This is a genomic window from Methylomonas sp. HW2-6 (genome assembly GCF_052474525.1).
Window position 1 is genome coordinate 57,156 of sequence record NZ_CP184124.1, and the last position, 230,686, is coordinate 287,841.

General features: G+C 56.7%; 221 protein-coding genes and 1 other RNA gene (2 of these 222 only partly in view). 85 read left to right on the forward strand and 137 right to left on the reverse strand.

What is annotated here, in order from left to right; genetic code table 11:
* The 7 genes in view from flgF to flgL are tightly spaced (at most 51 nt apart) and all read left to right on the forward strand, a layout consistent with a single transcriptional unit that may run on beyond the window.
* A protein-coding gene (gene flgF, locus ACH518_RS01240; protein ID WP_140912470.1) for a flagellar basal-body rod protein FlgF crosses the window boundary here: on the forward strand, positions 1 to 133 show its end. 611 nt of this gene lie to the left of the window's left edge; 133 of the gene's 744 nt are visible here — the last part of the coding sequence; the start codon falls outside the window, past its left edge; its stop codon occupies positions 131 to 133.
* Between the two features lie 51 nt (positions 134 to 184).
* The gene (flgG, locus tag ACH518_RS01245) at positions 185 to 973 is read left to right on the forward strand and encodes a flagellar basal-body rod protein FlgG (protein ID WP_140912471.1); all 789 of its coding nucleotides are present in this window, start codon (positions 185 to 187) and stop codon (positions 971 to 973) included.
* Positions 974 to 988: 15 nt separating this feature from the next.
* Complete coding sequence (flgH, locus tag ACH518_RS01250) at positions 989 to 1,702, forward strand: flagellar basal body L-ring protein FlgH (protein WP_140912472.1); 714 nt, start codon at positions 989 to 991, stop codon at positions 1,700 to 1,702.
* Between the two features lie 17 nt (positions 1,703 to 1,719).
* Positions 1,720 to 2,805 carry a flagellar basal body P-ring protein FlgI gene (locus ACH518_RS01255; protein ID WP_140912473.1) on the forward strand — a complete coding sequence of 362 codons (1,086 nt, stop codon included), beginning with the start codon at positions 1,720 to 1,722 and terminating at the stop codon, positions 2,803 to 2,805.
* A 43-nt stretch (positions 2,806 to 2,848) separates the two neighbouring features.
* Complete coding sequence (flgJ, locus tag ACH518_RS01260) at positions 2,849 to 3,901, forward strand: flagellar assembly peptidoglycan hydrolase FlgJ (protein WP_445371568.1); 1,053 nt, start codon at positions 2,849 to 2,851, stop codon at positions 3,899 to 3,901.
* A gap of 9 nt (positions 3,902 to 3,910) precedes the next feature.
* Positions 3,911 to 5,590 (forward strand): flagellar hook-associated protein FlgK, encoded by a 1,680-nt coding sequence (gene flgK, locus ACH518_RS01265; RefSeq protein ID WP_278210625.1) that lies wholly within the window; start codon positions 3,911 to 3,913, stop codon positions 5,588 to 5,590.
* A gap of 9 nt (positions 5,591 to 5,599) precedes the next feature.
* Positions 5,600 to 6,508 (forward strand): flagellar hook-associated protein FlgL, encoded by a 909-nt coding sequence (flgL, locus tag ACH518_RS01270; RefSeq protein WP_445371569.1) that lies wholly within the window; start codon positions 5,600 to 5,602, stop codon positions 6,506 to 6,508.
* Positions 6,509 to 6,535: 27 nt separating this feature from the next.
* Here flgL and ACH518_RS01275 read toward each other — a convergent pair whose 3' ends face one another.
* The 8 genes from ACH518_RS01275 to ACH518_RS01310 all read right to left on the reverse strand — a co-directional run bounded on the left by ACH518_RS01275 (position 6,536) and on the right by ACH518_RS01310 (position 15,714).
* The gene (locus tag ACH518_RS01275; protein ID WP_445371570.1) at positions 6,536 to 7,612 is read right to left on the reverse strand and encodes a hypothetical protein; all 1,077 of its coding nucleotides are present in this window, start codon (positions 7,610 to 7,612) and stop codon (positions 6,536 to 6,538) included.
* Positions 7,587 to 8,999: an MBOAT family O-acyltransferase gene (locus ACH518_RS01280; RefSeq protein ID WP_445371571.1), complete on the reverse strand. Its 1,413-nt coding sequence runs from the start codon at positions 8,997 to 8,999 to the stop codon at positions 7,587 to 7,589. Before ACH518_RS01280 ends, ACH518_RS01275 begins: the two co-directional genes overlap by 26 nt.
* A gap of 130 nt (positions 9,000 to 9,129) precedes the next feature.
* A complete protein-coding gene (gene mltB, locus ACH518_RS01285) occupies positions 9,130 to 10,101 on the reverse strand; it encodes a lytic murein transglycosylase B (protein ID WP_445371572.1) in 972 nt (323 codons plus the stop codon).
* A 50-nt stretch (positions 10,102 to 10,151) separates the two neighbouring features.
* On the reverse strand, positions 10,152 to 11,282 hold the full coding sequence (gene rodA / locus ACH518_RS01290) for a rod shape-determining protein RodA (protein WP_140912479.1): 1,131 nt from the start codon (positions 11,280 to 11,282) through the stop codon (positions 10,152 to 10,154).
* Positions 11,279 to 13,129: a penicillin-binding protein 2 gene (gene mrdA, locus ACH518_RS01295; protein ID WP_445371573.1), complete on the reverse strand. Its 1,851-nt coding sequence runs from the start codon at positions 13,127 to 13,129 to the stop codon at positions 11,279 to 11,281. Before mrdA ends, rodA begins: the two co-directional genes overlap by 4 nt.
* 6 nt (positions 13,130 to 13,135) lie before the next feature.
* Positions 13,136 to 13,624 (reverse strand): rod shape-determining protein MreD, encoded by a 489-nt coding sequence (gene mreD / locus ACH518_RS01300; protein WP_140912481.1) that lies wholly within the window; start codon positions 13,622 to 13,624, stop codon positions 13,136 to 13,138.
* Positions 13,611 to 14,510 carry a rod shape-determining protein MreC gene (mreC, locus tag ACH518_RS01305; protein ID WP_445372956.1) on the reverse strand — a complete coding sequence of 300 codons (900 nt, stop codon included), beginning with the start codon at positions 14,508 to 14,510 and terminating at the stop codon, positions 13,611 to 13,613. Before mreC ends, mreD begins: the two co-directional genes overlap by 14 nt.
* 160 nt (positions 14,511 to 14,670) lie before the next feature.
* Entirely contained in the window at positions 14,671 to 15,714 is a 1,044-nt protein-coding gene (locus tag ACH518_RS01310) for a rod shape-determining protein (RefSeq protein WP_054760567.1), read from the reverse strand.
* Between the two features lie 114 nt (positions 15,715 to 15,828).
* On the opposite strand from ACH518_RS01310, the gene gatC reads away from it, so the two are divergent.
* The 4 genes from gatC to gatB are packed head-to-tail and all read left to right on the forward strand — an operon-like array spanning position 15,829 to position 19,649.
* Positions 15,829 to 16,116 (forward strand): Asp-tRNA(Asn)/Glu-tRNA(Gln) amidotransferase subunit GatC, encoded by a 288-nt coding sequence (gene gatC, locus ACH518_RS01315; protein ID WP_140912483.1) that lies wholly within the window; start codon positions 15,829 to 15,831, stop codon positions 16,114 to 16,116.
* Between the two features lie 9 nt (positions 16,117 to 16,125).
* Positions 16,126 to 17,577, forward strand: a complete 1,452-nt coding sequence (gene gatA, locus ACH518_RS01320; RefSeq protein WP_445371574.1) for an Asp-tRNA(Asn)/Glu-tRNA(Gln) amidotransferase subunit GatA — start codon at positions 16,126 to 16,128, stop codon at positions 17,575 to 17,577.
* A gap of 13 nt (positions 17,578 to 17,590) precedes the next feature.
* Entirely contained in the window at positions 17,591 to 18,193 is a 603-nt protein-coding gene (locus ACH518_RS01325) for a Uma2 family endonuclease (protein ID WP_140912485.1), read from the forward strand.
* 19 nt (positions 18,194 to 18,212) lie between these two features.
* Positions 18,213 to 19,649 (forward strand): Asp-tRNA(Asn)/Glu-tRNA(Gln) amidotransferase subunit GatB, encoded by a 1,437-nt coding sequence (gene gatB / locus ACH518_RS01330; RefSeq protein ID WP_445371575.1) that lies wholly within the window; start codon positions 18,213 to 18,215, stop codon positions 19,647 to 19,649.
* Between the two features lie 94 nt (positions 19,650 to 19,743).
* Here gatB and ACH518_RS01335 read toward each other — a convergent pair whose 3' ends face one another.
* From ACH518_RS01335 to ACH518_RS01355, 5 genes are all read right to left on the reverse strand, one after another.
* Positions 19,744 to 21,057, reverse strand: a complete 1,314-nt coding sequence (locus ACH518_RS01335) for a selenium-binding protein SBP56-related protein (protein WP_445371576.1) — start codon at positions 21,055 to 21,057, stop codon at positions 19,744 to 19,746.
* Between the two features lie 170 nt (positions 21,058 to 21,227).
* Positions 21,228 to 21,500 carry a DUF4242 domain-containing protein gene (locus tag ACH518_RS01340; RefSeq protein ID WP_445371577.1) on the reverse strand — a complete coding sequence of 91 codons (273 nt, stop codon included), beginning with the start codon at positions 21,498 to 21,500 and terminating at the stop codon, positions 21,228 to 21,230.
* Between the two features lie 123 nt (positions 21,501 to 21,623).
* Entirely contained in the window at positions 21,624 to 22,250 is a 627-nt protein-coding gene (locus tag ACH518_RS01345) for a hypothetical protein (protein WP_278210604.1), read from the reverse strand.
* 112 nt (positions 22,251 to 22,362) lie between these two features.
* Positions 22,363 to 22,587, reverse strand: coding sequence for an addiction module protein (locus ACH518_RS01350; protein WP_445371578.1), 225 nt, complete (start codon positions 22,585 to 22,587; stop codon positions 22,363 to 22,365).
* A 47-nt stretch (positions 22,588 to 22,634) separates the two neighbouring features.
* A complete protein-coding gene (locus ACH518_RS01355) occupies positions 22,635 to 23,231 on the reverse strand; it encodes a TetR family transcriptional regulator C-terminal domain-containing protein (protein WP_445371579.1) in 597 nt (198 codons plus the stop codon).
* 171 nt (positions 23,232 to 23,402) lie between these two features.
* Here ACH518_RS01355 and dcd point away from each other — a divergent pair, with 171 nt between their 5' ends.
* The 4 genes from dcd (at position 23,403) to ACH518_RS01375 (ending at position 30,757) form a co-directional block, all read left to right on the forward strand.
* Positions 23,403 to 23,969: a dCTP deaminase gene (gene dcd, locus ACH518_RS01360; protein WP_140912492.1), complete on the forward strand. Its 567-nt coding sequence runs from the start codon at positions 23,403 to 23,405 to the stop codon at positions 23,967 to 23,969.
* A 39-nt stretch (positions 23,970 to 24,008) separates the two neighbouring features.
* Complete coding sequence (locus tag ACH518_RS01365; RefSeq protein WP_445371580.1) at positions 24,009 to 27,227, forward strand: glycoside hydrolase family 15 protein; 3,219 nt, start codon at positions 24,009 to 24,011, stop codon at positions 27,225 to 27,227.
* A 7-nt stretch (positions 27,228 to 27,234) separates the two neighbouring features.
* The gene (gene glk / locus ACH518_RS01370; protein WP_445371581.1) at positions 27,235 to 28,218 is read left to right on the forward strand and encodes a glucokinase; all 984 of its coding nucleotides are present in this window, start codon (positions 27,235 to 27,237) and stop codon (positions 28,216 to 28,218) included.
* Positions 28,219 to 28,333: 115 nt separating this feature from the next.
* Positions 28,334 to 30,757, forward strand: coding sequence for a sensor domain-containing protein (locus tag ACH518_RS01375; protein ID WP_445371582.1), 2,424 nt, complete (start codon positions 28,334 to 28,336; stop codon positions 30,755 to 30,757).
* 91 nt (positions 30,758 to 30,848) lie between these two features.
* Here the strand turns inward: ACH518_RS01375 and ACH518_RS01380 are convergent, their stop codons facing one another.
* Both ACH518_RS01380 and ACH518_RS01385 read right to left on the reverse strand, forming a co-directional pair.
* On the reverse strand, positions 30,849 to 31,229 hold the full coding sequence (locus tag ACH518_RS01380) for a hypothetical protein (protein ID WP_140912496.1): 381 nt from the start codon (positions 31,227 to 31,229) through the stop codon (positions 30,849 to 30,851).
* Positions 31,230 to 31,404: 175 nt separating this feature from the next.
* Positions 31,405 to 32,400: a hypothetical protein gene (locus tag ACH518_RS01385; protein ID WP_445371583.1), complete on the reverse strand. Its 996-nt coding sequence runs from the start codon at positions 32,398 to 32,400 to the stop codon at positions 31,405 to 31,407.
* 281 nt (positions 32,401 to 32,681) lie between these two features.
* On the opposite strand from ACH518_RS01385, the gene ACH518_RS01390 reads away from it, so the two are divergent.
* The 5 genes from ACH518_RS01390 to ACH518_RS01410 all read left to right on the forward strand — a co-directional run bounded on the left by ACH518_RS01390 (position 32,682) and on the right by ACH518_RS01410 (position 35,933).
* Positions 32,682 to 33,236 (forward strand): flavodoxin, encoded by a 555-nt coding sequence (locus ACH518_RS01390; RefSeq protein ID WP_445371584.1) that lies wholly within the window; start codon positions 32,682 to 32,684, stop codon positions 33,234 to 33,236.
* A 2-nt stretch (positions 33,237 to 33,238) separates the two neighbouring features.
* Positions 33,239 to 34,018, forward strand: coding sequence for a 4Fe4S-binding leucine-rich repeat protein (locus tag ACH518_RS01395; RefSeq protein ID WP_445371585.1), 780 nt, complete (start codon positions 33,239 to 33,241; stop codon positions 34,016 to 34,018).
* Positions 34,008 to 34,679, forward strand: a complete 672-nt coding sequence (locus ACH518_RS01400; RefSeq protein ID WP_445371586.1) for a hypothetical protein — start codon at positions 34,008 to 34,010, stop codon at positions 34,677 to 34,679. The genes ACH518_RS01395 and ACH518_RS01400 overlap by 11 nt, the downstream gene beginning before the upstream one ends.
* Before the next feature lie 17 nt (positions 34,680 to 34,696).
* Complete coding sequence (locus ACH518_RS01405) at positions 34,697 to 35,152, forward strand: ankyrin repeat domain-containing protein (protein ID WP_445371587.1); 456 nt, start codon at positions 34,697 to 34,699, stop codon at positions 35,150 to 35,152.
* A 241-nt stretch (positions 35,153 to 35,393) separates the two neighbouring features.
* Positions 35,394 to 35,933 (forward strand): response regulator, encoded by a 540-nt coding sequence (locus ACH518_RS01410; protein WP_278210587.1) that lies wholly within the window; start codon positions 35,394 to 35,396, stop codon positions 35,931 to 35,933.
* 18 nt (positions 35,934 to 35,951) lie between these two features.
* Here the strand turns inward: ACH518_RS01410 and ACH518_RS01415 are convergent, their stop codons facing one another.
* Together ACH518_RS01415 and ACH518_RS01420 are read right to left on the reverse strand one after the other, a co-directional pair.
* Positions 35,952 to 37,256, reverse strand: a complete 1,305-nt coding sequence (locus ACH518_RS01415; RefSeq protein WP_445371588.1) for an HD domain-containing phosphohydrolase — start codon at positions 37,254 to 37,256, stop codon at positions 35,952 to 35,954.
* Positions 37,253 to 39,052 (reverse strand): bacteriohemerythrin, encoded by a 1,800-nt coding sequence (locus tag ACH518_RS01420; RefSeq protein WP_445371589.1) that lies wholly within the window; start codon positions 39,050 to 39,052, stop codon positions 37,253 to 37,255. The genes ACH518_RS01415 and ACH518_RS01420 overlap by 4 nt, the downstream gene beginning before the upstream one ends.
* Positions 39,053 to 39,153: 101 nt before the next feature.
* Between ACH518_RS01420 and ACH518_RS01425 the strand changes: the two genes are divergently transcribed.
* Positions 39,154 to 39,564 (forward strand): hypothetical protein, encoded by a 411-nt coding sequence (locus ACH518_RS01425; RefSeq protein ID WP_445371590.1) that lies wholly within the window; start codon positions 39,154 to 39,156, stop codon positions 39,562 to 39,564.
* On the opposite strand, the gene ACH518_RS01430 is transcribed toward ACH518_RS01425, so the two are convergent.
* Together ACH518_RS01430 and ACH518_RS01435 are read right to left on the reverse strand one after the other, a co-directional pair.
* A complete protein-coding gene (locus tag ACH518_RS01430; protein WP_445371591.1) occupies positions 39,549 to 40,319 on the reverse strand; it encodes an ATP-binding protein in 771 nt (256 codons plus the stop codon). The two genes, ACH518_RS01425 and ACH518_RS01430, sit on opposite strands and share 16 nt — an antisense overlap.
* A gap of 593 nt (positions 40,320 to 40,912) precedes the next feature.
* Entirely contained in the window at positions 40,913 to 42,556 is a 1,644-nt protein-coding gene (locus ACH518_RS01435; RefSeq protein ID WP_445371592.1) for a methyl-accepting chemotaxis protein, read from the reverse strand.
* 274 nt (positions 42,557 to 42,830) lie between these two features.
* Here ACH518_RS01435 and ACH518_RS01440 point away from each other — a divergent pair, with 274 nt between their 5' ends.
* Positions 42,831 to 43,745, forward strand: a complete 915-nt coding sequence (locus tag ACH518_RS01440) for a LysR substrate-binding domain-containing protein (protein WP_445371593.1) — start codon at positions 42,831 to 42,833, stop codon at positions 43,743 to 43,745.
* Between the two features lie 23 nt (positions 43,746 to 43,768).
* On the opposite strand, the gene fae is transcribed toward ACH518_RS01440, so the two are convergent.
* From fae to ACH518_RS01485, 9 genes are all read right to left on the reverse strand, one after another.
* Entirely contained in the window at positions 43,769 to 44,320 is a 552-nt protein-coding gene (gene fae / locus ACH518_RS01445) for a formaldehyde-activating enzyme (RefSeq protein ID WP_140912510.1), read from the reverse strand.
* Positions 44,321 to 44,422: 102 nt separating this feature from the next.
* Positions 44,423 to 44,557, reverse strand: a complete 135-nt coding sequence (gene cydX / locus ACH518_RS01450) for a cytochrome bd-I oxidase subunit CydX (RefSeq protein WP_140912511.1) — start codon at positions 44,555 to 44,557, stop codon at positions 44,423 to 44,425.
* A gap of 12 nt (positions 44,558 to 44,569) precedes the next feature.
* Positions 44,570 to 45,709, reverse strand: a complete 1,140-nt coding sequence (gene cydB, locus ACH518_RS01455) for a cytochrome d ubiquinol oxidase subunit II (protein ID WP_445371594.1) — start codon at positions 45,707 to 45,709, stop codon at positions 44,570 to 44,572.
* A gap of 15 nt (positions 45,710 to 45,724) precedes the next feature.
* The gene (locus tag ACH518_RS01460; protein ID WP_445371595.1) at positions 45,725 to 46,237 is read right to left on the reverse strand and encodes an aspartate carbamoyltransferase; all 513 of its coding nucleotides are present in this window, start codon (positions 46,235 to 46,237) and stop codon (positions 45,725 to 45,727) included.
* Positions 46,238 to 46,247: 10 nt separating this feature from the next.
* Positions 46,248 to 47,807 (reverse strand): cytochrome ubiquinol oxidase subunit I, encoded by a 1,560-nt coding sequence (locus tag ACH518_RS01465; RefSeq protein WP_445371596.1) that lies wholly within the window; start codon positions 47,805 to 47,807, stop codon positions 46,248 to 46,250.
* Positions 47,797 to 48,030 carry a cytochrome oxidase putative small subunit CydP gene (cydP, locus tag ACH518_RS01470; RefSeq protein WP_445371597.1) on the reverse strand — a complete coding sequence of 78 codons (234 nt, stop codon included), beginning with the start codon at positions 48,028 to 48,030 and terminating at the stop codon, positions 47,797 to 47,799. The genes ACH518_RS01465 and cydP overlap by 11 nt, the downstream gene beginning before the upstream one ends.
* An 83-nt stretch (positions 48,031 to 48,113) precedes the next feature.
* Positions 48,114 to 49,979, reverse strand: coding sequence for a multicopper oxidase family protein (locus ACH518_RS01475; RefSeq protein WP_445371598.1), 1,866 nt, complete (start codon positions 49,977 to 49,979; stop codon positions 48,114 to 48,116).
* Between the two features lie 76 nt (positions 49,980 to 50,055).
* Positions 50,056 to 50,997: a sulfite exporter TauE/SafE family protein gene (locus tag ACH518_RS01480; protein ID WP_445371599.1), complete on the reverse strand. Its 942-nt coding sequence runs from the start codon at positions 50,995 to 50,997 to the stop codon at positions 50,056 to 50,058.
* 10 nt (positions 50,998 to 51,007) lie between these two features.
* Positions 51,008 to 51,697: an MBL fold metallo-hydrolase gene (locus ACH518_RS01485; protein ID WP_445371600.1), complete on the reverse strand. Its 690-nt coding sequence runs from the start codon at positions 51,695 to 51,697 to the stop codon at positions 51,008 to 51,010.
* 291 nt (positions 51,698 to 51,988) lie between these two features.
* Between ACH518_RS01485 and ACH518_RS01490 the strand changes: the two genes are divergently transcribed.
* Positions 51,989 to 53,341 carry a sigma-54 interaction domain-containing protein gene (locus tag ACH518_RS01490; protein WP_445371601.1) on the forward strand — a complete coding sequence of 451 codons (1,353 nt, stop codon included), beginning with the start codon at positions 51,989 to 51,991 and terminating at the stop codon, positions 53,339 to 53,341.
* Positions 53,342 to 53,675: 334 nt separating this feature from the next.
* Positions 53,676 to 54,533 carry a transglycosylase SLT domain-containing protein gene (locus ACH518_RS01495; protein ID WP_445371602.1) on the forward strand — a complete coding sequence of 286 codons (858 nt, stop codon included), beginning with the start codon at positions 53,676 to 53,678 and terminating at the stop codon, positions 54,531 to 54,533.
* A 36-nt stretch (positions 54,534 to 54,569) separates the two neighbouring features.
* On the opposite strand, the gene ppa is transcribed toward ACH518_RS01495, so the two are convergent.
* On the reverse strand, positions 54,570 to 55,115 hold the full coding sequence (gene ppa, locus ACH518_RS01500; RefSeq protein WP_140912521.1) for an inorganic diphosphatase: 546 nt from the start codon (positions 55,113 to 55,115) through the stop codon (positions 54,570 to 54,572).
* Between the two features lie 71 nt (positions 55,116 to 55,186).
* Here ppa and ACH518_RS01505 point away from each other — a divergent pair, with 71 nt between their 5' ends.
* From ACH518_RS01505 to ACH518_RS01525, 5 genes are all read left to right on the forward strand, one after another.
* Positions 55,187 to 56,002 (forward strand): DUF2797 domain-containing protein, encoded by an 816-nt coding sequence (locus ACH518_RS01505; protein ID WP_445371603.1) that lies wholly within the window; start codon positions 55,187 to 55,189, stop codon positions 56,000 to 56,002.
* Between the two features lie 119 nt (positions 56,003 to 56,121).
* Positions 56,122 to 56,565 carry a hypothetical protein gene (locus tag ACH518_RS01510; RefSeq protein WP_445371604.1) on the forward strand — a complete coding sequence of 148 codons (444 nt, stop codon included), beginning with the start codon at positions 56,122 to 56,124 and terminating at the stop codon, positions 56,563 to 56,565.
* Between the two features lie 31 nt (positions 56,566 to 56,596).
* Complete coding sequence (locus ACH518_RS01515; protein ID WP_445371605.1) at positions 56,597 to 60,481, forward strand: tetratricopeptide repeat protein; 3,885 nt, start codon at positions 56,597 to 56,599, stop codon at positions 60,479 to 60,481.
* 169 nt (positions 60,482 to 60,650) lie between these two features.
* Positions 60,651 to 61,226: a hypothetical protein gene (locus tag ACH518_RS01520; RefSeq protein WP_445371606.1), complete on the forward strand. Its 576-nt coding sequence runs from the start codon at positions 60,651 to 60,653 to the stop codon at positions 61,224 to 61,226.
* 221 nt (positions 61,227 to 61,447) lie between these two features.
* Positions 61,448 to 61,642: a hypothetical protein gene (locus ACH518_RS01525; RefSeq protein WP_445371607.1), complete on the forward strand. Its 195-nt coding sequence runs from the start codon at positions 61,448 to 61,450 to the stop codon at positions 61,640 to 61,642.
* A gap of 27 nt (positions 61,643 to 61,669) precedes the next feature.
* Here ACH518_RS01525 and ACH518_RS01530 read toward each other — a convergent pair whose 3' ends face one another.
* The 3 genes from ACH518_RS01530 to dnaB form a co-directional block, all read right to left on the reverse strand.
* Positions 61,670 to 63,379 (reverse strand): DUF885 domain-containing protein, encoded by a 1,710-nt coding sequence (locus ACH518_RS01530; RefSeq protein WP_445371608.1) that lies wholly within the window; start codon positions 63,377 to 63,379, stop codon positions 61,670 to 61,672.
* 173 nt (positions 63,380 to 63,552) lie between these two features.
* On the reverse strand, positions 63,553 to 64,665 hold the full coding sequence (gene alr / locus ACH518_RS01535) for an alanine racemase (protein ID WP_445371609.1): 1,113 nt from the start codon (positions 64,663 to 64,665) through the stop codon (positions 63,553 to 63,555).
* Positions 64,662 to 66,056, reverse strand: coding sequence for a replicative DNA helicase (dnaB, locus tag ACH518_RS01540; protein WP_140911487.1), 1,395 nt, complete (start codon positions 66,054 to 66,056; stop codon positions 64,662 to 64,664). Before dnaB ends, alr begins: the two co-directional genes overlap by 4 nt.
* Before the next feature lie 259 nt (positions 66,057 to 66,315).
* Here dnaB and ACH518_RS01545 point away from each other — a divergent pair, with 259 nt between their 5' ends.
* Positions 66,316 to 66,999 carry a VPLPA-CTERM sorting domain-containing protein gene (locus ACH518_RS01545; protein ID WP_445371610.1) on the forward strand — a complete coding sequence of 228 codons (684 nt, stop codon included), beginning with the start codon at positions 66,316 to 66,318 and terminating at the stop codon, positions 66,997 to 66,999.
* A gap of 108 nt (positions 67,000 to 67,107) precedes the next feature.
* On the opposite strand, the gene ACH518_RS01550 is transcribed toward ACH518_RS01545, so the two are convergent.
* On the reverse strand, positions 67,108 to 68,346 hold the full coding sequence (locus ACH518_RS01550) for an HD-GYP domain-containing protein (protein ID WP_445371611.1): 1,239 nt from the start codon (positions 68,344 to 68,346) through the stop codon (positions 67,108 to 67,110).
* 137 nt (positions 68,347 to 68,483) lie between these two features.
* On the opposite strand from ACH518_RS01550, the gene ACH518_RS01555 reads away from it, so the two are divergent.
* Positions 68,484 to 71,591, forward strand: coding sequence for an efflux RND transporter permease subunit (locus tag ACH518_RS01555; protein WP_445371612.1), 3,108 nt, complete (start codon positions 68,484 to 68,486; stop codon positions 71,589 to 71,591).
* Here the strand turns inward: ACH518_RS01555 and ACH518_RS01560 are convergent.
* The 3 genes from ACH518_RS01560 to ACH518_RS01570 form a co-directional block, all read right to left on the reverse strand.
* Complete coding sequence (locus tag ACH518_RS01560; protein ID WP_445371613.1) at positions 71,584 to 74,193, reverse strand: carbamoyltransferase HypF; 2,610 nt, start codon at positions 74,191 to 74,193, stop codon at positions 71,584 to 71,586. The two genes, ACH518_RS01555 and ACH518_RS01560, sit on opposite strands and share 8 nt — an antisense overlap.
* Positions 74,193 to 75,230, reverse strand: a complete 1,038-nt coding sequence (gene hypE, locus ACH518_RS01565) for a hydrogenase expression/formation protein HypE (protein WP_445371614.1) — start codon at positions 75,228 to 75,230, stop codon at positions 74,193 to 74,195. The genes ACH518_RS01560 and hypE overlap by 1 nt, the downstream gene beginning before the upstream one ends.
* A gap of 181 nt (positions 75,231 to 75,411) precedes the next feature.
* Entirely contained in the window at positions 75,412 to 76,434 is a 1,023-nt protein-coding gene (locus ACH518_RS01570) for a DUF3800 domain-containing protein (RefSeq protein WP_445371615.1), read from the reverse strand.
* A gap of 110 nt (positions 76,435 to 76,544) precedes the next feature.
* On the opposite strand from ACH518_RS01570, the gene ACH518_RS01575 reads away from it, so the two are divergent.
* Complete coding sequence (locus ACH518_RS01575; protein ID WP_445371616.1) at positions 76,545 to 76,835, forward strand: hypothetical protein; 291 nt, start codon at positions 76,545 to 76,547, stop codon at positions 76,833 to 76,835.
* Positions 76,836 to 77,053: 218 nt separating this feature from the next.
* On the opposite strand, the gene ACH518_RS01580 is transcribed toward ACH518_RS01575, so the two are convergent.
* The 6 genes from ACH518_RS01580 to ACH518_RS01605 are packed head-to-tail and all read right to left on the reverse strand — an operon-like array spanning position 77,054 to position 85,024.
* Entirely contained in the window at positions 77,054 to 77,914 is an 861-nt protein-coding gene (locus ACH518_RS01580) for a DUF6671 family protein (RefSeq protein ID WP_445371617.1), read from the reverse strand.
* An 18-nt stretch (positions 77,915 to 77,932) separates the two neighbouring features.
* Complete coding sequence (locus tag ACH518_RS01585) at positions 77,933 to 78,571, reverse strand: MarC family protein (RefSeq protein ID WP_445371618.1); 639 nt, start codon at positions 78,569 to 78,571, stop codon at positions 77,933 to 77,935.
* A 25-nt stretch (positions 78,572 to 78,596) separates the two neighbouring features.
* A complete protein-coding gene (locus ACH518_RS01590) occupies positions 78,597 to 79,925 on the reverse strand; it encodes a sulfate adenylyltransferase subunit 1 (RefSeq protein ID WP_140911496.1) in 1,329 nt (442 codons plus the stop codon).
* Positions 79,925 to 80,854: a sulfate adenylyltransferase subunit CysD gene (cysD, locus tag ACH518_RS01595; protein ID WP_278210552.1), complete on the reverse strand. Its 930-nt coding sequence runs from the start codon at positions 80,852 to 80,854 to the stop codon at positions 79,925 to 79,927. Before cysD ends, ACH518_RS01590 begins: the two co-directional genes overlap by 1 nt.
* A 1-nt stretch (position 80,855) precedes the next feature.
* Positions 80,856 to 83,438 (reverse strand): YbcC family protein, encoded by a 2,583-nt coding sequence (locus tag ACH518_RS01600; RefSeq protein WP_445371619.1) that lies wholly within the window; start codon positions 83,436 to 83,438, stop codon positions 80,856 to 80,858.
* Positions 83,435 to 85,024 (reverse strand): proton-conducting transporter transmembrane domain-containing protein, encoded by a 1,590-nt coding sequence (locus ACH518_RS01605; protein WP_445371620.1) that lies wholly within the window; start codon positions 85,022 to 85,024, stop codon positions 83,435 to 83,437. The genes ACH518_RS01600 and ACH518_RS01605 overlap by 4 nt, the downstream gene beginning before the upstream one ends.
* Positions 85,025 to 85,101: 77 nt before the next feature.
* Between ACH518_RS01605 and ACH518_RS01610 the strand changes: the two genes are divergently transcribed.
* On the forward strand, positions 85,102 to 86,091 hold the full coding sequence (locus tag ACH518_RS01610) for a LysR family transcriptional regulator (protein ID WP_260839226.1): 990 nt from the start codon (positions 85,102 to 85,104) through the stop codon (positions 86,089 to 86,091).
* A gap of 66 nt (positions 86,092 to 86,157) precedes the next feature.
* Here the strand turns inward: ACH518_RS01610 and hypD are convergent, their stop codons facing one another.
* Genes hypD through ACH518_RS01660 form a run of 10 tightly spaced genes read right to left on the reverse strand, consistent with a single transcriptional unit; the run spans position 86,158 to position 91,989 of the window.
* Positions 86,158 to 87,267, reverse strand: a complete 1,110-nt coding sequence (gene hypD / locus ACH518_RS01615; RefSeq protein ID WP_445371621.1) for a hydrogenase formation protein HypD — start codon at positions 87,265 to 87,267, stop codon at positions 86,158 to 86,160.
* Positions 87,264 to 87,491: a HypC/HybG/HupF family hydrogenase formation chaperone gene (locus tag ACH518_RS01620; RefSeq protein ID WP_367154331.1), complete on the reverse strand. Its 228-nt coding sequence runs from the start codon at positions 87,489 to 87,491 to the stop codon at positions 87,264 to 87,266. Before ACH518_RS01620 ends, hypD begins: the two co-directional genes overlap by 4 nt.
* A gap of 24 nt (positions 87,492 to 87,515) precedes the next feature.
* Positions 87,516 to 87,827, reverse strand: a complete 312-nt coding sequence (locus ACH518_RS01625; RefSeq protein ID WP_445371622.1) for a type II toxin-antitoxin system RelE/ParE family toxin — start codon at positions 87,825 to 87,827, stop codon at positions 87,516 to 87,518.
* Positions 87,824 to 88,027 carry an addiction module protein gene (locus ACH518_RS01630; RefSeq protein ID WP_445371623.1) on the reverse strand — a complete coding sequence of 68 codons (204 nt, stop codon included), beginning with the start codon at positions 88,025 to 88,027 and terminating at the stop codon, positions 87,824 to 87,826. Before ACH518_RS01630 ends, ACH518_RS01625 begins: the two co-directional genes overlap by 4 nt.
* 28 nt (positions 88,028 to 88,055) lie before the next feature.
* A complete protein-coding gene (hypB, locus tag ACH518_RS01635) occupies positions 88,056 to 88,931 on the reverse strand; it encodes a hydrogenase nickel incorporation protein HypB (protein WP_445371624.1) in 876 nt (291 codons plus the stop codon).
* Positions 88,931 to 89,272 carry a hydrogenase maturation nickel metallochaperone HypA gene (gene hypA, locus ACH518_RS01640; protein ID WP_140911505.1) on the reverse strand — a complete coding sequence of 114 codons (342 nt, stop codon included), beginning with the start codon at positions 89,270 to 89,272 and terminating at the stop codon, positions 88,931 to 88,933. Before hypA ends, hypB begins: the two co-directional genes overlap by 1 nt.
* A 40-nt stretch (positions 89,273 to 89,312) precedes the next feature.
* Entirely contained in the window at positions 89,313 to 90,464 is a 1,152-nt protein-coding gene (locus tag ACH518_RS01645) for a nickel-dependent hydrogenase large subunit (protein WP_140911506.1), read from the reverse strand.
* Positions 90,465 to 90,926 (reverse strand): [NiFe]-hydrogenase assembly chaperone HybE, encoded by a 462-nt coding sequence (gene hybE / locus ACH518_RS01650; RefSeq protein ID WP_445371625.1) that lies wholly within the window; start codon positions 90,924 to 90,926, stop codon positions 90,465 to 90,467.
* A gap of 2 nt (positions 90,927 to 90,928) precedes the next feature.
* Complete coding sequence (locus tag ACH518_RS01655; RefSeq protein ID WP_445371626.1) at positions 90,929 to 91,150, reverse strand: rubredoxin; 222 nt, start codon at positions 91,148 to 91,150, stop codon at positions 90,929 to 90,931.
* Positions 91,147 to 91,989 carry a hydrogenase expression/formation protein gene (locus ACH518_RS01660; RefSeq protein WP_445371627.1) on the reverse strand — a complete coding sequence of 281 codons (843 nt, stop codon included), beginning with the start codon at positions 91,987 to 91,989 and terminating at the stop codon, positions 91,147 to 91,149. The genes ACH518_RS01655 and ACH518_RS01660 overlap by 4 nt, the downstream gene beginning before the upstream one ends.
* Before the next feature lie 133 nt (positions 91,990 to 92,122).
* Here ACH518_RS01660 and ACH518_RS01665 point away from each other — a divergent pair, with 133 nt between their 5' ends.
* Complete coding sequence (locus ACH518_RS01665; RefSeq protein WP_445371628.1) at positions 92,123 to 92,455, forward strand: hypothetical protein; 333 nt, start codon at positions 92,123 to 92,125, stop codon at positions 92,453 to 92,455.
* On the opposite strand, the gene ACH518_RS01670 is transcribed toward ACH518_RS01665, so the two are convergent.
* The 10 genes from ACH518_RS01670 to ACH518_RS01715 form a co-directional block, all read right to left on the reverse strand.
* Positions 92,452 to 93,162: a DUF4019 domain-containing protein gene (locus ACH518_RS01670; RefSeq protein WP_445371629.1), complete on the reverse strand. Its 711-nt coding sequence runs from the start codon at positions 93,160 to 93,162 to the stop codon at positions 92,452 to 92,454. The genes ACH518_RS01665 and ACH518_RS01670 overlap by 4 nt on opposite strands.
* Positions 93,163 to 93,188: 26 nt before the next feature.
* Complete coding sequence (locus tag ACH518_RS01675; protein WP_445371630.1) at positions 93,189 to 93,605, reverse strand: hypothetical protein; 417 nt, start codon at positions 93,603 to 93,605, stop codon at positions 93,189 to 93,191.
* 581 nt (positions 93,606 to 94,186) lie between these two features.
* On the reverse strand, positions 94,187 to 94,447 hold the full coding sequence (locus tag ACH518_RS01680) for a hypothetical protein (protein ID WP_445371631.1): 261 nt from the start codon (positions 94,445 to 94,447) through the stop codon (positions 94,187 to 94,189).
* Positions 94,448 to 94,650: 203 nt separating this feature from the next.
* The gene (locus ACH518_RS01685; protein WP_445371632.1) at positions 94,651 to 95,073 is read right to left on the reverse strand and encodes a hydrogenase; all 423 of its coding nucleotides are present in this window, start codon (positions 95,071 to 95,073) and stop codon (positions 94,651 to 94,653) included.
* Positions 95,070 to 95,366 (reverse strand): HypC/HybG/HupF family hydrogenase formation chaperone, encoded by a 297-nt coding sequence (hypC, locus tag ACH518_RS01690; RefSeq protein WP_445371633.1) that lies wholly within the window; start codon positions 95,364 to 95,366, stop codon positions 95,070 to 95,072. Before hypC ends, ACH518_RS01685 begins: the two co-directional genes overlap by 4 nt.
* On the reverse strand, positions 95,366 to 96,052 hold the full coding sequence (locus ACH518_RS01695) for a HyaD/HybD family hydrogenase maturation endopeptidase (RefSeq protein WP_445371634.1): 687 nt from the start codon (positions 96,050 to 96,052) through the stop codon (positions 95,366 to 95,368). The genes hypC and ACH518_RS01695 overlap by 1 nt, the downstream gene beginning before the upstream one ends.
* Positions 96,049 to 96,741: a Ni/Fe-hydrogenase, b-type cytochrome subunit gene (cybH, locus tag ACH518_RS01700; RefSeq protein WP_445371635.1), complete on the reverse strand. Its 693-nt coding sequence runs from the start codon at positions 96,739 to 96,741 to the stop codon at positions 96,049 to 96,051. The genes ACH518_RS01695 and cybH overlap by 4 nt, the downstream gene beginning before the upstream one ends.
* Positions 96,738 to 96,941, reverse strand: coding sequence for a hypothetical protein (locus ACH518_RS01705; protein ID WP_140911516.1), 204 nt, complete (start codon positions 96,939 to 96,941; stop codon positions 96,738 to 96,740). The genes cybH and ACH518_RS01705 overlap by 4 nt, the downstream gene beginning before the upstream one ends.
* A 52-nt stretch (positions 96,942 to 96,993) precedes the next feature.
* Positions 96,994 to 98,790 carry a nickel-dependent hydrogenase large subunit gene (locus tag ACH518_RS01710; protein WP_445371636.1) on the reverse strand — a complete coding sequence of 599 codons (1,797 nt, stop codon included), beginning with the start codon at positions 98,788 to 98,790 and terminating at the stop codon, positions 96,994 to 96,996.
* Positions 98,791 to 98,792: 2 nt separating this feature from the next.
* Complete coding sequence (locus ACH518_RS01715; protein WP_445371637.1) at positions 98,793 to 99,878, reverse strand: hydrogenase small subunit; 1,086 nt, start codon at positions 99,876 to 99,878, stop codon at positions 98,793 to 98,795.
* Between the two features lie 307 nt (positions 99,879 to 100,185).
* Here ACH518_RS01715 and ACH518_RS01720 point away from each other — a divergent pair, with 307 nt between their 5' ends.
* Positions 100,186 to 100,590: a hypothetical protein gene (locus tag ACH518_RS01720; protein WP_445371638.1), complete on the forward strand. Its 405-nt coding sequence runs from the start codon at positions 100,186 to 100,188 to the stop codon at positions 100,588 to 100,590.
* A gap of 81 nt (positions 100,591 to 100,671) precedes the next feature.
* On the opposite strand, the gene ACH518_RS01725 is transcribed toward ACH518_RS01720, so the two are convergent.
* The 12 genes from ACH518_RS01725 to gcvH form a co-directional block, all read right to left on the reverse strand.
* Positions 100,672 to 101,001 carry a hypothetical protein gene (locus ACH518_RS01725; protein ID WP_140911519.1) on the reverse strand — a complete coding sequence of 110 codons (330 nt, stop codon included), beginning with the start codon at positions 100,999 to 101,001 and terminating at the stop codon, positions 100,672 to 100,674.
* A 122-nt stretch (positions 101,002 to 101,123) separates the two neighbouring features.
* Positions 101,124 to 101,873, reverse strand: a complete 750-nt coding sequence (locus ACH518_RS01730; RefSeq protein WP_445371639.1) for a general secretion pathway protein GspB — start codon at positions 101,871 to 101,873, stop codon at positions 101,124 to 101,126.
* A 10-nt stretch (positions 101,874 to 101,883) separates the two neighbouring features.
* Complete coding sequence (locus tag ACH518_RS01735; RefSeq protein ID WP_445371640.1) at positions 101,884 to 103,476, reverse strand: AAA family ATPase; 1,593 nt, start codon at positions 103,474 to 103,476, stop codon at positions 101,884 to 101,886.
* 104 nt (positions 103,477 to 103,580) lie between these two features.
* On the reverse strand, positions 103,581 to 104,063 hold the full coding sequence (locus ACH518_RS01740) for a DUF3368 domain-containing protein (protein WP_140914386.1): 483 nt from the start codon (positions 104,061 to 104,063) through the stop codon (positions 103,581 to 103,583).
* Positions 104,051 to 104,386 (reverse strand): UPF0175 family protein, encoded by a 336-nt coding sequence (locus ACH518_RS01745; protein WP_186289697.1) that lies wholly within the window; start codon positions 104,384 to 104,386, stop codon positions 104,051 to 104,053. Before ACH518_RS01745 ends, ACH518_RS01740 begins: the two co-directional genes overlap by 13 nt.
* Positions 104,387 to 104,509: 123 nt before the next feature.
* A complete protein-coding gene (locus ACH518_RS01750) occupies positions 104,510 to 106,876 on the reverse strand; it encodes a phosphoketolase family protein (protein WP_445371641.1) in 2,367 nt (788 codons plus the stop codon).
* A 46-nt stretch (positions 106,877 to 106,922) separates the two neighbouring features.
* On the reverse strand, positions 106,923 to 107,441 hold the full coding sequence (locus ACH518_RS01755) for a 3'-5' exonuclease (RefSeq protein ID WP_445371642.1): 519 nt from the start codon (positions 107,439 to 107,441) through the stop codon (positions 106,923 to 106,925).
* Between the two features lie 108 nt (positions 107,442 to 107,549).
* A complete protein-coding gene (locus ACH518_RS01760; RefSeq protein WP_445371643.1) occupies positions 107,550 to 107,975 on the reverse strand; it encodes a hypothetical protein in 426 nt (141 codons plus the stop codon).
* A 160-nt stretch (positions 107,976 to 108,135) separates the two neighbouring features.
* On the reverse strand, positions 108,136 to 108,951 hold the full coding sequence (gene mazG, locus ACH518_RS01765) for a nucleoside triphosphate pyrophosphohydrolase (protein WP_445371644.1): 816 nt from the start codon (positions 108,949 to 108,951) through the stop codon (positions 108,136 to 108,138).
* Complete coding sequence (locus ACH518_RS01770) at positions 108,948 to 109,880, reverse strand: carbohydrate kinase family protein (protein WP_140914380.1); 933 nt, start codon at positions 109,878 to 109,880, stop codon at positions 108,948 to 108,950. Before ACH518_RS01770 ends, mazG begins: the two co-directional genes overlap by 4 nt.
* A gap of 100 nt (positions 109,881 to 109,980) precedes the next feature.
* Positions 109,981 to 110,340, reverse strand: coding sequence for a diacylglycerol kinase (locus ACH518_RS01775; RefSeq protein WP_445371645.1), 360 nt, complete (start codon positions 110,338 to 110,340; stop codon positions 109,981 to 109,983).
* A 9-nt stretch (positions 110,341 to 110,349) separates the two neighbouring features.
* A complete protein-coding gene (gene gcvH, locus ACH518_RS01780) occupies positions 110,350 to 110,733 on the reverse strand; it encodes a glycine cleavage system protein GcvH (RefSeq protein ID WP_445371646.1) in 384 nt (127 codons plus the stop codon).
* A gap of 174 nt (positions 110,734 to 110,907) precedes the next feature.
* Here gcvH and ACH518_RS01785 point away from each other — a divergent pair, with 174 nt between their 5' ends.
* On the forward strand, positions 110,908 to 111,930 hold the full coding sequence (locus tag ACH518_RS01785; protein ID WP_445371647.1) for an efflux RND transporter periplasmic adaptor subunit: 1,023 nt from the start codon (positions 110,908 to 110,910) through the stop codon (positions 111,928 to 111,930).
* Between the two features lie 15 nt (positions 111,931 to 111,945).
* Here ACH518_RS01785 and ACH518_RS01790 read toward each other — a convergent pair whose 3' ends face one another.
* Together ACH518_RS01790 and ACH518_RS01795 are read right to left on the reverse strand one after the other, a co-directional pair.
* The gene (locus ACH518_RS01790; protein ID WP_445371648.1) at positions 111,946 to 112,986 is read right to left on the reverse strand and encodes an MJ1255/VC2487 family glycosyltransferase; all 1,041 of its coding nucleotides are present in this window, start codon (positions 112,984 to 112,986) and stop codon (positions 111,946 to 111,948) included.
* Positions 112,983 to 113,507 (reverse strand): phosphatase PAP2 family protein, encoded by a 525-nt coding sequence (locus tag ACH518_RS01795; protein ID WP_140911384.1) that lies wholly within the window; start codon positions 113,505 to 113,507, stop codon positions 112,983 to 112,985. The genes ACH518_RS01790 and ACH518_RS01795 overlap by 4 nt, the downstream gene beginning before the upstream one ends.
* A 289-nt stretch (positions 113,508 to 113,796) precedes the next feature.
* Here ACH518_RS01795 and ACH518_RS01800 point away from each other — a divergent pair, with 289 nt between their 5' ends.
* From ACH518_RS01800 to ACH518_RS01820, 5 genes are all read left to right on the forward strand, one after another.
* The gene (locus tag ACH518_RS01800; protein WP_140911385.1) at positions 113,797 to 115,254 is read left to right on the forward strand and encodes a TrkH family potassium uptake protein; all 1,458 of its coding nucleotides are present in this window, start codon (positions 113,797 to 113,799) and stop codon (positions 115,252 to 115,254) included.
* Positions 115,255 to 115,355: 101 nt separating this feature from the next.
* A complete protein-coding gene (secF, locus tag ACH518_RS01805; RefSeq protein ID WP_140911386.1) occupies positions 115,356 to 116,285 on the forward strand; it encodes a protein translocase subunit SecF in 930 nt (309 codons plus the stop codon).
* 54 nt (positions 116,286 to 116,339) lie between these two features.
* The gene (locus tag ACH518_RS01810) at positions 116,340 to 119,939 is read left to right on the forward strand and encodes an FAD-dependent oxidoreductase (protein WP_445371649.1); all 3,600 of its coding nucleotides are present in this window, start codon (positions 116,340 to 116,342) and stop codon (positions 119,937 to 119,939) included.
* 143 nt (positions 119,940 to 120,082) lie between these two features.
* Positions 120,083 to 121,495 (forward strand): sodium:proton antiporter NhaD, encoded by a 1,413-nt coding sequence (gene nhaD, locus ACH518_RS01815; RefSeq protein WP_445372957.1) that lies wholly within the window; start codon positions 120,083 to 120,085, stop codon positions 121,493 to 121,495.
* Between the two features lie 428 nt (positions 121,496 to 121,923).
* Complete coding sequence (locus ACH518_RS01820; protein ID WP_054760518.1) at positions 121,924 to 122,133, forward strand: cold-shock protein; 210 nt, start codon at positions 121,924 to 121,926, stop codon at positions 122,131 to 122,133.
* A 37-nt stretch (positions 122,134 to 122,170) separates the two neighbouring features.
* Here the strand turns inward: ACH518_RS01820 and rimO are convergent, their stop codons facing one another.
* Genes rimO through ACH518_RS01840 form a run of 4 tightly spaced genes read right to left on the reverse strand, consistent with a single transcriptional unit; the run spans position 122,171 to position 124,436 of the window.
* Complete coding sequence (gene rimO, locus ACH518_RS01825) at positions 122,171 to 123,481, reverse strand: 30S ribosomal protein S12 methylthiotransferase RimO (RefSeq protein ID WP_445371650.1); 1,311 nt, start codon at positions 123,479 to 123,481, stop codon at positions 122,171 to 122,173.
* Between the two features lie 18 nt (positions 123,482 to 123,499).
* Positions 123,500 to 123,832, reverse strand: a complete 333-nt coding sequence (locus ACH518_RS01830; RefSeq protein WP_278212890.1) for a TusE/DsrC/DsvC family sulfur relay protein — start codon at positions 123,830 to 123,832, stop codon at positions 123,500 to 123,502.
* Positions 123,823 to 124,116 (reverse strand): sulfurtransferase complex subunit TusB, encoded by a 294-nt coding sequence (tusB, locus tag ACH518_RS01835; protein WP_445371651.1) that lies wholly within the window; start codon positions 124,114 to 124,116, stop codon positions 123,823 to 123,825. The genes ACH518_RS01830 and tusB overlap by 10 nt, the downstream gene beginning before the upstream one ends.
* The gene (locus ACH518_RS01840) at positions 124,116 to 124,436 is read right to left on the reverse strand and encodes a DMT family transporter (RefSeq protein ID WP_140911392.1); all 321 of its coding nucleotides are present in this window, start codon (positions 124,434 to 124,436) and stop codon (positions 124,116 to 124,118) included. The genes tusB and ACH518_RS01840 overlap by 1 nt, the downstream gene beginning before the upstream one ends.
* 79 nt (positions 124,437 to 124,515) lie before the next feature.
* On the opposite strand from ACH518_RS01840, the gene ACH518_RS01845 reads away from it, so the two are divergent.
* The 5 genes from ACH518_RS01845 (at position 124,516) to ACH518_RS01865 (ending at position 130,222) form a co-directional block, all read left to right on the forward strand.
* Positions 124,516 to 125,277 carry a flagellar brake protein gene (locus ACH518_RS01845; protein ID WP_278210514.1) on the forward strand — a complete coding sequence of 254 codons (762 nt, stop codon included), beginning with the start codon at positions 124,516 to 124,518 and terminating at the stop codon, positions 125,275 to 125,277.
* A 109-nt stretch (positions 125,278 to 125,386) separates the two neighbouring features.
* On the forward strand, positions 125,387 to 128,833 hold the full coding sequence (mfd, locus tag ACH518_RS01850) for a transcription-repair coupling factor (RefSeq protein WP_445371652.1): 3,447 nt from the start codon (positions 125,387 to 125,389) through the stop codon (positions 128,831 to 128,833).
* Between the two features lie 15 nt (positions 128,834 to 128,848).
* A complete protein-coding gene (locus ACH518_RS01855) occupies positions 128,849 to 129,037 on the forward strand; it encodes a hypothetical protein (protein ID WP_445371653.1) in 189 nt (62 codons plus the stop codon).
* Positions 129,031 to 129,330, forward strand: coding sequence for a type II toxin-antitoxin system RelE/ParE family toxin (locus ACH518_RS01860; protein ID WP_445371654.1), 300 nt, complete (start codon positions 129,031 to 129,033; stop codon positions 129,328 to 129,330). The genes ACH518_RS01855 and ACH518_RS01860 overlap by 7 nt, the downstream gene beginning before the upstream one ends.
* A gap of 31 nt (positions 129,331 to 129,361) precedes the next feature.
* A complete protein-coding gene (locus tag ACH518_RS01865; protein WP_445371655.1) occupies positions 129,362 to 130,222 on the forward strand; it encodes a GIY-YIG nuclease family protein in 861 nt (286 codons plus the stop codon).
* A 95-nt stretch (positions 130,223 to 130,317) separates the two neighbouring features.
* Here the strand turns inward: ACH518_RS01865 and ACH518_RS01870 are convergent, their stop codons facing one another.
* Both ACH518_RS01870 and ACH518_RS01875 read right to left on the reverse strand, forming a co-directional pair.
* Positions 130,318 to 130,695 carry a lipocalin family protein gene (locus ACH518_RS01870; RefSeq protein ID WP_445371656.1) on the reverse strand — a complete coding sequence of 126 codons (378 nt, stop codon included), beginning with the start codon at positions 130,693 to 130,695 and terminating at the stop codon, positions 130,318 to 130,320.
* Between the two features lie 169 nt (positions 130,696 to 130,864).
* On the reverse strand, positions 130,865 to 131,134 hold the full coding sequence (locus tag ACH518_RS01875) for a hypothetical protein (RefSeq protein WP_278210509.1): 270 nt from the start codon (positions 131,132 to 131,134) through the stop codon (positions 130,865 to 130,867).
* A gap of 256 nt (positions 131,135 to 131,390) precedes the next feature.
* On the opposite strand from ACH518_RS01875, the gene ACH518_RS01880 reads away from it, so the two are divergent.
* Positions 131,391 to 131,807 (forward strand): DUF805 domain-containing protein, encoded by a 417-nt coding sequence (locus ACH518_RS01880; RefSeq protein WP_140911398.1) that lies wholly within the window; start codon positions 131,391 to 131,393, stop codon positions 131,805 to 131,807.
* A gap of 65 nt (positions 131,808 to 131,872) precedes the next feature.
* On the opposite strand, the gene ACH518_RS01885 is transcribed toward ACH518_RS01880, so the two are convergent.
* The 4 genes from ACH518_RS01885 to orn all read right to left on the reverse strand — a co-directional run bounded on the left by ACH518_RS01885 (position 131,873) and on the right by orn (position 134,986).
* A complete protein-coding gene (locus ACH518_RS01885) occupies positions 131,873 to 132,262 on the reverse strand; it encodes a group I truncated hemoglobin (protein WP_445371657.1) in 390 nt (129 codons plus the stop codon).
* Positions 132,263 to 132,420: 158 nt separating this feature from the next.
* Entirely contained in the window at positions 132,421 to 133,692 is a 1,272-nt protein-coding gene (gene serS, locus ACH518_RS01890) for a serine--tRNA ligase (protein WP_445371658.1), read from the reverse strand.
* A gap of 41 nt (positions 133,693 to 133,733) precedes the next feature.
* Complete coding sequence (gene crcB / locus ACH518_RS01895; RefSeq protein ID WP_445371659.1) at positions 133,734 to 134,441, reverse strand: fluoride efflux transporter CrcB; 708 nt, start codon at positions 134,439 to 134,441, stop codon at positions 133,734 to 133,736.
* Positions 134,441 to 134,986, reverse strand: a complete 546-nt coding sequence (gene orn, locus ACH518_RS01900) for an oligoribonuclease (protein ID WP_445371660.1) — start codon at positions 134,984 to 134,986, stop codon at positions 134,441 to 134,443. Before orn ends, crcB begins: the two co-directional genes overlap by 1 nt.
* Before the next feature lie 90 nt (positions 134,987 to 135,076).
* Here orn and ACH518_RS01905 point away from each other — a divergent pair, with 90 nt between their 5' ends.
* Together ACH518_RS01905 and rsgA are read left to right on the forward strand one after the other, a co-directional pair.
* Positions 135,077 to 136,327 carry a M48 family metallopeptidase gene (locus ACH518_RS01905; protein ID WP_445371661.1) on the forward strand — a complete coding sequence of 417 codons (1,251 nt, stop codon included), beginning with the start codon at positions 135,077 to 135,079 and terminating at the stop codon, positions 136,325 to 136,327.
* Entirely contained in the window at positions 136,327 to 137,217 is an 891-nt protein-coding gene (gene rsgA / locus ACH518_RS01910; RefSeq protein WP_445371662.1) for a ribosome small subunit-dependent GTPase A, read from the forward strand. The genes ACH518_RS01905 and rsgA overlap by 1 nt, the downstream gene beginning before the upstream one ends.
* Before the next feature lie 26 nt (positions 137,218 to 137,243).
* On the opposite strand, the gene ACH518_RS01915 is transcribed toward rsgA, so the two are convergent.
* From ACH518_RS01915 to rluC, 8 genes are all read right to left on the reverse strand, one after another.
* Complete coding sequence (locus ACH518_RS01915; RefSeq protein ID WP_140911405.1) at positions 137,244 to 137,582, reverse strand: histidine triad nucleotide-binding protein; 339 nt, start codon at positions 137,580 to 137,582, stop codon at positions 137,244 to 137,246.
* 9 nt (positions 137,583 to 137,591) lie between these two features.
* Complete coding sequence (gene recR, locus ACH518_RS01920) at positions 137,592 to 138,188, reverse strand: recombination mediator RecR (RefSeq protein ID WP_140911406.1); 597 nt, start codon at positions 138,186 to 138,188, stop codon at positions 137,592 to 137,594.
* A 3-nt stretch (positions 138,189 to 138,191) separates the two neighbouring features.
* A complete protein-coding gene (locus ACH518_RS01925; protein ID WP_140911407.1) occupies positions 138,192 to 138,515 on the reverse strand; it encodes a YbaB/EbfC family nucleoid-associated protein in 324 nt (107 codons plus the stop codon).
* 16 nt (positions 138,516 to 138,531) lie between these two features.
* The gene (gene dnaX / locus ACH518_RS01930) at positions 138,532 to 140,166 is read right to left on the reverse strand and encodes a DNA polymerase III subunit gamma/tau (protein WP_445371663.1); all 1,635 of its coding nucleotides are present in this window, start codon (positions 140,164 to 140,166) and stop codon (positions 138,532 to 138,534) included.
* A 33-nt stretch (positions 140,167 to 140,199) separates the two neighbouring features.
* An RNA gene (gene ffs / locus ACH518_RS01935) (signal recognition particle sRNA small type) lies at positions 140,200 to 140,296 on the reverse strand.
* Between the two features lie 92 nt (positions 140,297 to 140,388).
* Positions 140,389 to 141,363, reverse strand: a complete 975-nt coding sequence (gene sppA / locus ACH518_RS01940; protein ID WP_445371664.1) for a signal peptide peptidase SppA — start codon at positions 141,361 to 141,363, stop codon at positions 140,389 to 140,391.
* A 9-nt stretch (positions 141,364 to 141,372) separates the two neighbouring features.
* A complete protein-coding gene (locus tag ACH518_RS01945; protein WP_445371665.1) occupies positions 141,373 to 142,020 on the reverse strand; it encodes an HAD-IA family hydrolase in 648 nt (215 codons plus the stop codon).
* Positions 142,004 to 142,963, reverse strand: coding sequence for a 23S rRNA pseudouridine(955/2504/2580) synthase RluC (gene rluC, locus ACH518_RS01950; RefSeq protein WP_445371666.1), 960 nt, complete (start codon positions 142,961 to 142,963; stop codon positions 142,004 to 142,006). Before rluC ends, ACH518_RS01945 begins: the two co-directional genes overlap by 17 nt.
* 419 nt (positions 142,964 to 143,382) lie before the next feature.
* Between rluC and ACH518_RS01955 the strand changes: the two genes are divergently transcribed.
* Positions 143,383 to 145,572: an Rne/Rng family ribonuclease gene (locus ACH518_RS01955; RefSeq protein WP_445371667.1), complete on the forward strand. Its 2,190-nt coding sequence runs from the start codon at positions 143,383 to 143,385 to the stop codon at positions 145,570 to 145,572.
* Between the two features lie 48 nt (positions 145,573 to 145,620).
* On the opposite strand, the gene ACH518_RS01960 is transcribed toward ACH518_RS01955, so the two are convergent.
* The gene (locus tag ACH518_RS01960) at positions 145,621 to 146,505 is read right to left on the reverse strand and encodes a carbon-nitrogen hydrolase (protein ID WP_445371668.1); all 885 of its coding nucleotides are present in this window, start codon (positions 146,503 to 146,505) and stop codon (positions 145,621 to 145,623) included.
* A gap of 69 nt (positions 146,506 to 146,574) precedes the next feature.
* Positions 146,575 to 147,606, reverse strand: a complete 1,032-nt coding sequence (locus ACH518_RS01965) for an agmatine deiminase family protein (protein WP_445371669.1) — start codon at positions 147,604 to 147,606, stop codon at positions 146,575 to 146,577.
* A gap of 311 nt (positions 147,607 to 147,917) precedes the next feature.
* Here ACH518_RS01965 and ACH518_RS01970 point away from each other — a divergent pair, with 311 nt between their 5' ends.
* From ACH518_RS01970 to ACH518_RS02005, 8 genes are all read left to right on the forward strand, one after another.
* A complete protein-coding gene (locus ACH518_RS01970) occupies positions 147,918 to 149,957 on the forward strand; it encodes a TonB-dependent receptor plug domain-containing protein (protein ID WP_445371670.1) in 2,040 nt (679 codons plus the stop codon).
* Between the two features lie 26 nt (positions 149,958 to 149,983).
* Complete coding sequence (locus tag ACH518_RS01975; RefSeq protein ID WP_445371671.1) at positions 149,984 to 151,078, forward strand: lipocalin family protein; 1,095 nt, start codon at positions 149,984 to 149,986, stop codon at positions 151,076 to 151,078.
* Positions 151,079 to 151,283: 205 nt separating this feature from the next.
* Positions 151,284 to 151,973 (forward strand): YfiR family protein, encoded by a 690-nt coding sequence (locus ACH518_RS01980; RefSeq protein WP_445371672.1) that lies wholly within the window; start codon positions 151,284 to 151,286, stop codon positions 151,971 to 151,973.
* A 4-nt stretch (positions 151,974 to 151,977) separates the two neighbouring features.
* The gene (locus ACH518_RS01985) at positions 151,978 to 154,995 is read left to right on the forward strand and encodes a response regulator (RefSeq protein WP_445371673.1); all 3,018 of its coding nucleotides are present in this window, start codon (positions 151,978 to 151,980) and stop codon (positions 154,993 to 154,995) included.
* Entirely contained in the window at positions 154,988 to 155,893 is a 906-nt protein-coding gene (locus ACH518_RS01990) for a diguanylate cyclase domain-containing protein (RefSeq protein WP_140911418.1), read from the forward strand. The genes ACH518_RS01985 and ACH518_RS01990 overlap by 8 nt, the downstream gene beginning before the upstream one ends.
* A gap of 168 nt (positions 155,894 to 156,061) precedes the next feature.
* Positions 156,062 to 156,319, forward strand: coding sequence for a hypothetical protein (locus ACH518_RS01995; protein WP_445371674.1), 258 nt, complete (start codon positions 156,062 to 156,064; stop codon positions 156,317 to 156,319).
* Positions 156,320 to 156,735: 416 nt separating this feature from the next.
* Positions 156,736 to 158,064, forward strand: coding sequence for a selenium-binding protein SBP56-related protein (locus tag ACH518_RS02000; protein WP_445371675.1), 1,329 nt, complete (start codon positions 156,736 to 156,738; stop codon positions 158,062 to 158,064).
* Positions 158,065 to 158,256: 192 nt separating this feature from the next.
* Entirely contained in the window at positions 158,257 to 160,131 is a 1,875-nt protein-coding gene (locus ACH518_RS02005) for a cytochrome c peroxidase (protein WP_445371676.1), read from the forward strand.
* 578 nt (positions 160,132 to 160,709) lie between these two features.
* On the opposite strand, the gene ACH518_RS02010 is transcribed toward ACH518_RS02005, so the two are convergent.
* The 6 genes from ACH518_RS02010 to ACH518_RS02035 are packed head-to-tail and all read right to left on the reverse strand — an operon-like array spanning position 160,710 to position 167,628.
* A complete protein-coding gene (locus tag ACH518_RS02010) occupies positions 160,710 to 161,885 on the reverse strand; it encodes an N-6 DNA methylase (protein WP_445371677.1) in 1,176 nt (391 codons plus the stop codon).
* Positions 161,878 to 162,828 (reverse strand): hypothetical protein, encoded by a 951-nt coding sequence (locus ACH518_RS02015; protein WP_445371678.1) that lies wholly within the window; start codon positions 162,826 to 162,828, stop codon positions 161,878 to 161,880. The genes ACH518_RS02010 and ACH518_RS02015 overlap by 8 nt, the downstream gene beginning before the upstream one ends.
* Positions 162,806 to 165,670, reverse strand: a complete 2,865-nt coding sequence (locus ACH518_RS02020; protein ID WP_445371679.1) for a tyrosine-protein kinase family protein — start codon at positions 165,668 to 165,670, stop codon at positions 162,806 to 162,808. Before ACH518_RS02020 ends, ACH518_RS02015 begins: the two co-directional genes overlap by 23 nt.
* Before the next feature lies 1 nt (position 165,671).
* Positions 165,672 to 166,472 (reverse strand): hypothetical protein, encoded by an 801-nt coding sequence (locus ACH518_RS02025; protein WP_445371680.1) that lies wholly within the window; start codon positions 166,470 to 166,472, stop codon positions 165,672 to 165,674.
* A 53-nt stretch (positions 166,473 to 166,525) separates the two neighbouring features.
* Positions 166,526 to 167,353, reverse strand: a complete 828-nt coding sequence (locus ACH518_RS02030; protein WP_445371681.1) for a hypothetical protein — start codon at positions 167,351 to 167,353, stop codon at positions 166,526 to 166,528.
* Between the two features lie 38 nt (positions 167,354 to 167,391).
* Positions 167,392 to 167,628, reverse strand: coding sequence for a hypothetical protein (locus ACH518_RS02035; RefSeq protein ID WP_445371682.1), 237 nt, complete (start codon positions 167,626 to 167,628; stop codon positions 167,392 to 167,394).
* Positions 167,629 to 167,864: 236 nt separating this feature from the next.
* Between ACH518_RS02035 and ACH518_RS02040 the strand changes: the two genes are divergently transcribed.
* Entirely contained in the window at positions 167,865 to 168,347 is a 483-nt protein-coding gene (locus ACH518_RS02040; protein WP_445371683.1) for a YchJ family protein, read from the forward strand.
* Positions 168,348 to 168,375: 28 nt separating this feature from the next.
* Here the strand turns inward: ACH518_RS02040 and ACH518_RS02045 are convergent, their stop codons facing one another.
* The 3 genes from ACH518_RS02045 to hemF form a co-directional block, all read right to left on the reverse strand.
* Positions 168,376 to 170,385: an autotransporter domain-containing protein gene (locus tag ACH518_RS02045; protein WP_445371684.1), complete on the reverse strand. Its 2,010-nt coding sequence runs from the start codon at positions 170,383 to 170,385 to the stop codon at positions 168,376 to 168,378.
* A gap of 161 nt (positions 170,386 to 170,546) precedes the next feature.
* A complete protein-coding gene (locus ACH518_RS02050) occupies positions 170,547 to 171,083 on the reverse strand; it encodes a copper resistance protein NlpE (protein ID WP_445371685.1) in 537 nt (178 codons plus the stop codon).
* A gap of 112 nt (positions 171,084 to 171,195) precedes the next feature.
* Positions 171,196 to 172,113: an oxygen-dependent coproporphyrinogen oxidase gene (hemF, locus tag ACH518_RS02055; RefSeq protein ID WP_445371686.1), complete on the reverse strand. Its 918-nt coding sequence runs from the start codon at positions 172,111 to 172,113 to the stop codon at positions 171,196 to 171,198.
* Between the two features lie 324 nt (positions 172,114 to 172,437).
* Here hemF and ACH518_RS02060 point away from each other — a divergent pair, with 324 nt between their 5' ends.
* A complete protein-coding gene (locus ACH518_RS02060; protein ID WP_140911429.1) occupies positions 172,438 to 173,526 on the forward strand; it encodes a phosphatidylinositol-specific phospholipase C in 1,089 nt (362 codons plus the stop codon).
* A gap of 156 nt (positions 173,527 to 173,682) precedes the next feature.
* Here ACH518_RS02060 and ACH518_RS02065 read toward each other — a convergent pair whose 3' ends face one another.
* Positions 173,683 to 174,750 (reverse strand): lytic transglycosylase domain-containing protein, encoded by a 1,068-nt coding sequence (locus ACH518_RS02065; RefSeq protein ID WP_445371687.1) that lies wholly within the window; start codon positions 174,748 to 174,750, stop codon positions 173,683 to 173,685.
* A gap of 141 nt (positions 174,751 to 174,891) precedes the next feature.
* Here ACH518_RS02065 and ACH518_RS02070 point away from each other — a divergent pair, with 141 nt between their 5' ends.
* The 12 genes from ACH518_RS02070 (at position 174,892) to ACH518_RS02125 (ending at position 185,694) form a co-directional block, all read left to right on the forward strand.
* Positions 174,892 to 175,878, forward strand: coding sequence for a hydrolase (locus ACH518_RS02070; protein ID WP_445371688.1), 987 nt, complete (start codon positions 174,892 to 174,894; stop codon positions 175,876 to 175,878).
* Positions 175,879 to 175,963: 85 nt separating this feature from the next.
* On the forward strand, positions 175,964 to 176,407 hold the full coding sequence (locus ACH518_RS02075; RefSeq protein WP_445371689.1) for an arsenate-mycothiol transferase ArsC: 444 nt from the start codon (positions 175,964 to 175,966) through the stop codon (positions 176,405 to 176,407).
* A 108-nt stretch (positions 176,408 to 176,515) separates the two neighbouring features.
* Entirely contained in the window at positions 176,516 to 177,520 is a 1,005-nt protein-coding gene (gene moaA, locus ACH518_RS02080) for a GTP 3',8-cyclase MoaA (protein WP_445371690.1), read from the forward strand.
* A gap of 15 nt (positions 177,521 to 177,535) precedes the next feature.
* Positions 177,536 to 177,895 (forward strand): YajD family HNH nuclease, encoded by a 360-nt coding sequence (locus ACH518_RS02085; RefSeq protein ID WP_445371691.1) that lies wholly within the window; start codon positions 177,536 to 177,538, stop codon positions 177,893 to 177,895.
* Positions 177,895 to 178,464: a DNA-3-methyladenine glycosylase I gene (locus ACH518_RS02090; RefSeq protein ID WP_278210473.1), complete on the forward strand. Its 570-nt coding sequence runs from the start codon at positions 177,895 to 177,897 to the stop codon at positions 178,462 to 178,464. Before ACH518_RS02085 ends, ACH518_RS02090 begins: the two co-directional genes overlap by 1 nt.
* Positions 178,465 to 178,468: 4 nt before the next feature.
* Positions 178,469 to 178,939 carry a pyridoxamine 5'-phosphate oxidase family protein gene (locus ACH518_RS02095; RefSeq protein ID WP_445371692.1) on the forward strand — a complete coding sequence of 157 codons (471 nt, stop codon included), beginning with the start codon at positions 178,469 to 178,471 and terminating at the stop codon, positions 178,937 to 178,939.
* A 50-nt stretch (positions 178,940 to 178,989) separates the two neighbouring features.
* The gene (locus tag ACH518_RS02100; protein ID WP_445371693.1) at positions 178,990 to 182,259 is read left to right on the forward strand and encodes an EAL domain-containing protein; all 3,270 of its coding nucleotides are present in this window, start codon (positions 178,990 to 178,992) and stop codon (positions 182,257 to 182,259) included.
* 93 nt (positions 182,260 to 182,352) lie between these two features.
* Positions 182,353 to 183,315 carry an ABC transporter substrate-binding protein gene (locus ACH518_RS02105; protein WP_445371694.1) on the forward strand — a complete coding sequence of 321 codons (963 nt, stop codon included), beginning with the start codon at positions 182,353 to 182,355 and terminating at the stop codon, positions 183,313 to 183,315.
* Positions 183,315 to 184,076, forward strand: a complete 762-nt coding sequence (locus ACH518_RS02110) for an ABC transporter permease (protein ID WP_445371695.1) — start codon at positions 183,315 to 183,317, stop codon at positions 184,074 to 184,076. Before ACH518_RS02105 ends, ACH518_RS02110 begins: the two co-directional genes overlap by 1 nt.
* Positions 184,073 to 184,813 (forward strand): ABC transporter ATP-binding protein, encoded by a 741-nt coding sequence (locus ACH518_RS02115; RefSeq protein ID WP_445371696.1) that lies wholly within the window; start codon positions 184,073 to 184,075, stop codon positions 184,811 to 184,813. The genes ACH518_RS02110 and ACH518_RS02115 overlap by 4 nt, the downstream gene beginning before the upstream one ends.
* 1 nt (position 184,814) lies before the next feature.
* A complete protein-coding gene (locus ACH518_RS02120; protein WP_445371697.1) occupies positions 184,815 to 185,375 on the forward strand; it encodes an IMPACT family protein in 561 nt (186 codons plus the stop codon).
* A gap of 157 nt (positions 185,376 to 185,532) precedes the next feature.
* A complete protein-coding gene (locus tag ACH518_RS02125; RefSeq protein ID WP_186289501.1) occupies positions 185,533 to 185,694 on the forward strand; it encodes a hypothetical protein in 162 nt (53 codons plus the stop codon).
* An 88-nt stretch (positions 185,695 to 185,782) separates the two neighbouring features.
* Here the strand turns inward: ACH518_RS02125 and djlA are convergent, their stop codons facing one another.
* Entirely contained in the window at positions 185,783 to 186,586 is an 804-nt protein-coding gene (gene djlA, locus ACH518_RS02130; protein ID WP_445371698.1) for a co-chaperone DjlA, read from the reverse strand.
* A gap of 69 nt (positions 186,587 to 186,655) precedes the next feature.
* Here djlA and ACH518_RS02135 point away from each other — a divergent pair, with 69 nt between their 5' ends.
* Complete coding sequence (locus tag ACH518_RS02135) at positions 186,656 to 187,549, forward strand: phosphoribosylaminoimidazolesuccinocarboxamide synthase (RefSeq protein ID WP_445371699.1); 894 nt, start codon at positions 186,656 to 186,658, stop codon at positions 187,547 to 187,549.
* A gap of 52 nt (positions 187,550 to 187,601) precedes the next feature.
* On the opposite strand, the gene ACH518_RS02140 is transcribed toward ACH518_RS02135, so the two are convergent.
* From ACH518_RS02140 to ACH518_RS02190, 11 genes are all read right to left on the reverse strand, one after another.
* Positions 187,602 to 187,928 (reverse strand): P-II family nitrogen regulator, encoded by a 327-nt coding sequence (locus tag ACH518_RS02140; RefSeq protein WP_445371700.1) that lies wholly within the window; start codon positions 187,926 to 187,928, stop codon positions 187,602 to 187,604.
* Between the two features lie 9 nt (positions 187,929 to 187,937).
* Positions 187,938 to 191,006: an efflux RND transporter permease subunit gene (locus tag ACH518_RS02145; RefSeq protein WP_445371701.1), complete on the reverse strand. Its 3,069-nt coding sequence runs from the start codon at positions 191,004 to 191,006 to the stop codon at positions 187,938 to 187,940.
* A 15-nt stretch (positions 191,007 to 191,021) separates the two neighbouring features.
* Complete coding sequence (locus ACH518_RS02150) at positions 191,022 to 192,200, reverse strand: efflux RND transporter periplasmic adaptor subunit (protein ID WP_445371702.1); 1,179 nt, start codon at positions 192,198 to 192,200, stop codon at positions 191,022 to 191,024.
* 16 nt (positions 192,201 to 192,216) lie between these two features.
* A complete protein-coding gene (locus ACH518_RS02155) occupies positions 192,217 to 193,548 on the reverse strand; it encodes a TolC family protein (RefSeq protein WP_445371703.1) in 1,332 nt (443 codons plus the stop codon).
* A 320-nt stretch (positions 193,549 to 193,868) separates the two neighbouring features.
* Positions 193,869 to 194,030 carry a hypothetical protein gene (locus ACH518_RS02160; protein WP_186289502.1) on the reverse strand — a complete coding sequence of 54 codons (162 nt, stop codon included), beginning with the start codon at positions 194,028 to 194,030 and terminating at the stop codon, positions 193,869 to 193,871.
* A gap of 233 nt (positions 194,031 to 194,263) precedes the next feature.
* Positions 194,264 to 194,581: a hypothetical protein gene (locus ACH518_RS02165; RefSeq protein WP_445371704.1), complete on the reverse strand. Its 318-nt coding sequence runs from the start codon at positions 194,579 to 194,581 to the stop codon at positions 194,264 to 194,266.
* A gap of 110 nt (positions 194,582 to 194,691) precedes the next feature.
* Entirely contained in the window at positions 194,692 to 194,832 is a 141-nt protein-coding gene (locus ACH518_RS02170) for a hypothetical protein (RefSeq protein WP_186289503.1), read from the reverse strand.
* 280 nt (positions 194,833 to 195,112) lie between these two features.
* A complete protein-coding gene (gene tadA, locus ACH518_RS02175) occupies positions 195,113 to 195,589 on the reverse strand; it encodes a tRNA adenosine(34) deaminase TadA (RefSeq protein ID WP_445371705.1) in 477 nt (158 codons plus the stop codon).
* A gap of 1 nt (position 195,590) precedes the next feature.
* Entirely contained in the window at positions 195,591 to 196,559 is a 969-nt protein-coding gene (locus ACH518_RS02180) for an L-threonylcarbamoyladenylate synthase (protein ID WP_445371706.1), read from the reverse strand.
* Between the two features lie 141 nt (positions 196,560 to 196,700).
* Entirely contained in the window at positions 196,701 to 198,524 is a 1,824-nt protein-coding gene (oadA, locus tag ACH518_RS02185; protein WP_445371707.1) for a sodium-extruding oxaloacetate decarboxylase subunit alpha, read from the reverse strand.
* 15 nt (positions 198,525 to 198,539) lie between these two features.
* Positions 198,540 to 199,958, reverse strand: coding sequence for an acetyl-CoA carboxylase biotin carboxylase subunit (locus ACH518_RS02190; RefSeq protein ID WP_445371708.1), 1,419 nt, complete (start codon positions 199,956 to 199,958; stop codon positions 198,540 to 198,542).
* 366 nt (positions 199,959 to 200,324) lie between these two features.
* On the opposite strand from ACH518_RS02190, the gene ACH518_RS02195 reads away from it, so the two are divergent.
* From ACH518_RS02195 to ACH518_RS02205, 3 genes are all read left to right on the forward strand, one after another.
* Positions 200,325 to 200,732 carry a hypothetical protein gene (locus ACH518_RS02195; RefSeq protein WP_445371709.1) on the forward strand — a complete coding sequence of 136 codons (408 nt, stop codon included), beginning with the start codon at positions 200,325 to 200,327 and terminating at the stop codon, positions 200,730 to 200,732.
* 238 nt (positions 200,733 to 200,970) lie between these two features.
* On the forward strand, positions 200,971 to 202,065 hold the full coding sequence (locus ACH518_RS02200) for a hypothetical protein (protein WP_445371710.1): 1,095 nt from the start codon (positions 200,971 to 200,973) through the stop codon (positions 202,063 to 202,065).
* Between the two features lie 68 nt (positions 202,066 to 202,133).
* Positions 202,134 to 203,153, forward strand: coding sequence for a glycosyltransferase (locus tag ACH518_RS02205; protein ID WP_445371711.1), 1,020 nt, complete (start codon positions 202,134 to 202,136; stop codon positions 203,151 to 203,153).
* 16 nt (positions 203,154 to 203,169) lie between these two features.
* Here ACH518_RS02205 and ACH518_RS02210 read toward each other — a convergent pair whose 3' ends face one another.
* Positions 203,170 to 203,772: an arylesterase gene (locus ACH518_RS02210; protein ID WP_445371712.1), complete on the reverse strand. Its 603-nt coding sequence runs from the start codon at positions 203,770 to 203,772 to the stop codon at positions 203,170 to 203,172.
* Here ACH518_RS02210 and ACH518_RS02215 point away from each other — a divergent pair.
* The gene (locus tag ACH518_RS02215; RefSeq protein ID WP_278210452.1) at positions 203,771 to 204,463 is read left to right on the forward strand and encodes an ABC transporter ATP-binding protein; all 693 of its coding nucleotides are present in this window, start codon (positions 203,771 to 203,773) and stop codon (positions 204,461 to 204,463) included. The two genes, ACH518_RS02210 and ACH518_RS02215, sit on opposite strands and share 2 nt — an antisense overlap.
* Positions 204,460 to 206,940, forward strand: a complete 2,481-nt coding sequence (locus tag ACH518_RS02220; protein WP_445371713.1) for an ABC transporter permease — start codon at positions 204,460 to 204,462, stop codon at positions 206,938 to 206,940. The genes ACH518_RS02215 and ACH518_RS02220 overlap by 4 nt, the downstream gene beginning before the upstream one ends.
* A 29-nt stretch (positions 206,941 to 206,969) precedes the next feature.
* Here ACH518_RS02220 and ACH518_RS02225 read toward each other — a convergent pair whose 3' ends face one another.
* From ACH518_RS02225 to ACH518_RS02300, 16 genes are all read right to left on the reverse strand, one after another.
* Positions 206,970 to 207,308 (reverse strand): hypothetical protein, encoded by a 339-nt coding sequence (locus tag ACH518_RS02225; RefSeq protein ID WP_445371714.1) that lies wholly within the window; start codon positions 207,306 to 207,308, stop codon positions 206,970 to 206,972.
* Between the two features lie 103 nt (positions 207,309 to 207,411).
* The gene (locus ACH518_RS02230) at positions 207,412 to 208,650 is read right to left on the reverse strand and encodes a sialidase family protein (RefSeq protein WP_445371715.1); all 1,239 of its coding nucleotides are present in this window, start codon (positions 208,648 to 208,650) and stop codon (positions 207,412 to 207,414) included.
* Between the two features lie 217 nt (positions 208,651 to 208,867).
* The gene (locus ACH518_RS02235; protein ID WP_445371716.1) at positions 208,868 to 211,645 is read right to left on the reverse strand and encodes a glycosyltransferase; all 2,778 of its coding nucleotides are present in this window, start codon (positions 211,643 to 211,645) and stop codon (positions 208,868 to 208,870) included.
* Positions 211,646 to 211,949: 304 nt separating this feature from the next.
* Entirely contained in the window at positions 211,950 to 212,147 is a 198-nt protein-coding gene (locus ACH518_RS02240; RefSeq protein WP_140911460.1) for a winged helix-turn-helix domain-containing protein, read from the reverse strand.
* Between the two features lie 89 nt (positions 212,148 to 212,236).
* Positions 212,237 to 212,491, reverse strand: coding sequence for a cell division topological specificity factor MinE (gene minE, locus ACH518_RS02245; RefSeq protein WP_140911461.1), 255 nt, complete (start codon positions 212,489 to 212,491; stop codon positions 212,237 to 212,239).
* Entirely contained in the window at positions 212,491 to 213,303 is an 813-nt protein-coding gene (gene minD / locus ACH518_RS02250) for a septum site-determining protein MinD (RefSeq protein WP_140911462.1), read from the reverse strand. Before minD ends, minE begins: the two co-directional genes overlap by 1 nt.
* Positions 213,304 to 213,324: 21 nt before the next feature.
* Positions 213,325 to 214,032, reverse strand: a complete 708-nt coding sequence (gene minC / locus ACH518_RS02255; protein WP_445371717.1) for a septum site-determining protein MinC — start codon at positions 214,030 to 214,032, stop codon at positions 213,325 to 213,327.
* Between the two features lie 104 nt (positions 214,033 to 214,136).
* Positions 214,137 to 215,483 carry a magnesium transporter gene (gene mgtE / locus ACH518_RS02260; RefSeq protein WP_445371718.1) on the reverse strand — a complete coding sequence of 449 codons (1,347 nt, stop codon included), beginning with the start codon at positions 215,481 to 215,483 and terminating at the stop codon, positions 214,137 to 214,139.
* Positions 215,484 to 215,531: 48 nt separating this feature from the next.
* Entirely contained in the window at positions 215,532 to 216,389 is an 858-nt protein-coding gene (gene rapZ, locus ACH518_RS02265) for an RNase adapter RapZ (RefSeq protein ID WP_445371719.1), read from the reverse strand.
* A gap of 55 nt (positions 216,390 to 216,444) precedes the next feature.
* Positions 216,445 to 216,735, reverse strand: a complete 291-nt coding sequence (hpf, locus tag ACH518_RS02270) for a ribosome hibernation-promoting factor, HPF/YfiA family (protein WP_054761376.1) — start codon at positions 216,733 to 216,735, stop codon at positions 216,445 to 216,447.
* A 39-nt stretch (positions 216,736 to 216,774) separates the two neighbouring features.
* Positions 216,775 to 218,211: an RNA polymerase factor sigma-54 gene (locus ACH518_RS02275; RefSeq protein WP_445371720.1), complete on the reverse strand. Its 1,437-nt coding sequence runs from the start codon at positions 218,209 to 218,211 to the stop codon at positions 216,775 to 216,777.
* Between the two features lie 13 nt (positions 218,212 to 218,224).
* Complete coding sequence (gene lptB, locus ACH518_RS02280; RefSeq protein ID WP_140911467.1) at positions 218,225 to 218,950, reverse strand: LPS export ABC transporter ATP-binding protein; 726 nt, start codon at positions 218,948 to 218,950, stop codon at positions 218,225 to 218,227.
* Positions 218,950 to 219,450, reverse strand: coding sequence for a lipopolysaccharide transport periplasmic protein LptA (gene lptA, locus ACH518_RS02285; protein WP_140911468.1), 501 nt, complete (start codon positions 219,448 to 219,450; stop codon positions 218,950 to 218,952). The genes lptB and lptA overlap by 1 nt, the downstream gene beginning before the upstream one ends.
* Positions 219,437 to 220,003 carry an LPS export ABC transporter periplasmic protein LptC gene (gene lptC, locus ACH518_RS02290; RefSeq protein ID WP_140911469.1) on the reverse strand — a complete coding sequence of 189 codons (567 nt, stop codon included), beginning with the start codon at positions 220,001 to 220,003 and terminating at the stop codon, positions 219,437 to 219,439. The genes lptA and lptC overlap by 14 nt, the downstream gene beginning before the upstream one ends.
* Positions 220,000 to 220,533, reverse strand: coding sequence for a 3-deoxy-manno-octulosonate-8-phosphatase KdsC (kdsC, locus tag ACH518_RS02295; RefSeq protein ID WP_445371721.1), 534 nt, complete (start codon positions 220,531 to 220,533; stop codon positions 220,000 to 220,002). Before kdsC ends, lptC begins: the two co-directional genes overlap by 4 nt.
* A 13-nt stretch (positions 220,534 to 220,546) precedes the next feature.
* A complete protein-coding gene (locus ACH518_RS02300) occupies positions 220,547 to 221,560 on the reverse strand; it encodes a KpsF/GutQ family sugar-phosphate isomerase (RefSeq protein WP_140911471.1) in 1,014 nt (337 codons plus the stop codon).
* 106 nt (positions 221,561 to 221,666) lie between these two features.
* On the opposite strand from ACH518_RS02300, the gene ACH518_RS02305 reads away from it, so the two are divergent.
* Genes ACH518_RS02305 through hisD form a run of 7 tightly spaced genes read left to right on the forward strand, consistent with a single transcriptional unit; the run spans position 221,667 to position 227,312 of the window.
* Positions 221,667 to 222,485 carry an ABC transporter ATP-binding protein gene (locus ACH518_RS02305; protein ID WP_140911472.1) on the forward strand — a complete coding sequence of 273 codons (819 nt, stop codon included), beginning with the start codon at positions 221,667 to 221,669 and terminating at the stop codon, positions 222,483 to 222,485.
* 18 nt (positions 222,486 to 222,503) lie between these two features.
* Positions 222,504 to 223,286 (forward strand): lipid asymmetry maintenance ABC transporter permease subunit MlaE, encoded by a 783-nt coding sequence (mlaE, locus tag ACH518_RS02310; RefSeq protein WP_140911473.1) that lies wholly within the window; start codon positions 222,504 to 222,506, stop codon positions 223,284 to 223,286.
* Position 223,287: 1 nt separating this feature from the next.
* Positions 223,288 to 223,752 (forward strand): outer membrane lipid asymmetry maintenance protein MlaD, encoded by a 465-nt coding sequence (gene mlaD / locus ACH518_RS02315; RefSeq protein ID WP_140911474.1) that lies wholly within the window; start codon positions 223,288 to 223,290, stop codon positions 223,750 to 223,752.
* Positions 223,753 to 224,064, forward strand: a complete 312-nt coding sequence (locus tag ACH518_RS02320) for an STAS domain-containing protein (protein ID WP_140911475.1) — start codon at positions 223,753 to 223,755, stop codon at positions 224,062 to 224,064.
* A gap of 33 nt (positions 224,065 to 224,097) precedes the next feature.
* Entirely contained in the window at positions 224,098 to 225,363 is a 1,266-nt protein-coding gene (murA, locus tag ACH518_RS02325) for a UDP-N-acetylglucosamine 1-carboxyvinyltransferase (protein WP_140911476.1), read from the forward strand.
* 15 nt (positions 225,364 to 225,378) lie between these two features.
* A complete protein-coding gene (hisG, locus tag ACH518_RS02330) occupies positions 225,379 to 226,005 on the forward strand; it encodes an ATP phosphoribosyltransferase (RefSeq protein ID WP_140911477.1) in 627 nt (208 codons plus the stop codon).
* A gap of 5 nt (positions 226,006 to 226,010) precedes the next feature.
* Entirely contained in the window at positions 226,011 to 227,312 is a 1,302-nt protein-coding gene (gene hisD / locus ACH518_RS02335; RefSeq protein WP_445371722.1) for a histidinol dehydrogenase, read from the forward strand.
* 120 nt (positions 227,313 to 227,432) lie between these two features.
* Here hisD and aceF read toward each other — a convergent pair whose 3' ends face one another.
* The gene (gene aceF / locus ACH518_RS02340; RefSeq protein WP_445371723.1) at positions 227,433 to 228,725 is read right to left on the reverse strand and encodes a dihydrolipoyllysine-residue acetyltransferase; all 1,293 of its coding nucleotides are present in this window, start codon (positions 228,723 to 228,725) and stop codon (positions 227,433 to 227,435) included.
* Between the two features lie 24 nt (positions 228,726 to 228,749).
* Positions 228,750 to 230,686, reverse strand: partial view of a pyruvate dehydrogenase (acetyl-transferring), homodimeric type gene (gene aceE / locus ACH518_RS02345; protein ID WP_140911480.1) — the 3' portion only. Its footprint extends 736 nt past the window's final position; only the last 1,937 of its 2,673 coding nucleotides appear in the window; the start codon falls outside the window, past its right edge; its stop codon occupies positions 228,750 to 228,752.

The following is a 230,686-nucleotide window of genomic DNA, read 5'->3' on the forward strand; positions in this document are numbered from 1 at the left end:
CAGCAACGTCAACGCCATGGCGGCGATGGTGGAGATGATCGAGCTGTCCAGAAGCTTCGACATGCAATCTAAGGTCATGAAAGATATAGACGAAAACGCCGCTGCCGCCGCCAAGTTAATGCAAGTGGCATAAAACCTGCTTTACTCCTGATAAGACAAAAAATCGTCAGATCAGGAGGCTGTCATGACAGAACGAGCACTATGGGTCGCAAAGTCCGGATTGGACGCCCAACAAACCCGCATGGCGGTTATTTCCAATAACCTGGCCAACGTCAACACCACCGGCTTCAAGAAAGCCAGACCGATATTCGCCGACCTGATGTACCAAAACGTACGTCAGGCCGGCGCCCAATCCACCCAGAACACCCAATTACCGACCGGCCTACAACTCGGCACCGGGGTGCGCACCGTCGCTACCGAGAAAATCCATACCCAAGGCAATATCTTGCAGACCGGCAACTCGCTGGACATTGCCATCAGCGGCCGCGGCTTCATTCAGATTCTGCAGCCCAACGGCGACATCAATTACACCCGCGACGGTTCGTTCAAGATGGACTCCACCGGCCAATTGGTGACCTCCAACGGCATGCTGCTGGAACCGGCCATCACCATCCCGCAGGACGCCCTCAGCATCACCATCGGCCAGGACGGCACGGTTTCGGTGACCCAACCTGGCGCCGCCGCGGCCAACCAGATCGGCCAGATCCAGATTGCCGATTTCGTCAATACCGCCGGCCTGGAACCGATCGGCGACAACCTGTTTCGCGAAACCGTCGCCAGCGGCGCACCGATCATCGGCAATCCCGGCGAGAACGAACTGGGCCAGATGATTCAGGGCTCGCTGGAGACTTCCAACGTCAACGTGGTCGAAGAACTGGTGAATATGATCGAAACCCAGCGCGCTTACGAAATGAACTCGAAAGCCATCTCCACGACCGACCAGATGCTGTCCTTCGTCACGCAACAACTCTAATTCAGGACCAAGGCCATGAAAAACCGTAACCACATCCAGCGGCAAGCCGGCGGCAAATTTTTGCTGCTGGCGGCAATACTGTCGCTCCTGGCCGGCTGCGACACGCTGCCGAAACGCGACCCGGACTTCGCCCCGGTCCAACCCGCCGATCTGCGGCCGCCGCAACAAAACAACGGCGCCATCTACCAGGCCGGTTACGACATGCGTTTGTTCGAAGACCATGCCGCGCGCCGGGTCGGCGATATCCTGACGGTAACCTTCGACGAAAATACCAACGCCACCAAGCAGGCCAATTCCAAAGCCAGCAAGAACAGCGATATCAAAGCCAGCGGCAGCGCGCCGACCATCTTCGGCCTGGCCAGTTCCGCCCTGCTCGGGCACGATTTGGCAACGTCGCTGGATTACAGCATGGACCGGGCGTCGGAAGGCAAAGGCGACGCACGGCAAAGCAACCGTTTGACTGGCGACATCAGTGTCACTGTTGTCGACTTACTGCCCAACGGCAACCTGCGGGTCCGCGGCGAAAAACGCGTGACCCTGAACGACGGCAGCGAATACGTCCGCCTGTCCGGCATCGTCCGGCCGATCGATATCAACGTTGCCAACACCATTCCTTCCAGCAAAGTGGCCGACGCCACCATCATGTACACCGGCGACGGTGCGCTGGCCGACAGCAGCAAACCCGGCTGGATCACCCGAATTTTGTCCAGCCCGATCTTCCCGTTCTGATCGGCCAGGAGAACATCATGAAACATTTAATTTTTCTGCTTCTGCTGCTCGGTGCCGGTCAGGCCCAGGCCGAACGCATCAAAGACATCGCCTCCATTGCCGGCGTCCGTACCAACCAGTTGGTGGGCTACGGCCTGGTGACCGGCCTGGACAAAACCGGCGACAAAACCAAGTTTACCGGCCAGAGCTTGCGCAGCATGATGGGCAAACTGGGCATGACCTTACCGCCGGATATCGACCCAAAATCGAAAAACGTGGCCTTGGTCAGCATCCACGCCGATTTGCCGGCCTTTGCCAAACCCGGCCAAAAAATCGACGTTACCGTATCGTCGATGGGCGACGCCAAAAGCCTGCGCGGCGGCTCGTTATTGATGAGCCCGTTACGCGGCGCCGACGGCAACGTCTATGCCATGGCGCAAGGCAATCTGGTCGTCGGCGGCCTCAGCGCCGGCGGCCAGGACGGTTCCAAAGTTACGGTCAACAATCCGCTGGTCGGCCGGATTCCAAGCGGGGCGACGGTGGAACGCATCGTCCCGACTTCGTTCGATCAAAGCCCGGATATGGTGTTCAACCTGAACACCTCCGACTTTACCACCGCCCAGCGCATGGCCGATTCGATCAACAAAACCCTGGGGGCCGATACCGCGCAAGCCATAGACGCTACCTCGATCAGCGTCCGCGCCCCGGTCAATCCGGCGCAACGGGTCGGCTTCGCCTCGGTCATCGAAAACATCGAACTGGCACCGGACGATGCGCCGGCCAAAGTGATCGTCAATTCGCGCACCGGCACCGTCATTATCAACAGCAAGGTGCGGGTACAACCGGCAGCGGTATCGCACGGCAGCCTGACGGTGACGATCAGCGAGAATCCGCAAGTCAGCCAACCCAATCCGTTGTCGGGCGGCAGCACCGTGGTGACTCCGCAATCCAACGTCGAGGTCAAGGAAGATAAGAACCACATGTTCGTGTTCAATCCGGGCGTGTCTTTGGACGAAATCGTACAGGCCGTCAACGGTGTCGGCGCCGGCCCCAGCGACTTGGTGGCGATCCTGGAAGCGCTGAAATCGGCCGGCGCGCTACGCGCCGAATTGATCGTGATTTAACGCTCACCGGCACGTTGATTTAATCCGGTTTGGGGGATTCGTTATGTTGAATGCAGATAGCGCCGCGGTATACACCGACTTTAATAGTCTGGCGAAATTGAAACAGAGCGCCCGCGAGCAATCGCCGGCCGCCGTCAAGGAAGTCGCCAAGCAATTCGAATCGCTATTTCTGAGCATGATGATGAAGAGCATGCGCGACGCCAAACTGGCCGACGGCATTCTGGACAGCCAGCAAAGCGAGTTTTACCGCGATATGTACGACCAGCAAATGGCCATGCATCTGGCCGGCAAACCGGGTGTAGGCTTCGCGGATTTGATCGCCAAACAACTGTCGCCGAAAGCCGCGGAGGAAGACGAAAAAGATCCGAAGCTGGCCACGAACGAAGTGTTGAACCGGGCCGCAGGCACCGGCAGCGCTACGCAACCCGACCGCCCGCAAACGCTTTCCGGCGGCGGCGCAAGCGACGGTGAGCCTCTGGAAAGCTCCGGTCTGGATAGCTTGGAGCGCAGTCTGGCGATGCTCGAACGCAGCCAGAATGCGATGGCCGACCGCTGGCAACACCTGGAACAGGATTTGCGTGCCGCACAAACCGCCGGCAGCGACGCACTGTCCTCCAAAGACGAGTTTATCGGCCAATTGCGGCCGCACGCCCAGGAAGCCGCCAAAGCGCTAGGCGTCGACCCTAATCTGTTGCTGGCGCAAGCGGCACTGGAAACCGGCTGGGGCCAAGCCGTGATTAAAAACGGCCGCGGCGAGAACAGTTTCAACCTGTTCAACATCAAAGCCGACAAGTCCTGGCAAGGCAAGCAGGCCAAAGCCTTGACGCTGGAGTTCGACGGCGCCAGCGCCAGAAAAGAAATGGCCGGCTTCCGCGCCTACGGTTCTTACAAACAAAGTTTCGACGATTACGTGAACTTCATCAAAAGCAATCCGCGTTACAGCGAAGCGCTGAAAAAAGCCGGCAATGCCGGCCAATACATCCGCGAACTGCAACAGGCCGGCTATGCCACCGATCCACGCTATGCGGAAAAAGTGATGAGCATTTACCACAACCAAAGCGCCGCCGGAGTGGCGGCTTTACCCGACGCGGGCTAGGAGGCGATTATGTCGATGGGCATCTTGGGTACGGCTCTTTCGGGTCTGACTGCGTTTCAACGCTCGCTGGAAACCACCAGCAACAACATCGCCAACGCCAATACCGACGGCTACAGCCGGCAGCGGGTGGAACTGGCCACCCGGCCGGAGCAATTCAACGGCGCCGGCTACATGGGTAACGGCGTCGACGTGGCCAACATCACCCGCAGCTACGACCAATTCATCACCAACCAAGTCCGGTCCAGCACGGCAACCTACCACGACCTCAACAGCTTTTACGGCCTGTCGGCGCAAGTCGACAATATCACCGCCGATAATAAAACCGGCTTGGCGCCGGCGCTGAAAAGCTTTTTCGACGCGGTAGACGGCGTCGCCAACGATCCGACCTCGATTGCCGCCCGGCAGGTGATGCTGACCCAAACCCAGTCGTTGACGCAACAGTTCAACACCATGAGCGAGCGTTTCGGGAATCTGCGCACGCAAGTCAACCAAAACCTGGCCAGTGCGATAGACGAAGTCAACGGTTACGCCAAAACCATTGCCGAGCTCAACGTCAAAATCGTTGCCGACATCGGCCGCTCCACCGGCAAACAACTGCCGAACGAGCTATTGGATCAGCGCGACCAATTGCTGACCAAAATGGCCGAAAAGGTCGACGTCAGTTACGTGCCCCAAGCCGACGGCTCGATCAACGTGTTTATCGGTAAGGGCCAATCGCTGGTATTGGGCAGTTATGCGGCAACCCTATCCTTGCAAGGCGACAGCATGGACGCCGACCACAAACAGCTGATCCTGAACGGCCAAGACATTTCCAAACAAATTTCCGGCGGCAGTATCTACGGCAATCTGCGGTTCCGCGACCAGGTGCTGGACCCGGCTCAGCAACAACTGGGCCTGTTGGCGACCGGCCTGGCAACCGAGTTTAACAACCTCCATCGGGCCGGGTACGATCTAAGCGGTCCACCGGCAGCCACCGGGGTGGATTTATTCGACCTCGGCTCACCCAGCGTGCAAGTACAAGGGCCTCCGGGCAACAATGCCGGCGCCGTCGCCAGCTTCGTTGCGCCGACTTCCGCCGCAAACCTGGGTGCTTCCTACAAACTGGAAGTCACCAGCACCGCTCCCGATACGTTTACCCTGACCAATCTGAGCGACAACACGGTCTACACACCGCTCAGCGCATCGGACCTGAGCGACCCGGCGCCGGCGGTAGCGGCGGCCAACGGCTTTAACATCAGCTTCAGCGGCACATTGACCATCGGCGACTCCTTTACGATCAGCCCCAACTTCAATGCCGCCGCCAATTTGAAATTGAACAGCGCGATCACGAATCCGAAACAAATCGCCGCTGCCAGCGCTGCCGATTTACCGGGCGATAACAGCAACGCCTTGAAATTGGCCAATCTGGAAACCAAGACCAGCATGCTGAGCGGTAAAGCCAGCTTCGGCCAAGTCTACGGACAACTGGTGGCCGACGTCGGCTCGCAAACCCATGCCGCCTCGGTCGGCCGCGAAGCTCAGGATACCTTGTTGAAACAAGCCACCGGCGCCCAACAAAATATCTCCGGAGTCAATCTGGACGAGGAAGCCGCCAACTTGATCAAATTTCAGAACTCGTACCAAGCGGCCGCTAAAGCGGTATCGGTCGCCAATGCCATGTTCGACACCCTGATTGGGGCCTTTCGTTAGGAGATTAGCATGCGTATTTCAACTTCCTGGAATCATCAGCTCGGCTTGAGTGCGATGCTGGATCAACAATCGAAGCTCAACGAAACCCAGTTGAAACTGTCGTCCGGCAAAAAGTATTTGAATCCGGCCGAAAACGCGGTGGCGGCGACCAGCATGCTCAGCCTGGAGCAAAACATAAAGGAAAACCAGCAATACCAAACCAACATCGGAGTGGCGCGGCAACGGCTGGACCTGCAAGAGTCGAATCTGGCAAACGCGACCGACGTCTTGCACCGGATCCGCGAGTTGACGGTACAGGCGCTGAACGACACCAATACTCAAACCAACCGCAAGCAAATCGCGATGGAAATCGACGAGTTGAACAAGCATTTGCTCAGCATCGCCAACACCAAAAACGCCAACGGCGAGTATTTGTTTTCCGGCTACGCCAGCGATAAGCCGGCCTTTACCGACACCCCGGATTACGCTTATCTGGGCGACGGCAACCAACGCCAAATCGGCATCGGCCCCAACCGGGTCGTCACCGACGGCGATCCCGGCGAAGCGGTGTTCGGCACAATCCAGTTGGCACCACTGAGCGCCGGGTCGATCGACAACGTATTGCAAGCGGTCGCTCAGTTATCCAGCGATTTGAAGGCCAACACGCCGAATAAAAATTCGCTGGATGACATCGACCGGGCGCTGGTTCGTTTCGACAATATCCGCGCCTCGACCGGTGCCCGGCTGAATGCATTGGACGGTCAGGAAAACCTGAACGCCGACTACATCCTGGACAACAAAGCGACTGCATCCGACATCGGCGATTTGGACTACGCCGAAGCCCTGAGCAAATTCAATCAGCAACAGATCTCTCTACAAGCCGCGCAGCATGCGTTCACCAAGGTGCAAAACCTGTCGCTGTTCAACTACATATCCTGAGCCCTCGCCGGCCGGCGCGGCCGGGACTCAACTGAAGAATCCCAGCGCCTTCAGCTTGACGACCAGACTCCGGGTGAATTCGGCCTTGTCACGCTGGTCCAGATGCGCGCCATCCGGCAACGCGAAATCAAATTCCGGATAATCCCAGCAATTAAAGGCAAGCGCCGGACTATGCGCCGCAAACACGTCCCAGCCCGCCTCTCGCGGAAAACGGTATTCCTCTATGGTTCTGACCAGAGCCGTCGACGGGAAATTGATAAAAGCCAGATTGCTGCCCTTGTTCTTGATTTGCCGGGCAAGGTCGTTGGTATAAGCGAATTGGTCCGCGGACAATTGCACCGCAGCCGACTGCCTTAGTTTGTCGCCGACGGCCTGCTCGAACTTCTGCTGCGTATCGATGCCGGCCATATTGATCGGCTGCCCCAAACTGCGTAGCACCCGGTTGATGTAAAAACCGGGTTGTTCCACGAGCTCATAGTCAGCGTCGCGTTCGCGGTTGGCATCCGTTTTTAAATAAAGCGGCCTGACTTTACCCGGTGTGGTCAGCCGTTTGAACAATTCCAACGGCGGAATGCCGCCGCCGTATAACGCCAACTGCTGTTGAACCTGGCTTTTCAACAAGGTTTCCAATTTGGCCGACACCAGATCCTTGTATTTTCGGTGATAGAACTCCACCCATTCTTCGGCGCGGTCGCGCGGCCGATTTGCAGTCAGTTTCCAAACGTCGCCGGACACCAACAGTTTACCGGTGATTGCGGGGTCCCGAGCCAGATCGGCCAATACCGGTAAAAACTCCGAGCCGTCTATCGCCAGTTGCACCGGCATCAGACCGGTCTCGGCCGCCAGCACGTCCAGATCCATGCCCAATTGCATCCGCGAGTCGCCCACCAAAACCAAAGCCCGCTTACCCAATAGCGCCGCCTTACCGCGTTGCGCCGCCCACAACTCTTTACTGTCCTGCACGGTCGGCTGAAAGCCGATTTGCCGCAGCCGGAGTTCGACCACGGCCAATAACAATACGGCCGCCAGCAAGCCGAAGCCAAATGCGCGCTTGACGGCGGGCTTGGGTAACCGATCGCTAGAATTGGAAATAAATGAAGGCACGACTGTCACCGTTGGAAAATATGACGACGGAAGTTGTTAAAACGGCGATCAGCGCGCCGCGGACCATGGGCGAAAACCGTTCGAAGATTTGCTCCAGCCGAATTTCGCGGGCGAGAATATGCCAGAGCAGCATGGCCGCCACGATGCCGGCCACCGCGATGCGGCTGGACTGAGCCAGGACGGCAGCGCCATCGCTCCGGACCAATGCGGCCGCCATCGCTGCCAGGTTTTCGAAGCCCTGAGCCCGAAACGGAATCCAGGTTAACGACACCAACAAAAATGTCGCCAACATCAGCGCCAGTTTCGCGGCAGAACTTTCAAGGCGAAACCCTGCAGCGTGTTTCAAGCCGTGTTCCACCGCCAAAAACGTGCCGTGAATCACACCCCACAAAGCAAAGGTCCAGGCAGCGCCGTGCCACAAACCGCCCAGAACCATGACCAGCAGTAAGTTAAAACCGGTCCGCAACGGGCGGACGCGGTTACCGCCCAGACTGAAATAAAGGTAATCCCGCAACCAGCTCGATAGCGAAATATGCCAGCGCCGCCAGAAATCGGAGAAGCCCAAAGCGCCGTAAGGGCAATGGAAATTATCGGGCAGGCTGAAGCCCAAGGTCATCGCCGCCCCGATCGCGCACAGTGAGTAGCCGGCAAAATCGAAAAAGATCTGCCCGGAAAAGGCCAGCACCGCCAACCACGCATCCCCCGCACCGAAGGCTGCGGGATCGGCATAGACTTGGTCCACCACCGGCGCCAAGCCGACGTCGGCCAGTATGGCTTTGGCGAACACGCCGAACAAAAACAAGGTCAAGCCCCAGACGAACTGGTCGACACCGGTTTGCCGCGGCGTCTTGCATTGCGGTAAAAACTGCGGCGCCCTGACGATGGGGCCGGCCACCAGTTGCGGAAAAAATGTCACGAACAAGGAAAAGTCGAGCAAGCTGGTTTCCGCAGCGATTTTGCGTTGATAGACGTCCAAGGTGTAGGACAGGCTTTGAAAGGTATAAAACGAAATGCCGATCGGCAGCACGATGCCTAAAGGTTGCGGCTGGTAGCCTATGCCGAACCAAGCCAAGATTTCGGCAGCGGTTTGATTCAGGAAATCGGCATATTTGAAAAAACCCAGAAACCCCAGATTGACCAGCAGGCTTACCGCCAATAATGCCTTACGCCGCGACTGATGCTGCGCCGCGCCGATCAGCTTGCCCAGACAAAAATCGACATTGGTCGAAATCCACAGCAACACGACAAACGGCGGGTTCCAGGCCGCGTAAAACAAGTAACTGGCGATCAACAGCATCAATTTGCGGCCGCGCCAATCCCGGATCGAGTAATACAAGGCCAGAACGACCAGCCAAAAAATCAGAAATAAAAACGAGTCGAATTGCATAAAGACGTTGCTGACCGAGGCCGGAACGGACGGCCGCCGAAAAAGTTTCGGCTAAGCGTAGTCCATAGCGGCAAATTCGGCAGCACGCGGGCCGAATAATCCGCCCCGCGCCGGTTATCTGCCCAGCAGATTAGGTCTTGCGCGCGGCGATGGCCTGGCTCAGTTGGTATACCGCCATCGCGTAAAGCGGGCTGTGGTTGTAGCGGGTGATGACGTAGAAGTTATGCAATCCAAGCCACAAATCCTCGCCGGCCTGTTGCTGATAACTCAACAGTTTGACCTTTTCGGTACCGGCCAATTGCGGCGGCAACTCAACCTGCAACTGGCGCAGTTCGGCCACGCCGATATCGGGTTTGACGCCTTTGCTCAGGGCCTGCAGATAGGCTTCGCCCTTGGCCGAAACCGGATAGGCTACCGGCGCGCCCGGCTGCCACTGGTTGCGCACGAAATAATGGGCAACGCTGGCGATGGCGTCGGCCGGATTGGTCCAGATATCGCGCTTGCCGTCGCCGTCGAAATCCTTGGCAAAGCTGCGGAAACTGCTGGGCATGAATTGCGGGAATCCCATCGCTCCGGCATAGGAACCCATCGGTTGCAACGGCTCCATGTGCTCTTCCCGCGCCAGCACCAGGAATTGCTCCAGTTCCTTCAGAAAGAACTCGCTACGCGGCGGATAGGCGAAACCGAGCGTGGCTAACGCGTCGATCACCCGGTATTTGCCGGTATGGGCACCGTACTTGGTTTCGACGCCGATGATGGCGACGATGATTTCGGCCGGCACGCCGTACTGGCGCTCCACCGCCTGCAAGGTCGCGGCATTGTCTTTCCAGAATTGCACACCGCCGGCGATGCGGGCTTCGGTCATGAAAATTTCCCGGTATTGAAACCAGGGCTTGCCTTCGGCCGGTTTGGACATCGCATCCAGAATCGGCTGCTGGATATTCACGGCTTTGAACAGCGTGCGCAATTCCGTTTCGTTGAACCGGTGCTGCTTGGCCATGTGTTTGACGAAGGCGTTGAATGAATCGGTCGGCGCGATTTCGGCGGTAACAGGACTGACGCCGATTAACGACAACAGCAGAACCGCAAATTTGGTTTTCATAGTCATGTCAAAGTTCTATAAAAATGGCCCGGCCGACGACCGGGCGTGCGTTATACCGGCAACAACTTCCGGTGGGTGTGGATGGACATCAAAATACCGAAACCGGCCATCAATGTCACCATCGACGTGCCGCCGTAACTGACCAGCGGCAGCGGCACGCCGACCACCGGCAATATGCCGATCACCATGCCGATATTGACGAACACATAGACAAAAAAGGTAAACGAAAGGCTGCCGGCCAGCAATCGGCAATAGGTATCCTGAGCCTGCACCGCGATATAAAAGCAGCGACTGATCACCAGCAAGTACAACAGCAGCAGGCCGACGCAGCCGAACAATCCGAACTCTTCGGCGAAAACCGCGAAGATGAAATCGGTGGAACTCTCCGGCAGAAAATCCAATTCGGCCTGGGTACTGCCCAGCCAACCCTTGCCGTTGATGCCGCCCGAACCGATCGCGATTTTCGATTGAATGATATGGTAACCGGTGCCCATCGGATCGGCCTCCGGATTGAACAGCGTCAACACCCGGTTGCGCTGGTATTCGCGCATGAAGTGCCACAGAATCGGTGTCGACGCCGCCAGCCCGACCACCGCGCTCAACATGAACCACCAGGACAAGCCGGCAAAAAACAGCACCGCCGCCCCCGAGCTGGCCACCAACAACGCCGTCCCCAAATCCGGCTGTTTGGCGATCAACAGCACCGGCACCAGCAACAGGCCGGCCGCGATCATCACGTGTTTGGGTTTGGGCGGCAACGAGTGCTCGGCCAAATACCAAGCCACCATCATCGGCGCGCTGATTTTAGTGAACTCGGACGGCTGAAACCTAAAAAACCCCAAATCCAGCCAACGTTGAGCCCCCATACTGATCTGGCCGATGACCGCCACACCAACCAGCAACAGCACGCATACCGAGAACAACACGACGGAAAAACTCTGAAACCGGCGCGGATTGATATGCGCCAACACCGTCATCAAGCCGATCGCCAAGCCGGCGCGGCTGGCATGCCGCACCAGCATCGAAACTTGCTGGCCGCCGGCGCTGTACAAAATCACGCAACTCAACGCCAAGATCATCAGCAAACCGATGAATAGCGGTATATCGATATGCAATTTACGCAGTAGGCTGCCAAGCAACGACGGCGCCTGGAATTGCTCGTTGCGCATTTCGTGTCTCATGGCGCGGCATCCTTGGGCTGATTAAGGTAAGCGTCGATAATTTCGGCCGCAATCGGCGCGGCAACCGAACCGCCGTGGCCGCCATGCTCGGCGATCACCGCAACGGCGATCTGCGGATCGTGCACCGGCGCCAAGGCGATAAACAAGGCATGGTCGCGCATTTTGAAATCGATCGCGTCCTCGTTGTACTTTTCCTCCTGCTTGACCGTGAACACCTGCGCGGTTCCGGTTTTGCCGGCAATCTGGTAATTGATGTTTTTTGCGATCAATTTCGCCGTGCCGCGCGGGCTGTGCACCACATTGGTCATGGCGCGGAGGATGTTGTCCACATTGGCCGGCTTCAATGGAATGTCGGGGACGATACGCAGTTCGGGCGGTGCAGCATAGTCGGGCGTGATAATTTCATGGGCCAGATGCGGGTTGACTACTTTGCCGTAATTGGCCAGCGTCGCGGTAGCGCGCGCCAACTGCAACGGCGTCACCTGGGTATAGCCCTGGCCAATCCCGGTAATCACCGTCTCGCCGGGAAACCAGGCTTGGTTGCGATACCGCCGTTTCCATTCCTTGGACGGCATCAGGCCGTCGACCTCTCCCACCAGATCGATACCGCTCTTTTCGCCGAAACCGAATTTGTTCATGAAACTGGACATTCTGTCGATGCCCAGGGCCATCGCCAGGTCGTAAAAATACACATCGCAGGATTCGGTGATGGCTTCGCTCATGTCGACCATGCCGTGTCCCCATTTCTTCCAATCCCGGTATTTATGATCGACGTTGGGCAATTTGTAATAGCCGGGGCAAAACAAACGGTGGCCGTAATCGATCACGCCATACTCCAGGCCGGCCAGCGCATAGAACGGTTTCATCGTCGATCCGGGCGGGTACAAGCCGCGCAAGGCCCGGTTGTATAGTGGCTGATCCTCGGAATCCTTCAAGGCTTTGTAATCCTTGGCCGAGATGCCGGACACGAACGGATTCGGGTCGAAACCCGGCCGGCTGGCGAACACCAGCACCCCACCGGTCTTGATTTCGATTGCCACCGCGGCGCCGTTATATTCCTGTAGCGCGTTGTAAGCGATTCTTTGCAAATCGATATCCAGCGTCAAATAAATGTTGGAACCGGCCACCGGCTCCACCGTCGACACAGTCCGTAAGGCTCTGGACTGGGCGTTGGTTTCGATCTCTTCGTAGCCGGCGGTACCGAGCAAATGGCTTTCGTAATACTTTTCGATGCCGATTTTGCCGATCTGGTCGGTGCCGCGGTATTGCTCCAGCGGCAGTTTTTTCAGCTCATCCTCGCTGATCCGGCCCACGTAACCAACCACGTGCGCCGCCAAGTCGGCGTAGGGGTAATGCCGCACCAGCCGGGCATAAACATCGACGCCGGGAAAATACGGCCGCACCACGGCAAACTTGGCGACATCCTCGTCGGTCAGATTTTGCAGCAACGGCGTCGTGGTAAAGGATTTATTGCGCTTGCGCAGCTTATGGAAGGCGTCGATTTTTTCGTCGGAAATATTCAACAACTGCTGCAACCGCTTCAGCGTATCGTCCAGGTCGCCGATCTGTTCCGGGATCAATTCCAGGCTGTAAGTCGGCACGTTTTCCGCCAACATCCGGCCTTTACGGTCGTAAATCACGCCCCGGGTCGGCGGCAGCGGCGAGATTTTGATGCGGTTGTCTTTGGAGAGCGTGGCGTAGTGCTCGTGACCGACCACCTGCAGATAAACCAGGCGCACCACCAGTCCGACTATCAGGAACAAGATCAAGACAAAAGCCGTAACGATACGGCTCAGAAACAGGCGGCTTTCCGCCAACGGGTCCTTGATCGCGAATTTTCTATCCATACCCGATCAGACGATGCGCGCCATGACCCGGATATAGCGCAACACCACAAACACCAGCGGCCAGGCCAAAGTTCCGCTCAGCACCGGATACCAGAACTCCAGCGGCAAACGGTTGCCGGCCCGCATGCTTTCCAATCCGAAAGTAACGCATTGCGATGCCAGCAGACAACACAACACCCACAGGCACTGTTGCACGATGGGGAATTGGCGCAGCCGGCGATGTTCGTTGATGCTGAAGTAACAGACCAGCGCATAGATCAATCCATACTGCCCCAATAACCGGCCGGTCAACACGTCGGTCAGCAGCCCCACGCTCCAAGCGGTAAACACGCCAAACCGTTCCGGCAAAGCAATCGACCAGTAAATCAACACCAAAACCACCCAATCCGGATTAAAGATGTCCATTGCCGGAAATAAGGACATCACCCTGAGCACCATCGCCGCAGCAACGGTAACCAGGAAATAGGTAGCCGCCAACAGGTCAAGGCGCGCCATTGGCACTCTCCCGTCCGTCCTGAACATCGGCCGGCGGCTTGCCCGGTTCGCCCAGCACCACCGGCGTCGAATGGCTCCAGACGATCAAGAATTCGCGGCTCTTGTCTAGATCGGCTTTCGGTGTGGCGTAGATATTGGCGAAAGACTTGTCCGGTCTGGCCTCGAACTTATCGACTACGGCGACCGGGTAACCCGCCGGAAACACACCGCCCAAGCCGGAGGTGACCAGCAAGTCGCCCGGCACGACATCGGCGTTATTTGCCAGGAACGGCAAGTGCAGACGGTTGGGTTGGCCGGTACCGAAGGCAATGGTACGCAAACCATTGCGGTTGACTTGCACCGGAATGGCATGGTCCGGGTCGGTAATCAGCATCACCTCGGAACTGGACGGCAAGGCTCGGACCACCTGGCCGACGATGCCGTTGGCATCGAGCACCGGCTGCTCGGCGTGCACGCCAAATCGGGCGCCTTTATTGACCACCACGGTGTGCTCGTACGGCGCCAGTTTCACCGAGACCAGCTCGGCTATCAATACCTGCTCGCCGAGTTGAAACGAGTTCTCCAGCAACATGCGCAGGCGGGTGTTTTCCTTTTCCAAGGCGGCCAGTTTCAACAATTTGGCGTCGTTGACGAATTGCTGCTCTTTCAAGCGGCGATTCTCTTTTTGCAACTCAACGAAGGAAATCACCGTGTCGGAGACGGAATGGGACAAGTCCACCGGCAATGAAGCCAGAGCCTGCAAGGGGTAGGTCAGCACCGACAGCAAGGAACGCAAGCGGCTCAGCCGCTCGCTACGGTAATCGATCACCAGCATCGAAACGGAAACCAGCAACGCTACCAGCAACCGGGTATTTAGCGAAGGACCTTTGGCGAATAAAAGTTTGATGGCAAACCTCTAATGTCTAAACGCAACGTTCAAAATCGCCGCCAACGCGTGCGGAAGACGTCAAGCCCGGCTTGAAACAATACCGGGCCAGATACAAGTATGAATTAAGAAGGACGGGCTTTGGCCTCCGCACCAGCCCCGGCAGAAATGCTGTCGGATATTATTCCAAGGAAAACGCCGAAGCGCCTTTGGCGTCGAGCATTTCCAGCACCATACCGCCGCCGCGGGCGACGCAGGTCAAAGGGTCGTCGGCGATATAAACCGGCAAGCCGGTTTCCTCGGAGATCAAACGGTCGATATCTTTCAACAAAGCCCCACCGCCGGTCAACACAATACCGCGGCTGGCAACGTCGGCGCCGAGTTCCGGCGGAGTCTGCTCCAATGCCACCTTGACCGCGCTGACGATGCCGGACAACGGCTCCTGCAGGGCTTCCAGAATTTCGTTGCTGTTCAACGAAAAGCTGCGCGGCACGCCCTCGGCCAGATTACGACCGGTGACCTGCATCTCCCGCACTTCGCTGCCGGGGTAGGCGGCGCCGATTTCGTGTTTGATTTTTTCGGCGGTGGCTTCGCCGATCAAGGTGCCGTAATTGCGCCGCACGTAGCTGATGATCGATTCGTCGAAACGGTCGCCGCCGATCCGCACCGACGCGGAATAAACGATACCGTTCAACGAAATCACCGCCACCTCGGACGTACCGCCGCCGATATCCAATACCATCGAACCGTGCGCGGCATCGACCGGCAGACCGGCGCCGACCGCGGCCGACATCGGCTCTTCGATCAGGTAGACTTCGCGGGCGCCGGCCATCGCCGCCGACTCGCGAATCGCCCGCCGCTCGACCTGGGTCGAGCCGCAGGGCACGCAGATCAGAATGCGCGGGCTCGGCCGCAGCAATTTGTTTTCGTGCACTTTTTTGATAAAAAACCGCAGCATGCGCTCGGTGACGGCGAAGTCGGCGATTACGCCGTCTTTTAGCGGTCGGATCGCGGTGATGTTGCCGGGTGTGCGGCCCAGCATGTTTTTGGCGTCGGCGCCGATCGCGGCGATGGTTTTCTGGCCGCGAATTTTGTCTTCCTTGATTGCAACAACAGACGGTTCATTGAGTACGATGCCCTGGCCCGGAACATAAATCAGCGTATTTGCCGTTCCCAAATCGATTGACAAATCGTTGGAAAACAGGCCACGAATTCTTTTAAACATTTTGAGCAGTACCCTAAGCGCACACGGAAAATCCCGCTACTTTATCAATCAAGCGGGTATTTGAGCAAGATATAAAGTATCATAGTTTTACTAAGAAAACCTGGAGTTAGAAGAATGTCCTTAACGGCGAATGACGTTAAAAAAATCGCTCACCTGGCAAGGTTGGGCATTGCCGAACAAGACGTCGAACACTATGCAAAAGACCTGTCCGGCATCTTGGATTTGATGACCAAAATGGGCCAACTCGATACCGCCGGCATCGCGCCGATGGCGCATCCCTTGGACCAAACCCAGCGCCTGCGCGCCGACCACGTCACCGAAACCAACCAGCGCGAGCATTTTCAAGCCATCGCCCCGCAAACCGAAGCCGGTTTGTATCTGGTTCCCAAAGTCATCGAGTAAGGACACCCCATGCACAACAAGACTTTAAGCGAGCTGGCGGCCGGCCTGCGCGCCAAACAATTTTCCAGCGTCGAACTAACCCACGCCTTTTTGGCAAGGATCAAACAACACCCAGCGCTAAACGCCTTCATCACCATCAGCGAGGAACACGCGTTAGCCCAGGCCGCGGCCGCCGATCAACGCTTGGCCACCGGCGATGCAAGCGATTTGACCGGGATTCCGATCGCCCACAAAGACATTTTCTGCACTCTGGGCATTAAAACCAGTTGCGGCTCGAAAATGCTGGACAACTTTGTCGCGCCTTACGATGCCAGCGTCGTCGATAAATTCAACCAGGCCGGGGCAGTGACGCTGGGCAAATTGAACATGGACGAATTCGCGATGGGCTCGTCCAACGAAACCAGTTTCTACGGCCCGGCGCGTAACCCCTGGAACACCGACTGCGTCGCCGGCGGCTCATCCGGCGGTTCGGCAGTCGCCGTCGCCGCACGCTTGGCACCGGCCGTGACCGGCACCGATACCGGCGGCTCGATTCGCCAGCCGGCGGCGTTTTGCGGCATCACCGGTTTGAAACCGACTTACGGCCGGGTATCGCGTTACGGCATGATTGCCTACGCCTCCAGTCTGGACCAGGGCGGGCCGATGGCGCGTAACGCCGAAGACGCCGCGCTGTTGCTGCAAACCATGGCCGGCTTCGATAGCAAAGACTCCACCAGCGTCGATCAGCCAGTCCCCAATTACAGTGCCGGCCTGAACGACAGTCTGCAGGGCTTGAAAATCGGCCTGCCCAAACAGTTTTTCAGCAGCCAGCTCGATAGCCAAATGGCGGCAACCATTCAGGCCGCGATTGCCGAATACCAAAAGCTCGGCGCCACGGTACAGGAAGTCGATATGCCGAACCTGGAATTGGCGATTCCGGCTTATTACGTGATCGCCTCGGCCGAATGCTCGTCCAACCTGTCGCGTTACGACGGCGTCCGTTTCGGTTACCGCTGCCAAAATCCGGCCGACCTGACCGACCTCTACACTCGCTCGCGTGGCGAAGCCTTCGGTGCCGAAGTCAAACGCCGCATTCTGATGGGCACTTATGCGTTGTCGGCCGGCTATTACGACGCCTATTACCTGAAGGCTCAGCAAGTACGTCGCCTGATCAGCGACGACTTCAAGCGTGCGTTAAGCGAGGTGGATGTGCTGATGGGACCGGTCACGCCCGGCACCGCCTTCAAGATCGGCGCAAAAACCAGCGACCCGATCCAAATGTATCTGGAAGACATTTACACGATCGCCATCAACCTGGCGGGTTTACCGGCGATGTCGATTCCGGCCGGCTTCATCGGCGGACTGCCGGTCGGTTTGCAGGTGATCGGCAATTATTTCAGCGAAGCCAAATTGCTGAACATCGGCCACCGCTACCAGCAAGCCACCGATTGGCATTTGCAAAGTCCCAAAGGCTTCGAATAACCCGGGAGGCACCATGGCGCCTATCACGCAACTTTCGCAACTGGATTTGAACGGCACTTACAGCTATGCCGATTATCTGACTTGGCGGCTGGAGGAAAGCGTCGAGTTGATCAAGGGCAAGGTTATGGCGATGTCGCCGGCGCCGAGCAGGAAGCATCAGAGCGTGTCGCTAAATCTATCGGTCAGCTTAGGCAGCTACTTCAAACACAAGCAGCCCAATGTCTACGTGGCGCCGTTCGACGTCAAACTCTACGACCGCCGCGAATCCTTGCTTAAAGACCGCGAAGCCTTCAGCGTGGTCCAACCCGATCTGTGCGTGATTTGCGACCGGGAAAAACTGACCGAACAGGGCTGCGACGGCGCCCCGGACTGGATTATCGAAATTTTATCTCCGGGCAACAGCCAACGGGAGTTGCGCCTGAAATACCAGCTGTATCAAGAAAGCGGCGTCACTGAATACTGGATCGTACATCCCTACGAACAAACACTGTACCAGTTCGTCCTCGACGAGCAGGAAAAATACCAGCTGCATGCCATGCACCCCGGCGACGAAATCGCCACGCCGTATTTATTCCCCGACCTGCAAATCGACCTGAACGACGTTTTTGCCGAATAAGTTTTAAAAGGAAAGCACCATGAGCTCACAATGGGAAGCCGTCATCGGCCTGGAAATCCACACCCAACTCTCTACAAAATCCAAAATCTTTTCCGGTGCCGCCACCGCGTATGGCGCCGAACCCAATACCCAGGCCTGCGCGGTCGATTTGGGTTTGCCCGGCGTGTTGCCGGTGCTGAATCAGGACGCGGTGCGCAAGGCCGTCACCTTCGGCCTGGCCATCGACGCTGAGATTGCCCCGCACTCAATCTTCGCCCGTAAAAACTACTTTTATCCTGATTTACCGAAAGGCTACCAAATCAGCCAGTTCGAACTACCCATCGTCGGCAACGGCCATCTGGATATCGAAGTCGACGGCGAGACCAAACGCATCGGCATCACCCGCGCCCATTTGGAAGAAGACGCCGGCAAGTCGCTGCACGAAGACTTTCACGGCCTGACCGGCATCGATTTGAACCGCGCCGGCACACCATTACTGGAAATCGTCTCCGAACCGGACATGCGCTCGGCCAAGGAAGCCGTGGCTTACATGCGCAAACTGCACGAACTGGTGCGCTACCTGGAAATCTGCGACGGCAACATGCAGGAAGGCTCGTTCCGCTGCGACGCCAACGTCTCGGTCCGCCCCAAAGGCCAGAAGGAATTCGGCACCCGCGCTGAAATCAAGAACATCAACTCCTTCCGTTTCGTCGAAAAAGCCATCAATCACGAAATCGAACGACAGATTGACCTGATCGAAGGCGGCGGCAAAGTGGTGCAGGAAACTCGCCTGTACGACGCCAACAAAGACGAAACCCGCTCGATGCGCAGCAAGGAAGAAGCCAACGACTACCGTTACTTTCCCGATCCCGACTTGTTGCCGGTCGTGATCGAAGAAGCCTTGAAAGACGAAATCCGCGCCACGTTGCCGGAACTGCCGGATGCCAAGAAAAGCCGCTTCATCGCCCAATACGGCATGGACGGCGAAAGCGCCGCCACCTTGACCTCTTCGCGCGAACTGGCCGACTTTTACGAAAAAGTCGTGGCTGAATCCGGCGAAGCCAAATTGGCGACCAACTGGCTGACCGGCGATGTGCTCGGCGCCCTGAACAAGGCCGGCCTGGAAATCGGCGATTGCCCGGTCAGCGCTGAGCGTTTGGCCGGCCTGCTGAAACGGGTCGCCGACAACACCATTTCTGGCAAAACCGCGAAGCAGGTGTTCGACAAACTGTGGAACGGCAGCGAAACCGCCGACGAAATCATCGAAAAAGAAGGCCTGAAGCAAATCACCGACACCGGCGCCATCGAAGCCATCGTCGACAGCGTCATCGCCGCCAATCCGGGCCCGGTAGAGCAATATTTGTCCGGCAAAGAAAAAGCGCTGATGGCTCTGGTCGGCCAAATCATGAAGCAAACCCAAGGCAAGGCCAATCCGGCCGAAGTCAACAAAATGTTGATTGCCAAGCTTAAAGGCTAAGCGTAGCGGCTCCCGTTAAGCACGGGAGCCGTAGCAAAGCCTCCGCCCTCACTGACCGCTCGCCGAATCCGGCAGCGGTCAGCGGGCCAACCGCTTATTTCGGCGCTTTACCGTACAAGGCGTAGGCGCCGAACCGCATCTGGTGCGCCCTGCCCAGTTTCTCTTTATTGAAGTCGATCGAGAACTGCTCGGTCAACTTGTCGCCGTCCCAACTATAAGCCTTGAAGTACTGCTCGTTGTCGGCGCCTTTCTTGTCCCAATTCGCCAGCAGCGACGAGGTGTAATACAGGCGCTTGCCATCCCAGCTCGACGACACCATGTTGACCTGGGCGCCGATTTTTTGCTCGAACACTTGTTTGGGGTGGAACGGGTCGCTGATGTCGAAGCGGCGGGTTTTGCCGTCCATGAAGGTGTTGACCCACAAGGTCTTGTCGTCGCTGGAGATCGAAATATCCACCGGCAACGGCACCTTGGCCGGTTCGCCGATGTCGGCCACATCCTTGGCTTGCCATTCGCCTTTGTCGTCCTGGTAAATCAGCCAGATTTTCGAAGTCAGCGCGGTGCTGGTGAAGCAGTAATTATGCGCTTCGTCCCAGGCGCAACGGATTTCCAGCGGCGCCCCCGGCACGTCGAACACTTTTTTCGGCTGTCGGCTGTGCAAATCCCATTGCACCACGGTATTGCCGAAGCGTTTCATCGCTTCGGGGTCGGCCAGCATCTTGCCGAAATCCATCATGTAGTTCGACCAGCCGGTAAACGACGAGGTCAGCATCAAGTTCTTGCGTGGTAAAGCCCTTACATCGTAGTTGTAGCCGTCGGCGTATTTGCCGGATTTGATCGCACCTTGCAGATTGTCGTCGGTCGGCAGCCAGTAGGTGGCGATGTAGTCGCCGGCATTGCTGTATTCCACAATCGCGGTGCGGCCGCCGTGATCTTTATTATTGGACAGGCCGGTGATGACCATTCGCCCCGGCAAGGCATACAAACTGTGCGGGCCGACCACGCCGCCGCTCTTGGCCACGAAGTCGGTGATGGTTTTAGTCAATTTGGGTTTGGCTGGGTCAGTGGCGACGTCAAAGATGAAAATCTTGTTGGTATCCAAACCGCCGGCCCACAGAAATTTACGGTCGTCGGTAAAGTCGGAATGGTGAGCTTCGTTGCGGCCGCCGACCGACAAGCTAGCGACGACTTTGCCGTATTGCTTGGATTTGGGATTGACGTCGACGGTGACCAGTTTGTCCTGCTCGTCGCCGACGCCTTCCGCACCCAAAGTCCAGATGTAAACGAAATCTTCCTGGCCGGTGATTTTCGCCATGTACGGCGAGGCGCAGGTTTCGTCGGCGCTGGTCGACAGGCTGGCGGTGCCGAGCATTAGCGCGGCGGTAAAGGTGCTGAGTTTAAAGTTCATGGTGTTCTCTCCCCCGAGAAGGTGTTGTGGTGATATAGGCCTGAATAAGCGTCAACGCTTCCGGCAGAATTTACCTGGGCTGCACCGAAAGGTTTGCCGGAAACGCCTGACGGCTTATTCCGGCCTACCGTTTGAGGCCGCAACATAGGCGATACGCAAGCTGATATCGCTCAATCGGCCGAGGTCGGATCGATCACGGTCTTGATTTCCTCGATCCGATTGGCCGGAAAACCGCCCTGCTCGGCGTGCTCTCGGATCGCATGCTCGCTGTCGGCGATGTAAATACAATACACCTTGTCGCCGGTGACATAGCTGTGCTGCCATTGGATACGCGGCCCCATCTCGCGCAACACGCCGCAGGATTTTTGCGAAATGCCTTGCAGCTCGGCTTGCGTCAACTGGCCGGCGCCGGGAATGTCGCGTTCGATGATGTATTTGGGCATGATGACCTCCTAATAAATGACCGGTCGTCTAATTTGCCGGCATTAAAAAATGCTGCCAGGTGGGCAGCGGTTGTTTCGATTCGTAGGCTGGGTTGAATGAAATGAAACCCAGCCTACTCACTGCTACATATCATTAAAAAGTTTCTCGGAGATAGTTTTAGCGGAGACACGCCACATTTCATCGATCAACTTCGGATTATCTTCGATCTCTTTTAGAGAAAAACTATTCGACGGATTTCCCAGAGACAACACTTGCTCTCGATCAAGCCATAAAACCTGTCCCGACGAATCGACCAAATTGCATTCAATCGCCAGTATTGGCACCAGCTCTGAACTAAACCCATGAGGCACACTAAAACCATACTGATAAATTCCAATATTTAAGGTTGCGTCATCATGGCTTGCAGTTTCGATAACTTCAAATTTGCCAACTTGCCGTGCAGCTTTAGAGACTTCTTCATAAACGATTTTGTCGATATAAATACCGTTATTTTCAGCAAACCCGAGTAGTAAGTCTGCTTCTGATTTATTTGGATTGTTGGCGGCCAATACACCTATAACACCCAAAAAGCCAGCAGAAACCGCCATCTTTGGGCCAAGATAAAACATGTAAGGCGTCTTATTGATGGATTGGTTTACCTTTACTGACCGAATCTTCAGTCTATTTTCAGTTGTAATAGACTGGGTGGAGGCGCAACCAGCAATAACAAAAGTCAGTAGAATCGAAACAATGTAGCGAGACTGATTCATAAAAAATTCCTTTTAAAAAACTAAAAACAAATTGGATCCACCGACATGGCTGTTTTCGGTAAAACAATGTCACTCTCTTCCGCACCACGCTATTTGAGATGCAGGAAATATTTCATAAAAAGTGCTGTCTTAACTCCGCCATGACTTGTTCGCCATCCAGCAGCAGCGCAGAATTGGCGTCTATTTCCTTGCAACGCTTTTCAATTTCTTGCCGCCACTCCTCGGAAACCGGAAAGTCATCTTCATAGTCTAGGCTTTCGATCAGTATTTCCGCAATATACGCTCTTGCTGCCGGAGCCAGTTTTAAAGCATGTTCGGTTATCGTCTTCGCATCCATAAATCACCTCCAATTTAACGCTAGCATGCGATAAGGCAGGAACTCAATCAAGCCCGAAAATAATCATCCAACAAATCCCGACAAACCGCCTGTAAGGGCTCCACCGACTGCTCGACTTTCATCCGCAGCAGCGCCCCCTGCCAGCCGTTCAGCATCAAATCCGCCATGCTCTTTGCCGAACGGTCCAGCCTAACCGATCCTTGCTTTTGGCCGCGCTCCAACGCTGCTTGCTGTAAGGCGCTGTATCTGCCAACGGCATCCAGCAAGGCATCGCGGCATAATGGACTGGTATCGCCGATCTCACCCATCAAATTACCCAGCAAACAACCGCCCTTGAAACCGGTTTGCGCCACTTCGGCTATCAATCCCAGGTAGTACGCCTTCAATGCTGCCAAACCGTCCGTTTCCGGGTTTTGCAAATGGCCGGATAAGCGCAAGATAAACGGCTCGATGTAATGATGTATCGCCTCGGCGGCGAATTGTTCCTTGCTGCCGAAATAGCTGTAAAACGAGCCTTTCGGAATCTGTACCGTGTCCAGGATCTCTTTCAGACCGGTGGCGTGATAGCCTTTTTCCAATAGCAGACTGACGCCCTGATCGAGCAGCCTGTCTTTTTTGACTTGTTTGGGTGCTGTTTTCGCCATGGACCGCATTATGCGACCGGTCGTCTAATTTGTAAATCAGTTTTTCCTAATTCTTTAATACCTCTTGCCAACGGCATCGGCAAACGCCACCGGACCAGCCAATTGGCGATTTTTCGGCTTCGTTTTATGTTATGTTGCAGCTTTGTTTCTGCTTACCGATAAACCAGCCACATGAGCATTAAATCAGACCAATGGATTCGCCGCATGTCCGAGCAACACGGCATGATCGAGCCGTTTCAGGCCGGCCAGATTCGCGAATCCGCCCAGGGCCGCATTATTTCCTACGGCACCTCCAGCTACGGCTACGACGTCCGCTGCTCCAACGAATTCAAAATCTTCACCAACATCAACTCGACGATCGTCGACCCGAAGGATTTCGACGAAGCCAGCTTCGTTGATGTTAAATCCGATGTCTGCATCATTCCGCCCAATTCGTTCGCGCTGGCCCGCACCGTCGAATATTTCCGGATTCCGCGCGACGTGCTGGTGGTGTGTTTGGGCAAATCGACCTACGCCCGCTGCGGCATCATCGTCAACGTTACGCCGCTGGAACCGGAATGGGAAGGCCACGTGACACTGGAATTCTCCAACACTACCCCGCTGCCGGCCAAAATCTACGCCAACGAAGGCGTGGCGCAAATGCTGTTTTTCGGCGGCGACGAAATCTGCGAAACCTCGTACAAAGACCGGGGCGGCAAATACCAGGGCCAGACCGGAGTCACCCTACCCAAAGCCTGATCGGCGTCCCGCCGTTTTAACTTCACCTGGGATAACGACATGACGTCTACCAGCACATCTGAAACGCTCGACCGCTACTACCGCCAAGTTCACGACATCATTCTGCAGCGCCAGGACTGGATCAGCGGCCTGCTGCCGGCCAGCACCGCGGTCAATACCCACGGCAATTACACCGATGCCTGGGTCCGCGACAATGTCTACAGCATCCTGGCGGCATGGGGTTTGGCTTTGGCCTACCGTAAAGTGGAAGGCCAACAGGAGCGCACCTATCTGCTGGAACAGAGCGTGGTCAAGCTGATGCGCGGTTTGCTGATTGCGATGATGCGCCAGGCGGCCAAGGTCGAAAAATTCAAGCATAGCCAAGACCCGCTGGACGCGCTGCACGCCAAGTACAACACCCAAACCGGCGAAGTCGTGGTCGGCGACAGCGAATGGGGCCACCTGCAATTGGACGCCACCTCGCTGTTCTTGTTGATGCTGGCGCAAATGACCGCGTCCGGGCTGCGCATCGTATTTACCACCGACGAAGTCAACTTCGTCCAGAATCTGGTGCACTACATCAGCCGCGCCTACCGCACGCCGGATTACGGCATTTGGGAACGCGGCAACAAAATGAACCACGGCATCGCCGAACTCAACGCCAGCTCGATCGGCATGGCCAAAGCGGCGTTGGAGGCCATTTCCGGCTTCAATCTATTCGGCAAGGACGGCGGCCAGACCGCGGTGATTCACGTCATCAGCGACGATATCGCCCGCAGCCGGATCACGCTGGAATCCCTGCTGCCGCGGGAATCGATCTCCAAGGAAGTCGATTCGGCCGTTTTGAGCGTGACCGGTTTCCCCGCCTTTGCCGTCGACAACCCGGAGCTGCGCGCCCGCACCGAGCGCTTGATCGTCGAGAAACTGCAAGGCCGTTACGGCTGCAAACGCTTTCTGCTCGACGGCCACCAAACGGTGATCGAGGACCATCAGCGCCTGCATTACGAACCCAGCGAATTGAAGCAATTCATGGACATCGAATGCGAATGGCCGCTGTTTTTCTGCTACCTGCTACTGAACAAACTGTTTGCCGAAGACAGCGAAGGCGTCGGCGACTACCGGCGTAAACTGGACGATTTGCTGGTGGAACACAACGGCCAGTGGCTGTTGCCGGAGTTGTACATCGTACCGGAACCCGCCATCGCCGCCGAAAAACGCCACCCGCACAGCCAAACCCGGATCGCCAACGAGAACGTGCCGCTGGTCTGGGCGCAAAGCCTGTACATCCTCGGCGGCCTGTTGCAGGACGGCTTGATCGGCCTGGACGATATCGACCCGCTGGGCCGTTACAAGACCAACCGGCTGCACGCCGCCGCTACCGTACAGATCGCCTTGTTGGCCGAAGACGACGAGGTGCGCGACGAATTGCGCGCACTGGGCATTCCGGCGCAAACCCTGACCGAAATCGCACCGATTCAGGTCCGCGACGCCAGCGAATTGGCCGCGGCTTACCACCAGGTCGGCCGTAACGACCGGATCGGCCTGACCGGCCGCCCGTTGCGGCAATTGCGCACGCTATCCACCTCCAAATTGTATCTGCTGGCCGGCGAGCCTTTGTTGTTCCTGCCGCAATTCATGAACCAGAAAGGGTTCTATCTGGCGATGGACAACCAACTGCTGATCCAGCGCCTGCGCATGGAGCTGACTTACCTGAGTAACCATTGCGACAGCGCCGCGCCGCCGTTGTTGGCGATCAACATTCGCCACAACATGCTGCAAAACGCGGACCGCGAGGTGCTGCTGAACTTCATCGCGCAATTGCGCCAAGGCACCCTGGAAGGGGTACGCGCCTCGCTCGGTTTGCTGACCGACTTAGTCGCGTCGGCCGCCCGCGAGCGCATCGGTTACCTGCACGATTTCAAATTCTCCGAGGCCAGTTGGGAAGAAGGCGAGCGGCCGTTCGCCCAGCTCCTGCCCAGCGGCGATGCAACCACACTGCAGGCTGTCGATAATCTGCTGGTGACCGAATGGGAAATCGGCGGCGACGAGCAATTGGTCGATCTTTTGCAGACCAACCCCAACCTGTATGCCCAGTTGGAAGCGTTAAGCCTGTTATGCCAACGCCACGGCCTCGACTTCGACACCGGCCTACGCAATGGCGAAGGTACACCGTGCCGGGTGCGCGACTTACTGGAGGAAGTCTACGCCCGCGCCGGCGATTGCCATGCCTGGTATTTGGTACGCCGCTGCGCCGGCTTACTGGAAAAATACGACATCAACCTGGAACAGGCCGCCACCGAGATTCTGGTGCGCCAACACGGCCTGACCGTCGGCCGCGCCTACAGCGGTAAAGCCACCTTGCGGCGGCCGACCGATTCCTGGCAAATCCTGGAAACGATCCGCACCTTCAATCCCGGCGACAGCAGCCAGCAAATCATCATCCAGGAATTGATTCTCTACCTGGGCATGCTGATCAAGCTGAAGCCGGAACTGTTCGCCGACATGCACACCATCCGCGTCGGCCACATCCTGCAATTGATCATCGCCCGCTACAAGCGTTTGCACAGCTCTTCGCTGGATCAGGCCTTCAACGACATACTATCGCTACCGCCGCATCAGGTCGCAACGCTGGTCCGGGAAACGCTGGAAGACTATAACAACAGCGAGAATCAGCTCGGCCAAGTCGAGACCTTGAACTACGAAGGCCCGCAACGCGATCTGGCCGCGGCCCGCTTTCCGGAAGCCATGGACCCGAAAGACCGCGCCGGGGCCGAAGATTGGTATGCCTGGCGCGAACAGCAAGGCAGCGTCGGCCGCGAAAACGAAGCCTTTTTCAGCGGCTTGTGGACGTTGCTGCACCATTGCAAGGGCTTGATGGTCGGCGAGAAATACAACAGCAAGCGCCGTATCGACAGTGAAATGATGCTGGCGCAGATGACCGCCGGGGAACAAACCTTCCGCCTGCATATCAACCATATCCTGAACAAGATTCAGGCGCCGGTGTATCGGCAGTTGAGTGTGGAAGCGTTGCGCGCGCTGGCCTCCATCGTCAAGGAGAATCCGGAGCTGTATATCGACGACACGCTGGTCACCGATATTCTGATCGGCCACGCGGTGCGAATCAGTTGGTTGCAACGGCATCCGCACTACCGCGACCACTACGAAGAATGTGTCTCGCTGGCCTGGCAGGCTTTCTACCAATTGCCGCCGCACGCGGTCGCCAACGCGATACTCGACGCCTTGATCCACCTGCTCAACAACGCCAACCCCACTGTGTGAGGACATTATGATTCTAGCCGGCGACATCGGCGGAACCAAAACGGTTCTGGCCTTAATCGAAACCCTGGGCGACGGCTCGTTGAACTGCCTGCGCGAACAAACCTTCGCCAGCGGCGAATTCGCCAGCTTCGACGAAATTCTGGATCTGTTTCTGAACGGTTCCGGCAAGGTGTCAGCCGCCTGTTTCGGCATCGCCGGCCCTGTACTGAACCAGCGTTGCCAGACCACCAACCTGCCCTGGCTGCTGGACGGCGCCGAGTTGAAGCAACGCCTGGGAACCGAGCGGGTCAAATTGCTCAACGATCTGGAAGCGATGGCGATCGGCATGCTGCATTTGCAGGCGCAAGACTTTATCGAACTGAATCCCAACGCCGAAGCCCAAACCGGGAATATCGCCGTGATCGCCGCCGGCACCGGCCTCGGCGAAGCCATTCTGCATTGGGACGGTAACAAGTACCACCCCATTGCCACCGAAGGCGGCCATTGCGATTTCGCACCGCAAAACCCGCAACAAGATCGCTTGCTGGCCTATTTGCGGCAAAAGTATCCGGCCCATGTCAGTTGGGAACGGGTCCTGTCCGGTCTCGGCTTCAGCAATATTTACGACTTTCTGGTCGATAGCCGCTACGCCCCACCCTGCCCGGTGGTTCCGGCCGCGGCCGATGCCGCCGGCGTCGACCGCAACGCCCTGATTTCGCGGCTGGGCGTGGACGGCGAAGACCCGGTCTGCCGGGAAACCGTGCGCCTATTCGCCGAACTTTACGGCACCGAGGCCGGCAATCTGGCACTGAAAGCCTTCGCCTCGGGCGGCGTGTTCATCGGCGGCGGCATCGGTCCGAAAATCCGCCCGATCCTGGAGTCAGGCGAGTTTCTGCAGGCCTTCGTCGCCAAAGGCCGGTTTCAAGCCATGTTATCCAAAGTACCGGTCAAACTGGCGTTGAACCCACGCACACCGCTATTGGGAGCCATGCACTACTACGCCGCGGGCTAAAGCCATTGGCGGATGTGGCCACTGGTTCCTGCCAAACCCGCCGGTTCGGCCAAGCTTAATCAATTCGTTCATGTTTCAGGTTCACCGGAATTTCGCGCCGCATCCATCCGCCGATATGGCTCCATCAGAGCAGGCCACAAGCCGGCTAATCCAATCGATTGCGGTTCTGCAAGCCGCGCTCGACTCCACAGCCGATGCCATCCTGGTTGTCGATGCCGCCGGGCAGGTCGCGGCATTTAATCCACAATTCAAGCGGATTTGGCGGATAACCGACGACAGCTTGAACGTCGGCGACGCTGCGGAATCGCTGCGTTACATTTTCGGCCAATTGAAACAAGCCGACGAATTTCTGCGCCGGGTCGACGACATTTACCGCAATTCGAAACAACAGCATTACCAAGAACTGGAACTGAAAGACGGTCGCGTCGTCGAGAGCTATTACCAGCCGCAAATTGCCGACGGCGAAATTCACGGTCGGATATGGAGTTTCCGCGACGTCACCGAGCAAAAAAACTCGCGCCGACGTCTGGCCCAGCTCAGTTTCGGCATGGACCAGATGCAGGACAGCGCCTACTTGATCGCGGAAGACGCCCACTTTCTGTACGTCAACAACCAGTCCTGCAAAACCCTGGGTTACAGCCACCGCGAATTGTTGCAAATGCGCGTGTTCGACATCGACCCTTTGTTTCCGAAAGCGGTTTGGGGCAAACACTGGCAGGAACTGAAAAGCCGGCGCTCGGTAACGCTGGAGACCTTGCACCAGACCAAACAAGGCGAGATTTTACCGGTGGAAGTGGTCGCCAATTATTTCGAATACGGCAACGTCGGCTACAACCTGGCAATCGTCCGCGACATCCGCGAGCGCAAGCGGGTCGAAGAAGCCTTGCAACAAGCCGCGTTAATTTACCAACACAGCAGCGAGGCCATGCTGCTGGCCGACGCCGAAGACCGCATTCTGACCATCAATCCGGCGTTTTCCGCCATTACCGGCTACGAGTCGGACGAGGTGGTCGGCAAACACATCGGCCTGCTGAACCGCGGCGTTCACAGCGATGCGATGTGGCAAGCAATCCGCAGCGACGGCCATTGGCGCGGCGAAGTCTGGGACAAACGCAAAAACGGCGAGACTTTCGCCAAAGCCTTGACCGTAAATACCATATTCGACGCCAACCGCCAGGTCCACCGGCGTATGGCCTTGTTCTCCGATATTACCGAAAAGAAACAGGCCGAAGGCTTGATCTGGCAGCAGGCCAACTTCGACCCGCTGACGCAACTGCCCAATCGGCGTATGTTTCACGAGCGCCTGGGCCACGCCATCAAAAAGGCCACGCGTGAACACAGCCGGCTGGCAGTCTTGTTTATCGACCTGGATTTGTTCAAGGAAGTAAACGATACCTTGGGACACGACATGGGCGACCGTTTGCTGCAAATCGCCGCCCAGCGCATTGTCGCCAGCGTGCGCGAAACCGACACGGTCGCCCGGCTGGGCGGCGACGAATTTACCGTCATCCTCGGCGAGGTCGGCGAACCCAGTAACGTGGAGCGCATCGCGCTGGGCCTGCTGGACCGGATGACCGAATGTTTCGAGCTGGGTAACGAAGTCGCCTACATCTCGACCAGCATAGGCATTGCGTTTTTCCCGGACGACGCCGGCGATCTCAACTCGCTGCTGAAGCATGCCGACCAAGCGATGTACGCGGCCAAACGCCAGGGTCGCAACCAGTACTGTTTTTTCATCCCGGCAATGCAGCAAGCCGCGCAATCCCGGCTGCGTCTGAGCAACGATTTGCGCCATGCCGTGGCCGAGGGCCAATTCTATTTGTGCTACCAACCTATCGTGGAACTCGCCAGCGGCCGGGTCAGCAAAGCGGAAGCCTTGATTCGCTGGCATCATCCGCAACGCGGCGTCATCAGCCCGTCGGAGTTCATCCCGATTGCCGAGGAAACCGGACTCATCAGCCAAATCGGCAATTGGACGTTTCAACAGGCTGCCAAACAAATTCTCGCCTGGCGGGCTTCGATCGACTCGCGCTTTCAAATCAGCATCAATAAGTCGCCGGTGCAGTTCCGCAACGAGCGCGACAGCCACCGCGACTGGCGGGAACAGTTGCAAGCCCTGAATCTGGCAGGCAACAGCATCGTCGTCGAAATTACCGAGGGCTTGTTGCTGGAAGCCAGCGGCAGCGTCGCCGAACAACTATTAGCCTTTCGCGACGCCGGCATCCAGGTCTCGCTGGACGACTTCGGCACCGGTTATTCGTCCTTGTCGTATTTGAAAAAATTCGATATCGATTACATCAAGATCGACCAAAGCTTCGTTCGCAATCTGGCGGCCGGCTCCGACGATCTGGCGCTGTGCGAGGCCATCATCGTCATGGCCCATAAATTGGGGATCAAGGTAGTCGCGGAAGGTATCGAGACCAGCAATCAACGCGAATTGCTGACAGCCGCCGGTTGCGATTACGGCCAAGGCTATTTGTTTGCCAGACCGCTGCCGGCAGAAGATTTCGAACGTCTGTTAGCCGAGACGCTGGATTGAGAACGACAAATCAGGAGAGGCGTGCGGCAAAACAGCCGCTGCCGGGGATTACCGCCGAACAGACAAGCCCGGCGGCAAAGCGGCTGGCAGCTTAGTGGGCGGCCAGATAGATTTTCAACATTTCTTTATACAGTTCCAGGGTAGCTTTCAACGATGCGGAACCGTTAGCGTCGCCTTTTTCGATTTCGTCGCGGGCGACTTTCAATTTGTCACCGGCTTTTTGGCGCAAACGCTCGGTTTGCTCGTAACGGAATTCTTTTTGCAACTGGCGCACTTCGCCCAGCGCTTTCAACACTTCGGCTTTGTCGGCGCCCTTGTCCAACAAACCGACCGCTTCCTCGACTTTGGCTACGGTGCCTTCGGCAGCGGCACGCACTTTAGCGTCGCCGGCGCTATTCGCATTGGCGGATGTGGAAACCAACGCAGCGGCAATCACCAAAAATGAAGCCAAGGTTTTTTTAACGATATTCATAAGATTCCTAATCAATTGGTATTTAAGGTGTTTCTAATTACCACACTAAAATTACAATATTATGACTGTATATTTTAATCCGGCTGCTTGTTCAAGCCCTCTCATACTATCATGAATTTTGCAAATATCGGCAAAATCGAAAAACCTTAATACCACAAATATAAAGCGGAATATATTACCCGTCCAACAAACCGCTAATATGTCTGATAAATCCGGTTTCGTTAACGAACGTGATCTCATACATCTTAGTCAAGCCTTGCGCCTGCTCGTCGCTAACGCCCAACACCAGCAACAGGAAGTTTTCCTTGGCAATCTCCAGCCGACGCCGCATCCTGACATATTTGTCGATGAAGGGCCGAAACTCGCCGGATTTGCACTCTATGAACAGCGGAATCCGGCTATTAATTAGAAAAAATATGTCCACTTCATATTTATCTTCATTGGCAAATTGAATATTGAAACTGCGCAGACAGGAAAATAGGCCTTTGCTTTCGTAACAATATTTAAGCAATTTCATAAACGCGTACCATTCCAACCATTCGCCGTTAAAAAAACCGGCGATTGCCGGGACGGTCTGCAAGGTTAAATATGCCCGCTTTTCATTCTTGTTATAAAAATATTTGGCCAAAAACGAAAATTCGTACAGGTTTCGGCAAAACCCGGTAATGGTTTTAATATCGTTCTGGCTGTGGTTGCTTAAATTCAACACTACCGAGGTATAACTATTACGTTGAGCCTTGCGTATCTTGTCCAGCACCTGCTGTAAAACCGGAAAATTGTCGCCCAGCTCCACCGCAATCTCATCGAAAAACCCTTGGGTATCAAGTGCATCGTGATCGACTTCGACCTGGATATGCTTGCGTTCGAACCATTGGATCACCGGCTTGTACTGCATGCTGTTGGTCATTACCGCAGTGTTATGCAAATCCAGCTCTTCGTCTTTAGGCAAATATTTCGGAGCTTCCGCCGCAGGCGGTATATTCTGCGCCGCCTCCAATTCCCGGTATTTCGCCAATAAGGCGCCGTACTTATCGATTAATTTCTTGATGAATTCGACGCTCTCGTAAATAACCGCCGCCTGTTCGCACACCGGGCATTTCACTGTCTTACCCACGTGTTCCTGAGAAACTTCTCTGAGATAGCCGCAATGGTTGCAGCGCAGAATTGCCATAACTAAACCTTCCTGACGATTTCCATTTATTGCCGGGGCCAAACCGGCATCCAACTAACGCCGCAACTATAGCAACAATGTCGCGAATCGGCCCATTTTCAGAGCAATTGTCGCCTTAACCGCACCGTTTCGACCAGCCCTGCCGAACCACAAAACCCATCCCATTGATATAAAAAGAAAAACATCGCAACCAAACCTATCAAGCCACCTGGACCGATATTTGCTGCAGTTTCACAAACGGCGGCAAAGCCGGGTTCGGCACATTCCATTACAGGTGATCTATGAGCAAAATCGGCATTTTTTTCGGCACCGACACCGGCAGCACCCGGCTGGTCGCTAAAAAGATATACAGCCTGTTAGGCGAAGAACTGGCGGACAAACCGAAAAACATCAACCGCGCCAGCCCCGAGGACTTGCTGAAATACGACGCGCTGATCCTCGGCACGCCCAGTTACGGCATCGGCGATTTGCCCGGCCTCGCTGCCGGCTGCCAGGAACGCAGCTGGCATGAATTCGTCGGCAATCTGGACGGTCACGGCTTTACCGGCAAACGCGTGGCCCTGTTCGGCCTGGGTCATCAGGAACGCTACGCCTCCCGCTTCGCCAGCTCCTTGATTCAACTGTACCGGGTGTTTTACGGCTACGGCGCCGATATCGTCGGCCGCTGGAACACCGAAGGTTACCGTTTCGAGCATTCCGACTCCATCATCGACGGCGAGTTCGTCGGGCTGGTACTGGACCAGCGCACCCAAGCCCATTTGACCGACGACCGGCTGCGGCTCTGGCTGGCGCAAATTACACCGCAATTATTGCCGGTCATGGCCGAAGCGGCGTAACGATGGCGATGTACAGTACCGAAGCGCAAGACCCGGATTTAACGCCGCTGGCCGACTGCAGCCGTTGCGAATACCGGGACACTTTACTGGCTGACGGCGGCTGCAAACCCGGCGACACCTGCATCCGCGCCCACAGCGGCCGCCAAATCGACCGCTTTCTGAAACGGCACCCCGGTCTGGCCGGCCAGTATATTACCGACGACTTCTGGGAACGCCGCGCCATTGCCGCCCGTTATCTGCCGACCAATATGTTGCGGCCATTATTGAACGATCCTGACGAGGCGGTCCGCCGAGTACTGGCCTACCGGGTACCTTTGGACTGGCTACTGGAGTTGCGCCAGGATAGTGACCGCGAAGTGCGGGTCACGGTCGCCGACCGGCTGCCGGAAACTCAATTGGAATTGATGGCCGACGATCCGGACTATCTGGTGCGGGTGTACGTAGCCAAGCGCTTGCCCAAAGGCCGCCTGTTCCGCTTGGTGGCCGACCCGGACACCGAAGTGCGACGCATCGTCGCCGAACGCATCCCCAGCGTCAGCCTGGGTCTGATGGCCGAAGACAAGGAAACCAACATCCGCCGTATCGTCGCCCAACGTATGGAAATCGAGGACTTGGCCTTGCTCAGCCGCGACCCGGATTGGACCGTCCGTTACGAAGTGGCGTTGCGCGCCGAAGACGACCTGCTCACGCGATTAACAGAAGATCCGGACCCGGAAGTTAGTGAAATCGCCAAAGAACGCATTGCCAGTCAACCCGAACGGCAGACATCCAATGAGCGCTGAATTTCTGGTTGGTTTGACTTACGCCGACCGGCTACGCTTGGCCAGCGAAGCCAGACACGCCGCACTGGGTCGGCTGTTCGAGTCGGACTTGGCGTCGTTGACCTCGTTGATGGGCCCGATGAGCGACGGCCCGGAATGGCCGGCTGGCGCCGCTTGGCTGGCAGCGCGGCATGGCGCCAATGCCTGCGTGATTTCCGACGGTCTGTCCGACCCCTGGGTGGAACGCTACCGACCGGAAACCGGCCTGGGCTTGGAAGTCTTCGTCGAAAGCCCCGACTCCGGCATACGCAACGACAAACCGCTCAACGCCTTGGCGGACAGTTGGCTTTTCCCGCTGACGGCCGAAGTCAGCCATACCCTGGCCGGTCATCCGGTACTTTGCGAAAAACTGGTGTCCGGCGAACCGCTGTCGCTGGAATTCAATATCGACCACATCAAAGACGGCCGCGGCCGGATCGGCGCGCTGTTGAGTCAGGTTCCCACCGGCACCGCCATCTTGCCCGGCGGCCAAATCAGCTTGATTGCAATCACCTTGCTGACCGGCGCCGAACTGTCCTATTTACGCGGAAAAGGCGCCGCCGCGCGCCGGGAACTAATGGACGGCCTGATCACCGCAGGCAGCGGCCACCTATCGCTGCTACATCGGCCGTCGTTAATCTGAACCGCGAGGTAGTAAAAGTGACTCCATTCGAACAATGGCTGGAACAACGCGGCTTCGCCCCATTTTCCGAGGTAACGGTCAACGGCCGCGGCGAACATGCCCTGATCATCGCGGCGCGTGAAGGCCGCGGCGACATGCTGCTGCATCTGATCCGCGACCTCGGCGCAGATCTCGGCGTATGCGACGCCTACGGCAACAATGCCCTGTGGGCCGCATGTTTTGCAGAATCCGCCGAGTGCGTCGAGCTACTGCTACAAGCCGGCATCGACATCGACTACCAGAATCCCAGCGGTTCGACCGCGCTGATTTACGCCGCATCCGCCGGCAAACAGCGCATAGTCGCCCAACTGTTGGCTGCCGGCGCCAATTGGCGCTTGACCACCGAGGACGATTTCAGCGCGCTGGATCTAGCCGCCAATCGCCAGTGTTTGCAAATACTGCGCGATATCAGCCGCGGCAGTTGCACCAACTGAGCCTGAAACTTCGCATTGACTCAACGCAAAGCACCTGCTCTGCCTGCCCCGCAAGCCTGAGCAGACTGAACCGGGAACGTCGAGAGAGATTTCGTCGCAAGGTCAAGCGGCGGGAACGATCTAAGCCCAGCCGCTCAGAAAAGTTTACAGCTCCACCGCAGTTTACGGTCCAGAAACTTGCGCGGCGCGCGTTCCGTGCCAGACTATCGCCATTGAGACAGCTTTCCGATGGCAGCCCGCTATGAATACGAGTCCCGCTAAGATTTTGATCGTCGACGACGAAGCCAACGTCCTTAAAGCCTTGGTGCGCTTACTCAAGGCTTACGACACGGTCACGGCCGAAACTGCCGATGAAGCGTTGCAGATTGCGCGGCAGCAGCATTTCGATCTGGTGATTTCCGATTACCGGATGCCCGGCGTCAACGGCATCGATTTCCTGATTTTGTTCAAACGTCTGCAGCCGGACGCCGTTAGGGTGGTCCTGACCGGTTTTGCCGATCTGGAAGGTGCGCAACATGCCATCAACGAAGCGGAAGTATTCCGTTTCATCAACAAGCCTTGGAGCAATGTGGAAATCGTCCATGTGGTTGAGAGCGGCTTGGCGCACAAACGCATGCAACTGGAGAACCGCGCGCTGGCGGACCAGGTGCGGGCTCAGCAAAAACTGTTGGACGAGAAGGATGCGCTGATTCGCGCGCTGGAAGCCGAGGAACCGGGAATTACCAAAGTCAACTGGGCCGCGGACGGTTCGATTATCCTGGACGACACCGATCTGGAGTGATCACGGCCGGATTCAGCGCTAGCCGCCCTGCCCCAGCCTAACCCGCAACACCAGATTCTTACCGTGCTTGCGCAGACCGAGGATGTCTTCGACATGTTTCTCGGTCAGGATTTGGTCTTTCAGATACAGCACGTCGTTGCATAACACTTCGGCCGCTTCCATGCCGGCTTGCAATTGGGTCCAGGAAATTTCGATGACCGGCCGCTCGTCGTGAGTACTGGTTTCGTCCAATAGCGCCAGAAAAGCGTCGACCACCTGCGGATCGTAATGGCTGCCTTTTTTCGATTGCAAGCGCTGCTTGACTTGGTCGGTGCTCATTGTGCTGCCGGTGATAGTGCCGTCAAGCATCGAGATGTATTCGCGAATCACCGTCAGAATCCGGCTGCCTAGCGGTATCGCCGCGCCGGACAGACCGGCCGGATACCCTGAACCGTCGTAATATTCGTACTGGTGACTGACCAGTTCCGCCGCCTGCTGCAACGGCTCGATGCCGGCCAACAAATGAGAGCCTTCCAGAGCATGGTTCAAATAGCGTTTGCGCTGCTGGCTGTTCATCGCAAAATGCGACAGCGTCAGCAGACTATCCGGCAAGCTCATTTTGCCGATTTGCAGCAGTAGCCCGGCAAACACCACGTTTCTGACCTCTGCCGGCGGCATGCCCAGGCGCTGGGCAACGTCTTTGGCGTGTTCGGCGATGTATTTGGCATGGCCGCTCTTGATACCGGGGCGCATTTCGATGATCTTGGCAAACGCTTTAACCGACTCGTGGTATTGCCGTTTCAACGATTCGTTGGCCTGTTCGATCACCTGCAGCGATTTCTTCAGCTGTTCGGTCCGCTTCTCGACTTTTTCCTCCAGGCTGGCATTGAGATCCTTCAGCTCCCGGTTCTGGCGTTCGACGATCGCGAACAGGCGCAGGCGCTCCTCGCGCAAGCGCTTTTGCTCCAATGCGTTGTTCACCAGGATTTTCAGTTCGTTGTCTTCCCACGGCTTGCTGCAATAGCTATAAATCTTGCCGTTGTTGACCGCAGCGATGGTCGATTCGATATCGGCATAGCCGGTCAGCAAAATCCGCAGCGTGTCCGGATAGCTTGCGGCGGCCCGGCTCAAAAATTCGGCGCCGTCCATTTGCGGCATGCGCATATCGGAAATGATCAAATCGATCGGCTGCGACTGCAGAATATCCAGGCCGGCAGCACCGCTTTCGGCCAAGTGCACGCTGTATTCCGCCGAGCGGAACAACCGCTTCAAGGCTTTCAGCACATTCGGCTCGTCGTCGACGAACAATAGTTGCGCGGCTGTAGCTGGGCTTGTCTCGTTCATGGCAATTTAGGCGCTAAGGTGGCGGGTTGCAGCGGCAGGAAAATCCGGAAAACCGTGCCTTGGCCCTGAACCGAATCGACCTGGATTTCGCCCTGGTGGTCTTTGATAATTTTATAGGACAGCGATAAGCCGAGACCGGTACCTTTCCCGACCGGCTTGGTGGTAAAAAACGGATCGAAGATTTTGGCTTTGACTTCGTCGCTCATGCCGCTGCCGGTATCGGCGATTTCGACGAACACCATATCGGCATCGCGATAACCGGTGCGAATGGTGATTTTGCCGAAATCCGCAATGGCCTGAGCGGCGTTGACCAGCAGATTCATAAACACTTGGTTAAGCTGAGCGCCGACACAGAGAAACGGTTTGACCCCGCCGTAATCTTTAACCACGGCCGCTTTGTATTTCAGTTCGTTGTTGACGATATTCAAGGTGGCGTCCAAACCGGCCTCCAGGTCGAATATGGCCTGATTCTGCCGGTCGATCCGGGAGAAATCGCGTAAATCCTGGACGATGTTTTTAGCGCGGGTCGCGCCCTCCAACGATTCTTTAACCAAATCGCCGGCATCGGTTTTGATGAAATCCAGATCGACCCGGCTTTTAAAGGCGCGAAATTCGGCCGCGACCGGATGGTTCTCGGGCAGATTGCCGGCCAAGCGCTCGGCCAGAGTGGCCGCAGACGCCAACTCGTCAATGTAATTTTTCAACGTATTCAGGTTGGAATAAATATAGCCGAGCGGATTGTTGATTTCGTGCGCGACGCCGGCCGCCAATTGGCCTATCGATGCCATTTTTTCGGCTTGAACCAAATGCGACTGCGCTTCCTGCAATTGCAGGTTGAGCTGGATCAGCCGGTTCTTATCCTGCTCCAGGGTTTGGTTGGCGACGGTCAGTTCCAGGGTCCGCTCGGCGACTTGCTCCTCCAGTTGGTGGTTGAGTTTGGCCAGCGCGGCTTCGGCTTTTTTGCGCAGGGTAATATCCATACCGCAACCCATCAAACCGGCGAACTCGCCGTTACGGCGCACGCGGGGAGCGGTAGTCTCCAGAATCCAGCTCACTTTGCCGCCATCAGCCAGCAAACGGTATTCGATCTTGAGCTTGGTTTTTTCGCCGGCCGCCTTGCTGTACGCCGCCATGACCTGCTCCCGATCTTCGGGGTGGATCACGTTCATCCATTGTTGTTTCTCCAGCCTGCCGCTGTGCAAACCGAAGGTTTTGAACCAGAACCGGTTGCAAAATATCGGCATGTGTTTGGCGTTGGTAATCCAAATCAGAGCCGGCAAATTATCGGCCAGATCCTTGAAGCGCTCCTCGCTCTCCCGCAGCGCCGAATAAAGATTACTGTGTAGCACGCCGAGATGTTCGTGGCGGTCGATTTCGATCCGGGCGGCATCGACGCCTTTGCTCAAACTGATACCCATCAGTTTGTCGGTCTTCAAAATATGATGGCAGAGCCAATCGACCAAAAAATCCAACAAATCCCCGGAAATCGCCGACCGGTCGCGCTCCGCGTCCAGCTGTACACTCCGGATTTTGTCGACGAACTCGCGATGCTCCTCGCTGTGTTTGGCAAACAGCTCCGGGTTGAAATTGGCGGCTGCCATCAGTTCTTCTTCATGGCGGAAATGATAGGCCGTGTAATCCGCCAGATCGCCGACCGTGGCGACTAAAACATCGCTATCGCCGCCCACCGCCACCAGTTCGTCCAGTTTGTTGATCAACTCCACCAGCTTCTGATGTTGGCGGTCGACGCTGTCCAGGCCGACGAGTAACTGATCGTTCCAAGTCAAAATGCTCATGTGCGCGAGTCCGCATTCGGATAACAGACTCGGATATTACTCGCGCCTATGCTATGGCACAATGCCGCTGCGTAGGAATGTTTAGGACAATCGCAAAAACCATGAAAATCGAAGCGTTTGAAGGGCTGCAAGCCCTGCTGCAATCGGCTTTTCCGAAACGCTGTCCGAACTGCGGCCGCGTTTTTAGCGGGCCTGAACAATTTTTCCGCGAAACCGGCGACATGCCCGGCGGCCGCTCATCGTTAAAGTCGTTCGTCGACGATCAAGGCATGGCGGTAGTAGAAGTTTTTCGCAATTGCCGCTGCGGTTCCACCCTAATGGACGAATTCAGTTGCCGGCGCGATATGTCCGCCCCAGGCCACCGCAGCCGCGAGCAATTCCAGTGTTTATTGCAGACTTTAGTCGCCCGCGGGATTGCGGCAGAAACCGCCCGCAACGAAATCCTCAAATTCATGCTGGGTGCTCCCAACCGCTTGCACGAGTGGCTCGGAGACGATCAAAACCCGGCCTGACCGTCGCTGACGCTGTTAAAAAATTGCTTGGCAGTACGGCCGTTTTTAGCAGCGCGCGTATGGGCAAAATCCAAAGCCGCCTTGTGCAACACCTCGCGATCGCCGCGGTAATCCGGGAAATAGCTGTCGACAATGTCCAAATATGTCTGGGTCTGCTGTGGATAAAACCCCAAACGCAGACCAAAGCGGTCCGACAACGAAATTTTTTCTTCGACGGCATCGGAATAATGCACCTCGCCGTCCACCAGTAAAGTATCGAGATTGTCCCGCATCTGTTCCGGCAGCAAATGGCGCCGGTTCGAAGTCGCGTAAAACAGCACGTTTTCCGGCGGCAGCTCGATCGAGCCTTCCAGCACGCTTTTCAACGGCTTGTAAAGACCGTCCCCGGCCTCGAACGACAGGTCGTCGCAATAGATAATGAAGCGTTGCCGATGCTCGCGAATGTCGTCGACGATTTCCGGCAAATACAAAAGATCCTGTTTGTCGACTTCGATCAAACGCAAACCTTCGTGCATGTATTCGTTGAATAAAGCCTTGACCAGCGACGACTTGCCGGTACCACGCGCGCCCCACAACAAAACGTTATTCGCCGGCAGACCGGCCAGGAAACGCAAAGTGTTATCGACCAGTTGCCGTTTTTGCGACTCGATGCCAAGCAGTTGCTGCAGCCGGATCGGATCGATATGCCGAACCGGCCGCAAATATTCCTGGCGCTGGCGCCAAATGGCTGCATACGTGTTGTTCCAATCGATCATGTTCGAATTCAGGTTTGAAGGGATAGTCGGATTGTATAATTTTTAGCCAATTTAACGCCAGTTTAGTTGGGACGGGCACTTAGCTTGGTTTTTAACGGTTTGCCAACAGACTTATCCACAACTTCTGTGACTAGACTCGAATCACCAGTGCATTTCTGTCAGGCTCGACCATAGGACTAAAAATTTTACTGATTTTGTTGGCTTTAGACGGGGAATTTGAGGTGTGACCAATAACGAACCACCCAACGGAAACCAATTAAAAACAAAAACATAGCAACATAACCAATATGTTGCCAACAATTTTTTCCACAGTTTCTGTGTATAATTCGGCGATCTCGTGCAGTTTACCACCGCACCCGCCCCCAACTCCGGCTTTTTAGCACCTGCGGGGGATAGGATACATGCTACGCAAGCGACAAATGTCTTTGAAAAACAAGCCTGCTTTCCAGCCATCACAAGATATCAACAACAATATGCACAAAAATTCCGATAAACCAGATGGCTGTGCAAATCTTTGCTAACGTAGAACCGATCCAGTTTCGTTGTCACCCGCAAACTGGCATCAAGCGTCAACCAAGCTGCACTGTCTTGACTCATACGATTTTAAACCCCGAAACGACGCGCTCGAGATTTTGCGCTAGACGCGCCAATTCTTGCGCCGAGCGGGACGCGCCTGCCGCAGTACTGCAGTTGTCGGCAGCGCTATCAGCGATCATTTTTATACGTTTCGCCATTTCGCGAGTAGCGTTGGCTTGGTCTGCCAAAATGCCGGTGATTTCACCAATTGCAGTACTGACATGATGGCTGCTATCGCGAATATCGGTAATCGACGTTGCGGCCTTACCCGCCAACGCCACACCGTCGTTCACTTTTCTGACACCCGATTCGACCTCCTCCGCGGCATGTTTGGTATTGACCTGTATTTTGCCTACCATATCGATAATTTCATGGGTCGAACTGGCCGTTCGTTTGGCTAGCGCGCGCACTTCGTCCGCTACCACCGCAAATCCGCGGCCTTGTTCGCCAGCCCGAGCCGCTTCTATTGCCGCATTCAACGCCAGCAGGTTGGTCTGATCGGCGATACTGCCGATGATGCTGACGATCCCGGAAATCTGGCCGGAAAAGTCCTCCAACTCCTGAATCGTCACGGCGGTGGATTTCACCGCAGCCGCTACATCAGTAATTTTACTGGCCGTCTCTTGGATTATAGTACCGCTGGTGAGCGAAAGATTACCGGAGTGTTCCGCCACTTCGTACACGGTTTTCGCTTGCCGGCCGATCTGATCAATCGCCTGTGACAGCTTTTCTACCGAATTCGCCATCATTTCCGATGTTTCAGCCTCTACTACGCTAGCCCGTTCGCTCTGAGACGATGCCGAGGCCAAAGATTCGGCAGCCCGATTCAACATTGTCACGTTGTCGGCTATACCGCTGATAATATCCAGCAGACGCCGCCGCATAGTATCCAAAGCCAGCAGTAGCTGGGCGATTTCATCCTCACCCAGCGGCGCAACTTTCGCAGTCAAATCTCCGTTCTGAATCTGCTTGGCAATCAGCAAACATTGACTCAGCGGTTGCGTAATCGATTGCGTCGTCAACCGACCGAGCAAGAGCGCGCTAATCAAAGCGGCACCGATCAAAGCCGACAGTATCAATTTGCTTTCTTCCGTGGTGTCGTGCAATTTTTTTAGCGAATCCTTGACGTCGATCTGGATTGCAGTTTCCAACTGGTCGACTTCATCGATAAACGCCTCGAAATCCGCGTCGAACTGCGCATCCAGCTTATGAAATTGGTCTTCGCCGATATTTTGACCCAGTGTGGCATAACGTCTGGCCAACATGGTGCGCACGGCCTGAAGTTTCTGTCGTGACGCATCGACTCGCGCCAGAGTAGCCGGATTTTCTACCGCTATAAACTTGCCTTCTTCGCTTTCGCCGCCGTGGGCTATTGCTTCCAGGAACCAGCTAGATTTGTCCATCAACAGATTCACGCTGTCTATAGACTCAGCGTTATCGCCACCCATAATTTCCTCGAACTTCAAATGGGCTTCAGTCGCGAGCAGTTTCGATTCCATGACTGCATCAACCAGCGGCGCCGCAGCCTCTCCGACATAGACTCCAGTATGTCCGACCACATCGATAAAATAAATACCGCTTATGCCGGTTAGTAATGTAATAAAACTGGCGCTAAAAAACGCTGCGCTCAGGCGTTTGCCGATTTCGACACGGTTAAGCATACAACTCTCCTGACCGACTTTTTGAAAAAGCAGTATTACCGAAATTTCAGATTTTCCAACCGCCGTATCCAATATGTTGCTAGCGGTCTAACAGAGTAGACCAGACCTTTGCGCAAAACGCCGAAAAACCGTCCGATCACCAGTACTGAACAATAATTTCCAGTCATTTAGAATAGGCGCCGTAGGAGAATTGGCGGCGCGGACATACGGGTAACACGTACAACGTACCACGTGCAGCTGGGACGATGCGCAATAATCGAAACATGGAGAAAACGTGAATTTACGGGATTTGCACTATTTGATTGCCGTGGCCGATTTGCGTAGTTTCGTGCAGGCGGCCGACCGCTGCTGCATCAGCCAGCCGACGTTGAGTACCCAGATCAAGAAACTGGAGGACGAGCTGGGGATACAGTTGTTCGAGCGCACCAATAAAAAAGTGCTGCCGACCGAGTTGGGCGAGCGCATCATCGCCTCGGCCAGACGAATTCTGAAAGAACAGGCGATTATCAAGGAACTGGCCGCCACGGCGCAGGATCCGCTGGCCGGCAATCTGCGCTTAGGCGCGTTCCCCACCGTGGCTTCCTACCTGTTTCCGCAATTGGTGCCGCTGATCAGACAGGCCTTGCCGCGGATTCGGCTGATCCTGGTGGAGGAGAAAACCGAGCAGTTGATACAGCAACTCAAAAGCGGGCAGATGGACTGCGCGCTGTTGGCGCTACCGGTTTACGAAGATTTTCTGGAGAGCAAGGCTGTGTTCGACGACGATTTTTTGCTGGCGGTAGCCGATAACCATCCGTTGGCCTTCAACAGCGTGGTCGAACAATCCGATTTGCAAGGCGAGCATTTGCTGTTGTTGGACGAGGGGCATTGCCTGCGCGGCCATGCCTTGCAAGTTTGCCAAACCGTCGGCGCCGACGAAGAGCAGGACGTCCGCGCCACCAGCCTGGAAACGCTGCGGCAAATGGTACATGCCGGCACCGGCGTGACCTTCATCCCGCAGATTGCGGTGCGCCACGAGCCGGGCATCCGTTACATCCGGTTTGCGGCACCGGCGCCCAGCCGCACCATCGGCCTGGTGTGGCGCAAAACCAGTGCCCGCGGCGAGTTGATTCGACAACTGAGCGGGCTGGTCGAGAAGGCTGCGATAGTCGACCGCGCCGACCAGATCGACGCGACCGCTGCGACCTGACTTCGGCCGGTGGTGCTAACCGCTTACCACTGCGACTCGCCGGTCTCCGGATCGTACATTTCGTGGAAGATTTTGTGGCGGTTGGCGATCAGCTCGTCGATGCTGGGCGAGTTGCTCATCGCTCTGGAGATCGCCAATTTCATCGCTTCGTAGTTGGTGCGGTACAGGTCCTTGCGGTCCAGATTCGGGTTGTCGGCGCAAGACGGATCGATCCAGATCATCGCGATGATGCACAATTCATTGGCTTGCAGCCGCGGAATCACGCCGTCGGCGACGCTGTCGATCACCGCGTCGGCGACGGCCGATTGTACCGGGCCGCCGAGCAGATTGACGTAGGCCGAGGATTTGATCGTGACTTTCGGCACCATGATCGTGGCCGGGCGCACTTGCTGGTTGGTGGCGCGAATCGCGAACATCCGGGTGTGGCCGGCGGTTTGGCCCATCAGATTGGCGAAGGCGTGGCCGGCCGGACCTTTAACGTCGCCGATCAGGATTTCCGGCATCGCGTCGGTGCCTTGACCCTCGCTGGAAAATACGGTGGCTTCGCCGGTTCTAAACCAATATGAATCTGACATGGGGGCTCCTCGGAATCAGTTAACAGAGCCGGCATTCTATGTCTCCGCCTCCCCCGCGGCAATAGGCAGGCGGAGGCGCGGGCCGCGCGCCTCCGGCCGACGTTACTTGCGCAGGCTATCGCACGACTGGTCGATGCCGTGGTTATCGATATCGCATACCGATTCCAGCCACATGGCGTTGATGATGCCGAATGCGGCGGCGAAGCCGACGCCTAAAATCCAAGCGAAATACCACATGGTTCATTCTCCTTAGTACAGGGTGTGCGAATCTTGCAAAACGGTCTGTTCGGTGACGCTGCCCCAGATCACCCGGTACACGAAACGGGTGTAGAGCAGCACGATCGGCAGGAACACCACGGTGATCCAGAATGCCAGCAGCAGCGTGGTATGACTGGAACTGGCATCCCACAAGGTCAGGCTGGAGCGCGGATCGGTTTTGGAGATCAGCAAAAACGGGAACAGACCGAAGCCGACCGTCAAACCGATGCCGGCAATACCCAGCGCGCTGGACCAGAACGCCGCCATCCGCGCTGTGCCGGCGCCGAGTTTCCACGCCGAAAAGATGCCGCCGAAACCGGCGGCCGGCGCCAGCCACATCCAGGCGTGGGTTTTAAAATGCTGCAGCCAACCGGCGCCGCGAGCGATAACGGTTTTGTTCATCGGATTGGAAGGCGCATCGGCCGCGGCCATTTGCGTGATTTCCGGCCGGTCTATTGCCAAAAACACCCAGGCGGTGATCACGACCAATGCCGTTAGTAGCAGAGGACCCAACGCCGCAACGGTGGCCGTCGCCCGTTGGTGGATCGCGCCTTCGCTGCGCCATTTCAGAAACAATGCGCCATGGAACAGCGTCAACAGTAAGCCGGCAAAACCGCACAACAAGGCAAACGGATTCAGCAGCGCAAAAAACGAACCGTCGTAAAACGGCCGCAGATCTTGATCCAGATGAAACGGCAAGCCCAGCAACAAATTGCCGACCAGCACACTGAGCAGAATAGGCGGCAGCGTGCCGCCCAGAAACAGGCACCAATCCCAGGCGTTGCGCCAGCGCGGATCGCCGATCTTGCTGCGGTAATCGAACCCGGCCGGGCGAAAGAACAACGCGAACAACACCAATAGCATTGCCACGTACAAGCCGGAAAACAGCGTGGCGTAGACCGCCGGCCAGATCGCGAACACGGCGCCGCCGAGCAGCACCAGCCAGACTTGGTTGCCTTCCCAGGTGGCGCCGACGGTATTGATCACCACCCGCCGCTCTAGATCGGTTTTGCCGATGAACGGCAACAGCGCGCTGACGCCGAAATCGAAGCCTTCGGTCACCGCAAAGGCGATGGCAACGACACCGATGAATAGCCACCAGATCAGACGAATCGTTTCATAATCGAACATGGTTTACTCCCGAAATTATTGGCGCGGATGGTCGTGATGCGGGACATGGCCGCCCGGCATGGCATGGCGGGCGTGGTCGCTGAGCTGGGCCGCGAAATAGGCATGTATCGCCTCGACCAGGGCCGGTTCGGCGGTTTGGAATTCGATCTCGGCACCGTTGGGCAATTCGCGGTATTGATAAACCACCTTCCCCTCCGCCGCGCTCAAGGCCTGCACGCCGGGCATGTCGTCGCCGTGAATTCGGCGCGGCCCGGAAAAATCGCCGCGGCCGAAACCCGCCGCCAAATGGATCAAATGCTGGCGGATTAGACCGATCTGATCGGCATCGCCGGCATTTTTCGCCAGCACTTGCTGCACGCCGCCGCTCGGCGATGGGGTAAACACGTGCAGGGTTTTGTCCAGCGCAAACGGCATCACCTGGCTGCCGCGTTGCTCCACTTGATCCAGCCGGGCCGGGTCGACCGGCGGGATGGCCAGGGCGACGTTAGCCAACGCCGCCAGCGTTATGATCGATACGATGTTTTTCACGAGCTCCTCCTTAATGGGCCAGCGCCGCAGATTGTTCGAAATAATAGCGGCCGGTATGCAAACTGCTGGGCCCCAAGCGTACATATTTCAGCATCAGGTACATCTCGATGATGAGCAGCACAGTGTAGAACAAGGCAAAGCCACCGATACTGAACCAAAGCTGATCCGCACTCAGACTCGACACGCTCATGTGGGTCGGCAACACGCCGGAGATAGTCCAGGGTTGGCGGCCGTATTCGGCGACGAACCAGCCGGTTTCGGCGGCGATCCACGGCAACGGGATACACCAGACCGCCATCCGCATTAGCCAGCACTTCTGGTCCGCAACGCGGGTCGCGCAGTAGTAGAAGCTCATGGCAAAGATGAACAGCAGCGTGAAACCGCAGGCAACCATGATGCGGAAGGTCCAGAACAGCGGCGCCACCTGGGGAATCGTGTCGTTGGCGGCTTGTTGGATCATCGCCGCGTCGGCATCGATCACCTGGCCGGTGTATTTTTTCAGGAGCAGACCGTAACCGAGATCGGCTTTATGCGCCTCGAAGGCCGGTTTGGCGCTCAAATCGCCGGCGCGCAGTTTCTGCAACTCGCCGTAGGCAATCATGCCGCTTTTGATCCGCTCGGCGCTTTCCTGGCGCAAATCCTTCAAGCCTTTGACATCCTCGTCGATCGAGCGAGTCGCGATCAGGCCCAGCACATAGGGAATTTTGATCGCAAAATCGGTGCGCTCGTTTTCCTGGTCCGGAAAGCCGAACACGGTGAAGCTGGCCGGCGCCGGATGGGTGTCCCATTCCGATTCGATCGCCGCCAACTTGATTTTTTGGGTTTCGCCGGAGGTATAACCGCTCTCGTCGCCGAGTACGATCACCGACAACACCGACGCCAACCCAAAGGCCGAGGCGATCGAAAACGAGCGGCGGGCGAAGCCGATGTCGCGTTGGTTCAGCAAATACCAGGAACTGATGCCGAGCACGAACATCGAGCCGGTGACGTAACCGGCGGCGACGGTATGCACGAACTTGACCTGCGCCACCGGGTTGAAGAACACGTCGGCGAAGCTGGCCATCTCCATGCGCAAGGTTTCGTAATTGAATTCGGCGCCGACCGGGTGCTGCATCCAGCCGTTGGCGATCAGAATCCATAGCGCCGACAGGCTGGTGCCGACCGCCAGTAACCAGGTCACCATTAGATGCTGCACCTTGCTCAATCGGTCCCAGCCGAAGAAGAACAAACCGACGAAGGTCGATTCCAGAAAGAACGCCATCCAGCCTTCGGCAGCCAATAGAGGCCCGAAGATGTCGCCGACGTAGTGCGAGTAATAAGCCCAGTTGGTACCGAACTGAAATTCCAGCGTCAGGCCGGTGGTAACCCCCATCGCGAAATTGATGCCGAACAGTTTGCCCCAGAATTTGACCATGTCCTTATAGACTGCTTTACCGGTCATCACGTAAACCGATTCCATGATGCCGAGAATAAAGGTCATGCCCAGCGTCAGCGGCACGAACAGAAAGTGGTACAGCGCGGTCAGGCCGAACTGCATCCGCGAGAGCATGACAATATCGTCACCGAACATGATCGGACTCCTTTACGGGTTGTGAAGAAAATGGCTGAGTCGCCGCGGGTAAAGCCAGATGCGCGGCGATATCGGGTTTAGCGACCGGACGTTCCTGCCAGCGGAAAATCAAAAACCACAAGCCGACCAACAAAAGCAATTTGATGCCGATTGCGGCGCCGATTTCCCAGCGCAAGGCGCTTGTTTTCGGCAAAAGCGGACGGTCTGGGCTAGCGTCGTTCATGACGGCCTCCTGGGGATCGATTGGTCGCGGATAGGCGGCAGAAACCGGCCGGACCGGATCTCTACCGCCGAACGGGTTTGCAGCTACTCGACTGAAAAGTCGCGCATCATGCCCATGTCTTCGTGTTCCAGATTATGGCAGTGGTACATGAACAAACCCTTGAAATCCTGGAACGGCTTGATGATGCGTACCCGCTCGCCGGGCATGACCAACACGGTATCCTTCCAGCCGCCTTCGATGAAACCGTCTTTGACCGTGGCGTAACCGTCGCCTTCGCCCATACCGACAGTACGGCTCAGGATCTGAAAATATTGGCCGTGCAGATGGATAGGATGCGCCATCGACATCATCATGCCCATATTGCCGCCCATTCCGCCCATTTGGTGGTCGCCGCCTTTACCTTCGCCGCCATGATCCATGCCTCGCATCATGCCCATTTTATGGCCGCCCTCGTCCTGGCCACCGCCGTGGTTCATGCCGCCCATCCCCATCCCACCCATGCGCCGGCCGCCGGCTTCGCCCTGGTTGCCGTGGCGCATGCCTTGCGGTTTGCCCGACTCGGCGCCGTGTTCGCCGCCGGCTTTGTCGCCATGCCCGCCGCTGCCGCCGTGGGCGTGGAATATTTCCATCAGTTGCACGGTATTGAACGGAATCCGTTCGCTGGGCAGGATGTCGTTATACGCGTAGGGCCGGCCGTTCAACACCATTCGCATCGGCCCTTCGGAGATGCCGATCGGCACCGGTTTATCGGGATTGGCGGCGTCGTGCAATGTGTAACGTTTGATTTGCGCCAGACTGTCGGGCAATTTCGGGCTGTCGCCGACTGAGCGCGTTACTTTGACCATGAAAATCGGATAGTCACTTCCCATCGGCAAGGCATTGGCGTGCATACCCATGCCGCGGCCGCCGCCGTGTTCGCCGCCGCCCATGCCGCTCATCATCCGCTCGGCCATTTTCGGCAACGCGCCGGAAAAAGAACGACTGCGCAGTACCAGTTGCGAGCCGACTTTACGCCCGCTGAAATCCGCCCAGATATCCAGACGTTCGCCGGGGGCCAGCATCACGTAAGGTTTGTTGACAGGCACTTCCAACAAGCCGCCATCGGTGCCGATGACGGTCAACGGGGTATTGTCGTCCCAGGCCAGCTTGTAAATGCGCGCCGTTGAGCCGTTGAGGACGCGGAAACGGTAAGCCCGACTGGCGACGTCGAGCTGAAAATCGGATTTGCCGTTGACCAGGATGCGGTCGCCGTAAAATCCCATCATCCGGTCGTGCATGCCGTGCACATATTGCAATTGGTTGCTGGCGTCGAAGCGGCGGTCCTGAATCACGATCGGCACTTCGTATTCGCCGCTCGGCAACTCCAACCGCCTCTCTTCGGTATCGTTGACCAATATCGCCCCGGCCAGACCGTGGTAAACCTGCTTGGCGGTTATATTGTGCGGATGCGGGTGGTAGATATTCATGCTGGCCCGATTCAGCATCTCGAATTCATAGACGAAGCTCTGGCCTTTGTCGATCGCATAAAGTGGGTGGCCGTCCATTTCCGCCGGTACGTGCAAGCCGTGCCAATGGGTGATGGTCGGCTCGTCGAGCTGATTGTGTAGGTTGATACGGATTTTCTGGCCTTTTTCGAAGCGCATCAGCGGCCCGAGGTAGGAACCCGGGATTTCGGCCAGAGTATCGGCCGGACCTTTCACTAGTTTGGCGAAGTAGCGTTGCACCCGGGTGGTTTGGCCGGGCAGAATCGCGACATCAGACGGCCGGCAGAACAAGTCCAACTCGACATCCGGATGAAAGTTCGGTGATGCCTTGAACGGCGCCATTTTCGGCATCTCGCCCATGTTCTCCATCGCCCGCAACCAGCCGGGCATGCTGGCGTAAGCCAACAAACCCACTCCGCTTTGGGCAAAGAATTGCCGGCGCGATTTATTGAATTTATTTAACATGTCCCCCTCCTGTTACGTTTTTCTAGTTATTGCCACCCCGAGCGGATAGCGCTTAATCAGTCAGACTTAACAAATATTAGACTACTCTAATTTTTGAGCCGGTTTGGCGCTTCACCTCGTCGGCGTCCGGCCGAAGACGATGAATGCGCCGGCCTATCCATGCCAGTAACGCTGCCGCAGCCAGCCCGCCCCAGAGCCGTTTTTCGGCGATGATCTCGTCCAATTGCACCGCGGATACCGCGGACCACACCTCGCCGGTTAAAGCCTGCGACAGCACGTAAATCGCCACCAACACCACAAACCAGCCGAAGCCGCGACGCAAAACGGCCGCACTGAGAAAATTCGACAGCCAGGCGCCCAAGCCGCTACCGGCCACGGCGCCGACCGTCACCACCGCCGTCAACGCCAAATCCAGTTCGGCATGGTTGATATAACCGCTGAAACCGGCCACCGCATTCATTACGATCACCAACAACGAGGTACCGATCGCCGCCGGCATCGGCAAGCCGACCCAGAGCGTCAACGCTGGTACGATCAGAAAGCCGCCGCCGACGCCGACCAAACCGGTCAAGCCGCCGACCAGAGCGCCGTCGAACAGCAGCCGCGACACCGGCGTCCGCAACGGGCACATCGGCAACGGCTGCAGGTTATGCGCAGGCTCCGCCGCCGCTTTTTTTAAGATCATCGCCAGACCGGTAGTCAGCGTGACCAGGCCGAACAACACCATCAGCCAGTCTCCCGAGATATGGCCGGCCAGACGCCCGCCGCCAAAGGCGCCGCCCATGCCGGCAATGCCGAACACGACGGCGCTTTTCCAGCAGACGTGGCCGCGCCGGGCATGCGGTATCAATGCCATCAGGCTGGAGACGCCGACCACGACGAACGACGTGGCGATTGCGGTCTTCGGCGCCACCTGCAACACGTACACCAGCATCGGCACGGTCAAAATCGAACCGCCACCACCCAGCAAGCCGAGCAGCAAGCCAATTCCGATCGCCAAACCCAGAACGGTCAGCATCTCAGCGCTCCTAACTCAACGAACCGCACGCCTGGTTGGCGGGCAAGGCTTGGTCGATGAATTTCGGATAGGCCAGTTTCAGTTCGCTCATGATGGCGATGAACTCGTCGCGGCTCTTGCCGCCGCCCAAACGCGGATTTTTCGCCATCTCCTGTTTGATGGTGGAAACGGTATTGCCTTGGTAGTCGTGGCCGGGATAAACCAGAGTATCGGGCGGCAGGGTAAACAGTTTGCCGGTGATGCTGTCGTATAGCTGACCGGCATCGCCTTGTTGAAAATCGGTCCGGCCGCTGCCGCCGATCAGCAAGGCGTCGCCGGTGAAGACCCGGTCCGCCATCACGTAACTGACGCAGCCGTTGGTATGGCCGGGCGTATGCCGGACTTCCAGTTGCAAATCGCCGACCTGCAACGGCACGCCGTCCGTCACCAGCAAGTCGGCGCACATTGCGCCGGCATCGCGGTGCACCACGCTTTTGCTGCCGACCTTTTCCCGCAGCAAGCCGGAACCGGTAATGTGGTCGGCGTGAACGTGGGTTTCCAGGGTGTAAACCAGTTTCAAATCCAGACTTTGCAACAGCTCCAGGTACAGCGGCAATTCCGACGCCACCGGATCGATCAGGCAAGCGCGACGGGTCCGCTCGCAACCGAGCAAATAGCTATAAGTGGCGGTTTCGGTTTCGAAGAGTTGTCTGAAAATCATGACCTGCTCCGTTTATCGCAAAATAAGAATAAGTTAATGTTTCTATATCAAGACTCATGCCAGTTTCACCATGCCGGTTCGCAAACCGCCAGCGCGAGGTTCAGGCCGCAGCGGCAGGAACCGCCAGAGCTAGACATTTGTTTTGACTAAAAAATCTCGCTTGGTTGTCTCCGACTGCCGGTAACCGATCCAATCGGCGCCGGCTGGCCGCTGGCGCTGTGTTTCAAAATGAAACACTGAAACAGCAGTGATACACTTGAAACAAAACTTGAAACATTACGGAGCAAACACATGGCCTTTTCCTCACCACAGCTAAAACGCTGGCTTGGGCAAATCGGCGCCGATCAAGTGCTGGAGGTGATGACCGATTTATTAGAAACCGGCGCGGTGTTCATCGTCGACGCCAACAGCGACATCCTGCTGTGGAGCAAAGGGGCCGAACAACTACTAGGCTTGAGCGCCGCGAGTGCGGTAGGCAAACCGTGCAAAACCGCTTTGAATTGCGACAACGCTAACGACCCGTGCAATCTGGCCCAACTTGGCATCGTCAAAGCTCAAGCGGTCCGCGTCCGCCATCCGGACGGGCGGACGCTGGATTGCTACCGCACCGCCAAAGCCTTTTACGACAATGCCGGCAACTTCGCCGGCGCGATCGAATATCTGCAGCCGCAACATCAAACCGCGGGATTGCCGCTGCCGACGGGGGAAACCTTCCACGGCATTCTGACCCGCGATCCGAAAATGCTGGAAGCGATCCAAATCATCCGCAACGTCGCGGCAACCGAAGCCACGGTATTGATCCGCGGCGAATCCGGTACCGGCAAGGAAATGGTCGCGCACGCGCTGCATCTGGAAAGTCCGCGCCACTACCAGCCGTTTCTGGCGATCAATTGCGCGGCGCTGACCCCGAGCCTGCTGGAAAGCGAACTGTTCGGCCACGTCAAGGGCGCCTTTACCGGGGCGATGCGCAACCACGCCGGGCTGTTTCAGCGCGCCAACGGCGGCACCCTGTTTCTGGACGAAATTGCCGAGCTGCCGCTGGAGTTGCAAGCCAAGTTGCTGCGGGTGTTGCAGGAACGCAATTTCATTCCTGTCGGCGGCGACCACCCGGTCAGCGTCGATGTCCGCATCATCGCTGCCACCCACCGCTCGTTGCGGGAAGAAGTCAAGGCCGGCCGTTTCCGCGAGGATTTAATGTATCGGTTGCGAGTGGTGCCGATCTTTCTGCCGCCGTTGCGGGAACGCCGGCTCGATATCGGCCTGCTGTTACAGCACCTGATCAATCGGCACAATCTGCAGGGCCATCGTTTCGTAGACCGCATCGCGCCGGAAGCGATGCGCTTGTTGTTGGATTATGATTGGCCCGGCAATGTCAGGGAATTGAATAACGTAGTCGAATACGCCTATGCGGTCGGTCGCGGCGGCGAGTTGGGCATCGCCGATCTGCCGCCGGAATTCCGCGAGCCGGTCCGTCCGCCGATGCCGCAACCGACCCAACCGCTATCGCGACCGAAACCGGCCGCCGAAGCGGCGCTGATCCGCGAAGCCTTGGAAATCGGCGCCGGCAATCTGGAGCAAGCGGCGCGCTATGCCGGCATGAGCCGCGCCACATTCTGGCGTAAACGCAAAAAATACGGACTTTGAGGTGTTGCCCGCCGCCGCGGCGACGCCAGGCGAATGTTTGGCGCGTCGCCGCGCTGTGGTATAGTCGGTCGACCGAATTGCCCATATGGGCAATATTGCCTAGTCGATTGGGTGGGTATAGTGCGAAACAGCTTGAATTTGTTGGCATTCCGAGCCGACGGGAGCTGCGGCGCCGCAAATGCGGCGCATGGCGCAAATGCAGGGAGATTCGGCCGGATGGGCGATCAAGCACTTGCAATGTATACGGTAGCTGGAAGCTTGGAGGATGACGTTTCATCCTTTTCCGGCCGGGCTTGCACAAAGCCTTGTCACAGCAATACAGAACGAGATTTTTATGAACTTGAAACGCCACGCCCTAACGGCACTCTTGTTGGTTCTGGCTAACGCCCCAGCCGGCGCCGACCAGGCAAACCCCGTCAATCTGGCCCAAATCCGCCAAACCGCAGCCGATTTCGAACACGGCCGCCTCGTCAAACAAGACTACCGCCAAGCCTTCGACATGTACTGCCAAGCCGCGCTGCAAGGCGACGCCGAGTCGGCTTACAGCATCGGCTTCATGTATTTCAACGGCCGCGGCGTCGCCCGCAGCCTGCCGCTGGCCAGCCACTGGTTCAAACAGGCCGCCGACCGCGGCGACACCCATGCCAAAAAGATGCTGACCCGTTTCGGCGATGCGATCCCGACCAACGATCCGGCCTGCCAACCGCCGCCGGTAGAACCCGAGATCAAACTGGTTGCGGCGCCGAATCCGAACCGCGAGCTGGTGGAAAGCTGGGTCAAGCAAATCGCCCCGGTCTACAGCATCGATCCGGCCTTGGTCATGGCGGTGATTCAAGCCGAATCGGCTTTCAACCCCAGCGCCTTATCCAATAAAAACGCCCAAGGCCTGATGCAACTGATTCCGGCCACCGCCGAACGCTTCGGCGTCAAAGACAGCTTCAATCCGATTCAAAACATCAAGGGCGGCACCGCTTATCTGCACTGGCTGTTGCGCCATTTCGAAGGCAAGGTCGATCTGGTCCTGGCCGCCTACAACGCCGGCGAAGGCGCCGTCGAGCGTTACCAGGGCATCCCGCCGTACCAGGAAACCCGCAATTATGTGAAGCATATTCTGGCTTCCTACCAGAAACCGACTCACCCGGTACCGCCGGAACAACTGCAAACCAAACTCACCATCGAACAAAAAACCTAGCCCGGCAATCTGCGCGATGGTTGCCGGAGCGGCCGCTCAGCCGCGGCTGCTATGCGACTGTTTATAGCGGGCCACGCTGGCCATGATCTCCTGCCTAGCATCTTCCACCCCGCCCCAACCTTCCACACTGACCCATTTGCCTTCTTCCAAATCTTTGTAATGCTGGAAGAAATGGGTGATTTTGGCCAGCTTGTCCGGCTGTAAATCGCGGTAGTCGGTGACGTGGTTGTAAAACGGCGTCAGACGCGGCATCGGTACCGCCAGCAATTTCGGGTCCGGGCCGGCCTCGTCTATCATCTTCAGAATCCCGACCGGACGGCAGTTGATCACGCAGCCGCTCAACAACGGCGCCGGGGTAATGATCATCACGTCCACCGGGTCGCCGTCCTCGGATAAAGTCTGCGGGATGTAACCGTAATTGCACGGATACTGCATCGCGGTGCCCATGAAACGGTCTACCGTCAAGGCGCCGGTGTGTTTGTCCACTTCGTATTTGACCGGATCGCTGAACGCCGGAATTTCGACGACGACGTTAATTTCGTAGGGAATATTGCCGCCCGCGGCCACTTGCATGAATGACATCAAATCCTCTTTGAGTAAGCTGGAAACGCTGTCATTATAGCCGCCGTTACCGCTGAAACAGGATTAATCGAGTGATAGGCAGTCTGGAAAAAATGCGCAGCGAACTGGCCAGCCCGGTGCAATACAGCTTGCCGGTGGGCGAGCAACAACTCCCGTTAAATCCGCTGCTGGGCAAGCCGTTGACGCTGCGCCACACCGGCAAAATCTTTTGCGTGCATTGCGCGAAAAAGACCAACAAAAGCTTCAACCAGGGCTATTGCTACCCCTGCTTCATCAAACTGGCGCAATGCGACATGTGCATCATGAAGCCGGAAACCTGCCACTACGCCGCCGGCACCTGCCGCGAACCGAGCTGGGGCGAGGAATTTTGCTTCCAGCCGCATATCGTCTATCTGGCCAACTCGTCCGGCATCAAAGTCGGCATCACCCGCCGCTCGCAAATCCCGACCCGCTGGATCGACCAGGGCGCCGTGCAAGCCATCCCGGTATTCGAAGTCGCCTCCCGCCACTTGTCCGGCCTGATCGAAGTCGCGCTGGCAGCCCACGTCAGCGACAAGACCAGTTGGCAACAAATGCTGAAAAACAACACCGTCGAGCTCGACCTGCCGGCCTTGCGCGACGAGCTGCTTGGCAAGTGCCAATCCGAACTGGCTTCGATAACCGAAGGTTTCCCCGACCAACCGCCGACCTTGCTCAGCGATGCCGAAGCGCTAAACCTGAATTATCCGGTGCTGGAATACCCGACCAAGGTCAAATCCTTCAACATGGACAAAGACCCGACCGTCTCCGGCACCTTGCTCGGCATCAAAGGCCAGTATCTGATTTTCGACAGCGGCGTGATCAACATCCGCAAATACGCCGGCTACGAAATAGAAGTGCAAACCTAGCGCTCGGCAAAGGCAGTCGCCTGCAAGTTGCGGCCTTCCGGACTGGCGGTTTACACTTTGGCCGTTAGCCGCACCGGCCCCAAGGCCCGGTTATTTCTTCACGAGTTCAAGGACCCTGCATGACTCCGTTAGCCCCAGAAACCCTGACCGAACTGGCCGACCAAGTGGAAGCCCAACTCGCCGAGCTACGCCGCGTCGGCGCCGATGCGGCATTGGCCCGAACCAAAGGCGCCGAGCCATCCGGCCAGCCCGATGATGCCGCGCAACGCGCCGTGGTCGAACGCGCCGCTGGCGAAAGTTTTGCCGCGTTCTGGGAGAAATTTCGCGGCAAACTGCGGGACGACCTGTGTCTGGAAGGTGGCTATCTGCAAGGTCAATGGCAAAAATGGCAAGACCTCAGCGCCAAGGACACCGTAGAGCGCAGTTATTTCTGGCTGGCCGCACTGGGCATTGCCGGATCGGCGCTGAATCCAGCGGCGATAGCCATTTCCGTGATCGTGCTAAACACCCTGACCAGCATCGGCATCAAAGCCATTTGCGACGACTGCGGCAAATCAAACTAATCCCGCACGCCGCGCCGGCCAGGAAGGTGCCATGACCGTAGAACTCAATTTGCGTTTCCCTGATCCGGAGCACGTCATCGTCCGGCTGGACGACAACGAAATCAAAGCGCTGCCGTTCGTCAATCCGCTCACCGTCCGGGACCATGAAGACTTGCGCTGGTACGTGGAAGTCTACGCAGCTCATGCGCTCGGCGACCCGGACGACCAGGAGGCCCGGCGCATCAAGGCCCGCTTGCCGGTGCTAGGTAAAGCGCTGTTCGATGCGGTATTCGGTCAACGCGAAGCGCAACGCCTGTTCAACGACTTTCAAGATGCCGCCGGCGACACCCGGCTGCTGACCATCAGCGCCGACCATCCGGCCATCCTGGGCTTGCCCTGGGAATTGCTGCACGACCCTTCAGCGCCGGACGGCACCTTTTTGTTCCACGAAAAACTCAGCATCCGTCGCCGTTATGCCGGAGCCAATAAAGGCCGCGGTCCGTTCAAAATCCAAACCAAAGACCGCTTGCATTTGCTGATGGTAGTCAGCCGACCGGAAGACGCCGGCTTCATCGATCCGCGTGCCGACGCCGAAGCGATACTGGACGCGATAGACCAGCACGCGCCGGGACGGATTAGCGTGGAGTTTCTGCGCCCAGCCACGCTGGACGTCCTGCTTAACCGCCTGGAAGACGAGCAACTACCCGCCATCGACATCCTGCATTTCGATGGTCACGGCGTGTTCGATAAAAGCGGCGGCATCCTGAAAAACGCCAGAGCCGCCCACGCCGAGCACGGCTCCTTCCGAGAAGCCGATGCCAGCGGCGCGCCTAACACCGGCTATTTAGTGTTCGAGGACTGCGAAGGTAAATCGGCGCTGCTGTCCGCCGCCGTGCTGGGCCAATACCTGTACCGTAAAGAAGTCGGTTTGGTGATCCTGTCCGCTTGCCAATCCGCCGCCCACGGCGACAGCGACGAACCGCTGGGTAGCGTCGCCGCCCGCCTCACCGCCGCCGGCATTCCAGCTGTGCTGGCGATGAGCCATTCGGTACTGGTACAGACCACCCAGGCCTTGTTAGGCGAGTTCTACCAGGAACTGGCCAAAGGCCGCAGCCTGGGTCTGGCCTTGGATAAGGCCCGGCGTTATCTGGACAACCACCCGGAAAAATACCCATTGCAACTGGGCAACCAAACCCGCACCCTCAAATTACACGACTGGTTCATCCCGACGCTGTACCAAAGCGGCGCCGACACGCCGCTGCTCAGCGCCGTACGCGCAGCGCCCGTACCGCCAGCTGCGCCCCCATTCCTGCCGGCCCGCCCGGAAGCCGGTTTCTTCGGCCGCCGCCGCGAACTCTGGCAAATCGAGCGCGGCTTTGCCGGCCAGGCCCGGCGCATCAGCATCAGCGGCTTCGGCGGCCAGGGTAAAACCGCGTTAGCGCTGGAGGCCGGCCGCTGGCTGTTGCGCAGCGGCTTGTTCCATCGCGCCGTGTTCGTCAACTACGCGGAAACGCCTAGCCGCGATGCCGTGGCGGTGGCAGTCGCAGCGCTGTCGGTAGTGTTGGATCAGAGCCTGACCGATACGCATGCCGCGACCGACGCACTACGCAATGCACCGCCGTGTTTGATCATTCTGGACAATCTGGATAGTCTGGATGCCGCCGCCTTAAAGCCGCTGCTGGACGCGGCACTGGCCTGGTCGGAGGCCGGCGGCTCGCGAGTGCTGCTGACCAGCCGCCGCCCGGACTTTCACCACCCCGGCTACCCCACTCAAGGCAGTTTGCGGCATCTCGCCATCGAACTGGCCGGCCTGGGCAGCCGTGCCAACCCGGACGACGCGTTGGCTTGGTACGCGCAACTGAACCGCTTGCCACCGGCGCCGACCCAAGCGCTACCGGCGCGCAGTGCGCTGGTAGTGTTATTCGCGTTGGTGGATTTTCATCCGCTATCGATCCGGGTACTCAGCGCCCAGTTAAAAACCCGGCGCATCTCCGAACTGGGCGGACGCTTGGAAGCCTTGCTGGATAAGACAGACCCCACCGGGCTGAATGAAGACCATCCGGCCGCGCTGGTGGCATCGTTGCATTTGTCGCTGGAAAAACTCGACGCCCGCGCCCGCGCCTTACTACCCCGGCTGGGCGTGTTTCAGGGCTGCGCGATGGAACCCGAATTATTGGCCGTCACCGCAATTCCTGAAACCGCATGGCCGGCCTTGCGCCAACAACTACAAGCCGCCGCGTTACTCAACGCGGAAAGCCTGCCCGAGGTCAATCCGCCGTTTCTGCGTTTTCACCCGACCCTAGCGCCGCTATTGTGGTCAGAACTGGACCAAGCGGAACGCGAAACACTAGCCACCGCCCATCGTCAACGCTATTACGGCTTGGCTAATTATTTATCCAACGAAGACAAACGCAAGCCTCATTTCGCCCGCGCCGTCGCCCGCCGCGAACTACCCAATCTATTGTACGCGGTGCGCGGTGCTTTCGAGCATGACGAACCGCAAGCGGCGGATTTCGCCGATAGTCTAAACTGGTTTTTAAGGGTTTTCGGTTTACGCCGGGAACAAGCCGAACTGGCGCGGCTGGCCGAGCAACAGGCCAACACGGTCGGCTCCGAAGCCTGGTATCTGGCGCAAACCAATCGCGGCAAACAACTGTTTGGCGCCGGTCGCATCGCCGACGCGGTAAAAGTCTTCGAGCACGTACTGGCGGAACTGGGCGAAACCGCCAGTTACCAGCGGGCGCAAAATTTAGGCCAGATAGGCCGCTGTTTTAATGCTGGCGGCCGGCCTAATTTAGCTGCGGACTTTCAACAGCAAGCCCTGGCGGTGCTGGCCGAATTGGAGTCCAGCGACCATGTCAAACGGCAAACCGGTGCTTGCCTGACCGATCTGGCCGATGCGTTGAGAGATTTGGGCCACTATGCCGAGGCCCGCCAGGCCTATCTGGATGGTTTGGCGATAGATCAAGAATTGCAGGACTTGCGCGGTCAAGGCGTGACGTTGGGTCAATTAGGCACGCTGGCGATACTGGAAGGCCGACATGACGAAGCGCTGAATCGCTACCGAGAGGCCTTAAGCCTGTTCCAAAGCCTGAACGAACCGGCCATGGAAGCGGTGGCTTGGTATCAACTCGGCAGGGTCTATCAAGAAGCCCGGCAATGGCAAGATGCCGAACACTGTTACCGCAAGTCGGCCGAAATCAATGAAGCCTTGGGCGATAAAAGCGGCGCGGCGAGCACCTGGAATCAATTAGCGCGGGTCAACGAGGCGCAGGGCAAAGCGGCCGCGGCGGAAACCTGGTATCGCAAGGCGATAGACCAGTATCGGGACGACAATGACGACTTGCACTTATCAGGAACATTGAACAATCTCGCCGATCTGCTGCGAAACCAGACCGGACGGCTGGACGAAGCCCGGCAACTGGCCGAAACAAGCTTGACGCTATCCCAAGGCCTGGAGCCCGGCATAACGGAAGTCTGGAAAATCTACCACCTATTAGCAGAGATAGCCACCCGGCAAGCCGAGGCCGGCGGCGCCCCCGACACCTTGCTGCAGCAAGCCCGCAATTACCGCCGACTAGCGCGCGAAGCATACAAGGCCTATCCAGGCAACCGAGTGTTTTTGCAGAATTACGCGTTTTTGATCCTGGCCTGGTGCGACGGCGACGCCGCAACCCAAGCCAGAGTACTGGCCTGGTTGAACCAAGCCAATTTCACCGCGTTGGGTGATGCGCTGACCCAGTTGCAAGCCGGCGAAACCAACGCCGATGCGCTGCTGGACGAGCTGGATTGTTGGGATGGCTTAATTTTGAACACGGTGTTTGAAGCGCTGGAAGACCCCGCCACTCTGGATTGGCTTCGTAATGATTCATCAAATGATCAAGAAAAGATGCTTGACCCAGTATCAGCAAATTTCACAGAAAAAATAACTCAATAAATTGAGCATACTTATAAAACACATGTTTTTCAAATTCAGATCAGAACAACAGCTCGCGAAAACCACATCAAAAAGACTTTATAACCCAATTTTTCATTAATTTTACATCAATAAAAATAACGAATTGAAAAACTCATTCAAGCATAAACTTCCAAACAACAGGTGACTTATGAAAAACAAAATAATAGTGGAACTAAAATTCAAATCCGAACCACATAGCAGTGAATTAGGAAAAATAAAAAATGATATGCGGGAATTACTAAATAAATTGGAACCTTTTTCAAAGCAAGAATTAAAGTCAGGCGTAGGAAGCTTCTGGATTTCTTGGGAAGTAGTGCTGTTGTCAAGTACAGCTTGGGTGACATCACAGGTTTTAAGCTGGACTTTTAAGAAATATCTCGACAGACATCATGGACCTTCCTTAGACCGAGGAATGTCCAATATAAATGATAAAATTAATGCCTTAAGAAATCCAGACAACGAATCTAAAGAAAAAAATCAGAATGTAATCACCAAAAAAGACGACATTAGCCAAATTGATAATTTTAATAAAATAGACTTAGACTTAGATAAACTACTAAGTTTCATCGACACTCCAAATTTTAAAGGGCTTACTATAAAAGAACAAACAGATAATGGAGTAAATTACACTGGACTTGTCGCTCGCTTTACAAAATCAGATGATGGAAAGTGGGATGCCACATTTACAAAAGTAGATAATAGGGAAGACTTTCACAAATTGTAACTCTAATTAAAAATATTTCACCCATAATACTCCAAGAAAACCTCTGATAAAAAGCTAGACGCTATGCCAAGCCCTGGAGCCCAGTGCCGCGGAAATCTGGAAGTCTTGCCAATATTTGGCCTATATCGCCACCCGGCAAGCGGGTGTTTTTAAAGCAACGGGCAGGTTTAACATGTTTAATCTCGACCTGATGCGACGGCAAGGCCGAACCGCTGAACTTGATGAATCAAGCCAATGCCACCGCAATGGCGAAGGCTTTAAGCCGTCTGCGAGCCGGCGAATCCGCTACCGACGCGTTGCTGGACCAACTGAATTGCTGGGACGATCTGATCCTGAGCACCATCCTGCAAGGCCTGGCCGATCCGGCCAGTCTGGACTGGTTGTGTTCAGCTCCGGACCAGGACCCGACCGGCTAACCCGGCTGCGGCGGCGTCAGGGCCGAGTTAACGATCCCCGCCTGCCAACATTGCCTTGCTGACCAACGGAATCGGCGGCGAGCCGTAACTTAAAAACGTGTCGTGAAATTCGCGCCAGGCGGCGCGGCCGCCGCGCTTGGCGCACCAGTCGTCGCGCAATTGCCGAATCAGCAATTTACCCAAGGTGTAATTCAGATAGGCTGGATCGAAAGTGCCGCGCGCGGCCTGCTGGCGGGCGTTGCCAGGGTCGCGAAAGGCTTGCTCCCGAAACATTTGCTCGGCCTGCTCGACGCTCCAACCCTGGGTGTGCAAACCCAACGCCGCCAGAAAACGCACGTCGCGCAACAAGGCGTTGACCAATTGGCCGATATGGATTTCAGGATCGCCATCGTTCAGGCCGGCTTCCCAGACCAATTCCTCGGCGTAATGCGCCCAGCCCTCGGAAAAGGCATAACTGCCGAACAACTGCGCAAACTTGGAGCCGGCCCGGTGGGCGTGCAGGAATTGCAGAAAATGGCCGGGCCAGACTTCGTGCGCCGACACGAACAGCAAATTGGCCTGGCCGGGCAGATAGGCAGCCTGCTCCGCCGCGGTCCAGCCCGGGTCCGGCGGCGCCACGTAATACACCGACGGCAAGCCGTGCTCGTAAGGCCCCGGAATGTCGATGTAAGCCAAATTCCAGCGGGCGTAGGGTGGCGATGGCGCGACGGTTGCTTCGTCGTCGCTGGGAATTGTTAGCAATTGCCGCTCGGCGACGAAGGCTTTCAAGTGCTTGAGTTGCTCGGTGGCGGCCGCCACCGGACCGGCCGGCGGTTTGTGCACCTCGGCTTGGGCCACGCATTCGGCGGTGGTTGCCTGCGGCGCAAATCGGCGGCAGGCTTGCTTTAGGGCTGTTAGATTACGTTGTAAATCGGCGCGGCCCATCTGCTCCAGTTTCGGCAGGGGTATCTCGACGGCTTCGGTGTCGGCCAGCATCCGGCTGAACTTTTCCGGTCCCAGCGCGAAAGCGTCGGTCGCGGTCGGCCTTTGCTGCTCCAGCCAGTCGACCAACTCGCGTAGCGCTTGCGCCGCCGGCCCGACCTGTTCGGCGAAGTCGCGTTGCAGCGTTGGGTCGACGACATCGGCAAACGCCGCCTTGGCCTCGGCTTCGTAAAACTTGGCTAGGCCGCCGAACACGGTTTTGCCGATATCGATATAAGTGCGCGGTAGCGGTAGTTCCAGATTGGCGCGAATCTGCGCCGCGGCACGCGGTACGTTGCCGGCGTAGGCGATAAACGCCCGCATCCGCTCGGGCAACGGCGCATAAGGCCGACTGATGTAAAGATTCGGGTCCAGCGCGCCGGCATAAAACTGCGGGCTTTTGAACGGCCGCCGCGCGACTTGGCGCCAGAACAATTCCTTGGCGACGGTCGCCAGCAAATAATCACGCTCGAAACGTTGTGCCGGCGTCAGCACCTGGTCCGGATACGCCAGCGCTTGCAGCCGTTGCGCTTCCAGCCAGCGTTCGGTGCGGCGCAAACCTTCCGGGCTCCAATCCGGCAAACGGCCATCGAACTCGTGCCGGCCGGCCTCGGCAGCAAAGGTGGGCTGTTGTTCGAAGTAACCAGCGATGAATTCATCGACGAAAATTGGCCAGGCGGGTGGTTTGCCATCCGCAATTGAGCATGGTGTGAACAGTATCAGCCAACAACTTAGCCAAAACGATCCGGTCCGGCTGCAACGGTTAGACTCAGTCATTGTGCCTCCCACATAAAGCAATCGAATAGAACGGGATGATAACCGGGTTACCGAATCAACAACAGCCACCCCTGCGGCAACCAACAAACGGCGCTGCGGGCACGATCGATCCTTTCCTAACAGCTTGCTGGCGTTATCCTCAGCCTCAAGCCATCCCAAAGCAAACCAAGAACTCAGCTGCCTTCGCCTGACATCACCTGCACCCGCTGCGTAATCCCGCAGAGCAAGGTGTAGGGTATCGTGTCGGCGTGGTGGGCGATTTCTTCGACCGGCAGGCCGTCGCCCCATAGCGTGACCGGGTCGCCGGGCTGGGCGTCGGGCAGCTCGTTCAGATTGACGGTAATCATGTCCATCGACACCCGGCCGACCAGCGGTACCCGCCGACCGTTGACCAACACCGGCGCGCCGCTGCGGGTGGCACGGTGGTAGCCGTCGCCGTAGCCGATGGACGCCACGCCCAGGCGGGTGGCGCTGCGGCAAGTCCAGGTACCGCTGTAACCAACGCTTTCGCCGGCGGCAATGTCTTTGACTGCGATCAGCCGCGAATGCAAGCTCATGACCGGCTTCAAGCCGAAATCGGCACCGGTTTTGCCGGCGAACGGCGAGCAGCCGTATAGCATCAAGCCCGGCCTGACCCAATCGCTGGCCCGGTCCTGACCCGCACCGAGGCGGACGCTGGGCCAGCCGATGATGCCAGCCGAATTGGCGATGCTGCGCTGGCCCGGATAATCTTTGACGGCGTCGTTGAACAAATCGATCTGGCGCCGGGTTTTGTCGTCCAATAAATCGTCGGCGTTGGCGAAATGGGTGATCAGATTGATCGGCTGTTCGACCGCCGCACAGGCTAGCAAAGCCTGATAGGCGGCGGCGAAATCGTTGGCTTTGAAACCGAGCCGGTTCATACCGGTATCCAGCTTCAGCCATACCGCCAGCTTGGCGCCGGCGGCCGGTTGCTGTTGCAGGATGGCGATTTGTTGCGGTGCATGGATCACCGCCGTCAGCCGGTATTTCAATAACTGTTGCAATTCGTCGGCGCAGACGAAGCCTTGCAACACGGTAATCGGCTGTTCGAAGCCGGCCTGGCGCAAGCGGGCGCCCTCGTCCACCCTGGCCACGGCAAAGCCGTCGGCCCGTTCCAGCGCTGCCGCGACCCGGTCCATGCCGTGGCCGTAAGCGTTGGCTTTGATCACCGCCATGATTTTGTTGTCCGGCGCGTAGCGTTTGACCTGTTCCAGGTTGTGGCGCACCGCATCCAGATCCAGACGTACGTAAGCCGGCGGGATCATTCGTAATCCTCGGGGCCGTTGTATACCCCGGCAAAATTTTCGAAGCGGGTGTATTGGCCCAGGAAAGTCAGCCGCACCGTGCCCAACGGGCCGTTCCGCTGCTTGCCGATGATGACTTCGGCGATGCCTTTGTCCGGACTGTCTTCGTGATAGACCTCGTCGCGGTAAACGAAAATGATCAAGTCGGCGTCCTGCTCGATCGCACCGGACTCCCGTAAGTCCGACATCACCGGCCGTTTGTTGGGGCGCTGTTCCAGGTTGCGGTTGAGCTGGGACAGGGCGATCACCGGCACGTTGAGTTCCTTGGCCAGCGCCTTCAAGCCGCGCGAGATATCGGAAATCTGTTGTACCCGGTTATCGCCGCTGGACGGCGACTGCATCAACTGTAAGTAATCCAGCACGATCAAGCCCAGCTGGCCGTGTTCGCGGGTCAGACGGCGGGCGCGGGAGCGCACCTCGGTCGGCGTCAATGCCGGGGTGTCGTCGATGAACATTTTGGTCTCGGCCAGCAAATTGATCGCCGAGGTCAATCGCGGCCAGTCGTCGTCGTCCAATTTGCCGGTGCGGACCTTGTGCTGGTCGATCCGGCCCAGCGACGACATCATCCGCATCGCCAGCGCCTCGCCCGGCATCTCCATACTGAACACGGCTACCGGCATACCGCTTTTCAGCGCGACGTTTTCGGCCATGTTCATCGCAATCGTGGTTTTCCCCATCGACGGCCGGCCGGCAACGATGATCAAATCGGACGGTTGCAAGCCGGAGGTTTTTTCGTCCAGATCGGTGAAGCCGGTACTGGCGCCGGTGATGTCCCCGTCCAATTCGTATAGGGTTTCGATTTTGTCGACCGCCTTGGCCAGCAGCGATTTGATCGAATTGAAACCGCCCTGCCCCTTCTGCCGCTGTTCGGCGATTTCGAACACCTTGCGCTCGGCGTTTTCCAGCAATTCGGCGGTTTCCCGGCCTTCGGTACTGAAGGCCGAATCGGAGATTTCGGTGCCGACGTGGATCAGTTGCCGCAACACCGAACGGTCGCGAACGATGTTGGCATAGGCGACGATATTCGCGGCGCTGGGCGTGTCCCGCGCCAGCATACTCAGATAAGCCAGGCCGCCAACATCCTGCAACTCGCCGGTGGTTTCCAGCACCTCGGAGATGGTCACCACGTCGAACGGGTCCTGCCGCTCGGCCAATTCGGCGATCGCGCGGAAAATCAAGCGGTGGTCGCGGCGATAAAAATCGTTCTCGCCGACCTTGTCGGCGACGGAATCCCAGGTCTGGTTATCCAGCAATAAACCGCCCAACACCGATTGCTCGGCTTGAATCGAATGCGGCGGAACTTTCAGAGATTCTACGGTTTGATCGGACAGGAAATAGTGGTCTTCGGACATGTCGCGGGCAGTTTGAAAGCAATAGGGTCGATTATATCTTGATGGCGTAAATCTTTTTGCCGATTCAACCGCCCTGGCCGCCAGCCACCGCCTGAGTAACGGGCGATTCAGGGCTCATGTCAATTTTGACATGGCACCAACGAACAGTTAAACCACTTCAAGAATCTAAATAAACTGGGCACCAGATGATGTTTAGGACGTAGCCGCAAGGAGTTTTACTCATCACCAAATATTAAATTGACTTCTCCAGGTACTTACTATGCAAAAGCTAATCGCAGCTTCAATGGTGTTATCCGCTGCCGTATCTACATCGACAGCCTTCGCCTCCAACGTTTTCGAGGCTGAACACGAGCATGAATATCGACAAAGAAATTGCGGCGATCAAACCGCATGTACGCCTAAAGAATTGAGCCTTAAGTTATTTGGCGACAACAATGGCACCCTAATCTCCAAGGCAGACAGCGACACCAGCAATAACAATTACACGCTCAATTTCTCATACCAATTAGATGCTACAGGCATCACCAGCGCCTTCCTTAAAGTGTGGTTGCGTGACGATTCCACCTCAGCGGATGATTCTGCGACGAATGGTACGCTGAAAGATAAACATGAATACGCCGGCATCACGTCTATTAATGGTTCTTCATTGTCACCCAATTGGAAAGAAGTTGATGGCTACAAACAGTATATCAATCTGGACGTACGTAACTTTTTATCCTCGACTGGTCTTTCGACATTGACTGCGGTGCTGGACGTCAAAGACAGTGGCAGTAAGGACTATTACTTCAAAGCGGCAGAGCTGTATGTTCAATATTGTTTGAACAACGGCTCAGGCGGCAACGATTCCGTTGCTTCGGTGCCGGTTCCGGCGGCGGCTTGGTTAATGGCTTCCGGCCTGCTTGGCTTGCTGGGCTTCAATAAAAGGAAAACGGGCGCGGCGTAATCCAAAACAGCGTCCAACAATTCAAAAAGCCGTAGCCGTCTAAGGACGATTACGGCTTTTTTGTTGTCAACTGCCTGACAATCGAATTTTCACGGTCAATTACAGCATTTAATCCATTGCAAAATGGCCTTGCGCTAGTTCGTAGTAGACGTCGGCTCTTTCCGCTAACGCCGCAACGACTTCACCATCTAACACTCCATCGGCCACTCGCTGACGCAAATACAGCAAGATATCATCCAGGGGCATCCCCGCTCGGTAGGGTCTTGATTGCGCCAACGCTTGAAAAATATCGGCAACGCTGATAATTCGGCACTCCAAATCCAAAGACGGGCCAATCGTCTTGAACGGATAACCTTCGCCGCGCAGATTTTCGTGGTGCAGTCCGGCCCACTCCGGAATCTTCGAGTCGACGAACACCCGCTGCAGAATCCGGTAGGTGTCGTAGCTGTGGCGCTGCATGCAGGCCCGCTCCTCCGGGGTCAAACTGCCGGGTTTGTCGATAATGTCTTCCGACACCCGCAACTTGCCGATGTCGTGCAGCAAACCGGCGATTTCGACTTGTTCGAGGTCGGCGCCTTGGATACCGAAGGATTGCGCCAACCGGCGGGCGATTTGCGCCACCCGTTCGGAATGCAGTTCGGTGTAGGGGCTTTTCGCATCGACCACCCTTGAAAACAGGCGGGCGATCTCGCGCAAATCCGGATAGGGCAACAACACCATCGGAATGTGGTCGCCCAGATTGCGCAAATCCTCGTCCAGGTAATCCGGGTCCATCGCCAGCCAAAACGCCTGACTTTGCGCCAGATCGGCAAAAGCGTCCACCAATTCCGGACAAAACAGACTGCCGGAATAACTTTGCAACCGCTCGACGATCTTCGGCGCCGCAATCAGAATTTGCTCGCTGGCCAGATAAGGCGCTTGCAGCACATCAATCCGGTCCGCCAGAAACAGCAGATTGGCGCGCAGCCGGGTTCTGGCGGGGAGCGGCAATTGCACCAGAGTCTCCCAGCGGGTGTGGTGATAGCGGATTTCTTCGGCCAGATGGCTGAGCGGCGGACAGGCCCGCAGATATTGCTCGCCGCGCTCGCAATGCGCTTCGGCACCGTCCCATTCCAACGACTCGGTCAGATGCCGATGTTCGCGGATCTTGGCCACCCCGCAATCGTGCAACATACCGGCATGCAGAATCTTGAGCCTATCCTCCGCCGACCAGGCCAATTTACCGGCAATGTGCCACGCCATCATCGCCACCCGCTTACCGTGTTTGACTTCGTCGATACCGACCAAGTCCAGCGCGCAGGTCAACGAAATGATCGCACTGTGTAAATCGATGCGTTGGCTATCCATCAGTGAAAACTCCCCCGATTCAGGTTAAACGCGATGTTAATGCAGTTTGGCCGAGCCGGCAAAGCCTATCGGCGGCGATGGACCGCGGCCGGCCGACAAGGCACAATAACCGGCTTAGTTTAATCTCGCCCACCGTCATGCTCGCTCTTCTGGTCCGATTTTCGATTCGTTATTCCGGCATCGTCGTCACGCTGGCGCTGCTGCTGTTCATTTACGGCAGCTACCGCTTCGCCAACGCCGGCCTCGACATTTTTCCGGAATTCGCGCCGAAACAGGTCATCATCCAAACCGAAGCGCCCGGCCTGGCCACCGAGCAAGTGGAAGTGCTGGTCACCCAGCAAATCGAAAACTCGATCAGCGGCCTGATCGGCCTGCAAACCCTGCGCTCGCAATCGATTCAGGGTTTATCGATCGTCACGGCGACCTTCTCCGAGCATAGCGACGTTTACCGCAACCGGCAACTGGTCAGCGAACGCCTGACCAGCCTGGGCCAGCGCTTGCCGGCCGGTGTCGGCACGCCGGTAGCGATACCGCTGTCGTCGTCGTCGGCCACGGTGTTGACGCTAGGCGTCAACTCCGAGACCAAATCGCTGATGGAACTGCGCAGTCTGGTGGACTGGAGCCTGGTGCCGCGGCTGTTGGCGGTGCCCGGCGTGGCCGACGTCAATGTGTTCGGCGGCGATATCCAGCAATTGCAGGTGCAACTACAACCGGCGGCACTACAGCGCTTCAACCTGGCCATCGAGGATATCGTTGCCGCAGCGGCCGGGGCGGCGGAGATGAACGGCGCCGGCTTCATCGAAAACGCCAACCAGCGTTTTACTTTGCAAATCAGCGGCCAACCGGCCGATCCGGAGCAGTTCAAGCAGTTGGTGGTCAAACGCCAGGACGGCATGAACGTAACCCTGGCCGACGTCGCCGACATCCGTTACGGCGCGGAACCGCCGATCGGCGCGGCGCAGATCATGGGCAAACCTGGCATCGTCCTGATGGTGATCGGCCAATACGGCGCCAATACCCTTTCGGTCTCGCGCCAGGTGGAATCGGTACTGCAGGACTTCCAGCCGATCTTCCAACAGCAAAACATCGCGTTTTACCCGCATCTGTTCCGCCCGGCGGACTACATCGAAACCTCGCTGCATAACCTGTCCGGACACCTGTTGCTCGGCGGACTGTTCGTGCTGGTGGTGCTTTACCTGTTCTTGTTCAACTTACGCAGCGCCTTCATCGCCGCCACCGCGATTCCGCTGTCGCTGCTCAGCGCCGCGCTGGTACTGCTGGAATGCGGCGTGAATCTGAATATTATGGTGTTGGGCGGCCTGGCGATCGCGCTGGGCGAAGTCGTCGACGACGCCATCATCGATACCGAGAACATCTTCCGCCGCCTGCGGGAAAACCGCCTGAAAATCTTTCCGGACCCGACCGAACACGTGGTCTACCAAGCCTCGCTGGAAGTGCGCGGCTCGGTGGTCTACGCCAGCTTCATCGTCGCGCTGGTATTCGTGCCGCTGCTGACGCTGGACGGCGTCAGCGGCCGGCTGTTCGCGCCGCTCGGCGCGTCCTACATCCTGGCGATCCTGATGTCGCTGTTGGTAGCGCTGACGCTGACGCCGGCGCTGTGCCATCTGCTGTTCAAAGCCAAATTGCCCGACAATAGCGATCCGCCGCTGTTGCGTTGGCTGAAACCGATATATGCCAGGCAATTGCTGTGGGCGATTCGCCATTTCAAAACCGTAGCCCTGGCCGGGGCACTAGCCTGCCTGGCCGGCATCGCCGCCTTCCTGCAACTGGACCACAAATTTCTGCCGGAACTGCGCGAAGGCCACTTCATCGTCCACACCGCCAGCGTACCCGGTACCTCGTTGCCGGAATCGATCCGGCTCGGCAGCCTGGTGAGCGAACGGCTGATGGCGGTGACCGGCGTCGAATCGGTATCGCAATGGGCCGGCCGCGCCGAACGGGGCGCCGACACTTACGGCAGCCATTACAGCGAATACGAAGTGCGTTTGCATCCCCTTTCCGGCGCCGAACAGCAGCGGGTGCTGGACGAAATCCGCGCCATTCTGGACAGATTCCCCGGCATTCATTACGAGGCCAACACCTTCCTGACCGAACGGGTCGACGAAACCATTTCCGGTTACACCGCGCCGGTGGTGGTCAACATCTACGGCTACGATCTGGCGGAGCTGGACGCCAAGGCCCAACAACTGGCCGCGCTGATCGAGACCCTGCCCGGCGCCGAAGACGTGCAATTGCGTTCGCCGCCGGCCACCAGTTTGCTGCAAGTGCAACTCGATCTGGAACGCCTGAAATTCCGCGGCATCAGCCCGGCGCAAGTGATGGCGGCCTTGCAAACCGCGTACGAGGGCCGCATCGTCGGCAAGAACTTACAGGGCAATCGCATCTTCAACGTCGCGGTATCGCTGCCGCCGGAATGGCGCAGCCAGCCGGATTATTTGGCGCAATTGCCGCTGAAAAACAACGAAGGCCAGCGGGTTTTGCTGGGCGAAGTGGCCGACGTTCGCCACGGCGAGGGCCGCTACAACATCCTGCACCAGGGCGCGCAGCGGATCCAAACCGTGACCTGCAAGGTGGAAGGCCGCGATATGGATGCCTTCATGGCCGAACTGAAGCAACGGGTACAAACCGAATTGAACTGGCGCGACGGCAGCTATCCGGAATTCATCGGCGCGGCGCTGGAACAGGCCAAAGCCCGCGAAAGCTTGGTAGTCCACGCCTTACTGGCCGGCGCCGGCGTGCTGATTTTCGTGTTTATCGCCTTGGGCAGTCTGCGCCATATGCTGCTGACCTTGTTGAACCTGCCGTTTGCGCTGTTGGGCGGCGTCGCCGCCGTTGTGGTTACCGATGCCACATTGTCGGTCGGCTCGTTTGTCGGCTTCGTCACTCTGTTCGGCATCACCGTGCGCAACTGCATCATGCTGATTTCGCATTACCGGCATTTGATCGAATTCGAAGGCCAGGAATGGTCCACCGCAACGCTGATCCGCGGCGCCCAGGAACGCCTGCCGGCAATCCTGATGACGGCCCTGGTCACCGCACTGGCGATGTTGCCGATCGCGGTCGGCAGCGACAATCCCGGCCGAGAGATCATGGGGCCGATGGCGGCCATCATCATCGGCGGCCTGGCATCGTCCACGGCACTGAACCTGCTGCTGTTGCCGGCAATCTTGCAACGCTACGGCCACTTCAATGTCGAACTGGCCGGCAGCAACGCCGCTAATTGATGCCGGCCGCGGCGGCGATAACGGCCTGGCCCAGAGCCAAGCCGCCGTCGTTGGCCGGATAACGTTGCGGCAACAACACGGTTTTACCGCGGCGGCGCAAGCCTTCCGCCACGCCTTCCAGCAATAACCGGTTTTGAAATACGCCGCCGCTCAGCACGACCGTGTCTGCCGCGGCTTCCCGGCCAAGTTGGCACAAGCTTTCCACGCTGGCCGCGACCAGGCTGTGGTGGATACGCGCGGCAATCGCCGCCTTATCGGCGCCGCCGGCCAGATCGTGCAACACCGCCTGCCATAGGCCGCGCCAAGTCAACACCTGCTTTCCTTCCATTTGGTTTAGCTGCCAAGCCTGCGGATAGGCGGCTTCGCTGGCGAATACCGGCGCAGCCAAATTCTCCAGCGCAATCGCCGCCTGGCCTTCGTAATCGGCTCGGTCGGCGTGCAAATCCAGCACGGCGGCGAACGCGTCGAACCAGCGACCGACCGAGCTACAGAGCGGTGCGTTCAAGTTTTTCGCCATCATCGTATCCAAGATCGCCAGCGGCTTGTCCGCCAATCCTTGGAAGTACGGCAGACTGCCGAATTCCGCCAGCAGTTCGTCCCAAACCAAATAATGCCGGAGCTGGGCATAGGCATTGCGCCAGGGTTCGCGCATCGCCTGGCTACCGCCGGGCAGTGCCATCGGCTGAAAATGGCCCAAGCGGCTAAAGCCGCGGTAATCGCCCAGCAAGAACTCGCCGCCCCACAGCTCGCCGTTCTCGCCCATGCCCAGCCCGTCGAATATCGCCGCCAATACCGGCGGCGCGTCCAGCGCCACGCCGTGTTCGGCCAGGCAGGCAGCCAAATGGGCGTGATGATGCGCCACGGGGACGCAGGGCACGCCGTCCGCCGCCGCCAAGCTTTGGCCGTACTGGCTGGACAAATAGCCGGGGTGGCGGTCTATCGCGATTATCAACCCGACGCTACTACCCTCCGGCCTTGGGTCGCTACCCTGCGAGATAGAGAGGCCGGGCGTGTCGGAGTCCGAGGTGGAGCGCCCTTCGACAAGCTCAGGGCGAACGGCATTTGCAGTCCGGGCCAATAGCTCGGGCCGGAAGCCGTGCAACTGCCGGTACAGCTCGATGGCGTGGCGGTAATCGGTTTGTACCGCAGCATTTTCCAGGTCGCCGATATGTTGGCTGACCACGGCCTGGCCGGGTCTGAGCAGGCAGAAGCTGTTTTTCAGCTCGGCCCCCATCGCCAGCACAGGCGCGGCCTGCTCGAAACCGGGCGGCAACGGCAACGCCTGCGGCGCATAACCGCGCGCCCGCCGTAGCAGGCGGATCTCGCCGTCCATCAGCCGCGCCACCGAATCGTCCAGCCGGTTGACGATGTCGCGCTCATGCAGCAGAAAATAGTCGGCGATGCCGGCCAGTTTTTGCCGCACATCGTCGTTATCGGTGCATTGCGGCTCGTCGCTGACGTTGGCGGAGGTCAGCACGATGGGATCGTGCAACTCCTGCATCAACAAAGTATGCAACGGGGTGTAAGGCAGCATGAAGCCGAGTTTGGCGTCGCCCGGCGCCACGCCGCCGGCCAGCGCTTCGCCGCGGGCGCGCAGCAGCACGATGGGCGCGGCCCTGTCTTGCAGGGCAAGGATTTCGGCCGCGTCGGCTGCGGCAAAACGATGCACCATGGCTAAATCGCGGGCCATCAGCGCGAACGGTTTGGCGTAACGGCGCTTGCGTTGGCGAAGGGTGTCCACCGCCGCGGCATTGGTCGCATCGCAGGCCAGATGAAAGCCGCCCAGGCCTTTGATGGCGACGATGCGGCCTTGGCGGATCAATTCGGCAGTTTGCCGGATGACATCGTCCATGCTGCCCACGTCCGGCGCCAATGCCTTTAAGTCAAGCCGTTGGTGCTGAGCTGGTCGAAGCATAAGCGGCTTGACTTGGGGCCGCGAATTCTCCACTGCAGCCTTCGAAATGCTCGGGGCGAACGGAACCATCCTAGTTTGGCTGCCGGTGGCGCCGCACGCGGGTTCGCTGCTGTTCTCGGCCGCTTCCAGCCACAAGCTCGGCCCGCAAACCGGGCAGCAGTTGGCTTGGGCGTGAAAGCGGCGGTCGGCCGGATCGTCATATTCGCGCTGGCAGTCCGGGCACATCGCAAAGGCCGCCATGCTGGTGTTGGCCCGGTCGTAAGGCACGGCGCGGACGATGGACAGGCGCGGGCCGCAGTGGGTGCAGTTGGTGAAGGGATATCGGTAGCGGCGATTGGTTGGGTCGGCGATGTCGGCCAGACACTCCGGGCAGGTGGCGGCGTCGGCGGCTATAGGCGTGGCGATGCCGTCCGGCCGGCTGGCGACGATGCGAAATTCGTCCGGCGCGGCTTGATTCAAATCCCGGCATTCCAGCGCGTCCAACCTCGCCAACGGCGGCAGTTCGCGCGGAATCCGGGCGATAAACCGCTCCAAAGCCTCGGCGTTGCCGAAGGCATGAATCATCACGCCTTCGCCGTCGTTCCAGACCTCGCCGGTCAGGCCGCAGCGCCGCGCCAAATGCCAAATCGCCGGCCGAAAACCGACGCCCTGCACCACGCCGCGGGCGCGGATGGCCTTGCCCGCCATCAGCAGATGCGCGGCAGTTGCTCGCCTACCGGCCAATCGACGATGCGCCGGCCGCCGAAAGCCGTGGTCATTTGCACGAAACGGTGCGGATCGGCCACGACTTCGCCGATGATGGCGGCGGCGCTACCCAAGGGATGCCGGCGCATCGTCGCCAGCAGCGTCTCGGCCGCATCGGCATCGCAGATGCAGACCAGTTTGCCTTCGTTGGCGACGTATAAAGGATCGAGACCGAGAATTTCGCAGGCCGCCTTGACTTGGGCCTTGACCGGAATCCGGGCTTCGTCGATCACGATGCCGACCCCGGACTGGCCGGCCAACTCGTTCAATACCGCTGCTAGGCCGCCGCGGGTCGGGTCGCGCAGGCAGCGGATCGCGTCCGGCGCCGCGTTCACCATATCGGCCACCAAACCATGCAAGGCCGCCGAGTCGGAAACGATGCTGGTCTCGAACTGCAAGTTCTCGCGACTGGCCATGATGGACACGCCGTGGTCGCCGATCGAACCGCTCAGCAGCACCGCGCAACCCGCTGCTGCGCGCTCGCCGGAAATCTCGACACCGTCCGGCACCAAGCCGACGCCGGTGGTGGTAATGAACACGCCGTCGGCCTTGCCCCGCTCGACCACCTTGGTATCGCCGGTCACAATCGGCACGCCGGCTTTATTCGCCGCCGCCGCCATGCTGGCGACGATGCGATCCAGGTCGGCCAGGGGCAGGCCTTCTTCCAGGATGAAAGCCGCCGCCAGATACAGCGGTTTGGCGCCGGACATCGCCACGTCGTTCAGCGTGCCGTGCACCGCCAGCGAGCCGATGTCACCGCCCGGAAAAAACAGCGGCGAAATCACATGACCGTCGGTACTGATCGCCAAACGCCCGGCCGGCACGTTGAACAAGGCCTGGTCGTTACGCCGATTGAGCAAGTCGTTGTCGAAATGCTTGATGAACAACTGATCGATCAACTGCGCCATGGCCCGGCCGCCGCCGCCGTGGGTGAGGTCGATTTGGCCGGATTTGAGATTGAGTGAATGGGATTGGGGCATGGGTTTGAGTTATTGACGATCGGAAGGACGGCTTAGATGTAGGGTAGGCATCACCTCTCTTTTGAGGCCTTACCAGTGTTTAATTTTAAAGTAGGTTTTTTACTGGCGCCAAGCTATTGATCTTAATAAATTTAATCTCAAATTGTAACGAACGAATTACTGAAATCAGACATTAGCTCAATCATACAGAAACAATCATATTCCGAGCGCTAAGCTCCATAATCTTTGAAAGTTTCGCCTCCGTATCGGGCATCCGATTTTCCATTTTTGTGAACCCTATAAATCTTATTGGGGGCTGCTTTCTTATGTTTTGTACCATCAGTCGCCCCAATAAGTGAGCGGCAAGCTCGTTATTAGTGAACTCCAGCCTTAAGCACCGCCGAATACCGGAAGCAAGAAGGTCTGCTACTTGGACACCAAGGTTTTGTTTCGAATCAACAAAATCAAGGTCTTCTTGGATCAACATACCGATGTTAGTGACCGGACCGGCATCGTTTATTTCAATACCATAGGTTTCCTTTAAGTAGTTTGGACGCTCATTTTCTGAGTAACGGAATCGATCGAATGCCGAATAATCAGCCTCCTTCAGTGCTATCATCGGCTCGGAGAGAGAAATTGTCTGAAGAAATACCGGTGTTAGCGATACAAACGACTTTTCATATTCTGTTCGACTTGAATTTTTTTGGTCTATTCGCCATCGAAATCTACCAAGATGTTTTGGTTGCCTTTGGACGAAGTAGAGAACTCCATTTCTAACAACGTTATCAAGTAAACATACTTGACATTGAAGCTGAATATAGAGCTGTGGAGCAAGAGCTGCCACCTTCTCCGAAAGAGCTTGTATACGTTCGCGAGCAGTCTGGTGAAGCATCTTATCCTGATGTTCCGTTATTTTTTCCACCTGCCCCTTTTGATGGCCAGTTATTTCAGCGATTTCATTTAACCCGGCATCGGTTGCAACGGAAAACAAGACACCTTGAAGGGCACCAAGTCGGCTCAGAAAGTCAAAGTATTGGAGTTCAGTGAGCTGATTCAGTTTGACCTCGACATTGTGTGGCGCACCAACTGTTCGCTTAAGTCCTTTCACGATTTCTCTAAGGTGTTTCCTATCGCCTTCTGGAGTCATATAAGCGGCAATAGAATTCCATGATCCTGGCTTAGTAGCATTCACAAACGAACCAGATTCATCGATAAAGATGTTCAATTAAATTTCCCTACCAAATACATTGGAAAAGTTTACGTTACCAGAGATATAGCTTTGGATCGGCGGAGAGCTAAGGTACCGGACCATATTCGGGTAGCGTGGGCAGTTGTTTGTACCCACGTATTGCTATCGGCTTCATGGCGGGCAAAAATTGCGCGCTAAGTCTTACCGTACTCATCCTAGCCCATGCCGTCGTTACCGCAAAGTTTGGCATATGCCCCCTGTTTTTAGGTACAAAACACCGCTTGATTAATCGCGCGATCAAATCCATGAATTGTCACAGAGAGTTTGATATGCCGCAAATTGAAGCCAACAATTTGAAAACCCAAGACATAGCCGCGATCGAATCGGCGCTTGTCAATACGCCGGAAGCGCATCTGACTCGGCAGGATACGCTTTAATGGCTTATGCGTTGGCCTTTACCGAGCAATACGGCAAAAGCCTCGCGCTATATCAAGCCCCATCTGGAGTTACTGCATCCGCCCTATTCGCATTTAATACTCTGTCGAAACGCGGTTATATGCCGGGAACCTTTACCTTGAATAGGCTTTGGCAATTTAGTGATGTAGCCTACGCAATAAACTGGCCTGTTCAAATCCTGTAGGAGCGGGCCAAGGCCTCAAGGATTGCAATAATTGCAATGGCCGGCCGAGGCGAAACGGCGTTCGCGCGCGACTGCAACCTGATGGCCGCAGCGCACGCAGGCATGGATATCGGCTTTGGCGTCGTTCGTCGGCAGTCCGCAATCCTCGCACGGCAAACCGCGCACGCTGCCGGAGACGGCAAAACCGGGCGCGGCGCAGACCGGGCATAGCGACAGCAGCTTTTGCGCCAACACTTCGGCCGCGCGGCGGATGTTCAGCATGCGGGTTGGATTGGCGAAGGCGCGCATGTCGGTTTCGATGAAGGCCTGCCGCGCGGATGAGGCGGCCAGCGCCCAGGCGACCGCCGCCTGCAACTCGGGCCAAGTCGCCAAGCCTTTGCGAAACTCGGGATGGTCTTGCTGGTCCGGACGCACGATCAGATAGTGCTGCGGAAACCCGGCCGCCAAGGCAAAACGTTCGGCGTCTTCCCAGTTGGTCACGGTTTGGTGGGCAAAATTGGTGGCGCCGGATGCGGTGGCGACAACTTCGATGCCCAAACGGGCGTCGAGCCAGACCAGCAATTCCAGATTGTGTGGCAGCATGAAGCTGACCGGGTCCGGCCCGAACGCGCCTTCGCTGGCCAGGCCTATGCTCAGGCCGGACAATTCCATGCCGATTTGCGCCTTGCGCCGGGCTGCTTCCAACTGACTGCCGGCGCGGGCAATATCGCGGGTGAAGGTGCCGAGGCTATCGGTATCGAAGCGGTCGACATGCTCGATTCGGCAACCCAAGCAGTGGCCCAGCACCTCGCTCAGCGGGGCTTGCTTGCCGTGCTGGGTCAGCAGGGCCACCCGCTGCCCGCAATAAACGCTTTCGTCGGCGGTCGAGATCGGCATGAACGCTCCCCCGGCCGCTTATCGGCCGCCGGCCAACAGCGGAAACAGTTCCGTCATCCCGCCGGCGATGAATTCCACGGCGATGGAGCTGAGCAACAACCCCATCACCCGCGTCACCAGGTTCATGCCGGTTTGACCCATGATCGCCACGATCCGCGGCGCCAGCAGCAGAAACAGCAAGACGATGCTGCTGACAGTCGCGATCACACCGCCGAACAGCAGATAGTGGTTCAACGACAAATCGCGGTGGGCGTAAACAATGGTGGTGCTGATCGCGCCCGGCCCCGCCAGCAAGGGGATCGCCAACGGCACCACCGCCACCGAGGCCTTGTCCTGCGATTCGGCGTCTTCTTCCGGGGTATGCCGGGAGCGGTCGTCGCTGGCCCGCAGCATCGACATCCCCATCAGCAACAGCAGCAAGCCGCCGGCCACGCGAAACGCCGGCAGGCCGATACCGAAAAAGCGCAGAATCGGCTCGCCGGCCAGCAACGCGGTCAACAATACCATCGTCACCGCAAAGGCAGCGGTGATGGCGGTCTGCCGGCGCTCGGCCGGACTCTTGCGCGCCGTCAACGCCATATACACCGGCATGGCTGTGATCGGATTCCCCACCGAGATCAACCCGGCCAACAGTTGGACAAATTCATTCCAATTCATGGTTTCTTCCCTGCTCGATAAGGTATCAACGCACGATTACGCCGGCCGCCACCGTATGCAACGACACCGGATCGATGACGATGAAACTGCCGGTCGTGCGATTGTCGCTGTAGGCATCGGCGCAAATGGGTTGATGCAACTTCAGCGTGGCCCGGACGATATCGTTCATCTGCGCCGAATCCGGCTGCGGCTGATGGGCCAGCGTATTGACGTCGACCCGATAACTCAGCTCCGCGAACGCGGCGTTGACGCTGCGGGTGGTGTGCTTGACCAAGTACTTGCGCCGCAAGTCCAACGGCTGCTCGGATAGCCAGCAGATATCGGCGCTCAGGGTTTTGGTCACCTGCGGCAACTGCTGCGAATCGCACAGCATGTCGCCGCGGGAAATGTCGATCTCGCTATCCAACGCCACCACCACGGAACGGTCGGCGCCGGCTTCCGCCAAGTCGCGCTCCGCCACGCTCAAACGCGCGACGCGAGCGCGCTGGCCGCCGGGCATCACCGCCACTTCGTCGCCCAAGCGCAAGCGTCCCGATGCCAGCGTGCCTTGATAACCCCGGAACTCCGCATCGCTGGCCCCGTCGGCGGCGTTGCCCAGCATCACCCGCACGACCCGCTGCACCGGCAGCCTGAACGGCGCGACGTCGGCATCGCGCCTGGCCGGGCTGGATTCCAGATGTTCGAGCAGGCTGGGGCCGCTATACCAGGGGATGGCCTCGGACCGAGTCGCCAGATTGGTGCCGTTCAGCGCCGACAGCGGAATCGCCTGCACATGGTGCCGGCCCAGCCGGCCGATAAAGGCATTGAATTCGTCGACGATGGCCTGGTAGACCGCGGGCTGCCAATCCACCAGATCCATCTTGTTAACCGCCAGCACCAGCTCGGGGATGCCGAGCAAGTGCGCCAGATAGGCGTGGCGGCGGGTCTGGGTGACGACGCCTTTGCGGGCATCGACCAGCAGAATCGCCAGATCGGCGCTGGAGGCGGCGGTGACCATATTGCGGGTGTATTGCTCGTGGCCAGGGGCGTCGCCGATGATGAACTTTCGGCGCACCGTGGCGAAATAGCGGTAAGCCACGTCGATGGTAATGCCCTGCTCGCGCTCGGCGATCAGGCCGTCGGTCAACAACGACCAATCGATGGCGGCCAGCCCGCGCTTATGCGAGGTGGCCTGGATCGACGCCAATTGATCGGCGGCAACGTTGCCGGTGTCGTAGAGCAAGCGGCCGATCAACGTGCTTTTGCCGTCGTCGACGCTGCCGGCCGTGATGAACCGTAACAAGCCGGACGGGCGAGTCGTCGGCTCCGTTCCGGTGTCAAAGCTGTCGGAGCTTGAATTCACGATTGCGTTCATCAGAAATACCCCTCTTTTTTACGTTGTTCCATGGCCGCTTCGGAAGCGCGGTCGTCCAGACGCGTGGCGCCGCGCTCGGTCAGCAGGCATTGCGCGGTTTCGGCGATGATGTCGGCGACGTTGACCGCAGTCGACGCCACCGGCGCGGTGCAGGAAATATCGCCGACTGTACGGAAGCGGCAACTGACCGTTTCCACGGTATCGCCGGCCCGGGCCGGCGTCAGATGCGTCACCGGCACCAGAATGTCGCCGCGCCGCACCACTTGGCGCTGGTGGGCGAAATACAGCTCGGGCAGTTCGATGTCCTCGCGCTGGATGTATTGCCAGACATCGAGCTCGGTCCAGTTCGAAATCGGAAACACCCGCAGATGGTCGCCCAACGCCACGCGGGTGTTGTACAAGGACCACAGCTCCGGGCGTTGATTCTTGGGTTCCCATTGGCCGAATTCGTCGCGCACGCTGACGATGCGTTCCTTGGCCCGCGCCTTTTCCTCGTCGCGGCGGGCGCCGCCCAAACAGGCGTCGAAGCCGAACTCGGCGATCGCTTCCATCAAGGTCACCGATTGATGCGCGTTGCGCGATTCCTGCGCATGCCGCAAGCGTACCGAGCCCTTGCGAATCGAATCCTCGACGCTGCGCACGTGCAGCTGGCAAGCGTAGCGCTCGGCCATGCGGTCGCGGTAGGCGATCACCTCGGCGTAGTTATGGCCGGTGTCGATGTGCAACAGGGCGCAGCCGATCCGTTCCGGATGAAACGCTTTGTAGGCCAGGTGCAGCAGGACGGCCGAATCCTTGCCGCCGGAGAACAGTAACACCGGATGCCGGCATTCCGCCGCCACTTCGCGCAAGATGAACAGGGCCTCGGCCTCCAGCAGATCCAAGTGATCCGCTGCGGCAGGACCGAGCCCGTCGTGGGTGGATACAGTCATGTCAAAACTCCTCGGGGTCTAGGGAAACGGGTTGCCAAGCGTTCGGGCCGCCGTAACGGAAACAACGGCCGTCGCCCGGCTCGATCCGCAGCAAATGCAGCCAGCGGTTCTCCACCAACTGCCGGACTTCGGCCTGGCTGTCCAGCACCTGTTCGATCATGGCCGCCGGGGCTTCGATGATCACGCTCAGGCGTACCGGCTCGTGGCGCAACGCCTGACCATCGTGCAGCGATTGCCAAGGCAGCCCGACCCGCAGGTCGCCGCCGTTACCTTCGAGGATACCGATGGTGCCGACCACGTTGTGCAGAACCTTGTTGCCGCTGCCGAAGCGCCGGTTGTCGACGGCCGAGGCGTAGTACTGCAGATTGATCCAACTGGCGACGACCATCGGCGCCGTCATGATCAGGTTCAAAATCGCGCCGTCGCCATCCTGGCGATAATCGTAGTTGTGCAGAAACACCCGGCCGTCAAAACCGGCGTGAGCCGTGCGTTGCCGCGGCGCGGCAATGAAGGCGGCGTTTCCGGCCAGGCCCCATTCCGGCCGGATCTGGGCCCAGTCGCGACTGCGTTTCAGCATCGCTTGCCACAGCGCCTTGGCGTCGACATCGGCCAGACCCAGAGCCGACGCCCGCTCCCGCCGCGACAATTGCGAGGCCTGCTCCAGCCAATCCTGCAATTGCGCTAGATCGGCGGCGAAGTAATGTGGTACCTGGTCCAGATCGAACAGCCGTACCTGATCGGTGGTGGTATCGTGCAGCCCGGCGACGAACCAGGTCTCCCTGGGGATGGCAATGCCTTGCGCCGCCAGACCGGCCCGAACCTCGCGGTCGTTGAGCACGGCCGCGGCCACCCGGGCGTTGGCTTCGCCGCTATGGCCGCCGCAGGCGCCGCAATCCAGTCCCGCTGCGTACGGATTGTTGACCGTGCTGCTGCCATGGCCGCAGAGCAAGACCAGGCGGGCGAAGCCGTCGTTCAAGCTCATGCCTTGCAAAGCTTTGCGGGCCAGTTCGATCCGTTCCCCCAAGGCAATGCCGGTTTCGACCACCGGACCGTTGGCGATCAGCCGCCCGCGCTGGCGGGTGATGACCGGCCCGATCCGCTGCACCACGGCCCGGTCCAGTCCGGCGCTACCCGGTTTGGCCACCGTGCGGGTCAAACCCAAACTATCGCTCAACAGCTTTCCGGCAAAGGTCAAACCGGAAATCTCGACGTAGGAAAAGCAGGAAACCGCCGAGTGTTTGAATCCCTTCCACAACCGATTCAGGCGTTTGTTGAGCCAGCGTTTTTCCAGGATTTTGCGCAGATCGCCGACATCGGCCTCGGCTACGCTCTCCCTGATCCGGAATTTCGGCTGCAATAACACCGGACATTGCGGCTGGCCGTGATGGTGGCCAAGGCCGATGTACTCGATCGGGAACCCAAAGAAACCGGCAAAGCCCAAGGTTTCGATGTCGGCGGACACCGCTTCCAGCGCCCGGCGATAGACTTCGGAGCGAACGTCGATGCAAAACACCGCCTGCAGCGCCTTGCGCTCGGCCGGAACCAGCTTTGCGGCAGGCGGCGGCGAGGCCAAGCGGGCCAATAGCGAGCGCTGTCCGGCCAGTTCGTAAGCCCATTGCAGCGCATGGCGAATCTGCAGCGAGTCCTCGGCAACCGGGTCGCTGGACACGGCCGACGCCTGCCAGCGCAAACGCCAGGTCTGCAGTTCCAGCGGCTGGGCGACGCGGATGTACAGGGCATAGTCGTAGGCCAGACGAATCGCCAACAACTCCAGCAAAGCCTCCGCGGCCTGCGCCGGCTCGTTCGGCCAGGTTTTATAGCGCAGCCAGGCGCTCCAGCCGGCGACAGTCAGCAGTTGCCGCTGGCAAAAATCCTCCAGCCGATCGTCTGCCACCCCCAGGGCGGCGAGTATCTGCGAAATCGCCGCGGCCGGACTCTCCGGCAGCGTGGCGATGCAGCGCCGAAAGTCAGTGATGCCGGCCAACTCGGGGGTACGATCGAAGGCCGCTGCCCGACGCCAGGCCGAGTAAAGCGGTTGATTGCGCCAGGGCATGCGCCAAGCCGACTGGCCTTCGTCGAAATAGGCAGCGCACCATTTCGAGATCTCGTCGGTAATCAATCCGGCCCAAGCGCTGCCGGTCTCGGCATCCAGGTGGTCGGCCAGTGTCGGCCAGCACGCCGGCGCCTGGTTCGCCGCCTCCGGCCGGGCATCGTGCAGCGCATCCAGACACTGCTGCAGCGACACGCTGCTGCCGGCCAGCGCCAAGGCCTGCTCGATATCGGCCATCCGGATCCGGCCGCTACGGTATTGTTCGGCGTAGAACCGGGTCGGCATCAACATCTCGCCAAAGCCGCTGCGGGTTGCCCATTGGCAGGCTGCGGCAAACGGCCGATCGCTCCAACCCAAAAACGGATTGACCGCGACAAAATGTTGCAACGGCCAGAGCGGCGCGATGCGGCGGCAGGCGCGCGTGGCGGCATCGATGTAGACGGCGGCAGTTACGTCGTTCGGTGCGGCTTTGTCGATAACGCCGGCGCCGGCCGGAGCAGATTTGATTTTGACTGAGGACAAGGCTGGGTTCATTGCGGCATTCCTCCGGAGTGACGATGGCTAAAGCGGGCCGATGCCAACCGCCGGCTAGCGAGCAGCCGGTTGGCGAGGGTACTGATATAAAAACCGTTGTAGATATGGACGTAGGCTGCCTGCCAGATTCCGGCAGCCGCCGGACCGGGGAACTCGATCTGCAACATCAGGATCGAGAAAAATCCGGCCAGGACGATACTCAGCAACAGGCCGTCGAACAGACTGTCGACCGGGATCGGCCCGGCCACATCGCCCGTCAGCAGGTTCAGAAAACCAGTTTGCAATGCGAAATACAACAAACTGGTGCCAGCGGCGATCAGGCTGGCGCGGAATATTTGTTTGGGGCCGGCCTGATGCGCCAGCGCATTCCACAGCAGGTAGGTCAAGGCCATTTGCAGGATCGCGCCGAGGAAAACGATGCCGGGTTCCGTGCCGGGACTCAGCCCGAACGCAGCGGCACTACCTACCGTCAATGCCGCTGCCGCCAAAAACGCCAACAGAAGTTCGCCGGGATGGCGGCTGTCCCGGATCGGGGGCGCCCAGGCGGCACGAGCAATGTCGACCACACTGCCGGAGGCGAGAAAGGCATGCGCTTTGTAGAGGGCATGCGCCAGGATATGCAGCAGCGCCGAGGAGAAGGCGCCCAAACCGCACTGCAGCATCATGAAGCCCATCTGACCGACGGTTGAGAACGCCAGCGATTTCTTGATGCTGGTCTGAGTCAGCATGGTCAGCGAACCGAACAAAGCGGTGAAGGTGCCGATCACGGCCAGCATATGCAAGGCCGCCGGCACCTGTACCAGGATGTGGCTCATCCGAATCACCAGAAAACCGCCGGCGTTGATGATGCCGGCGTGCATCAGCGCGGAAACCGGGGTCGGGGTTTCCATCACCTCCGGCAGCCAGCTATGAAACGGAAACTGGGCCGATTTCATCACCGCGCCGACGATCAGGGCAAAGGCTGCCGCCGTCAGCGCGGTTTCCTGGCCGGCGCCAAGTTCGGCGGCGAATAAGGCGCCGAACTCCAGCGTACCGAAGGCCTGATACAAGCAGACTCCGGCCAGGATCAAGGCAACATCGCCCAGGCGGCTGACGACGAATTTCTTGCGCGCTGCAATTTGCGCGCCCGGCCGCTCCGGGTAAAACAGCAACAAGCGGTGCAGGCTCAGACTGGTCGCGATCCAGGCCAGCACGAACCCGACAAAATGCCCGGAAATCACCAGGATCAATACCGCCGCGACGGTCCAGGACAGCCACTGCAGAAACCGGCGCTGGCCCGGATCGCCGTCCAGATAATTGCCGGAATAGCGGATCACGATCGCGCCGATCAACGCCACCAAACTGAGCATGATGGCCGACAGCCGGTCGATGTAGAGCGGAATGCCGGCGAAATCGCCCTGAAATTTGCCGCCGACGAAGATACCGACCGCGCAGAGCAGGGCGGCGAGGACCGCACCGCCGGCCAGCACGGCGCAAACCGCCGCGCTGGTTCTGGCCCTGACCGGAACCAGCACGGAAGCGGCGAGTCCGGCGCACACCAGTTGCGCCGGAGCAGCAATTGCGGCATAGGAAATCCAGGCGGTCATGGCCGCCTCCCTGCCGCAACGGCACGGCCGCAGGTTAGGAAAGTGGCTTGGACACGGTTTCTATCGCGGATGACGGTATGCATGACGATCTCCTGAGCAAGGGTAAGTGCGTGACCATGCTAGCAATCGGCCATCAATTCATCCAATATATGTATTTAATACAAACGTTCTCTTTTATTAATGAAAAAATGGCTGCACTGAATTATCACCACTTGCGTTATTTCTGGATGATCGCTAACGAAAGCAACCTGACCCGCGCCGCCGAACGGCTGCACGTGTCGCAGTCGGCGCTGAGCATCCAGTTGCGGCAACTCGAGGAATCGCTGGGGCAAAAACTATTCGAACGGGAAGGCAAGCGCCTGCAATTGACCGAAGCCGGCCGGATCGCGCTGGATTATGCCAACTCGATTTTCCGGGCCGGCGACGAGTTGATCAGCCTGATGCACGGCCGCTCCGCCGGCGAACGCCAACTGTTGCGGATCGGTGCGGTATCGACCCTGTCGCGTAATTTCCAGTTGGAACTGGTGCGCAGCTGGGTGCAACGCAGCGATGTCGAACTGGTGCTGCATTCCGGCAACCTGCGCGAATTGCTGCTGCAAATGCATGCGCACACGCTGGATCTGGTGCTGTCCAACCGGCCGGCACCGCGCGACGCCCAGGCCAATTGGCATTGCCATCTGCTGGACGAACAACCGGTCAGCCTGGTCGGCAAACCCGATGCCGAGGCCGCGCCGTTTCGCTTCCCGGAGGATTTGAACGGCAGGCCGCTGCTGTTGCCCAGCATCGAAAGCGAGATTCGCGGCGCCTTCGATTTTTTGCTGGAGCAAGCCGGGGTGCGGCCTGTCGTGGTGGCGGAAGTGGACGATATGGCGATGTTGCGCTTGCTGGCGCGCGAATCCGGCCATTTGACTCTGGTGCCGCCGGTGGTGGTGCTGGACGAGTTGCGCCAGGGCCTGTTGGTGGAACATTACCGGATCGCCGACATTCGCGAACGCTTTTACGCGATTACGCCCAGCCGGCAATTTCCGAATGCATTGTTGAAAGAGTTGTTGACCAATTCGGCCTGAACTTTAACCGCTGCGCCCGAGGCCAGGGCAGCATCGGCAGAACGTCATTCGCCGCTCTTGCCGAGCTCAGCCGTTTCTGACCCGGCCATAACTCCAATAGGCCGCGCAAGCGCCTTCCGACGACACCATGCACGAGCCCATCGGGTTTTCCGGAGTGCAGACGGTTCCCAATAATTTGCAATCCTGCGGCTTTTTGGCGCCGCGCAGGATGGCCGGGCATTCGCAGCCTTTGACATCGCTGGCTTTGATGGCCGGCATCGCGAAGCGGCGTTCGGCGTCGAATTCGGCGTAGTCCGGTTTGATGCGCAATGCGCTGTTGGCGATCAAGCCGAGGCCGCGCCACTCGAACTGCGGGCGCAATTCCAACACCTCGTCGACCAAGGCTTGAGCTTTTAAATTGCCGTCGCGGGTGACGGCGCGGCTGTATTCGTTTTCGACCTGGTGCCGGCCTGCGTTGAGTTGGCGAATCAGCATCAGAGCAGACTGCATCACGTCCAGCGGCTCGAAGCCGGCGATGACGATGGGTTTGGCGTACTGCTCGGCGAAGGTTTCGTAGGGCCGGCTGCCGATCACGCTGCTGACGTGGGACGGACCGAGAAAGCCGTCGATTTGCACCGGTTCCGGCGCATCCAAAATGGCTTGCATCGCCGCCGGGGTCAGCACGTGGTTGCAGAATACGCTGAAGTTTTTCAGGCCTTCGACCTGGGCTTGTTTGATCGCGACCGCGGTCGGCGGGGTGGTAGTCTCGAAACCGATCGCGAAAAACACCACTTGGCGGTCGGGGTTGGCGCGGGCGATATTCAGCGCATCTTGAGTCGAGTAAACCATGCGGATGTCGCCGCCGGCGGCTTTGGCTTTAATCAGGCTGTTGCGGCCAGTCGCAGGAACCCGCATCAAATCTGCGTAGGTGCAGAGAATGACATCATGCTGCTCGACCAGTTGGATCGCGTTGTCGATGCGTCCGGTCGGCAGCACGCACACCGGGCAACCGGGACCGTGGATGAATTCGACGTTGGCCGGCATCAGATCCTGCACGCCGTAACGAAAAATGGCATGGGTATGGCCGCCGCAAAACTCCATCAGCCGATACTGGCGGTCAGGATCGACGCTGTGCGCAATCGCGCCGGCCAGTTGTTGGGCGAGGTCGCGCTGGCGGAATTCGTCGATGTATTTCATGACGAGGTCAAGCCGGCTTCGGCGAACAATGCAAGGGTTTTCAGGGCTTCGTCTTCGTCGATTTTGTTCAGGGCGTAACCGACGTGGACCAATACATAATCACCTACTTTGATGTCTTCCACCAATGCCAGCGACACCTCGACCTTAACGCCGTCCACCGATGCGGTAGCCATGTCGCCGGCGGGTGCTATTTCAACAATTTGGGCAGGTAGGGCTAGGCACATCAGCAAAATCTCGTGATAAAAACGTCAAGACGTTGGACTATTTAACCGGCTTGCGATCCGGATCGGATTACGCCGTAAATCGAGCACCGCAAAGACGATAATCGCCGAATCGGTAACGTCGTAATAAATCGCATAAGGAAAGCGTTTGGCCAGCATGCGGAATAAACCGAATTGCTTTTCATGTATGCCGGCGTATAAGTGCAGGGATTCAATATCGGCAATCAAGCTGTCGAAAAAGTATCCACCGACTCCAGGTTGGCTGGCGTCGTAAAACCGTTTGCCCGTTTGTAAATCGGCGGCCACTTCTTCTAAAAACAGCAATTCTTTAGCGATCATTGATTGCGGTCTTTCAACTCCTGCAGCGTCAGCAATTTGGCTTGATGAGAGGCGAGGCGCTCCATTCTGCCGTTGAGCACCTCTTGGTGCCATTGCGGCGAGGCGATCGGCTCCGGCTCTCGGCAAAGACTGTCCCAGATTTCCTCCATCAACAACATGCGTTCGCTGACGGGGAGCGATTTGATTTCGGCTATGGTCATGGCGATACTCCTACTCTGCTCAAAGCCACTATACCCTATCTTTCGAGTTTGAAATGCAGGCGTCAGGCATAGCCATCCCCTGCAACGCCAACTCCGCCCGCAGCCATTGCAGCCAATGGTCCATGCCCTCGCCGGTTTTGGCCGACAGTTGCAGCACCCGGATTTTGGGATTGACCTGCTTGGCGTAGCGGAGGCATTGCTCGACGTCGAAATCCAGATGCGGCAGCAGGTCGGTTTTGTTCAGAATCATCAAATCGGCGGCATGGAACATGTCCGGGTATTTGATCGGCTTGTCCTCGCCTTCGGTGACCGACAGGATCACCACCTTGTGCGCCTCGCCCAAGTCAAAGGCCGACGGGCAGACCAGGTTGCCGACGTTTTCGATGAACAGCAGGCTTCTTTCCGGCAGGTTCAGGCTTTCCAGGGCGTGGCCGACCCGGTGCGCGTCCAGATGGCAGCCCTTGCCGGTATTGATCTGCACGGCCGGCACGCCGGTGGCGCGGATGCGGTCGGCATCGCGGGCGGTTTGCTGGTCGCCTTCGATCACGGCGATCGCCAATTCGCCCTGCAAGCGCTTGACGGTTTCCACCAGCAGCGTGGTTTTGCCGGAGCCCGGACTGGACACCAGGTTTAAGGCCAGGATGCCGCGCTCGCCAAAATAGCGCCGGTTGTCGCCGGCATAACGGTTATTGGCGGACAAAATATCCTGTTCGATCTGCACCATCCGCGCCGGCGTCAGGCCGGGCGCATGTGCGTGTTCCGGGCCATGGCTGTGTTCGTGGTGATGGTGGTGCTGGCTATGGCTGTGGACATGCCCATGGTGATGTTCGTGCCCGTCGCCATGTTGATGATCGTGTTCATGCGAGTGGTTCAGGCCCTCGCCGCAGCCGCAGACGCCGCACATTACTCTACCTCCAGTTCTTTGATTCGCATTTGGTCGCCGCCGACGATTTGCAGTTGATGGCTGCCGCAGCGCGGGCACACATCGTACAACTGGCTGACGCCGACATTTTCCCCGCACGGCAAACACCAGGCCACGCCGGGCAAGGCAATGATCTCCAACCGGGCGCCGTCCGCCAACGAACCGCGCATCACCGCATCGAAGCAAAACCGCATTGCCTCCGGCTCGACGCCGGCCAAGGCGCCGATTTCCAGCCAGACCGTTTTCACCCGGCCGAAGCCCTGGGTTTGGGCTTCGCGTTCGATGATGTGCAAAACGCCTTCGCACAACGACATTTCATGCATAGGGTTTCCATCCGTCCTGTTTCGGAGCCGTTTCAGGCCGTTAAGTTTCGTCCAATGCCAAACGATACGGCACGCAGGGATCGATCGCCTGTAGCCACCATGCCGCCTGCCGGCGTAAATTCTCCGGGTCCAGCGCCGTCAGTGCGCGCAAACCCTGCGCCAACACCGCGCCGGGCCGGCAATTCCATTCGGTCGGGGCGATCACCCGATAATCGACCACTCTGCCGGCCGTAAATTCGACCCGATGCATCAATAAACCGCGCGCGGCTTCGACTCGGGCCAGCCCGCCTGCGTTCGCGCCGAAGGCACTGGCCATCTGCGGCGGCGGCTCGCCCGCGGCAACATAATCCACCAATTTCGCCACTTCCGTTAACACCGCAACGAAGCGTGCCAACAAGCCGTTACCGTAGCGGGCCAGCAATTCGGCCAGTAGCGGATGACGGCGTTGCCGGCTTAACGGCGTCGATTCGCAACAGACACCCTGCCAATCCGGCTCCCGGCCGAACCGATCCAAATCGCGCGCCGCCAAATACTCGAACCAATCGCCGCTTGCCAGCTCCGGTAGCCAGGCCGGCTCGGTGCTCCCCAGCGCAAGCCAGTCCCAGCGGTACAACGCGCCGATTGCGGCAGCGGCGATGCAATCTTGCCCGACCAGCCAAGCCAGCAAATCCGCTTCGCTGGCAAGCTGGCGCCAGCCGGTCAGATTCTCGCCGAAAACCGCTTGGTCCAGCAAAGTGAGCAGTTCGGCGCGAATGCGGTCGACAGCGAACCGATTGCCCGGCAACCCGCTTGCGGCATTCACCGCTTCAGCGTCGTCAAGCAAAGCAGACTTATATTGTCGGTCCAACGCCATCAGCGCCGCCAACGCGGCTTTATCCGGCGGTCGGCCGACCAAAGCCGGCCAGTCCAGCAAGATGCGCCAACAATGCTCGCGCAGACTCTCCAGTACCACCACCATTCGCAGATCGGAGTCCGCCTTGGTTTCGGCGCCAAGGCCCAGCGCCGCCCGGCAAGCCAAAGAGGCCGCCAAGCTCTGGGCATTGCCGCAGAGGGTAAAAACCAGCGGCACGGTCGCCAGCACTTGCTCGGCGGTTTTTCCCAACAACACTTTTGCCGCGTCCGGCCGAGTCGAAACAATGCGCGGCGACCGGCCGGCGCCTAGTTCGATACGCAACTCGCCGGCCAGCGTCAATCAAGTGCCTCGCAAATTGCCGCGCAAAAAATCGCGGCGGCTGACGCTACGCGGCGCAGGCGCGGCCAACACGCCATTCAGGGCCGCTTCCGCCGCGGCAATCGCCGCGGCTTGATCGGCAAACTGTAACATCGGCGAAAACAGCGAACATTGGCCGTAGCGCCCCAAAGCCGGTTCCGCTGCCAGCGTAAATTCGAAACTGCCGTAGGGCAGCTCGCGCGAAAACTTGGCTCCCAGCGGCAATTGCCGCCAAGCGCTGTTCGGCCCCGGAAACACCATTAAATTCATCGACCACGGCGTCACCAAGACCCCAAGCCAGTCGTCGCCGGCACCACGAAACGGCAGCGCCTGCACCGACAACGCCGAATTCAGCAGCGGTACATCCTGCATCCGATCCGCCAGGATCGCATTGAACGCCAGTTCCAATCCCTGTTGGATTTCGCTACCAGTGCGCCAGTGCACGCTCAGTCCTCAAGCAATAGAAAACCTTGCTTCGGTGCGCCGCATTCCGGGCAACACCAATAATCCGGCAAGGCGGCAAAGGCAGTACCAGGCACAATCTGCGTCTCGGCGTCGCCTTCGGCGGGGTCGTACACATGCCAGCAAATCTTGCATTCCAATTTGGCGTCGGCCGGCAAGCGCGACGCGTCGCCGCCGTAAGCGCCGGCGAAAAAGCCCTCGCTCATGCGTAGACCGCCAATATTTCCTGCAAGCGTTGTGCACTGTCGGCAATGTCTTCCGCCGACGCGCAGGCCACGCTGGGAATGTCGCTGACTTCCAGCGTATTCAAAATCAAACTGTCCTGCGAATTGAAATACTGCACCCACCAGACCTTGCAGGTTGCGGTGGCGCCGATCCGGCAGTTGCCGTAACCGCGCGACAGAATCGTGGTCTGGCCTCTGCCCAGGCGTTGCTCCAGCAGCGCCAGGTCCTGCTCGGTTTGCGGCAACAAGCTCAAGTTGATCACCTGCGGCTCGGAGCCGGGCCGGTATTCGGCAATCTTGGCGTTCAACTCGGCCAACAGTGGCAGCGCATTCATCACGCCGTCCGGCAAATCGCGGATCGCGGTATCGATGCGGTTGGCGGCACCGGCGAAAGCGTTGTCGGTTAATGCCCGCGGCATCACGCCGACCTCCAGAGCATCGGCGATCAAGCGGTTTTGTCCGTCCAGACGCTGCACCCGCCAGACGCCGGCCAACACGGATTCCTGTATCCGCCAACCACCGCCGCCCAGTGCGCTGACTTCGCCCTCGCCGAGCAACTCGTCGATAAAGCGGCGGTTGGCGTCATCCAGTCCGATCAGATCGATAGGCCCGCCGGTCTGCGGGAAATGTTGCAGGTCGTGCAGCAATTGGTCCGCTACCGCCTTGGCGGCGGCCAGCACCGGGCTAGTCAAATTGGCCGAAAGCTGCGGCATCCGATAGGTCGCCATTTCTTCCGGCATCGTCAAATAATCCAGCTCAGCGCCGTCTGCCTCGGCGGGTTGGGAGCCTTGGCCGAAAATTGGGAGGGGGATTGAGGTCATATTTTGGCCGTCGTTTCGAGTTGTCTGTTGAATTTATGGGGGTTTGTTTTATTGGTGTCGCTATCGCGAGGATGATTTTGCATGTCGGTTTCACGAAAAACATCCCTGTTTTTCGCCCTGCGGGTGGCTCCGCATGCAAATCAGCTATCCTGCCGATTTGTCGGCCCGACAGCCGAGTAACTTTTCTTTGCCAAAGAAAAGTCACCAAAAGAAAGGCCACCCGGCATTCCGCGCTAATCCTGCGCTTCTCGCTTTTGCCGAGGGTTTTCGGAAAGGCATCCCAGTCCCTCCGAAAACCCTCGGCAAAAGCTGCGATGCTCGGAGCGGAATAACAGGGTTAAAAACATTCCAAATTCAAAGGAAAGTCAGAAAGATGTGGAGTATGCACCGCATACATCTTCCAACTATTAAAATTTATTTTGCCAGACAGCTTCTTAAAGTTAAAAAATTAAATCGGACGGGCTAATTTGCCTTATTTTTGGCGGCTGCTTCAGGCACCTCGAAAGGAAAAAATTGACCAGAAGATGATTTTACAAGCGTATTGAATCCAGAGACTTTCCATGAAGTAGATTCTCCAAAAACCCAAATCACTTCGTATATTGGCTCCTTGTCACCAGAGAATGTGGTTTTATAAACATATTGCCTATAAAAACCACTAATTGCTCCTGGTGGATTCTTATAAGGGGTGCTACTGATGAATTGCCTATTTAAAACTTTATCCAAATATCTTCTTTCCTTAACGAGAACCTCTTCAAACTGTTTATAAGGATATGTTTTCTTGAAGTCAGCAGCCATCGATTCGTAAGCCTCTGGATAATGCATATCATCAACAACTTTCAACCAAAAGTCTGATATTACTTTTGCATCTCCAGTGGGTTCCTCGATTGAAACTTCTACTTGTGCTGGCAATACAGGAGAAAAAAAATAAACTATAATGAACAGTGCAAGCGCCCCGCCAGCCCGTAGTAAGTTTTTGAATGATACATTCAAAAATCCAGGCAATACGGCTCCAACTCCAGCCGCTGCAAGGGCAATAACAATTCGAAAAATTGTATATTCAAATGCCGTAGGGTTTGGACGAAAAAATGCAATTGTAAGTATCGCACTAACGAATATTACACCAAATGCAAATGCAGCAATTGTTTGCCAGTTTTTTGAATTTTCTTCAATCATTATTTCTAGCTTGATTAAATTATTACTCAATTTCTGCAAGCAACAAGTCTAGCTGCTCGTTGCTGTCCAAACCCATGTTGAGGTGTTGCTCCTCCGCCTTGAATAAAATATTGATAAGCGGCGGTTACTTCTTGCTGAGAAGCTGTTTTTGCAGCGCAACAATCGGCCTCGAGTTCCTTTTGTTGAGGCCAAATTTGTCTAATTGTATGCCCCAATCTTATATGACAATATTCATGAGCCCTGTAAAATCCGCATAAAAAAGGGCCGGCGAGGTTGCATAAATCGGGGTTATAGTAAATTACAGGCTGACCATTTGGTAGAACAAACACAGCAGCTATGTCGCCTAATTGCCGATTAGGTATTTCGGGCACACCCCATTCTGCATAAGACTCACTTGAAAAAACAAAGAGAAGAACTAACATTTTATTAAAAAAGTAATTCATTTTGTACTCCTTAGTTAGTAGTGTTCAGCGCCAACCTTTTACCACATATAAAAAATGTTAAAAAACATTTTTCTGTCGTTCCCACACGCTACATCACTGGCATTGAGGAAAGAAGCAGCCCCAATGAAAAACAATATTTCGACTAGCGCCCTTGGAAGTTGAGCAATGCGCAGTTCTGTAGGATCTGCTGAACGGACTGAAGCGCATCGGTCGCAAACGATGCGCCGCCCTTCGTCGGCAGAATCCTACAACACAATTGCGATTCTAGCTTTCAAAATCCTCCAACAATAACTCATCTAGCGACGGGGCAATCCCGTTATTCCGCCCCGAGCATCGCAGCTTTTGGCGAGATTAGCCCGCAGGGGAGCGGCAGGGATGCCGCTCGTTTTCGGAGGGCCAGGGATGGCCCTTCCGAAAACCCTCGGCAAAAGCGAGAAGCGCAGGATTAAGGCGGAATGCCGGGTGGCCTTTTCTTTGAATACTTTCTTTTGGCCACGCAAAAGAAAGTATTTCGGCTGTCTGGCCGAAACCCGACTTTAAAACACCCGTCGCGATAGCGACACACACTATCTATGGGATAGCTAGAATGCCCGCCATTGATCTAACGGCAAACTGTCTTGCTCCAAAGCCTGGTTATAAGCCGCAATAAATTCAGCGCTTAGATATTCGGTTTTTATGCTCGGATGATGTTTGCGATTTACATCAGCTATTTTCCGAGCTTTTTCAGCAACGGTCTTGCCGCAAACACCCTGTACTGTGCCTGCAACATATTCCGCTGCGCGCCTTGCCGACTCTTCGCCCCAAAGCCGTTCGAACTCGGCTTCCGAATGTTTGATATGCATATAGGTAATACTCCACTCGATTAAAACCCCCACCTTTCCGACAGTATACGTCCAACATTCCCCCATCGCGATAGCAACACCAAATTGTTAAAGAGCCGATGAGATTCCCCTCACCCTAGCCCTCTCCCGCAAGGAGAGGGGATTAGACCGCTAAGCTATTTAAAGCCTTCGAACACCGACAGCAAGCATCGTCAAAAACAACATTAAGCGTGTCCAACGCCGCAGACTTTCCCCAAATCAAACCCCGGCGGCTGCCCCGGCTCGGCAGCCAAAATCCTGGCAAATTCCTGCCCGTATTCCGCCCAATCCTTGATCCCGGTAATCACACCCAAATACTCACCGCCGCGCAAAAACACCAGGGACGGCCAACTGGTAAATCTAAATCGGGCTTGCAATTCGCGTTCGATGGACTTGTCGATCAGTGCGCCGTGTAAGCGCCCGGCAAAGGCTTTTAACAACTCCGGCAAAATCACCGCTACATCGTGGCTTTCCGGAAACATCACTGGATCATTGGCAAAAAACAGCACCACCGTTTCATGACCGTGTACGAATAGATCGTAACTGTCGGCATCCAGCAGCGGCAGGCCGTGGCGGGTTTGCAATTGCTCCAGCAACGGTGTGCTCATGTGCGTAAAAACTCCGGCAATTCGGGTTCGCGCTCGACCAGGTCGGCGAACAGGTGGTCGAAGTTGGTGTGGCCCTGCATCGCCAGTCGCATCGCTTCCAGAGCGTCGCCGATTTGCCGGGCTTTGTCGGCGCTGATCACTTCCCGGGCGGTGTCCAGAAACACCAGCAACCAGGCGCCGGGCGTTTGCTCACCGACCAGCATGGTGTCGATACGGCTGAGCTGGCCGCGGTATTCGCACAAGGCCGACTCGGCCCCGGCCTCGACCACCCGCATCGGTATGCCGATACACATCAGTATTTCCCCCGGTAGTCGACATCGATAGGCAGCGCGTCGGTCAGCGGTTGCGGCGGTCGGACCTCGAACGCGGCCGAACGGACCACGCGCTCGTCTCCCAGCCGGCAAGCGCTGTCGGCGTCGGGGCGTTCGGTTTCGTAACGGCCGATATTCAGGATCGGATCGGCCAGCTCGACTTCGGTTGCCAGCGGTTCGGCCGTCACGCCGCAATCGGCCAGATAAGCCAACGCCAGTTCGATGGCCGGCTGGATTTGCGCTTTGACCTTGGACGTCAAACTGCCACCGTAGTCCTCGAGCTCTTCCGGCTGGACGCCGATCAGCAACAGACTTTCCGGATAAGCGCCGAGCATTTGCGCCATCGCCAGCACCTCTTGAAAACCGGTCTGGTGCAGGCTCATTTTTTTGGCGCCAAGAAAGTTAGGCACGTCTTCGTTCTCGACCCGTTTTAACGTACCCGGCGCCAAACCGTAATCGACCGCATCGAACACCACCAGCACCTCGGCGTTTTGCACGTGTTCGATCAGATAGACGCCCTGAGTACCGCCGTCGACAACCTGCACCTGATCCGGGAATCGGTAGTGTTTTTGCAGATGCTCGATAACGCGCACGCCAAAGCCTTCGTCGGCCCAGAGCAGGTTGCCGATGCCGAGCAGCAGAATACGTTTTCGTTCCGCACCGCTCATTCTGCGTCGTCAATCGGGTCGTTGTTTTTAAACGTGCGCCAGCCGGTCGCTATCGTCGACAGCATGCTTTGTCCGGACAGTTTTTCTTCGCGCACGGCGACGTAGACGTGAATCAGCACGAAGCAGACGATGAACCACATCGCCAAATGGTGCCAGGTATGCACGGTTTGACTGTCGCCGAACGCCGCCAACACCCAACTGCTGAACCAGGTAAATTGCCAGCTCTGTTGGCCGGCGCCTTCGCCGTACAGGGCCAGGCCGGTGACGATCAAGAACAGCAAACCCCAGACGAACAGATGCATGGCCAGAATCGCCAGCGGGTTATGGCCGATATAGTGCCGCGGGGCTTTGGCTATGAAAGCGTACCAGCACAGCTCGTGCCAGACCCCGTCCCAGAAATGGGCTTTCCAGACCGGCGGCATGAAGATTTGCCGGGCATGTTCGTTGCCGGCGTAGGCCCAATAAATCCGGCCGACAAAGCCGACCGCCAGGATATAACCGGCGGCGAAATGGGCGAAACGGATGTAGCCCATCAAGAAGTGTTCCGATGCTTCGCCGGCGGGCGACGCCAACGGCTCGGCGATCAGGTAACCGGTCAGCGCCAGGACCACGATAGCCAACGCATTAATCCCATGCCAGAGTCTGACCGGCAGTTCGTAGACGTAGACCGCGGCAGCCGGTGCGCTCATTGCGGCCGTCCTCCGCGACGGGCGAACAGGGCCAGTCCGGCAATAACCGTCAAACCCAGCGCATACAAATAGGGCTGGCTGGCGCTGTCCATCGCCAAGTGTTCGAGCCGATGGGAAACACTGTCCAGATCGGGCCGGTTATGGGCTTGGGCCGCGCTTACCACCGAGCTCAAAACCATCGCTAACAAAAATTTGTTCATCGTATTCTCCGTGCTGGGCGGCGGGATACGGAGCCGCCGGGAAATAGTGGGTCTAGCGTACTTTGACGCGCGTCAGTTCCTGGCCGTCCGGACTCATGACGTGGGTCGAACAGGCCAGACACGGATCGAAACTGTGCAAGGTGCGCAAAATCTCGACCGGTTCTTCCGGACGCTCGACTTTGGTATTCATCAACGAAGCCTCGAACGCGCCGATGTTGCCTTGCTCGTCGCGCGGCGAGCCGTTCCAGGTGGTCGGTACCACGCACTGGTAGTTGGCAATCTTGGTATTCTCGATTTTCAGCCAATGGCCCAACGCGCCGCGCGGGGCTTCGGTGAAACCCACTCCCTTGACGCTACTCGGCCAGGTATCCGGGTCCCAGCGCTCGACGTTGGCGGTAGCCAGATCGCCGGCCTTGACGTTGGCGATCAGCTTGTCCATGAAGTAACGCATCTTGCCTGCGGCCCATTGCGCTTCCAAACCGCGGGCGGCGGTGCGGCCCAGCGTCGAGAACAGCGCGCTGACCGGCACGTCCAGGGTTTTCAAGACAAAATTGATTTGCTCGCTGATCTCCTTATTGCCTTGAGCGTAACCGATTACATAGCGGGCCAGCGGACCGACTTCCATCGCATGGCCGTTCCAGCGCGGTGCCTTAATCCAGGAATATTTGGCCGATTCGTCCAGCTCCTGGATGTGGGTGCGATCGCCTTTGGTTTTAGCGCCGATTTTGTAGTTCGGTTCGGTGACGCCGTCCCACGGATGCAGGCCAACCGCTTCGTCGGCGTACTTGTACCAGGAGTGCGGCACGAATTCCTGAATCTGCTTGGGATCGGTCAGATCGACTTCGTAGACCTTGCTCAGGTCGCCGTTGATGATCGCGCCGCGCGGCATCAACAGATTGGCCGCTGAATAGTCGTTGGCCTTATCCGGAATGTCGCCGTAGGACAGCATGCTGGCCCCGGCCAAGCCGCCGCCGTAGAGCCAGCTCTTGTAGAACTGGGCGATGGCCAGCAAGTCCGGGATGTAAACTTGGTCGATAAAAGTGATGGTGCGGTCGATGATCGACGAAATCAGGTTCAAGCGCTCCATATTGACCGCGCCGACCGCACCGACGCCGTCGATATTGATCGCGCACGGCACGCCGCCGACCAGCCAGTTCGGATGCGGGTCCTTGCCACCGAAGATGGTGCGGATTTTCATGATGTCTTTTTGAAAATCCAGCGCTTCCAGATAGTGGGTCACCGCCAGCAGATCGGCTTCCGGCGGCAACAGATAGGCCGGATTGCTCCAGTAACCGTTTTTAAACGGGCCGAGCTGGCCGGACTCGACGAATTTTTTCAGGCGGTTTTGGGTGTCGCGGAAATAGCCGGGCGAGGATTTGGGATTGCTCGGCGAAATCTGTTGCTGCAACGCCGAGACCGCGACCGGATCGGCTTTCAGCGCGTTGACCGGGTTGACCCAATCCAGCGCGTGCAGATGATAGAAATGCACCAAGTGATCGTGGGCCTGCAAACTCAATTGCATGATGTTGCGGATCGAGTTGGCGTTTTCCGGGATTTTGATTTTCAACGCATCCTCGACCGCGCGCACCGAGGTCAAGGCGTGGGTACCGGTGCAAACGCCGCAGATGCGCTGGACGAAGGCCCAGGCGTCGCGCGGGTCGCGGCCTTTCAAAATCACTTCCAGGCCGCGCCACATGGTGCCGCTGGACACTGCGTTGCGAATGATGTTTTCCTCGTCGATATTGACTTCGCAACGCATGTGGCCTTCGATCCGGGTCACCGGATCGACCACCACGCGGCGGCCGGCGTCGTTCAGATGAAAACCGTTGGGGGTAGCAGTGACGGTCATGATTATTCGGCTCCGGGTTGTTTATCGGCTTGTTTGGCGCGGTTCAAGGCAGTCAGACCGGCATGAGCGGCGACGCCGGCGGTGACGATGCCGGCGGCTGTACCGCCGACCACGTCGGCATTGGCTTCGATGCCGAACTGGTTGATGCCGGTCAGGCGGTCGTAGAAACTGCCCTTATCCCAGAACCCGTCCTCGGAACAGCCGATACAGCCGTGGCCGGACTGGATCGGAAACGACGTGCCTTCGTTCCATTTCACGGTGGAGCAGGCGTTGTAAGTGGTCGGTCCTTTGCAGCCCATTTTGTACAGACAGTGACCCATCCGCGCCGCCTCGTCGTCCCATTGTTCGACGAACTGGCCGGCGTCGAAATGCGGCCTTCTATAGCATTTGTCGTGGATGCGCTGGCTGTAGAACATTTGCGGCCGGCCTTGTTTGTCCAGCGTCGGCAACTTGTCGAAAGTCAGCAAATACGCCACCACCGCGGTCATGACTTCGGCGATCGGCGGACAGCCGGGGACTTTGATGATGGGTTTGTCGGCCAAACCGGGTACTTTATGTACCGGCGTGGCGCGGGTCGGATTGGGTTTGGCGGCCTGCACGCAACCCCAGGAGGCACAGGAGCCCCAGGAAATGATGGCTTTACAGCTTTCGGCGGCGTACTTGAGTTGCTCGACGAAAGGCTTGCCGCCGATGATGCAGTACATGCCGTCCTCGGCCAGCGGCGGATTGCCTTCCACGGCCAGAATGTAATTGCCTTTGTATTTTTCGACGATCTCATCGACGATGGCTTCGGCCTGATGGCCGGCGGATGCCATGATGGTGTCGTCGTAGTCCAGGGACAACATCGACAGAATCACGTCTTTAGCCAGCGGATGGCCGGAACGGATGAAGGATTCGGAACAGCAGGTACACTCCAGACCATGCAGCCACAACACCGGAATCCGCGGCTTGGTTTCCATCGCATGGGCGATTTTCGGCGCGAAGGCCGGGCTCAAACCCAGCGAGGCGGCGGTCAGGCTGCAAAACTTCAAGAAGCTGCGGCGGGTGATGCCCTGCCGGCGCATCACATCGTAAAAGGTTTCGATCATGGACACTCCCGGCACGGCGCAGCCCGGAGTCATGTGCGGCCCAGTCGCGCGTGTTTATGCCGTTACTCAGTTTATTATTATGGAGACGGCAGCGCCGCCTCGGCCCGCAGAGAAAGAGCAACATCCATGCCGACGCATCGGCCCGGCCAAAACCCTGTGAATCGTAAGAAAATAAGCCACCGACGCGCCTTATGCGTGTCGGCTATGTTACAAACTCGACAATAACCACAACGATTTGCCGCAAAGCAAACAATACCGACCGCGACCCGCTGGCGGATAAAGCGGCCGAACCGGACAGGAGAGTTTTATGACGACGCGGATTTTGATACTGACCTTCATCGCCTTGAGCGGCAGCCAGACGGCATGGGCCGACTGGGACCCGGCATTGGAGGCCAAAGCAGCCGCCGAGCAAGCCAGACAACAGCAAGCGCAAAAAATGCCGGATGCCGCCAAGGCGGAGCCGGAGGTGATGGACGACAAACGCAAGGCGTTGGGCGTGGCGGCGCAGGGCAAGACAGACGCCGAAGTCGACCGGCTCTACCAAGTCCAAATCCGGCAAAACCAGGAAGAAACGGAACGATTATCGGCGGAAACCCGCGCGCTATTGAGCAGCGGCCAGGGCGCCGCGGCGGTGAAGCAAATCACCGGTAAAACCTTGCAGGAATTGGAAAACATGTCCGACGCCGAAGCCGAAGCGCTGGCACAAGAGTAGGAGAAAAAATACGGCCAATAAAGCGCGGAGCGTCAACCGGCGCTGCCAATATTGCGGCGCCTCAGCCTTGAAGCGCGACAGCTATTCGCCGTCGATTTCCTGCTCCAATAAGGTCCGCAGGCCGGCCGGCATTTCCAGGGTCTCCATGTCCCAGCCTTCCAGTTCCAAGACGTCTTTCAGGCACTGCTCCATGATTCGGTGCGCTTGCTCGCTGGCTTCGGCGATGCGGGCGTGGACCTTGGTTTGCACCTCGCTCCGGCTGCGGTCGGCGCAATTCGCCTGGTAATCGAACAGGTGACGCAAACTGTCGATCTGTACGCCGACCTGGGACGGGCAGGAACACAAATACAGGATGGATTGGATGTTGATGCGTTGCAGTTGAGCTTTGCTAAATTGGGTTTCCAGTTTCATACGGAGGGCTCTGGTATCGGTATTGTTATAGTTATCTAAGCGCCACTCCTGGCTAGAATCCGCCGGCCCGTTCCGTCACGGCTCGGCCGGCATAGGCTATCAAGGCCACCGCCGCTTAGCAATCACTGCCGCTTGATTTTAAACAGGTGGCCGCCGTAGTTGACGACGATGCCGTCTTCCATGATCTGTTTCAACTCCAGCCGGTCTTTGATCATCTGGCCCGGCACGTATTTGACCATATCGATCATGACGAAGCGTTCGGCCGGGACCGGCGAATAACTGTAGACGTTGATCGGCAAGGCGGGCAAGGACTGGCGTACGTCCGCCGGCAGGTCTTCCAGCGCCTGCAACGCGGGTTTAGCCGGCAGCGGGGCCGCCGCTGGGACCGGCTCGGTAACTGTCTCGCGGATTGGCGGGGCGGCCTGGGCGGCAGGGCTGGGGACGCCAGGCTCCGGCAACGGCTTGGCGGCAACGACCGGATCGGGCGGCGGCTTTTTGGCCTCGACCGGTTTAACGGCGGCGGCCGCAGCCGCAGCGGCAACATGGGCCGGCTCCGGCTTGGCCTTGGGCGTAGGCTTCGCCGGCAACGGCAGCCGGTCGGCCGGTTCGGGCCGGTTCGATTCCGCGAGCGGCTGCGGCGGCAACTGAATCGACGTGGCAGGCGGCGGGGTGTCGTGCGCGGCCATCCGCGGTGCGATGCCGAGAAAATAGGCCAGAATTGCCGCGTTGACCGCCAATAATGCCGCGATGATTTTGGCCGCCGCTTGCCGCTCCGGCGACTGTTGCAGCACGATTCGGCTGGCGACCGTATCCGGTTGGCTGGCTTGCCGCTCCCGTTCCGATTTGCGCAATGCGTTCAGGATGTAAGACATGTCTAAAACCCTAGTGCCGGCCGGCCTGCAAATGTGGCGAATCGGCGGCGCCGGTTAAATTATCGAGTTCGATCAAAGTTTTGGCGCCGGCGACACCGTCGGCAGCCAAACCCTGTCGGCGCTGAAATTGGATCACCTGCTGTTTTAGCGTCACATCGAAAGAATCGGGCGCGGTCTCGGCCCGCGGCAAAACCATGACTTGCCCCAACTTCTCCCGCAACCACAATACCTCGGCCGACTTCTGCCCCACGCCAATATCGGCGGCGCCAGGGCGCGGTGAACGCCACAATAACAGATAATTCCCGCCCCAAGCCGCCAGCACATCGGCCAATGGAAAATGCATCGTAGCGCCGGACTGGACCAAGGCCTGGTCTTGCTCGACGCCTTGAATCGGCAAGAAGCGCTTGCGGCCCTGGCTGTCGACAAACTCCAGCAGGACCGGCCGATCCAGACCGAGGACATCCTTCCAATTGCCTTTGCCGGCCAGGCAATGCAGCCCTGATACGGCCACCAGCTGATGGCAGTCAGTCAACCCATCGGCCGGCAGAGACACGCCCCAAACTCGCAACAATTCGCCCAGTGCGGCCTCGAACGCCGGTGCCGAGTGCTCCAGCCAATCGCGAAATGCCGGACTTCCCGGTTGGGCGGCAAGCGGTTGCGGCGCAGCCGCTGCTGGAATAGCTAACGGTTTTACCGGCGGTATCGCCGGCAAGCCGTGACGCCAGGCATAAAACCCCGCCATACCGGCCAGCAAAACGAGGCTGGCCGCAATCGACACAGAAAATCGCGGCAGCCAACGCTGCAACCCCAGCGTTTCCCGCGCCGAGCGGTTGACGATGGCCGGCGTAATCCGCCCGGTGTTGGTGGCATAGGCGCCGAGCAAGGCTCTATCGCACAAGATATTGATCAGCCGCGGCACGCCGGCCGAATAGCGGTAGATCAGACGAAACGCGGCGGCGCTGAACAGACGGTGGCTGCCACGGCAAACCCGCAACCGGTGTTGAATATAAGCTTTGGTTTCGTCGAACGACAGCGGCAACAGATGGTAGCGCGCGGTGATGCGCTGGTTGAGCTGGCGTAACTCGCGGCGCGCCAGCATCGCGTTCAGTTCCGGCTGGCCGACCAGAATAATTTGCAGCAATTTGGCCTTGCTGGTTTCCAGATTGGTCAGCAGCCGAATCTGCTCCAACACTTCCAGGCTCAGATTTTGGGCTTCGTCGATCAACAACACGGTACGGCGGCCATTGGCATAAGCCGCCAACAGATAGCGGTTGATCGCATCGATCAGGCTTTTCGCCGTCATCGCCTCGTGGGCTATGCCCAACTCGTCGCAAATCGTCGCCAACAGTTCAATGGCGTTCAACTTGGGATTCAAGATCAAGGCGATATCGATATTTTCCGGCAATTGTTGCAGCAAGCAGTGGCACAACGTGGTCTTGCCGGTACCGACCTCGCCGGTCAACGCCACGAAGCCGCCGCCGCGGTCGATGCCGTACAGCAGATGCGCCAGGCCCTCCTGATGCCGCTCGCTCATATACATGAAATGCGGATCGGGCGAGATCGAAAACGGCGCTTCGCTGAAGTTGAAGTATTGTTGGTACAAGGTAATGGCGATCCCAAAGAAAACTTGGCAGATGCTGATTTAAAGCCGGGCGAAGTGCAGTTAAAAGCTGGTACGTCCTGCAAACGGCCAGCGAACCCTCTCGATCACGGCAGCCCCTTTTTTAATTCCGCAACCACGCTGGCGGAAATCCGGTAACCGGCTTGATTGAGCTGGGTAACCGCTGCCTCGGCGTTATCGAGCAAGCCTTTACGCTGTCCCGCAAACAATACAGCCGCGGTGCCAACGATGTCCAAATGCATGCGTAAAGCCTGCTTGCGCGCCAGACCGTCATCCAAAATCAGCAGTGATTTGCCCGACCGCTGTAAAGCCAACTCGATACTGGACTGTTCGCCCGGTCCCAGGCTTTTGGATAATTTGTGTTTAGGTTCCGGGTTGGCGACACATTGCACCCAAGCCGTGGCCAATGCCTGCCGAATCAGCAGGCCATCCCGGGTAAGATTGCAAAGGCATTCGTCGGCCACCGCTTGCGTGACGGTGATTTGGTGGAACAACGCCGGCAGTAGCGGCAATTGGCCGATCTTGGCCAGCGCGATCAACGGGCCGGCATCGGCGATTACGACAGCCACGAATCCAGGGTCTGCATTTCCTTGCCGGTTTGCTGATCGGCCTCCACCAAATCGATATCCAACTGAGTCAGATGCTCGATAAACTCCGACAAACTCAAGCCGCTGACTTGCGCGGCGGCGCCCAACGACAACACCCGGTCCTTGAACAAACTGGCCGCCAAGGCGGGTTTGAGCTGTTCGTTAATATCGCCCAGCGACGTTTTTAAATTAAAGAGTAACGCATTCGGCTGATTACCTTTCAAAATCAACACCGGTTCCTGCTCGGCATGGCGCAAAGCTTCCGACGGATTTTTTTTCAAATTCCTGACATTGGTGGCGTACACGGCGCTACTCCCGATTAAAACCCGGAGTGTAGTCCACACTCCGGGCCAACGCAATTCGGTTTAGGGTTATACCCAAGCAGACTCGGTGCTTACGCGCGGATGCTTCGCTACGGTCCTGAAACCTTAGGGCCAAAGCCAGTCGTCGGCCTCCGGCAAATCCACACCATGCTCGTAGGCGTAATGCCGACACTCGATCTGCATGTCGCGCATCTTTTCCTTGACATGGGCGCCGGCGACTTTCAAGCCGGGCAAGCGGTCGATCGCATCGATCACCAGACTAAAACGGTCGATTTCGTTTTGAATCGCCAACTCCAGCGGCGTGTTGATGCTGCCTTTTTCCTTGTAGCCGCGCACATGCAGATTTTTATGGTTGGTGCGGCGGTAGGCCAGGCGGTGGATCAACCACGGGTAGCCGTGGAAGTTGAACAGAATCGGTTTGTCCAGCGTGAACAGGCTGTCGAAATCCTTGTCGCTCAAGCCGTGCGGGTGCTCGCTGGCCGGCGTCAGTTTGTATAAATCGACGACGTTGACGAAGCGGACTTTCAACTCCGGAAAGTGTTCGCGCAGGATCACGGTCGCGGCCAGAGCCTCCTTGGTCGGGATGTCGCCGGCGCTGGCCATCACCAAATCCGGCTCGGCGCCGGCATCGTTGCTGGCCCAGTCCCAAATGCCGATGCCTTTGGTGCAGTGTTTGATCGCCGCGTCGATGTCCAGATATTGCAGGTGCTTTTGTTTGTCGCAAACGATGACGTTGACGTAGTTGGTGCTGCGCAGGCAATGGTCGGCGACGGCCAACAGGCAGTTGACGTCCGGCGGTAAATAAATACGGGTGACCGCCGGGCTTTTATTGACCACCAGGTCCAAAAAACCGGGGTCCTGGTGGGTAAAACCATTGTGGTCCTGGCGCCAAACGGTGGATGTGATCAGCAGGTTCAACGACGACACCGGCGCCCGCCAGGAGACCGCCTGCATCATCGCCAGCCACTTGGCGTGCTGATTGAACATCGAGTCGATGACGTGGACGAAGGCTTCGTAGGTCGAGAAAAAGCCGTGGCGGCCGGTCAGCAAATAGCCTTCCAGCCAGCCTTCCAGCGTGTGTTCCGACAGCATTTCCATGACCCGGCCATCGACAGACAGCTCGCCACCGTCGGCATCTTCCGGCAGGAAGTCGGCCAGCCAGGTTTTCTTGCTGGCGGCGTAAATCGCATCCAGCTTGTTGGAGCTATTCTCGTCCGGACCAAACACGCGGAAGTTGGCCATATTGTCGGCCATGATGTCGCGCAGGAACTGGCCGAGCGGGCGGGTGTTTTCGGCGCTGATTTTGCCGGGGCCGGGCAAGGCCGCCGCGTAATCGCGAAAATCCGGCATCCGCAGCGCCCGCCGCATTACACCGCCGTTGGCGTGGGGTGTCACGCTCATCCGGCGCTGGCCTTGCGGGGCCAGGGCTTTCAGTTCCGGCAGCAAACGGCCGTCGGCGTCGAACAATTCTTCCGGTTTGTAGCTACGCAGCCAGTCTTCCAGTTGTTGCAAATGCGCCGGATTTTCTCTCACCGCGGCCATCGGCACTTGGTGAGCGCGCCAGAAACCTTCGACTTTATGGTCGTCGACGAACTTGGGCCCGGTCCAGCCTTTCGGCGAACGCAGCACGATCATCGGCCAACGCGGCCGCGTCACTTCACCGCCGTTGCGAGCCGCCTGCTGTATCTCGCGGATTTCCAGTAAACAAGCGTCCAGCGTCTCGGCCATTTTCCGGTGCATCGCCAGCGGCTCGTCGCCTTCGACGAAATACGGCGTCCAGCCGTAGCCTTTGAACAAATCCTCCAGCTCCTGATGGGAGATGCGCGACAACAGCGTCGGGTTGTTGATCTTGTAGCCGTTCAAATGCAGGATCGGCAACACCGCGCCGTCGCGGGCCGGATTCAGAAATTTGTTGGAATGCCAGGACGTCGCCAGCGCCGCGGTTTCGGCCTCGCCGTCGCCGACTACGGCCGCGACCAGCAAATCCGGGTTGTCGAAGGCTGCGCCGAAAGCGTGGGAAATGCTGTAACCCAGCTCGCCGCCCTCGTGGATCGAACCCGGCGTTTCCGGCGTGCAATGGCTGCCAATGCCGCCCGGAAACGAGAACTCTTTGAAGAACTGGCGCATGCCCTCTTCGTCCTCGCCCTTATTCGGGTAGATCTCGCTGTAGCTGCCTTCCAGATAGGCCGGCGCCAATACGCCGGGCGCGCCGTGGCCGGGGCCGGCGATGAACAATACGCTCTGGTCGTATTGCTTGATGATCCGGTTCAAATGCACATAGGCAAAACTCAGACCCGGACTGGAGCCCCAATGGCCGAGCAGGCGGCGCTTGATGTGTTCGGGCTGCAAGGGCTGGCGCAGCAACGGATTGTCGCGCAGGTAAATCATACCGGCGGCCAGGTAATTGCAGGCGCGCCAATAGGCGTTTATCTGTTGCAATTCGTTATCGGAAACTGGAGTGCTCTTATTCATCGTTGCTTCACCGTTGGGTTAAAAACGCCGCACATCGCTGTCGCGGTCAGGCCGGCGCATAGCCGCCGGCATCGCTTAGTTGCCGGGTGCGGGCATAAGTTTCCTGAATGATTAAGGCGTCAGTGCTGGCCCGATGGCGATGCAACGCAAATTCCTGGATTACCTGGTGCTTGGTATGGTTCCAGATTTCCATTTGGGTTTCTCTGAGAATCATTTCCAGAGCGCTGAGGTAAAAACTCGGTTGCAGGCCGGACTGGTAAAACAGGCGGGACAGCCAGGGTTTGTCGACCACCCAACCGTCGCAATACACGGTTCTGCCGGCTAAAAACTCATTGAGTTCGGCGGCCACTTGTCGTATCGGTTTACCGTAGTTCAGCAACGTGTCCCGGCTCAGGCCGTGCACCTGTTCGGCCTGGTCGTCCCAATACACCCAATTGCCGGCCGGCCGGATCAAAGCGCAGTATTTTTGGCCGGAACCCAAAACGACGCCAACTTCGATCGGGTAACTGTCGACACCGAAGCCGGACGCTTCAAAATCGAGCACATTCGGTCTGAGGGGCTGCATCTGCGTATCCTTTTGCGTGCGGGCTGATTCAGTAAGCCTAGCGCAAAGACCCAGTTAACGTAAGGATTTTCGGGAATGGCGCCCAAATCGCCAAAGGCGGAAAAGGCACTATCGATGCGGCCGGGTTTTGGCGGCCGTTTTTTTCGAGGCTGCCTTCGCTTTTTTGGCCGATTTGCTATGCGCACGTTTTTTGGAATGCGCACCGGTCTCGCTTGGCGACGGCGGCACGGCCGTCGCGGTATTGGTCGGCTTGGCAGCCTCGGCCAGATCGTCGCGGTCCGGCGGCAGGTCGGGCATCGGCAGGTTTGCTGCGCTATCCCCATTGCCGGTCTCGTCGACTGCGGCGCGGTCGCAGTCCGGCAAGTCCTGATCCTCCGGCGAGCAGATCACCCGATAAACGATGCGGCGGCCGTCGTTTTTGCCGGCTGGCGCAAGTTCCGGCTGCGCGTTCGGCGCGGTGTCGTCGGAAATGCTGCCCAGCAATTCGGCGCGGGCCAAACCGCTAACGACCGACAAACCGATCAGGAGACTCAAGTAACAAGCAAGCAACGTAAAGCGACTTTTAACCGGCCCCTTAAATATCTTGGTTCCCGTGAAAGCTGGAGCCAAGCCTCCACGCTGGATTCCCGCTTTCGCGGGAATGACGGCCACAGGGCGTCTACGGGCCAGGCTCATTAATTCGAATCGACGCGAATCAAACATGGCTTTGCGATTTTTTCAGGGTGCGCTTGGCCTGGTTCCATAAATCGTCCAGTTCGGCCAGCTGGCAGTCGCGCAATTGCCGACCGGAGGCTGCGACTTCCTTTTCGATGTAATTGAAACGGCGGGTAAATTTTTTGGTGGCATCGCGCAAGGCAATCTCCGGATTGACTTTCAAATGCCGGGCCAGATTGACCGCCACCAGCAACAGGTCGCCGACTTCCTCCTGGATATGGGTCTGATCGCCGGACTGCCAGGCTTCGTGCACCTCCTGCAATTCCTCCCGCACTTTTTCGAACACCGGCTCGGTATCCGGCCAATCAAAGCCGTGGCTGGCCGCCCTGTTCTGGATTTTCTCGCATTGCACCAAGGCCGGCAGACTGTGGGCAACGCCGGCCAGCACGCTTTCGGCTTGTTGTTGCGGTTGCTTTCGCTTGCGTTCCTCGGCTTTGGCCTCGTCCCAGGCCTGCTGGCGTTGCTCGTCGTTGTCGAATTTGACGCCGGCGAAGACGTGCGGATGGCGGGAAACCAGTTTTTCGCCGATCGCGGCGGCGACTTGTTCGAAATCGAACAGGCCGCGCTCCTGCGCAATTTGCGAATGAAACACAACCTGCAACAACAGATCGCCCAGCTCGCCGCGTAAATCCTCGAAGTCGTTGCGCTCGATCGCGTCGGCGACTTCGTAGGCTTCTTCGATGGTATACGGAATCAGGCTATGGAAATCCTGCTTCAGATCCCAGGCGCAACCCGTTTCCGGATCGCGCAAGCGGGACATCAAGCCCAGCAATTCCTGCGTCTTGCTTAAACTCAAAACGTGGAACCGAAGGTTTCCTGATAGCGTTTTTTGAATTCCGCCATCGTGAAGGTATGGTTCTGGGTACCGTTGTGCTCGATCTTGATCGCGCCCAGCAGCGAGGCGATGCGGCCGGTGACCTCCCAGTCGTAATCGTTGATCAGGCCGAACAACAAACCGGCGCGGTAAGCGTCGCCGCAACCGGTCGGGTCGAGAATTTGTTTGGGATTGGCCGGCGGAATGTCGATGACTTCGCCGCGGGTATAGACTTTGGAGCCCTGGCTGCCCAAGGTCACGATCAAGGCGTCGACCTTTTCGGCGATTTGTTCCGGCGTCAGACCGGTACGCTGTTGCAGCAGTTCGAATTCGTAATCGTTGAAGGTGGCGTAATTAGCCTGCTCCAAAAACTGCAACAGTTCCGCGCCGTCGAACATCGGCATGCCTTGGCCGGGATCGAAAATGAACGGGATGCCCTGTTCGACGAACTGGGCGGCGTGCTCCTGCATGCCTTGCTTGCCGTCCGGCGAGACGATGCCGATCGTGATTTCCGCGTCCAGCGGCACGCTGTTGAAATGCGAGAAATTCATCGCTCCCGGATGGAATGCGGTGATCTGGTTATCGTCCTGGTCGGTAGTGATATAGGCCTGACCGGTGTAATGGTCGTCCAACACCTTGATGTAGCGGCTGCTGATGCCGCATTGGCTGAGCCATTGCGCATAGGGCTCGAAATCGTGGCCCACGGTCGCCATGATCCAGGGCTCTTCCTGCAACAATTTCAGATTGTAGGCGATATTGCCGGCGCAACCGCCGTATTCGCGCCGCATCGCCGGCACCAGAAACGACACGTTCAGGATATGGACTTTTTCCGGCAGGATGTGGTTTTTGAATTTGTCGTGAAACACCATGATGGTGTCGTAGGCCATGGAGCCACAGATCAATGCACTCATTGTTTTCCTTTGGGTTTGACTAAACTTTAGCGGCCCTAAGGTAACGGATGTTGCTAGCCGGTACAAGATAGCAGGCGAAACAACCCAAACCGCCTGTCGCCTACAGCAGTATCATGCCCCAGGTCGTCGCCGCCCAAATCAAAGACAGCATCACCGCCGCCGAACCGATGTCCTTGGCCCGGCCCGACAATTCGTGGTGTTCGAAACCGACCCGATCGACGACGGCTTCGACCGCGGAATTCAACAATTCCACCAGCAGCACCAACACCACGCTACCGATCAGCAACACCTTTTCTATCGCGGTTTGCCCCAGCCACAAGGCCAGCGGGGTGGTCACGACGAACAACGCCACTTCCTGGCGAAACGCCTCCTCATGCTGCCAAGTGGCCTTGAAGCCGGCAATCGAAAAAAAACAGGCGTTGATCAAGCGCCGCAAACCCTTTGCGTTTTGGTTAGCCATCGGTGGTTCTTATGCCTCTATAAAATCTTGGTAACCCTGCGCGTCCAACAACTGGTCCAGTTCGGCAGGATCGTCGGCCCGGATGCAAAACAGCCAGGTTTGGTATGCATTTTCATTGACCAGTTCCGGTGCGTCCTGCACCGCCTCGTTGACCGCGACGACACTGCCGCTGACCGGGCTGAACAAATCGGATGCGGTCTTGACCGACTCGACCACGGCCAATTGCTCTTGCGCTTTGACGACGCGACCGACCTCGGGCAAACCGATGAAGACGATATCGCCCAATTCGGACTGGGCAAAATCGGTAATACCGACACGCACAATGCTGTCATCTTCCAACTTGGCCCATTCGTGGGTTTGCGCGTATTTCAAATTTTTTGGTGCTTCTGTCATGGGGTGTCCCTCTAGCCGTAATCAATCCGAAACAGCATAACCGGCTAATTTTTTAACACAACAAAAAAATGTCGGCCCCGCCGCCGCGAACTTTATAATCTGCGCCGACTCCGCTCCCGGCCGGCAGCCAACGCCGACGGCCGGATTTGTTCACCCAACCCTTCGACCCAGTTCATGCTTAGCGCTTATGCCCTGGCCGGCTTATTAGGCTGTTTTTCCATATTGGCCGCCGCCGCGAGCGATGACGACGATGCGCCGGTAGCTCCCGCCACAGCCCCGGCGACAGTCTCGGTACAGGCGGAAACGCTGACCCTGGATGCGACCGCCCAAAACCTGGCCGGTATTCGCAGCCAACCGTTGCAGGCGGTACGCCGACAACCCGAATCCACCGCCTACGGCACCGTGTTGAACCCGGAACCGTTATTGGCGGTGCGCCAGCAATTTCTGGCGGCGAGCGCCCAGCAGGCCGGAGCCCGTTCCCGCTTCAGCGAAGCCGAACACAATTTAAACCGCACCCGCGACCTGCACCGCCAGGACATCGTTTCCACCCGCCGTCTGCAAGAGCAGCAGGCGATACGCGATGCCGACCAAGCCAATCTGGCCGCCAATAGTTACCAGCAGCAACTAATCGCCGCCAACAGTCGTTTGACCTGGGGCGACACATTGACCGAGTGGTTCACCCACCCGCAGCACAAAGCCGCCGCCGAACTGCTCGAACACCGGGCGCAACTACTGCAAATCACACTGCCGGCCGGCAGCCGTCTGGAACCCGGCGTGGCCCGGATTCAAGTCGATCCGGCCGGACAACGCCAGTCCGCGCTCAGCGCCGAGCTGGTCTCGGCCGCGCCGTTAGCCGATCCGGTTACGCTGGGCCAGCGCTATTTTTTCAAGTGCGGCCAATGCCGCTGGCCGTTGGGCACCCATGTCACGGCCTGGTTGCCCAGCGGTCCGGCCGGCGAACCCGGCGTAGACCTGCCGCAATCAGCAGTGGTTTGGCACACGGGTCAAGCCTGGGTGTTCGTCAAAACCGATGCGACCCATTTCAACCGCCGGCCGCTGGCCGCCTATTCCGTCAACGGCGGACATTATTTCGTCGCCGAAGGTTTACATCCGGGCGAAGAAATCGTCACCAGCGGCGCGCAAACGCTGTTGTCGCAAATGCTGAAAGCGCAGATTCCGGAAGAGGATAACGATTAGCGGCCGAGCGCCGACCTAATGCTTGATCTGTAATACTTCAACCGATTCCCAGACCCGCTCGACGAACTCGGTATCGATCTGCGGCATGCCGCAGGTGATCCATTGCACGATGCTCTTGGCCACGTTCGGATAAGTCACCCGCACGCTATGCGGGTTGTGCAGCCAATCCTCAATCGCTTGCGGATCCAGGTCGAACATGGTGTGGCCGTAACCCAGTTGTTTCAGCGCCTCGGCATTGGAGATTTGTTCCATCTGCGCGTGTAACGGCTTGACCAAAATTTTCTTGCCCAACTGCAATGACTCGCTGGCCAGTTCGAAACCGGCGTTGCTGATAATACCGGCACAATCGTACAAGTCACGCTGAAAGCCGTCGCGCGACAGCGGCTTGCATTGCACGTGCGAGTATTTGGACGCCACCGGTTGCGGCGAATAGACGTGGAACTCGAAATTTTCGAACGGACACAACAATCTGACCACTTCCTCGCCGTCTTCGAACGGCAGATACACCACGATTTTGTTGGCCTGAACCTGCTGCGGCAACTCCGGCGTTTCGATGATCGGCGGCAGAATCGGCTGACCGAAGTGATGCCAATGCAGGCCGATACCGAGATCGGCCGGTGCGAAATATTTCATGACCCGCTCGGCGATCGGATCGCCGCCGGCGCGCGGAATCTTGTGACCGAATGCATACTGATGACCGATGCCTAACACTTGTTTCTGCTGCCGTTTCGCGGCCCAGGCGGTGACCGGCTCGAAATCGCTGATCACCAAATCGTATCCGCTCAAATCCAAGCTGTTAATGTCTCTAACAAACCGAATCGGACTGGCCTCGATCGCGGTCTTCAAATAGCTGACCTGGCCTTTGTGGGTGTTGAAGGTCAAGCCGGTTTTGACTTGGTAACCGTTAAAGACCTCCATGTCGAAATACTTGTCCGCCGGGCGACCGCTGAACTGAAAGTCCACTTCGCAACCGGCCGCGTATAATTCCTTCGCCATTACCCGCGCCCGGGTAATGTGGCCGTTACCCGTGCCCTGCACACCGTAAAAAATTTTCATGATAGAACGTAGTTGAGACTAAAAATTGCGATGCCGACACCCAGCACCATCCCCATCAGCGTGTCGGTCGGAAAATGCACCCCCAGCACGACTCTGGAAAAGCCGACCGCCGCCGCCCAGCAATACAAAACCGTCGCCAACGCCGGCAGGCAATAGCCGAACAGGGTTGCCACCATGAACGCCGCCGAAGTGTGGCCGGACGGAAAGCTGAACTGGTCGGCCGGCTTGATCGCACTAGTAAAATTGCTCAGCGCTTGCTGCGGACGGTTACGTTTGAAACCTTTCTTCAGCGCGAAATACACCGGTCTTTCGATCAAAAACGCCAAAACCATGGCTTGCAACAACCCGTCCTGACCGCCGCGATCCCAATACAGCCAAGCGGCCGCCAGCACATACAGCAAGCCGTCGGCGGTACGGGAAATACCCCGGCAGGCCGGCATTAGACTGGCCCGAATCGCCACGCCGTTAACCCAGGTGAACATCGTCACGTCGTATTTGTGGATGGAATAAATTAGCTTCATGGCTTAGCCCTCCCGTTTGTTGCGCGCGTCGGCCGCGACTGTCGCGCAAACTCAAAATCTTGGATTTTCCTTACCTTCAACAATCCTTGACCGCACGGCCAGATTAGGGGCGTTTTGTGACAAGCGGATGACGCTTTGTTTAAGGTTTTGTGACAAGGCCAAATTCCGGATTGTTTGTTACAATTGCCGGCTGCGGCGCGCCCGACTCACCTGGCGGCAGGCCCTGAGCTCCCGGCCCGCGCGTTCCCTTTACGGCAACCCTCCTCTCGGATCGATTCAGACGACAAACATGCGACGTTTTTGCACCCTTGGCTTTGTGCTCGGCCTGATTCTGATGGTATTCGGTTTGACTTATATCTTGCCGATTGCGACGTCTTTATATTTCGACGACGGCATGGCCGAACATTTCGTCAACGGCATGTCTTTGAATATTGGCGTCGGCAGCCTGCTCTCGGGCCTGACCATGCGCTTTCGCGGCGACGTCAAAACCCGCGACGGCTATCTGCTGGTGGCTTCGTTCTGGATTTTGATGTCTTCGGCGGCAACCTTGCCGTTGATCTGGGGCATTCCCGGATTGTCGTTTACCGATGCTTTTTTCGAATGCGTCTCCGGCTTCACCACGACCGGTGCCACCGTGCTGGTGGGTCTGGATCAGTTGGCGCCGTCATTGAATCTGTGGCGGCATGAATTGAACTGGATCGGCGGCCTGGGCATCATCGTGTTGGCCGTGGCGATTCTGCCGTTGCTGGGCGTTGGGGGCATGCAGTTGTACAAGGCCGAAATCGCCGGCCCGGTCAAGGACAGCAAAATCACGCCGCGCATCACCGAAACCGCCCGTTTGCTGTGGCTGGTGTATGCCGGCGCCACGGTGTTATGCACGTTGAGCCTGAAACTGGCCGGCATGGGCTGGTTCGATGCGCTCTGCCACGCGTTCTCGACACTGGGCCTGGGCGGATTCTCGACCCACGACGCCAGCATCAGTTATTACGATTCCCCGGCGATCGAATTTGTGCTGATCGTGTTTATGCTGATTTCAGCCATCAATTTCGCCACGCATTACACAGTCATACACCAATTCAGCCTGAAACCTTACCTGCTCGATCCGGAAGCGATTCCGATGCTGGGCGTGGTCTCCGGCAGCATTCTGCTGTGCGCCGGCTACTTGTGGCATTTCGGTACTTATCCGGACATTTTCGAAAGCCTGCGCCACGTCGCGTTCAATCTGGTTTCGGTCGCTACCGACTGCGGCCTGATGAGCACCGACTACGATCGCTGGCCGCCGTTCGTGCCGTGGTGGATGTTGTATCTGAGTTGCATCACCGCCTGCACCGGTTCTACCGGCGGCGGCATCAAAATGTTCCGCACATTGCTACTCTGGAAGCAGGCCGGCCGGGAAATGTTCAGCATCCTGCATCCGCGGGCGGTTAATCCGATTCGGATCGGCGACACCCCGATTGCGAACAAGATCATTTTCGCGGTTTTGGCGTTCATCTTTTTGTACTTCATCTCGATCGTGGTACTGACCTTTTCGCTGATCTTTTCCGGGCTGGACCCGATTTCGGCGCTTAGCGGCATCATTGCCTGCATTAACAACGCCGGACCGGGTTTGAACGTGATCGGCCCGGCCCAAAATTACGGCGTACTCAGCGATTTTCAAACCTGGATTTGTTCGATCGCGATGCTGCTGGGACGACTGGAAGTATTCACGCTGATCGTGCTTTTTACACCCACGTTCTGGAGAAAATAGTACAATTCGCCGACTAATTCCGCTTCGGCCCCACTAACTGCGCCCAAGCGATTCCGGCCGCCGGCAACAACCCATCAATTCTAAAATCAGGAACATTCGACATGACTTCCGCGCGACACATCGACTTTCTCAGCAAAAGAAAAATAGCCTTTTTCTTTTCCGGCAGCCTGCTACTGATTTCGATCATTTCGTTTTTCGCCAAGGGCCTGGATCTGGGCATCGATTTCACCGGCGGCAGCGTCTACGAAATGCATTACAACCAAGCCGCGGATCTGGACAAAATGCGCGCCACGCTGGAACAGGAAGGCTTTGCCGACGCCAATCTGCAGCATTTCGGCAGTGCGGCGGACGTACTGATCCGGCTGAAACCGGTGGAAAGCATCAGCCAAAAGGAACTTAGCGAAAAAGTCCTGAAAGTCGCCAATAGCAGCCAAGCCCAGCCCGGCGAATTGCGCCGCGTCGAGTTCGTCGGCCCGCAGGTTGGGGAAGACCTGATCAACGACGGCGGTTTGGCGCTACTGTTCGCCTTTATCGGCATCATGGTCTACGTCAGCATCCGCTTCGAGTGGAAACTATCGTTGAGCGCGATCGCCGCGCTGTTCCACGACACCATCATCACGATGGGCTTTTTCTCGGTATTCGGCTGGGAATTCGACATGACCGTGCTGTCGGCGATTCTGGCCCTGATCGGCTACTCAATCAACGATACCATCGTCGTCTACGACCGGATCCGGGAAACCGTCCGCACCAGCCGGATCAAAGATTCGATCCACGACATCGTCAACACTGCGCTGAACGATACGCTGAGCCGGACCATCCTGACCTCTTTGACCGTATTCCTGACCTTGCTGGCGCTGGCGTTTCTGGGCGGCAAAACCATCCACGGCTTTGCCATCGCGATGCTGATCGGCGTGGTCAAGGGCACTTATTCGTCGATTTATATCGCCAGCTCGCTGGCGCTGAGCCTCGGCCTGACCCGCGAAGACTTGATGCCACCGGCCAAGGACAACGTCGTCGACGACATGCCTTAAGCGGCCGCTAAATTCTGATTTCCAACTTCAAGCGTACATATCCGGAATAACTTGATGACCCAACAGCTAAATACTCGCGAACTGACCCAATTGACACTCGGCATCCCCGGCTTCGAATACAAAGACCTTTACGACAGCAAGCGCCTGGCCGATTTGCTGACCGTGTTCGACCAATCGGTCAAGCATCACGACTCGGCTCTGTTCGACGAAATCGCCGCCTACCGCGCCTGCGGCGGCGACGGCATGAAGCCGGAAGAAATATCCGAGTTATTGGTCAGAACGGCGCCGTTGGTCGGCACCTTCGTAGCCAAGCTGTTCAATGTCCAAGACGTGCGCGACAAGCAAATCAGCCACATCCGTAGCGAGTTCGACAGCGTATTTACTTACCGCACCGAGATTGTCGGCAATCTGGCCAAATTGTTCAAAGGGCAAACCATCGACGGTTGGGATATAGCCACACTGCGCGAGGAAATGGCCGCTTTATTGGCCGCCGCCGGCAAACAGGATTTGTTCAACACCGACCCGGAACTGGCCGTCAGTCAACTCGGCGCCGACCTGTGGCGGGCAGCACAACAGGAAAACGCCAGTGCGGAGACGCTGGCCGGTTACGACACGGTTTGCCGCTGGAGCTTTGCTGCCAAGCAGGCTCCGGAATTGCAAAGTCTGGTCGCGAAATGGTTGAGCTTTAAAGTCCCGGCAAAAACCAACCTGGAAAATCTGGTCGACCACGAAACGGTCGATCAAAATGGCTATGGCGTTTGGGCTTGCGACGACCATCACCATCGCCGCCGCGACGGTTTTGCTTTGACCGACAAGCGCTTCAACCAGCGCCAGACCTTGTACGAGGTCGACCACTGCATTTACTGCCACGACCGCGACAACGATTCCTGCTCGAAAGGCATCAAGAACAAAAAAGACGGCACGTTCAAAACCAACCATTTGAACGCGTTGATGACTGGCTGCCCGCTGGAAGAAAAGATTTCCGAAATGCACGTGGTCAAACGCCAAGGCGACAACATCGGCGCGCTGGCGATGATCATCATCGACAACCCGATGTGCCCCGGCACCGGCCACCGGATTTGCAACGACTGCATGCGCGGCTGTATTTATCAAAAAACCGAGTCGGTCAACATTCCGCAGATCGAAACCAACGTGCTGACCGACGTGCTGTTCATGCCTTGGGGCTTCGAGATTTACAGCCTGTTGACCCGCTGGAACCCGCTCAACGTCAAACGTTCTGTGGCATTGCCCTACAACGGCAAAAACGTGCTGGTCGCCGGCATGGGCCCGGCCGGTTACACCCTGGCACATTATCTGTTGAACGAAGGCTTCGGTGTCGTCGGTATCGATGCATTGAAAATCGAGCCGTTGCCGCTGCATTTGACCGGCGACCGCAACAATCCGCCCATGCCGATCATTGATTTCAAGGATTTGTACGAAGATCTGGACAAGCGGGTCATGCTCGGTTTCGGCGGCGTCGCCGAATATGGCATTACCGTGCGCTGGGATAAAAACTTCCTGAAAGTGATTTACCTGACCCTGCTGCGCCGCAACGCTTTCAAATGCTATGGCGGCATTCGCTTCGGCGGCACCATTACGATTGATGAAGCCTGGGAGCTGGGTTTCGACCATATTGCGATCGCCAGCGGCGCCGGCAAGCCAACCATCATCGACCTGAAAAACAACATGACCCGCGGCATCCGCAAGGCCTCCGACTTTTTGATGGGCTTGCAATTGACCGGCGCCGCCAAGGAATCCTCGCTGGCCAACCTGCAAGTGCGCTTGCCGGCCGGCGTGATCGGCGGCGGCTTGACCGCGATCGATACCGCGACCGAACTGCTGGCGTATTACCCCGGTCAGGTCAGCAAAATCCTGCATCGTTACGAGAAGCTGGTGGCGAAATACGGCGAAGCCGAAGTCCGCCGCCGTTACGACGCCGAGGAACTGGAAATTCTGGAAGAATTCCTGGCCCACGGCCGGGTCATCGAGCAAGAACGCGAGCGTGCAGCCGCAGCCGGCGAAACGCCGAACTTCCTGCCGTTCCTGAAGCAATGGGGCGGCGTCACACTGTTCTACCGCAAAGGCATCAAGGACTCGCCAGCCTACCGGCAAAACCACGAAGAAATTCACGAAGCCTTGTCCGAAGGCATTTATCTGGCCGAGGGCATGAGTCCGCTGGAAGCGATCGAAGACCAATACGGCCATTTGAAAGCCGTCCGTTTCGAGAAACTGACCGAGCAGGAAGGCCGCTGGAAGAAGACCGACGAAGTCGAAGTGAGCTTGCGCGGCCTGTTCATTGCCGCCGGCACTGCGCCGAACACGATCTACCAGTCCGAGCATCCGCGCACCTTCGCAATGGAAGGCAAATTCTACAAACGTCACGAACCTGACTGGCTGGACAGCAAAGTTCAACTGGCACCGATGGCCGACGAAGCTCAAGTCAAGGTCGGCAAACCGGCGCCGTTTACCTCATACCAAAGCGAAGGCCGTTACATCACCTTCTACGGCGACAACCACCCGGTCTATGCCGGTAACGTGGTCAAGGCGATGGCCAGCGCGAAAGACGGTTACCCGTATATCGTCAAGCTGTTCGCCAACGAACTGGCCGAGCTCGATCCGGCCCAACAAAGCCAACGCGATGCGCAACTGCACGGTTTGCAGGATAAACTGGACGAGTTGTTCATCGCCCGCGTCGTCGAAGTCAACCGCCTGACCCCAACGATTATCGAGGTCGTGATCAAAGCCCCGGCGGCAGCCAAACATTTCGAACCCGGCCAGTTCTACCGGGTGCAAAATTACGAATCGTTGGCACCCGTGGTCGAAGGCACTTCGCTCGCCGCCGAAGGCCTGGCATTGACCGGCGCCTGGGTTGACAAGGAAAAAGGTCTGGTATCCTTGATTGCATTGGAAATGGGCAGCTCCAGCCGCCTGTGCGCGACCTGGAAGCCCGGCGATCCGCTGGTATTGATGGGCGTAACCGGCGCCCCGACCGAAATCCCGACCGGCAAGACCGTGCTGCTGTTGGGCGGCGGCTTGGGCAACGCGGTATTGTTCTCGATCGGCAAAGCCATGCGCGCCGCCGGCAACAAAGTGTTGTATTTCGCCGGCTACCGCAACCGGATCGACTTGTTCAAGGTACCGGAAATCGAGGAAGCCTCAGACGTCATCGTCTGGGCCGTCGACAACATACCTGGCAACGACGCGATCCCGGTCACAAGGCCGCAGGATAAAACCTTCGTCGGCAACATCGTCGAAGCGATGATCGCCTACGCCGAGGGCCACCTGGGCGAGACCACGCTGAAATTGCAGGACGTGGACCATCTGATCGTGATCGGCTCCGACCGGATGATGGCAGCGGTTAAGGCAGCCCGCTTCGCGGCGCTGAAACCGTATTTGAAGGCCGGCCACGAAGCGGTCGGCTCGATCAACTCGCCCATGCAGTGCATGATGAAAGGCGTCTGCGCGCAATGCTTATGCAAACATGTCGACCCGGAAACCGGCGAGGAAAGCTTCATGTACTCCTGCTACAACCAGGACCAAGCCTTGGATTACGTGGACTTTCCGAATTTGAACGCCCGCTTGCGGCAAAATACCGTGCAGGAAAAACTCTCGTCGTTGTGGTTGACGTATCTGCTGGAAACAGCGGGTAATTAAACCTTCACAACATCCACCCGCATTTCCGGTTTCGGCTGGAAACGCGGGCTGCTTTCGCGGCCAAGGAACTCGATACCGCCGCGACAGTCTGGGCTTCAAATTTTGAAAGGAGTTCGCTCGTGTTACTACGTATTTCGCTGTTTCTGCTATGTGCTTGCTCGCCAATCCTGGCTTGGGCCAGCGCAGACCCCGCCACCGCCCACGTTCTCGACCTGACCCATCATTGGGTCGGCTACTTGGCCATTTGCATCTTCTCGCTGGCCTATACCTTGGCCATGACCGAGGAAGTCACGGAACTGAACAAATCCAAACCCATGGTCTTGGCGGCGAGTTTGATCTGGGCTTTTATCGCCGGCGTCTACGTACACGGCGGCATGCGCGAGGAAGCCGGGCAAGCCTTCCGCGCCGCACTGATCGGATATGCGGAGCTGTTTTTGTTCATCATGGTGTCTATGGCCTATTTGAACGCAATGGAAAATCGCGGCGTGTTCGATAATTTGCGGGTCTGGCTACTAAGCAAGGGCTTCAGCTACCGCAAATTGTTCTGGATAACCGGCTGCATGTCGTTTTTCATGTCCTCGGTTTGTAACAACCTGACCACCGCCTTGTTGATGGGCGCGGTAATTACGGCCATGGGCAAGGACAACCCTCGCTTCGTAACACTGGCGGCTATCAATGTGGTCGTAGCCACTAACGCCGGCGGTTCGTTCAGTCCATTCGGCGATATCACCACGCTATTGGTCTGGCAAAGTGGAGTGGTGCCGTTCGCCGATTTCTTCTCGCTGTTCATTCCAGCTATCGTCAACTTTGCGCTGCCGGCAATCGTCATGCATTTCTGGATTCCGCGGGAATTTCCGGGGGCGGTCGGTCGAGCGCCAATTATGAAGCGCGGTGCATTAGCGATGATTGTGCTGTTTTTGTTGACCATCATTACCGCGGTCTGCTTCGAGAACTTTTTGAAACTGCCGCCCGCTGCCGGCATGCTGGCCGGCCTGACCTATCTCAAGTTTCTCGGTTATTACCTGCAAAAAACAGAAGGCAGAGTCAAGGGCAGCGACTTTGCCCACGTTTACAAATTATTCCAAGTGGAGCTGCCAGCTAGTCGCCAAGATCAGAAATTCGACGTATTCAAAAGCGTCGCCCATCTGGAGTGGGACACCTTGCTGTTTTTCTACGGCGTAATGATGAGCGTTGGCGGTTTGAGTTTCATCGGCTACCTGACGATGGCCTCCAACGTGTTGTACATCGGCATGGACCCGACCATTGCCAACATTCTGGTCGGCATTTTTTCCGCGTTCATCGACAACGGCACAATCATGTTCGCTGTGCTGACCATGCACCCGGATATCTCGCAAGGCCAATGGCTGTTAGTGACGCTGACTGCCGGTGTCGGCGGCAGCCTGTTGGCAATCGGCTCGGCGGCCGGCGTCGGTCTGATGGGGCAAATGAAGGGTGTTTACACCTTTAGCGCCCATTTGAAATGGATGCCGGTGATTTTGCTGGGTTTCTTCGGCAGCATTGCCACCCATTTTTTGCTAAACGGCCATTATTTCTAACGTGGTCTCGGCGGCGACGGAGCGCTGCCCGTTTGGCCAATTGCCAAAAATGCCAAATTTGTATTGCCTGCAGCAAAATATTATCGGTTTGCCAGCGCCAACCGGAACCCTGAAGCCGGCCATAGCCCCATCAAAAAAGCACCATTAATTTCAATAACTTGACTAAAATCCCTTTTGCCGACACACATATCCGCTTGCATTCGCCGCAGACACTACCGTGCAAAGCCGGGTCGTTAGGAGCAAAAATCGCTTTACTTTTTGTGGATAGCCGCGACGAGGCATGTATAATGAAGCCGATTTAGCTCGGTATCGTTGTCGCTTTTCAAGCTCGCAATAGGATCAACAAACTTTGTTTTCCGCTTACCCGCTTTAGTCACAAACCCTAGTTCCAAACCAGCGAATAGCACTTTTTAAAGCAAGAGAAATTTATGTCAGTTCAAGTAGAAGGCAAAGTTAAATGGTTCAACGATGAAAAAGGTTTCGGCTTCATCGAACAAGAGGGCGGCAAAGATGTGTTTGTGCATTTCAGCGCAATCAACGGCAGCGGCCGCAGAACTTTGAAAGAAGGCCAAAAAGTCACGATGGAAGTGACCAACGGCCAAAAAGGCCCACAAGCGGAAAACGTTACTCCGTTATAAGCCCGATAAAAAAGCCGCCTCACCAGCGGCTTTTTTGTTAGACCAGTTTGGCCCACAGGTCGTAGTCGTCGGCGTCTTCGATTTCGACGTCGACGAAGCTTCCAACCTGGAGGTGGCTTGCGCCGTCGATGAACACTTGACCGTCGATTTCGGGGGCATCGCTTCTGCTGCGCGCCACCGCCCCTTCTTCGACGACCTCGTCGATCAAGACGGTCTCACGGCATCCTATCCGTCGCTGTAAGCGTTCGGCGCTGATCGCAGCCTGATGCTCCATAAACCGCGACAACCGCTCCTGCTTGACCTGTTCCGGCACCGCATCCGGCAGCGCGTTTGCCGCCGCGCCCTTAACCGGCGAATAGGCAAAACAACCGACCCGATCCATTTGCGCTTCGCTCAAAAACTGCAACAGCTCTTCGAACTCCTGCTCGGTTTCGCCGGGAAAACCGACGATGAAGGTGCTACGAATGGTTAAATCAGGACAAATGTTGCGCCAGGCACGGATACGCTCCAGATTGTTTTCCGCCGCAGCCGGCCGCTTCATCAGCTTCAAAATTCGGCTGCTGGCATGTTGAAACGGAATATCCAGATACGGCAAAATTTTCCCGTCGGCCATCAACGGCACCACATCGTCAACGTGCGGATAGGGATAGACGTAATGCATCCGCACCCAAACTCCCAGCTCGCCCAATGCCGCCGCCAAATCCTTGAACCGGGTTTGGTAGTCGCGGCCGCGCCAAGCCCGGCTTTGGTAGTGTAAATCCAGGCCATAAGCGCTGGTATCCTGCGATACGATCAACAGCTCTTTTACGCCGGCGGCAGCCAGGCGTTCCGCCTCGGCCATAACGTCGTCGATCGGCCGGCTGACCAGGTCGCCACGCATCGACGGAATGATACAAAAGGTACAGCGGTGGTTGCAGCCTTCCGAAATCTTCAAGTAGGCGTAATGCTTGGGCGTCAATTTGATGCCTTGCGGCGGTAACAGCTCCAGGAAGGGATTGTGCGCCGGCGGCAAGTGTTCGTGTACCGCGTCCAGCACCTCGTCGGTGGCGTGGGCGCCGGTAATTTTCAGCACTTGCGGATGGCGGGCCAGAATCTCGTCCTGCCGCGCCCCCAGACAACCGGTGACGATGACCCTGCCGTTCTCGGCCAAAGCTTCGCCGATGCTGTCCAGCGACTCTTCCACCGCGGCATCGATAAAGCCGCAAGTATTGACGATAACCAGATCGGAATCCTTGTAATTCGGCGAAACCTGGTAGCCCTCGGTCCGCAAGCGGGTCAAAATCTGCTCGCTATCGACCAGCGCTTTCGGGCAACCTAAACTGATAAAACCAACACGCGGATTACTCATTAAATTCTCTCGAAATCGTTATAAACAAGTGGGCGGTTTCGGCAAGCCGGCTATCTTGCAAGCGTATTTCAGCGGCCCTTTGGGAAATAGTTTTTGCAGATAGCGGCTATTGCCTTTGTCTTCGCCAAATTGCTTGCGCACTGCGGCGACAAACATCCGGGCATTGGGCAGGTGTTTAAAGCGGGCGTAGTAGTCGCGGATGAAATACAGGATTTCCCAATGCGCATCCTCCAGCTCCAACGCTTCTGCCTGAGCTAAGACCTCGGCGACGCGTCGGTTCCATTGCGCTGCGTCGCGCAAGAAACCGTCTGCCGTGGTGTCCAAAACCACGCCGTCGTAAATCAACACCAGGAATGGATCACGGGGTGTTTAACGGTCAGCTCGACCAGCCCAGCGTAATCTATGGGTTCCACACCGGGCAACAGCCGCCCCGCTTGTAAGCCATACGCCTCGACCATGTCCCGCATCGCATAGACTTGGCAGGCTCGCGCCATGACCTGCTGCAACAGCCGGTTATCTTGATGGCCGCGTAACGCACCGCAGACCGTGGCATCCAGCAACACGATATCGTCGCCGGGCGCCATTCTCGCAAACACCTCGGCCTGCAACGGCAATTGCGACAACAAATGCAACATCACTCGGCGTGGGTCAGTTTCAGGCCGACGATACCGACGACAATAAACATAATCGACGCCAGCCGCACCCAGTCGGCAGGCTCCTTAAACCAAAGGACACCGATCACGGCAACGCCGACCGCCCCCATGCCGGTCCAAACCGCATAGGCGGTTCCCAACGGTAAAGTACGGATAGCCAACATCAGCAAATAAAAGCTGGCGATACCGGAGACGCCGGTTACCACGCTAGGCCATAGCTTGGTGAAGCCATCGTTATATTTCAGACTTACTGCAAACACGATTTCCGAACACCCCGCCACCAACAACAGCAACCAACCCATCAAAACTCCTGCCTATACACTATAATCCTGCTTATTTTACAATAGCCCTTTCCGCACACCGCAATATTTAGCAACTTTAATGGAAAAAGAATCCGACTATCTTGTTAGAGGCTCCAAACTGGTTTTTGGCCACCTGACCGATCTGGTAAAGAAAAAGTGCATCATTTCTGCGCACTTTGGCGAACACAACCAATCGTTTTTGACCACGATTATCGATCTCGACCAGAAAGCCAACCTATTGGCACTCGATGTCGCGCCCACCGAGTTGTTGAACAAGCAGCTGCTGAATTCGCCCAAAGTGCTGTTCCGGACGGAATACGAAGGGATCAAGGTGTCCTTCCGCGGCAAATCGATCAAGAAATCACAAAGTGACGGCCACCCGGTGCTTGCAATGCCGATTCCGGACGCGATTTTCTGGATGCAGCGCCGCCAGTTCTACCGGATTAAAGTACCGCTTTCGCATACCAACAGCCTGTGCGTAATGATGTTTACCCCGCCCCAGGATCCTGACGACATCGAGAACACAGAGCCCACGGTGCTAAAAGCCTCATTCCGGTTGGTCGATCTGAGCTTTTCCGGGTTTGCGTTTCTGAATCCGGATTCGCAATTCGACAAATATCTGAATCCGGAAGACAAGCATGAAGGCTGCATGATGTATCTGCACGACGGCGGACAAGCCAAAATCAGCTTCGAAATCAAAGAAATAACCCGAGTACGCGCCACCGTGACCGGTACTCAGCAGCGAGTCGGCTGTCGTTTCACCGACATTCCGCCGGCGTTCGAAACCAATATTCAACGCTACATGCAGGATATCGAAATCCAACAAAAAAATTTGGCTTGATCCTAAAAAACGCTGGCACGCGGCCTTCCTCCAGACAAGACCTACAGCCACTCCGTTTGCCAGTTAGCCTGGCCTCACTGTCGTTCCCGCTATACCCATTCAAATTGCCATGAACGCGTCTCCGCTACAACTTCCCGAATTACCGAAACAGTCCACCCAAGCTCATGTCTGGCGCGACTTAGCCGGCTGCGGCGATGCGCTGGCGCTCGCCACCGCGATCGCCAGCGAAAAACGCTTGGCCGTCATCGTCACACCGGACACGCAAACCGCGTTGCGCCTGGAGCACGAAATGGCCTTTTTTCTGGACAGCGCCTATCCGATATTGCAATTTCCGGACTGGGAAACCCTGCCCTACGATGTGTTCTCGCCGTTGCCGGAAATCATTTCCGAACGCTTGCGTACGCTGGCCCTGCTCCCGGAAACCAAGCGCGGCGCGCTGATCGTGCCGATCTCGACCTTGATGCACCGGCTGGCGCCGCGCGAACACATCCTGGCCCACAGTTTTGCCATTGAAGTCGGCGGCACCTTGAGCCTGGACCTGACCCGCGCCAAATTGGAAGCGGTAGGTTACCAGTGCGTATCGCAGGTGTATCAGCACGGCGAATTCGCGGTACGCGGCTCGATTTTGGACCTGTTCCCGATGGGCTCCAAGCAGCCGTACCGGATCGAGCTGTTCGACGACGACGTCGAATCGATCCGCAGTTTCGATCCCGACACGCAGATGTCGCAGGACAAAATGCAAAAAGTCGAATTGTTCCCGGCCCGCGAATTTCCATTTACCGACGACGCGATCAAACGCTTCCGCCAGGCCTTTCGCGAGCAATTCCCCGACGCCTCGCCGAAAAACAATCTGTACGTCGACGTCTCCAAGCAAATCGCCCCGGCCGGCATCGAATATTATTTGCCGCTGTTCGTCGAGCGCACCGAATCGCTGTTCGATTACTTGCCGAGCAGCGCGCTATTCGTGCTACCGGCCGAATTTGAAAACGGTGCCGGCCAGTTTTACGCCGAGGCCGAAGAGCGTTATCAGCAACGCAAATACGACGTCGACAGGCCGCTATTGCCGCCGCAGCGCCTGTTTTTAGCCGCCGACGAATTGGCTGGCAAAACCGAAGCGTTCAGCCGCATCGTGCTGGACCACCAAGGTGAACAAGGCGAATCGCTGCATTGCCAAACGTTGCCCGATGTCGCCATCGATAGCCGCTTGAAAGAGCCGGCGCAGCGCCTGCGCCAGTTCATCGAAGGCTTTGCCGGCAAAATCCTGTTCGTTGCCGAGACCGCCGGCCACCGCGAGGGCCTGATCGAGAAACTGAAAAGCGTCAAACTGGCCGCCAAGCAAGTCCAAAGCTGGCCGGAATTTCTGCAAAGCGAACAGTCGCCGTGCATCGTCGTCGCGCCGATGGATCACGGGCTATTGCTCGACCAACCGAAGCTGGCCATCATCACAGAAAGCCAGCTCAGCGGCGAAAAAGTCCAGCAACGCCGGCGCCGCGCCAAATCCGCCGCCCGGGCACTGGAAAACATCTTCAACAACCTCGACGAGCTGACGATAGGCTCGCCGGTGGTCCACCAGGAACATGGCGTCGGCCGCTACCTGGGTCTACAGACCTTGACGGTCGGCGGCATCGAAGCCGAGTTTCTGATGCTGGAATATGCCGGCGGCGACAAGATTTACGTGCCGGTAGCCTCGCTACATCTGATTGGCCGCTACAGCGGCGTCAGCGCCGAAAATGCCCCCTTGCACAAACTCGGCACCGAGCAATGGAGCAAGGCCAAGCAAAAAGCCATGGAGCGGGCCCGCGACGTCGCGGCCGAATTGCTGGACATCCACGCCAAACGCGCCGCGCGCGGCGGCTTTGCCTTTAGCGTCGACAACAGCGACTACAACGCCTTTGCCGCCGGCTTCCCGTTCGAGGAAACCCCCGATCAGCTCAGCGCCATCGAAGCGATTTTGCAAGATATGGCTGCGCCGCAACCGATGGACCGCGTGGTCTGTGGCGACGTCGGCTTCGGCAAAACTGAAGTGGCGATGCGCGCAGCCTTCGTCGCGGTGCAAAGCGGCAAACAGGTGGCGGTGCTGGTGCCGACCACCCTGCTGGCACAGCAACACTATCAAAACTTCCGCGACCGCTTTGCCGACTGGCCGGTGCGCATTGAAGTCACCTCCCGTTTCGTCACCGCCAAACAGCAAACCGCCATCGCCGACGATCTGGCCGAGGGCAAGGTCGACATCGTCATCGGCACCCATAAGCTGCTTTCCAAGGATATGAAATACAAGGCCTTGGGCTTGGTCATCATCGACGAGGAACACCGCTTCGGCGTCACTCAAAAAGAACATTTCAAAAAGCTGCGTAGCGAACTGGACTTGCTGACACTGACCGCAACGCCAATCCCGAGGACGTTGAACATGGCCATGGCCGGCCTGCGCGATATTTCCATCATCGCCACGCCGCCGCCGAACCGCCATGCGATCAAAACCTTCGTCAGCGAATGGATCGATTCGCAAGTCCAGGAAGCCTGCCAGCGCGAGATCAAACGCGGCGGTCAGGTATTCTTCCTGCACAACGACGTCAAGACCATGGAAAAAATGATGCGCGAACTGGCTGAACTGGTGCCGGAAGCGCGGATTCAGATCGCCCACGGCCAGATGGCCGAGCGCGAGCTGGAGCAAATCATGCTGGATTTTTATCACCAGCGTTTCAACGTGCTGATTGCCACCACCATTATCGAAAGCGGCATCGACATCCCCAGCGCCAACACCATCGTCATCAACCGCGCCGACAAGCTGGGTTTGGCCCAGCTACACCAATTGCGCGGCCGGGTCGGACGTTCGCATCACCGAGCCTATGCCTACTGCATCGTGCCGCCAAAATCCTTGATGACCAAGGACGCCATCAAACGCCTGGAAGCCTTCGAAACCTCCGGCGAATTGGGGGCCGGCTTCATGCTGTCCTCGCATGACATGGAAATCCGCGGCGCCGGCGAATTGCTGGGCGACGAACAAAGCGGCCAGATTCAGGAAATCGGCTTTACCTTGTACACCGAGTTGCTGGAACGGGCGGTCAAAGCCCTGAAATCCGGCAAGCAGCCGGAGCTGGACGCGCCTTTGGACTATGGCCCGGAAGTCGATCTGCAAGTAGCAGCCTTGATTCCGGAAGACTATTTGCCGGACATCCACGCCCGTCTGGTGCTTTACAAACGCATCGCCAGCGCCGAAACCGAAGACGATTTGCGCAAGTTAAAAATCGAAATGATCGACCGCTTTGGCCTATTGCCGGATCAGGTCAAAGCCTTGTTCGCGGTCACAGAACTGAAGCAACAAGCCGCGCATCTGGGCATCCGCAAAATTGAAGCCCACGCCACCGGCGGCCGCATCGTGTTTACCGCCACGCCGCAAATCGATACCGGCGAGTTGATCTTGATGATCCAAAGCCAGTCGCAGGTGTATAAATTCGACGGCGCGGATAAATTGAGGTTTACCCAGACCTTTAAGGATATGGAGGATAAGGTGGCGTTTTTGGAAAATTTGTTGGTACGATTGGGGTCGAAACCATGACCGTAGGGGAATGATATGCAGACCAGCCAAACCGCAAAACAGGAAGCCATCGCCGCCATCAATCTATTGCCGGATACTGTGGATTTCGCTGAAATCGTTTATAGGCTCTACGTTCTGAACAAAATACATCAAGGACTACAGGATGCAGAGCAAGGCAAAGGCGTCAGTAGCGATAATTTATTGCGCGAAATCGAGCAATGGTAATTTGGACGCCACGAGCCAAAAACGACCTCAAAGCCATCCATGATTACATTGCCCAGGATTCACCTCTTACCGCCAAACGCATCGTCCAGGAATTGGTCGAAAAAACCGATAAATTATTGACCGCTCCGTATATGGGTAAAAAAGTACCCGAGTTTGATAAAGAGGCGTTACGCGAGATCGGCGTACATTCCTGGCGAATTATCTACCAAATTCGGCTTAATCAAACCTTCGTTGTCACGGTGGTTCATAAACGCCGAGATTTCAAAATCAGTGATTTATCGATAGACCAATAAAACCAACATTTACAACACTTGGACGTTAATCATGATAACGCTAGCCAATTTGTTCGACCATTACGATTTAAATCCCCACGAAATAAAACTCGTCAGACATGGCAAAGAAACCAAGGAATTCGATATTCTCGATAAGTTTCGTAACGAAGAAAAACGTCAAGAATTTGAAAATTACCAATGTTTCCAAAAATTCGGGCAATTTTCCGATGCCAAGACCATCGCGGCGTTTGCGCCGACTCGCGGGAATAGCGCGCTGTTCTTAGGTTTATGGGACATCAATGGGCCATGTAAAAAGTGCTCCGAATTCAATGCCGATCAACGGGCTTTGTTTGAAGGATTTAAAAATTTCAACTGGGACGAGAACAGCATTGCTTACTACGACTTGCAACGTAATCGGGTCATGGACGAGCTTTCCGAGCGATTGGTAATTGATTGGGGTAACGCGCCTGTAGTCTGGGTACAAAAAGGTTCGACACCAAAAAACATTCTAGAAATTAAGGCACATAATCCAATTGACAGGTTCAAATCCTACGACGAGGTACTCTTACGCTACCAAGAGCTAAAACAGCTTCTCAAGGAAGGCTCCGCAAACTCAGAATGGGTAACTAGATTGTCCGCAGTCAAAGGGGTTTATTTAATCAGAGACCGTTTGGAAGGAAAGCTTTACGTCGGCTCAGCCTACGGCGACAAAGGCATTTATGGACGTTGGGCCGAATACGCAAAAAATGGGCATGGAAACAATCAGCAACTTAAAGAACTTGACTATCAATACTTTGAATTCTCGATTCTGGAAACCCTTCCCTTCGGTTTTGAAGATGACGCAGTCATTGCTCGAGAAAGCCGTTGGAAAGAAAGACTAGGTACTCGGGAATTCGGCTTGAACAGCAATTGAAAAATTACTACCCCCCGAGAAATCGTAACAAACCACTATTCCAAATGAAAATCAGGCAGCCTGCTTGCGCAAAGCCGCCTGACGTGACAACAAATTTATTTCTTATTGAAGAAATAAATATCCCCAAACTTGCCCTTCAACGTCATCGTTTTATCGTCCTTTTCGACCAAGGAAAAAACGTCGAATTTGTCTGACCTACCCAATAGCGAAATTTTCAACTTGCCGTTTTCCACTTCGTAATTGACCGGCGCTTGGTCGTAATAAGTGCCGTCGCGCGGAATGTGGGTGATCGTGACCTTGCCGGCGTTGAACGCCCACGTATCTTCCCGCTTGAGCGTATCCTGAGCGCTGGCCGATTTCTTGGTGTACTCCAGTTTCCAGCTACCCTGAATTTCGTCGCCGGATTGCAGCGGCACGTCGGCATAACTCTGGCCGGCCATCGCCAATAAAAGCACTGCCCAATATTTTTTCATGTCGCTCTCCCCGTTTTTGATAAACATAGAGCGTCAGGATTGTACGCTCAGTTTTCCGGAAAGTATCCTTATTCCTTTAGGGGGTTTGGTTGAAGCACGCGCTCGCAAAAACCGGCTCGGCCGACGCACTGCCGCTGGCGCCGAAGCAGACGAAACTCAACCCCCTTATCTACCGATCCGAGTTAGTCGGATAGCTGTAAATGGCCTGACCATGGGCTTTATCGACATAGACCATGTCTATCTCGGCGATCGGCACCGAAGGCACCAACATAGGGTAACTGTGTATTCCGCGGTTATAGGCAGGATCGTCGTAAAGGACCTGCACGGCCGTAGATTTGATATGCCCGGAGCCTATTCCTCGGTCGCCGTGAGCCCACGCCGCGCCAGAAAACAAGCCTATTGTGATCGCCATTATTTTGATGATTTGTGTGATTTTCATGATTGTTCTCCCGGTAATACTAGAATCGCCGGTTTTGCTCGAAGCTGAGCTTTCCGGCTTGGAAACATTCTGAACAAGCTCAACAAATAAATAAAATCGATAGTTTTTATATCGACGATAGTCTTTTTGAATAGACCTCCCCGTCATCTGCAACAACGGCAGAATGACACTGGAAATCGGATTCGGTTCGGCCGGACGAAGCGGATTCCGTTAAAATCGCGAGTCTGTTGGCGAATATTCCCGAAAAACATCGAACATGCTGCGCTACGACCGATCCCGATACATTGCCCTGGGCCTGCCTTGTCTGATTAATGCCGCACTTATGATCTACGGGTTGGAACTGAAATTGGGGGAATTCCCGGTGGGACTGGCCGAACGCGGCTATTGGCTGTTGGCAGCCAGCCTGGGACTTTTCGGCGCCACAGCGATGATCAAACGCGCCCGCGACATCGGCTCGTCGGCGTGGGGGATATTATTGGGGTTTTTATTCGCGCCGCCGCTGATGTTGCTGATCGGGCTCGTGTTGTGCTTCGTCCCGAGCAATCCTGATGCAGATCGCCTGGAACCGGCTCCCGCCGCCGCAACCGCTAAAATTTGGCTGCTGGGAAGCGGTTTGTTGCTGACACCGTGGTTAGCCGTGTTGGTACTACGCCAATGGCCGGGGTATTTCTGAACTTAGACTCGGATTGACGCCGCCACGCCACCCACAACCTTGTGGCGGCAATGGCGACAAACAGCTTATTTGCCCAGCACTTCGCCTCTGACACTTTCCACCAGGGCGGCCGCTTCGGCGATCAGTTCCGGCGGAACGTTCAATTCGGTCATCGTCACGCCCAAATGCTCCATGACGGCATCATAGTGCGAGTCATTCAATCCCATTTTTACCAGCCGGGCGTGACCGTCGCGCAAGGAACGGCCGGCGTAATTGTTGGGTCCGCCGAATGCCACCGTCATAAAGGCCTTCAAATGTTCGACCTGTTTTGGCATGTCGGTCTTATCGAAAAAACGGTTGATGCGGTAATCGTCCAACACTTTTCCGTAAAACAGATCAACTGCGGCATTGACTGCTGACTCGCCGCCGATTCTTTCGTACAAAGATGGCCCTTGCACTTCGTTTGCTTCGCTCATGGTTACCCCTCCTCAATTTTATGATTGTTATCGAGGCCGGAGCTAACTCGGCAAGCCTTTGATTTTGCCAGGGTTACCGACCTCGGCGCGGATGATAACCCAGGATAGTTTCGCCTCCAAACTATTTTGCCGACCCTAAAGACCGGACTAATCGTAAGTTATTGAATCTTTTCGAGGCCGCCCAAGTAAGGTCGCAGGGCTTCCGGCACGGTGATCGAGCCGTCGGCATTCTGATAGTTTTCCATCACCGCAATCAGGGCGCGTCCGGCGGCCAGACCGGAACCGTTTAGCGTGTGTACCAACTCCGGCTTGCCGGTTTCCGGATTACGCCAGCGGGCTTGCAGGCGGCGGGCCTGGAAGTCCTTGAAATTGCTGCAAGACGAAATCTCCCGGTATTTTTGCTGACCGGGCAACCAGACCTCCAAATCATAGGTTTTGGATGATGAGAAACCGGTATCGCCGGTGCACAGCAATACTTTACGGTAGGGCAGATTCAGTTTTTGCAGGATTTTTTCGGCGTGGGCGGTCAGTTCCTCATGGGCCTGAGCCGATTGTTCCGGCGTGGTGATTTGCACCAACTCCACTTTCTCGAACTGGTGCTGGCGGATCATGCCGCGCACGTCGCTGCCGTAGGCGCCGGCTTCGCTGCGGAAACAGGGCGAATGACAGACGAATTTCAGCGGCATCTGCTTGGCGTCGACGATGACGTCGCGGACGATATTGGTGACCGGCACTTCGGCGGTCGGAATCAGGTAGAAGGTCGGATCGTTTTTGACGGTAAACAGGTCGGCTTCGAACTTCGGCAGCTGGCCGGTGCCGCGCAAACTGTCGGCATTAGCCATGAACGGTACATACGTTTCCTGGTAGCCGTGTTCGTTGATGTGGGTATCCAGCATCAGTTGAATGATGGCGCGTTGCAAGGTAGCCAGTTTGCCGGCCAGCACCACGAAACGGGCGCTGGCGATTTTGGCACCCAATTCGAAATTCATACCCAACGGCTCGCCCAGATCGACATGGTCCTTAGGCGCAAAATCGAATTGGCGCGGCTCACCCCAACGGCTGATCTCGACATTATCGGCATCGCTTTTGCCGGCCGGAACCGATTCGTCCAGGATGTTGGGAATACCTTCCAGCATGACATTCAGTTGATTCTGAATGTCGTTCAATTCCGACTCGGCAGCCTTGAGTTGATCCCCCAAATCGGCCACTTGGTCTAGCAAAGGTTGAATATCCTCGCCCTTCGCTTTGGCCTGGCCGATAGCTTTGGAACGGGTATTGCGTTCGTTTTGCAAATCCTGAGTTCTGACCTGTACGTCCTTGCGCCGGTCTTCCAAAGCTTGATAAGCCTGAGTATCGAATTGAAAACCGCGGCGTTGCAATTGCTGCACGACCAGGTCCAGGTCGCTTCTAAACAAACGGGGATCTAACATGGTTACAGCTTTCCTGAATTAATGATGAGAAAAAACAGCGGTTATACCTGCTTGCCCAGCCACAAGCCGAACCACAATGCACCGCCGCAGAACACAAGGTTGCCGAGAAATACCGTTAACATGGCGTCGATATGCGATTCGAACGAATGTCCGCTTTCCAGCAGATAAAGAATCAAATACAAACCGGACAGAGTCAGGAATACGCCGATCAGCAGCGTTACCAAAATAGCCCGGTGTTCGATGGAAATTTCGAGCTTATGCAGCAATATTGTGGCGACGATACCGATCAGGAAGGCGCCGATGCCGTTCACCACAGTCAGCGCGTAGGGATAAGGCCAATCGCCGATGCGCACGGCACCCTGGCCGTAGAAAAATAAGCCCTTACCCAACGACAGGCCGGCCCAGACCGCCAACAGGCATCCGACGACGCTGACGGCGATATTCAATCCGGCCTTGCCGATTTGGCCTTGCTCGAGCAAGTGGAAGGTTTCCAACGAAAAACTGGAAAACGTGGTTAATCCACCCATCACGCCGGCCAAAATCGCCGTGCGGTATTCCAGTGCAATGGCCAAGCGTTGCAGTATCAAAGCTTCCGACATTAAGCCGATTAGAAACGACCCGATCAGATTGACCGTAAGCGTGCCGTACGGAAATCCGCGGCCGAGCCACAGGTAAACGCCGCCGGACGCCAGATAGCGCAACAAGGAACCGATGGCGCCGCCCAACGCGACGGCAAATAGTTGCAGCATCAGAACTTGAAGAAGGTTTCCCGGTAGTAACGCAGCTCATCGATCGACTCGATGATGTCGTCGAGCGCCTTGTGCGAAGCCTGTTTATTGAATCCGTCCTTGATCTGCGGCGCCCAACGCGCGGCCAGTTCCTTGACGGTGGAAACGTCCAGATTCCGGTAGTGGAAAAACGCCTCCAGTTTGGGCATGTAACGGTACAAAAACCGCCGGTCCTGGCAAATGCTGTTGCCGCACATCGGCGAGGTTCTGGCCGGTAGCCATTGCTGCAGGAAGTCCAGCGTACGCCGCTCGGCTTCCGCGGCGTCGATATCGGAATTCTGGACCCGCTGGATCAAACCGGACTGGCCGTGGTGCTGCTGGTTCCATTCGTCCATCGCCGCCAACGCCGCATCGGACTGGTGCACCGCCATGACCGGGCCTTCGGCCAGGATATTCAGATTCTTGTCGGTGACCACGGTGGCGATTTCAATGATCAAATCGTTATCGGGATCCAAGCCGGTCATTTCCAAATCGATCCAGATCAGATTGTCCTTATCTTGAGTCATTGCGTTTCTATGTTATTAATAATGTTGCGGCGGATTGTAGCATTAGCTAATCTGTACCGCTAATTGTTAACCCCACCCCAAATTGGCTTGATGAACACGTTTACCGGCATATTTTTAGCAGCTTTCGTCCTTTCCTACGGCACCCAATTCTGGCTTGCCAGACGCCAAAAACACCACGTCTTGCAACACCGGGACCAAGTTCCCGCAGCGTTCCAGGATCGTGTAACCCTAGCCGCCCACCAAAAAGCCGCCGACTACACCATTGAAAAGGGCAAGTTGCACGATGTCGACAGCGTGGTCGGCATGGTATTTCTGCTGGCCTTGACCCTGGGCGGTGGCATCAGTCTGGTGTTCGACTTCTGGTCCACCTTCGAACTGTCGCCGCTGGCCGCCGATTTGGCGGCGATGGCCAGCATCTTTTTACTGATGACGGTGGTCGAGATCCCGTTCAGTTTGTACCAAACCTTCGTCATCGAAGAAAAATTCGGTTTCAACAAAAACACCATTGCGCAATTCGCCAAAGACCAACTATTGTCCCTTGGCCTGACGCTGATTATCGGCCTGCCAATTCTGGCGCTGATCCTCTGGGTCATGGACAGCATCGGCAGCCTGTGGTGGCTGTATGCCTGGGCGATTCTGATGAGTTTTTCGTTGTTGATGAGCTGGCTGTTTCCGACCCTGATCGCGCCGCTGTTCAATAAATTCGAACCGATGCAGGAAGGCTCGTTAAAGCAAAGGATTCAAGGCTTGCTGGAACGTTGCGGCTTCAGCAGTAACGGCATTTTCATCATGGACGGTTCGCGCCGTTCCGGTCACGGCAATGCCTATTTCACCGGCTTGGGCAACAACAAGCGCATCGTGTTTTTCGATACCTTGGTCAATTCGCTGGACGAAGAAGAGTTGGAGGCGGTTTTGGCGCACGAACTGGGCCATTTCAAATGCAAGCACACCATCAAAATGTTGACGGCCTCGTCGGTCATGACACTGGTCAGTTTTGCGGTGTTGGGCTGGCTGATTACCCAGGATTGGTTCTTCGACGGCTTGGGCGTCAGTACCCATTCCAACGCCGCGGCCTTGTTATTATTCATGCTGGTGTCGCCGGTATTCACCACCTTCATGCAACCGATCAGCGCCTACTTCCAGCGCAAGTTCGAATTCGAAGCCGACGATTTCGCCACCCGCAACGCCCAAGGTAAAAAGATGATCAGCGGCCTGGTCAAACTCTACGAAGAAAACGCCAGCACCTTGACGCCCGATCCGTTGTACTCGGCCTTTCATTACAGCCATCCTCCGGCTGCGATCCGCATCGCCCACATCGAAGAAAAAATGCAGTCCGCTTGATGACCGAGCTGCAGCAAGGCTTGGTCGTTTCCCACCTCGGCAAGGGTATCGCCGTCGAGGTCGGGGAACAGACCATGTTGTGCCAGACCCTGCGCAAACTGGACACCGTCGTCGTCGGCGACCAAGTCCTGCTGTCCTTATCCGGCCCGGAACAAGGCCGCATCGAGCAAATCTTGCCGCGCCGCTCGGTATTGCAACGCCCCAGCCGCGGCGACCAGGTTCGACCGGTGGCCGCCAATTTGGATACCATTTTTGTGGTATTTGCCGCCGAACCCGAGTGCGATTTTCTATTGCTCGACCAATATCTGGCTATCTGCGAAAACTGCAATATCGGCGCAGCGCTGGTCTTCAACAAGGTCGACATCCCCTGCAACGGGTCGATTCTGGAAGAGCTGAAAATTTATGAGGCGTTGGGCTACCGGCTGCATCGGGTCAGTGCCAAACAGCAATCCGGGCTGGACGAACTGAAACAGGTATTGCGCGACCAAACTGCAATGTTCGCCGGCCAATCCGGCGTCGGCAAATCCTCCCTGACCAACGCTTTAATACCGGATAGAACGCTGCGGACCAATAGCGTGTCGGCAACGACGCGCCACGGCCGCCACACCACGACCGCGGCTACTTTGTACCATCTGCCCGCCGGCGGCGATTTGATCGACAGCCCAGGCGTTGCCATCTTCGGTTTGGCCGGCTTGTCAGAAGCGCAGCTGGCCTGGGGTTACCGGGAATTCCAGCCCTACATTGGTCAATGCAAATTCAACGATTGCCGCCATGCCGGCGACAAAGACTGTGCCGTCAGGGCCGCGGTCGAATCCGGCTCAATATCCGCCACCCGCTACCAGCGTTATTTGAAATTGCGGGAAAAAATGCCGCCGGCAAACCGCAGTTAACCCTATTCGAAACCGAATGACCTCGATTAGCCTGGCGGCCAATGCATCGGCCGGCCGGCCAGCAGGTGCAGGTGCAGGTGAAACACGGTCTGGCCGCCGTCGGCGTTGCAATTAAATACGGTCCGATAGCCGCTGTCGGCGTAACCAAGGTCTTTGGCGATCTGCGCGGCGGTTTGCAGCAAGTGGCCGCCCAGTCCGGCATCGTCCAGTTCGTTTAGCGTGGCGATGTGCCGCTTCGGAATGACCAGCACGTGCAGCGGCGCCTGCGGGTGCAAGTCGCGAAACGCCAGAACTCGATCGTCTTCGAAAACCACATCCGGCTTGATTTCGCCGGCCACCATTTTGCAAAACAAACAATCGCTCATAGTCGCTCCTTAAAGTTCGCGCCGGCCGTTGAACGCGTGCGCCAAAGTACCGCTGTCGATAAACTCCAGTTCGCCGCCCATCGGGACGCCGTGAGCGATGCGGGTAGCCCGCACGCCGAATTTGGCGGCGACGTCGGCAATGAAATGGGCGGTAGCCTGCCCTTCCACCGTCGAATTGGTCGCCAGAATGATTTCCTTGATCTGGCCGGACGCCATGCGCTGTTCGAGCAGATCGAAGCCAAGCTGATCCGGACCAATGCCGTCCAGCGGCGACAGGCGGCCGTGCAACACGAAATATTTACCCTTGAACGTGGTCGCCTGATCCACCACCCAAACGTCGGCCGGGCTCTCGACCACGCATAAGGTTTCGGCGTCGCGCAGCGGGTTGGCGCAGACTTCGCACAACTCGGCTTCGGTCAAGGTCCGGCACTCGCGGCAATGGCCGATTTGGCTGATCGCCCGCTCCAGAATCTGGCCGAGCTGCAAACCGCCTTCGCGGTTACGCTGCAACAAATGGAAAGCCATCCGCTGCGCCGATTTGGGCCCGACGCCGGGTAAGCAACACAGGCTTTGAATCAACTCTTTCAGCAAGCCCTGGTTCTGCATATTTTAAAACGGCATTTGGAAACCGGGCGGAATCGGAATCCCGGCCGTGACGTCGGCCATTTTCTCTTTCTTCATTTTGCCGACCTTGTGCACCGCGTCGTTGATCGCCGCAGCCACCAGATCTTCCAGCATGTCTTTATCGTCGCCGACCAGGGACGGATCGATGCTGACTTTACGGACCTCGCGCTTACCGGTCATGATGATCGTCACCAAGCCGCCGCCGGATTCGCCCTGGACTTCCATGGCTTCCAACTCTTCCTGGGCCTTTTTCAAATTTTCCTGCATTTTTTGGGCTTGCTGCATGATGCCCGCGAGTGCGTTTTTCATCTCTGTCTCCAACCATTCAATTCAGCGGTTCGATGCTGCCAGGCACAATTCTGGCGCCGAACGTTTCTTTTAAAGCCTGTACGTTAGGATCGGCATTGATCGTGTCGACCGCTGCCTGTTGCCGGTCTTCTCGAGCTTTTTGGATTTCCAGAGCCGGCGTCATCTGCGTTGCGGCCTGCTGGGTGATAACCAATTTCAACGGTTTACCGTAATAATTTTGCAACGCCAAGCGCAGATTGTCCTCGGCTCTGCTGCCGACTTGATGAAACCGTGGATCCAGCAATAAACGGCAACTGCTGTCGTCGATACTGTCTAGCACGCAATTATTGGCTAACTCGCGGGTGCGGCCATTGAGGTTCAACGCGGCGATAATATCGCGCCAGCGGCTGCTGGCGTCTGCGGTAGCAGGAATTGGTTTGGCCATTGGCGGGACTGCGTCCGCGACCGGCTCGGCGACTGCTTCGACTACCGGCGCCGACCTTGCAACCGAAGATTCGGCGCTGGCCGCCGTTTTCGGCGCGACCGGAGCTTGAACTGGCGCGGCCGTTACCGGCGTCGGCTTTTCCATCGCCGCCGGGCGAAAAGCCAGCATTCGCAATAGCGTCATTTCGAAACCGCTGCGCGGATCGGGCGCCAACACTAAGTCGCGTTGGCCGGTCAAGCCGATCTGATAGTACAACTGGACGTCCGCCGGGGTTAACCGGTTCGCCAGTTCGTCCAGCAACTGCTTGTCGAATTCTTGGTCGACGAAGCCGGGCACTTGTTGCAATACGGCAACGCGATGCAATACCCGCAACATTTGCTGCAAAATCTCGGCGAAGTCCGGCGTCAGTTGCGCCAAGTCGGCGACCTTGGCCAACACTTGCCGGGCGTCGCCGGCTGCCAAGGCCAATAGAATGTCGTCGACCGGCTGCTGGGCGACGGCACCGAGCATGCCCAGCACGGCATCCGCGCTTACCGAGCCGCTGCCGTAGACGATGGCCTGGTCCAGCAGGCTCAAGGCGTCGCGCAAACTGCCGTCGGCCGCTCGCGCCAGCATTTTCAGAGCCTGGGCTTCGAATCCAATATTTTCCTCGCCGAGGATGAATTGCATCTGCCGGTCGATTTGCTCCGGGGTTAGCCGTTTCAAGTTGAACTGCAGGCAACGCGATAACACGGTGATCGGAATCTTGTGCGGATCGGTGGTCGCCAGCAGAAACTTGACGTGCGGCGGCGGCTCTTCCAGCGTTTTCAGCAACGCATTGAAGCTGTGTCCGGACAGCATGTGCACTTCGTCGATCAGATAGACCTTGTAGCGGCCCTGGTTCGGCGCGTATTGGGCGTTATCCAGCAGATCGCGGGTATCTTCGACCTTGGTACGGGAAGCGGCATCGACTTCGACCAAGTCCATAAACCGGCCTTGTTCAAAAGCCTGACAGACCGGGCAGGCGCCGCAAGGATTGAAGTTTTGCAGATTTTCGCAGTTGATCGCTTTGGCGAGGATTCTGGCGACCGTGGTTTTGCCGACGCCGCGGGTGCCGGTAAACAGATAGGCATGATGCAAGCGCTGATGTTGCAACGCATGAATCAGCGACTGGCTGACGTGCTCCTGGCCGACGAGCTGAGTGAAGTTGCTGGGACGCCATTTTCTGGCAAGAACCTGATAAGCCATTAGCAACGGAAGCGGCAGGAGATTGGGCGGCTACTGCGCCAGCCGCATCCCGGCACACGAATCCGCTGCTACCGTTGCTTCCTTCCGGACCTGGCGGGGTTTACAGCGTATCGTTGCGAGAGGACCGACACAGTAACCATAAAAACATCAGCGACTGGCTGAAGAGCTGGCTATTATCCTTAAATCGCCGCGATTAGGCAAGCGGCGAAACATAAACTTTGCTTAGCGAAGGCCGCCAATGTTCAGAGCAGTAGCAATGCTGTGACCGAATGCGGCGCCGAAACGGCCGGCCAAGCGATCGATCAAGCGTTCGTGCGGCGTGAAATTGACCGTGTCCTCAGTGCCGAATTGCTCGCGCACGACCGAATCGATGCTGCCGAAGCCGTCCGCCAAACCCAATTTCACGCCTTCCTGCCCTGACCATACCAATCCGGAAAACATTTCCGGACTCTCTTTCAAGCGCTCACCGCGTCCGGCTCTGACTGCCTCGATAAACTGCTGGTGGACTTGGTTCAACAGGGATTGCATGTGCTTGCTTTCCTGCGCATTCACCGGCGAGAACGGATCGAGCATGGCCTTGTGCTCCCCCGCAGTCAATAAGCGCCGCTCCACACCCAATTTGTCCAACACATTACTGAAACCAAAACCATTCATCACGACACCGATTGAGCCGATCAAGCTGGATTGGTTGACATAAATCTTGTCGCTGGCGGAAGCAATGTAATACCCGCCCGACGCGCAGATATCGCCAACCACGGAGTAAATCGGCAATTGCGGATGCTGGGCTTTCAAACGCCTGATTTCGTCATAGACGTAAGCCGATTGCACAGCGCTGCCGCCCGGCGAATTGATATTCAGAATGATGCCTTTGGTATTTTTATCCTTTGCCGCATCGCGCAGGCCTTCGATGATGGTATCGGCCGCCGCACCTTCGCCCTCGGCGATCTGGCCCAACACGTCGACGATCGCCACGTGCTGCGCCGACCCGGTCTCAACCTCTTGTTTCAGTTGCGGGTACAAAGCCACACCCAGCGCCACCGACAAATAGGCGAAAGTCAGCAATTTGAAGAAAATGCCCCAGCGCCGCGCCGCTTTCTGCTCGGCAATTGCGGCGAACGCCAGCTTCTCGAGTACCGCTTTTTCCCAACCGGGAGCGTTCTGGTCTGAATTGTCGGGATGCTGTTGATTCGTATCCACCGTGACCTCCTAAAGTAATTCAAGCAAATCCGTCGGGTAATCCAGACAAACCAGCGGATTGTATTGCCGCAGTGTTTCTCTGGAGTGAGCACCGCATGTGACGGCCGCCGCCGCGACACCGGCATTCAGCGCCATTTGCATGTCGTGCGCGGAATCGCCGACCAGCAAGGCCCGCTGTTTGTCGATTCCGAGTTCGGCCAAAATTTCGGTCACCATCAACGGGTCGGGCTTCGAGGCGGTCTGGTCCGAGCTGCGGGTAGTGCAAAACAAATCCGCTACGCCGGTGCCGCGCAGGGATTGATCCAGGCCAGCGCGTTTCTTGCCAGTAGCCACCGCCAAGCGCAAGCCATCGGTACGCAGGCGTTGCAACATGTTCGCAACGCCCGGAAACAAATCCGCCGGACCGATCTGCCGCGAGAAAAACGCCTCGCTGTAAACAGCGGCCAACCGTTGCCTTGTTTCGGCATCCGCACCGGGAAACAATTGCAGAGTCGCGTTATCGATGCTTAAACCGATAATATCCTTGATGGCCGGCGCCGACGGCACGTCGCAGCCGCAAGTCTCAGCCGCCTGTTGAATGCAGTGGACTATCCAGTCCACCGAATCCATCAATGTCCCGTCCCAATCGAAAATGATTAAATCAAAGCGGTTTTTCATGGTCGATCAATTGCTGCAAATCGCTGGGCAGCGGCGCAAAGAAATGTAAAGGTTTACCGGTCAGAGGATGGGCAAACTGCAGTTGTTCGGCATGTAAAAACAGCCGCTTGTAGCCGCGTTTTTTAAACATTTTGTTGGTCTCGTCTTCCCCGTAGCGGTCGTCGGCGACTATCGGATGTCCCAACCACGCCGCATGCACCCGAATCTGGTGGGTGCGTCCGGTCTTCGGCGCCGCATGCACCAATGTGGCATCCTGGTATTGCTTCAGCCGCGTGAACAAGGTTTCGGCCGCCTTACCCGCTTGGCTAACTATCACCATTCGCTCGCCGCCTTGGGCGACATTCTTCAACAGCGGCACATCGACCACCTGTTTTTTGCGCTGAAATTGCCCGGCCAGCAAAGCCAGATAGGTCTTCTGAATGCCATCACCGCGAAAAAGTTCATGCAACACCTTTAGCACCGAGCGCTTCTTCGCGATCAACAAGCAGCCGGAAGTCTCCTTATCCAGCCGATGCACCAGCTCCAGAAACTTCTGCTGCGGCCGAATTTGGCGCAACCCCTCGATCACGCCGGAACTGACGCCGCTGCCGCCATGCACAGCAAATCCGGCCGGCTTGTTCAGTACGATAAAGCCGTCGTCTTCGTAGAGAATGTGGTTTTCCAGGCTGAACTTCAAGGTGGGCTGGACGATGACTTCGTCTTTTTTGTCCGCAACCCTTACTGGGGGGATGCGCACGATGTCGCCAATCTGCAGTTTATAACTGACGTCGGTACGACCCTTGTTGACCCGTACTTCGCCCTTTCTGACCATCCGGTAAATTCGGGTTTTCGGTACGCCTTTGAGATAAAAGATCAGAAAATTATCGAGCCGTTGTTCGTTGTTCGCCTCGGTGATTTCCAGCCATTGGACTTGCGGGTTAGTCGGGTCTGATGCACTACTCATGCGGCAAATGATAGCAACATATGCACGAGCCATGTTTAAAATTGCTGGTCCGAATAAACATTGCTATATTAGGCTGGTTTATCTTTGGATAGACTTTAATTATAAAAATTTAAAACCATGGTTTTAGCGCTGTTCCGCCGCGCCAGACTTATAAAGAATTTTCTCGGGTTTTGTCGCTCAACCCATGATGAGCGAGCTGCATCCTTTGCGTAGAGTTCGGTACAACAGACCTCCCACTTTTCAAGCGCCACGCTCGGCATTGCCGACACCCACTGCGACAATAACTACAAGATATTGCAGTTTTCAGTCAGTCCGGCCGCTCAACTAAAAGTCATATTGGGAAACACGCCGCCTTTATCCGCGACAACCAAACCTGTTCACGCTCTAGTTAGGATACACAGAACAATAAGGATAATTAAATGAAAAGAATGCTTATCAACGCCACGCAGCCCGAAGAGCTGCGGGTGGCATTGGTAGATGGCCAGAAACTTTACGATTTCGACATCGAAGTTCCATCGAAAGAACAAAAAAAATCCAATATTTACAAAGGCATCATCACCCGGGTAGAACCCAGTCTCGAAGCCGCCTTCGTCAACTACGGCGCCGAAAAACACGGCTTTCTGCCGTTCAAGGAAATCGCCCCGGAATACCGCACCGGCGACGGTCAGGAAGGTAAAAGCTCCAGCAAAAGCAATATTCGCGAAGGCCAGGAAATCGTCGTTCAAATCGAAAAAGAAGAACGCGGCAACAAAGGCGCGGCGCTAACGACCTACATCAGTCTGGCCGGCACCTATCTGGTGCTGATGCCGAACAACCCCAAAGCCGGCGGCATCTCCCGCCGCATCGAAGGCGAAAACCGCAGCGAATTGCGCGAAACCATGGCCGCGCTGGAAATCCCGGACAGCATGGGCCTGATCATCCGCACCGCCGGTTCCGACAAAAACGTCGAAGAATTGCAGTGGGATTTGAACTACCTGATGCAACTATGGGAGGCGATAGACCGCTCCAGCCAGGAACAAACGGCACCGTTCCTGATTTTCCAGGAAAGCAACGTCATCATCCGCGCGCTACGCGATCATTTGCGCGGCGACATCGACGAAATCCTGATCGACCAGGAAGGCGCCTACAAGCTGGTGCATAACTTCCTGAAACAGGTGATGCCGCACAACCTGCACAAGGCCAAACTGTACCAGGATAGCGTGCCGTTGTTCAGCCGCTACCAGATCGAAACCCAGATCGAGATGGCCTACAAACGCGAAGTTTCACTGCCATCCGGCGGCTCGATCGTCATCGACCACACCGAAGCGTTGACCTCGATCGACATCAACTCGGCCCGCGCCACCAAAGGCAGCGACATCGAAGAAACCGCGCTCAACACCAACCTGGAAGCCGCCGACGAAATCGCCCGCCAACTGCGTTTGCGCGACTTGGGCGGCCTGTTCGTGATCGACTTCATCGACATGATGTCCAACAAAAACCAGCGCGAGGTGGAAAACCGGCTGCGCGACGCGCTGAAAATCGACCGCGCCCGCATCCAGACCGGCCGCATCTCCCGCTTCGGCTTGATGGAAATGTCGCGCCAACGCTTGCGGCCGTCTTTGGGCGACTCGACCCAGTTGACCTGCCCGCGCTGCAAAGGCCAAGGCACGATCCGTAACGTCGAATCGGTTACGCTGGCCGTACTGCGCTTGATCGAAGAAGAAGCGATGAAAAAAGGCACCGAGCGCGTCATCGCCCACTTGCCGATCGATTGCGCCACCTTCCTGCTCAACGAAAAACGCGCCTCGATTCAGGAAATCGAGTCCCGGCTGCAAGTCGGCATCATCGTGTTGCCGAGCAAACACCTCGAAACGCCGGCTTACGACATCGAGCGCATCAAAGCCACCGGCGACAGCGAAGAGAAGGCCAGCCATTTGCAGATCAAGGAAGAAGACATCACGGTTCCGGAGTTCGCCAAACAACTGGGTCCGAAAACCGAAAAAGCCGCGATCAAGGAATTTCTGCCTGATTCGCCGGCCCCGGTTCAAAGTAAGAAAACTTCGGCCAGCCTGATCCAGCGCTTCTGGCAACGCCTGATCGGCGCCGGTAAAACCGTCGAAAACGCCGAAGCCGCCGAAAAAAGCGGTGAAGATAAAGCCAAACCCGGCCGCAACAATCGCCGCGACCGTGGTGAGCGCGGTGAACGTGGCGCCGGCCGCAACAACAATCGCCGTAACGGCAATCGCCGCCCGGCTCCAGCGGCAACAGCCGGCCAGGACACCGTCGCAAACCTGAGCGACGAAGCCAAACCGGCAGCGACCGGCGAGCTAGACTCGGGACTAGACAACGCTGCGAAAAAAGCCTCAGGCACGTCGGATCGGGAGCGCAGCCGCCGCAGCCGTAGTCGCCGCCGAGGACCGCGCAACGGCGCCGAAAAACGTAGCGAGCCGAATGGTATCGGCGCAAACGGCGAGCAACACACCGCCGAATCCGCTCCACCCGCACCTGCCGACCGCGGAGAATTCCGCAACCCAAGCCGTAGCGCCGACAGCGACCATGCGGAACGGAGTCCGCGCCCGGCAGAAACCCCGCGCGATTACGAACCTGTCCGCACCGCGGCCGAAGACTGATACGGTCTTGGCGGGCGCCGTCGAACACGGCGCCCGCCCACCCGAGGCTCAATCGATATAACGCCGCAACAAATCCTGGTACGCCTCAATGCGGCGGTCACGCAAAAACGGCCAAATCCGCCTAACATCTTCGCTACGCCTCACATCAATCTCGGCAAACAACAACAAATCCTGTTTGTCGTCGGCGCTGGCCAGGATTTCGCCCTGAGGGCCGGCGATAAAACTGTTTCCCCAAAACTGGATGCCTTGCGCCTGGTCCGGCGCCGCTTCGAAGCCGATACGGTTACAGGAAATCAGCGGCAGACCGTTGGCGACGGCATGCCCGCGCTGCACGGTCACCCAGGCATCGCGCTGGCGCGTTTGCTCGCCTGCGTCGTCGCTCGGATCCCAACCGATGGCGGTCGGATAAATCAGCACTTCGGCCCCGGCCAATGCCATTAGCCGCGCCGCCTCCGGGTACCACTGGTCCCAGCAGATCAATACCCCCAATTTACCGATCGAGGTTTCGATCGGCCGAAAGCCGAGATCGCCCGGCGTAAAATAAAATTTCTCGTAAAACCCCGGATCGTCCGGAATATGCATCTTGCGGAACGTCCCGGCGATGCTCCCGTCTTTGTCGAACACCACGGCCGTATTGTGGTAGAGCCCCGGCGCCCGCCGTTCGAAGATCGTCGATACGATCACGACTCTATTGTCGGCCGCGACTTGCGCCAGCACCTCGCAGGTCGGCCCCGGCACCGGCTGGGCCAAGTCGAAACAGGCAGTGTCTTCGCTTTGGCAAAAATAATGGTCCAGATGCAGTTCGGGCAGCACGACCAAATCGGCATTGCGCTTGGCAGCCGCTTCGATCTGATTAATGGAATAGGCCAGATTGGTTTCCCGGCCGCGATTGCACGGTTGCTGGACCGCACAAGCGGTAATGGTTCTTTTCATACTTATAACTGTTAACGATAGTCTGACGGCGCGAAAATCCGCGCCGGAAGGAGCTGAAGGAATGGAATGTTAAAAATTCAGTTTGACGACGGCCGGCACCTGCATGCTGGCGCAATGCAAGCTGCCGTATTGGTGCACCAGCGCCCGGCACGGCACGGGGACAATCTCGCGCTCCGGGAAGCAAGCCGCCAAACGCTCCACCGCCACGGCATCGTTGGCATCGTCGTAAACCGGCACCAGCAGCGCACCGTTGATAATCAGAAAATTGGCGTAGTTGGCCGGCAACCTCTGACCATGTTCGTCGAAGATCGGCTTCGGCAGCGGCAACGCCACCAGTTTATAAGCCGCGCCAGCCTCAGTGCGGAAAGCCTGTAACTGGGCCTCCATATTTTTCAAGCCGGCATAATGCGGATCTTCGCTATCCTCGCAAGCGGTATAGGCGATGGTATCGACACTGCAAAACCGCGCCAGCGTATCGATATGGGCATCGGTATCGTCGCCGGCCAGATTGCTTTGTTCAACCCACAGCACCCGCTTCGCCCCCAGATAATTCTGCAACTGGCCGGTAATCGCTTCCGCCGACAGGCCGGGGTTGCGGTTCGGGTTGAACAAGCAGTTCTTGGTGCTCATCAAGGTGCCTTGACCGTCTGATTCGATGCTGCCGCCTTCCAACACCAAATCCAGCGTCGAGGTCGGATGCCCCTTGAAAATCGGATGGGCGAACAATGCCAGATTCAGCGCATCGTCGGCGGCGTGCGGATATTTGTTGCCCCAACCGTTGAAACGGAAATTCAGCATCTGCACCGCGGCTTTCGGATGCTGCCACTCCAGGGTCAGAAATACCGTATCGCGCAGCCAGATGTCGTTGTAATCGGCTTGAACGTAATGAATCTGAGGATTGTGCGGCAGTTGCGTCTGAATATGTTGTTGATGTTCGCCGTCCTTACAGATCACCACCAACGGCTGAAACCGGCTGATCGCGGTAGCGGCGGCATGATAGCAATCCTCGACCGCGGACAAATTGCTGAAATCGCCGCTGTGGTGCGGCCAGGCGATGATAACCGCCGCTTGTGGTTCCCATTCGGCTGGAAAGCGAATCATGGAGTACTCCCGGGTAAATGACTGAAAAAACGGCGCATTGTACCAATAGCCGGCGTTGAAGACTTGTCCGGCATACGTTTATTCGCGCCGAGATGGCTGACGCCGGCAACGGGAAACGGCAATAACCGGTGCGGCCCGGCAAGCAGCCGGCGATAACTCGCAGAAAACTAAGCCTTAAGCCTTGCTTTTTGAAAATTACCGCCATACTTAAACCGCCCCTGGCCCTTTACCAAGACCTTACAGGCAGCAACCCTTTGCCTTGACGACACCGACGCTCATTTGCCGCTAGCCACGTTAACCCGCCGCCCACCATGAAACCGCACCGACTACCGTTTCCCTGCCCGTTTGCACCGGCAATGTCCGGTTCGCGTAACATTTTTTTCGGTTTGGCCTTAAGCCTGAGTTACGCAGCGGCGGCCGACGAACCGGCGCCGACGCTGGAGGAGTTATCGATCAATGACCTGATGCAAATGGAAGTGTCGTCAGCCTCCCGCAAGACCCAAACCGTGTCCGATACGGCCGCCGCCGCATTTGTCATCAGCCAGGACGACATTCGCCGCTCCGGCGCGACCTCGATCCCCGATGCGCTGCGGCTGGCACCCGGCATCGAAGTTGCACAAATCACCGCCAGCGTCTGGTCGGTGACCGCGCGCGGTTTCAACGGCCGCTATGCCAATAAACTGCTGGTATTGATGGACGGCCGCTCGGTTTACACCCCACTGTTCTCCGGCGTGTTCTGGGACTTGCAGGACACGATGATGGAAGACATCGAGCGCATCGAAGTCATCCGCGGCCCCGGCGCCGTCATGTGGGGTGCCAATGCGGTGAACGGCGTGATCAACATCATCACCAAAAAAGCCAAGGATACCCAAGGCAACCTGTTTGTGGCCGGCGGCGGCAACCAGGAAACCGGATTCGCCGGCTACCGTCACGGCGGCCGGGTCGGCGACGACGGCAATTACCGGGTCTACGCCAGAACCTTCGAACGCAATACGTTCGTCAGCAACACCGGCGAACGCCTGCATGACGACTGGCGCTCGGTGCAGGGCGGTTTCCGGGTCGACAACCGCATCTCCAACGACAATCGCTATACCGTACAAGGCGACGTCTACCGCAAGAATGTCGGCAACACGGTGCCGGCGCAAACGGTCGCTCCGCCGTTCAATTCGCCCTTTAATACCGACGACCATGCCGAAGGCGCCAATTTGTTGGCGCGCTGGGAAGGCAATCTCAGCGACGGTTCCGAGTTTATGCTGCAAGGCTATTACGACCGGGTCAATTTCAGCGCGGCCGCCCTGTCCGACAGTCAGGACATGTTCGACATCGACTTTCAGCATCGCCTGCATCCGAATCCCGACCACGACTTGATGTGGGGCGCCAGCTACCGTTTCATTCACAGTGCAACCAACGGCAGCGCGGCAATCGCGTTCAACCCGACCAGCCTGGGCTACCACAACGGCAGCGCCTTCGTGCAGGACGACATCACGCTGATCGACGACTCCTTACGCTTGACCTTGGGTACCAAACTGGAAGAAAGCCACTTCGGCAACACCCAGGTGCAACCCAACGCCCGACTGATGTGGACGCCAGACCCGAAACACTCGGTGTGGGCCTCGGTATCCAGGGCCGCACGCACGCCGTCGCGCGGAGAGGCGCAGGCCAATATCGCCTTGGGGGGAATACCGACCGGCCTGCCCGCACCTTTCGATCAGATTCAGATTATCGGCCGCCCCAATTCCGACTTACGAGCCGAGAAAGTGTTTAGCGCCGAAATCGGCTACCGGGCGCAATGGTCCGAGCATTTTTCCACCGATATCGCCGCTTTCAGCAACCACTATACCGACCTGATCATGTTCCGCCAGGGAACGTTGGACTTCGCCACGCTAACCCAGCCCTTGATCTGGTACAACAACAGCCGCGAAGTCACCACCCGCGGCATCGAAATCGCCAGTGAATGGCAAGCCCTGGACTGGATGCGCTTTACCGGCAATTACAGCCACCTGAAAATAGAGCGCCCCTACGACAGCAACAATCCGGATATCGCCGGCCTTAGCCCGCGTCACCGCGGCTCGCTACGCTGGCAAATGGACTTGCCGGAAAGAATCAAACTGGACCTGACCTTGCGTTACGTCGGCAAACTGGCCGCCCTCAGCCAGGAAGTACCCGCCTACACCACCTTCGACGCCCGTTTGGCTTACGAACCCATTGCCGGCCTGGAACTGGCATTCGTCGCCCAAAACCTGTTTTCGCCCAGACATCCCGAATTCCAAGATTCGGCCGCCATTTCGCTACCCGGCGCGGCGGCGGAAGTGCCGCGTTCGCTGTACGGCAAACTCAGTTGGCGTTTTTAATTTCTTTCCATTTGCGAGCGGTTAACATGCGAGACTTCTTAAAAAAATACTTACCCTGGATCATCGCCGGCGTTGTGTTGCTGGTCGGCTGGCTGTTGCCGAACTGGCTACCCTGGCTATTGTTGGCTCTAACCCTGGCAGCCTGGTTATTCTTGCCGCGCCGCGGCCTGATCGGCCCGGTCGAACTACCGGCCGACGACGCGTTCTTACCGACCGAGCAGGTGCAATGGTGGTACTGGACCGGACATTTGCTCACCGACGACGGCCGCCGCTTCGGCTTCGAAGTGGTGTTTTTTTCTTTCGACAGTCTGGTAATTTTTCGCGACCAACTGGTACAGGCTGCGGTGACCGACATCGACGGCCAAAAATTCAGTTTCGAAGAATTCGTCGAATTCCATCTACCCCAACGCACGCCGAACGGTTTTAACCTGACCTCCGGCAAAGACGACAAAGTCACGGCAGTCGGCGGCGGCGGCAACGACCGCTTGCATGCCGAGGTCGACGGCTATGTCCTGGATCTGGAATTGAAATCGACGCAAGAACCGGCCTTGCATTACGGCGGCGACGCCCACCCCTACCGGTTCGGCGGCTACACTTACTATTATTCGCGGCCGAAAATGGCCACGACCGGCACCATCAGCTTCGGCGGTCAGACCTTTAAGGTCAGCGGCAACAGCTGGTTCGACCGCCAGTACGGCGAGCTCTACCAAGCCATTCAACAAGGCTGGCAATGGTTCGCGATTGAGCTCGACGACAACCGGCAAATCATGTTGTTCGATTTCAAAGGCAACGACAGCTCTGTGGAAAAATCCGGCTCGATCACCGACGCCGAAGGCCGCACGGTAACCCTGGCCGCCCACGAATTCGAAGTGACGGTGCTGGGCGAATGGACCAGTCCTCACACGGGCTGTACGTACCCGTCCGGCTGGTCTGTGGAAGTACGCGGCGAGAAATTCACGGTGGAACCCCAAGTCAAAGATCAGGAATTGCGGGCACAACACAATCTATGGATCGGACCGATCTACTGGGAAGGCACCTGCAGTGTGGCCGGAGCCAGCGCCGGCCAAGCCTACGTGGAATTGAACGGCTTTTGCCGCTGCCCGAGCAAAGGTCTGTTATAGACTGCGGCGCACAGCGGCGCCTAGTGCGCCGCGGAGTGGCGCGCCCGCCGATGCGCTCAGTAGCCACCGAGCGTAAAAGTCGAACCGTGTTTAAGGGCCTGGGGCATAATTTAACCGGCAACGCCGACAACCACAGCCCAAGCCCGGATGCGCTTTGACCGAGTCAAGCCCGCCGCCAAACGATCCGCGTCTCACCACACGACCTATGACAACAACCGCCCCAGACGTAACATTAACCACGGCTGCAGCCCAATTGCGCGGCCGGGCATTGTTGCGTCCGTCGTTCGGCTCCAGCGTTGCGGCCTCAGCCTGGGCGGCACGGTTGCTAAACCTTACCGGCTGTAGCCGCTCGCATCGACCCAGTTTACTATCCATCCTATGTTTGCTGGTACTGCTGGCGGCCAGCGCTGGGCAAGCCCTGGCCGCGGAAGCGCTGTCCGAAGCCCAAATCAAAGCAGCGTACCTGTACAACTTCGCGAAATTCGTGGAATGGCCGGCAACCGGGGCGCCGGCTGACGCCGAGATCAACCTGTGCGTAATCGGCAACAATGTGCTGGAAGGGGCTGTGCAAGCTCTGGACGGGCGCAAAGCCGGCGAACGCGGTTTGAAAGTCAGCCAGCGCAACCATACCGACGCCTCCTTCGCCGACTGCCAGTTGCTGTATATCGGCAGTTCCGAGCAACCGCGGGTGGTACCGATTCTGAAAAACTTGGGTAACGCACCGGTGCTGACACTATCCGACATCGGCGATTTTGCCGAAAAAGGCGGCGCCATCGCCCTGCTGTTCCGCGACAACAAGGTCGTGTTCGAAGTGAATCTGGAATCGATCCGCAACGCCGGCCTGCGGCTTCCCGGCCAACTTTTGAACATCGCCACCCATGTCTACGGGAGATAGAACGATGCGCGTTTTACCCGACTTCCCGAATTGGTCTTTACGCCGCAAACTGCTGACCATCATCATGCTGAGCTGTACGGTGTGTCTGCTGGTGAGCTTATCGGCGGTGGTGATCAGTTCCGCTATCAACCGCTACCGCAGCGCATTACAGGATATTTCCGGTCTGGCCGACGTGTTAGCGGAAAACGGCCAGGCCGCACTGGTATTCTCGGAACGCAACGAAGCCGCCCGCTTGCTCAATTCGCTGCAAGAGCACTCGGAAATCGCCGCCGCCTGGATGGTCGCCGCCGACGGTTCGGTACTGGCCGCCTGGAATCGCAGCGGCTCGCCGACCGCGCCGCCGCGCGATTCCCGCTCTCCGGCGCGGGAACTGCGCACCGATTTCTGGCGCCGTAGCGCCGAGCTGTATACGCCGGTGATCCGCAACACCGAATACATCGGCTATGTCCTGATGCAAGCCGATTTTACCGGCCACTGGAACAGCCAGCTCGCCGATCTCGGCACCGGCCTGGGTGCGGCAGCCCTGGCCTTGGTGGTGGTATCCCTGCTGGCCCTGCGCTTGCAGCGCATCATCTCCGGCCCGGTCGAGGAGTTGGCGGCCACCGCACGTCTGATTGCCCACGAACAGAACTACACGCTGCGCGTACCGCAACGCCACCGCGACGAAATCGGCGAATTGGTCAAGGCCTTCAACACCATGCTGGAAGAAATTCAACGCCGCGACCAAACCCTGACCGGACACCGCGACCGCCTGGAACACGAAGTGGCGCAACGCACCGCCGAGCTGCTGCAAGCCAAGGAACAAGCGGAGGCGGCTTCCCGCTCCAAAGGCCTGTTCCTGGCCAACATGAGCCATGAAATCCGCACGCCGATGAACGCAATCATCGGCTTGTCGGATTTGGCCTTGAACAGCAACCCGCCGAGCAAGCTGCGCGATTATTTGCGCAAAATCCATACCTCCTCCCTGGCACTGCTGGCACTGACCAACGACATCCTGGACTACTCGAAAATCGAAGCCGGCCGCATGGAATTGGTGGTCGAAACCTTCAACTTGGAAGAAGCGCTGGAAAACGTGCTGAATTTGTTCATCGTTCGCGCCGAAGAAAAACAACTGGAAGTGGTGTTGGAAATCGACCCGACAATCCCGCTGATGCTGGACGGCGACTCCTTGCGCCTCAGCCAAATCCTGAACAATCTGGTGGGCAACGCCGTCAAGTTCACCCAGCGCGGCGAAATCCACATCAAAGTCGTCCTGCTCGCCAAACAGAACGGTATCGCCCATCTGCTGTTTTCGGTGCGGGACACCGGTATCGGCATGACCGCGGCGCAAGTCGCCAATCTGTTCCAGGCCTTCACCCAAGCCGACGGCTCGATCACCCGCCGCTTCGGCGGCACCGGCCTGGGCCTGACCATCAGCAAACGCCTGCTGGAAATGATGGGCGGCGACTTGCGCGTCGAAAGCGAAATCGGCAAGGGCAGCCTGTTCGAATTCGGCTTGCGCTTGCCGTTCTCGGCCGAGAAGCAAAGCCGGCAACAACAGGAACAATTGGCAGGCATGCGGGTACTGGTGGTCGACGATCTGGATATCTCCCGCCAAATGCTGCGCGACATTCTGCAAAACTGGGGCTTCGAAGTCACCGAAGCCGCCAACGGCAGCGAGGCCCTGGCGCAGCTCGGTCAGGCCAACCAATCCGGCAAGGACTTCGAACTGGTATTGCTGGACTGGAAAATGCCGGGACTGGACGGCATACAAGTCACCCGGGCGATCAGAGACATGGTGCGGCAATCGAAAATCCGCCACGCGCCGGTGGTGATCATGGTCACCGCCTTCAGCCGCGAAGGCCTGCTGCACGCGGCCGGCGATACCCCGCCCGACGATGTGCTGCTGAAACCGGTATTGCCGTCGATGTTGCTGGATTCGGTCACCCGCTTGCAGGGCGGCAAAACCGCCGCCGAACCGAACCGGCCGCAACTGGCGGAAATGGCGGCATCGATTCGCGGCGCGCGCATCCTGTTGGTGGAAGATAACGAGATCAACCAGATGGTAACCTGCGAATACCTGACCAACGCGGGCCTCAACGTCACCGTCGCCAACAACGGCCGCGAAGGCCTCGACGCGATGCGTCGCGAACGCTTCGACGCCGTATTGATGGATCTGCAAATGCCGGAAATGAGCGGCATCGAAGCGACGCGGCTGATCCGCGCCGAAAAGACCCGCGACGAATTGCCCATAATCGCCATGACCGCCGCAGTGCAAGAGCCCGAGCGCAGCGATTGTTACGCCGCCGGCATGAACGACCACGTCGGCAAACCGGTCCTGCCGCAAACGCTGATCGCGGCCTTGCTGCGCTGCATCCGGCCACAGGCCTTGCTGCCGCAAGGCGGTTCGACCGCAGGCTTCGCCTTGACCAGCCAGCGCACTGATTTGCCGGGTTTCGATTGGGACTACATCGCTGCCGCCATCGCCGACAGCCAAAAATTGAAATCGCTGCTGCAGCGTTTTGCCGAAAAATTCACCGATGCCGACGCCAAATTACGCCGCCATTTGTTGGCCGGGGAATTGTTGCCAGGCGCTCAATGGCTGCATTACCTGAAAGGAGCCGCCGGAGCGGTCGGCGCCACGGAATTGAGCAGCATCGCCGGCCGGCTGGAATCGGACTTGCAACAAGGCATTTGGTCGCCGGCGGATTTGGAAGCATTGAGCCAAAAGCTGGCAAAAACCTTGCATACTATCGCCGCCTACACGAATCCGGCCACCGAAAACGGCGAAGACGGCCGGGCCGATTGGCCGGCTGCCGGCCGGTTGGCCGCGCAGTTGGCGACACTATTGGACGGTAACGACTATATTCCGCGAGAGACAACCGAACAGTTGCGCGAAACCGTGGCCGGAGCAGAGGCCTTGAGGCTGGTGCAATTGATCGAAAAAAACATCGGCGACATCAACTACAGCCAGGCGCGGGAGATCCTGCACGAGCTGGAGACCACCATCAAACGTTACCTGCCGGAAGCCGCCCATGAATAACGACCGCCTGAAACCGCTGATATTGATCGTCGACGACACCCCCACCAACATTCAAGTGCTGGCGGAAAACCTGATCAAGGACTACCGGATAAAAGTCGCCGCCAGCGGTGCCGCGGCACTGGCGGCGATCGCCGCGCAAGGCGCGCCGGATTTGATCCTGCTGGACGTGATGATGCCGGAAATGGACGGCTACGAAGTCTGCCGCCACTTGAAAGCCAATCCGCAAACCAGCTCGATTCCGGTCATCTTCGTTACCGCGCTGAACGACGTCAGCGACGAAGAACGCGGCCTGAATCTAGGCGCATTGGATTACATCACCAAACCGTTCTACCTGCCGGTGGTCAAGGCTCGCATCCGCAACCACATCCGTTTGAAACAGGCTACCGACATGCTGGAAGCGATGGCCTGGATCGACGCCTTAACCGGGATTCCCAACCGGCGCCGCTTCGACCAAACCCTGGACAACGAGTGGAAGCGCGCGCAGCGCAACCAAACCCCGCTGGCGGCGATATTGATCGACATCGATTATTTCAAAGCTTACAACGACCACCACGGCCACGGCGCCGGCGACGACTGTCTGAAACAAGTTGCCGGCCATTTGGCGGCGGCGGTAAGCCGGCCCGGCGATTTGGTCGCCCGTTACGGCGGCGAGGAGTTCGTCATCCTGCTGCCCGAAACCGACACCGCAGGCGCCCTGCAAATCGCCGAAGAGCTGCGCATCCATCTCGCGGACCAACGCATCCCGCACCGAAATTCCCCGGTCTCGGACTCGATCACGGTCAGCCTCGGGGCTGCAGCCGTTATCCCGCAACCGGGCCAAGCGCCGACGTTGCTGGTCGACGCCGCCGACCAGCGCCTATACCAAGCCAAAGACGCCGGCCGCAACTGCGCCCGCTAAGCCTTCCCCGCCGCGACGGAATTTGCATTGGCATTTCCGCTGTGGTAGAAAATTTTTCGCAAACGGTTAAGTACCGGCTTGCGTTTAAGGTTCGAGCGGTCGAAATTCCGATAACCGCGCGAACCCATCTCAGCGTCAATAACTACTACAACACCGAGGAGACCGAGAATGAAAAAATCCCTATTAACCTTCACCGCTGCCATTACCGTGGCTCTGCTGCCATCCCTGGCGTCCGCCGGCGACGCCGACACCTGCAAAGGCTGCCATAACGGCTCGGTAGCCCCCAGCGTCGACACCCTGAAAGGCAAATTCAAAACCGTCGACGAGTTGGTGGCCGGCGCCAAAGCCTCCAAAAACGACATGATGAAACCGATGCAGGCCGACACGGCCAAATTAAAAGCGGCCGCCGCCGAAATTCTGAAATAAGCGAAAGCCGCCAATCCACGGATCCGCAAACCAGTAGACGGGGTTGCGGATTCTCCCCGCCGCCGCAAAAACCCACTGCGGCGGCGTTCCGACCCCTTACAAGCCCCTCACTGCCGGCATCTAGCCTGGTTCAGACCGCCCGTACACCATTCACTCCCGGTCTTTAGTGCCCTCAAAAACAAGGCCATCGTAACGCTCCACCCGGCTTAATCGCGCCGACCGAGTCCACCCAAACGGCATCCGGCGACCGCTTTCCGGTGCCGCGCCTGTCTCGCCAGCACGCCGCCTCCCCTCCGCGCGGAGGGCGAAACCGCACCGGGGATCCGGTATGTTTTTCGGCGTGCCGACATTGCCCCGGTAACGGGCTTGCGGCGCCAACAATGCGTATTACTCCACAATCAAAACGAGCACATACTATGAAAAACATCTCGCTAACCCAATGGCTGGGCTTCGCCGCCGCAGCCTCGATGCTGGCATTCGCCTCCCTGCCGGCGCAATCCGACGAAACCTGCGCCTCGCCGTATATGGCGAAAATCACTGGCCAGGAGGATTTCGTTTATGTTTGGACTTTGGGCGCCGAAGGCATCGGCGACGAACAGGACAAGCTGGTCACCGTCGACGTCAATCCAAAATCCAAGCACTACGGCAAAGTGGTAGCCAGCGTCTCGGTCGGCGGCCGCAACGAAGCCCATCATTCCGACTTTACCGACGACCGCCGCTACCTATGGGCCGGAGGCTTGGATACCAACAAGATTTTCATCTTCGACGTCGCCAGCAATCCCGCCAAACCCAAACTGGTCAAAGTCATCAGAAACTTTGTCGCCAAAAGCGGCGGTGTGGTCGGACCGCACAGCTTTTACGCCGTACCGGGCCGCATGCTGGTGACCGGCCTGTCGAACAACAAGGACCACGGCGGCCGCACCGCGGTGGTGGAATACAGCAATGCCGGGCGCTATATCACCACCCACTGGATGCCGACCGACGGCAACCTGCGCGGCGCCGTTAAAACCGGCCAGTACGCAGACGGCTACAACTACGACTTGCGCGCCCTGCCCCGCAAAAATCTGATGCTGACTTCGTCGTTCACCGGCTGGTCGAATTACATGATGGATTTCGGCAAGATGCTGGCCGACCCGGAAGCGATGAAGCGCTTCGGCAATACCGTCGTGCAATGGGATTTGCATAGCCGGAAACCGAAGAAAATATTCGACGTCCCCGGCGCCCCGTTGGAAATCCGTTGCGCCTGGCGCCCGGACCACGACTACTGCTTCACCGCCTCGGCGCTGACATCCAAGCTGTGGCTGATCCATGCCGACGCCAACGACGAATGGCAAGCCAAAGACGTCGCCGATATCGGCCAGCCGGCAGAGGTCCCGTTGCCGGTCGACATTTCCATTTCCAGCGACGACAAATACCTGTGGGCCACCACATTCATGGACGGGAAGGTCCGCCTGTTCGACATCGGCGACGCCCACAACCCGCAACAGGTCTTCGAACAAACCATAGGCTCTCAGGTGAACATGGTGTCGTCCAGCTGGGACGGCAAGCGCTTGTATTTCACCTCGTCGCTACTGGCAAACTGGGATAAGAAAGGGCCGGACAACGAGCAATATTTCAAAGCTTACGCCTGGGACGGCAAACAATTGACCGAGCGCTTTGCGATCGATTTCTATCAGGAAAAACTGGGGCGCGCCCACCAAATGCGCTTCGGCGCTTACGCCTTGTACGGCAAGTGGCCGAAGTAGCCGGTTCCGCCAAACCGAGTCGAGCAGACTGGCTAACAGTCGTTTCCGGTTCGAAAATGTTAATTAGAAATTCCTAATTTTCTCCGCCGCGCGGTAAGATGTTCGCCCGAATCGGTCCGGGCGAACCTGCCGCCGGCCCCGTTATTTTCGGTTTCGGCGCCGATGCGCCACCTACTTCCGCGAGCCCGTGCCATGAGAATTTTCTGCTTTTTTCTGTTGTGGTCGATTCTGGCCAGCTCGGCTATCGCCGCCAACGACACCGCGCCGTTGGCGCCGGGACACTCCGCCTTGCCTTACCGCCCGGCCGCAGCGGGCAGTTACCGCTTACCGCCGATCGGCCCGGCCGCGGACGGCGAAGTCTTGTCCACTGCCGATAAAGCGCTGCGCCTGCACGATTTGATGGGCGACAAGCTGGTCGTGCTCAGCTTCGTCTATGCCGCCTGCAGCGACGTCAACGGCTGTCCGCTGGCGACCCAGGTTCTGCACAAGATCGGCCGGCAACTGCAAAAGCAACCGGAGCTGGCCAAAAACCTGCGGCTGCTGACGCTCAGCTTCAATCCGCTGGACACGCCGGAGACGATGCGCCATTACGGCGCGGCATTCCATGCCGGCGAGTTCGATTGGCAGTTTCTGACCACTCGCGACGACGCGGCGTTGCAGCCGATCCTGGATGGTTACCAGCAGAGCGTACAAAAAATTTACGACGACCAGGGCCGCTTCACCGGCACCTTTTCCCATTTGCTGCGGGTTTACCTGATCGACCGCAATAAAAACATCCGCAATATCTACAGCGTAGATTTTCTGCATGCCGACACCCTGATCAACGACATCAAAACCCTGCTGGCCGGCGACAGCGAAGCGGCCGAGCCGCCATCGGCCAGCGACGCGCAGTTGCTCCGCCCCGGCGACGACAAACAAGGCTACCAACAAACCGATTACCGCACCCGCTCCCTGGCCTTGACGCAACGCAAAGGCCAAGCGGCCCGGTTGATCGAATTTGCGCGCAAGCCGCCGCTGGGTCTGCCCAAATTGCCGCAGCCGGCGGACAATCCGCTGACACCGGCCAAAATCGCCTTGGGCCGCAAAATGTTCTACGACCGCAGGCTGTCACTGAACGATACCTTTTCCTGCGCCATGTGCCACATCCCGGAACAAGGGTTCGGCAACAACGAAATGGCGACCGCCGTCGGGATAGAAGGTCGCAGCGTGCGTCGTAACAGCCCGACTCTTTATAACGTGGCCTATGCCGGCTTGTTGTTCCACGACGGCCGCGAAAACAGCCTGGAACAGCAGGCCTGGGGCCCGCTGCTGGCGCATAATGAAATGGCGAATCCGTCCATCGGCTACGTCATCGATAAAATCAAAACAGACGCCGCCTACCGCACCCTGTTCGCCAAAGCCTTCGGCAAGGGCCCGACCATGGAAACCGTGGGCCAGGCGCTGGCCAGCTATCAACGCACCTTAAACGCCGCCGACTCGCCGTTCGACCGCTGGTATTTCGGCAAACAGGCCAAGGCCATGCCTAACGAGGCCAAACGCGGCTTCGAACTGTTCACCGGCAAAGCCGGTTGCAACGCCTGCCATCGCATCACCCCCGACTACGCGCTGTTTACCGACCAACGCCGCCATAACACCGGGATCGGCTACGCCGAAGCGATGCAAAAAACCCCGGAGAAACAACGCATCCAGGTCGCTCCCGGCACCTTCGTCGACGTCGCTACCGCCAATTTGCAAGGCGTGGCCGGCGAGAAAGCCAGCGACCTGGGCTATTACGAAATCAGCCAGAATCCGGCCGACCGCTGGTCTTACAAGACGCCAACCCTGCGCAACGTCGCGTTGAGCGCGCCGTATATGCACAACGGCTCGCTGGCGAGCTTGGCGGACGTGGTCCGTTTCTACAACAACGGCGGCACGCCGAACGAGAATCTGTCGCCGCTGATCAAGCCGCTAGGCCTGACGGAGGCGGAAATCGCCGATTTGGTTGCGTTTTTACAGGCGTTGACCGGCAGCAACGTCGAAACCCTGGTGTCCGACGCCTTTGCCGCGCCGGTGGGAGACCAACAATAAGCCGACCGGTTGCTGAACTTACAGCCTCGGATATTGCCGTCGAACTCCGGAATAGAGCGCACATCCCTGGGTTTCAGCCAATTTTCAAGATCAAAGGAGCTTTTGCAAAGTGATGTTGGAATGAAGGCAGGTGGTTCTGAGATTGAGCCCAATCAAATGGCTGGAGCTGGGTACCCGGAGAATCCATAGTTTGGTTGCGAACGTGATTGTTTTGTTTTGACCCTTTGCGGACGATGAAAATTAATTTGGAATGACAAGAAAAGGCAAACAACCTGTCGTTCAATTAATTGAATGTCATCACGCATGGCAACCTGAGGTACTGGTTTGTAAAAAATGACCTAGGTCGATTTGACGATTCTTGAACCTTTTTGATCATTGAAACGATTCACTGAAAATCCGCCTAGCAGGTTGGTGAAAAACTCTTTTTTGGCTTTGAATGACTCTATATTTAGTGGCGATGAAGCCACTTTTCTACTAAATACTGGTTCGATTGAGCAAAGTTAGCGTCACAAATATGGTTTTTCACCAACCTGCTAGACCTCGATTCCGCTCTCCAATCAAAATCAACGCTTAATATCCTAAATTTTAAATTTCAATAAATCAGTTTTGCTAATGACTTGTGCGCAAACTCCATGTGCATAAGCTTTTAACCAGTGTTGCCCTGATGAACTACAGAGCGCTTCTAAAACTGGGATACGGTAAGGTTCTGCAACTCGAATCCGATACACACAATCGGTAATCGGCAAATGTCCGTGACTAACTAAACCCACATGCCCGATACAACGCTTGCCAACCCTGGCCAGTAATAAGTCTCCTTGTGCAGCAATTAATCCGGTCGTTGAGAGAGGTGCTGAAGGCAATTCAATATAATGACCGTGATGCCGGAAATGGCTGGTGTGAAAATATTCCACGCCAGCTCGTTCATAGTAATTTTTCGTTGATAGTCCCCGTTTAATTTCAGCGCCTAATTCAGCCAAGGTTAAACCGATTAAAGATGTTGAGGATTTTGTACCTTGTTGTTGCCAGCTCCAAAATTGAAAATCCATACGTTTAACCAAGTCAGCGGAATTGACTTGAATGGATTCGGCAACAGTTCCGTCCCTATCGGCGCGATGAAGCGCCAGTGTACTAGCGGTCGTGCCGTGTTTGCGCATAACCAAGATATGGGTTCTTGCTTCCGTATGATGAAAAATATGTTCCGGCAATTGAATAATGCTGCACAGTTGATGATGACTTAGTAAATCCTCACGTAACAGCTGAAAACAATGATTCGTTAATAATCCATCCGGCACGATAATGCCCAATTCACCCTGGTTTTTCAGCAAACGCAGGTTTTGCGCCAAAAAAACCAAATCGGTTGAAAGTGTTGAGAACTGCAAGCAACTGGGTAAATTTGCTTCTGCAAATAGGGAATGAAATTTAGCCTGATTAGCAAACTGTAGATAAGGTGGATTACAAACCGCTACATCCATACTACTGGCTTCCAACCCCAACGCCTGTTCTAAATGCAAATCAAGCCCATCCAAACGCTGACTGTTGATACCCGGAAAACGCATCCTTAAAAAAGCATGTCCTTGGCCGTTGGGCTCAACCGCATGAAGCAATGCATTTGGCCAACGCCGACGGGCAGCGATAAGCAAAGCTCCATGACCCGCCCCTAAATCCAGTATATGTTCAGGTTGACGGGTCTGAAGTTGGGCAATCAGTAGATCGGATACCCGATTATGCGTGTAATAACAACCTGGCTCATGCATGTTGATTCAATAAACCATTACAGTTATACCAATAGCCGTGTGAAATACCTTCGGTACAACCATCACGTGGAGACGGGAAGTCATACAGAATACGAATGCGCATTTGTTCGGTCGGTTTCAATGATAAATAAAACAACAGAAAACCCAATAACATCGGCTTGGGGCCTTGCGGAACAACATCGAATACGGAATCGGCATTAAATCGATCCATAAAAAACTGCCGGATATTGTCGGGATAGCGAGCGTCAACACGGTGAACATTACGCAACGGTAAATGTCCAATCCAAGGATTGGCGCACTCAGCTTTCTTAACACCATTATTAAAATAAGGCGGATCACCAATAATGGCGTGAATATACTGCATATCCCAATCGTATTTTTCTTTAAAAAAATATTCGGCGCGCCCTTGATCAAACCCTAATAGAAAATAGTGCGCTGTCGTGTTGTTACGAATAGAGAAACTAGGATGGAAAGTAACATAACCTCTTGGCTGGGAAATTTCAAGCAATTCGAGCCTATCCTCAGATTTATTGCCATAGTTGGTCGGCACCAAATATAAGCCAAACAGGTTTTCAACTGGTTTTTCGATTAAGCACGGAACAATATTAAGCAGAATGTCTAAATCCATACTAGTTAAATCCAGCACAACATTTAACGGTTTTTTTGGTAATGCTTGATCAAGCTGTTCAGTAAACTGTAAGGTACCTTCACAATCGATTACGGTGTCATTACAGTGAAACTGATAATCATAGTGACGCTTACTTTGTCGGTTGATGCCGATTTTTATACAGTCGGGTAATTGTGAAAATTGTTCCAATACCTTTTTACAACGATCTTCTTTATTACTTACAGCACCACCATAAATCAAAACATTCCAAGGCTGTTGCACTAATAACGCCTGCCAAGCTGGCGCACTGTTATCAAAATTCTGAGTGATCTTCATCGAGCAAACTGGTTTGATTAGTCGAAGTAATGTTCTTTATGTGACAGTATTTCTGTTCGACTAGATTAACAATTTTTTTCCATGCATCATCATCGCCAAAAACAATATCCTGAAGTTCATTAGCCGTTAATTTGAGCATTTTTTTTCGACGCCAGGAAATATCAAACTTTGGCGTATAGCGTGGATGCAACTGCCAAGCATCTTTTTGTTGATCGGATTTACTTTTTTGTTTATTACCCGGCAACCAGCGCAAAATCGCTTCGATACGGCAGTTTTTAATAAAATCATCTAGCTCCTTAGAGATATCACCATTAATTGAAAAATGATTAATTTCCGGCTCGCCTTGTCGCGGGCCCTTGTGAATGATTTCAAATAATCGGCCTAAACGCTCGACAAAACGATAAAAATCCTGGCCATTGCGGCGGTCTCGTAAACCACGTAAATAAGTATCAGATTGTTTGTGTATCGCTGCCGATTGAATCTCAATACTAATCGGCAAGCTTAATTTATGGTCGTTGGCCCGCCATTCTTCAATAATGGCATAGCATAAATCTAACGCCACGCGGGTATTATTACCTGCCACGCCAACGATTTGTTCAAAACCGGCATAGGTTTTCGATTTTTTATACAAACTGCATAACCAATATAAGGCACCTCGGTGATAATTGTGATACCAGTCTTTAGCGGTTTCGTTATTGGTATTAAATGCACTGATAATCTGTTCAATGCTTTTACCTTGATTGAGTAAAACTACGGCAACCGCTTGGCGGAGAAGATTGCTCTCATCATCCATCCAATCCACTAATGGCTGACTCACTTGCAAGCCATATTGCTTGACTAACCATTTTTTGAGAGGAGTGTTACCACGCTTATCGGCAATTAAAATCGCCTCATCTTCTGCACTCAACTGGGTAAATAAGCTTTCAGTATTTAGGCAGCCTCTGACTTTAAAATAATCAGAATCTTGTAAATGCCGACAAACAATCTTTTCTACATGTTCTTTGAATACATTGAAGACTAGCCCCTCATCCATATAGTAGGCACGATAGTCATGAGTGTCTTCAATCGACTGACCGGTTGCACGCGTCTCATATGTTCGAAAGCCATCATTGCGGGCCAGTAATTTATAAGTGACGCGATCCGATTCTTTAACCTGTTTTACTCGGGTATTGATAACGCGCTGCTGGTAAGCATGAAAGTTTTCGTACTCATCAATAAACACAGTAAAATAACACCCTTTAAAGTTATTATTTCTTTTTAGCTCCTCTGCCAGTAGCTTTATTAGTATGTTGTCTTGCAGTAAGAAAGGCTGGGGAGCCCTTGCTGGATTATTAATATAACGCCGCATATCAGACAAAGAGCTTTCAATTAACTCCAGCATTTCAGCATAATTTTGAGCGGGTGTTTCAATCGCCATTTCACGAGACAAAACAGTAAACAGCTTTTTAACATCGCACCAGGATTCAACTCCGCCTAACGTCTCCAAGGCATCTAAGGCTTTTCTTAAAACCAGTAGATCAAAGAACTGCCCAAACAAATCGTTAAAAGTGTCAATCAAGCCTTGATCTTTAGTATTGAAAGTATTCAACAAATCAACATCCAATCTAAACCACAGGCCGATTGGCTTGTTGTACAATTCGATTATGCTTGATTTATTCTTTTGTTTTAATTGGTAGGCTAAGGTTTCAAACGAAAACCAACGGGCCAACATGGTTTTACCAGTACCACGAGAGCCAAATAACACGGTTGGCATAAATTGCTGCATCGCATGGCTAATGTTGTTACCCGGATCAACAAAATAATTAACCACAGACTTAGGCTCCCAATATTCAATACGAATTGCAGGAAATGGATTGATGGATGTTGGGTTGATAGAGTTGATGACTTCTACTTCTCTTTTTACAGAAAAATGCTCTTCAGAATTTGATAGTTTATTATAAATAGCATTTATCGCAGAAGTATAACTATCCATATATCGATCACTATTTAGATAGTTTTTATTTTCCCGAACTAATATTTTCTCAGTCAATGCAAGTTTATGACGATAAGGGACGTATGCATCAATACCCTCTAATTCAGGCCATTCAAAATAAATTTCATTTAAGCGCGTTTCAATTTCGCTTGAGGCATCTTCGGGGACGGGTGAAAAAACCACATAGATATTTTTTTTGCCGTATTGCTCTATGAGTCGCTGATTTAGCAAGGTTTTCGCTGCCAACTTGCTGCCTTCAATATTCTGCCTGTTGAGACTGCTGACCAGCACCACGCTATCGGCCAGCGAAAAAGTGCTGACAAAAAATACTTCACTCATGCCGGTGCGCGAGTCGATTAATACATAGTCGTAACCGGCCTCGCGGATTTCATCTTTTAAATATTGTAAAAAATCCTCGCCGTTATATTGGGTATAAAACTGTTCCCAGTTCCAGTCAGCTAATTGGCTTTGAAAATCGTTGTTGATGGCTTGTGAAACAGGCAATAAATCGATACTGCCGTTGCCGCGAATAAAGGCTTGCTCGCCATCGGCATGAGCAGAAATATCTCGATCAAAAACCGAGCTGCGGCGAATATAACGTTCCAATTCAATAAAAAAAACACCATCCTTATCCAATACTTTTTTACGCTCACACAGCATTTCAAGAAAACCAGGCTTATCTTCATCAATGGTCGACAATCCTTCATTAAATAATTCGCTTTTATGCTGACCTGGCGCCTCCATATCCATATCCATGATTAGCACTCTACGACCATTAAAAGCCATTAAATAGGCAATATTGGCTAAGGTTAAGCTACGCCCAGTGCCGCCCTTGTAGGAATAAAAGCAAATAAAACGAGTCCGATTCATATTATGCCGCCATTTTCAATTGCGACCAGGGAGGAATTTTATTTGGGTTGTTTTTTGAATTTTTATTATCCAACTCATCCACGGCGGCCTTTATTTTCCAACCGAGCCCTTTCAGTGGAATAAGAATTTTTTCAACATGGCTCAACAAATTATTAGCGCGAGCAATGGCAAGGGCTGCATTAAGCTTTGAAATTAATTCTTGTTGTTTTTTAACTTCTTCATCACAAAAATAAAAGCTAGTCATGATGTAGTAATTCAGCCTTTCACAGAGTTTCCGGTCTTTAATAAAATAAGTAATTAACAGATTCCAGCTTCTTTGATCTAAAAATTCAATATAATTGATAATCAGCGTAATTACAGATATTAATGAATTATTTTGTGCAGCTAGCGGTATCAGTGTGTGCAACTGATTTTGCCAAAATAATATTATCTCGGATTTTGGCAGCCACTCCCATCGACTCATTAGCAATAACGCGTAATAATTCATATCAAGCCTTTTTTGAGTGACGGGTGAATGCCATGTAATTTCTTCCTTCGTAAAAAATGGTTGCCATCTGAATGACTGCGCAGCAGGAAAACCAAATCTGCAATAAAGCAGTACTGTGCTTTTGAATAAAATATTATTTTCAGATGCCCAAGCATTTTTTGATAGCGAATTTAATGCACTCCAAAACCAAGTTTTCTGTTCATCATTCAGATAGTGATACAGAGTAAAAACAATGTCCTCTTTATGTTCGTCGGCTTGGTAGTGAGCGCATGCTGCATACTCCTGCTCTTCGGTGAGGCTAAGTCGTTGTTGCATGTACGACTTAAGTATGTCTTCACTTTGTGTGTGTTTTAGCAGTCCGTCCTTATTCATAAGCGTGCGCTCTCGATTTGTGCTGCACTAAAGTTAATGAAGTCTTGAGTGAACTCACCAAGGTTGATGTCGGTTTGCACGGTTAAAAGCTGTACATCGTCCAACTCCAGTAACGTATCAAAATAGCTGACCCATTCCTTATAACCCTGTTGGCCTGTTGCCAAGTCTCTAGTATATCCGTGGTGTAAATACGCAGGTGACGCATCAAAATAAAATGCCATACCAGCATCCAATAAGGTTGGTTTGTAGATGTCATTGGCGCGAACGGTTAGAGATAAAATCAATTCACCTTGCTGAATTTTTCTCCAGTGGTAAAGGCCAAGCTTTTGAGCAGTGCTATCTATTGGCTCGGCAGGGATATGTGGCTCGCTGAGCCAAAGTAACCGTCCAGCACATTTCTGTTGATACTCATCCCAAGCCGGTTTGAAGTAGGATGTTCTTATCGCTTGACTTGTTGAAGCCAGCAGGCGAGGGCTAATAGCAATGCCTGTTTTTCCAACCAGCTGATCAAATTTCATTATGCATTTAAGCGTAGCTCCATTCGTTTTGGATTGCGAATGCGCTTGGTACCGACAATCGTTAATCAGTGTTTGTCCTTCAGCATTTCCGTATAGAGTTGAAGAAGGGCTATCTTCATTTTCTTTTATCTCGTGAGACAACGAGTAAGTTTGCAAACGATCACAGATAAAAGGATATATCGATTGCGTGTTATGTTTGTTTTGATATTGAAGCGCCATCTTCAATTGCTGTTCATCTTTCAGGTCGCCTGATTGATGTGCTTGCTTAATTTGATTTATATAATCCCAAACCATCGTCAATTCCATGCTAGGCTTTTGAAGCAACTGCTTGTTATTTTTGGATTTTAGGGTAACAGAGTCAGAGTCATTTTCATAGGCTTGTCTTTGGCATTACCGCTTTGAAAATTTTGCAAATACCCTTCGTAGCGAATAGCTAAACTGAATGACTGGTATGCGTTCAACAGCTGTCCGCCAAATGCAAAGCCTGTTGTCTGCTTTTGGCCGATAATAAGCATTAAACTCAACCAATTTTGCACCCAACAAGCCATTGAGCTTCTCACCGCTCTGACTCTATCTTCCATGAAACGGTACGTTTCAAAAATCAGCGCAGTTTCAATTTCCCCCTAGAAAACAAAGCCGGATTAAAATCGTTCGGCTCGGGCATACTCGGGAGCGTAAGCGTTTTTTCGAGTGTCTTCGCGCCTGTCGTGTGAACGAAGCTTTCAAATTGTTCCATGCCCCAAACGATATTTGGCATTGGAACTATTCACCGCCAAAGCCGCCTGAAGCGGGAAGGTTTAACCAACGGAGAACCCCAGTGAATTTATGCCCCTGCTGTTCCGGCCTGGATTTTCAGGCCTGCTGCGGCCCGATCATCGCCGGCGCGCCGGCCGCGACGGCCGAGGCACTGATGCGCTCGCGCTACAGCGCGTTTGCGACGCGGCAATTGGATTACATCGCCCAGACCCAAAGCCCGGAAATTAGCGCCAAATTCGGCCGCGCCGATATCGAACGGATGGCCGACGAATGCGAATGGACCGGCTTGCAGATCGTCGACCGGTCCGAACGCGGCGACTCTGCGGAGGTGGAATTCGTCGCCCGCTTCCGCCAGCACAATCGGGAGATGCTGCACGCCGAGCGATCCGAATTTCGCCGCGAAAACGGGCGCTGGCTATATGTCGGCGGCCATGCCGAATTGCGCGATGCGCAACGCGTCTCCGCTAAAGTGGGGCGCAACGAGCCGTGCCCGTGCGGTTCCGGTAAAAAAGCCAAGAAATGCTGCGGTACCGGCGCGGCCTAACACCTGCAGCCTGCAAAAAAACGCCTGCTCAAAAAGAAAACCGCACGCCGGCATTAAAGGTATGCCGGCTTTCGTGCTGCAAGCTGAGCACGGTTTCGTATTGGATAAAAGCCGAGCCGCCGTTAGGTAGCGTGGCCGCCACCGAACTGCGTAGATTCAGATAGTCGCGGTCCGGCCCACCGGTCCGTACCGAAAAGGTATTGCCGGAACGGTCGTCGACGAAACTGGCCAGAATCCGCCGCGCATCCTTTTGATATTCGTGCTCCCATTCCAGATTGACTTGCGGCGTGAATACGCCGAACGGCGTGCTGGCGGCGTAGTTGACGATAAAGCCTAAGCCGCTGGTCGCCGACACGATCTCTTGCCCGGCAATGGCCAGATTCAACCCGGCGGCGCCGTGTTCGCGGTAGGCACCGATCACCAGCTTGCTGTATTCGCCGCGCCCGCGCAGACCGAAGGTCCAGGCGCCCCAGGGATAATCGTAGCCCAGCGTCGAACTGTAACGCTGCTGCGCGCCGTCGACGTCGGCCTTGGCTTGTTCGTTGACCGGGCCGAAAGCGTCGACGTAAGCGATATTGCGGACGTTTTTGTAGGCATTAAACGTGCCGTTGGCGATGAAATCGACGAACATGTTGTCGCTAATCGAGTACGAACCGAAACCGGACACGGTGTAGGCGTCGATATCCAATTGGCTGGCGTTGGCGCTGAGTTTGGAATCGGTGTAACCGTAGCCGGCGGAAACGCCGAGCAAGAGCTTGCGGGTCAGCCAATAGTCGGCGCCGATACTGACGCCGTAGGTTCTGGAACGGTAGCCGGGGTCGAGCCGGGTCTCGCTGCGATCGCCGGTTTCGAACTGGCCGTTGGCAAACAGACCCAGGCGCTCGAACAACTCGCCGTCACCGGCCGCGCCGCCTTTGGCCCGATACGGCGCCAAACCGGCCAAGGTCGAACCCGGCAAACTTTGCCCGTCCACATTCAACGACAGCCCCTTCAGGCTGATGCCGGTCGCGCCGCCGCGCAGCTCGATCAGGCGTTGGTTGATGTTATTGACTTGAATCCGCGACAAGCGGCTGCCGCTCAGGGCCTGGGATACGGTTTCCTCGGGCGCCAGGTTTTGCAAAGCCTCAGTGACTTTCTCCAGGCCGCCCGGTTGATTCAGCAGCAAGGCGATGCCCTCGGCCCGCTCCAGCAGGGCCGGCGACGCGCCGCCGCCGGAAACGATATTCTCGACCACTTCGATCAGGGTTTTGTCTTCCGGATCGGGGCCGGCGTCGCTTAAAACGCCGTCGGCCACGGTCACGGTCACGGTCGCGCTGGCCTGGACGTTATTGGTATTGCTGACGGTATAACTGAAACTGTCGGTACCGACGAAGCCCGGCGCCGGGGTATAGACCATGCCGTTCCGGCCGTTGCCGATGCTGCCGTGGGCCGGACTGCCGATGCTAACGAGTTGCGCCGCATTGAGGTCGTTCGCCAGCGGATTAATGGCCACCGGCAGATCCTTGGTCGTGGCGTAGCTGTCATTGTTGGCCTGCGGGTCCGGTTCCGTTATCGTCAACGACGTGGAATAGCTGGGAAACTGGCCGTTAAAACTGCCGCCGGAAGCGACGACCTGGCCGCCGATCAGGATCGACATATTGCTGAATTCGCGGCCATTGATGCTGATATTCAACGGCGTAGCGTACGGCAACAGGAAATTCTCGGAAAAAGTGCCTGCAGTCGTAAAGTTGCCGTAATCGCCGTAGGTCCGGGAAAAAATGGTTTGCGAGGTATTGACGTTGACGATGCTGAGAAAACCGAAAGCGGCGGCATCGAAGGTGTGGTCGTAAATATGCACCCCGGCCCGCTGGCCGCCGGCTTCGAAACCAAGCCCGTAGAGTTGCAGGGAATAAAATTCGCTGGATACCGGAGCCGAGTCCGGTAAGGCTGCCGCGCCAGTCAGAGACCAGCTTAAGCCCAGCGCTGCGACGCCGACGCCAAAGCGCCGCCGAGCCAGCGCGTTCTGTTGCCGGGATAATTCGGTGATCAGGTCGAGCATACAATCCTTGGTGCTGCCAAATTCGGATGCGCCCCCGGTTAAAACTGACCGAGGGCGCCAAAATAAAATTTATCAGCCTGGAATTATAGATGCTCTCGCCGATTTATCGGGCCGCCGGCTGCGGCCCGGAGGCGAGCGACGTTAACAACAGCCGCCAGCCACTAATGGATGTGCACTTCGCGGGACTTGGCCTTGTCGCTACGGCTCAGGGTGTAATCGTCCTGATCGCCCGCCAACGGCTGGCCGTCTTTATTCAAATGCACCAAGGTGCCTTGGTCCTTGATCGCAAACAGGCGCTTTTCCTCGGATTTATTGGACACCAAAGTCAGAATCCGGCTGCTATCGTCCCAAGTGTATTTACCCTTGTCGTAATACTCGCGGGAGGACGCCTGCGCATATTGAGTAACCAGCAAGTAATTATTCTTTTGCTTTAAGGACAAGGTCATTTTAAAACCGTCGCAACCTTCCTTTTCGCAAGGCAGATAACCGTAGAACACGCCGCGAAAGCCGCCGGTCGGATCGGCTTCCTCCATCTCGGCATGCTTGGAGTGGTCCATGTTCTGCATTTCCCGCGCCTTCAGCGCTTTTTCCTGCAATTTCATGTCCGACTCCGCCCAGGCGACGTGACCAAGTGGCAGTAATGCGCCGAAAACAATCATCGTCGCAGTCTTTGTTATTGTTTTAGTTAATGTTTGCATACCAGATTTTTCCGTTTTCAAGCGTGGTTAAAGACGAATTCGAATAGTGCCGCCAGCAAGAATACCAGTTTATCGGCCGAGATCAATTTGGCGGCTATCGGCCCATTCGGCGTTAATTTCCCAACCAATTCTGCGGTTTTAGATACGTTTCGTATAATTCGGCTTCGGCGCTGCCCGGCTCGGGCTGCCAATTGTATTGCCAGCGGGCCAGCGGCGGCATCGACATCAAAATCGATTCGGTGCGGCCGCCGGTCTGTAAACCGAACAAGGTGCCGCGGTCGTAAACCAGATTGAATTCGACATAGCGGCCGCGGCGATATAACTGAAAATCGCGCTCCCGCTCCCCGTAGGGCGTATTCCGCCGTTTTTGCACGATCGGCAAATAGGCCGGGATGTAATGATCGCCGACGCTTTGCATAAAGGCGAAGGCCTGGACGAAATCCGGTTCGTTCAAATCGTCGAAGAACAGGCCGCCGACGCCGCGGGTTTCGTTGCGGTGTTTCAAATAGAAATATTTGTCGCACCATTTTTTGTATTTGGGGTAAACCTCTGCGCCAAACGGCTGGCAGGCGGCGCGGGCGGTGCGGTGCCAATGCTCGACGTCGTCGCGAAACGGGTAAAACGGCGTCAAATCGAAGCCGCCGCCAAACCACCAGATCGACGGCTCACCATCTTTTTTGGCGATGAAAAAGCGGACGTTGGCATGCGAGGTCGGCACATACGGATTGCGCGGGTGGATCACCAGCGACACCCCCATCGCCTCGAACCGCCGGTTGGCCAGCTCCGGCCGTTTCGCGGTCGCCGACGGCGGCAGGCTGTCGCCGAACACGTGGGAGAAATTGACGCCGCCCTGTTCGAATACCTGGCCGCCGGCTAACACCCGGCTGCGGCCGCCACCGCCCTCGGCCCGCTGCCAGGCGTCTTCGGTGAAGTGCGCATCCGCCTCTTCCGCCTCCAGCGCGGCGCAAATCCGGTCTTGCAAATCGAGTAAATACTGCTTTACCGCAGCTATTTCGGGGTCGTGGCTCATGCGGCAGGCTCCTGTGGTAACGAAACGAGCCGGCAAAATTAACACAAATTCGGCGCGGCGAAAGCAGGCAGACCGCTGCCGACCGCACGATTTTTCCGGCAGCCGCTAGCGGCTAGCGAGTTACGGCATATTGTACCGCTTACGAAATATCGTATCGAAATCGGCCATCATCTCACCGCCAGCAGTCGGCAAAATTCAAAATAATCCTTTTTTATCAAACACATAAAAAATCTCACCCAATCCGGCACGGGCTTTGCGATGTAGTTAGCGACCGAAGCAATCGGCATTAACCCAACAAATTTCCGCCAAAAAGAGGACGCTACTATGAACATCAAATCCATTTTGACCGCCTGCACATTCGCCGCCGCGATCGCCTTCGACGCCGGTGCCGCCACCGCCATCGACCACGCCGCCTATTCCCACGACAGTTACAACGGCGCCGTCAATCCCAAATGGCTGACTGCGCTGCCGGATACGCTGAGATTGAGCCAATTGTCGCTACCAGGAACTCACGATTCGATGGCTTTGTACGGCGGCGACATTCCCCAAACCCAGTCCATGGACCTGGAAACCCAATTGAATGCCGGCATCCGGGTGCTGGATATCCGTTGCTGGCATATCGCCAACAATTTCCAAATCGCCCACGGCATCGTGTTGCAAAACGCGACCTTCAGCGACGTGTTGGATACTGTCGACGCCTTTTTGGCGGCGAATCCGGGCGAAACCGTGGTGATGCGGGTCAAGGAGGAAAATACCGGCAAGAACAATACTCGCAGCTTTGCCGACACCTTCAACGCCATCGCCAGTAAGTATCCCGGCCTGTTCTGGACACCGAACGGCACCAGTAATCCGACACTGGGTTCAGTCCGCGGCAAGGTGGTAATGCTGCAAAACTTCGCCGGCGTGTTACAGGGCATCTCGTACTCGTCGCTGGAAAACCAGGGCACGGTGCAGGACAACTACGAACTGAAAACCAACTGGGACTTGTACGGCAAATGGCAGCAGGTCAAAAGCCAAATCATGTCGGCATCAACCGGCGACAGCAATAAAATCTATCTGAATTACCTGAGCGGTGCGACCGGCGCCTTCCCGTATTTCGTCGCCAGCGGCCACAGTTCCCACGAGACCGGCGCGCCGCAATTGATGACCGGCCTGACCACGCTTACCAACCCGAATACCTATCCGGATTTCCCAAGGGTCAGTTGCCTGGGCAGCCTGTGCTCGATCGCCTTCCTGGGAACCAACCAGCTCAGCAGTAAATTCATCGCCGATCTGCGCCTGAATTACGCCACTTTGAACGAATTGTACAAACGCTTGAATCTGAACATCCGCCTGACCAAACGGGTGGGCATCATCATGGCCGACTTTCCCGGCATCAGCCTGATCAACAACGTGATTGCGATGAACAGGTAAACCGAATGCCAGTAGGTTAAGCCGTCATACCGGCAGGGATTGCCGGTATCCAGTCCACAGGGATGTGGCAGCCGGCATTCACTGCCGGGATGAGAGTTTTTCCAAACTGAACGGCATTGGTCCGAATCTCCGCCGGACCGCCCGCCAACCCGCCGTTCAAAGCCCCGGAATCCCCACCTGTTGGATATGCACGGCGTTATCGCCCTCCTCGTAGGCCAATAACTTGCCGTCGTGCCGCCACAACTTGAACGCCAAGGCATAGGACAACACCCGGATCGGGTAATCCCGCGGCAGGGTTTGCAGATAAGGCTGCATCGTCGCGAAATCGCTGGCGCCGTATTGCTGCATGATGAAACGCAAACCGCCGTTGCGCGGGCCGATGTTATACGCCAGCAAGCCCAGGAACAGATCATCGTTCATTTCTTCCAGGTAGTGCTTGAAAGTCGCCGCGGCGAGATAGGCGTTGTGGCGAGGGTCGGCGACCGAGGGCTCGGCCACGCCGAGCTCGCGGGCGGCTTCGCGGGTGATGGATTTGGGTACCGCGGTAATTTGAAACAAGCCTTTGCCGCCGTCGCGGCTGTCGCGCGGCATGAACGACGATTCGGTCGCGGCGATACCGTGCAGCAAATCGGCATCGACATCGAACGCCTTTGCCGCATCGGTAATCGCCGGATCGAACGCCGCCGCCCGCGCCAGCATTTTTTGCAGGCCGCCGGTGTCGTGCCGGCGATACGCGGCATAAACTTGATGCGCCAGCGTCACCCGCTCGGCTTCCTGCTTGCCGCCGACCAGGGTCCGAAAATGAGTGAATACCGGCGTGTAACCGTCGTGCAGCACGAACCAAACCCAGCTAAGCGCCAACGCGACTGCCGTCGCGGCCGGCAAATAGCGCAAACGCTCGCTGAGCCAGCGCCGCGCCTGCCACCAGACAATCAACAATAATGCCGCGGCCAACACCAGCAACACGACACCGCCGGCGAAGGGCAACAAATTGGCAAAAAAACCGGGGCCGGACAACCAGCTGGCCGAATAACCCAGTAGAAACATGGTCGCCAACACCGCGGCGACCGCCAGTGCCGCAATTTCCAGACTGAGCAGCCAGCCGTTCCATTCCGCCCGAAACGGCGGTTTGCGTTTGGCTTTACGCGGCGGTTTGGCGCGGCCGGCGCGAGCCGGTGACCGCGGCTTTGCCTGAGCTTTTTTTATCGGTACAGGCCGGGACATCGAACCATCGGAAATTCAGCGAAGGAAATAGGGGGAGCGGATTTAGCTGCCGAAACCGCACCGGCTGGCATTTGCCGCGAGCGGCGGTATATTCTGCGGCTGGTATTCATACTCGGCTCAACTATAAAGCAGGCGCCAACCATGCACAACGCTTTCCGCCCGGCCTGGTGGCTGAACGGCCCCCATCTGCAAACCATTTATCCGGCCTTGCTGCGGCGGACCGCGCCACCGGCCGCGATTCGCCGCGAACGGCTGGAAACGCCGGACGGCGATTTTCTGGATATCGACTGGGGCGAAGACGAGACCAAACCGCTGGTGATTTTGCTGCACGGCCTGGCCGGCAGCAGCCGCTCGGGTTATATCGCCGGTCTGCAACACAGCTTGCCAAGCCAGGGCTTTGCCAGCGTGGCCCTGAATTTTCGCGGCTGCAGCGGCGAAATGAACCGCTTGGCCCGCTGCTACCACTCCGGCGAAACCGAGGACATCGGCTTTTTGCACCGGGAACTGCGCCGGCGTTTTCCGCGCCGGCCGCTGGCGGCGATCGGCTTTTCGCTGGGCGGCAACGTATTGCTGAAGTGGTTGGGCGAGCAAGGCACCGATGCCGACCTATTCGCCGCCGCCGCAGTATCGGTGCCGCTGGTACTGAGCGAATGCGCCGACAAACTGGACCGGGGTTTTTCCAGAATCTACCGCGACTACCTGTTGCGGGAATTGAAGCAATACATGCGGATCAAGCAACGCCATCTGTTGGCTATCGGCCGCGACGACCAGGCCGAACGAATCCGCCAACTCGGCGATCTGCAGCCGATTCGCTCCTTCTGGCAATACGATGATCGGGTGGTAGCGCGGCTGCACGGTTTCGCCGACGCCGCCGACTATTACCGCCGCAGCAGCTCGCGCCAGTTTTTGCCGCTGATCCGGGTGCCGACCTTGTTGCTGCAAGCCAAGGACGATCCGTTCATGACCGAACGCGTGTTGCCGAGTCCGGCGGAACTGTCGGCCGCAGTGCATTTGGAAATCAGCAACGGCGGCGGCCATGTCGGCTTCGTCGGCGGCTCGGGGTTCCGGTCCGCTTACTGGCTGGAAGCGAAAATCGGCGGATTTTTGCAAGCTCAGTTGCCGGCCTGACCGGACAAACTTGAAAACGGCCCGGCGGCGTTGTCTAATGCCGGGCACCGTTAAACGCTGGCCTACTGGCAGGGCAGACCTTCGCATGCATGATCAAGTCTTGTTTCTTTGCACCGGCAATTACTACCGCAGCCGTTTCGCCGAGTACCTTTTTAACCACCACGCGCCGGCTTACCGCTTGCCGTGGCGCGCCGATTCGCGCGGTTTGGCGATCGAATTGCTGGAACCCGATGCCGGGCCGATATCGCCGCATACCCTCAACGGCCTGGCTTTGCGCCGGATTCCGGTCGAACCGGTAAGGCCGCCGCTCGCGGTCGACGAACCCGATTTGCAGCGCGCCCGCCTGATCGTGGCCTTGAAACGCAGCGAGCATCAGCCGATGTTGCTGCAACGATTTCCGGAGTGGGTCGAGCGTGTCGAATACTGGCAAGTCGACGACATCGGCGACAGCCATCCGGATCAGGCCCTGCCGCAAATCGAAACCGCGGTACTCGGGTTGTTGCAACGTTTGGCCGACGCCGGCCGCTAACCACCGAATCCGGAACTGCTCAGGAAACGCGCAATCTGAGCTTGAGCCGTTCTTACACTGGGCGGCAGCGTGTTACTATTTGTTTCCTTTCGTTTTCATTGTTCTGTAATGGCACCGAATAAACCGTTGCAACTGATAGACCGCTTCGGCCGAGTGGTCAATTATCTGCGGGTCTCGATCACCGACCGCTGCGATTTCCGTTGCGTTTACTGCATGGCCGAAGACATGGAATTCCTGCCGCGCAGCCAAATCCTCAGCCTGGAGGAAATTCGCACGATCTGCCAGGCCTTTGTCGAACTCGGCGTGACAAAGATTCGGGTCACCGGTGGCGAACCCCTGGTACGGAAGGGCGCGCTCGGTCTGCTGCGCGAAATCGGCGGCATGCCCGGCTTGAACGAACTGGTACTGACCAGCAACGGCTCGCAACTGGTCGAAATGGCCGGCGAGTTGCGCGCCGCCGGCGTCAAACGCCTGAACATCAGCCTGGATACCCTGCACCCGGACAAATTCCGGGAACTGACCCGCACCGGCAATTTACAACGGGTGTTGGACGGGCTCGCCGCCGCCCGCGCCGCCGGTTTCGAGCGCATCAAACTGAATGCGGTAATCATGAAACACCGCAACCACGACGAGGTCATCGATCTGGTGCAGTTTGCATTGGATAACGGCCTGGACATCAGTTTCATCGAAGAAATGCCGCTCGGCGTGGTAGACCGCCACCACCGCGGCGAGAGTTTTTATCCCAGCGACGAAATCCGCCGCGACTTGAGCAGTCGTTTCAACTTACAAGCGATCGCCTACAACACCGGCGGTCCGTCGGCTTACTACCGCGTCGACGGCAGCGCCAGCCGGGTCGGTTTTATCTCGCCGCACAGCGCCAATTTCTGCGCCAGCTGCAACCGGGTCAGGCTGACAGCGGAAGGCCGCTTGCTGCTGTGTCTGGGTAACGAGCACTCGGTGGACCTGAAACGCGTGGTCAGGGAGCAGCCGGGCGATATGGCCGCGCTGAAACAAGCCATCGTCGCGGCGATGCAGATCAAACCCGAGAAACACGAATTCAATATTCACGAACAGCCGGTGATTTTGCGGCACATGAACGCGACCGGCGGTTGAGAAACGGAGGACACCATGTCGGATAACAAAGCCTACCATATCGTTGCCGAAGCCCGGCGCTACAAAGAAGAGCGGGAAAAAGGCTACCGGGAACAGGCCTTGAAACTGTATCCGTGGATCTGCGGACGCTGCGCCAGAGAGTTCGACCATAAGAATCTACGCGAGCTGACAGTACACCATATCAACCACGACCACGACCACAATCCGCCCGACGGCAGCAATTGGGAGCTGCTGTGTTTGTACTGCCACGATAACGAGCACCAGCGTTACGAAGAACAGGTGCGCTACGGCGGCAAAAGCAGCACGGACGGCAAATCGCCAACGGCGACTTTCAACCCGTTCGCCGATCTGAAAAAAATGATGCACAAAGACTGATGACGGCCAAATGCGTCTGGGCGCTGGCCAGCGCCAACGAGGAGCGCTACCACGACAGCGAGTGGGGCGAACCGCTCCACGACGACCGCGGCCTGTTCGAATTTCTGGTGCTGGAAGGCGCCCAGGCCGGCCTGAGTTGGCGCACGATCCTGGACAAACGCCCGGCCTACCGTAGCGCTTTCGATGGTTTCGACCCGCGGGCCGTCGCCGAGTACGGTCCGGCCAAACTCGAACAGTTATTAGCAAACCCCGGTATCGTCAGAAACCGCTTGAAAATCCAGTCCGCCGTCGCCAACGCCAGAGCATTTCTGGCGGTACAACAGCAGTTCGGCAGCTTCGACAGTTACATTTGGGGCTTTGTCGACGGCCGCACGCTGCAGAACCGCTGGCAAACCCATGCCGAAATACCCGCCTATTCGCTTGAATCCGAACGCATGAGCAAAGATCTGCAAAAACGCGGCTTCAAGTTCGTCGGCCGCACCATCTGCTACGCCTATATGCAGGCGGTGGGGATGGTCAACGACCACACCGTCGATTGCTTCCGCCACGCGGAATTGGCCCGGCCGTAAAGCGATGCAAGCTGCCGCTCCGGAAGCCGATTGTCTGCGCCTGATCGCCGCGAGCGACGCCGCGACGATCGCGAGTTGCGCGGCCGACGGGGATGCCGAGGCCAGCTATGCGCCGGTGTTGCAGCATGACGGCGTGTTTTACGTTTATGTCAGCGGCCTGGCCCGGCATACCGGCAACATGTTGCTGCGCCGGCAGGGTTCGTTACTGTTTTTAGGCGAGGCGGCCGGCAATCCGTTTGCCAGACCCAGAGCCAGCGTAAACTGCACGGTCGCCGAAATCGAGCCGGACCATCCGCATTACGTCGAATTACTTGATAGCCTAGAAGCCCGTTTCGGCAACGTCGTCGGTCTGCTGCGCACCTTGCCCGATTTCCGCTTGCTGGCCTTGACGCCGACTCGCTACCACTATGTTGCCGGCTTCGGCAAAGCCTATAACTTTAGCGCCAACCCACGCGACCCGGCCCAGTCAGGGTAAACTATTCCGGATCAGCACGCTCGACCGACCATGGAGCCCGCTTAACCGTCATGCCTGTTTTTCTTAAACCGCTACTGAGCAACAGTTTTTTCGCGTTGGCGTATTTCATCGGCGGCTTTCTGGGGCATTTGCTGGCTATTCCGCCCAGCGAAGCCAGTGCAATTTGGCCGCCGGCCGGTATCGCCCTGGCCGGCATGTTACATTCCGGTCGAAAAATCCTGCCGGGTCTGGCAATCGGTGCTATCGCCGCCCAAACCTATGCGTTCTACGGGCTTACCGACGGCCAGTCGCCGGCGTTAGCCTATTGGGTGGGTTCCGCTGTCGCCATTGCCGCCTGCGGCCAAGCCTGGCTCGGCGCATTTTTAATCAACCGCTGGATCGGGCCGCACAACCCGTTGCTGGAAGACCGCCACATCCTCCACTTCTATGTCTTGGCCATCGTCAGTTGCCTGCTGACACCGACGCTGGGCACCAGCTTGCTTTACTTGCTCGGATGCATCGAATTCTCCGGGATCGGCCTTAACTGGAGTACTTGGTGGGTAGGCGACTCGATCGGCACGGTGATCTTCACGCCCATCCTGCTGGCTTTCATCGGCGCCCCGCGCCACACTTGGCGCCAACGCCAACAGTTCGTGGTATATCCGCTGGCGGCAACCCTGTTACTGGTTGTGGTCGCCGTAGCCTACAGCAGCAATCTGGAGAACCGCCGTATCCGCGAATTATTCGAGAGCCAGACCAATTTGCTGCACCAGAGCATTCAGCAGCATTTCGACAACGACGTATTGAACAACCAGTTGTTGAAGGCCTTGTTCGACAGCTCCGACAGCGTCGACCGCAACGAATTTCGCTTATTCGCCCACACCATATTCAGCCGCCATCCGGAACTGGAAGTTCTGGAATGGTTACCGAAAGTCGGACGCGCCCAGCGCCGCGAATTCGAAAACCGGGAAGGGATGCCAATTCTGGAACGCAATGCTCAAGGCGCCAATACCGCGGCGGCGGAGCGCGACTTTTATCTGCCGATAACTTACTGGTTCGGTAATGAACAAAACCTGGGCCTCGATGCACTGACTCAACCCGAACTGCGCGACGCCATGGAACAAGCCATCACCTCCGGCAAAACCAGTGCCACCGGCCCGTTGACGTTTAGCGACGGTGAATTCGGCTTTGCCGTATTTTCCCCGGTCTACGTCAAAGGCAAACCGCTGGGGTCGGTTGCGCAGAGCGAAGCACATTTGCTTGGCCTGGTGGCCAACGTCTTCCGCCTGGGCGGCGAAGTCGGGGAAATCGTCACCCGCCTCGAAGCCGACGAGTTGTCGTTGAGCATATACGACGGCGACCGGATGCTGTTTGGCGAAACGGCAGCGGAGTCTGCTGTCAGCCTGATGCAATTGCAGCGGCAATTGGAATTAAAAATAGCGGACCGCATCTGGAATATTCGTTACCGGCCGTCGGCCAAGTTCTACAGCGACCAACACTCCTGGACGGCATGGCGGTTATTGGCGGGCAGTTTTCTATTGTGCGGCCTGACCAGTTTCGGCCTGATGCTGATGACCGGCCGTACTGCCCGCATCGAAGACTTGGTGGCGCTGCGCACCCGCGACTTGCTGCGCAGCAACCAAGCCCTGAACAGCGAAATCGAACGCCGCAAGCGGCAAGAAAACGAATTGCGGATTGCCGCCGCGACGTTTCAGTCGCACGAAGCCATCATGGTGACCGACGCCAAAGGTACGGTTCTGCGCGTCAACGAAGCCTTTAGCCGCATTACCGGCTATAGCCCGGAAGACGTGATCGGCCGGCGGCCGGATCTGTTGACCAAAGTCCGCCAAACGCCGGGCTTGCTACACGGGCTGTTCCGCGCCTTGCTGCGCGACAACCAGTGGCGCGGCGAGATCTGGAACCGGCGCAAAAACGGCGACGTGTTCCCGGAGCGGCTGACAGTGACCGGCGTCCGCGACGAGAGCGGCAAGCAACTGAACTATGTCGCGATTTTTTCCGACATCAGCGACCAAAAGGCCGCCGAGCGCGAGATCCACGAGCTGGCGTTTTACGATCCTCTAACCGGCTTGCCGAACCGGCGCCTGCTGTTGGACCGCTTGAAACAGGAAATTGCCGCCGCCAAGCGCCAACATTGCTACGGTGCGCTGTTTTTCCTGGATCTGGACCATTTCAAAACCCTAAACGATTCCCGCGGCCACCAGGTCGGCGACGAGCTGCTGACCCAGGTGGCCCAGCGTTTGCGCGCCATCATTCGGGAGGAGGATACAGCCTGCCGCTTGGGCGGCGACGAATTCATCGTCATGATACCGGGTCGTTACAACGAATTGGCCCGAGCCACGCACCACGCGGTGATGCTGGCCGAGAAGATTCTGCACACCATCAACCAGCCATTCACTGTACAAGGCAGCGAACACCATTTTTCCACCAGCATCGGCGTCACACTGTTCCCGGAGGCCGCCGAACAGCCGGAAGCGGTGATCCAGCAAGCCGACACGGCGATGTACCGTGCCAAGGAAGGCGGCCGCAACGGCATCAGCTTCTACCGGCCGTCGATGCAGGAAACCGCCGACCGCAGGCTGACGCTGGAAAAGGAAATTCGCGAGGCATTGAAGCAATGCCAATTCGTGTTGCATTACCAACCTCAGGTCGACGAAAGCGGCCGCGTGGTCAGCGCCGAGGCTTTGATTCGCTGGCAGCATCCGCAGCGCGGCATGATTTCTCCGGCCGAGTTCATCCCGATCGCCGAAGACACCCGCCTGATTTTGCCGCTCGGGGAATGGGTGATCCGCGAGACCTGCCGCCAGATCCGTGCCTGGGACCGCGAGAACCGGCCAATCGGCCACGTTGCCGTCAACGTCAGCTCCCGCCAATTCCGCCAGCCGGACTTCGTCGAACAAATCGAACGCATTCTGGCCGACGCCGGCCTGTCTGCCGATCGTCTGGTGATCGAATTGACTGAAGGTTCCGTGATCAGCAACATCGACGACACCGTGAGAAAAATGCGCGATTTACAGCGTTTGGGCGTCAAAACCTCGATCGACGATTTCGGCATCGGTTACTCGTCCCTGTCCTACCTGAAAACCTTACCGATCAGCCAGCTCAAAATCGACCAAAGCTTTGTCAGAGACCTACCTGAAGACCAAAACGACGCCGTTATCGTCGAGACGATTATCAACATGGCCAAAAGCCTGCGCCTGCACGTAATTGCGGAAGGCGTGGAAACCGAGGAACAAATCCTGTTTTTGCGGGAAAAAGGCTGTTTGTCCTACCAGGGCTACCACATTGGCCGGCCGGTTCCGGCCGCTCAGTTCCACAGTTGACCGCGGGTTTGGAAACGGCTGGGAGAAACGTTCTTACAATCGCCGCGGCTGCGTTAAAATCGCCAGCTCGACATTCAGCCAGGGATAATAAAGATGAACTTGAAAATCTGCCTGTTTACTGCGGCGGCACTGTTCGCTGCCATCGGCGACGCCGCCGAGAAAACCGCGATCAGAGTCGGTGCCATGGCCTCCGGCACATTGAGCTGGGAATTGGCGGCGATGCGTAACCAGGGCTTGCTGGATCAGGCCGGCTTCGCCGTGGAAAACGTCGCCGTCGCCAACCAGCAGGCCGGTAAAGTTGCGCTGCAAGCCGGCGCGGTCGACCTGATCGTCTCCGACTGGATCTGGACCTCGAGCATGCGCGGCGAAGGCATCAAGTTGAGTTTTTACCCGTTTTCCGATACCTCCGGTGCGTTGCTGGTCGCAAACGATAGCCCGATCAAAACGCTGGCCGACCTGAAAGGCAAAAAACTGGGGGTCGCCGGCGGCGAACTGGATAAAAACTGGCTGTTGCTGCAAGCCTTGGGCCGGCAGCAGCAATTGGACCTGAATACCGGCGTCGAAAAAATCTACGGCGCACCGCCCTTGCTCAGCCAGCAATTGCTGGATAAGCGCGTCGATGCGCTATTGACCTACTGGCAATTCGCCGTTCGCCTGGAAGCCAGGGGTTACCGCACCTTGCTCAGCGGCGAAGACATCGTCCGCCAATTAGGTATAGCCGAGACTGTGCCCAGCATCGGCTATGTTTTCAAACAGGATTGGGCCGATCAGCATAAAGCCGCACTGAAGCAATTCTTCGAATTGAGCAGACAAGCCCGCGACAGCTTGTGCACCAACGATGCGGAATGGGCGAAAATCCTGCCGCTGACCGAAGCCGGCAACCCCACCGAGCAAGAAAAACTCCGCGCCGGTTACTGCAAAGGCAGTATCGAGCAATGGGCGCCAGCCCAACAAACCGCCGCCGAAAAGATTTACCGGATGCTGCATCAGGTCGATAGCAAACTGACCGGCGCTTCCGACCGGATACAGCCCGGCACGTTCTGGTCTGGCGATTGATGATCTCCGGTATCACCGGACAGCGTAACGGCGTCGTTACGCTGTTATCGCTATTACTGTTGTTAGGCATCTGGCAAGCGGCGGCGATGTCGCTCAACGATCCCAGTCTGCCGCTGCCGGCAAAGGTGGCCGGAGTATTCTGGCGCGCAACCGCTTCCGGCGAACTACCGCATCACCTGGGTGCCACGCTGTATCGGTTGGCCGTCAGTTTTTCGATTGCGATGCTGCTCGGTTGCGCGATCGGCCTGTTGTTAGGCAAAAACAAAAGCCTGGACGCGTTCTTCGACAATTGGCTGGTGATTTTTCTGAACATCCCCGCTTTGGTCACGATCATCCTGTGTTACATCTGGTTCGGCCTGGACGAATCGGCAGCAATTCTGGCGGTCGTGGTCAACAAATTGCCGAACGTGGTGGTCACGATCCGCGAGGGCGCGCGGGCGCTGGACAAGGATTTGCTGGAAATGGCGCAGAGTTATCGTTTCGGCCGCAAAAAAACGCTGCTGCACGTGATTTGGCCGCAACTGCACCCGTTCGTGATGGCCGCCACCCGCTCCGGACTGGCCCTGATTTGGAAGATCATTTTGCTGGTGGAATTGCTGGGCCGTAGCGACGGCATGGGTTACCAATTGCATTTGTTTTTCCAGTTGTTCGACGTTGCCAGCCTATTGGCTTATACCTTTGCTTTCGTCGCGGTGATCCAGGCCATCGAATGGCTGGTGTTGCGGCCGCTGGATCGGGCGGCGCTAAGGTGGCGGCGATGAACGCAATCAGCATCAGCATTCAAGACAAAACCTACCGCGACGGCCACGGCGGCGGTCAGCACAGGACGATCGCCGACCTGCAGTTCGAGGTCGAACCCAACGAATTCGTCTGTTTGTTGGGCCCGTCTGGCTGCGGCAAAACCACACTGCTGAACATGGTGGCCGGCCTGGACAGCCTCTACCAAGGTCAAATTCGGATTGGTGGCCAAGCCGCCGTCGCTAAAATCGGTTATGTGTTTCAGAGTCCGCGGCTGTTGCCGTGGCGGACCGTTCGCCAGAACATCGAATTAGTCTTCGCCGGCCCGCCGCCGGCCGCACTGATCGACGAACTCCTGGCCGGCATGCAGCTCGATGCGGTGCAACACAGCTATCCCGAGCGCTTGTCCCTGGGCATGCAGCGCCGGGTGGCAATTATCCGCGCCTTTGCCGTGAATCCCGATATCCTGCTGATGGACGAGCCCTTCGTGTCGTTGGACGCACCCAGTGCCCGGCAGGTGCGGACGCAGCTGTATGCGCTGTGGCAACAACGGCCGCATACGGTCTTGTTCGTCAGCCACGATTTGCGCGAGGCAATCGCGCTGGCCGACCGCCTGATCTTCTTGTCGCCGCCGCCGATGCGTATCGTCAGCGATATTACCGTCGATATACCGCGCGACGGCCGCCACGACGAAGCCCAAATCGAATCCTTCCGCGAATATTTGTTGAGTCAGCATCCGGCTATCAACGGACTGTTGTAACGTGAACATCGTCGTCGCGGCCTGCCAGGTCGAAGAAATCATCAAGAAATCCCGTTTCATCGGCATCATCAGCCCCTGCCGTTCCGAAGCCGAGGCGCTGGGGTTTTTAAACGACCTGCACCGACGGTATCCGGATGCCAGCCATATCGTTTACGCCTACCGGATTCAGTCGGCCGACGGTCTGGTCTGCCGCTTTCACGATGCCGGCGAACCCAGCGGCACCGCCGGCAAACCGATATTTCAACATTTGGAAGGGAAGCAACTGATCAATCTGCTGGTCGCCGTCGTGCGTTATTTCGGCGGCGTCAAACTCGGCGCCGGCGGCTTGACCCGGGCTTACGGCAATGTCGCCAAAGCGGTGATCGAAGCGGCGGACATTATCGATTACGTCGAATTTGCCGAAGTCAGCCTGACCTTGGGCTACAACCAATTGCAGCCGCTGGAATACCAGTTAAAAAAATTGGACGGCTGCATTCTGGCGCAGTATTTCAGCGACAACGTGCGCCTGACGGTAAAGCTGCCCAAGCACCATCTGGCTTCTCTCAACGCCTTTCTGGCATAAAGCCGGCTTATAGCAGCCCAATGTGACAGCTTTATTGCAGAATTGTTTCCTAATAAGAAACAAGATGTACACAATAGCCGGTATTGTAAATAAAAGGACTAGCTCATATAGTAGAACCGTCTTCATTGAATTGACTGTCATCAGTCAGGGAGAAAACATGAGCAAATCTAACAATCTTTACCGAGACATACTCACTGGTCTGTTTTTTACCTCCGGCGTGTTTGGCTTCATGTCGGGTGAGTTCATTATCTCCACCATGCTGTTCGGAGCCGCCACTATTTCCAGCAATCTGGACTTTAACGGCTCGTTCCGCGCTTAACCTGTTTGTTGTACCTCCTCACGCGATCAAGCAGTAGCTCTGTTTAGCTTAGCCCGCTCACCTGTGACCAGGTGACGCGGGCATTTTTTTAAAAGCCCCGGCTTTCTTTGATCGTTTCGTAAGCTTTTCTGATCTGCTGGGTTTTCTGTTTGGCCAACGCCATCATCTCTTCCGGCAAACCTTTCGCCACCAATTTATCCGGATGATGCTGGCTCATCAGCCGGCGGTACGCTTTTTTGATTTCTGCCTCGCTGGCTGCCGACGACACCCCCAGCGCGGCATAAGCATCCGCCAATTGCGGCGCGGCCGGATCCGCGGCGGATGGCCTGCCGCTCTGCTGGCGAAAACGCTGTTGCGCGGCAACCTGGCCCTTGATCAGCCGATATTCGAATTCCGACAAGCCGAGCTGCCGGCAAATATCCGCCAGCAAGGCTTCCTCGCTGGCATCGAACACGCCGTCGGCAAACGCCGCCTGCAATTGGATTTCGACGAACATCCGCAACAAATGCGTACGTCGGTGGCACTCGTTGCGAAATTGCTGCAGCACCTCCGCCAACGGAAAGCCGGCTTGCTTACCCTGGCGAAATAATTGGATCGCCGCGTCGCGCAATTCCGGCGTCAGCTCCATATTGTCCATGACCCGGTTGGCCAAGCCGATTTCCTCGCTCGACACCCGGCCGTCGACCTTCGCCACATGCCCCATCACGGCAAAGGTCGCGGTAAAAAACGCAGTCTGTACCCGATGCTGCTCACCCGGATGCAAGGTCTGATCCGCCATGCCTTGCATCCCGGCATCGAACTGGTGTCCGACCGCGGCACCGAAAATGGCGCCCAGCGGCCCGCCCATCAGGAAGCCGAAAGCGCCGCCAACCAATTTACCCAACCAACTCATGCGTTAACTATCCCTCTTTCGATTAATGATAAAATTTCGACCAATATCCACTGACTATCCGCCCCCGATATGAACGTCCCCGCCGCACTATACGAATCCTCTCTGCCGCATCTGAAACTGCTCGGCCGCGGCAAAGTCCGCGACATGTACGAAATCGACGACAGCCATCTGCTGATCGTCACCACCGACCGGATGTCGGCGTTCGACGTGATCATGCCCGATCCGATTCCGGGCAAAGGCCGGGTATTGACCAGCGTCTCCAACTTCTGGTTCGAAAAAATGCGCGACATCATTCCGAACCACTTGAGCGACGATTTAACGCTGGCCGACGTGATTCCCGATCCGGAGCTCAGAGCCCAGGTCGAAGGCCGTGCCATCATCGTCAAACGCCTGAAACCGTTGCCGGTGGAAGCCATCGTCCGCGGTTACCTGATCGGTTCCGGCTGGAAGGACTACCAGCGTTGCGGCGCGGTCTGCGGCATCGAACTGCCGGCAGGCCTGCAACAGGCGCAGCAACTGCCGCAACCGATCTATACGCCGTCCAGCAAAGCCGAAGTCGGCGTGCACGACGAGAACATCAGCTTTGCCGACACCGTCGCGTTGATGGGAGAGGAAATCGCCGGCAAAGTTCGCGACGCCAGCTTGCAACTGTATACCACCGCTGCCGAATACGCCCGCCAGCGCGGCATCATTATCGCCGATACCAAGTTCGAATTCGGCCTGGACGCCGCCGGCACCCTATTCCTGATCGACGAAGCGCTGACGCCGGACTCGTCGCGCTTCTGGCCGGTCGAGCAATACCAAGTCGGCATCAGCCCGCCCAGCTTCGACAAGCAGTATTTGCGCGACTACCTGGAAACCTTGGATTGGAACAAAACCGCTCCCGGCCCGAAATTGCCGGAAGAAGTCAGCCGAAAGTGCGCCGAGAAATATCGCGAGGCGGAATTGAAGCTGTTGGGCTGAGCGCTGCCGAATTCAGCCGCATTCGCCTTTATCGGGCTGACGCCGAAACCGCTCAGCCCAGATCCGCATCCCGTTCCCCGCTACTGATCCGGCCGCCCGCCACCGCCTCGACGATGTAGACCTTGCCGTCGCCGTGGTGGCCGCTACGCGCCACCTGCATGATGGTCTGAAAAATGGTCTCCACCAGATGCTCCGGGGCGAAGATTTCGATCCGCTTTTTGGCCAGAAACGGTTTGTAATCCTGTACGTGTTCGGTGCGTTCGCGGCCGAAACCTTCGCAATCCATGATCGTCATCCCCGGAAAATTCGGAATTTCCATCAAGGCCATCGTCAATTGGTTGAGTTTATGCGGCTGAATATAAGCGCGGATTTCTTTCATGGCCATCCTTTAAAGCTCGTCGGCTTCGGCAAAGTAACGGTATAGCGCCGGCAGCAGGGTCAAGGTCAGCAAGGTCGCGCTAATCAGGCCGCCGATAATGACCACGGCAAACGGCTTGGCGGTCTCGGAGCCGACGCTGGTGGACAACGCCGCCGGGAACAAGCCCAACATCGCCATCAACGCGGTCATCACCACCGGCCTGAGCCGGCTGACCGAGCCGTTGACGATCGCGTCGTGCAAGGATTGGCCCTCGCGGCGTAGCTTATTCAACTGCGACACCAGAATCACGCCGTTCTGCACCGCAATCCCGAACAAGGCAATGAAACCCACCGCGGCGGAGACGCTGAGATTGATGCCGGTTGCCAGCAGGATCAATAAACCGCCGATCAACGCAAACGGCACGTTCATCACGATTAAAAGCGCATTTTTAACCGACATGAAGGTCCAGAACAACAGCACGAAGATCAACCCCAGACTGATCGGCACGATAATCGCCAAGCGCTTCATCGCCCGCTGCTGGTTCTCGAACTGGCCGCTCCAGACCATGCGGTAACCGGGCGGCAACGCCACTTGCGCCGCTACCTTGGCTTGGGCTTCGGCGACGAAGCTGCCCTGGTCGCGGTCGATCAGATTGCATTTGATCGCGATCCGGCGCATGTTTTCTTCGCGGCTGATACGGGATGCGCCTTGGTTGACCTTAATCGTCGCCAATTCTGACAATGGTATCAATTGCCCCGCCGGGGTTTGCACGGTCAGGCTTTCCAGGCCGGATATCGAATCGCGGGCGTTTTCGGCATAACGCAACGCGATATCGAAACGGCGTTCGCCTTCCAGAAACTGGGATGCCGCTTTGCCGCCCATGCCGATTTCCAATACCTGTTCCACATCGGCCACGTTGATGCCGTAGCGGGAGATCTTGGCCCGGTCGATGTCGACGATGACCTGGGCCAGACCGGCCTGTTGTTCGGCGGCGACATCGCTGGCGCCGCGAATGCCGGCCAGGATATGGGTAATCTGGTCGGCTTTATCCTGCAGGGTTTGCAGATCGCTACCGAATACTTTGATCGCGATCTCGCCTTTAACCCCGGATATGGCTTCTTCGACGTTATCCTGAATCACCTGCGAAAAGTTGGTCTGAATCCCCGGAAAAATCGATAGCGCTTTGTCCATGACCAGGACCAGCTCGTCTTTTTTGGCGTAACGCCAGGTTTCCTTCGGCTTCAGGTCTATCAACACCTCCAGGTTGTTGAAGCCTTTAGGGTCGGTGCCGTCTTCGGGGCGGCCCAGTTGGGTCAGGATGGTTTTGGCTTCGGCGAAGGTTTCCAAGCGGTCGCGAACCTTGCGCTCGATATCTTTGGCGGTGGTCAACGATACCGGCGTCGGCAGCGTGATGGTCAGCCAGATATTGCCCTCGTCCAGTTTGGGCATGAACTCGGTGCCGATCATACGTACCGACAGCACGCTCAATGCCAAGGCGCCGACCGCCGCGAAAAACACCAATCGAGCATGTTTCAACACCCATTCCAGAATGTTGCGGTAATGGTGCTCCATCGCATGTACCAGCGGATTGTGGCGTTCGGCCAGCTTGGGCCCGAGTAAATAGGTCAGCATCGACGGGATAAAGGTAAGGCTGAACAGCATCGAAGCCACCAAGGCAAAGCTCAGCGTGTATGCCATCGGCGAGAAAATCTTGGCCTCGACCCGCTGGAAGGTAAAAATCGGCAGAAAGGCGATGATGATGATGATTTTGGAGAACAAAATCGGCCGCCCCATTTCGGTCGCGGTATTCAACAAGGATTGCCGCAAAACGCGGATGTCGCCGGTGCGCTGCATATCCAACGTCACCTGCACCATGACCGCTTCCACCAGCACTACGGTGCTGTCGACGATGATGCCGAAATCGATCGCGCCGAGCGAAATCAGGTTGGCGGAAATGCCGCCCAAATCGACCAAAATGAAGGCAAACAGCAACGACAACGGGATGATCAGCGTGACCAGAAACGCGGCCATGAAACGTTGCAAAAACACCAGCAAAATGATCAAAATCAATACCGCACCTTCTACCATATTGTGTTCTACGGTATGCACGGTGTGTCCGACCAGTTCGGTACGGTCGTAAATCGGCGTAATTTTCACGCCCGGCGGCAAACCGAACGCATTCAATTCTTCGATTTTCTGCTTGACGCCGTCGAGTACGCCCACAGCATCGCGGCCTTTGATCAGCAGCACGATGCCTTCGACGATATCGTCGCGCTGGTTTAGCGAGACGATTCCGGTCCGTGGTTGCGGGCCGACCCGAATCTCGGCGACGTCTTTGACCCGGATCGGCACGCCGTCGTTACTGGCGACGACGATTTCGCCGATCTCGTCGGCCGATTTCAGTAAACCGATGCCTCTGACTACCAAGGCCTCATCGCCGTCCTCGATATAGCCGCCGCCGGTATTGGTGTTGTTGGCCGCAATGGCGCTATAAACCTGATTCAGATCCAGCCGGTAGTTTTTCAGACTATCCGGCCGGACTACAACCTTGTATTCCTTGACGCCGCCGCCGTAAGACACCACGTCCGCCACCCCTTGCACCGTACGCAGGCGCGGCTCGATTACCCAATCCTGCAAGGCCCGTTGCTCGGTCAACGGCAGGTGTTTGGCGTCGATCACGTAACGGTAAATCTCGCCGACGCCGGTCGACAGTGGCCCGATTTGCGGTTTAACGTCGCCGGGTAGGTCGGCGCCGCGCAAACGCTCCAGGACTTGCTGGCGGGAGAAATAATCTTCGGCGCTATCGTCGAAGGTCAGCGTTACCACCGACAGGCCGAAAATCGATACCGAGCGCATGTTGATCAGATGCGGCAAGCCGTTCATCTCCCGTTCGATCGGTAACGAAATGACCTTTTCCACCTCTTCCGGCGCCTGGCCGGGAAATTGCGTCACCACCTGCACGAACACGTTTTGCACGTCCGGAAACGCCTGAACCGGCAGATTCTCAAAGGCAACGATGCCGGAGACAGCGATAGCCAACGTGGCGCCAATCACCATCAGGCGCTGTTGTAAACAAAAAGCGATAACGCGGGCAATCATCTTGGCGATCCTGGGCTAAGGGTTGGCATCGTTGACGTCTTCCTCGGCGCGCAACACCAAGGCCCCCTCGGTCACCAACTGCTCTCCGGCTTGCAAGCCCGCGATAACCACCGCGCGGTCCTTCAGCCGCAAGCCCATTTTTACCGGCCGCTGCCGATAATGGTTTTCGTCGACGGCGACAAACACGTAGTCGGAGTCGTCTTCGGTGAATACCGCGGTTAAAGGCACAACGATGGCTTGGGCATCCGGCGGGCTCTGGACATCGATGGTCGCGTACATGCCGGGCAGCAAGCGGCCGTCCGGATTCAGTAACGCGCAGCGCACTTGTACGCTACGGGTGGTCTCGTTCAGAACTTGGCCAACGTACTCCACCGTTGCCGGAAAGGATTCGCCCGGATAAGCCGGTACCGAGATTTTCAGTTGCTGGCCGGGTTTGATCTTGGCCAGATTGACTTCGAACACGTCCATGACCACGGTCAGCCGTTGAATATCGGAAACGACGAACAGCGGTTTGTCCAAACCCGGACCGACCTCCTGCCCTGGATTGACGTTTCGTTCCACCACCACGCCGTTAATTGGGGAGCGCAACGCAAAGCGGGCATTGTTCTGACCCGACGTCAGTTGCAGATTTTTCAAGCGGTTTTGCGCGCGCTGCACTTCGCTAAGGGCCTGGCTCAGATCGTCTTCGGCCTGTTCCAGGTCTTTGCGCGAGATGACCTTGCCTTGATACAGCTCTTGCTGGCGCCGGAATGCTCGATCGGCCAAGGTCAGTTGCGCTTGCGCCTTGGCGTAGTCGGCTTGGGCGTCGGCAACCTCCGGGCTATGCAATTCCAATAGCAACGTTCCGGTTTGCACTTGACTACCGAGCGGCAATGGATTGCTCAGCACTCGGCCGGTTACCGGAGAACTGATTCGGGAGGTCGCGCTGTCGTTATAGGCGATTTTGCCGGCCAAGGGTTCGAGCAATGGTGGCCGGGTCAAGGTCAACGTGCTGGTTTTGACATAGGCTTTTTTCGGTGAATCGGGGGTCAGGTAAACTTCGCCGGCTAGCGCATGCACAACCGGCTGGGGCTGATTTTTATCGGCGGAGTCGGAACAGGCATTCAGCACTAACAATGCCAGCAAGCCGAACAGAGTGGGGCAACGGCGTAAACCGAAAATCGCTTGCTTATTCATGAAGTAGGATATGTGCATATGAAGTTACCGGCATTTACCGCGAGCCAACGCTTGCGGCAGCATTCTCAACACTGGGTTCTACGCCCAACGCTTTGCTTAAATCGAAGTAGGCATTCGTGCGATTGATCATGGCCGCGTAGTAGTCGCGCATCACGCTTTTATAGCTGCGTTGTGCTTCGATAAAATCCAGCACGCCGGTCGCGCCTTTTCTGAAAGCCAGTTCCGCGCTGTCGCGTACGCTACGAGCATCGTCTAACAGACCACCATCGAAGCGTTGCACGATCTTGTCGGCGCTGTTCCAGACTGCCAACGCGCTGACCACGTCGTTGCGGATACCGAGCTCGGTTTGTTCGACCGCCAATTGCGACTGGTTCAGACTGACTGTCGCCTTGTCCGCTTCGCCCTGATACTGGTAAAACAAGGGCAGTGGCACGCTGAAACCGACGAAAGCCGAATTTAATGCGTTGTTACTCGGGTCGCGGGCGTAGCCGGCGTTGACCGTGACATCCGGGTATTTCAAGCGCCGCGCCAGCTCCAGTTCCTTTTTGGCCTGTTCGGCGCGCTGTTTGTCGGCTTGCAGGTCGGGACGCTGTTGCAAGGCCCGGTCGATCAATTCGTTCTGGTCGCGGGTTTGGCCGATATCGGCCAATGCCGGCCAGGCGTCCTTCGCTTCGATACGCAAACTCTGTTCGGGCCAGCGCAGCAGCACTGCCAGCGCCGCTTGCGCCTGCTCCACAACGGCTTGGGCACTATCCAGATCGGACTGGGCGCGCAAACTTTCCATTTTCACCCGCAAATAATCGGCCTCGGCAATATCGCCGCTTTTCAGACGCAAATCGTTGGCCTGACCTATCTGTTGGTAATGGTCGGCAATTTCCTGCGCCAGCCACCGGTTCTTTTGCGCTTGCAATAAATCGAAATACGCATCGCGCACCATATTGCTGAAGATACGCACGGCATCGCGCAAATCGCTCTCGGCCGCCTGTGTCGCAAAACCGCTGCTTTGCATCCGCAGTCCGCGTTTACCGGCAACTTCGATTAATTGGCTGAAGGAGAAATATTCGGCCGGTCCGCACGACACGCTGGGGCTATGGTTGCAGCCGGTGGCAGTGACCCCCATGTTGGGATTGTTGCTGATTTCGGAGACTTGAATGCCGAATACCGGATTAGGAATCGCCCCGGCCACCACCTGTTCGGCGCGCGCCTGATCGATGTTGTATTGCGCGGCAATCAGGTCCAAATTGCGCTGGTAAAACAGGGCGACGACCTCATCGACCGACAGTTGTGCTTCTTGAGCATTCGCCGAACCGTACCCAAGCCAGATCGAGCAGGCGAACGCAAACAAACGGAGGTAGACGTTTTTCATTCGTAATGAGCAGCTTCGATTAAGTGGCGTTAACCCTGAACGAGCAACGTTCGGGCCAAAAAATTTGATCTGCCACTACTGGTCTCGGAATGCGCGCAAATCCGAACGATTGCAACAAACTAATACCGATGCACAATTAATATACGCCTGACGCTGCGCCCGTCCCTGAATGGCTAGCAGGACATTTTGCTGGAGTCCGGTTCAAATCAACCGAATCAGACCGGTTGAAATAACACGCAAACTTTCTCGCCAACAGTTACGCCAAAAAAAAGCCGGCGCTAAGCCGGCTTCTCGCTGTATTTGATGGGTGCGTGGTTAACTTAACCGGCCGCGACAGCGGCAAGATGTTGATCGTAGTAAGCGCTACTGATTCTGTAGCCGCGCGATTTTAATTCTTTCGCCAACCCCGGGCTCATCTTTTCCGGGCTTATATGCGAAATGACTTTACCGAATTTTTTGATGTTATAGCGCATAGCAATCATCTCCAACCTCCAGTGATATCGACCTAAACCGAACGTTTTCGAACGCCGTTACGACAGGCTACCACGCGCAAAATTCCCTGCTTCCACCAATTAGCAAATTTTTACCGGCAATACTTCGGCATTAGCTCCTTGAGCCCAGTCTTCCGCAACCCACGAACGATTTGACGACAGGCATAAAAAAGCCGCTGTTTAAAGCGGCTTTCGATACCCCGGTTGAACCTATTCGCTATGCGTTATTGCTCGGTTTCGGCCGGTTCTGCCGGCATAATGTCTTCAGCACTAACATCCTCGGCGGCTTCAGGCTTTACCGAATCGCATTTGCCCTCGAGCAGATCGTAAGATCCAGCCCAGCAGCGGGCGGCGACGTAGTACTTGGCATAATCGATAAAGGCGACGCCGGAACAATCTTCGTATTTTATTGCGGGAGCCGCGCTGGCATCCTTATCGTCGAAAGTTCGCAAAACCTTGCAATAGCTGACTTCCCTGGCTTGAACCACGCTGCTAACCAGACCGAGCAGCAGGACTCCACAAATTTTGTTGACCGAACTCATTTTTAGCATCCCCGAAAATTGAAACTGTTGCGCATGTTCAAACAGAGTGACGAATTTCGGCAAATTCGTCAACCGGAAACGGCACAATTCGATGCCAGCCAAATAATCGGTCAATGCGTTTCTGCGCTATGCCAGGCTTCAGCCATCAAATCTATAAACTCTTTGCCGACCACGCGTATCAATTGCAACGCCGCAATAACGACCAAACCACCGATTACCAAACCGGACAACATGACGACGACCATCTTCATATCCACCCCCGAAACTAACCGCAAAAATAAACTAGGGAGGGCGAGTATTCACACAAAACCGGCAAAAAGCAACTAGATTAAAGTTCAGTTAAAGCATTGATTATTCAGGACTTAAACATGTCAATCGCTTACATCTCAATGTTAATGTAAATTCGCAGATCAAGCGTTACCGTCTCAGCCCCGAGCTACGACTCAGACACAAATCTGTGAACCGACTCACGAAACCAGCTATCGCTCGATTTATTGAAGCAATCCGCGCCGTCAAATACCGGCAATGACGTTATGCACTCCGGCCCGGATTTCTCGATCGTTCGCGGCGGGCCTTGAAGAAGTCGCCGAGCAAGTCGGCGCAAACCGTTTGCAATACCCCGCCGGTCCATTCCACCTTGTGATTTAAAAATTCCGCATCACTGAGTTGCAGCGCGTGGCAGACCGCTCCGCGCTTCGGATCGTAAGCGCCGAACACCAGGCGCCTGACCCGGGCGTGGGCAATGGCGCCCATACACATCACGCAGGGCTCCAACGTCACATACAGCGTGGTATCGATCAAACGGTAGTTGTCGAGGACTTGGCCGGCTTTGCGCAACGCGACGATCTCCGCGTGAGCGGTCGGGTCGTTGGTTTGGATCGGTTGGTTCCAACCTTCGGCGATACAACGGTTACCGAGCACCAGCACCGCGCCTACCGGCACCTCGCCTTGGTCTTCGGCGCGCTGCGCCAGCCGGATGGCATGGCGCATCCATTCGTCGTCGTTCATTTCAGACCGTGGCTTTGTTCAGGCGGTCGTTAACGGCGGCCCAGGCTTCGTGATCGGGCGGTTGCTCGATCAGAATCGTATCAAGTTGCAGATTGTCCAGAGCCCGAAGCGAGCTGTAGAGGGCCGGTTCGTATAGTTCGGCATCGGCCGGCAGCCGGAGAATATGCAGGCAGGGAATTTCAGCAATCTCGGCGCTGAATGCCAGAATGCCGATGTGCTGGCCTTTGGCGCAGAGGTCGTCGGCCATCGCAATCAAGGTATCGGCCGGACAGAGCAAGGCCATTGTGTTGGGCGCATAGTGCACGGCCATCATGCCCGGCGCCCGAATCTTGGTTTGCGAAGAGAGCCGAATATCGGCATGCAATACGGCTTTGAGTTGGCTGCGGGTAATGCGGCCGGGGCGGAGGATGGTCGGGACCTCGTCGCTGAGGTCGATGATCGTCGATTCCACTCCCACCGCGCAGGGGCCGCCGTCCAGAATACAAGCCACACTGGCGTCCAACTCTTCGGCCACGTGCTGGGCTTCGGTCGGACTGATGCGGCCGAAACGGTTGGCCGATGGCGCGGCGACGCCGCCGCCAAACGCCTGCAGCAAGCGCAACGCCACCGGATTGGCCGGCACCCGCAACCCCACCGTATCCTGGCCGCCGGTCACCGCCAGCGGCACCGACGCGCGTTTTTTTAAAATCATCGTCAGCGGACCCGGCCAGAATTGTTCAGCCAGCCGCCAGGCAGCCTCCGGCACCTGGTCGGCCCAATCGGCCATTCGCTCGGCACCGGCAATATGCACGATCAAAGGATGGTCCGCTGGCCGGCCCTTGGCCGCAAAAATTTTCGCCACGGCCTCCGGATTGGACGCGTCAGCGCCCAGGCCGTAAACAGTTTCAGTCGGAAACGCGACTAGCTGACCATGGCGCAGTAAGTCGGCGGCGTGCTGGATGGATGCTTCGGTGACGGGGGTTGGTTTCACGGTAGAGCCGGACGAAAGGTCGAATACAAAAACAGCAGACGGGCCAATCGCTTCATGGCCGGCGCGCTGCACACCTTGGCGGTAAAGTTTAGGCGATTAAGCAAAGCCCGCTATTTTACCTTTCGTCTTGCTGCTTTTCTCTCAATTTATTTCCACCAATACCTCGTTGGGGTTAACCGCGTCACCTTTAGCCACATAAATGGCTTTGACGCTGCCGGCAATCGGCGCGGTGATCTCGGTTTCCATCTTCATGGCTTCGGTGACCAATAAGGCCTGGCCGGCGTTGACTTTCTGGCCTTCCTTGACCAATACGTCGATGATGTTGCAAGGCATGCTGGTCACGACATCGCCCGGCTCGCTGGGCCGACGCCGCTTGCTGGCGATCGCGCTTTGCACCGCGCCTTGAGCGCCGCCGTCCAGCACGATTTCGTCCAGGGTTTCGATGACGATCTCTTCCGGCATGCCGTCCACGGTGAAATAAAAATGCCGCAAGCTCTGGTTCTTCGGGCCGGCGCCGGTGACTTTGACGTGATATTGCTCGCCGTGCAACGCGACATTAAATTCGGTCGGGGCTTTTTTAACTTCGGCCGGCTTAGCCGCTTCTTCCAGTTCCAGCGGTTCCGGCACCAGATTGTCGGTGGAACGCAATTCCAGAAACTGTTTGCCGATTTCCGGAAACATCGCGTAACTCAGCACGTCTTCATCGTTCAAAGCCAGATGAGCAATTTCGTTGCGCAGATGCTCGAATTCCGGTTTCAATAAATCCGCCGGCCGGCATTCGATGATTTCCTCTTTACCCACCGCCTTCGCCAGCAATTGCGGATTGACCGGCGCCGGTGCCTTGCCGTAGCCGCCGTGCAGATAACGTTTGACCTCGTTGCTGATGGTCTCGTAGCGCTTGCCGATCAACACGTTCAGCACCGCCTGGGTGCCGACGATTTGCGAGGTCGGCGTCACCAGCGGCGGATAGCCCAAGTCTTTGCGCACTTCCGGGATTTCTTTATACACCTCGTCGATCCGGTCCAGTGCGTTGCGTTCTTTCAATTGGTTGGCCAGGTTTGAGATCATGCCGCCCGGGACTTGGAAGATGTGGACGCGGGTGTCGATGCCGGTAAATTCGCTTTCGAAGCGGCGGTATTTTTTGCGGACTTCGGCGAAATAGTCGTTCACCGCTTGCAGTTTGTCCAAATCCAGTCCGGTGTCGAAATCGGTACCGCGCAGTGCGGTGACCAACGATTCGGTGGGCGGGTGGCTGGTGCCGCCGGCCCAGGAAGATAAGGCCGTATCGACATGTTCGCAGCCGGCTTCGATGGCCTTGAGCTGACACATTTCCGCCAAGCCGGCCGTGGCATGGCAATGCAGGTGCAGCGGCAAATCGACGGCATCTTTCAAGGCTTTGATCAATTCGCCGGCAATATAGGGGGTCAGTAAACCGGCCATGTCTTTGATGGCAATCGAATCGCAGCCCAAATTGACCAAGCCTTTACCCAGTTTGATAAAGCTGGCGATGTCGTGTACCGGGCTGGTGGTATAGCAGATGGTGCCCTGGGCGTGCTTGCCGGCGGTTTTGGTGGCTTCGATCGCTGTTTCCAGGTTGCGGATGTCATTCAGCGCGTCGAAGATTCGAAACACGTCCATGCCATTGCGGGCGGCAGTCTCGATGAATTTACGCACCACGTCGTCGGAATAATGCCGATAGCCCAGCAGGTTTTGGCCGCGCAACAGCATTTGCAGGCGGGTATTGGGTAAAGCGGCTTTCAGTTTGCTCAGTCTTTCCCATGGGTCTTCCTTTAAGAAACGCAGACAGGCGTCGAAAGTCGCGCCCCCCCAGCATTCCAGAGACCAATAGCCGATATCGTCCAGCATGGCGCAGGCCGGTAGCATATCTTCGGTTCGCATCCGCGTGGCGATCAGGGATTGGTGGGCGTCGCGGAGGATAACGTCGGTTACATAAACTTTGCTCATCTTGGTGTCCTTGGCTTACAGGCCGGTATGGGAAGCGACGACGGCCGCCAGCACGCTGGCCAGAATTTCCGGGCGCGGCTTGTTGGAGTAATTGATCAAATCGGGATTGGCTTCGACAAAGCCGGTGTTGAACCGACCACGGCGAAAATCCGGATGACCGAGAATTTTTAAGTAATAGGGAATGGTGGTCTTGATCCCGAACAAGCCCATGTCTTTCAAGGCGCGTTCGCCGCGATTGATCGCATCTTCCCAAGTCATCGAGCTGACGATGACCTTGGCCAGCATCGAATCGTAAAACGGCGGCACTTCATAGCCGGTATAGATGGCGGTGTCGGTGCGCACACCGGGCCCGCCGGGGGCATAGTAGCGGGTAATGTGACCGAAGCTGGGCAGGAAATTGTTTTTGGGGTCTTCGGCGTTGACCCGAAATTGAATGGCATAGCCGCGGCGCACGATTTCTTCCTGCTTGAAGCGCAGCGGTAAACCGGCAGCAACCCGAATTTGTTCTTCGACGATATCGACGCCGGTGATGGTCTCGGTGATGGTGTGCTCGACTTGCACCCGGGTGTTCATTTCCATGAAATAGAAGCGACCGTTGGCGTCCAGCAGAAACTCCACGGTGCCGGCGTTGGTATAGCCGACTGCTTTGGCTGCCATTACCGCCAAGCCGCCCAGGTACTGGCGTTGCGCTTCATCCAATTGTGGCGACGGCGCAATTTCGATCAATTTTTGGTTGCGGCGTTGCACCGAGCAATCACGCTCGTAAAGATGGATGGTGTTGCCGAAGTGGTCGGCCAACACTTGCACTTCGATGTGAATCGGGTTGACCACGCACTTTTCCAGAAACACGTCGGCGCTGCCAAAGGCCTTGGTCGCTTCGGAAATCACCCGCTGGAAGTTTTGGCGGAGTTCGTCGGGATTGTCGCAACGGCGGATGCCGCGGCCGCCGCCGCCCGAGGTGGCTTTCAGCATGATCGGGTAACCGATTTGTTCTGCCACCTGCAAGGCATGCTCGACGCTGTCCAGATTGCCGTCCGAACCCGGCGTAACCGGCAGGCCGGCGGCCTTCATTGCCGCCCTAGCCTCAGTCTTGTCGCCCATCCGGTGAATCACGTCGGCCGACGGGCCAATGAACACCAGACCGCGCTCCTGGCAAGCTTTGGCAAACTGGGCGTTTTCGGACAAAAAGCCGTAACCGGGATGGACTGCGTCGCAACCGGTGCGCAAGGCCAAATCGACCAGACCGTAAATATTCAGATAACCGGCAAGCGGGTCGCTACCGATATAGTGCGACTCGTCCGCCTTTTTGACGTGTAAAGCAAAACGGTCTGCCTCGGAGTAAATCGCCGCCGAACGGATGCCCATCTCGGCGCAGGCGCGAATAATGCGGACGGCGATCTCGCCGCGATTGGCGATCAGGATTTTGCGTAGCATGATTTTTCCATTGCGGTTCGGGGACGCTTACTACTCTAACAAGTTATCGATATCTTTCAACCTTAAAACCGGTAGGTATCCAGCTTGGCGGCACTCCGGCAGGCAAGCCGAAAGCTGCCGGAAAATGTCGCTCTGTAATGCCTCTGAAACCGGCATCACCGATCAGACAACTTGCTGCGTTAGCCACAATTTGTGGGTTTCCCATGTCGCAATCCGCACACAGTCTCCGGGTAAGTCCGCACAATCCCTGCTAACCAGCCCTATTGAAATTGGCACATATGATGCTATCCTGATAATGCACAGGAAGCCTGGGCCTAGGCTCAGGGTTGTCACCTCCAAAGTAATCAATGATTTTCGAGGTTCATTATGGAAAAAAACAAAACTCTACTTCTGGTTTTACTGTTGTTCTGCCTACCACTCGCGGCTGCCCTGGTACCAATAACGGCAAGGGCCGTTCCAGACTGGTCACAGGCAGTGTTCCTCAATCCGCCCCAACAATTCGCCACAGCTTTATCTTGGAGCGACACCGCTCTCAGCTTTGCCGAACAAGCGGAGCGCGACGCTAGTTCAGCAGTCCGCGAAACTGTAACCGATCTGCAACACTGGCTGGATTTCGGCATGCAAGCCGCATTTTTCGGCTGGCTCGGTACGCCCTCGTTGCTTGAAGCGTTACCGCTGCAAAATCTGAAAGCCGCCCTCCCTGGTACGGTTTGGTTTCTGCTCGGCAGCCTTTTGGCTATTTTGAGCCGTAAAAAACGCAGTATCGTATCCTGACGCTTGCCGGCTTGCGTGACCGGACCGGCGGTGCCACTCCGGTCACGTCTGTTTTGATTGCTTCCAAAGCATGCCTAACATCACAAGTGCGGCGACCAGCCGCGCGACAACTTCGCTGCCCTGTCATTAGCGGCGGCTTATTTGGCAGCGGCCGAGATTTGGCTAATAATTGCCACAGGCTATTGCAGCCGGTTGGTACTTTGAACAGCTTGTTAGCCATGAACTTTAGGAATCGCCGATGCCTCACTCCGTACCCGATACGGCAGACCAATTTCAGTTCCGTACACTTCAGCCGGAAGATATCGGCGCATGTATTCGGATTGCGATAGCTAATTTCGACGAATTCCGCGACCATCCGGAATACATACACCTATGGTTCGAGCAACGGATCACGCATAACCCCTGGCAAAACGCACTGCCGGGCCCCGGCGTTGGCGTTTGGCTAGACTCGCGTCTGGTAGGCTTCAGGGCCATGTTTGCTCAACCTTGGTGGTTGAACGGCCAGTCTAGGATAATCGCCTTCGGCGCAAATACATGCATCGACTCGGAATTCAGAGGCCAGGGCCTGGCGACCCGGCTGATTCAATTCAGCTGTGGTTTGTCCGACATTAACGGCAGCGTCACGGCCGGCGTCATCACGCAGAAATCCTTCGGAGCTTGCGGCTTCCTCAAAATCGGCGGCAAATCCAACGATTTTTTTCGGCTAAGGATCGGTTACCGCGGATCTTGGGAGAAGCGGGTCGGCAACCGATTAGGGCAAATTCTGGGCAGCTTTTGCGACCTCAGTTTACGTTGGCGCGACAGAAAATTGTCCCAACCCGACTTCACTATGGCGGAAATCAGCCATTGCGGCTCCGAATTCGATTCACTGTGGGAGCGCGCCAAAACGGCCTACCCGTCGTGCGCGGAACGCAGCAGCCGCTATTTGAACTGGCGCTTGTTCGAATTCCCGACCTGCCCGTTGCAAATGCTGGCGTTGCGCGACCGCTCGGGGACATTGCGCGCGTACGCCATCTGGCACCGGCAACAGCTCGCCGAGTCGATCGACATGGCCGTACTGCGCGACGTGTTCTACCCGCCGCAGGACGAACCGGCTATACGCGGTTTGCTGTACCACTTATTCGCTTACTGGCGGAAACTCGGTATCAGTTGGGGCAACCTCGAAGTGGCTTCACCACGATTGACTGCCTTATTCCGGGAACTGGGGTACGAGGCCTTGAGCTCGCACGGCAACCGCTACCAGATCTACAGCAACCCGGCGCTAGCGGAGAATGTTTTAACCGATTGGTACCGGAGCGGCATCGACGGCGATTATTTCGACCATCCGCTCTGACAAATAGCCAATATCAGCCAATGTATATTAAGCTTTTGCAATAACTAGACTTGCTCGCGCCTGTGACCATGCCCAATCAAACCGTAGCTATCATTTCCACCGTACTTAACGAGCGCGAAAGCATCAGACAGTTGCTGGACGCGTTTTTCCGCCAAACCCGCCAAGCGGACGAAATCGTTATCGTCGATGGCGGTTCCACGGACGGGACACTGGAAGTGTTGCAGGATTACGCCGCCCAGAACCCCAAATTGAAATTTTTGGTCGAGAACGGCGTGAATATTGCCGCCGGCCGCAACATTGCCATCGCCCACGCGAACTCCAGCATCATAGCCGTCACCGACGGCGGCTGCCGCCCGGAAGACAACTGGCTGGCGGAACTGGTCGCCCCCTTGTTGGCTGATCCTGGCTACGGCGCAGTTACCGGCGTACGCAATGTCGAGCATAAAAACGATTTCGAATTTTTCGCCGGCAAATTGTCAACCTCCGGCAATGCCGCAAACGAAGCCGACCGCGTATTTCACGGCCGTAATTCGGCATTCCGCAAAAGCGTCTGGCTGGATGTGGGCGGTTATCCGGAATGGCTGTATACCGCCGAAGATACCTTGTTTGCGCAACGGGCCAAAGCGCTCGGCTGCCGGGTTGCGCTGGCGCCGAACGCAATCGTATCCTGGCGGCCACGGCCGAATCTGAAAAAACTGGCAAAGCAATATTATCTGTACGGCAAGGGTACCGGCCGGATTGGTCAAGCCGATTTAAAAGCGGTGTTTTACCATCTGCGAAACCATGCGGTGTGGATGGCGTCACTATTGTTCGGGTTTTGGCTCAACGGGTTTTGGCTGATTACCTTGACCGTGCTCGGCTTCCTGTACTTCACCTTGGTGAATCCGGTAATCGCCAACCTGACAGCCAACCAAAATTTGAGGCCGGGATATTGGCTTTATGTGCCGACGATTATTCTGGTCCGCAGCTTTTACAACAATCTAGGCCAACTCTACGGCTACTGGGAGTGTCGGGAAGGCAGCCCGTTTCGGGAAAATCTGGCCCGCTACCGGTCCGGCTCCTGGAAATCCCCGGCCATCCGAGCATGACAAAGCCGGAGTCCGATCACTTCAACTGAAACTGCAAGTGCTTCCAGATTTTGTCGGCCAGGATCTGCTGCGCCAGGGCATTGGGGTGGATGCCGTCTTGTTGCATCAACTCCGGCCTTAACACGATATCTTCCAGAATAAACGGTACGTACGATATCTTGAACTCCTGCGCCAGCTCCGGGTAAACATCGTAAAACATCTCCACATAGCGCTTACCGTAGTTGGGCGGAATTTTCATCGCCAACAAGGTCACTTTCGCCCCGGCTTGTAACGACCGGCCTATGATCGCGGCCAAATTGGCCTCCATTTCCTCCGGCGACAACCCGCGCAAACCGTCGTTGGCGCCCAATTCCAAAAACAGAATATCCGGTTTGTGTTTGGCCAAAATCGTCGGTAGCCGGGCCAAACCGCCGGCAGTAGTATCGCCGCTGATACTTTCGTTATAGACCGTATAGTCGAAACCGCGCGCGGTAATTTTTTTTTGCAACAAAGCCACCCAGCCCTGCTGAACTTCGATACCGTAACCGGCACTAATACTGTCTCCAAGCACGACAATCGATTTGGCGGACGCACAAACAGGCAAAATACTCAATACTAAGGCAAGGACCACGCTATACATGACAAACACTCGTTCCGATCACTCCGCTTCCACCATCATCAGCGCCCATAAACTTGGCAAAGCGGTTCCAACATCCGAAGGCACCTTGCATATCTTGGCATCGGTCGATCTAATCATCAAGCGCGGCGAAACTGTCGCCATCGTCGGCGAGTCCGGTTCAGGCAAATCGACCCTGCTCAGCCTGCTGGCCGGCCTTGACACTCCGAGCAGCGGCTCGGTCGAAATCGACGGCCGCGACTTGGCCAGTTTGAACGAAGACGGGCGGGCATTGCTGCGCAACGAATTGGTCGGCTTCGTCTTCCAGTCGTTTCAACTACTGCCCGGTTTAACAGCGCTGGAGAACGTGATGCTGCCGCTGGAACTGAGCGGCGCGGCCGACGCCGAGCAATCGGCGCGGGCCCTGTTACAACGCGTCGGCCTGGCTCAACGCCTAAAGCACACGCCGCGGCAACTTTCCGGCGGCGAACAACAGCGCGTGGCCCTGGCCCGCGCCTTCGTTACCCGGCCGGCAATATTGTTCGCCGACGAACCGACCGGCAACCTGGACCGAATTACCGGTGCCAAGATCGTCGAGCTGTTGTTCGAATTGAACCAGGAACAACACACCACACTAATTCTGGTGACCCACGACATGTCTTTGGCGGCCCGCTGCCAACGCACCATCCATCTGGAAGCCGGGAGCATCGTATGACGCGCTTTCGCCTGGCCTTAAAGCTGCTGTGGCGCGACGCCCGCTCCGGCGAACTGACGCTACTGGCCCTGGCATTGTTAATTGCAGTAGGCGGCACTACGTCGATTTCTTTGTTCGCCGACCGGCTGCAACGCACAATGAATTTGCAAGCCGCCGAATTCCTGGCCGGCGATTTGGTGTTGGCCGGACCGGCCCCGGCCAGTCCGCAATGGCTGGCAAAGGCTGACGAACTGGCGCTGAGCGGATCGCAAACGGTCGAGTTTCCCAGCATGTTGCTGGAGAACGGCGAAATGCAGCTAGCATCGGTCAAAGCGGTCAGCGCCAGCTATCCGTTGCGCGGCCGCCTGAAGACTCGCGACGCCGATCTACAAGACGAATCCGTCGTCGATCACGGCCCGGCAGCCGGCGAGGCCTGGATCGACAAACGCTTGCTGCCCGCCCTGAAATTGCAGCTGAACGATACGCTGACCGTCGGCGAAAAAGCGCTGAAAGTGACCAGACTGATCAGTTACGAGCCGGACAAACGCGGCGATTTTTACAGCTTCTCGCCGCGCGTGATGATGCATCTGGACGATTTGGCCGCCACCGGCGCGGTCCAGCCCGGCAGTAGAGTCCATTACGCTCACCAGTTCATCGGCAGCGAACAGGCTTTGGCCGAATTCAAGGCCTGGTTGCAACCGAATTTGAATCCTTCGCAAAAAATCTTGGATATTCGGCGGGACCGGCCCGAGCTGGGCTCTGCGTTGCAGCGCGCCGAGCGCTATCTGGGCTTGTCCAGCGTTGTCGTGACCTTGATCTCAGGCGTTGCGATCGCGATGACCACCCGCCGCTACAGCGAACGCCATTTCAACGCCACGGCCTTACTGCGCTGCCTAGGCTGCACGCAAGCGGAAATCGTAAGACTCTACGCCGTCCAATTTTTGGTATTAGGCTTAGCCGCCAGCTTAGCCGGTTGCGCTTTGGGTTGGCTGGCCCAGTACGGCTTGTTTCAATTGCTGAAAAATCTGTTGCCGGAAACACTGGCCGATCCCGGGGAATTGGCGATCGTCTACGGCATTGCCACCGGCTTGATCATCTTATGGGGTTTTGCCTTGCCGCCGTTGTTACGCCTACAAGCAGTCCCGCCGCTACGCGTGCTAAGGCGGGAGCTGGAACCTTTACCCGGCAGCGGCTGGCTGGTCTACGGCTTGGCTGCCAGCGTCGTGGCCGGTTTGATCTGGCGTTATACGGGCGATCCGAAACTCACTTTCGCGATTATCGGCACCGGTTTTGCCGTTTTGCTGATCTTGGGGCTGGCGATTCAGGGCATTTTGCATTTATCGCGACGGCTGCTGCCGCGGCTGGGCTTGGTTTGGCGCTTCGGCTTACGCGGATTGTTGCGCGACGGCCGGGCCAGCATCGGCCAGATTTTGGCATTCGGCATCACGCTGACCGCAATGGCCTTAAGTTTCAACGTGCGCAGCCACCTTTTGGACGATTGGCGCCGGCAACTTCCCGATCAGGCTCCCAACCATTTTGCGATCAACATCCTGCCGTCGTCTCTGGCCGATTTTCAGGACGACCTGAGTCGCAATCAGGTTCCGGACAGCCATTTTTATCCGGTGGTCCGCGGTCGTTTGGTGACCATTAACGGCGAAGCCGTGCAAGGCCGAGTCAGCAAAGACAGCCAAGGCGAAGCTGCCACGCAGCGCGAATTGAGCCTGACCTGGGCCGACCGGTTTCCGGAGGATAATCAAATCACCGACGGCGCAGCTTGGCAGGCGGACCGCCCCGGCCAGGTATCGGTGGAGAAAAAACTGGCGGACAATTTGGGTATCCGCCCCGGCGACCAGCTCGGTTTTACGGTGGGAGACGCCCAACTCACCGCCACGGTGGCAAATCTGCGCAGCGTGCAATGGGACACCATGCGTCCCAATTTTTACATGATTTTTTCGCCGGGGACTCTGACCGGTTTTCCGACGACCTACATGACCAGTTTTCATCTGGCCGAAGCGCAAAAAAACCTGCTGCCGCCACTGTTAAAAAAATATCCGGCGGTGACGGTTCTGGAGGTGGAGCAGATTCTGCAGCAATTCAGAACCATACTGGCCCAATTAACCCAAGCGATTAATCTGATTTTATATTTTGCGCTGGCAGCAGGATTTAGCGTGCTGTTCGCCGCAGTCTATTCCACCTTGGACCAACGGATTTACGAAGGGGCGTTGCTACGTACGTTGGGGGCGCGGCGCAGCTTTTTAAGGAGCAGTCATTTGATCGAATTTTGCGTTTTGGGGCTGTCCGCAGGATTGCTGGCAACGCTGGCGACCGAGTCGATACTGTATATGCTGTATACCCGCGTCATGCAAATCCAGTTCCAGGCCCATGTTTATCTGTGGCTGGCCTTGCCGGCCGTCGGCGTTACCGGAGTGACCCTGGCCGGGTATTGGGGAGTACGCCACGTAGTCAGACAAGCACCGTTACGGGTATTGCGGCGTTAAGAGCTACCTGTTTTACAGCCGAAACCGGCTCAAAAGGAAATCAGCGACAGGTTTAAGACGATGCAAACCACATTCGATAACACACCGTAGATTGCCAGAGAACTATTGAACTTGGTATTGACCAGCGCAAATGCTGCCACGCCCAAGCCGCCGAGATCCAAGGCCAAAAACACGGTGACGAAAATCATCACGCCGTCGAACACATTGGGCCCGGGCGCCGCAGTTGCTATGGTGGCAGGCATTAAAACCGTTAGCCAGGCCGCGCAACTCGACGCCGATATAATCAGTGAAGCCCGCGCAAATCCCTGGCTGCGGTAACGGCTTTTGCGGCGGTCGCCGCCCGACCATGGCGATGCTTCCTGATTCAATCCGAACTCCCCGTATCAGAAAATGTGCCAACCTGTCCCGACAAGATTCCCGCCGCCGTTCGCTTTGCCGGGTACAAATGCTGGCGAGCCCGGCGGAAAAGGTTTATATCTCCCGGAACCGATAACCGCCAGCGGTTTGCCAAGACAAATAAATACGGTCGCCATCGCTCAGTAAAAAAGCATCGTCGGCCGCATCCGGCGTTGCTTCCGCGATCTCGGGCTGAGTCCAGCGGTTGCCGCCGTCGTCGGACTTGATCAATTTGACCAAATTTTTACTGCCGTCAAACTCCGACCAGACTACCACCAGCCGCTGGCCCAACGCCAATACTTGAGGGTGTTTGGCGCCCGGATTGCCGAGCCGGTAGGGCTGGGAGAACTCGGCCGCACCCTTTAGCGAATGTGCGTAAAACAAGCCCTGATTGTCGGGGGCCCCGCTAAACCAAACGGCGTGTATCGTGCCATCGTCGGTAATCGACAACCCTGGACCATGGTGCGGACAGGCATCGATTTTCCAGTTCTCGTGGCTGACCCGCTGCACCGGCCCCGGCGTATGCCAATCGCTGAACCTGGACAAGACATGGTCGCGGATATTGCCGTCATAGACATGCCGCCACAGTACTAGCGGGCGGTTGTCGGGAGCGATTTCCACGCCCAAACGGCAACATTCGCAGCTATGCGGCGCGACGATTTTATTCGGGTAAAAGCTTGCGCCGCCATTGTCGGACCAAGCGTAATAGACCGCGGTACCGTTGAATTCCTGCTTGGCAGCCTTAGCCTTTTCCTTGTCCCGAGCGTCTAGCCAAGCGATAAACACTTCGCCGTTTTTGCCCAGCGCCAACGCATCGAAACGATGACTGATAACGTCAAGATTGTCGTTGACCGTTACCGGCTTGGAAAAGGTTCTACCGCCGTCGGTAGAGCGGCTGAAACGGATATGGCCGGTGTGGCGTTTTTCCAGACTCTGCGTCCACGTCAAATAAACGTTGCCTTCGGGGCCGATTTTGATTTTCGGCCGATATTCGCCGTGCGCGGCAATCGCCTCGGCGTCGGCATTGACCCGAACCGGTTTGGAAAAACTACGGCCGCCGTCATCCGAGGTTTGCAGATAAATATGCTGTTGCTGCACCCACGCAATCCAGAGTGTGCCGTTTGAGTCGAAGCTGGCCGTCACGGTATCGGAACACCCACGCTGCGGCAATGCTTGAGCTTTGGTGCAGTCGGCTTGGTTTACCGCACCTTGCTGCGCGGCAGCCGGATTTTGATCGACGGGTACGGCATCGGTCGCACAAGCCGAAACCACAAACGGTGTGATTAAGGCTAGGAATAGTTTGGATATTTTCATGTGTCATTCGGCGTGTTGAAACGTTGCAGCCGGGTTGCCGCAACAAATTGATTATATTTTTCGCAGATTATCGCCGTCCCGGCAGCCGCGCGCCACTCCGCTTGCATGATGCCGAAAAATCCGGCTCACCAACGCCGGTTTTAAACTTGCGCAGCTTCGCAAAAAAAAGCCCCGGCCGTTACCGGCCGAGGCTGGGTGTCCCGTAAGCTAAACCCCGCTATTCGGTATCCAATTCGTCGGCCGACAGTTTTTTACCCGGAAAATAATTCGGCGCGACACTGATCAGAATCGTAATAAAAGTGGCGATATACGGTACCGATTGCACCGCCAGTACTGCGACCCATAACCGGCCGCTCAAGTTGTCGAAATGCTCGACGGAGCGCATCGCCACAATGCCGGCGACCAACAGCAGTAGCAGTAACAGCTCTTGCCAGATGATCAACAGACCGGCGACCAGAGGCCCCTGCTGTTCGTATTTCGGCGTACGCATGAAGGGCTTGCCGGACGTGAACAAACCCTGCAAGGTGCCGCGCGCCACAGTGTGCGTCAACGACAGGCCGGCCAGCGCCGCACCCAAGGCCTGCAACATCGAACACGCCACCCGCGCCTTGTACAACCATAAACCGCGCACGATCTTGAAGGCAAACAAGCCTATCGTCGGCAACAGGAAGGCATTTACCGGCAATTCGCTGTGCTTGGGATCGGCGACGATCAGCGCCGTCAAAATCAAACTGGTGCCGGTAAACAGCAAGGCCAACGCATCGGAAAACCACGGCAACCAGCCGGCGACAAAGTAATAGCGTTGCGCCGACGTCAGCGAAGACTTCTTGTTGGGCAGGAAATGCCGCCAATGCTTTTTGATGATTTGCATCGCACCGTACACCCAACGGAAGCGTTGCGTCATATAGCCGGAGAAGGTATCCGGCATCAAGCCGCGGCCGAACGATTCTTTGCAATACACCGAATCGTAACCGGCCTCGTACAAACGCAAACCCAGTTCGCTGTCTTCGCAAATACACCATTCACCCCAGGAGCCAACTTTTTCGAACGCCGATTTGCGCACCATCGTCATCGTGCCGTGCTGGATGATGGCGTTGTATTCGTTACGCTGTACCATGCCGATGTTGAAGAAACCGGCATATTCCCAGTAACACATGTTTTTGAATGAGCCTTGGTGGGCGTCGCGGTAGTCTTGAGGCGACTGGACGAAACCGACATTTTCCTGGTCGAAGTACGGCACCATGGCGTTCAACCAATCAGGCGACAAAATGTAATCGCTATCGATCACCGCGATAATTTCGGCATCGTCTGCGGTATTTTCCAGCGCATAGTTGATCGCGCCGGCTTTATAACCGGGCCAGTTGTCCAAATGGAAGAAGCGGAATTTCTCGCCCAAACGGTCGCAATCGTCGCGCACCGGTTGCCATACTGTCGGATCCTTGGTGTTGTTATCCATCACCAACACTTCGTAATTCGGATAATCGACCTTGGCCAGAGCATTCAAAGTCTTGCGTACCATTTCCGGCGGCTCGTTATGAATCGGCAGATGGATCGAGACTTTCGGGTAACGGAAACCGGCCGGCGGCGTCAGCGGCTGGAAGGTACGACGGCCTTTTCGATGCCAAATCACTTCCGCTATTTCCAAGCTTTCGGTCAACAGCACCAGGATTGCCATGGCCTGCATCATCAATAGAATCGCCCAAAACACGACCGAGAAACCGGTTTGGTATTGGGCTGCCGCTATCGAAGCCGACCAGAACAACACCGATGCCGCCAAGTTGGCGACGATGCCGAAAAAGAATTTACCGGGCAGTTTCAAGCTTTTCCGGGTAAACAAGAAGGCCGCCATCAGGATGATACTGAGTATTGCCGCACCGCTGGCCCAATTACGCCAGGTCGGATTGGCCAATACGTCGCCCTCCATCGGGAATTTGGGCTGGCGATCGGCATTGAACAGGCCCCAGTAAGCGCCGGCGGTACCTTCCAGCTTGATTTTCCACGGCTGGTCGAAGGCCTCGACCACGTAGTAAATCACGTTCTCGGCGGTGGCGCGGTTCAGGAATTCGCGTAAAAACTTGGCCTGATTCGCCAACGAAGCCGTAGCGGCTTTTTGCGGCGGACCATCGGAAGGCCAACCCACCTCGGTAATGACGATGGTTTTATCAGGGTAAAGCTTTTGCAGTTCATAGTAGCGCTTGAACACGTATTCGACGGCATTATCGCCTTCCGCGCCTTGGGGCAATTCGACCGGAATGCCCTCCCAATACGGCAGGATATGCACCGCGATGTAATCGACTTCGGCCGCCAATTCCGGATGGTCGACCCATATATCCCAGGTCTCGGCGGTACTGACCGGCTTCCAGGTGCGTTTTTTGACTTCGCGGATATATTCGATCAGTTCATTGGCTTTGTTGGTAACTTCAAGATTGATCTCGGCTTTGATTTTATCCTGCAGTTCCTGCTCCGCCATCTGACCGCCAAACTCGTCGCGCACGCGCTTTGCGACCGGTTCGCTGACCTTGTTTCTGACCCGCAACAGCGATTCGTTTCCAACCAGCGTCCGAATGATCGTTTTCGGATATTGATTGGCTAGGTTGATTAAACTCTCGACTTCGCGCTGGTTCTTGTCCAACCGTTTTTGCCGGTTCTCCTCGCTTTCTTCGTCCTCGACCAAATCCACCCAGCAGCCCATCGCCAGATTCAACGCGCTTTTCGCGGTCAATTCCGGCACGACCTCCATACCCTCCAATGCGGTATAGGTCCTGATCGAATGCGCCTTGCCCGACAATAGCTCGACATCGGCCTGGATTTGTTCGCGGGTCGGAAAGATATCATCCTGCGGATTGAAATCGCGCTGCTTGGGGTTAAAAGTTACCCCCATCATCGTGTCGCTCCAAGACGGAAGCTGTAACGGGTTATTGATGTAGGACCAGATACCGATGTTGATCAAAACCAACAGGACTAGGGTGAGAAATGTGGCTATTTTGGCTTTCATTCGACAGAAAGACTCCGCATTATTGGAAAATTTATTAAACGGTATTTTTGTAATTCTTACGGCGCTACCCGCGCCAATCCGTCGGCGGATCAATCAGACTTAGGCAAGATCTTTTCGACGTAACGCCGAACGCCAGCCATATGCGGGCCGCAATTCCAGTCAGGCAACAGGCTACCTAAAAACCTCGCGGCATTGAGAATACCCGCCTCAGACCGAAAAGCTCGACAAACTGATCACCGGACACATTGCCAGTATTGAAAGCTGCCTCGCTTAGCCCTGTCTTAAGCGGGTATGCGGAAAACTGTTACTTCAACGAAAGGGTCTCGACGCGTCCTTTCATCTCGATATTCAGCTTGTCTTCTTTAGCCAACCAGCCGATGGCCCGTTGCACTTCGTTTTTGCCCAAGCCGGTTTCGGTGGTGATCTTATTCACGCTGGCTTCGCCATTCGCGTTCAGAAATTGCCAGACTGCACCAGCTGCTTCGCCAATTGTATCTACCATTTCAACTCCTCATCATTTGCACAACAAAAAAATCGGCCGCTTGATCCGGCACAACACCGGAAAAAGCCTTGTCAAACAAGCAAACGCAACTAACGCTCGTCAGGTAACACGATATTCAGTTCGAGTGTTTCCTGATTGCCATCCTGTTCGAAATTAACGGTGATAGCATCCTGCCCGACATTTACATATTTACGAATTACTGCCAATAGTTCTTTTTGTAGTTCTGGCAAATAAGAAGGCTGGTTGCGCGAGGCCCGTTCGTGCGCCACCAGAATTTGCAGCCGCTCCTTGGCTAAAGACGCCGTATTGGTCTTCGACGATCTGAAGTAATCTAAGAGACTCATCACTTGCTCCCGAACAGCTTGCTAAACAAGCCCTTCTTCTCTTCCTCGATAAAACGGTGTGGTCTGTTTTCGCCTAAATAACGGGCAACGATATCAGCATACGCCTGACCGGCATCGCTTTGCTCGTCCAAGATAACCGGGGTGCCGGAGTTCGAAGCGTTCAATACCGACTTCGATTCCGGAATCACGCCCAACAGGTGGAGGGATAAAATTTCCTGGACGTCTTCGACACTCAACATTTCGCCCAACTTAACCCTATCCGGTGCGTAACGGGTCAACAGCAGGTATTCCTTGATCGGCTCTTCGCCTTTTTCCGCCCGCCGCGACTTGCTGGCAAGAATGCCCAACATACGATCCGAATCCCTAACCGACGATACTTCCGGATTGGTCACGACGAAAGCGTCATCGGCAAAGTACATGGCAAGTGTAGCACCGCGCTCGATTCCCGCCGGCGAGTCGCAAACGATGTATTTAAAGTCCTTGGACAACTCTTCCAAAATCTTGCCGACGCCTTCGGTCGTCAACGCATCTTTGTCGCGGGTTTGCGAGGCAGGCAGTATGTACAGTTGCTCGCAGCGCTTATCCTTGATCAAGGCTTGATTCAGAGTCGCTTCATTGTTGATCACGTTAACCAAATCGTAAACCACGCGGCGTTCGCACCCCATGATCAAATCGAGGTTGCGCAGCCCCACATCGAAATCGATCACGGCAGTCTTGTGCCCCCGCTTCGCCAAACCCATCGCGATCGCGGCACTGGTCGTGGTTTTGCCCACACCACCTTTTCCCGATGTTACTACGATTATTCTGGCCAAAATTATTCCTCCAAGAAAAGCTTAAAACTCTTTAATAATCAGGGCTTGATTATCCAGACTGATCTGTAACGGCTTATGCGCCGGATATTTGCTCAAATCTTCGCTCAGCTGGTAAATCCCGGCGATTGAAATCAATTCGGCTTGCAGGTCCGAGCAGAAAATACGGGCAGCAGTATCGCCCAACACGCCAGCCAAAGCTCTGCCGCGGAGCGAACCGTAGATGTGAATATTGCCCTCGGCCATGATTTCGGCGCCGGCGCTCACCGTTGCGGTAACGATCAAATCCCCTTTCGCATAGACCCGTTGCCCGGAACGGACCGGTTGCACGACCAGCTTGTTTTCCACAAGCTGAGTTTGCTGCTTCGGCTCTTCAGCAACTGGCGGCGGCAATGTTTTTGCGGCAGGTTTGTTGGCAGCGAGCGGCGCATTGGCGCCATGCAGGGAATAATGCGGCAAATTAATTGCCAGAGCATCGTCGGTTTGTTTTTGGTTGCCACCGCGAATACCGATCGGCATGAACCCGTGTTTGCGGACCAAAGCGACGATTTCGGTAAAATCCAGTTCGAGATTTTGAGCGTTAAGCTTTTGCAAATCGATCAAGAGCGGCGAATTTTTAAAAAATTCGGGTGCTTGCGCGACTTTTTCCTGCAATTGTTGATCGATCAGGACCACGTCATTACCGGCTAGCAGCAATACCGGCACTGTCAGCGACGTGCTTTTGAACTCCAAAGCTGTTTTTTGCGTAATTGGTGCGCCGGTAGACATCTATTTTGGAAAATAAGCTGCTGTACGTCCGGAATACTACCATTTTCCGTAACAAAAAGCACAAACCCTTAAAGGAGAAACAAGGTCGCCAAACCCAAAAAGGCTGTAAAACCAACCACATCGGTGACTGTAGTCAATAACACCCCGCCGGCCAGGGCCGGATCAATCCCCATCTTGTTCAGCAAAACCGGTATCGCCACACCGGACAAAGCGGCACAGACCAGATTGATCAACATCGCCACACCCAACAATATTCCGACATCCGGGCGGTGAAACCACATCCCGGCCACCAGGGCTACCACACAGGCCCACACCAAACCGTTCAGCAAGCCGACCGAAATCTCCTTAAACAATAAGCGCCCGGCATTGCTACCAGTGACTTGGCGTAAGGCCAGACCTCTGACCACCAAGGTTAAAGTCTGACTGCCGGCAATACCGCCCATGCTGGCCACAATCGGCATCAGCACGGCCAGCGCCACAATCTGTTGGATAGCGTCTTCGAACAAATCGATCACCGAGGCCGCCAGAAAAGCCGTCAGCAGATTTACGCCTAGCCAGAGAGCCCTACGCTTGGCACTGCTGACCACCGGTGCAAACATGTCCTGCTCTTCGCTCAAACCGGCCATGCTCATCAGCGAATGGTCCGCTTCGTCCCTGATTAAACCGATAACGTCGTCGACTGCTATCCGCCCGACCACTCTGCCGTCATCCGCCAACACCGGAACAGACAGCAACTTGCGCCGCTCAAATACTCCGGCAACGTCACGACTTGGCATCCGGTAAGAAATGCCGGCAATTCGGGTATCCATCACAGCGTCAACCTTGGTATGCGGATCATGGCTCAGTAACTGGCTGAGCGGCAATACCCCCTGAAAGTGTTCCTTACGATCAACAACGATCAGACTATCAGTATTGGCTGGAATGTTGCCGCGCAAGCGCAAGTATCGCGAAACAACATCCAATGTGACGTCGCCGCGTATCGTCAGCACGTCGTCGGACATAATGCCGCCAGCAGTATGCTCCCCGTAACTCAAAGCCTTTTCGATCCGGTTACGGTTATGCACCCCAATCGATTCCATGATTTGCGACAACAACGGCTCAGGCAGCACATGCAATAGATCAACCATGCCGTCGGCACCCATCGACTCGGTCGCGGCAATCAGGTCTTTGCGGTCGGTGATTTTCAGCAGACCGGCACCGACTTCGACGTTAACCTCCACCAGGATTTCGCCAATCACTCCGGGCGGAATCAACGCCCAGAGTTTTGCGCGCTGTTCGGGGTCCAAGGCTTCGAGAATATGCGCCGCTTCCGCCGGATAAAGGGACCGCACCAAGTTTCTGATTTCGATTTGCGAGCCGTTGGTCAAAACTTCCAGCGTCCGATCCAATAGAGATTCCGCGTTTTCGAGCTTCACTGCTGATGTCATAGGTACAAAACCAAAAATAGGGCCGGCGGCCCGGGGTTACCGCAACTCCCGATGCCTGACGATGACGTTGGCGGTAATCGTTTGAAAATGTTTGCTTAAGGCTTCGACCAGATAAACCGAACGGTGCTGGCCGCCGGTACAACCGATCGCAATAGTCAAATAACTGCGGTTATCCGATTCGAACCGCGGCGCCCAACGGCCGATGAAGTAACCGATATCGTGTAGAAACTCCTTCACGGCCGGATCGTTCTGCAAAAAATCGGCAACTGCGGGATTTTTGCCGGTCAGCCCTCGTAACTCTGGGGCCCAATAAGGGTTGGGCAGACTACGGGCATCGAACACAAAGTCGGCATCCAAAGGTATCCCGTATTTGAAACCGAACGACTGGAACAGAATCGACAACGAGTTTTTGCCTTTCTCACCCAGCCGGTTTTTCAATAAATCCCGTAATTGATGGTAATGGGTATAGCTGGTGTCGATGACGATATCGGCTCTCAAGGCCAGCGGACGCAACATCTCCCGCTCGATTTCCAAGGCTTCGCGCAAAGGCCGGCTCTCGGTGCTGAGCGGGTGGCGGCGACGGGTTTCGCTGTAGCGCTTCAGGATGATGTTCTCATCCGCTTCCATGTACACCAGTTCGCAGTCGATACCCTTGTTACGAATTGAAGTCAGACTGTCCGGAAACTCGGCCAAATTGTCGGACCGATTGCGAGCATCGATGCCGATCGCGGTTTTGCTGTAAGTGGCTTGGTTTTTCAGCATCACGTGATCGACAAAGTCGGCCAGCAATGCGACCGGCAGGTTATCGATGCAGTAATAGCCGCAATCTTCCAGAGTATCCAACGCGATACTCTTGCCCGACCCCGATAAACCGCTGACGATAACAAGCTTCATGGTTGACTGGACACGAGACGAAAGCCGTTTTCATCCCGTGTCGCCGAATATCCGATTAACGATGGTTTTGAGATTTTTCTTTGTGCTTGACGATTTGGCGGTCGAGCTTGTCGACCATATTGTCGATCGCTGCATACATGTCTTCTTGCACGTCTTCGGCATAAAGCTTGGCACCGCTGACCTGTACTGCCGCTTCGGCTTTTTGCTCCAGTTTTTCAACGGTCAAAATGACATGGACATCAACGACGTTGTCGAAATGGCGTTTGATTTTGCCGATTTTTTCTTCGACATAAGCTTTCAACGCCTCGGTAACTTCTACGTGATGGCCTGTGATACTAACTTGCATGGAATACTCCTGTTTTTAAAAATTGTGCTTCCCGATCGATTAAATGTGCCTTTTCCGCTGGCTGGTTGAAGGGATGGACATCGCTTCCCGGTATTTGGCGATGGTGCGGCGCGCGACGTTAATGCCCTTCTCGTTCAATAAATCCGATATTTTACTATCGCTTAACGGCTTGGCCGGATTTTCGTTGCCGACCAACTCTTTTATCAGCGCCCGGATTGCCGTCGCCGAGCACTCGCCTCCGCCATCGGTACTGACGTGGCTGGAGAAAAAGTATTTGAATTCGATCACCCCATGGGGAGTGTGCATGTATTTCTGCGTGGTCACCCGCGAGATCGTCGATTCGTGCAACTCCAGTTCCTCGGCGATATCCCGCAACACCATCGGCTTCATTGCGATCGCCCCATGCTCGAAAAAATCGCCTTGTTTTTCGACGATACTTTTTGCGACCCGCAACAAGGTGTCGTTACGGCTATGCAGACTTTTGATAAACCAGCGCGCTTCCTGCAAATGGTTTTTCATGCTGACATTGTCTGAACTGTTGTCGGCGCGCTTGATCATGCCGGAATAGAAGGGGTTGATGCGTAATTTCGGCGCGATGTCCGGGTTCAAGCTGACCAGCCATTGGCCGTTAACTTTGACCACGAACACGTCGGGCACGACATATTCGACATCGACTTCCTGCAAGCTGGCTCCCGGCTTGGGGTCCAAGGTCCGAATCAAGGCCAATATACCTTTCAATTCGTCTTCGCTGAGCCCGACCCGTTTCATCAAGCGGACCTGATCGCAACTGGTCAGCAAATCCAGATGCCGGTGCACAAAATCCAAGGCTTCAGCCTTGAAGCGGGTGTTATCCGGCAATTGCTGCAATTGCAACCGCAGGCAGTCGGCCAAGTCCAATGCGGCGACACCGACCGGATCGAAATTCTGAATCCGATGCAGCACGGCCTGAACCTCGTCGAATTCCAAGCCCTCCAACTGCTCCAGCAAACCTTGAAAAATGTCCTGCAGATCGCTGGCGACATAACCGTCGTCGTTGATTGCGTCGATAATCGCTACCGCAATTGCATAATCGCGATCCGAGATTGGAATCAGATCCAATTGCCACAGTAAGTGGTCGTGCAAGGTTTCGGATTTACCGCGAAAGGTTTCGAATTCGGGCGTGTCGCCGTCATCGCCGCTGCTGGGCAACGAACTTTCGTAAACATCGTCCCAACTGACATCGACCGGCAACTCGTCCGGCATATCGGTTTGGGAGCCTTCGCTGGTGACTTGGTCGGTGTTGTCGAGCTTTTTATCGCGAAACTCCAAAGCCGGCAGCTCTTCTTCGTCCAATTCCAGCATCATATTGGATTCCAGCGCCTGCTGAATTTCCTGCTGCAAATCCAAAGTCGACATTTGCAGCAGTTTTATTGCCTGCTGCAACTGCGGCGTCATGGTCAAACTTTGACCGATGCGGAGCTGTAAGGATTGCTTCATGACTACTCGGATTTTATAAACTGAATTTTTCGCCCAGATACACTCTGCGCACCTCGTCGTTCTCGACAAGTTGGCGGGATTGCCCTTCGGCGATAACCTTGCCTTCGTTCAAGATGTAGGCGCGATCGCATATTTCCAATGTTTCCCTAACTTTATGCTCGGTGATCAGGATACCGATACCGCGCTGCTTCAGATGCGCGATAATTTTTTGCAATTCCAAAACCGAGATCGGATCGACGCCGGCAAACGGTTCGTCCAACAAAATAAACTGTGGTTCGCTGGCCAAAGCCCGGGCAATCTCGACCCGCCGCCGCTCGCCGCCCGACAGCCCCAATGCCAACTGGTTGCGCAAGTGGCCGATACCGAACTCCCCCAACAATTCGTCGATGACCAGTTCGATCTGGCCATCGGTCAAATCGTCACGAATCTGCAGTACCGCGCGCAAGTTGTCGGCGACACTGAGCTTACGAAATACCGATGCTTCCTGGGCTAGATAGCCTATCCCCAATCTTGCCCGCCGATGCATCGGATGCAGCGTAATCCGTTGGTCGTCGAGAAAAATATCGCCTCTGTCCGCCTTCACCAGCCCCACCATCATGTAGAAGCTAGTGGTTTTACCGGCGCCGTTAGGGCCGAGCAAGCCCACCACCTCGCCGGTATCGACCTGCAAACTGACGCCATCGACGACGTTGCGTGAGCTGTACCGCTTGTACAACTCGGTTGCTACCAAGCGCGCCACTATTGGGCCTTCTTGGTTTTGGGCTGAATCACCGAATGCACCCGCTTGCCATCGGAATTGGACTCACCGGCTTTCAACAACGAGTTTTTGGTATCGTACTCTATGTACTCGCTGGATTGTTTGGCATCACCCTGCCAAACCGAAGCATTTTTCATAAAGATCAACAAATTCTTATCCGGATAAAACTCGTTGATCAAACCCTCGCCGTGCATTTCTTCCTTACCGACGGCCGGCAATTGTTTGAAACGGGACGGCTTACCCGTCGCCACCAGTTTGGTGATGGCGCCGTCTTTGAGATGCACCACCAACTGGTCGGCGTCGATTCTGATACTGCCCTGGGTCGCCACCACATTACCGGTGTAGGTACTGATCTGGCTTTTTTCATCGTAAACGGCGTTATTGGAATCGATATAAACAGGCTGCTCGGAATCCGACTCCAAACCGAACGCAAGCCGCGCCGACAAAAACAGGCCTACCCCCACTATTCTACTTAATTTCATAGCGACCTTTCACTTTGGACAACAATTTCAGGTGAATCGGACTGACGAAAGTCGCCTCCATTCCTATCCCTTCCGTTCTATTGGGGGGACTGATGATTTCCGCCCAAGCTTGGGTCTCTGCAAAATGACTGGCGAGTTTAACTCGCAAATCCGATGTGTTAATGGTTAAAGCCGAATTGGTTTTCGATGCATCACGATTGATATAAGCTTTGCCGTTCAACTGCAAACTATCACCGTCCGCCGCCATGATTCCGGTTTCGGATTTGATCGACCATGGCTTTTGATTGGGATTGAACAGCGTCATGACCGGCTGCTGCAGATGCGTGCTGCCGTCGGCCTTGTAATGCTCCATTCTGTCAGCCGACAATTCGCTTTTCGGCAAGCCGTCCAAATCCATCTCTTTTTTGTAATAACCCACGCTGAAAAAATCCGGGCTATTTTCGGCAATTTTTATTTCGGCGTCACGCTGTTCGTTAAGCTGCACCAGCCACCACGACAACAAAGCGGCCAAGCCGACGTAGACAAAAATCTGAAAATTCCGCTGCGATGTCATAAATAGTTGTGCAACACCGTATCCAGCGTCCCTTGAGCATGCATGATCAAATCGCACACCTCGCGCACGGCACCCAAGCCGCCGGGGACTTTGGTTTGCCAATGCGCATGTGCCAACACCGCAAAATTGGCATCCTGCACCGCCACGGCAAACCCGACCTGGCGCATGACCGGCAAATCCAAAACGTCGTCGCCGACATAAGCCACTTGCCGCGACTGCAAATTCAATCGCTGCAACACGTCGGCGAAAGCCGCTCGCTTGTTTTCATGCCCCTGATAGACATGCTCGACGCCAAGCCCCTGCATCCGCAACGTCACCGAATTGGATTTTCGGCCGGAAATGACCGCGACTTCGACACCGGTTTGACGCAACAACTTAATACCGTGGCCGTCGCGGGCGTGAAAGCATTTGTACTCTCTGCCGCTATCGTCGAAAAACAAACGGCCGTCGGTCAGCACGCCGTCAACATCCAACACCAACAATTTGAGCTCGCGGACGATGGCGAGTTGTTCAGGACTTAATTCAAACATTTCCGCTCACGCTTCAAACAATCCCGGCCCGCAACAAATCATGCATATTCAACGCGCCGAGCAACTTATTATTTTCGTCGACCACCAACAAGGCGTTAATTTTTTTGGCCTCCATGATCTGCATCGCCTCGGCCGCCAACATACGTTCGTCGACGGACTTGCAATTCCGGGTCATGACTTCCGCAATCCGGGTCAGGTGCACATCCAGGTTTTTCTCCAGCATCCGCCGCAAATCGCCGTCGGTAAACACTCCGGCCACGCGACCGTCGCCATCCACCACCGCAGTCATTCCCAGTTTTTTGCCGGTCATTTCCAGCAAAGCCTCGCCGACCAACACCGTATCGGATACCACCGGCACTTCGCCGCCACGATGCATGATATCGCCGACCTGCAACAGCAATCGCTTACCCAAACTGCCGCCCGGATGCGATAGCGCGAAATCGTCCCGAGTAAATCCGCGAGTTTCCAATAAAGAGACGGCCAAGGCATCCCCCATCACCAATGCCGCGGTAGTGCTGGCGGTGGGCGCCAAACCCAACGGGCAAGCCTCTTGTTCAACTGCAACATCGATGTGCGCCGTTGCAAACTTTGCCAACGTCGAGCCGGGATTGCCGGTCAACGCAATCAAGGGCACGCCCAGGCGCTTAATGATAGGCAAAATCGTCAGAATTTCTCCGGTTTCGCCGGAATTAGACAGGGCCAAGACCACGTCCTGCCGGGTGATCATGCCCAAGTCGCCGTGACTGGCTTCACCCGGATGTACGAAAAACGCCGGAGTGCCGGTGCTGGCCAAAGTTGCGGCGATTTTACCGGCGATATGCCCGGATTTGCCCATGCCAGTAACCACTACTCGGCCTTTGCAAGCCAGTAACAGACGGCAAGCAGCAACGAACTGGTGGTCGATACGCGCGGCCAACGCTGCCACGGCTTGCATTTCGGTTTGAATCACCGCCAACGCCAACGCCTGAATGTTCTGATCGCCGCCCACCGAAAACCGACTCCGCACACTTGAGTAAAAAGGAATCATTATTGCATGTTCTTGATCGACTTTTCACCCCAAGTCATTGACTTATTCGCGACCAGTCATAGAAAATAACCTGTTACCAAACCAGATACTCCTGTAATCACAGCAGATGGCCACTAGCGCAAGCCCGGAAAGCAACATCGTTTCAATCAGCAACTTGAGCTTTTCCAGGGGTGCCAGAAAGATATTCGACGGCATCGATCTCGAAATCCAACGCGGCAAAATCACCGCCATCATGGGCCCCAGCGGCACCGGCAAAACCACACTGCTGAAACTGATCGGCGGCCAACTGACTCCCGAACGCGGCCAAATCAATGTCGACGGTTTGAATGTTCATCGTTTGCCGACCCGCGACTTGTACAATTTACGCAAACGGATGGGCATGCTGTTCCAAAGCGGCGCCCTGCTCACCGACATGAACGTTTACGACAATGTGGCGTTTCCGCTGCGGGAGCACACCCACCTGCCGGAATCGATGATCCGCACCCTGGTGTTGATGAAATTGCACGCGGTCGGATTGCGCGGCGCCCACCGCTTGATGCCGAACGAATTGTCCGGCGGCATGGCGCGCCGGGTCGCTCTGGCCCGGGCCATCGCGTTGGACCCGATGATGATCATGTACGACGAACCGTTTACCGGCCAGGACCCGATCTCGATGGGCGCTTTGGTGCATTTGATCAAAGCCTTGAACACCACGCTCGGCCTGACCAGCATCATCGTCTCCCACGACGTCCAGGAAACCGCGGCGATTGCCGATTACATCTATGTTCTGTCTGGCGGAAAAGTGATTGGCCAAGGGACTCCACAACAATTGGCAGCCTCCGATTCGGAGTGGGTGGAACAGTTCATGAACGGTTACGCCGACGGCCCGGTACATTTCCACTACCCCGCTCCAGATTATCTGGACGACTTGTTGTCCGGCAAATAAGCCCTATTTGAGAACGCGATGCTCGAATTACTGCAAACCCTGGGAAAAACCACGCGCAGCGCTTTTGCCAAATTGGGGCGCGGCACTTTCTTTCTGCTGCATACGCTGACCGGCATCGGGGAAGTAATGCCGCGCCCGAATTTGCTGCTGAAGCAGATGTATTCGGTCGGCGTGCTGTCGTTTCTGATCATCACCATTTCCGGCCTGTTCGTCGGCATGGTGCTCGGCTTGCAAGGCTTCAACATCCTGTCGGACTTCGGCGCCGAAGAATCGTTGGGCGTAATGGTCGCCGCTTCGCTGGTCCGGGAACTGGGGCCGGTGGTTTCCGCCTTATTGTTCGCCGGCCGGGCTGGATCTGCGCTGACCGCCGAGATTGGCCTGATGAAAGCCACCGAACAACTGTCCGGCATGGAGATGATGGCGGTCGACCCGATCAACCGCATCATTTCCCCGCGCTTTCTGGCCGGCTTTTTGGCCATGCCGTTACTGGCCGCACTGTTCAGCGCGATCGGCATCATGGGCGGCCATCTGGTCGGCGTCGGCATGCTCGGCGTCGACGACGGCGCATTTTGGGCGCAAATGCAGGCCAGCATCGATTTTCGCGAAGACATCGTTAATGGCGTAATCAAAAGCGTCGTGTTCGGCTTCGTCGTATCCTGGATCGCCCTGTTCGAAGGCTACGACGCCATCCCAACCTCGGAAGGGGTCAGCCGAGCCACCACTCGCACCGTGGTCAACTCGGCGTTTTCGGTATTGGCACTGGATTTCATCTTAACCGCACTCATGTTTGGAGACATTTAACATGCCGCATTCCAAGACCCAGGATACTCTGGTCGGATTTTTTGTCGCCTCCGGCATTGCCGCGTTGTTCTACATGGCTTTACAAGTCAGTAACCTGGGAACCTACACCGGTGACGACAGTTACACGGTGATTGCCCATTTTCAAAACTCCGGCGGTCTGAAAGTCAAATCGCCGGTATCGATCGCCGGCGTCCGCATTGGCCGGGTATCGTCGATCCGGCTGGATCGCAACAGCCACGAATCCATCGTCGAAATGCGCATCGAATCCAAGTACGACAACATCCCGATGGATTCGGGCGCCAGCATTTATACTGCCGGCCTGTTGGGCGAGCAGTACATCAGTATCGACCCGGGCTCGTCGGAAGAATACCTGCACGATAAGAGCCAGCTCGACATCACCAGCTCGGCCATCGTTCTGGAAGAAATGATCGGCAAATTCATGCTGAACAAGGCGGAAGGCAAATAGATGCCGAAACTGAGCGTCACCGAACAGGCCCCAGGGCATTACACCGTGGAAGGAAACCTGACTTTTGCCAGCATCGACAAGCAATCGCTGAAGTCCTTCAACTTTCTGAAAGGCATGGACAGCATCTGCATCGACCTGTCGCTAGTCGGCATGACCGACAGCGCCGGTCTGGCGTTGATGATCGAATGGATCAAGCAGGCCCGCAGCAACCGCGTCAAATTGTCTTTCAAGAACGTTCCGGCCCAATTATTGGCGTTGGCCAAACTCAGCGGCTTCGACGAAACCGAATATTTTGCAAACCGCGCGCCTTGAGCCGCGTTCTGCCCCACTTACCCGAGACCATTCATGGATAAATTACTGATTACCGGCGGCAAACCCTTACACGGCGAACTGCGGATTTCCGGCGCCAAAAACGCCGCCCTGCCGATTCTGGCCGCGACGCTACTGTCCGAAGTACCGGTCAGCGTCGGCAACATTCCCCACCTGCACGACATCACCACCACGATGGAATTGCTCGGCCAAATGGGCGTGGGCCTGACCGTCGACGAGAAAATGAACATCGAAGTCGACACCAGCACCATCCACAAATACGAAGCGCCTTACGAACTGGTGAAAACCATGCGCGCTTCGATCCTGGTGCTGGGGCCGTTGCTGGCCCGTTTCGGGGAAGCTTACGTGTCGCTGCCCGGCGGCTGCGCGATCGGCACCCGGCCGGTGGATATCCACATCGATTCGCTGATCAAGATGGGAGCGGACATCACCGTGGAAGCAGGTTACATCCACGCCAAGGCCACGCGTCTGAAAGGCTGTCGTCTGGTGTTGGATAAAATCACCGTGACCGGCACCGAAAACATCCTGATGGCCGCCACGCTGGCGGACGGCATCACCATCATCGAAAATGCCGCCAAAGAGCCGGAAGTCACCGATCTGGCGCATTTTCTCAATAAAATGGGCGCCAAGATCAGCGGCGTCGGCACCGATATTCTGACCGTCGAAGGCGTCGAAAAGCTCGGCGTTCCCGGCCTGCATTACGATATTCTGCCGGATCGGATCGAAACCGGTACCTATCTGGTCGCCGGCGCGATCACCCGCGGCCATGTCCGTCTGAAAAATACCGACCCGAACACGCTGGACGCCGTGCTGGCTAAATTGAAGGAAGCCGGCGCCGACATCACCTGCGGCGAAAACTGGATCGAATTGAACATGCACGGCAAACGGCCGAAAGCGGTCACAGTGCGCACCGCGCCCTATCCGGCTTTCCCGACCGACATGCAGGCCCAATTTACGGCGTTGAACTCGGTCGCCGAAGGCGTCGGCCTGATTACCGAAACCGTATTCGAAAACCGCTTCATGCACGTGCAGGAATTGCAACGCATGGGCGCCCAGATCAAACTCGAATCCAACACCGCGATCTGCACCGGCAACGAAGGTCTGAAAGCGGCGCCGGTGATGGCTACCGACTTGCGCGCATCCGCCAGCTTGGTGCTGGCCGGCCTGATTGCAGAAGGCGAAACCTTGGTGGACCGGATCTACCATATCGACCGCGGTTACGACCATATCGAGGAAAAATTGTCGCAACTGGGCGCCACGATCCGCCGCGTTCCCAACTAAAACCCATCCCGAGCCATGTTAACCATCGCCGTATCCAAAGGCCGAATTTACGAAGAAGCCCTGCCGTTTTTGCAACAGGCCGGCATCACGCCGATCGACGATCCGGATAAAAGTCGGAAATTGATCCTGCAAACCACCCGCGACGACGTGCAATTGGTGATTATCCGCGCCACCGACGTACCGACCTTCGTTGAGTACGGCGCCGCCGACCTCGGCATCGCCGGAAAGGACGTCTTGCTGGAGCACGGCGCGGAAAGCCTTTACGAGCCGTTGGATCTGGGCATCGCCGGCTGCCGCCTGATGACGGCCGGCCCGGTCGGCGCGCCGCCGGTCAAAGGCCGCTTACGCGTCGCGACCAAATACGTCAAAACCGCGCAACGCTATTTTGCCGACCTGGGCGTGCAGGCCGAGATCATCAAGCTGTACGGCTCGATGGAACTGGCGCCGCTGGTTGGCCTGGCCGATTGCATCGTCGACCTGGTAGACACCGGCAATACGTTAAAAGCCAACGGCCTGGAGCCGCGCGAACTGATCGCCAACATCACCTCCAGGCTGGTGGTCAATAAAGCGGCGATGAAAATGAAGCACCAAGCCATTCAAGCCTTGATAGACCAATTCGAAACCACGCTGGCGCAGAGGTAAGCCCCATGGCTGCGATCAAAATGTTACGCCTGGACAGTTCGTCCGCCGATTTCGCCAAACAATTGCAGGCTCGCCTGGACTGGGACGCCAGCGACGATTTGGAAATCCATAAACGGGTGCTGGACATCATCGCCGATGTCAAAAAACGCGGCGACCAGGCCTTGCTGGAATATACCAACCGTTTCGACCGCACCGCATTCAAGGCCGGCAAAGAACTGGAACTGAGCCAGGAGGCACTGAAGCAAGCCTGGGACACGCTACCCAGCACGCAAGCGATTGCTTTGCAAACCGCCGCGGACCGGGTACGGGCCTACGCGGAACATCAAAAATTGCAGTCCTGGCAATACACCGAACTGGACGGCACCCTGCTCGGACAGAAAGTGACGCCGCTGGACAAAGCCGGCCTCTATGTGCCGGGTGGCAAGGCCGCTTACCCTTCCTCGGTGCTGATGAACGCGATTCCGGCCAAAGTCGCCGGCGTCGGCGAATTAATCATGGTGGTGCCGACACCCGGCGGCGAAACCAATCCGCTGGTGCTGGCGGCAGCCTACGTCTCCGGTGTGGACCGGGTGTTCACGATCGGCGGCGCTCAAGCCGTTGCGGCACTCGCCTACGGCACCGAAACCGTGCCGGCCGTCGATAAAATCGTCGGCCCCGGCAACATCTATGTCGCCACGGCGAAAAAACTGGTGTTCGGTCAGGTCGGCATCGATATGATCGCCGGTCCGTCCGAAATCCTGATCATCTGCGACGGCCAAACCGATCCGGACTGGATCGCGATGGATTTGTTCTCGCAAGCCGAACACGACGAAAATGCCCAGGCAATCCTGATCAGCCCGGACGCCGACTTCCTGAAAAAAGTCGAAGCCAGCATCAATAAACTGCTGCCGGAAATGGAGCGCGCCGCCATCATCAAAGCCTCATTGACCGGCCGCGGCGCCTTTATCAAAGTCGCCGACCTGGACCAAGCCGCACAAGTAGCGAACCGTATCGCACCGGAACATCTGGAGCTGTCGGTCGCCGATCCGGAAGCCTTGGCCGAGCAAATCCGCAACGCCGGTGCCATCTTCATGGGCCGTTACACCGCCGAAGCCCTGGGCGACTACTGCGCCGGCCCCAACCACGTGCTACCCACCTCGAGTACTGCTCGTTATTCATCGCCGCTGGGCGTCTACGACTTTCAAAAACGCAGCAGCCTGATCAACTGCTCCGCAACGGGAGCACAGAATTTAGGAAAAATCGCTTCGGTGTTGGCGCGGGGCGAGAGTTTGACTGCGCACGCCCGGTCGGCGGAATTCAGAATTTAGCGGAGCAGATTCGGTGCCGTCGATCGTGACGATGCCGAACGAGTGGAATAAACTTCTACCACAAAGCGCCGCCCCGTTTACTCCAGAGCGGAAATAAACGGGGCGGCAACTTGGCCGGTTTTACAGCAACAGCCGGCGAATATCGGCCAGATTGGCTTTCAAGGCTTCCATGAATCGGGCGCCTTCGGCACCGTCGATGACGCGATGGTCGTAGGTAATGTCCAGCGGCAACATCAGTTTCGGCTCGAATTCCTTACCGTTCCACACCGGCTGCACTTTGGAGCGGGTCACACCCAAGATCGCGACTTCCGGCGCGTTGACGATAGGCGTGAACGCCGTGCCGCCGATGCCACCGAGGCTGGAGATGGTCATGCAACCGCCTTGCATGTCGGACGGTTTCAGTTTGCCTTGGCGAGCCAATTCGCTGACCTCGGCCAATTCTTGCGACAACTGAAAAATGCCTTTTTTATCGACATCGCGGATGACCGGCACGACCAGGCCATTTGGCGTATCGACCGCAATACCGAGGTGGTAATACTTTTTCAGGAACAGCTTGTCGCCTTCCGGAGATAGCGAGCTGTTAAAAGATGGGAATTTCTGCAGCGCCGCGACCAGCGCTTTCATGATGAACACCAAACCGGTAACTTTGATGCCATCCTTGCCTTGGCCGGCGTTGACTGCCTTGCGGAACTCCTCCATCTCGTCGATCGCGACTTCGTCGTGGTACGTCACCAACGGCAGGTTCAGCCAGACCCGAGTCAGGTTCTGGCCGGTCAGGCGTTTGATTTTGCTTAACGGCTTTTCTTCGATTTCGCCGAATTGAGTGAAATCGACCGCCGGGATGGCCGGAATGCCGGCGCCGCCACCGCTTACCGCGCCGCCGGACGTCATAATTTGCTTGACGAATTTTTTCACGTCTTCCTGCAAGATCCGCCCTTTGCGGCCGCTGCCGGCCGGGATCTTGCTTAGCTCGACGCCCAATTCGCGGGCGAACAAGCGTACGCTCGGCGTCGCATGCGGTTTATAACCTTCGGTGCTGGCAACAACCGGCGCTACCGGGGCAGCCACGGCTTTAGCCGGTTCGGCTTTCGGCGCTTCCGCAACCGGCGCCGGAGGCGGCTCGGCGGCGGCAGGCACCGCCGCAACTTCGGCAGCCGGCTCTGCAGCGGCGGCGCCGACTTCGACCGTGACGATCAAGGTACCTTCCGCGACTTTATCGCCCGGTTTGATATGGACCGACTTAACGATACCGGCCGCACTGGACGGCAGGTCCATTGTGGCCTTGTCGGTTTCCATCACCGCCAGAGTTTGTTCGATCGCAACCACGTCGCCGGGTTGCACCAAGACTTCGACGATATCGATTTCCGGCACGTTGCCGACGTCGGGGACTTTTACTTCAACTAAAGAACTCATCTACGCATTCCGTTAATTCAGCCGTTAAACCAACCAGGGGGCGCTGGCATCGGGGTTTATGCCATATTTCGCAATCGCCACGTCAACTTTGGCAGCATCGAACTCACCAGCTCGCGCCAGAGCTTGCAGCGCAGCAACGGTAACGTGGTAACGATCCACCTCGAAGAATTTACGCAGATTGGCGCGGGTATCGGAGCGGCCGAAACCGTCGGTACCCAGAACCGTGTAGGGATTTTTTACCCAGGGCCGAATCTGTTCGGCAAAGGCGCGCATATAGTCGGTTGCAGCGATCACCGGACCTTTGGCATCGTCCAGGCAGCGTTCGACGTGGGTCACGCGCGATTTCTCGGTCGGATGCAAACGATTCCAACGCTCGCAGCTTTGGCCGTCGCGCGCCAACTCGGTAAAGCTGGGGCAACTCCACAGATCGGCGTCGACACCCCAGTCATCGTGCAGCAATTGGGCGGCGAAAATCACTTCGATGAAAATGGTGCCTGACCCCAACAACTGGACTCTGGGCTTGTTGCCCTTGTGGCCCTTTTTGAACAGATACATGCCCTTCAAAATGTCGGCTTCGGCGCCTTCGACCAATGGCGGCTGGTCGTAATTTTCATTCATCAAGGTGATGTAATAGAAGATATCCTCCTGCTCGACGTACATCCGGCGCAACCCGTCGTGGATGATTACCGCCAGCTCACAGGCAAAGGTCGGATCGTAGGAATAGCAGTTCGGGACCGTCGCCGACATCAAATGGCTATGGCCGTCTTCGTGCTGCAAGCCTTCGCCGTTCAGCGTGGTTCTACCGGCGGTGCCGCCTAACAGGAAGCCGCGGGTACGTTGGTCGGCCGCGGCCCAAATCAAGTCGGCGACGCGCTGGAAGCCGAACATCGAGTAGTAGATGAAGAACGGAATCATCGGCGTGCCGTGAGTCGAATAGGCCGTACCAGCCGCGATCCAGTCGCACAGGCCGCCGGCTTCGTTGATGCCTTCCTGCAACACCTGGCCGTGCTTGTCTTCCTTGTAAAACATTAACTGTTCAGCATCTTGCGGCGTGTACAACTGGCCAACCTGCGACCAGATTCCCAATTGGCGGAACATGCCCTCCATACCGAAGGTGCGGGATTCGTCCGGCACTATAGGTACCACGCGTTTGCCGATTTGTTTGTCCTTGACCAGAATATTCAGGATGCGGACGAAAGCCATCGTCGTCGAGATTTCATGGCCTTCGCCAGTACCATCCAGCAAAGCCTTGAACGCGGACAGCGCGGGGATTTCCAACGAATAGGATTTTGCCCGCCGCGCCGGCAGATAACCGCCCAAGTCGGCGCGGCGCTGGCGCAGGTATTTGAGTTCTTCGGAATCTTCCGCCAAACGGATGTAAGGCAGGTTGGGCAGGTCTTCGTCGCTGATCGGCAGTTGGTAGCGGTCGCGGATACCCTTGATCGACTCCAGGCTCATCTTCTTTTGCTGATGACTGGTGTTTTGGGCCTGGCCAGAATCGCCCATGCCGTAGCCTTTGATGGTCTTGGCCAGAATGACCGTCGGCTGGCCTTGGTGGTTGGCTGCCGCGTTATAAGCGGCAAACACCTTGATCGGATCGTGGCCGCCGCGGTTCAATTCCCAGATATCGCGGTCGGTGTAATCCTTGACCAGTTCTTTCAGTTCCGGCGTATTGAAGAAGTGCTCACGCACATAAGCGCCGTCCTTGGATTTGAAGGTTTGGTAGTCGCCGTCGACGCATTCCATCATGCGTTTGACGATCAACCCGTGTTTGTCGCGCGCCAGAATCGCATCCCAACGCCGACCCCAGATCACCTTGATTACGTTCCAGTTGGCGCCGCGGAAATTGCTTTCCAGTTCTTGAATGATTTTGCCGTTGCCGCGCACCGGGCCGTCCAGGCGCTGCAGGTTGCAATTGATGACAAAGATCAGGTTGTCCAGCTTCTCACGGCCGGCCATAC

Bases quoted from the DNA above. Each gene is read 5' to 3' on its own strand.
- ACH518_RS01610 (WP_260839226.1), top strand. From the start codon at position 85,102: ATGCATGACGATCTCCTGAGCAAGGGTAAGTGCGTGACCATGCTAGCA.
- ACH518_RS01860 (WP_445371654.1), top strand. From the start codon at position 129,031: ATGGTAATTTGGACGCCACGAGCCAAAAACGACCTCAAAGCCATCCAT.
- flgK (WP_278210625.1), top strand. From the start codon at position 3,911: ATGTCGATGGGCATCTTGGGTACGGCTCTTTCGGGTCTGACTGCGTTT.
- hisD (WP_445371722.1), top strand. From the start codon at position 226,011: ATGGCTGCGATCAAAATGTTACGCCTGGACAGTTCGTCCGCCGATTTC.
- ACH518_RS01790 (WP_445371648.1), bottom strand. From the start codon at position 112,986: ATGAAAATTTTTTACGGTGTGCAGGGCACGGGTAACGGCCACATTACC.
- ACH518_RS02220 (WP_445371713.1), top strand. From the start codon at position 204,460: ATGACGCGCTTTCGCCTGGCCTTAAAGCTGCTGTGGCGCGACGCCCGC.
- hypA (WP_140911505.1), bottom strand. From the start codon at position 89,272: ATGCATGAAATGTCGTTGTGCGAAGGCGTTTTGCACATCATCGAACGC.
- hemF (WP_445371686.1), bottom strand. From the start codon at position 172,113: ATGAGCCACGACCCCGAAATAGCTGCGGTAAAGCAGTATTTACTCGAT.
- cydP (WP_445371597.1), bottom strand. From the start codon at position 48,030: ATGAACGACGCTAGCCCAGACCGTCCGCTTTTGCCGAAAACAAGCGCC.
- ACH518_RS01430 (WP_445371591.1), bottom strand. From the start codon at position 40,319: ATGATCGATTGGAACAACACGTATGCAGCCATTTGGCGCCAGCGCCAG.
- gatA (WP_445371574.1), top strand. From the start codon at position 16,126: ATGCACAACAAGACTTTAAGCGAGCTGGCGGCCGGCCTGCGCGCCAAA.
- ACH518_RS01585 (WP_445371618.1), bottom strand. From the start codon at position 78,571: ATGAATTGGAATGAATTTGTCCAACTGTTGGCCGGGTTGATCTCGGTG.
- ACH518_RS01685 (WP_445371632.1), bottom strand. From the start codon at position 95,073: ATGAGCACACCGTTGCTGGAGCAATTGCAAACCCGCCACGGCCTGCCG.
- ACH518_RS01390 (WP_445371584.1), top strand. From the start codon at position 32,682: ATGAGCAAAATCGGCATTTTTTTCGGCACCGACACCGGCAGCACCCGG.
- ACH518_RS01525 (WP_445371607.1), top strand. From the start codon at position 61,448: ATGAATCAAGCCAATGCCACCGCAATGGCGAAGGCTTTAAGCCGTCTG.
- ACH518_RS01425 (WP_445371590.1), top strand. From the start codon at position 39,154: ATGAAAATCGAAGCGTTTGAAGGGCTGCAAGCCCTGCTGCAATCGGCT.
- flgJ (WP_445371568.1), top strand. From the start codon at position 2,849: ATGTTGAATGCAGATAGCGCCGCGGTATACACCGACTTTAATAGTCTG.
- mreD (WP_140912481.1), bottom strand. From the start codon at position 13,624: ATGGCGCGCCTTGACCTGTTGGCGGCTACCTATTTCCTGGTTACCGTT.
- ACH518_RS01620 (WP_367154331.1), bottom strand. From the start codon at position 87,491: ATGTGCCTAGCCCTACCTGCCCAAATTGTTGAAATAGCACCCGCCGGC.
- ACH518_RS01725 (WP_140911519.1), bottom strand. From the start codon at position 101,001: ATGAAACTGGAAACCCAATTTAGCAAAGCTCAACTGCAACGCATCAAC.
- ACH518_RS01955 (WP_445371667.1), top strand. From the start codon at position 143,383: ATGAAAAGAATGCTTATCAACGCCACGCAGCCCGAAGAGCTGCGGGTG.
- crcB (WP_445371659.1), bottom strand. From the start codon at position 134,441: ATGCTGCAACTATTTGCCGTCGCGTTGGGCGGCGCCATCGGTTCCTTG.
- ACH518_RS01625 (WP_445371622.1), bottom strand. From the start codon at position 87,827: ATGATCGCTAAAGAATTGCTGTTTTTAGAAGAAGTGGCCGCCGATTTA.
- ACH518_RS01335 (WP_445371576.1), bottom strand. From the start codon at position 21,057: ATGAACTTTAAACTCAGCACCTTTACCGCCGCGCTAATGCTCGGCACC.
- ACH518_RS01310 (WP_054760567.1), bottom strand. From the start codon at position 15,714: ATGTTTAAAAGAATTCGTGGCCTGTTTTCCAACGATTTGTCAATCGAT.
- flgH (WP_140912472.1), top strand. From the start codon at position 989: ATGAAAAACCGTAACCACATCCAGCGGCAAGCCGGCGGCAAATTTTTG.
- murA (WP_140911476.1), top strand. From the start codon at position 224,098: ATGGATAAATTACTGATTACCGGCGGCAAACCCTTACACGGCGAACTG.
- mlaE (WP_140911473.1), top strand. From the start codon at position 222,504: ATGCTCGAATTACTGCAAACCCTGGGAAAAACCACGCGCAGCGCTTTT.
- ACH518_RS02010 (WP_445371677.1), bottom strand. From the start codon at position 161,885: ATGCATGAGCCAGGTTGTTATTACACGCATAATCGGGTATCCGATCTA.
- ACH518_RS01380 (WP_140912496.1), bottom strand. From the start codon at position 31,229: ATGAATATCGTTAAAAAAACCTTGGCTTCATTTTTGGTGATTGCCGCT.
- flgG (WP_140912471.1), top strand. From the start codon at position 185: ATGACAGAACGAGCACTATGGGTCGCAAAGTCCGGATTGGACGCCCAA.
- ACH518_RS01985 (WP_445371673.1), top strand. From the start codon at position 151,978: ATGCGCGTTTTACCCGACTTCCCGAATTGGTCTTTACGCCGCAAACTG.
- ACH518_RS02190 (WP_445371708.1), bottom strand. From the start codon at position 199,958: ATGCTACGCAAAATCCTGATCGCCAATCGCGGCGAGATCGCCGTCCGC.
- ACH518_RS01400 (WP_445371586.1), top strand. From the start codon at position 34,008: ATGAGCGCTGAATTTCTGGTTGGTTTGACTTACGCCGACCGGCTACGC.
- ACH518_RS02275 (WP_445371720.1), bottom strand. From the start codon at position 218,211: ATGAAGCAATCCTTACAGCTCCGCATCGGTCAAAGTTTGACCATGACG.
- mlaD (WP_140911474.1), top strand. From the start codon at position 223,288: ATGCCGCATTCCAAGACCCAGGATACTCTGGTCGGATTTTTTGTCGCC.
- mfd (WP_445371652.1), top strand. From the start codon at position 125,387: ATGAACGCGTCTCCGCTACAACTTCCCGAATTACCGAAACAGTCCACC.
- ACH518_RS02195 (WP_445371709.1), top strand. From the start codon at position 200,325: ATGGAAAAAAACAAAACTCTACTTCTGGTTTTACTGTTGTTCTGCCTA.
- fae (WP_140912510.1), bottom strand. From the start codon at position 44,320: ATGTCAGATTCATATTGGTTTAGAACCGGCGAAGCCACCGTATTTTCC.
- ACH518_RS02115 (WP_445371696.1), top strand. From the start codon at position 184,073: ATGAACGCAATCAGCATCAGCATTCAAGACAAAACCTACCGCGACGGC.
- ACH518_RS02060 (WP_140911429.1), top strand. From the start codon at position 172,438: ATGAACATCAAATCCATTTTGACCGCCTGCACATTCGCCGCCGCGATC.
- ACH518_RS01885 (WP_445371657.1), bottom strand. From the start codon at position 132,262: ATGAGCGAAGCAAACGAAGTGCAAGGGCCATCTTTGTACGAAAGAATC.
- ACH518_RS01840 (WP_140911392.1), bottom strand. From the start codon at position 124,436: ATGGGTTGGTTGCTGTTGTTGGTGGCGGGGTGTTCGGAAATCGTGTTT.
- ACH518_RS02300 (WP_140911471.1), bottom strand. From the start codon at position 221,560: ATGATTCCTTTTTACTCAAGTGTGCGGAGTCGGTTTTCGGTGGGCGGC.
- glk (WP_445371581.1), top strand. From the start codon at position 27,235: ATGATTCTAGCCGGCGACATCGGCGGAACCAAAACGGTTCTGGCCTTA.
- ACH518_RS01775 (WP_445371645.1), bottom strand. From the start codon at position 110,340: ATGGCTAACCAAAACGCAAAGGGTTTGCGGCGCTTGATCAACGCCTGT.
- dcd (WP_140912492.1), top strand. From the start codon at position 23,403: ATGAGCATTAAATCAGACCAATGGATTCGCCGCATGTCCGAGCAACAC.
- ACH518_RS02235 (WP_445371716.1), bottom strand. From the start codon at position 211,645: ATGAAAGCCAAAATAGCCACATTTCTCACCCTAGTCCTGTTGGTTTTG.
- serS (WP_445371658.1), bottom strand. From the start codon at position 133,692: ATGTTAGATCCCCGTTTGTTTAGAAGCGACCTGGACCTGGTCGTGCAG.
- ACH518_RS01870 (WP_445371656.1), bottom strand. From the start codon at position 130,695: ATGAAAAAATATTGGGCAGTGCTTTTATTGGCGATGGCCGGCCAGAGT.
- ACH518_RS01550 (WP_445371611.1), bottom strand. From the start codon at position 68,346: ATGGATAGCCAACGCATCGATTTACACAGTGCGATCATTTCGTTGACC.
- ACH518_RS02165 (WP_445371704.1), bottom strand. From the start codon at position 194,581: ATGAGTTCGGTCAACAAAATTTGTGGAGTCCTGCTGCTCGGTCTGGTT.
- ACH518_RS02140 (WP_445371700.1), bottom strand. From the start codon at position 187,928: ATGAAAGAAATCCGCGCTTATATTCAGCCGCATAAACTCAACCAATTG.
- aceF (WP_445371723.1), bottom strand. From the start codon at position 228,725: ATGAGTTCTTTAGTTGAAGTAAAAGTCCCCGACGTCGGCAACGTGCCG.
- ACH518_RS02030 (WP_445371681.1), bottom strand. From the start codon at position 167,353: ATGGAATTGACGATGGTTTGGGATTATATAAATCAAATTAAGCAAGCA.
- ACH518_RS01325 (WP_140912485.1), top strand. From the start codon at position 17,591: ATGGCGCCTATCACGCAACTTTCGCAACTGGATTTGAACGGCACTTAC.
- ACH518_RS01345 (WP_278210604.1), bottom strand. From the start codon at position 22,250: ATGAATCAGTCTCGCTACATTGTTTCGATTCTACTGACTTTTGTTATT.
- ACH518_RS01970 (WP_445371670.1), top strand. From the start codon at position 147,918: ATGAAACCGCACCGACTACCGTTTCCCTGCCCGTTTGCACCGGCAATG.
- ACH518_RS02110 (WP_445371695.1), top strand. From the start codon at position 183,315: ATGATCTCCGGTATCACCGGACAGCGTAACGGCGTCGTTACGCTGTTA.
- ACH518_RS02075 (WP_445371689.1), top strand. From the start codon at position 175,964: ATGCATGATCAAGTCTTGTTTCTTTGCACCGGCAATTACTACCGCAGC.
- ACH518_RS01770 (WP_140914380.1), bottom strand. From the start codon at position 109,880: ATGAGTGCATTGATCTGTGGCTCCATGGCCTACGACACCATCATGGTG.
- oadA (WP_445371707.1), bottom strand. From the start codon at position 198,524: ATGAGCAAAGTTTATGTAACCGACGTTATCCTCCGCGACGCCCACCAA.
- ACH518_RS01800 (WP_140911385.1), top strand. From the start codon at position 113,797: ATGCGACGTTTTTGCACCCTTGGCTTTGTGCTCGGCCTGATTCTGATG.
- ACH518_RS02170 (WP_186289503.1), bottom strand. From the start codon at position 194,832: ATGAAGATGGTCGTCGTCATGTTGTCCGGTTTGGTAATCGGTGGTTTG.
- ACH518_RS01590 (WP_140911496.1), bottom strand. From the start codon at position 79,925: ATGAACGCAATCGTGAATTCAAGCTCCGACAGCTTTGACACCGGAACG.
- ACH518_RS01465 (WP_445371596.1), bottom strand. From the start codon at position 47,807: ATGTTCGGTGACGATATTGTCATGCTCTCGCGGATGCAGTTCGGCCTG.
- rapZ (WP_445371719.1), bottom strand. From the start codon at position 216,389: ATGAAGCTTGTTATCGTCAGCGGTTTATCGGGGTCGGGCAAGAGTATC.
- ACH518_RS01980 (WP_445371672.1), top strand. From the start codon at position 151,284: ATGACAACAACCGCCCCAGACGTAACATTAACCACGGCTGCAGCCCAA.
- ACH518_RS02025 (WP_445371680.1), bottom strand. From the start codon at position 166,472: ATGCAACAACGACTTAGCCTCACCGAAGAGCAGGAGTATGCAGCATGC.
- moaA (WP_445371690.1), top strand. From the start codon at position 176,516: ATGGCACCGAATAAACCGTTGCAACTGATAGACCGCTTCGGCCGAGTG.
- ACH518_RS02240 (WP_140911460.1), bottom strand. From the start codon at position 212,147: ATGGTAGATACAATTGGCGAAGCAGCTGGTGCAGTCTGGCAATTTCTG.
- ACH518_RS02020 (WP_445371679.1), bottom strand. From the start codon at position 165,670: ATGAATCGGACTCGTTTTATTTGCTTTTATTCCTACAAGGGCGGCACT.
- ACH518_RS01485 (WP_445371600.1), bottom strand. From the start codon at position 51,697: ATGATTTTCAGACAACTCTTCGAAACCGAAACCGCCACTTATAGCTAT.
- ACH518_RS02100 (WP_445371693.1), top strand. From the start codon at position 178,990: ATGCCTGTTTTTCTTAAACCGCTACTGAGCAACAGTTTTTTCGCGTTG.
- gatC (WP_140912483.1), top strand. From the start codon at position 15,829: ATGTCCTTAACGGCGAATGACGTTAAAAAAATCGCTCACCTGGCAAGG.
- ACH518_RS01600 (WP_445371619.1), bottom strand. From the start codon at position 83,438: ATGAACCCAGCCTTGTCCTCAGTCAAAATCAAATCTGCTCCGGCCGGC.
- ACH518_RS01945 (WP_445371665.1), bottom strand. From the start codon at position 142,020: ATGAAAAACCGCTTTGATTTAATCATTTTCGATTGGGACGGGACATTG.
- ACH518_RS02070 (WP_445371688.1), top strand. From the start codon at position 174,892: ATGCACAACGCTTTCCGCCCGGCCTGGTGGCTGAACGGCCCCCATCTG.
- ACH518_RS01990 (WP_140911418.1), top strand. From the start codon at position 154,988: ATGAATAACGACCGCCTGAAACCGCTGATATTGATCGTCGACGACACC.
- ACH518_RS01605 (WP_445371620.1), bottom strand. From the start codon at position 85,024: ATGACCGCCTGGATTTCCTATGCCGCAATTGCTGCTCCGGCGCAACTG.
- hypB (WP_445371624.1), bottom strand. From the start codon at position 88,931: ATGTGCGGCGTCTGCGGCTGCGGCGAGGGCCTGAACCACTCGCATGAA.
- gcvH (WP_445371646.1), bottom strand. From the start codon at position 110,733: ATGACAGAAGCACCAAAAAATTTGAAATACGCGCAAACCCACGAATGG.
- ACH518_RS01480 (WP_445371599.1), bottom strand. From the start codon at position 50,997: ATGCTGACCGTTCTGGGTTTGGCGATCGGAATTGGCTTGCTGCTCGGC.
- ACH518_RS01710 (WP_445371636.1), bottom strand. From the start codon at position 98,790: ATGACCGTCACTGCTACCCCCAACGGTTTTCATCTGAACGACGCCGGC.
- ACH518_RS01795 (WP_140911384.1), bottom strand. From the start codon at position 113,507: ATGAAGCTAATTTATTCCATCCACAAATACGACGTGACGATGTTCACC.
- ACH518_RS01415 (WP_445371588.1), bottom strand. From the start codon at position 37,256: ATGAACGAGACAAGCCCAGCTACAGCCGCGCAACTATTGTTCGTCGAC.
- hypD (WP_445371621.1), bottom strand. From the start codon at position 87,267: ATGAAATACATCGACGAATTCCGCCAGCGCGACCTCGCCCAACAACTG.
- ACH518_RS01785 (WP_445371647.1), top strand. From the start codon at position 110,908: ATGCTTAGCGCTTATGCCCTGGCCGGCTTATTAGGCTGTTTTTCCATA.
- ACH518_RS02090 (WP_278210473.1), top strand. From the start codon at position 177,895: ATGACGGCCAAATGCGTCTGGGCGCTGGCCAGCGCCAACGAGGAGCGC.
- ACH518_RS02305 (WP_140911472.1), top strand. From the start codon at position 221,667: ATGGCCACTAGCGCAAGCCCGGAAAGCAACATCGTTTCAATCAGCAAC.
- dnaB (WP_140911487.1), bottom strand. From the start codon at position 66,056: ATGTCCGAAGACCACTATTTCCTGTCCGATCAAACCGTAGAATCTCTG.
- ACH518_RS02105 (WP_445371694.1), top strand. From the start codon at position 182,353: ATGAACTTGAAAATCTGCCTGTTTACTGCGGCGGCACTGTTCGCTGCC.
- rsgA (WP_445371662.1), top strand. From the start codon at position 136,327: ATGACCGAGCTGCAGCAAGGCTTGGTCGTTTCCCACCTCGGCAAGGGT.
- alr (WP_445371609.1), bottom strand. From the start codon at position 64,665: ATGATCCCGCCGGCTTACGTACGTCTGGATCTGGATGCGGTGCGCCAC.
- ACH518_RS01545 (WP_445371610.1), top strand. From the start codon at position 66,316: ATGCAAAAGCTAATCGCAGCTTCAATGGTGTTATCCGCTGCCGTATCT.
- ACH518_RS02015 (WP_445371678.1), bottom strand. From the start codon at position 162,828: ATGAAGATCACTCAGAATTTTGATAACAGTGCGCCAGCTTGGCAGGCG.
- mltB (WP_445371572.1), bottom strand. From the start codon at position 10,101: ATGAAAACCAAATTTGCGGTTCTGCTGTTGTCGTTAATCGGCGTCAGT.
- ACH518_RS01695 (WP_445371634.1), bottom strand. From the start codon at position 96,052: ATGAGCGGTGCGGAACGAAAACGTATTCTGCTGCTCGGCATCGGCAAC.
- tadA (WP_445371705.1), bottom strand. From the start codon at position 195,589: ATGAACGACGACGAATGGATGCGCCATGCCATCCGGCTGGCGCAGCGC.
- ACH518_RS02000 (WP_445371675.1), top strand. From the start codon at position 156,736: ATGAAAAACATCTCGCTAACCCAATGGCTGGGCTTCGCCGCCGCAGCC.
- cybH (WP_445371635.1), bottom strand. From the start codon at position 96,741: ATGAGCGCACCGGCTGCCGCGGTCTACGTCTACGAACTGCCGGTCAGA.
- ppa (WP_140912521.1), bottom strand. From the start codon at position 55,115: ATGTCATTCATGCAAGTGGCCGCGGGCGGCAATATTCCCTACGAAATT.
- ACH518_RS02005 (WP_445371676.1), top strand. From the start codon at position 158,257: ATGAGAATTTTCTGCTTTTTTCTGTTGTGGTCGATTCTGGCCAGCTCG.
- ACH518_RS02215 (WP_278210452.1), top strand. From the start codon at position 203,771: ATGACAAACACTCGTTCCGATCACTCCGCTTCCACCATCATCAGCGCC.
- orn (WP_445371660.1), bottom strand. From the start codon at position 134,986: ATGACTCAAGATAAGGACAATCTGATCTGGATCGATTTGGAAATGACC.
- ACH518_RS02320 (WP_140911475.1), top strand. From the start codon at position 223,753: ATGCCGAAACTGAGCGTCACCGAACAGGCCCCAGGGCATTACACCGTG.
- ACH518_RS02135 (WP_445371699.1), top strand. From the start codon at position 186,656: ATGAACGTCCCCGCCGCACTATACGAATCCTCTCTGCCGCATCTGAAA.
- ACH518_RS01410 (WP_278210587.1), top strand. From the start codon at position 35,394: ATGAATACGAGTCCCGCTAAGATTTTGATCGTCGACGACGAAGCCAAC.
- ACH518_RS01680 (WP_445371631.1), bottom strand. From the start codon at position 94,447: ATGCATATCAAACATTCGGAAGCCGAGTTCGAACGGCTTTGGGGCGAA.
- djlA (WP_445371698.1), bottom strand. From the start codon at position 186,586: ATGAGTTGGTTGGGTAAATTGGTTGGCGGCGCTTTCGGCTTCCTGATG.
- ACH518_RS01385 (WP_445371583.1), bottom strand. From the start codon at position 32,400: ATGGCAATTCTGCGCTGCAACCATTGCGGCTATCTCAGAGAAGTTTCT.
- ACH518_RS01365 (WP_445371580.1), top strand. From the start codon at position 24,009: ATGACGTCTACCAGCACATCTGAAACGCTCGACCGCTACTACCGCCAA.
- ACH518_RS02050 (WP_445371685.1), bottom strand. From the start codon at position 171,083: ATGCAAACATTAACTAAAACAATAACAAAGACTGCGACGATGATTGTT.
- ACH518_RS01705 (WP_140911516.1), bottom strand. From the start codon at position 96,941: ATGAACAAATTTTTGTTAGCGATGGTTTTGAGCTCGGTGGTAAGCGCG.
- ACH518_RS01865 (WP_445371655.1), top strand. From the start codon at position 129,362: ATGATAACGCTAGCCAATTTGTTCGACCATTACGATTTAAATCCCCAC.
- tusB (WP_445371651.1), bottom strand. From the start codon at position 124,116: ATGTTGCATTTGTTGTCGCAATTGCCGTTGCAGGCCGAGGTGTTTGCG.
- ACH518_RS01975 (WP_445371671.1), top strand. From the start codon at position 149,984: ATGCGAGACTTCTTAAAAAAATACTTACCCTGGATCATCGCCGGCGTT.
- ACH518_RS02150 (WP_445371702.1), bottom strand. From the start codon at position 192,200: ATGCACATATCCTACTTCATGAATAAGCAAGCGATTTTCGGTTTACGC.
- ACH518_RS01340 (WP_445371577.1), bottom strand. From the start codon at position 21,500: ATGCCCAAATACATCATCGAACGCGACATTCCCGGCGCCGGCCAGTTG.
- ACH518_RS01350 (WP_445371578.1), bottom strand. From the start codon at position 22,587: ATGGATGCGAAGACGATAACCGAACATGCTTTAAAACTGGCTCCGGCA.
- ACH518_RS01515 (WP_445371605.1), top strand. From the start codon at position 56,597: ATGACCGTAGAACTCAATTTGCGTTTCCCTGATCCGGAGCACGTCATC.
- ACH518_RS01530 (WP_445371608.1), bottom strand. From the start codon at position 63,379: ATGACTGAGTCTAACCGTTGCAGCCGGACCGGATCGTTTTGGCTAAGT.
- ACH518_RS02145 (WP_445371701.1), bottom strand. From the start codon at position 191,006: ATGATTGCCCGCGTTATCGCTTTTTGTTTACAACAGCGCCTGATGGTG.
- ACH518_RS02155 (WP_445371703.1), bottom strand. From the start codon at position 193,548: ATGAAAAACGTCTACCTCCGTTTGTTTGCGTTCGCCTGCTCGATCTGG.
- ACH518_RS02125 (WP_186289501.1), top strand. From the start codon at position 185,533: ATGAGCAAATCTAACAATCTTTACCGAGACATACTCACTGGTCTGTTT.
- ACH518_RS02085 (WP_445371691.1), top strand. From the start codon at position 177,536: ATGTCGGATAACAAAGCCTACCATATCGTTGCCGAAGCCCGGCGCTAC.
- ACH518_RS01855 (WP_445371653.1), top strand. From the start codon at position 128,849: ATGCAGACCAGCCAAACCGCAAAACAGGAAGCCATCGCCGCCATCAAT.
- ACH518_RS02045 (WP_445371684.1), bottom strand. From the start codon at position 170,385: ATGCTCGACCTGATCACCGAATTATCCCGGCAACAGAACGCGCTGGCT.
- ACH518_RS01905 (WP_445371661.1), top strand. From the start codon at position 135,077: ATGAACACGTTTACCGGCATATTTTTAGCAGCTTTCGTCCTTTCCTAC.
- ACH518_RS02230 (WP_445371715.1), bottom strand. From the start codon at position 208,650: ATGAAAATATCCAAACTATTCCTAGCCTTAATCACACCGTTTGTGGTT.
- ACH518_RS01715 (WP_445371637.1), bottom strand. From the start codon at position 99,878: ATGATCGAAACCTTTTACGATGTGATGCGCCGGCAGGGCATCACCCGC.
- ACH518_RS02035 (WP_445371682.1), bottom strand. From the start codon at position 167,628: ATGGAAGATAGAGTCAGAGCGGTGAGAAGCTCAATGGCTTGTTGGGTG.
- lptA (WP_140911468.1), bottom strand. From the start codon at position 219,450: ATGAAATTAAGTAGAATAGTGGGGGTAGGCCTGTTTTTGTCGGCGCGG.
- ACH518_RS01655 (WP_445371626.1), bottom strand. From the start codon at position 91,150: ATGAGCGAGGGCTTTTTCGCCGGCGCTTACGGCGGCGACGCGTCGCGC.
- ACH518_RS01375 (WP_445371582.1), top strand. From the start codon at position 28,334: ATGGCTCCATCAGAGCAGGCCACAAGCCGGCTAATCCAATCGATTGCG.
- ACH518_RS01670 (WP_445371629.1), bottom strand. From the start codon at position 93,162: ATGATTGAAGAAAATTCAAAAAACTGGCAAACAATTGCTGCATTTGCA.
- ACH518_RS01255 (WP_140912473.1), top strand. From the start codon at position 1,720: ATGAAACATTTAATTTTTCTGCTTCTGCTGCTCGGTGCCGGTCAGGCC.
- ACH518_RS01960 (WP_445371668.1), bottom strand. From the start codon at position 146,505: ATGAAAAGAACCATTACCGCTTGTGCGGTCCAGCAACCGTGCAATCGC.
- ACH518_RS01560 (WP_445371613.1), bottom strand. From the start codon at position 74,193: ATGGCGGGCAAGGCCATCCGCGCCCGCGGCGTGGTGCAGGGCGTCGGT.
- ACH518_RS01810 (WP_445371649.1), top strand. From the start codon at position 116,340: ATGACCCAACAGCTAAATACTCGCGAACTGACCCAATTGACACTCGGC.
- ACH518_RS01395 (WP_445371585.1), top strand. From the start codon at position 33,239: ATGGCGATGTACAGTACCGAAGCGCAAGACCCGGATTTAACGCCGCTG.
- ACH518_RS01730 (WP_445371639.1), bottom strand. From the start codon at position 101,873: ATGTCTTACATCCTGAACGCATTGCGCAAATCGGAACGGGAGCGGCAA.
- ACH518_RS01510 (WP_445371604.1), top strand. From the start codon at position 56,122: ATGACTCCGTTAGCCCCAGAAACCCTGACCGAACTGGCCGACCAAGTG.
- ACH518_RS01580 (WP_445371617.1), bottom strand. From the start codon at position 77,914: ATGCCGATCTCGACCGCCGACGAAAGCGTTTATTGCGGGCAGCGGGTG.
- ACH518_RS02200 (WP_445371710.1), top strand. From the start codon at position 200,971: ATGCCTCACTCCGTACCCGATACGGCAGACCAATTTCAGTTCCGTACA.
- cydX (WP_140912511.1), bottom strand. From the start codon at position 44,557: ATGTGGTATTTCGCTTGGATTTTAGGCGTCGGCTTCGCCGCCGCATTC.
- ACH518_RS01880 (WP_140911398.1), top strand. From the start codon at position 131,391: ATGCTGCGCTACGACCGATCCCGATACATTGCCCTGGGCCTGCCTTGT.
- hypC (WP_445371633.1), bottom strand. From the start codon at position 95,366: ATGTGTATCGGCATACCGATGCGGGTGGTCGAGGCCGGGGCCGAGTCG.
- ACH518_RS01630 (WP_445371623.1), bottom strand. From the start codon at position 88,027: ATGACCATAGCCGAAATCAAATCGCTCCCCGTCAGCGAACGCATGTTG.
- ACH518_RS01555 (WP_445371612.1), top strand. From the start codon at position 68,484: ATGCTCGCTCTTCTGGTCCGATTTTCGATTCGTTATTCCGGCATCGTC.
- ACH518_RS01820 (WP_054760518.1), top strand. From the start codon at position 121,924: ATGTCAGTTCAAGTAGAAGGCAAAGTTAAATGGTTCAACGATGAAAAA.
- secF (WP_140911386.1), top strand. From the start codon at position 115,356: ATGACTTCCGCGCGACACATCGACTTTCTCAGCAAAAGAAAAATAGCC.
- ACH518_RS02065 (WP_445371687.1), bottom strand. From the start codon at position 174,750: ATGTCCCGGCCTGTACCGATAAAAAAAGCTCAGGCAAAGCCGCGGTCA.
- ACH518_RS01475 (WP_445371598.1), bottom strand. From the start codon at position 49,979: ATGTTAAATAAATTCAATAAATCGCGCCGGCAATTCTTTGCCCAAAGC.
- cydB (WP_445371594.1), bottom strand. From the start codon at position 45,709: ATGTTCGATTATGAAACGATTCGTCTGATCTGGTGGCTATTCATCGGT.
- rluC (WP_445371666.1), bottom strand. From the start codon at position 142,963: ATGAGTAGTGCATCAGACCCGACTAACCCGCAAGTCCAATGGCTGGAA.
- ACH518_RS01490 (WP_445371601.1), top strand. From the start codon at position 51,989: ATGGCCTTTTCCTCACCACAGCTAAAACGCTGGCTTGGGCAAATCGGC.
- ACH518_RS02160 (WP_186289502.1), bottom strand. From the start codon at position 194,030: ATGATTGCTATGCGCTATAACATCAAAAAATTCGGTAAAGTCATTTCG.
- hypE (WP_445371614.1), bottom strand. From the start codon at position 75,230: ATGCCCCAATCCCATTCACTCAATCTCAAATCCGGCCAAATCGACCTC.
- rodA (WP_140912479.1), bottom strand. From the start codon at position 11,282: ATGAGACACGAAATGCGCAACGAGCAATTCCAGGCGCCGTCGTTGCTT.
- ACH518_RS01280 (WP_445371571.1), bottom strand. From the start codon at position 8,999: ATGCAATTCGACTCGTTTTTATTTCTGATTTTTTGGCTGGTCGTTCTG.
- recR (WP_140911406.1), bottom strand. From the start codon at position 138,188: ATGCAGAACCAGGGCTTGCTGAAAGAGTTGATTCAAAGCCTGTGTTGC.
- minE (WP_140911461.1), bottom strand. From the start codon at position 212,491: ATGAGTCTCTTAGATTACTTCAGATCGTCGAAGACCAATACGGCGTCT.
- ACH518_RS02205 (WP_445371711.1), top strand. From the start codon at position 202,134: ATGCCCAATCAAACCGTAGCTATCATTTCCACCGTACTTAACGAGCGC.
- hpf (WP_054761376.1), bottom strand. From the start codon at position 216,735: ATGCAAGTTAGTATCACAGGCCATCACGTAGAAGTTACCGAGGCGTTG.
- ACH518_RS01660 (WP_445371627.1), bottom strand. From the start codon at position 91,989: ATGACCTCAATCCCCCTCCCAATTTTCGGCCAAGGCTCCCAACCCGCC.
- kdsC (WP_445371721.1), bottom strand. From the start codon at position 220,533: ATGTTTGAATTAAGTCCTGAACAACTCGCCATCGTCCGCGAGCTCAAA.
- ACH518_RS01995 (WP_445371674.1), top strand. From the start codon at position 156,062: ATGAAAAAATCCCTATTAACCTTCACCGCTGCCATTACCGTGGCTCTG.
- hisG (WP_140911477.1), top strand. From the start codon at position 225,379: ATGTTAACCATCGCCGTATCCAAAGGCCGAATTTACGAAGAAGCCCTG.
- ACH518_RS01420 (WP_445371589.1), bottom strand. From the start codon at position 39,052: ATGAGCATTTTGACTTGGAACGATCAGTTACTCGTCGGCCTGGACAGC.
- ACH518_RS01720 (WP_445371638.1), top strand. From the start codon at position 100,186: ATGACGACGCGGATTTTGATACTGACCTTCATCGCCTTGAGCGGCAGC.
- lptC (WP_140911469.1), bottom strand. From the start codon at position 220,003: ATGACATCGCAGCGGAATTTTCAGATTTTTGTCTACGTCGGCTTGGCC.
- ACH518_RS01495 (WP_445371602.1), top strand. From the start codon at position 53,676: ATGAACTTGAAACGCCACGCCCTAACGGCACTCTTGTTGGTTCTGGCT.
- dnaX (WP_445371663.1), bottom strand. From the start codon at position 140,166: ATGGCTTATCAGGTTCTTGCCAGAAAATGGCGTCCCAGCAACTTCACT.
- ACH518_RS01915 (WP_140911405.1), bottom strand. From the start codon at position 137,582: ATGAGCGATTGTTTGTTTTGCAAAATGGTGGCCGGCGAAATCAAGCCG.
- rimO (WP_445371650.1), bottom strand. From the start codon at position 123,481: ATGAGTAATCCGCGTGTTGGTTTTATCAGTTTAGGTTGCCCGAAAGCG.
- cysD (WP_278210552.1), bottom strand. From the start codon at position 80,854: ATGACTGTATCCACCCACGACGGGCTCGGTCCTGCCGCAGCGGATCAC.
- ACH518_RS01435 (WP_445371592.1), bottom strand. From the start codon at position 42,556: ATGCTTAACCGTGTCGAAATCGGCAAACGCCTGAGCGCAGCGTTTTTT.
- ACH518_RS01675 (WP_445371630.1), bottom strand. From the start codon at position 93,605: ATGAATTACTTTTTTAATAAAATGTTAGTTCTTCTCTTTGTTTTTTCA.
- ACH518_RS01845 (WP_278210514.1), top strand. From the start codon at position 124,516: ATGGAAAAAGAATCCGACTATCTTGTTAGAGGCTCCAAACTGGTTTTT.
- gatB (WP_445371575.1), top strand. From the start codon at position 18,213: ATGAGCTCACAATGGGAAGCCGTCATCGGCCTGGAAATCCACACCCAA.
- ACH518_RS01875 (WP_278210509.1), bottom strand. From the start codon at position 131,134: ATGAAAATCACACAAATCATCAAAATAATGGCGATCACAATAGGCTTG.
- ACH518_RS01925 (WP_140911407.1), bottom strand. From the start codon at position 138,515: ATGAAAAACGCACTCGCGGGCATCATGCAGCAAGCCCAAAAAATGCAG.
- ACH518_RS02210 (WP_445371712.1), bottom strand. From the start codon at position 203,772: ATGTATAGCGTGGTCCTTGCCTTAGTATTGAGTATTTTGCCTGTTTGT.
- ACH518_RS02095 (WP_445371692.1), top strand. From the start codon at position 178,469: ATGCAAGCTGCCGCTCCGGAAGCCGATTGTCTGCGCCTGATCGCCGCG.
- ACH518_RS01520 (WP_445371606.1), top strand. From the start codon at position 60,651: ATGAAAAACAAAATAATAGTGGAACTAAAATTCAAATCCGAACCACAT.
- flgL (WP_445371569.1), top strand. From the start codon at position 5,600: ATGCGTATTTCAACTTCCTGGAATCATCAGCTCGGCTTGAGTGCGATG.
- ACH518_RS01965 (WP_445371669.1), bottom strand. From the start codon at position 147,606: ATGATTCGCTTTCCAGCCGAATGGGAACCACAAGCGGCGGTTATCATC.
- ACH518_RS01755 (WP_445371642.1), bottom strand. From the start codon at position 107,441: ATGCAGCCCCTCAGACCGAATGTGCTCGATTTTGAAGCGTCCGGCTTC.
- ACH518_RS01355 (WP_445371579.1), bottom strand. From the start codon at position 23,231: ATGGCGAAAACAGCACCCAAACAAGTCAAAAAAGACAGGCTGCTCGAT.
- ACH518_RS01665 (WP_445371628.1), top strand. From the start codon at position 92,123: ATGCAAATCAGCTATCCTGCCGATTTGTCGGCCCGACAGCCGAGTAAC.
- mrdA (WP_445371573.1), bottom strand. From the start codon at position 13,129: ATGGATAGAAAATTCGCGATCAAGGACCCGTTGGCGGAAAGCCGCCTG.
- ACH518_RS01750 (WP_445371641.1), bottom strand. From the start codon at position 106,876: ATGAATAAGAGCACTCCAGTTTCCGATAACGAATTGCAACAGATAAAC.